We start from the raw sequence: 227,085 nt of genomic DNA, 5'->3' as shown, positions 1-227,085 counted from the left end.
GGCGGAAGTATCGCCGGGTTGGCGTCAGCTAAAGCTCTATCGGCGATATTTGATCGCGTACTGGTCTTGGAACCGGATCAAATTGAAAACGGTAATGTGGCCCGAAAAGGGACACCACAAGCGAACCATGTGCATGGATTGCTAAAAGGCGGGGGAGATGCCCTTACGGAAATTTTCCCTGGATTACCGGAGCATCTTGAACGAGCAGGAGCTGTCTCCTGCAACTTTAGCAATGAAGTCCGCTGGTATATCAATGAAAAATGGATGCCTAGGTTTGAAGGGTCCCTGACTATCTATTTCCAGACGCGCCCTCTTCTTGAAAATTGTCTTCGGGAAGAGGTCAGGGCGCTCCCAAATGTTGAGCTCATACATGAATGTCGGGTTGAGGACTTCCTGCTGGACGACGCACACAGAAGGGTAGCTGCGGCCGTCGTTCGCCTGGAGAATGGCGCTAAAGAAACACTCCCGGGCGATTTCTTTGTCGATGCGATGGGTAGGGGCAGTTTTTTTCCGCGATGGCTAAAGCGCGAGGGATTTGGTGAAGTGCCGGAAGATCACATCAAAGTGAATCTTGGATATGCCAGTTGTCTACTTGAGTTGCCGGATGAAGCCAGAGACTGGAAAAGTATTCTAATTTATCCTAAAGGCCCCTCGGAAATTCGCGGCTCAACGTTGGTGCGGGTTGAGAATGGTAAATGGTTATTGACGCTCGCAGGTTATCATAACGAGCACCCGCCTGCGGACATAGAGGGCTTCCTGGCCTTCGCGAAGTCGCTTCCCCGGCCCGATATATACGAGGCGATAAAGAACGCAAAAATTCTCAGTGACATTCGACTTCATAAATTTCCTTATGGTCAATGGCGTCACTACGACGATTTGCCGGCTTTTCCTCTCGGGATATTACCGGTCGGTGATACAAATACGAGCCTTAACCCGTTATTTGGCCAGGGCATGAGTGTTACTGCCCTTTCTGTTGGAGCCCTTGCCAGATCTATCGGGGGGGTGACCTTCGACAGTATTGAGACTATGGCTCACATTAAAAACAGCTATTTTTTGGAGCTTCGGAAAATTTTCGCGACCCCCTGGGATCTGGCGCTCGGCCAGGATTTTAGATACCCAGAAACTATCGGTAAAAAGCCATTTGGGTTGAAGCTGAAGAATAGTTTGAAAAGCATTATCATGGGATCGTCATCGATTGATATTATCGAAAGGTTCTACCAGATTGTGCATTTAGTAGAGAAAGAAAGAACCCTCTACCATCCCAAATGGGTATGGAAATATCTTTCGGCGGGGTTCAAAAGAACAGGATAAAGAGTATATAATAAAACTAAAAACAATCTTAAATAGCTTTTTCCATCTCAGGACCAACTAACTCTAATTTAAGATAAAATTAACCACCAATCCTTATATTTTTTAATAAGAATTTTTAGGAAGAAATAGGATTGGCGGCAAACTTGCGGTTTATAGGACAATTTGCAACGATTGAATCTGTGCTCAATGGGACTGAGCTCAATAGGTTCTCGCTAAGATTTGTAGATCGTTCCGTCGAAAGTGACTATAACGATGCCGCTATCGGGCGGTCTTTGGCCGTTATGCGCCTGTCCCTGCTATCTGCTGTGATAATCTATGCTTGCTTCTCTATTCTCGATTTTTACGTAATTCCGGAAGTATTCGAAGCAGCTTTACTCATCAGGTTTGGCATTGCCATACCCATATTCTTAATCACGCTATTTATGACATACACGAAGTATTATGCGGCGGTGGCCCAACCGGGAGCCGCGTTCTGCATGCTCGCTTCTGGCGTCAGTATTATTGTCATGACAGCAATTGCCAATGAGCCGGGAAATTATCTTTACTACGCGGGGCTGACACCATTAATCATTTTTTGTTGCTGCCTGCCTCCAACCCGTTTTCTTTACGCAACATCAGTAACTGCATTTCTTGTTGTGACATACCACATCGCGGCTATTTGGATTAATCCAATTCCCCTACTCATTCTGATGGCGAATGACTTTTTCCTCCTGACGGCTGCGGGGATGGGGGTCTTCGCGGCCTATTTCCAGGAACTGGCTCAACGGCGCGACTTTATCAATATGAAAACGCTCGATGAGGAGCGGGTGAAAAGTGATATCCTGGCTGAAAAGGCACAGGCGGCAAATCATTCGAAATCCGAGTTTCTGGCTATTATGTCTCACGAATTGCGGACTCCCCTCAATGCTATCATCGGCTTCTCCGAAATTCTTGAAAAAGAGATGTTCGGCCCTCTCGGGAAGGAGCAATACAAGGAATACTCCAAGGACATTAACGTCAGTGGACAACATCTACTTAGTATCATCAATGATATTCTCGACCTATCGAAGGCGGAGGCCGGCAAGCTGGTTCTGCAAGAAGAGGAAGTATCTTTGGTAGATATCGTTAATTCAACATTGCGGATCATTCGGGATCATGCGGCGGAACGCGGCGTACGTCTGGCCTTTGATATACCGGCGCAAGATTATCACATGATTGGTGATCCGCGCCTGCTGGTGCAGGTGTTCCTAAATCTCTTCTCCAACGCTGTAAAATTTACTCACAAGGGCGGGTTAGTCGCCATTGGGTTCGAGGCACTGGACTCCTCTGGTAATCTTGCGATCCGAATCAAGGATACCGGCATAGGGATCGATCCGGAGAATATAGAAAAGGTATTTGCTCCGTTCGTGCAGATTGAAAGTTCAATGGCCCGGAATTACGAGGGAACGGGTCTTGGTTTGCCCCTTACCAAAAATATCATGGAACTGCACAATGGCACCATCACGCTGGACAGCCAGTTGGGAGAAGGCACCGTTGCGACAGTTGAATTCCCGAAGGAGCGATTGATAAACCACCACACTGGAGACGAAACAAAGCTACAGGCCCGCGGGTAAAACCAGAAAAATCCTGACGATAATTTCCGGTCCCCGTTCTGGGAAGTTTATTCCGGTTTGGTGATAATCAGCAAATGGCAATGACCTGTTGAATCAACGGCTATCTCCCGGGTGGCTTCATCGTCAAGATTATGCGCGAGTTCCAGCATTTCCTCTTCTGTTCGGTGAACCAAAGTCCAGTCCACGGCATACTCAACCTGCCATTCCAGGCTTGTTTCTGAAGTCCTCATGCAGCCGATGATCAGCGTTCCGCCGGGAGCGAGATTGGCATAGAGGTCATCGACCATTCTCGTCGCCCGTTTCTTACCAAGGTAATCGGCGAGGCCTACAGCATAGATAAGGTTCTGTTTCTCCAGCTTCCTAAAGAGCTTTCCGGTTGCCAGAAACTCCAGGAAAGTCGCATGCAGACACTTGACCGAGGCTTTTCCGTCTAACTGGGCGACTTGCGGGTATGTGCTGTTATAGGCGTAGGAAAGGGCGTCATGGTCCTGATCGATCAAGGTAAATTCCATAGCGAGAGGCGGAACCATTGATTTCAGATAGTTTGCCACCTCCTGCGCCGGACCACACCCGAGGCTCGCAACCTTGAAACTTTTAAGGCCTTTTTCTGCTGCCTTGATACTTAGCTTGGCGATTGCCTGTTTCGTCATCGTCATGCGAGTTGTAATAAACTCGCCTGTTGAAGTGCCGAGCCGATGGCAGAATTTCGCGTAGGCCGTATCTCCCTCAAGGCTGAGGTTATACGCATAGTTCATGACCTGATAATCACCCGGATATCCAAGTGGTTTCGTATAGGCTCGGTTCCAGCTCGCGCCGGGCAGAATCTCGGGAGTTAAAACTAACTCCGTATATTTCTTGGTTGCGGCGATTGCCGCCTCATTGTCACCGAGTTCCTTGGTGATCTTCAAACATCTTTTGGAAATCTCTTTCCAGCGGGCGAGAGCCTTTGTTTCGCAGGCTAGGATAATATCCTTTATGCGATCATCGCGACGGGAATCTTCCGAGTTGAGGTCTTTTTCGACCTTGTCCAATACCTTGTGAATGGAACGCAGCATATAGACGGCATCGCCGATTGCTTCCTTGTAAGACGCGGGGACCAGATGGGATTGATCCGCGAGGCCGACGGTTACCGCCTCCTGAAGCGCTAAATCATCGTGTTGGTCCAGGATCTTCCGTATATCGAGAAATCCCTTAGTGAGTTCTATGGCAACCTTGTGCTGGTTTTCGTGCGGTTCTATACGGCGGATTTTGCCGTTGCCTGCAAAAATTTCAGTCGTTCCCAGGTTCAATCTTAAGGGAACGTCCTTGTTCATCTCTTCGAGCCATGAAAAATTTTGCGGACTCACGAAGCTAATTCCGCTCATGCTGATATCGAAAAGGTCAAAGGCCTTGTCGTCTACCTTGACGACGGGAGAAATGCTGCTCATCAGGGTTTTTGCGTCGAACCGTTCAGCGCGATAAAAAACGCGTCTCCCCTCACCCCCGGTAAGCTCTTCATAGTGTTTCATATTTACGCTCACTAAACGATTACTAGACGTTTTTCATTTAAGCTACTGGTAGGGCGTATATTTTGCAACCAGTTAAATTTTGAATAAAATTATATTTAAATAACCACCCAACTGCTGATCGTGTGATTAAAAAACTAATTCTTATTGTTAACTATAACCAATTAATTACAGTTAACAATTGGTTAAGATTATAATCGTATCTTAAATTGAAATACAACCAGATAAGGTCCGAACTCTTTGTTCGGCTTATTAATACTAGATATTGAGATTTACTGGCGAATATTTTTGTTTAATCACTACAAATTGTGATGGCAAGCCAGTGTTTGGTAGGCGAAAATCATACGAACCGAGAAAATTTTTGTAAAATTGTCTCATAAAGATCACGTTTGAAAGGCACAATTAAATTCGGTAACTCAGAAAACTCCGCCCATTTCCATTCAGAAAATTCGGGGTGATGCGTTTTAATATTGATGTCTTTATCCCGGCCGAGATAGCGAAAAAGGAACCATTTTTGCGTTTGCCCGCGATATTTACCTTTCCAGACTTTGCCTATCAGGCTTTCAGGTAAATCATAATTGAGCCATTCATCAAGAGCATGGATAAGCTCAACATTCCGGGTGCCAATTTCTTCTTCAAGCTCACGAAAGGCGGCTTTTAGAGGGTCTTCTCCTGGATCAATTCCACCTTGTGGCATTTGCCAATGTTCAGTGACCATATCAAGCCGTCGACCGACAAATACCTGTCCCTTTTTATTCAAAACCATCATGCCCGCACAGGGACGATAGGGAAGGTCTTCTCGTGACACGGTTTCAGTCATGACTATTCCTACCTTCTAATTAGGGCTGACACGGGTGCCAGAACCAGGCCTTTCTGATCTAATGTGGCCGCCCATTCCGAAAGATGTTGATAAGTTACACTATGGGGATAGGCGACCCCGATGGCCGATCCTGTCCTCTTAGCGATTGATTCCAGTTCCTCGAGGCGAGCATCAATAAGGGCGCCATCAGCCTTATGATCTAGAAACCGGTTGTTGATGGCAACTGGAATATCAAGCTTTTCGGCTATGTCAGCCGCGACACTATCGCTGGCTGTGCGACTATCCAGGTACAGGACACCTTTTTCCTTGAGAACCGTCAAAATCGACTGAATGCTTGCTGGGTCTGATGTAAATTTCGATCCCATCTGATTGGTCACGCCGGCATACCCTGTAAATCGAGTAAGAGCCCAGGCAAGCCGCGCCTGATTCTCGTCGTCTGTCAGGTCTGTACGCATGGCCTGCGGTCCGGGATCGATCCGCGGATAGCCCAATGGCTCCATGGGGAGTTGGAGAAGCACTTCATGTCCTGCCTCTCGCGCCTGATCGACCAGGTCTTGTAGGTTTCTGCCGTAGGGATTGAAGCCCAATGTCACAGCAGCTGGAAGCTTCTCGATAGCATCGCGCGTGCGGGGGGCACTAATGCCAGCCTCGCTAATCACGATCGCGATGCGGGGTCGGTCATCCGAATAATCGAAGGAGCCTGCGTATTTCTGCCAGGGGAGTTCCGTACCCTTTATCGCCGCTTTGGCGGGCTTTTCACTAGATTCCGCGATAGCTGTTACCAGCTCAGGCGCTAAGTCATCTGCTTTCTCTGGGCGCTCCGGCGAAATTGAGGCCGAGGACGGAGGCGAAACTTCTTCCGTTATCCCAACTTGAGTATCGGTTGGATTGTCGCTGGGGATTGTATTTGGGTCCGCAATTTCAGGATTTTTGGACGGTACTAAGACTTCAGGTTGGCTCTGAGCCTCAACTTTGGTGTCGGGGACCTCATCGGTCGGCGGATCATTTGCCTCAAGGTCTGGCGCTGTTTCTGTCGCGAGTTCTTCTTTTCGCTTTTCAACCGCAGTAGTCGTTGGGGGTAACCCGTCGTCAGTCGATAACATGTCTTCCGATGTGTCTACCGATTCCGGCACTTCCTCCGTTTGAGGCGGGGATTCTATCGCCCCGGAAGCTTCCATTTGGGGCTGGTCGAATGTCTCAGGGTCGGACGCGGCATTAAAGTCGTCTGCAAGGTCTTCCTGACCCCACGGCGGCGCAATTTCCCGGGAGAGCGGAGTCTCTGCTTCGGGAAATGCGGTTGGGGTAGGGGTGCTGCCGGTTTGCGCCGGTTGCTCGATCTCTACATCTGATTTGGTGGTTATTTCCTTCTCTGGGTCTGCTTCTTGCGCAGACTCCGAAATCGCTCCAATCTTTGGTGCTTCAGGGATTTCGGGATTAACGGAAGAAGGTTCCGGGGCAGAGGAAGTTGCCGCGGGAGCGATGTCGTCTTCCTGCGGTTCTGGCGGCAATTGCGGCTTTGGCTGGACCGGTGCGTTTATCGTCGTTCTGGCCGTAGTAATGAGGGCAGCCTTCTGGTTATGCTTACCAAAAAAACTCCAGCTCATAATGCCGATAGTGGCAAGAATTATGGACAGAGTAAGTATAAATAAAACCGACACCTTGTTTTTAGGTGCCGGTTTGGAAGTATCGTCTGTGTTTAGCTTTCCCACAATAATCCGCCGGTGTTTTCAATCCTACCGACGTAGTGCCGTTGTCTAGCTATGAGGCACCGCCGGAAGAACTAAGATATACAGCTGTCTATTTCGCATCCTTTTTAGCGAAAAGCCAGACACCCTTGAGTAGATCTTTTGCGCGCAGAAGCTGGTAGTCAAGAATTTCTTCCTTAGTCGCTGCTTCTGTTGCGCTATTTGCCGAAGATTCCGCTTCTTCGCCATTATCCAGATGATTCCGCAAATCTGCCTCGGACCTGCCTTTAAGCGGCTCCAAAACTTCGAGTTTTGCTTGTTCCACTTCTATGTCCGGCACGATGCCTTTGGCCTGAATAGAGGTTCCTGATGGCGTATAATAGCGTGCAGTTGTCATCCGCATTGCCCCGTTCCCCTGGAGCGGGACAATCGTTTGTACGGATCCTTTACCAAAACTTTTGGTGCCGAGGATAACTGCACGACCGTGATCCTGAAGGGCGCCGGCAACGATTTCGGAGGCACTCGCGGATCCGCCGTTGATCAGGACGACAATTGGCTTGCCATCTACGATGTCATCCGGTTTTGCATTATACCGTTGCGCATCATCTGCCTTGCGGCCACGGGTCGAGACAATTTCGCCTTTTTCCAGGAAATCATCGGAAACGGCAATGGCCTGATCGAGCAGCCCGCCGGGATTGTTTCGAAGATCAAGAATAAGCCCTTTGAACTCATTTCCAGATTCCTCTTTTAGCCGATTAATCGTTTTCCGAAGCCCATCATCGGTTTGTTCCGTAAAACTGGAAATCCGGACATAGAAAATGTCGTCGCCTTCAAGCCGGCCCCGAACGGATTGCACGGTAATGATGGCGCGGGTGAGCGTAATATCGAGCGGCTCCTTTTCGCCGGCGCGCCGGATAGTGAGCTTTAGGTCCGTGTCGACCAGGCCGCGCATTTTCTCAACAGCTTCGGCTAGTGTGAGGCCGAGGACTGGCTCGTCATCGAGGTGAGTAATATAATCGCCCGCAAGAATGCCCGCCTTGGCGGCGGGTGTGTCATCAATTGGTGCCACAACCTTGACCAGGCCATTTTCCATCGTCACTTCAATTCCGAGTCCGCCGAACTTGCCGCGTGTTTGCACTTTCATGCCGTCATAGTTTTTCGGATTAAGATAACTTGAATGCGGGTCGAGAGAGCTGAGCATGCCGTTAATGGCCGCCTCAATCAGCTTTTCATCATCAACTTCTTCAACGTAATCTTCGCGAATTTTTGCAAACACGTCGCCAAACAGATTTAGTTGACGATAGGTTTCGGAACTGGCCTCAACCCGATCATCCGGTGTCGTAATGATCGCGATCGACAGCACTAACACCGCCGCGGCCAACACACCTGTTACAACATGTCTCATTATCCGCTAACCTTTCTATTTGCGGCCATTAACCAGGGGACAGGGTCAATGGGCGCACCGTTGTTTCTAAGCTCCATATAGAGCTTTGGATTTTCTTTACTACTTTTTTTCATTTGCCCGACCGGTTCCCCGGCAAGCAACAATTGGCCGACTGTTCCGTCAATAGATCCCATGCCAGACAACAGTGTATGGTATCCGTCACCATGGTCAATGATCAGCAATAAGCCATAGTGCCGGAAAGGGCCGGCAAAGGCAATCTGGCCGTCGAATGGTGAGATAACGGCCGCCTCGGGGCGGGTTTCAATAACTATACCCTTTTTGTTACCCGCCTGATCACTTTCATCATATTTTGTAACGATCCGCCCCCCCACTGGTAACGGAAGCAATCCTTTCGCCTCCGTAAAGTGACGTGCTGGGCCGATGCTTGCCAGTTTGGGTGAAACGATAGGCCTAATCTTGATTTCTTCTTGTGACTTCTGCTTTTCTGCAGCCTTCTGCTCGGCTAGCGCCTGCTTTTCTTTTTCCGCTATTTCCCGTTGAAGTCGCGCTTCTTCTGCCGCCTTTTGTCGCGCCTTGTCTTCTTCCAGACGCAACATGAGCGTCTCCGTATCACGCACATTCGCCGTCAGCTTCTGCAGCCTTTGCTGCTCGGCAAGACTGGCGGTTGAAATTTTTTTCTGTGCAGCGCGCTTCTCATTAAGCAACTGGTCTAGCTTCTCCTGCTCGGCCGTACGCTGTTCACGAAGCGAGCTGAACTCCTTTCTTTCGGCATCGTACTGTGCGCGAAGGCTAGCAAGCGTATCAAGCTGTATCGAGAGTTGATCCGCCTCCTTTTTCAGCTTTGGCAAGATTGACTGCAAAAGGGATGAGGCACGTAAACTATTGACCAGGCCACTAGGGTTCCCCATCAGGGTCCCTTCAGGCTGGCGGCTGAGATTTATCAGAGCAGAAAGCATGACTGCCAGGTCGGCATTTCTTTTTGAAAGATTCTGGAGGGTATCATTTTCAACCTGCCGGATTTGATCCAGCCGATCTTCCACGTCGACAAGGTTTTGATCGAGAAGGGTGAGGTTTCGTCCCGCCGTGACCAGTCGTTGCTTGAGAACCCGGATTTCACCGCTGAGATCGTTAAGCTGGCTCGTAAAACTTTCCTGCCGGTTTTCCGATTCCGCCAGCGCCTTGCGCAACTTCTCAAGGTCTTGATCGGGCGAGGCCTCTACAGGCGCGACTGGCAGCAGAAGGGACAGCCCGAGAAGCCCACAGGCGAAACGCCGCAAATATCGGCGTGGACTAAAAGAACTGAACTCAGGACGCAACACGGTCTTTTCCCAGCCCCTCCCTTACATGGACAAGGTTTGTACCGGTCATTTCAGATGGGATGTCCATGCCCATGAGATTTAGAACCGTAGGCGCAAGGTCTGCCAGTGTTCCATCACTTGCAGAGGCCCCTTCCGGGCCGACGGCTAGTACGAAGGGAACAAGGTTCGTCGTATGCGAAGTATAGGGGGCCTGTGTCGTTGGATCGCGCATAACCTCGATATTCCCGTGATCCGCGGTTATCAGCATCGCCCCACCAACATTTTCAATCGCCTGGGCCAACATGCCGATGCAATCGTCAATCACCTCCACCGCTTTGATGGCGGCTTCCATCACGCCTGTATGGCCAACCATGTCCGGATTGGCGAAATTAACGACAATGAGGTCGAATTTCTCGGAGTGGATTGCGTCGATCAGCTTGTCCCGGACTTCAAATGCGGACATTTCCGGCTTCAAGTCATAGGTTGCGACCTTCGGGCTTGGTACCAGGATGCGCTCCTCACCGTTATAAACCCGCTCTTCTCCCCCATTCAGGAAAAAGGTCACATGCGCATACTTCTCGGTCTCCGCAATTCGAAGCTGCGTCTTGCCGGCGCCGGCAACGACTTCACCAAGTGTATGCCTTACTTCGACTGGTGGGAACAACGCGGGGATAGAGCCGGCGAGATCTGTTGAATACTCAACCATTCCCTTGATCGCCGCCAATTTCGGCTGCGTTGTGCGCTTAAAACCGCTAAAGCCGTTGTCGGTGATCGCGGTTAGAATTTCGCGGGCGCGATCGGCCCGAAAATTTGCCATGATGAACGCATCGCCGTCCTGTACGCCCTCATAGCCGTCCGCGATATGAGGTTTGAAAAACTCATCCGTTTCACCTGCCTCATAGGCATGCTTCAGCGCGGCGACCGGGTCAGAAAACCTTTCGCCGACAGCACCAAAAATTGCGTTGTAGGCTTTCTCGACGCGATCCCAGTTGGTGTCGCGATCCATCGCATAGTAGCGACCGATGAGGGTCACGATCCGCGCATGTGAGAGAACCTCAAGCTTTCGCACAATCTCTCTCGTGAAGTCCGCTCCGCTCGTTGGGGGCGTATCACGGCCATCCATAAAGCCATGGAGGCAAACTTCAATACCGGCATTATCCATAATCTTGGCGAGCGCTGCCATGTGATCCTGGTGGGAGTGAACACCGCCCGGAGACAGCAGGCCGGCAATATGACAGCGTCCGCCCGACGCCTTCAGTTTCGCAATGACATCCAGGAGTTCAGGATTGTTCGCCAGCGCCCCGGTCTCGATCTCGTGATTGATACGGGGCAGGTCCTGAAGGATGATCCGGCCGCTGCCGATCGTCATATGCCCGACTTCGGAGTTGCCCATTTGTCCTTCCGGCAGACCGACATCGGCGCCTGAAGTGCCCAGCAGGCTATGTGGCTGCGTCGCAACCATTTGATCCCAATGTGGTGTATTTCCCGCCGCGATGGCATTATCGACATTTGTGTCGCTGTGGCCCCATCCGTCAAGGATACAGAGCAAAACGGGGCGGGGGGCAGAAGAATGATCAGTGTGGCTTTTCATAACCGTCTTTATAGTCCCGATAAAATTAAGATTCCATTATAATCATGCGCGATGATACGGATGATTGGCCAAAATTGAGGAGGCCCGATAAAGCTGTTCCGCCAGCAGGCCCCGGACCATCAAATGCGGCCATGTCATGGCACCAAGGGAGAGCAGCCTATCCGCTCTTGCCAGAGTTCCAGCACTGTGACCGTTTGCGCCTCCGATAAGAAAAGATACCGTCTGCACGCCATCATCGGCAAACTGTCCGAGCATTTTGGCGAATTCTGGGCTTGTCATTGTCTTGCCCTTTTCATCAAGAGCAATAAGGGTCGAACCGTCCGGTACGGCGCCCATAAGTAATTCCGCTTCACGGGTTTTGCGTTTCTCACCTTTGAGCGGCTTTTTTTCCTCGACTTCCTTTAAGTCGAGCGGCCAAGGCAAGCGACCTGCGTATTCAGAATACATCGCCTGCAGCGGACCGCCCCGAAACCTGCCGACACTGGCAATAACAAGGCGCATCCACTTTCCTCGAGCGTAGTAACCAAACCCCTTTAGGGGTTAGTTGATCATTTCCATCGGAATATCAGGAGCCCAGATTTTCTCCAGGTTGTAAAAATTCCGAACTTCGGGTCTAAAAAGATGAATTATGACATCACCGGCATCGACCAGGATCCAGTCGCCACCGGTTTGTCCTTCCATCCGGACCGAGCCAAAACCTTCCTCCTTGATACGCTCTTTCAAATGATTAGCCATCGCCGCCACCTGACGGGTGGAGCGGCCGTTGGCAATAACCATGAAATCAGCGAAGGAGGTTTTTCCGGCAAGGTCGATAGAGACGAGATCTTCCGCTTTGTCGTCGCTCAATGTTTTCTCAACGAGGTCACGGAGTTTAGCAACTACAGCTTTGTTAGCTTTCATAATAGGGATCAATTATTCTCCAAAAGTAATAATCATAAATCGTCCTAACACACCTAATTTGGGAATTTTTTCCCTCAAGGGCAAGTATTTCCTGCCGTGTCACGATAATTTCTTATTTGCGTACTGCTAAGTTTGATGACTGTTTCAGGCAGAAATGTCCATGCTGGCGGGGACATTTCGGCGAGCCGGCGGCGACCGTCGCTACCTAGTCCATTCAAAATGCGTCGGTTTCGATACTTTGTTGCAACTTTGCCGTTTAATGCCTTGTACATATATCCCGGCCGGTTGAAAACAGCCACCGGAACCAGCTCCATGATCTGTTCCCAGTTCTGCCATTGAGGAAGCTGAACCATGTTATCTGCCCCCATTAACCATACAAATTTATGTTGCCGATAAGTCACTTTGAGAACCGCCAGAGTACGTGCCGTTCTCTGTTCACCTATTCGCGCTTCGAAATCGGAGACATGTATTTTGGGATGCCGGGCGACGTTGTTGGCGGCTGCCAACCGATCCTCAAACTCCGCCATGCCATCCGTCGATTTCAGTGGATTCTGTGGAGAGACCAGCCACCACACCTGATCGAGATTCAGAATACGAAGCGCCGCCAGACTGATCTGGCGGTGCCCTTCATGGGCGGGATTGAACGATCCACCCAGCAATCCAATTTTTTGTGCCCGCATTAGATGTCAGGGCCGTGTCTGGCCGGTGCCTTTAACGATATACTTAAAACTGGTCAACTGCTCGACACCAACAGGCCCGCGGGCATGCATCTTGCCAGTTGAAATCCCGATTTCCGCACCCATGCCAAATTCCCCCCCGTCTGCGAACTGGGTCGAGGCATTATGCAGGACAATCGCGCTATCGACTTTCCGCATAAATTCCGCTGCTGCCGCGTCATTTTCGGTGATGATACAGTCGGTATGATGGGAGCCGTAGGTTTCGATATGATTGATGGCGGTTGCCATATCATCGACAATGCGGATGGAAAGGATGGGTTCCAGATACTCTGTGTGCCAGTCTTCTTCTGTCGCGGCAACAACACGGCTGTCCAGAGCCTGAACATCGGCGTCGCCCCGTACCTCGCACCCAGCGCCAATCAAATCGTCAAGGATAGCAGGGAGGAGATCCTTGGCCACCGCGCGGTTGACGAGCAGGGTTTCAAGGGCACCGCAGATGCTGACCCGGCGCATTTTCGAATTGAGAACAATGTCTCGTGTCTTTGCGGGGTCCGCCTTTTCGTCGATATATATATGAACCAGTCCATCAAGGTGGGAGAAGACGGGAATGCGACTTTCCTTCTGCACCCGCTCAATCAGGTTGCGTCCGCCACGGGGAACGATGACGTCTACATAGTTGGACATGGTCAGTAATTCACCGACGGCCGCGCGATCGGTTGTCGGGATCATCTGGATCGCCTCGACGGGGAGATCCGCAGCGGCAAGTCCGTCCTGCAGGCAGGACCAGATGGCGCGGCTGGAATGATAGCTTTCTGATCCGCCGCGCAAGATGCAGGCGTTTCCGGATTTAAGGCAAAGGCTGCCTGCGTCCGCTGTTACGTTGGGGCGGGATTCATAGATGATCCCGATCACACCCAGGGGCACGCGGACCCGCGAAATCTGAAGGCCATTTGGCCGGTCCCATTCGGCAATGATCTCGCCAACGGGATCTCTTAAATCTGCAATCGCCTCAAGCCCCGCCGCCATTGATTCGATCCGCGCCTCGTTCAATTCCAGCCGGTCGAGAAGCGCCGCCGAAATTCCTTTGCCGCTGGCTGCGGTCATGTCTTTCGCGTTGGCGCTCATAATCTCGTCTTTGCGGGCACGAAGGGCGTTGGCCGCCTCTCGGAGTGCCTTGTTCTTCGTTTCCGTTGGGGCAAGGGACAGCTCATTCGCGGCCTTTCGTGCGCCGCGGCCCAATTCTTCCATCATGCGGGCGATATCGTCGCTGTTGCTGATCTGTGGCTGTGCTGTCATTTTTTGCTTCCCGTTAATCGGATTAGTTTAATGCAAGTTCATCCCGGTGAATCATCTCATCACGGCCAGAATAGCCGAGAATTTCTGCGATCTCACCACTTTTATGGCCGATAATACATTGCGCATCATCAGAAGAATAGGCGACCAGGCCGCGCCCGAGCTCCTGCCCGTCAATATTCACGACAGTTACAAGATCGCCTCGCTCAAACGGCCCCTCCACCCTGAGAACGCCGGCCGGCAAAAGACTCTTGCCGGATTTGAGGGCTTTTTCGGCTCCCTTGTCGATCGTTAGCTGTCCGCGTGAGGACAGGCTGGCCGCGATCCACTTCTTGCGGGCCTTGCGCGGGGTCTCATGGGCGATAAAGCAGGTCGATGGCGCGCCGTCTTCCAACGCCCTTAACGGATGCATGACCGTACCGCTCGTAATGAACATGTTGCACCCGGCTGCCATGGCAATCTGCGCCGCCTTCAATTTGGTTTCCATGCCGCCGCGGCCGACGTCAGTCTTCGTCTTGCTCGCCATGGCGAGAATTTCACTATCGAGGTCTTTCACTTCCCGAATGAATTTTGCATGTGCATCACCCTTCGGGTCGGCAGTATACAGTCCGTCGACATCGCTCAGCAGAACCAGGCAGTCTGCTGAAATCATCTGCGCTACTCTTGCCGCAAGGCGGTCGTTATCGCCATAGCGGATCTCGCTTGTTGCAACGGTGTCGTTTTCGTTCACGACGGGCAGTGCGCCGAGGGAGAGAAGGGTTGTAACCGTACTCCGGGCGTTTAGATAACGGCGGCGTTCTTCGGTATCCCCCGGAGTGAGCAGGATTTGTGCTACCTGGATGTTTTCAAGCCCGAGAATTTCCTGATAGGCATGGGCGAGCTGGATCTGGCCGGTTGCGGCGGCGGCCTGGCTTTCTTCCAGCCGGAGGGGAGTGTTTTTCAGGCCGAGGACATGGCGGCCCATTGCGATAGAACCGCTGGAAACGATCAGGACTTCCTGACCACGCCGTCTCATATGTGCAATATCCTGGCCGAGCGCCGTTAGCCAATCCCGCCGCAACTGCCCCGTGGCACCATCCACGAGTAGGGAAGATCCAATCTTGATGACAACGCGTTTCGCGCGGGTAAATCTGTTAATCAGGGACGCCATGTTGTGGGTTCTTCTCCGGCCAGCAGTTTTTCTTCCGCTTCCTGTTCCGCCTTTTCTTCTGCTTTGCTTTCATCCACAACCTTCAAAAGTGCAAAAAGAAGGGGGTCGACATTCTCACCGATTACGGCAGAAATGGCATGAACGGGCTTTCCGGAAACATCCTCGATCGCCTTGACCTTTGCGTCCAGCTCTTCATCCGTTACCGAATCCATTTTGTTGAGCGCGATTATCTCCGGCTTCTCGGCTAGGCCCTCGTCGTAGGCGGCAAGCTCGCTGCGGATCGTTTCATATGAGCCGACAACATCCTCTTCGGTAGCGTCGATCAGATGCAAAAGCACGCGGCATCTTTCCACATGCCCGAGGAACCGGTGTCCAAGACCGATGCCGTCCGAGGCCCCTTCAATCAGCCCAGGTATATCGGCAAGGACGAATTCCCGTTCGCCCACGGCAACAACGCCAAGCTGGGGAACAAGTGTGGTAAAGGGATAATCCGCTATTTTGGGTTTGGCGCGACTGGTGACACTCAAGAAGGTAGACTTTCCTGCATTTGGCAGGCCAACGAGTCCAACATCGGCAATCAGTTTTAGGCGCAACCAGATCCAGCGTTCTTCGCCAGGCCAGCCTGGCTCGATTTTACGCGGGGCCCTGTTTGTTGCTGTTTTGAAGGCCGCATTTCCCCGACCTCCGTCGCCGCCCTTGCACAGCACAATTCGCTGCCCGACTTCCGTAAAGTCAGCAATCAGGGTTTCATTGTCCTCTTCAAATATCTGGGTGCCGACAGGTACCTTGAGGATGATGTCGTCCGCCGCCGCGCCAGTCCTGTCACGTCCCATGCCATGGCCACCGCTTTTCGCTTTGAAGTGCTGCTGATAGCGGTAATCGATCAGCGTGTTGAGCCCTTCAACACATTCGACAACGACAGACCCACCCCGGCCGCCATCGCCACCGTTAGGACCACCGAACTCGATGAATTTTTCGCGCCGAAAGCTGAGGGCGCCAGGGCCCCCGTTGCCGGAGCGAAGGTAGACTTTCGCTTGATCGAGAAATTTCATATCGCTGTCGCTTACCCTTTTTCGACGCCGGACAATATCCGAACGTCATTTAAAACAAAAAAGGGGAATGGCTGGACCATTCCCCTTCTTCAATCTTTTAGCCGTGAGAAGCGGGCGTTATGCCTGCTATTCTACGGATACATAGATCTTTCCGCCACTTTTCTTGGTAAATTTAACATTACCATCGGTAACGGCGAAGATGGTGTGATCCTTGCCAATGCCCACATTCTCGCCCGGGTACCATTTGGTGCCGCGCTGGCGCAGAATGATGTTGCCCGGGATAACTTTCTCGCCACCATATTTCTTGATGCCGAGGCGGCGACCCGCTGAGTCGCGACCGTTGCGGGATGAACCGCCAGCTTTTTTATGTGCCATTTAGATTACTCCTCGGTTTTCTTGGCGGCTGCCTTTTTGGGCGCTGCCTTTTTAGCAGGGGCTTTCTTTTCTGCAGTTGTTGCCTTTGGGGCTGCCTTTTTGGCGGCTGCCTTTTTTGGTGCGGCTTTAGCTTTCTCTTCCTTAGCAGGAGCGTCGGCTTTTACCTCGGCTTCCTTCTTAGGAGCAGCTTTCTTTGCGCCTTTGGCGGCAATATCGGTGATTTTAAGAACGGAGAGGTCCTGGCGATGCCCGGCCTTCCGGCGATAGTTCTGCCGACGCTTTTTCTTAAAGACAACTATCTTATCGGCACGCGCTTGCTCCAGCAGCGTTGCTGATACGACGGCACCTTCCAGAAGTGGCGAGCCAAGCGTCAATGCGCCGTCATCACCTGAGATGGCAAGAACCTCATTGAGCTGAACGCTGTCGCCAGCTTCACCTGTCAGGCGCTCCACTTTGATAATATCGTCTTTGGCGACTTTATATTGCTTGCCGCCGGTTTTGATCACTGCAAACATGGCTGATCCGTTTCGAACATGTTGAATGGGCCGCCAAGACTAATTTCTCAGCGCACCTCAATTGAAGGCCGCAATATATCCATGGACAGGGCGAAGTCAACCTGATTCAAGCGTCGATTTGAAGTTTTTGGCTCATTCAACGCTTGCACCGCTAAAACCCATGCGCTACAAGCCGTTTTCCACAAAATTTGGACGTAATCGGGGCATATATAGTCCCATTCGCTAAAAATGTGATTGCGGTCGGTTGGCAGAGTGGTTGAATGCGCCGGTCTCGAAAACCGGTAAGGGTGCAAGCCCTTCGAGAGTTCGAATCTCTCACCGACCGCCATTTAGAATAACTTGTACTCTGCAATTCTGCCTTCCAACGCAAAATAAACTATAAACTACTGGCAGCGAGTCATCGATAAGATGATTGGGTTTTGGAATATTTTTCCTGCTCGTTAACCACACCTTAACAGGACCATTTGGAATTAGCAGGCCTTTAAGAAAATCGAGAGAAATTTTCTTGTGTCGAAAATTTTTATCTATATGAAATACATAAAATAATTCGCATGCGTGACAAATTCTGTTTGATGCAGCTTAACAATAATAACCTCTGAAGAGGAGTAAAACATAAATGGCTGACGTTCACGAATCACTTGAACCAATTTATTCCCAGGTACTCCAGCGAAATGCCGGTGAAACGGAATTCCATCAGGCTGTCCGAGAAGTTCTGGATAGTATCGGCAGGGTAGTCGTAAAGAATCCGTCGTATGCGAGTAATGCCGTCATAGAACGGATCTGTGAACCAGAACGTCAAATAATATTCAGGGTTCCTTGGGTGGATGATCGTGGCGATGTCCAGATCAATCGCGGTTTCAGGGTCGGGTTTAATTCTGCGTTAGGGCCTTATAAAGGCGGGCTGCGGTTTCATCCCAGCGTAAATCTGGGCATCATTAAATTTCTCGGGTTTGAGCAAATATTCAAGAATGCCCTTACGGGACTTCCAATTGGTGGCGGAAAAGGCGGCGCCGATTTTGACCCAAAAGGGCGTTCCGAAATGGAGATCATGAGGTTTTGTCAGTCATATATGACAGAACTCAGCCGTCATATTGGTGAATATACGGATGTCCCGGCAGGTGATATCGGCGTTGGTCAACGTGAAATCGGTTTTATGTTTGGTCAGTACAAGCGTATGACAAATCGATATGAATCGGGCGTGCTGACGGGGAAAGGCCTGACATGGGGCGGGTCCCGAGTACGTAAAGAAGCAACCGGTTATGGGGCGGCTTTTTTCGTGGAACGGATGCTGGGGACCAAATCGAATAATTTCGATGGGAAGAAAGTCGTCGTTTCCGGTTCAGGAAACGTAGCAATTTATACCATTGAGAAAATCACGCAGATGGGAGGACGGGTAATCGCTTGTTCTGACTCTGACGGCTATGTTGTTGAAGACGGCGGAATAGATTGTGAACTTCTAAAAGAGATCAAGGAAGTGAAGCGCGGACGCTTATCCGATTATGCGAAGGAACGAAAAGCAACAGCGACATATTATGCGTCTGGCAGCATTTGGAATACACCCTGTGACGTCGCAATGCCATCTGCGACCCAAAATGAACTGAATGGGAAGGATGCTTTGGCTCTCATCAACAACGGTGTAATTGCGGTTGGAGAGGGAGCTAACATGCCGTGCACACCGGAAGCTGTTAAGGCGTTCCTGGAGGCCGGTGTCTTGTTTGCCCCTGGAAAGGCTGCAAACGCGGGCGGTGTAGCTACAAGCGCTCTTGAAATGCAGCAAAATGCTTCCCGAGACTCCTGGACCTTTGAGGAAACGGAGCAACGGCTCGCGGCGATAATGCAAAAAATTCATGATCGCTGTGCCCGGACGGCCGAAGAATATGGGCTGGAAGGTAATTATGTTGCCGGGGCTAATATTGCCGGCTTCATCCGTGTTGCAGAGGCAATTCGTGCATTGGGAGTGATTTAGAAAATACACCTCTGACATATTAGATTTCTTTACTGGCTTGCGGCAAATAGTACCAGAGTGAGTAATTGTACCTGACATTGCCCGAATAAATGTTAGTCTGTGTCAATTCTGGAATATGCGGAGTAAGGCAGCATGTTTGGCATTGACGCAATTGATCTCGCCCGAATGCAGTTCGCCTTTACGGTGTCGTTTCATATTATTTTCCCGGCTTTCTCCATCGGGTTGGCCAGCTACCTCGCGGTCTTGGAAGGCCTGTGGCTCTGGAAAAAGGAACAAAAATATATCGAGGTCTTCAATTACTGGAAGACCATCTTTGCGGTCGGCTTTGGGATGGGGGTCGTCTCTGGGATCGTGATGGCCTATCAGTTCGGCACGAACTGGTCCGTGTTTTCAGACAAGGCCGGGCCGGTGATCGGGCCATTAATGGGCTATGAAGTTCTGTCCGCTTTTTTCCTCGAGGCAGGCTTCCTCGGCGTTATGCTCTTTGGACAAAAACGGGTCGGGCCCAGACTCCACTTTTTTGCGACATTGATGGTTGCTGCAGGGACGCTGTTCTCTGCCTTCTGGATCCTCTCCGTAAATTCGTGGATGCAGACCCCCACCGGACACATTATCAATGCGGCCGGGCAGTTCGTCCCTGACGACTGGTTTAACGTGATTTTCAATCCCTCCTTTCCTTATCGGTTGGTTCATATGGTGCTGGCGGCGTATTTGACCACGGCCTTTGTCGTTGGCGCTGTCGGAGCCTTCCATCTGTTGAAAGATAAGACCAACAAGAACGCCCGATTAATGTTTTCAATGGCAATGTGGATGGCGGCGATAGTGACCCCGATCCAGATAGTCGCGGGCGACCAGCACGGATTAAACACGCTTGAGCATCAACCGGCAAAGATTGCGGCGATTGAGGGACATTATAAAAATGTGAAAGGCGCGCCGCTTCTTCTTTTCGGTATTCCGGACAATGAACAGGCGAAGACCCTCTACACGGTTGAGGTGCCAAGGCTGGGATCCCTTATCCTGACCCATAGCTGGGATGGCGAATTGCAAGGTCTGGAATCATTCCCGCGGGAAGATTGGCCAAATACCTTCCTGATTTTCTGGACGTTCAGGATCATGGTGGGAATGGGCATGATCATGCTCTTCATTGGGCTGTGGAGCTTGCTTCGTCGGTATCAGGGGCGCCTCTATGAGGATCGGTGGCTTGCCCGCGCCGCGGTTGCGGCAGGTCCGATTGGCTTCATTGCCGTGCTCTGTGGCTGGGTCACGACCGAGGCGGGCCGGCAGCCCTGGACTGTTTATGGGTTGCTGCGAACGGCGGACAGCGCTTCCCCCCTCAATGGGACGGAAGTCGGCAGCACTTTGATCGCCTTCATTCTCGTCTATTTTGTCCTGTTTGGTACCGGCGTGTATTATATGTTGCGGCTGATGGCGAAGTCGCCCGTATCTGTTCCCGAGACCACAACGGCCAGTCTAAAGAGGGCATCCGGGATGACAGGGGCCCCCTCAACTTTTGATCACTCCCAATCTTGACGCAGGGGAGGAAAAAACATGCTGGAATTTGATCTACCTCTTATTTGGGCTGCAATCATTGCGTTCGCGATCCTTGCCTATGTGTCGCTCGACGGGTTCGATCTGGGGGTCGGTATACTGTTTCCGCTGGTTCCGGAAGAATCAGGTCATCGCGATGTGATGATGAATTCGGTTGCGCCAATCTGGGACGGCAATGAAACCTGGCTCGTTCTGGGCGGCGGCGGTTTGCTCGCCGTCTTTCCACTTGCCTATGCCGTTGTTCTGCCCGCCCTTTATATCCCTATTATTGTTATGTTGCTGGGACTTATCTTCCGGGGGGTTGCCTTTGAGTTCCGCTGGCGGGCGTCTGAAAAACGACGCATCTGGTGGGATCGGTCCTTTGCCTTTGGATCCATAGTAGCGACTTTGGCGCAAGGTATATGTCTTGGTGCGCTCATTCAGGGAATTGAGGTCGTCGATAGGAGTTTTGCCGGTGGCCGGCTTGACTGGCTGACACCATTTTCACTGCTGACCGGGGTGTCGCTCGTCGTGGGATATACCCTTCTGGGTGCGACCTGGCTGGTGATGAAAACGGAAGGGGAATTGCAGAGCATGGCCCGTAAATTCGCCATGATTTCCGGTGGCGGAACTCTCGTTCTTATCGGTGTTGTCAGCATCGCAACGCCATTTCTTGATGCGCAATATCATTACCGCTGGTTTGAGGGGAATAACCTAATCTTCAGCATTATCGTCCCCTTCCTGCTGGCAATTTGTGCTGCCGTCCTGTTTCTGGGGCTGAAGCGTCATCAGGATATTCGCCCGTTTTTCGCATCCCACGGAATATTTCTGCTCTGTTATATTGGGATCGGAATCAGTTTTTATCCCCGTATGGTACCACCGGACCTGACGATCTGGGCCGCCGCTGCCCCTGACAAAAGTCTGCATTTCCTTCTCGTCGGAACACTTTTCCTTATTCCGATAATTCTCGCCTATACTGTTTACAATTATTGGGTGTTCAGGGGGAAAGTGGACAAGGAAGGCGGATATCACTGATGTCCTCCCGAGGTCGGCAGTGGTTGTGGTTCATCGCTTTATGGGCGCTCGGCGTTCTGGCCGTTGGCAGCGTTGCGTTTCTTATTCGGCTTGTTCTCATGCCGTGAGTGTACAGAACGCGACGTTTGCAGGTTTCGCGGGTCTTTATCTCTGCCAATATACTATTTCTATAAATACTAATCCCTCTTGCGTCTGCCAAATGTCTGTCATACGCTAATAAAGTTGGACAACTGGTCAACTTTTTGGAAGGAAGTTGGATCAAGTCCACAACGACAGCGGTTGCTGGCGTTTAGGGTAAGGAAGACCTGTTCAGCATTGCGACAGATTTTTCTCCAGGGGGAGCTTGATGGAATATTTTTTACAGCAATTGATCAATGGGATCACGCTGGGTTCGATTTATGGTCTTATCGCGATCGGTTACACGATGGTTTACGGGATCATCGGCATGATCAATTTCGCCCATGGCGACATATTCATGGTGAGTTCGTTTATTGCGCTTATTGTCATAACGGCCCTCGGCCTGACAATTTCCACAGGGCTGGGGCTGACGATACTTGCGTTAATCCTTGTTCTTGTCACCGCCATGGTAATTGCATCGGTATATGGGTGGACTACAGAAAGACTTGCATATCGGCCATTGCGTGGATCTTTCCGTCTGGCTCCCCTGATTACGGCAATTGGCATTTCTATCGTGCTGCAGAACTATATCCAGATCACGCAGGGTGCGCGGGTTAAACCACTCCAACCAATTATTGCGGATGGCTACACAATAATGACTCGGGTTGATGCCAACGGTGAGTTTGCGGTTCAGATTTCGAATATGCAGATCCTGATCATTGTTGTGACAATTATCTTGATGACGATTTTTTCTCTCATTATAGCCAAAACATCCCTCGGCCGGGCGCAGCGCGCCTGTGAGCAGGATCGCAAGATGGCCTCCCTCCTCGGCATCAATGTTGACCGGACAATCTCCATGACGTTCGTTATGGGCGCCGCACTGGCGGCCGTTGCCGGCCTGATGTTCCTTCTGTATTACGGCGTGATCGATTTCTTCATCGGATTTGTTGCCGGTGTGAAGGCTTTTACTGCCGCTGTGCTCGGTGGTATCGGGTCTCTCCCTGGGGCCATGCTGGGAGGACTTGTAATCGGTTTGATCGAAACCTTCTGGTCCGCCTATTTCTCAATTGAATATAAAGATGTCGCCGCTTTCTCCATGCTGGCGATCGTGCTGATTTTTCTGCCGCAGGGCTTGCTCGGTAAGCCGGAGGTGGAAAAAGTATAATGACAGATTCGACAAACAGCGACTCGCGCCCCGGACGACATCTTGATTTTGGCAAAGTGGCCAAGGACCTCATTGTAACGGCGTTAATCGCGACGGCAATATTTGGATCGACGATCGCGTTTCGCACTGTTTCCGCGGCAGGTGGTTTACGGCTAGAAGTACGCTATGATCTCGCCTTTTATGTGATCGCAGTTGTGGTCATTGGCCGGTTGTTGCTTTGGCTCTTCATTTGGAGCAAGCCACCCGGGACATCCGCCGTTGAAATGCCGGTCAGTATCAAGTCTGGCCTTGCGAAGGTAACCGCGAAAGTCGGCAAGGGGTTCGGGCCGACAATGCTGATGTTCGCGCTTGTTTTCCCCTTTCTTCCGTTTACGGATCGCTATCTGCTTGACCTAAGTATTTTGATCCTGACGTATGTGATGCTTGGATGGGGTCTGAATATTGTGGTCGGACTGGCGGGTCTTCTGGACCTTGGCTATGTGGCCTTTTATGCCATTGGGGCTTATTCCTATGCATTGTTGGCCCAGTATTTCGGGTTTTCCTTCTGGATGTGTCTCCCGCTTGCCGGAATTCTCGCAGCATTCTGGGGGATTATTCTGGGGTTCCCGGTTCTCCGGCTACGCGGTGACTATCTCGCGATCGTAACCCTCGCATTCGGAGAGATTATCCGTATTGTCTTGCTAAACTGGTATCAGTTCACGGGTGGCCCCGATGGGTTGTCCGGTATTCCCCGGCCAAGCTTTTTTGGCTTGCCATTTAGCCGTGGCGAAGGTGGTTTCTCGGATTTTTTCGGTTTCGATTATTCATCGATGCATCGAATCATCTTTATGTATTTCCTCATTCTCGCGCTGGCGCTGCTTACCAATTTCGTGACCAATCGCCTCCGTCGCCTGCCCATCGGCCGCGCCTGGGAGGCGCTGCGCGAAGATGAGATTGCCTGTCGGTCACTTGGCCTCAATACTACCTCGGTAAAGCTGACGGCCTTTGCCATCGGCGGCATGTTCGCGGGCTTTGCTGGATCCTTCTTTGCAACGAGGCAGGGGTTTATCTCGCCGGAGAGCTTTACCTTTATCGAATCGGCGCTGATCCTTGCTATCGTGGTTCTCGGTGGAATGGGGTCGCAGGTTGGTGTCGTCATCGCTTCCATTGCCATGATCGGGGGATTTGAAGTGTTTCGTGAGGCGGAACAATTCCGGATGTTGATTTTCGGACTTGCCATGGTGGTCATCATGATCTGGCGTCCCCGTGGCCTGATCTCTACCCGCATCCCGTCCATCTTCCTGAAAGAAAAGAAGGCGGTGTCGGCAGATATGGTTGCGCAAGGGGAGGGACATTGACATGACTCATGTAGTTGATGATCCCGTACTCACCGTTGAGCATCTGAATATGCGTTTTGGCGGCCTACTCGCTGTAGATGATCTTTCCTTTGATGTCGGACGGCGGGATATAACCGCGCTGATCGGGCCGAACGGCGCGGGCAAGACAACGGTCTTCAACTGTATTACCGGCTTTTACAAACCGACAGAAGGGAGAATTACCGCGCGCCATGAGGGCGGCAAAACTTTCCTTCTCGAGCGCATGGATGATTTCAAAATCCCGAAAATTGCGAAAGTCGCGCGAACCTTCCAGAATATCCGGTTGTTCGGCGGGATGACGGTTCTCGAAAATCTGATGGTGGGACAGCACAATACGCTAATGGTCGCTTCGAATTATACTTTCGGCGGCATATTTGGGTTGAGTGGATACAAGAAGGCGGAAAAGGAAGCGGTCGAGCTTGCAAAATACTGGATGGATCAAGCAGGCCTTACCCAACGCGCGGATGATGCAGCGGGGGATCTTCCATATGGAGAACAACGGAAGCTAGAAATCGCCCGGGCCATGTGCACCAAACCGAAGTTATTGTGTCTTGATGAGCCGGCTGCCGGTCTGAATCCGCGTGAATCGGAAGAGCTGAACAAGCTGCTGCTTTTTATTCGCAAAGAACGCGATACAGGTGTTCTGCTGATTGAACATGATATGAATGTGGTGATGGGTATTTCCGATCATATTATTGTGCTCGATTATGGCAAGAAAATTGCCGATGGCACACCGGAGGAGATCCGTAACGATCCAAGCGTTATTGCTGCCTATCTCGGCGTGGCAGACGAAGAGGTTGAAGAAGTGGAACATGAAATTGAAGAGGGAGCGTCTTCATGAATGCGCAACCCCTTCTTGAAGTAAAGAATGTTGAAACCTTCTATGGGAAAATCCAGGCCCTCAGAGGGGTCACCATGGAGGTGAATGCGGGCGAAATCGTCACTCTAATCGGAGCGAACGGAGCCGGCAAATCCACCCTGATGATGACCATTTGCGGAGACCCGCGCGCGGCGGCCGGACAAATTATCTTTGACGGGCAGGACATTTCCAAACTGCAGACCCATGAAATCACGCGCCTGAATATTGCGCAGTCGCCTGAAGGTCGACGGATATTTCCTCGTATGACGGTTTATGAAAATCTGATTATGGGGGCGACTACGTCGAATCCAGCCTATTTCGAAGAGGACCTTGCCAGGGCTTTCGCTCTTTTCCCTAGACTGAAAGAACGAAAAGATCAGCGTGGTGGCACACTTTCAGGCGGGGAACAACAAATGCTCGCAATTGCTCGCGCACTGATGGCCCGGCCGCGGCTCTTGCTGCTGGACGAACCGTCTCTTGGTTTGGCGCCACTTGTTGTGAAGCAGATTTTCGCGGCAATCAAGGAACTCAACGAAAAGGATGGTCTAACTGTCTTTCTGGTGGAGCAGAACGCATATCATGCGCTTAAACTGGCCAATCGCGGATATGTCATGGTCAATGGCAGCATAACCTTGAGCGGCACTGGCAAGGAATTGCTTGCAAGTGAGGAAGTTCGCGCCGCCTATCTTGAAGGGGGAGCGCACTGATGGGAATTTTGTGGGAAAACAGCTTTTTGACCTTCTTGTTCGTTACCGTCATTATCGGCGGAGGTGCTGGTTATCTTTCGGGAAGGTCTCTCGCGTCTAACTGGCGTCCCATTCCACAACTAATTTTCTTTATGTTGCTGTTGGCGCTCGCAGTAAGGTTTTTCCATTTTGCTCTGTTCGATGGGACATTGCTATCCCTCCAATATTATGTCGTCGATGCGCTGGTATTGATCGGCATTTCACTATTGGGTTACCGTTTGACCCGTGTGCGGCAAATGGTGACGCAATATCGCTGGCTTTATGCGCGATCGGGTCTTTTTTTCTGGCGTGAAAAAAAGGGCGCAGGGGGCTAACACCCAGCTTCCGAATTCGCTTTCAAATTATTATAAAAGTTTGATATAATTGCGGAAAAGCAGCGAAACGTATAAAATTACATTCTATAAACTGGGAGTACTAAGATGAAAAAAATGTTACTTGCCATGTCGGCCATGTCGATGGGCATGATGATCAGTTCAGGTGCAGCCTGGGCAGATATCACAATTGCAACAGCAGGTCCAATGACCGGCCAGTATGCGAGCTTTGGCCAACAGATGAAGGCCGGTGCTGAGCAGGCAGTCGCTGACATCAACGCGGCAGGTGGTGTGAACGGCGAAATGTTGAAACTGGAAATCGGCGATGACGCCTGCGATCCCAAGCAGGCCGTCGCTGTTGCCAACCAGATGGTGTCGAAAGGCGTCGTCTTCATGGCTGGCCATTTCTGCTCCGGTTCATCCATTCCGGCTTCAGCCGTTTATGAGGAAGAAGGAATCATCCAGATTTCCCCTGCTTCTACTAACCCGAAGCTGACCGATGAAGGCGGCCCGAACGTGTACCGCGTTTGCGGTCGTGATGACCAGCAGGGCAAGGTTGCCGGTGCGTATCTGGCAGATGAAACCAAAGCCGGCAAGAAAGTTGCTATCCTTCACGACAAGACCGCCTATGGTAAAGGCCTTGCCGACGAGACCAAAGCTTCCATGGAAGCAGCTGGTGGCCAGGCAACCATGTATGAAGCCTATACTGCTGGTGAAAAAGACTACACAGCACTTGTTTCCAAGATGAAACAGGAAGGCATCGATATCGCCTATGTCGGCGGTTATCACACTGAAGCTGGACTTATTGTCCGTCAGATGCGCGATCAGGGCATGAAAACCCAGCTCGTTTCTGGTGACGCTCTTGTGACTGACGAATATTGGTCAATCACGGGCGATGCGGGCGAAGGCACATTGATGACCTTCTCTCCGGATCCTCGCAAAAACCCAGGCGTTACTGAACTGGTAGCTAAATTCCGGGCCAATGGCATTGAGCCTGAAGGCTATGTCCTTTACACCTATGCTGCGGTTCAGGCATGGGCGGATGCAGCAAAAGCCGCAAAATCTGTCGACCTGGAGCCAGTCATGGATGCCTTGAATACGGGCAAGTTCGAAACCGTTCTTGGGACGTTGTCTTTCGATGAAAAAGGTGACGTGACCCTTCCCGGCTATGTCTGGTACGAATGGAAAAATGGCAAATACGACTATAAATAAGTCAATTTGACGTTAGGTAGATTGCCCCGGAAGCTTCAACTTCCGGGGTTTTTATTGGGACTCTCCTACAGGAGGTTTTCAATGTCGGAACGGATATTTTCGTATCTGCGTTTGATAGGTTGATAATCCGCCTCTTCTGTTGCGGCAAGGCCGGTCAGCAACAGCCTGTCTTGTGTCTCGCACGGCAGGGACGCCATCGCGTCGATAACCCCTTGATGAAGGCGATCAACCTCATTTTTCTCGCGACGGGCCGTTATCAGGGGAAGTCCCGGGGTTGGACTGGTGTGTGCGATGACGGACAGCTCATCCGTCGCTTTCTCGTAGCGTTTTGCAAGTTCCCAGGTAACGGCGTCGATTGAGGCAATATCAATACGCCGATCCGCAAGGCCTTTAATTACAGCCCGATGAGACATCAACCGGTCACATCTGTGGATTTTCTGAAACGGAACCCCCTCAGCCGCGAGATGGAAAAAAAAGGACGCGACGCCGGACTGAGAAAGCGGATCGTTATATCCGAATATAGCAGAATCGAGGAATTTTAGATTTTCAAGGCCGCTGTCTTTATGAACAACGATCACGCTGAAATAGCTGCCGGCCCCGCAGTCAATGTCATAGGCGGGCGTGCCGACAAGGGAGACGTCGTTCACCAGTCTTTCCACGTATGGCAAACCACATGTCTGCGCGAGCAAGAGGTTCGGTGACCGCCAAAGTTCAAGCGGGTCTTCTGTCCGGGTAAGATCTTCCGGGGGAGAAAAGCCAGCAGCACGGAAGCTTTCACGAAGGGCTGCCCAGAAGCTATCCGTTGCATCCCGGATTTCAGGCCAGTCATACATGGGAAGCAGTGCAACGGATGTAGGATAAAGGTCAGGCACTGTCAGGATTTAAGCCGGATCCAGAGGAAAGGTGACCGGTTCTTTTGGCGTAAATGCATGGGCGCGAATAACATCCGTATAGCTTTTGTAAAAATACCCCTTGTTCATTTCCATAAACCGGGGGTTATGGAGCCGGAACAGGCTCGGTAACCGATACCAGGCAACGGAAGGAAATGCATGATGCACCGCGTGCAGGTTGTTGTTAAGAAATAAAAACCGCAGCGGTCCCTTGTCGTCAATCAGGACGGAGCGCGCGCGCCGGTCGTGATGTGCCTGATGTTCAAGGAAAGTCCGGATCATCAAGAGTGACATGCCAAAATAGGCGGCAACAAAGTATCCGAGAGTCGAGATATTCGCGAAGGACCCGACGAAGATCAGTAACAGGGAGCAGAGGGAAATGTGCTTGATCCAGTCGATGAGGAGATGTCGTTCGCCATTCAGGATTTTCTGTATATCCGAATAAACGAGAGTGGATATCCCGAGTGCCGGACCAATAAGCATGCGTCCGACAAGAATGTTATTAATTTTCCAGGCCAGTTTTTGCAGGCGATTGAACTCCGCCCATTTCTGCTTGGTGACGTACCAGCTTTCCGGATCATCTGTCGGATCAGTAATTCTCGCCCTTTGATGATGGGTCAGGTGAACGTCCTTGAAGCGCGGATAGGGCATGAACAGCCCAATCGGCAAATAGACAATCAGGTCATTCAGTCGGCGATCAACAAAGGGATGACCATGAATGCACTCATGCTGAAGCGAGGAGTGAAAGGTAATCACGGGAATCAACAGCAAAATCGTCAGCCAGAAGGGCAACGGTGTCGGCCCAAAAAGGAGAGCCCACCAAAATGCGTAGCATAATGCAATAAGCAATATGGTTTTGAATTCCTGCCGTTCACGCAACACCACTTTTCGTCAACTCCTTAAGCTATTGTTAGATGACGAAGATTATGAGCTATCGGACAGGGAATATACAATGCGACAGTCCGCGCATTATTATGTTAATATAAAACTTAAGTTTAAATTCGTAATATTTAGGAGTATTTGGAGTGAATACACAACATTCCGAGAAGGAATTTCTGGATAAACGGGATGTTGCCGAAATCTTTCGCGACCGGATGGCGCTCCTGTTGGCGCGCAAAGGATTCAATCTTAGCCAGTTCGCGACCAGTATCGGCATCGACAGATCGGCCCTCAGCCAGTTTCTTGCGCCGGGATCTACCCGGTTGCCACGGGCCGAAACCCTATGCGCCATTTCCCGAACTTATGGCGTTTCCGTTGATTGGCTGATGGGCCTGATCGCGAATGATGAAATCGCCAGCGAGACCGTTCCCATGATAGAAATTGAACGGGTCACGGAAGCCTCCGCCAGTATCAAGCTCGCGAAATGGCATCAGGAGGCGATGGGATATAAAATTCGCTACGTGCCAAGCACTCTACCGGATCTTCTAAGAACGGAAGAGATTGGAGCCTATGAATTTGGTGATTTCTCGACCGTTGAGCGCGAAGCAAAAGAACGTCAAATGCAGGATCAATTGAGTTATTCCCGCCGTCCCGAAACGGATATGGAGGTATGTATGCCGCTTCAAGTGATTGAGCAGCTTGCAAAGGGCGAGGGAATCTGGCGCCAGGTTCCTGTTTCCACACGCCGCGACCAGATGGAAAACATGATCCGTCTGACTGAGGAGCTATATCCCACCTTTCGACTTTTCCTGTTTGATGCGCGGAAGATTTACTCTGCCGCCTATACCCTGTTTGGTCCGCTTCGAGCTGCCATATATATCGGGAACATGTACCTTCTCGTAAATTCTGTTGAGCATATCCGCGCGTTGACGGCCCATTTCGACGGGCTCATCCGAAGTGCGGACGTCGCGCCGGACAAGGCGCCGGAAACAATCACGGAATATCTAAAGGCGTTGAACTAGCCAAGTATCCAAAGCGATCGCTGCGGCAGGTGAACAGATACAGTTGACCCTTCCTGAAGGGGTTCCGCGATCTGCGGTGAAAGCAAAGCTTCAAAGAAGATATCCCCTTTCTGCAGTCCGAGAACTGTCTGACTTCCCAGAAATTGTTTTGACGCTAGCGTCGCGTGAAAGCTGTTCTCCAGGATATTGTCCCCTCCAACAACAATATTCTCCGGGCGGAATGTCAGCAGGCGGCCTGTACTGGAAACACTTTCGGGCAGGGTGAACCGGCCAAGCGCGCAATCGAAATATCCCGGTCCACATTTCCCCGGGACAAAGTTCCTCGCGCCGAAAAATCTCGCGACGTCCTCATCCTTCGGCTGGCCATAGAGCACGGTTGCCGAAGCATATTGCCGAAGCGTGCCGTTAAGAATGAGGGCAATTTTACTGGAAAGGCCGACAGCTTCTTCCTTATCGTGAGTAACGAACAGCATTGTCGTCCCCAGTTCCTGATGGAGGGAATTAAGGAGCTGTTGCATTTCAAGTCGCAAATTTGCATCGAGATTGGAAAAGGGCTCGTCAAGCAGCAGTATTTTTGGCCGCAGGATCAAGGCGCGGGCAAGGGCAACGCGTTGCTGCTGGCCTCCGGAAAGCTGGTTCGGTTTGCGCGTACCCATATCCTCAAGCTGCACGAGTTCCAGCATTCTGCCAACGGCGCGGTCTATGTCCTTTTTCGGCTCGTGGCGCATCTTGAGGCCAAAGCCGATATTTTCGCCAACGGTCATATAGGGAAAGAGGAGATGGTTCTGAAATACCATGACAGCATCCCGCCGGTTGGGCGGCAATTGCAGAACGGATTGCCTGGCAAATCGGATGTCGCCGGAGGTCGGAGGGAGAAGCCCGGCAATCATTTTCAGGATCGTGGATTTACCGCATGCCGACGGGCCAAGGAGCGCCGTTAGCGATCCCCCATCAATATGCATGGATACATCATTCACGGCCGGGCGGGTTTGGCCGGGGTAGGCTTTGGTGAGTTTTTCGAGGCTGACGTCGGTCATATCTGGCGCAAACTCTCCACTGCTCTGCTGCGTCCTGTCAGGTGCCTGGCGCCGAGGAGGAGCAGGACAACTCCCGGCAGGATGTAGATCATGCTGATGGCCCCTGTAATGTCATTGCGACCTGCGCTGGCAAAATTGAAAAGAAGAAGCGGCAAGGTCACGACCCGTCCGCCACCAATCAATAGTGTGAGGATGTACTGGCTCCAGGAGACAAGAAAGGTAAATAGCGACCCAATCAGCAATCCGGGCAGGATGGCGGGTAAGGTCACATAAAAGAATGTCTGAATAGCGCTGGCCCCAAGGCTACGGGCCTGTGCCTCTGTGTCAGGGTTATAATTTGCAAAGACGCCGGCCATGACAAGCACCATGTAAGGCAATGTCGGGATGAGGTGGACAATCAAAACACCGAGGTAGGATCCGGCTAGGCCCAGGCTCAGGAATACGACATGAAGTCCGAGCGCAACAGCGATGCCCGGTACAATCGTCGGCGCGAGGATCAATAGCTCGACCAGCGCCTTTCCCCGAAACTGATAGAGCCCGAGCGCGCGGCCCGCGGGCAATCCTATAATAACGGAAAGCAACGTGGCGCAAAGGGCGATCAAGGTGGTAACGCCAAGTGCAGGGAGAACATCGGATGTGTTGGAGAAAACATAGTTCCAGGCTCTCAGGCTGAAGGCCGAGGGAATTATGTCGGGAAAATACCAGCTCCGGCTCACGGACCAGATGGCGAGCGGGATCAAGGGAAGGACGAGCCAGCTAACAAGTAATATAAGCGAAAACCAGACGGGACCTGACAGTCCGTCGCGGGAATTTTCTGTATGCCGGTTCGTTTGCATCAACATTTTACGATCTCATATACCGTCGGGCGAGCCGGGCGTAACCGAATATCATGACTGCGCTTAAAAGTGCGATAATCATCGCCATCGCAAGCGCTTCGGGCCGGGCATTCAAATCCACATCCGTGAAGGACTGATAAGCGAGAACCGGAAGTGCTGCGGGATAGCTCTGGCCGAGCAGTGCCGGAATTTCATAGGCGCCGAAAGTGAAGGCGAATACGATCAGCGCCGCGGCGAGAAGGCCGGGCGACAAAAGCGGTAACAGGACAAACCGGAAACTCTGCCAGCGGTTCGCCCCAAGTGTGCGGGAAACGGCCTCATAATCGTGGCCGAAGGTCTGCATATTGGCGAGTAAAATCATCCCGATGAACGGCACCTCTTTCCAGACATACTGAAGGATGATCCCGATCGCGAGCGGATCGTAAATCATTGCCGGAAAGTCCGAGGGGCCTGAAATAAGCCTGAACTCAAAGGCCAGGCGCGCAAAAAAGCCCGACTGTGAAAAGAGGTAAAGAATACCGACCGCGCCAACCAAATGCGGCACTGTCAGATTTAACTGGAAGAGAAAATTGATGACGGAACGACCGATAAAGTGTCGGCGCAGGATCAACGCGGCGCCAATCGCCAGAGCCGAGGCGATGATCGTAGACATCAAGGAGATATAGAAGGTCAACAGAAAAGACTGATAGAAACCTGTGGAGAACAGAATATTGCGATAGGCGTCAAGATTTAGCTCTTCACGCCCGAGTAGCGGCATATATCCCAGGCTACCGATCAGGCCAAGGAAAAGTCCGCCCAGGAACAATCCTGCAATAAGGAGGAGAGCCGGGGAGAGGAGTAAAGGAATTTTCCAGCGTTCAAGCAAGCCGAGTCTTTCTAGTAACGAGTAAATCCGGGAAAACTAGCGGTCAGCGAGCCGCTTCATTTGGCAACATTCTCCTGCCAGCCCTTCTCGATAGCGCTAATCCAGTCGGGATGCAATTCCGGAAGGGACTTTTGAGATAGCGCCGCCGGATCGATAACCGCTGGATGTCGGGGTAGCTCTGTAAAACGGCTTTTCTCTTCCTTTGTCAGGCGACCGACGTCGATTGCGGGTGCTGCGCCCCAGACATCGGGTTTTGCCTTTTCATACTGGGCGGCGGCCGAAAGAATAAAATTGGCGGCGACCATGGCCGCGGCTTTATTTGGCGAATTATAGGGAATGGCGACATAGTTTGTATTGCCAATGGTGCCATCGTCAAGGCCATAGGACCGGGTCGTCTCTGGAAAGATGCCGTTTTCGACATTAATGCCGAAAATTGCAGGATCATAGTCGAAGTACAGCGCGACTTCTCTATTAGCAAAAAGCTGTGCGAGGCTGGCGATGGCATTCGGATATGTTGTTCCCTCCCGCCAGAGATAGGGTTTCATTTCATTGAGGATGGCCCAGGCCTTCGGTGCGACGGCGTCGAATTTATCCTGGTCGAAATCCCCCAACAGGGCCTCAGGCCCGCCTGCCGCGTGATAGAAAACATGGCGGATAAAAACACTGCCATTGAAATCTGTCGCCGCGGGATAGGTAAATGCGCCCGGGTTTTCTTTGACCCACCCTATTAATTGCGGAATGCTTTTGGGCGGGCTCTGTGTGCGAGCGCTATCGTACGCAAAAGCGAATTGAGCCCGGTTCCAGGGTACTTCGCATTCATCGACGGAGAGGCCGAAATCATTTGCGATGGACGGGTCCTGCCAATTTACAAACTGATTATTGGGTAAGAGGCCGTGATAACCACAGAACAACAGATTTCCCTGTTTCATCGTCCGGAAATTGCCGCCATTAATCCAGATCAAATCGACGGAACCATTATCATCAATGCCGGCCTGTTTTTCGCCGAGGACAATATTGACCGCTTCCGCTGTATCGTTGATGCCAATGCGATTTAGCGAAATGTCATGGCGTTTCTGAAGTTCCTTGCCGATATAGTCGGTGACGTATTGGTTAATATTGTCGGCACCGCCCCACATGAACCAGTTTACCGTGCCCCCCTTTGCGGTGGCGACGACCTCATCCCAGTTTTCGTACCCGACTTTTTCGGTCGCCTGGGCGGAAAGGGGGAAATAAACAAGCGTAAAAATGACGACCAAGAAACTGAGGCGACGCCAGATAGAATTTTTGAATGACGGGTAACGTGACATATTCTCCGGTTCCTTGATTTTAAAACAGCGTACTTTTGGCGTTATCCTAGTCAAAAGCTCATGGCGCGTCCGCCAAATACTGGTCAATTCACTACAAATTTTCGAGATCAGATACATCTGCACCTAATAAAGTATAAGGCAAAAACAGTAGGCGAGAGGTCGCAAATTAGCTTACTGTGAGATACTGTATCTTCTGAACTGGATGGGTCATTGGTATGGTGCAGAATTCTCTGGATAGAACAGATTACCGGATCTTGCGGGAAATACAGGCGAATGGCCGTATTTCGATGGTCGAGCTGTCCCGCCGGGTGAACTTGACCAAAACGCCCTGCGCCGAGCGGGTTAAGCGGCTTGAGAGTAGCGGCGTTATCAAGGGTTACTACGCCGCGCTTGACCCGGTGGCCGTGGCCGCGGGGCACGTGGTCATGGTACAGGTGCAGCTTTCTCGAACAACCGAAAAAGAACTGGAAGAATTTAATGCCGCTGTCCAGCATGTGCCGGAAATTCAGTCCTGCATGATGATGGCGGGTGGATTTGATTATCTCCTGAAAATTCGTACGCGGGACATAGCGTCGTACAGGGAGCTCTTGGGAACGGCAATTTCACAATTACCACATGTTATGCAGACCCATACCTATGTGGTTATGGAGGTGGTAAAGGATGAGGTGACGCTGTCGATGTCCGATTCGCGAGGAAAGCGCATAAAATGAAAAAGGCTATTCGGGGACGCTGTCTTTCATACCGAGACAATCCCTTTACTACTTCCCTCAAAGACTGCCTCTTCTATGAGGAGGACGGGCTAGTTGTCATGGAGGACGGGAAAATTACCGCCGTTGGGCCCGCCCACGCCTTGTTGCGCGATCTTGGCGATACAGTACCTGTGACACGCTACCGGGATGCCCTGATTTGTCCCGGGTTCATTGATTGCCACGTTCATTATCCGCAAACTGAAATTATTGGAGCCTTTGGCAAGCAGCTGATCGATTGGCTGAACAATTACACCTTTATCGCTGAACAGAAATTTGCCGACAAAGACTATGCGGGCATGGCGGCGGAGATCTTTTTGAAGGAAATCCTGAGGGCGGGCACGACCACAGCCGCTGTATTCTGCACGGTTCACCCCCAATCCGTAGACGCCTTTTTCGAGCAATCGGCGAAAATCAATATGCGAAATATCGCGGGCAAAGTGTTGATGGATCGGCATGCGCCACCTACGCTCACCGATACGGCCCAAACTGGATATGATCAGACAAAACAACTGATCGAGAAATGGCATGGCAAGGGGCGGGCGCTCTATGCCGTGACCCCGCGCTTTGCGCCGACAAGCTCAGAAGAGCAGATGGAGATGACGGGCGCGGTCTGGAAAGAACACCCCGGCACCTATCTGCAGTCGCATGTATCCGAGAACAGGCAGGAAATTGACTGGGCGCAAGAACTGTTTCCATCGCGTAAAAGCTACGTGGATATTTATCACCACTATGGTCAACTGGGGCCTCGCGCCATCTATGGTCATGGTGTCCATTTTACAGAGGAAGATTTCCGTATCTTTTCTGAAAGCGGAACCGCGATTGCCCATTGCCCGACATCGAACCTCTTTCTGGGAAGCGGACTGTTCAAGCTCGAACGATCAATGACGGGTCCCTTTTCCGTTCGCACAGGGCTGGCGACCGATCTCGGGGGAGGAACAAATTTTTCACAGCTTGTCAGCATGAATGAAGCTTACAAGATTGCTCAGCTGAACGGATTTTCCCTCGACGCGCACAAGGCCTTTTACCTCGCGACACGCGGGGCCGCGACAGCCCTTTATCTGGAGGATTCTATTGGCAGCCTGGCGGCTGGCCATGAAGCCGACCTGACCGTCCTGGACCTCAAGGCAACCCCCCTTCTTGCCTATCGGCTTGCTTACGCCGGAAGCCTGGAAGAACAGTTGTTCACCTTGATGACGCTGGGAGACGATCGGGTTGCAAAGGCAACGTATATTGCCGGTGACCTTGTATATAGCCGTTGTTCGGAAACAGGGGCAGAGCAGTTTTACGGCCTGTGATTCCGGCCAGATATCAGCCGGGCGGGCGGCCACCAAGGGCGGCCGTGATTTCGGTCGCGACCTCTACCGTTATCCGCCCAAGCTCCAGAAGCCGGTCCTTTGATATTCTGGCAGCTGGCCCGGAAATGGAAAGGCCAGCCAACGGTTCCGCATGCTCGTCATAAATAATTGCGGCGGCACAGCGAAGGCCGATGGCATGTTCTTCATCGTCAACGGCAAACCCCAGTTTGCGGGACGAAGAAAGTTCGTCATACAGCAATTTTGGATCCGTTATGGTTTTATCCGTCAATTTTATCAGGCTCTGGGTCTCGATTATTCGAGCCACGTCCCGCGCACCCATAGCCATCAGAATAGCTTTTCCAACACCGGAACAATGCATGGGCACGCTGTTCCCGGGCTTTGAGAAAACCCGCATCATTTCCCGACTCTCGACCTGGGCGAGATAGATCACCTTGCCGCCATCGGCAATGGCAAGATTTACCGTCTCGCCGCTCAATTCCATCAGGCGCCGCATGTAGGGGCGGGCGACCGTGACAAGGTCGCGTGAGACGAGGAAGCCGTTCCCTGTCACAAATGCCTGCATGGCAATCTGCCATCGGCTGCTGTCCCGGTCGTATTGCACGTAGCGTTCTTCCTGAAGGGTGGTGAGCAGGCGGTGCGTTGTCGACGGGGCAAGCGTCAGGGACTTGGCAATGGCGGTTAAGGAGAGGCCGGGCGGATTTTCGGCAATCACATTCAGAATGGATAGCGCCCGCGTCAAGGATTGAACCTGGCCCGTCCGGACAGATACTGTGTTGGCTGTCTCCGCCTGTACCATTCTCTTTGTTCCATAATGTGAAATTAATTCCATTTTAGTTTATTCTCTTTGGCTGACCTGTCAATGTCAGGTTGTTGTTCTCCGACGGTCGGGATTTCCCACGTCGCAGATTTCTCATTTGGGTGAAGGTGATAATAGGCAGATGACGATGCGTGTGACGAAAGCAGGGCTTCAGGTGGCGCCGGAAATTGTGGATCTCGTGGAAAAGGAGATTCTGCCGGGCTTGGATGTAACCGCGGAAACGGTATGGAAACTTCTCTCTGATCTTGTTGCCGAGTTTGGCCCACGGAACCGGCATTTGCTGGCAAAGCGCGAAGAACTCCAGGCTAAAATTGACGCCTGGCATCTCGCGACGAAAGGCAAGCCGCAGGACGCAAATGCCTATAAGGCCTTCCTTGAAGAGATAGGCTATCTGGTACCTGAAGGTCCCGCATTCCAGGTTACGACGGCGAATGTGGATCCCGAGATTTCGGATGTTGCGGGGCCACAACTCGTAGTGCCGGTCATGAATGCCCGCTACGCCCTGAATGCGGCCAATGCGCGCTGGGGCAGTCTGTATGATGCCCTCTATGGCACAGACATCCTGCCCGAGTCAGACGGCTGTGAAAAAGGCAGCGGCTATAACCCAAGGCGCGGCCTGAAGGTCATTGAATATGGCTTTGGTGTTCTGGATCGTGCCGCTCCGCTGGCCAAGGGTAGTCACAAGGAGGCAAGGGCCTACCGGTTGAAGGATGACAACGGCCGTAAGCAGCTGGAAGCAGAGCTTGCAGATGGTTCGCTCACGCCGCTTGCCGATCCTGCCCAGTTTGTTGGCTACCTTGGGGACAATTCGCCAACTTCCATCCTTCTCAAAAAGAACGGCCTGCATCTGGATATCCAGATCGACCCCGCGCATCCCGTCGGCAAAGACCATCCCGCGGGCGTGAAGGATATATTGATGGAATCGGCCCTCTCCACCATTCAGGACTGTGAAGACTCAGTAGCGGCAGTAGATGCGGAAGATAAGGCCCTCATCTATCGAAACTGGCTTGGCCTGATGAAAGGCGATCTTGAGGATCGCTTTGAAAAAGGCGGAAAAACAGTCGCACGGACACTGAACCCGGACCGGACATATCTTGATCCAACCGGATCTGAACTCACGCTTCACGGCCGGAGTCTGTTGCTGGTCAGGAATGTGGGCCATCTTATGACGATAAACGCGGTGCTCGATGCTGATGGAAATGAAATCCCAGAAGGAATTCTCGACGCGGTAATGACCACCGCGGGGGCACTTCATGATCTGCAAAAGTTAGGGCGTTATTCAAACAGTCGCGCGGGCAGCCTTTATATTGTGAAGCCAAAAATGCATGGGCCGGAGGAAGTCGCCTTTACAAACGATCTTTTTGCCGCAGTGGAGGATGGTTTCAATCTTCCCCGAAACACCCTTAAAGTTGGTGTCATGGATGAGGAGCGGCGGACCACAGTCAACCTGAAAGAATGTATCCGGGCGGTTTCGGAGCGGATTTTCTTTATTAATACGGGCTTCCTTGACCGGACGGGCGATGAAATTCACACGAGTATGGAAGCGGGTCCCTTCATGCGCAAGGAAGATGCGAAGGGCGAGCCATGGATTGCCGCTTACGAAGACTGGAATGTCGATATCGGATTGGAGACAGGTCTTCCCGGGCATGCCCAGATCGGCAAGGGCATGTGGGCGATGCCGGATGAGATGGCAAAAATGATGACGGCGAAAATCGGCCATCCAATGGCCGGGGCCAACTGCGCCTGGGTTCCGTCACCTACCGCGGCGACGCTGCATGCGCTGCATTATCATCAAGTTTCTGTAAAAGAACGCCAGAAAGAAATTGCATCGCGCGGTCGAGCGAGCCTCGATAGCATTCTTACGCCACCGCTATTGAAGGGGGAGAACCTGTCTGAAAAGGAGATTCAGGCGGAACTTGATAACAATGCCCAGGGAATACTTGGCTATGTGGTTCGATGGATTGATCAAGGTGTTGGTTGTTCCAAGGTGCCGGACATTAATAATGTAGGGCTGATGGAAGACCGTGCGACGTTACGTATTTCCAGCCAGCACATCGCCAACTGGCTACATCATGGAATTTGCACGGAAGATCAGGTGATGGAGACCATGAAACGCATGGCGGCTATCGTCGATGAACAGAATGCCGGTGATCCGCTTTATCAGGCGATGGCCGGACAGTTCGACAGGTCGGTAGCCTTTCAGGCGGCCTGTGATCTCGTCTTCAAGGGGCGTGTGCAACCAAGCGGATATACCGAACCTATCCTTCATGCCCGTCGTATCGAGGCCAAAGCCAGCTAGGCTTTCAATAGACTAAATGTAAATAGATCGAGTTTAGAGGAGGGCATTGTGCTCACAGTAAAACGACTGTCCCATGCTGACGCGCTAATCCTAATCGAGGGAGCGCGCGAAAAAGCCGCTGAAATTGGCGTGCCAATGTGTATTTCCATTGTAGATGAAAGCGGCAACCTGATTGCGTTTGAGCGGATGGATGGCGGGAAGGTCACTAGCATTACAATTTCCGCTGACAAAGCTTACACGGCTGCTGCGGCGCGGAAGGCGACGCATGAATATAACGCCGTAAATATACCGGGTAATCTTGCCTTCGGTATTCATACGGAAGTCGGCGGACGTGTTTCTTCCGTTGGAGGCGGATTGCCAGTTGTTGTCGATGGTGAAGTTGTCGGTGGCATAGGCCTGAGCTCGGGAACGCCGGCACAGGACATGGAGTGCGCGGAATCCGGCCTTAAGCATTTCTATCAGACATTGGAATAACAGACCGTTTTCATGTACTTCGCGGGCTTCTAAGGCTATAACAAATAATCACTTTGATTAATTGTTTGCGCCGGCGTGAACAGGGGAGTCCGGTTAAGTCCAATGGCGGATCGTAAAACCAAAACCGAAAAGAAAAGCTCTGTCGATATGCAAATGACAGCGCTTGATGGAGTTGTCGGTTTTCATATGCGCAAGGCAATTCTGCGGGCGCAGAGTACCTTTGCAACGGCAGCAGGAAAAAAACTGATGACGGGGCAGTACTCTGTCATGGCCATCATCAATGAAAACCCCGGCCACACACAAAGTGCCATTGCTGAGGCTGCGGGTCTCGATCGCTCATCCCTAGTTCCCATTCTCAATAAATTTGAAAAAGAAGGGCTGATCTTGCGGGCGGCGGTCGAGGGGGACAAGCGGGCCTATGCTGTTCGCCTGACAAAGAAGGGGACGCAGGAGCTGGCCAGTCTGGAAGAAAAGGTGAGAGAGATTGAAGCCAAGGTGATTGCCGGACTCGGGCCGGAGGATCACAGGCGCCTGATCGATCTGCTGAAAAGGTTTCACGACATACTATAGCCTCAACTTTTGACGCAACTCTGGCAATATTATTTGCGGTAATTCGCATAAAGTCTCTGCGCGAGGTGGACGACGATTCGCCTTTCCACAACGGAAACAGAATTACAACGCATTCCTGACATAACTGCTCTAGGGGCAGCCGGCACATGATCCTCTATATCTTGTGGTCGAATTAGTATAATGTTATGCACTTAAAAGAATGCGTCTTTAAAAGTGCATAAAACCATTATTTAGCAACCAAAGCGCTGGTTTTGGATGGCTCGACCTTCTATAATTTCTCCATTGGCAGGACGCTCGTTCGAAACGCGGTGAGAAGGGGATTGTTATGGGGATGATGTTTAGAGATATGAACAAGGCGCTTTCGGTGAAGAGCTGTTATTCAAACTTCCTGCTCACTTCCGCTGTCTTCATGCTGACCCTGCTTCTTTCTGCCGCCCTTTTTATCCAGGACTCCCCACGCGAAGATAGGGAGCTTGCCACGAGCAAAGAGACTGCACGCCTCGATTGACTCCGCAATTCATTCCGGACGCAACGAGAACAAGTGCGTTTCTGGGACAAACACTTCCTTAATTATATTCTTGTTAAATTCCTCTTTTAATCCCAACCCGGTTGTTGAAGATGGAGAAGGTGAAGAGCGGACTGACATGAGTATTGAGACCAGTGCCCTGGCGTCGTATCGCGCCCGCGCCTACAATACGAACGTAAACGACGTCACCCTTTTGGCGACGGACTATCTCAATCATTTCAATGAAGCTTTGATGCTGGCCGAACTGGTTGTCGATATGCCGGATATGCTGGATGACTTAAATGATTGGTCGCCTGTTTCCTACGAGGATCATTTTCGGGACAGCGGTATAGCGGATCGGAAACTTGCAATCGAGGCATTTGGGTTTTCTCCTGACGAGTATAAAGCCCCTTTCGTGGCAACAACGAAGCAGCTGGATAGAGAAATTCAGGATTTACAGACTAAATTCGGAGACATCGACAAGTTAAAAAAGGATGAGATCAGGGCTGTGGCAACCCAGCAGTGCGCGATTATCCGTGAGTTGATCGAACAGGCCGGTGCAATCATAAATGGGCATGTTAGTGACGTGACGCCGCAAACTTTCCAGAGTGAAAGTACAGAAGATGATAGGATGTTCAACCAGGATGATATCAATGCGATGTTTGACTAGCATCATTGCGGATCGGGAAATTCAGCCGGAAAATTATTCTGGGCGCTTCCGCACCTGTGTCAGCCTTCTCTCCGCAGCCGCATGGAGTATTGTCTCCTTGAGCAGTGTTGCTTCGGCGGCGACAGACCAAGAGTGTCTTGCCAGCTGGCAGGAGCCTCAGGTAACGATCGAGATTGTAAATGCAGAACCTGTTCTGGATCACAGCAAGTCGTCGCGCCAAATAGAGATTGTGGCCAAGAAAAGCGGTTATGCGAAATCCACGCGCCACGCTAACCTGTTGGGACTGACCTATTCCTTCATAACACCCAAGTTGGGCGCTGCGACTAAATACACGGCGGAAAAGTCGGGGAAATACTGTTTACGCTTAGATCGCGTTAGCTTGAAGTTCGGCGCCCATAAAACCAATATCTATATCGACCGCAAGTATCGCAAAGAGACTTGCCCCTATGAAACGATCCTTGCGCATGAACTTGAGCATGTCCGTATCAATGAACAGATAATTGCAGAATATGTCCCGAAGATTAAACGGGAACTAGCAGAGCGGGCAGCGGCGATCCGGCCATTTCACACAACGAGTCCAAAGACTGCGGGACGGTCAATTGCAAACCGCCTGCTGTTCGAACTGGATCCGCTGCTCGATGAATTCAATGCTGTGAGAATGCAGGCTAACAACATCATAGATACGCCGGAATCTTATGCGGCTACTCAGGCCAAGTGCAACGATTGGTAAGATTCTATCTTTTAATTTGCGAATTATTAACAATTTATTGATTAAGTGGATCATGGTCAGTGAACAGGATAGTTCCAGCTTAGAATTTAGCCAGCGGATTACAGAGAACTGAGATGATCATTGCTAAAGATATCAAGAAAATGCTGAGAGCCCTCGAGGTGGAGAGTGATCATATTAAGACCGGAACTGCAGCGGATCGACGTTACCGCCGGGCGGATGTTACTTGGTCAGCTACAATCCGTGCCGAACGAGGTCATGCCTGCCTCCATGAAGAAGAGCGCGAAGTCAGCGGCATTATCAGGGACATATCGGCCAATGGCGCAAGAATTGATGTCGACGGTCTTTTTTTCGAGAAGAACAACCTTCTGTTACAGACAACGCAACTAGGCGCTATTCGCTGTGACCTGGTGTGGCGGCGCGGCAATAAAATTGGGTTGCAGTTTTCCGAAGATCCCAGAAAAATACATAAAAAACTTCAGGAACTTATTCCCGGGTTTGATACCCTCAATCCTTGATGTACGATCCCCGGTTTAAGACGGCTACAGCCCTACTTTTCGAGTTCGAGCCGTCGCTGCGCCAGAACACGAGAAGCGCACTTCTCAATCTCGGTTTTGGTGACGTAATCGCTTGCTCAGATATCCATGAATTCTCCACACTTGCAAATGATGGTGAATTTGATCTCATATTGGCCGAAACAGACGCCTCCGGTAGCGGCACTCACCAGATCATCCAGGAAATCCGCCACAACTCGATCGGTCCGGATCCTTTTATTAATGTCATTTTATTTTTGTGGAATTCGGAACCCGGCGTAGTCGGTGAGATCATCAACGCCGGTGCGGATGATTTGATAACCCGCCCGATTTCACGCACGCAGATTTTTACCCGCCTTAAGCGGCTGGTCGGTGCGCGCAAACCTTTTGTTGTGACGGCGGATTATTTCGGGCCTGATCGGCGTAAGATTTCTAGAAACCCGACGTCCATCCCGACTATGATTGTCCCGAATTCCCTCAAGGCGAAAGTCGAGAGCCGGCCGGAGCTGGCCCCCACTCCCGACGCAATCCGCAGCGCGATGAAGGTCCTGAAGGAAAGAAAAATCTCAATTTATTCCGAACAGTTGATGCGTCTCTCCTCCGCTGTCATTCTTCTTTCGGGTTCGCCCGATAGCTATGAGGATCGCAGGAATGTCATCAATGTCATGAAGCAGAGAAATGATGCCCTGATTGAGAGCATTGAAGGAACCGAGCATATGCACGTAGTTTCTCTTTGCCGAGCACTCACGGATCTTCTGGATTTGATCGTGACGGAAAATTCTGCCCTCAAAGACAAGGACCGTGAGCTGCTGTCTCATATTCCTTATGCCATCCACAAAGCCTGTGCGGATCTTCATCAAACGGCTGGTCTCGCCTTTGACATTACGGCGGTATCCTCGAAAGTGAGCGACACCCGAAAGCAGGCTAACACTGATGCTGCACGGACCGGTGGAAAAATTAGTCCCACGTTAGGATAAATCTTTCTTTGTTCCGCTAAAGATCACCCTATAATTATTAACAGGTTGGTGATATTGGAATATCAGGAGGATCGGGTCATTACTTTCGTAAAATCTGCAAAACGGTTAGCCCTGATAGGCTTTTGTTTAACGCTGGCAGTGCTTTATTTTGGAAGTGCCGTTGCCCAGAACATTTATTTCCTGCGCATCGGAACAGGATCCTCATCCGGAACCTATTATCCTATTGGAACATTGCTCGCGTCTGTTATCTCCAATCCACCAGGAAGCCGGGACTGTGATGACGGGGGATCCTGCGGCGTACCGGGGCTGATTGCCACAGCACAAACCACGCATGGATCTATTGAAAACATCAACGGGGTAACAAAAGGGTATTTTGATACCGCGCTTGCCCAGTCCGATACGATCGCTGCGGCCTATAACGGCACAGGAGTATTTGCAAAGAAGAAGCCGGTTAAATCTCTTCGGGTAATCGCCAATCTGTATCCGGAGGATGTTCATCTGGTTGTCCGTCGCGGTGCGGGGATTAAAAACATTGCGGACTTAAAAGGTAAGCGTGTCTCGATTGATGTTCCCGGGTCCGGGACCCGCGAAAATGCGAAAGAGATCCTAGCGGCATATGGTCTCTCGGTTAAAGATTTTGAAGCTGTCGCCGCCAACCCTGATAAATCTGTGACGCTGATGAACGCCGATAAGCTGGATGCGTTTTTTCTGGTGGCGGGATACCCAGTGACTGCCGTCTCGGAACTTGCTGACGTCGGAAAAATAGAGCTCCTGCCAATCAGCGGGGAAAATGCCAAGAAGTTTGTCGATAATCATGGTTATTATTCTGTTTCGCAAATACCGGCGGGCACTTATCAGGATCTCGATACGGTGCCGACCCTTGCCGTGAGCACGCAATGGATTGTTAGCGAACATGTGTCAGAAGAGGTTGTATATGAAATAACCCGGGCACTATGGCACCCGAGAAACCGGCACCTTCTCGATCGCGGTCATGCGAAAGGCCTGCTAATACATCAGGAAACAGCCCTCAAGGGGGTTTCCACTCCCCTGCATCCCGGCGCAGAGCGTTATTACAAGGAAATAGGTATTCTTACTGACTAGGATAAGAGACAGGTCTTTTATAAGCTCTCTGATCGACGCCGTCCGATAGCGGTTGTCCACCGAATGCGGCTTTGATAAGGTCGCATAAAATCATCAGGAGAGCATCGTGATACCATTTGTTGTTGCAAGTTCCAAAGCCGATCCCAAGCCGATTATAGTTGTCGAGAAATCCGAATTCGCCGATTGGCTCGAGGCACAATCTGCACCTCATAAACGCTGGATTGGCTCACATGGGTTTGACGCGGATGGTGGAAAGTCGTTGCTGTTGCCGGCGTCCACAGGCGAAATCGAGGCAGTAGTCTATATTAAGGATGGTGACTGGAATATCTGGTCGCTTGCGGATTTGCCGTCGCGCCTACCTGAAGGCACGTATGCTGTCGCAGCCGAGTTCACGGAGAAGGAGGCGACTGACGTTACCACAGGCTGGTCACTTGGGACGTATACGTTCGATCGGTATAAAAAGGACGATAAGAAATACGCGACGCTGATTCTGCCCAAGGGTGCCGACGAAGAAATGGTCGCGCGCACTGTCAAAGCGGTCACCCTGGTTCGTGACCTTGTGAATATACCAGCGGGCGATCTAGGTCCCACAGCTCTTGAGGCGGCGGCATCGCAGGTTGCAGGAGAATTTGAGGCAGAGCAGGGAAATATCGTTGGAGAGGATTTGCTCACGTATCATTTTCCGATGGTGCACGCGGTGGGGCGTGCCGCGGCGGACGCCCCTCGACTCATTGACATAAGCTGGGGCGATAAAGCGGCACCGAAGGTCACGCTGGTCGGGAAGGGTGTTTGTTTTGATACAGGCGGCCTCGATATCAAATCGGCGGCTGGCATGCTAATGATGAAAAAAGATATGGGGGGAGCGGCTACTGTGCTCGGCCTAGCACATATGATTATGGATGCAAACCTGCCGGTGCGTCTGCGGGTCCTGATCCCGGCGGTAGAAAATTCCATCTCCGGCAATGCCTTCCATCCCGGCGATATTCTAACCAGCAGAAAAGGCAAAACCGTCGAAATCGGCAATACGGACGCGGAAGGGCGGCTTATCCTTGCGGACGCCCTCGCCGCCGCCGATGAGGAGGCGCCGGACCTCCTGATAGATATTGCAACCCTGACAGGGGCCGCGCGAATTGCGGTTGGTACAGAAATCGCCGCAACCTTCACTGATGACGATGCGCTTTACGCTGAACTAGCAGCACAAAGCGAGAAGGAAAAGGATCCGGTCTGGCGGTTGCCGCTCTGGGATGACTACCGGCATCTGCTGGACAGTAAATTTGCGGACATCAATAATAATGCTTCTGGCGGTGGTTATGGCGGGGCGACGACCGCCGGACTGTTCCTGAAGGAATTTGTCGAAAAGGCCAAAAGCTGGGTACATTTCGACGTAATGGCCTATAATGTGCGAAGCCGCCCCGGCCGGCCAGTCGGCGGGGAGGCATTCGCCATGAGAGCACTCTTCGCGTTGATCAAGGAGCGGTATAGCCGTTAGGGTTTAATAGCCCTTTTCAACATCTACTGCGTGAAGCAATTCTTCGCCTTTTTCGGTACGGACAATATTCTCCGCAACCAGCTTGGCGACGCTTGCCGGATCGGAAATGCTTGCGACATGGGGTGTGATACGGATTTTCGGATGATCCCAGAACGGATGATCCTTAGCCATTGGTTCCACATGAAAGACATCAAGGGTCGCGGCAGAGAGCTGTCCATTATCCAGAGCGGGAATCAAGTCTTCTTCCAATAGATGAGGACCGCGCCCTGCATTGATAATGCCGGCTCCTTTCGGCAGCTTGGCAAACAGGTCAGCATTCAGGATGTTCTTGGTTTGCGGTGTCAGAGGCAGAAGGCACACCAGAATTTCCGTGCGGGCAAGGAACGCATCAAGCTGATCATCGCCATAGAAACTTTTTACGCCGTCTATTTTTTTCTCAGACCGGCTCCATCCCGCGACATCGAATTTGAGGAATCTAAGGGCTTCCGCGGCACCACCACCAAGCTCGCCCATTCCCAGAATACCGACTTTACGCTCGCTGGCGAAAGGCGCGAAATGCTCTTTCCAGACATGGTCCCGCTGTTGCGCGTCATAGGCATGGCAAAAGCGGTGGTGATTGAGTACATGCTGTACAACATACTCGGTCATCCGTCCGGTCAGATTCGGGTCGACGACACGGGAAAATGGCAAATGACGTGGAAAATCCGGATCGGCGAGCAGGTGATCGACCCCGGCCCCAAGCGAATACACGGCTTTTAGATTCTTGAGTTTTGCGAGTTCCCCATGGGGCATTTTCCAGCAAAGCGCATATTTGATTTCATCCGGATTGCCAATTTCCGGCCAGATACGTACATCCAGATCGGGAATGTATTTATTCAACTCTCGCCGCCACCAGTCCGGACGGTCAATATTACTTTTAAACAAAAGGGCCATGTTTTATCTCCGGTAACTTTTTCAGATACCTTAATTGTTCACTACACCATCAGCGGCCGTTTCCAGATCGAATGCCGCCTTCATCAAAGCCTTTGTATAGTCTGTTTCAGGATTGTCAAAGATTTGTGCCGCCGAGCCCTGCTCGACAATTTTCCCGTTGCGCATCACAAGGACGCTGTCAGCAATGGCACGAACAACTTTAAGGTCATGGCTGATAAACAAATAGGTCAGGTTATGGCGGTTCTGAAGGTCCCGCAAAAGATCAACAATTTGCGCCTGCACAGACATATCCAACGCCGACGTCGGTTCGTCCAGCACGATAAATTTTGGTTTGAGGATAAGGGCGCGCGCGATGGCAATGCGCTGACGCTGACCACCAGAAAATTCATGGGGGTAGCGATCCTGGGCTTCCGGCGGAATTCCGACCTCTTTCAGAACTTCGGATATTCGATCCCGGCGCTCCAGGCGGTTGCCATGCCCTTCATGCACAATAACGCCTTCCTCAATAATCTGGCCGACGGAGAGGCGGGGGCTGAGGCTAGAATAGGGGTCCTGGAAAACGATCTGCATTTCCGAGCGTAAGGGACGCAGTTCTTTCCAGCTTGTATGCTCGATAGATTGTCCGTTGAACCGGATTTCGCCCTCAGAGGAAATGAGCCGCAGCATCGCAAGACCGAGCGTCGACTTGCCCGAGCCGCTTTCTCCGACAATGCCGACCGTATGGCCCTGCTTTACATTGAGGGAAATATCATCAACTGCCCGAACATAGTCGACTGTCCGTTTTAACAGGCCTTTCTTGATCGGAAAGTAGACTTTCAGATTCTTGCCTGACATAACAACCGGCAGTGCGTCATTCTTTCGAAGCGGAAGACCCTTGGGTTCTGCTTCCAACAGCATCTGGGTATATTCGTGGCGCGGCCGGCTGAACAATTCTTTGGTGGAGTTGGCCTCGACGATTTCACCCTGGGTCATAACGCACACATTTTTGGCCATTTTCCGGACGATGCCGAGGTCGTGGGTGATGAGCAGAATTGCCATCCCGAGACGCTTCTGCAGATCCATCAGAAGTTCCAGAATTTGCGCCTGGATCGTTACATCGAGGGCGGTCGTTGGTTCGTCGGCGATGAGAAGGTCCGGCTCGTTGGCGAGGGCCATGGCGATCATCACGCGCTGGCGCTGGCCACCGGAAAGTTGATGCGGATAAGCATTTAGCCGTTCATCTATGGCGTCCAACCCCACCATCTCCAGAAGCTCGCGCACGCGGGATGAGGCTTCCTTCTGGTTCATCCCCTTGTGAACGAGCAGGGTCTCGTTAATCTGTTTCTCGATTGTGTGAAGCGGATTGAGAGACGTCATGGGCTCCTGAAAAATCATGGAGACATGGTTTCCCCGAAAATTGCGCATCTCCTTTTGCGGCCGACCAACGATCTCGGCGCCATTGATCTTGATCGAGCCTTTCGGATGCTTGGCAAGCGGGTAGGGCAGGAGTTGCAGGATGCTGAGCGCGGTGACGGATTTTCCGGACCCGCTTTCCCCGACGAGTGCAATTGTCTCTCCCTTCTCAATGTTAAAGGAGACGCCTTTTACCGCCGGTACGTTTTTGCCGTCGGATTTGAAGGTGACCCACAGATCGTTTATCTCAACCAGCGCCATTACTGAAACGTCTTTCTTGGATCGAAGGCATCGCGAATACCTTCCTGCATGAAAAAGGCAAGGGTCAGCATGATCGACAGGGTCAAAAACGCAGTTATACCGAGCCAAGGTGCCTGCAGATTGGCCTTCCCCTGGGCCAGCAACTCGCCGAGAGAAGGGGATCCGGGCGGTAAGCCAAGCCCCAGAAAATCAAGCGACGTCAAGCTGACAATGGAACCCGTTAGAATAAAGGGCAGGAAGGTGAGGGCGGACACCATGGAGTTTGGCAAAAGATGCTTGAACATGATGACGCTGTCGCGAACCCCGAGCGCTCGCGCCGCCCGGACATAATCGAAGTTGCGTGACCGCAGGAATTCCGCCCGCACGACACCGACCAAGCTCGGCCAGCTGAATAGAAGCAGCAGGACAAGCAGGATGAGGAAACTGGGCTCAATCAGGGCGGCGAGAATAATCAGGATATAGAGGCTTGGCATACCGCTCCATATTTCCAGAAAGCGCTGGAAAATAAGATCCACCCATCCCCCGAAATAGCCCTGCACTGCGCCGGCCGTCACGCCAATGATCGAACTGAAAAATGTCAGGATCACACCGAAGGCGACAGAAATGCGGTAGCCGTAAATTACTCGTGCAAGAACGTCCCGCCCCTGATCATCGGTTCCAAGCCAGTTTTCCGCATCCGGTGGCGACGGTGCCGGCGAAGTCAGGTCGTAGTTGATCGTCGTATAGCTGTAACGGATCAACGGCCAGATCTGCCAGCCATGTTCATTGATCAGGTCTGCAACAAAGGGGTCGCGGTAATCCGCCTCTGTTTCAAAATCACCGCCAAACGCTGTCTCGGGATAGGCAACAAGGAACGGGAAATAGAGCTGGTCCTTGTAGGAGACGACGAGCGGCTTGTCATTCGCGATCAACTCGGCAAATAACGAAATCACGAACAACAGAACGAAAAAAATCATCGACCAGTAGCCGCGGCGGTTAGCCTTGAAATTATTGAGCCGACGCTGATTGATGGCGGAAAGGGCCATGACCTAAACCTCCCGCGCTTCAAAATCGATCCGGGGATCGACCAAGGTATAAGTAAGGTCGCCCACCAGATTCATAATCAGGCCGAGAAGCGCGAACACATAGACCGTCGCAAATATCACCGGGTAGTCGCGGTTGATCGCGGCCTCAAATCCAAGCAGTCCAAGCCCGTCGAGACTGAAGATCACCTCGATGAGGAGGGAACCCGTAAAGAGGATGCCGATAAAGGCGCTCGGAAAGCCAGCTATAACGATCAGCATCGCATTCCGGAATACATGGCCGTAGAGCACTCGACGTTCGCTCAGACCTTTGGCTCGGGCCGTGAGCACATATTGCTGGCTGATCTGGTCGAGAAAGGAGTTTTTCGTAAGCTGGGTAAGGGCAGCAAAACCGCCAATTACCAATGCCGTTACCGGCAACGCTATATGCCAGAGATAATCGATGATCTTGCCGAAAGTACTGAGCTGTTCCCAGTTATCCGACGTCAATCCCCGCAGGGGAAACCAGTTGAAGTAGGAGCCGCCCGCGAACAGGACGATAAGGGCGACGGCAAAGAGAAAGCTCGGGATCGCATTGCCGACAATCACAAGACTACTGGTCCAGATATCAAATTTCGTGCCGTCCCGTACCGCCTTCGCGATCCCGAGGGGAATGGAAATCAGATAGACCAATAAAGTTGTCCATAGCCCGATCGATATCGATACCGGTAGTTTTTCGATCACCAGATTGACAACTGTTTCATCGCGAAAATAACTCGTGCCAAAATCGAACATCAGGTAATTCTTCATCATCATGAAGAAACGCTCATACGCGGGCTTATCGAACCCGAACTGAACTTCCAGCTCCTTGATGAACTCCGGGTCGAGTCCTTGCGCCCCTCGGTAGGTGCTCTCTGATCCCAAGGAGGAGGACGCGCTGCCACCCCCTCCGGTATCACCCGTGCCGCTTCCGCCGATGCGTGCCGTGGCACCGACGGCTGTCCCTTGAATTTCTGCGATAATTTGCTCGATCGGTCCGCCTGGGGCGAACTGGATAACCACGAAATTGAGAACCATGATGCCAAATAATGTCGGTATCATGAGCAGGATACGTCTCAATATATAGGCAAACAACGACTACTCCTCTGTCCGCAGGTTAAACTTACTTACCCTGTCGGGCGGCCAGTTCCTCGGCTTTCGCTTGATCATACCACCAGCTTTGCAGAACCGCACGGTCAAAACCCGGCTTTTTTGATGCCGGTCGGCCGAACTTATCCCAATAGGCGATAAAGTGGCTGCTTTTGTACCATTGCGGAATGAAATAGTAATTCCACATCAATACCCGATCAAGCGCCCGTGTGGCGGTAATAAGTTCCTCGTGCGATTGCGCCTCAATTATCTTTTCTATAATCGCGTCAACGGCGGGATTCTTTACACCGGCGATATTTAATCCGCCCGTGACATCGGCAGAGGCAGATCCCCACCAGTCCCGCTGTTCTACTCCGGGCACCTGCGGTTGCGGGAACCGTCGCACAACGATATCGAAGTCGAACTCCCGGACCCGGTTTTGCCAACTGGCGCTGTCGATCACGCGGACCGATGCGTCAATTCCCACGCGCTGCAGATTGGCGACATAGGGATTGATGATGCGGGTAAAGGATTGTTCGTAGAGGAGGAATGCCACCTGCATCTGCTGGCCCGTCTCATTCACTAGCTTTTTGTCCTGAATGGTCCATCCAGCCGATTTAAACAAATCGATAGCGGTGCCCATTTGCTTGCGGATATTGCCCGAACCGTCAGTCTGCGGCGGCTTGAATTCCATCGAAAAGACTTTCTCCGGTAGAATATCCCTGTATGGCGTCAGAAGGTCTAGTTCCGCAGGGGAGGGAAGACCGGTTGCCTTCATATCGGAATTTTCAAAGACGGAGCCTAACCGGTCATATGACCCATAAAACAGGTTCCTGTTCGTCCATTCATAGTCGAAGAGCAGACCGAAAGCCTCCCGCACCTTGATATTGTTGAACGGCGCGCGACGGCTGTTCATGAAGAATGCCTGCATACCCGTCAGCTTGGCATCTTCCAGAACATCCCGCTTTATAAAGCCTTTTTCAACCGCCGGCTTGCCGTCATATTCTGTTGCCCAGGATCGGGAGGTGAACTCCTCGCGGAAGTCATATTCACCGGCAAAAAAGGCCTCCAACGCGATCGTCCTGTCCCGGTAGTAATCCACCTGGATTACATCGAAGTTAAACCGGCCTTTATGGACCGGTAAATTTTCGGCCCAATGGTTGTTAACCCGCTCATAGGTGAGGGAGCGGCCAGGGCTCACCTTTGTAAGTTTATAAGGGCCGGAGCCCAGGAGTGGTTCCATGGAGGTGACGTCGAAATCTCGGGTATCGAATGACGCCTTGGATAGAATGGGCATGGTCGCCAACTGATAGGGCAGATCACGGGTCAAGGCACCTTCCCGAAACTCAAAGCGGATTTTATGGGGATCTAACACCTTCGCCGTGACGATATCCCTGTAGAGAAGCCCATATCTCGGGTGTCCCTTCTCCTTCAGAATGTTGAAGGTAAATGCTACATCCTCGGCGGTGATTAGCGTGTCGTCATGAAAGCGCGCCTCTGGCCGGAGCGTGAATTCCGCCCATTGGCGCTGATCATCGATGGTAATGGTATCCGCCAGCAACCCATAAACTGCGTCCGGCTCGTCGTAGGAGGGGGTCATCAACTGGGTGAAGTTAAAATAGAGATCTCCACCCTTGTCGCCATTAATCAATCCAGGCTTTCCCTTGAGCAAAAAGGGATTGACCGTATCGAAGCTGTCAAGGTCCCGCAGCTTGATCGTGCCGCCCTTGGGAGCATCGGGATTGACATAGTCGAAATGGGTAAAGTCTGGGTCGTATTTCAGATTCCCGAACGTTGAATACCCATAGCTTGTGCGGGGCTCAGCCTCGGCATTGGAGCCCATGAGCAAAAGGGTGATGAAAAGCGGTGCAAGCGACTTGTTCAACTCAATGCTCCCAAGCAGTTGTCGGGTTCTATTGCTTTTGCCGCAATGTCTTGAGGCCTTCCTGCAGTTCCTGTTCTTTTACCGGGTCGATCCACCAACTCAGTATATCCGGTCCTTGTGCGGGATTGACGTCTGTATGGCCAAACTTGTTCCAGTATGCGACGCGATCATAAGATGCATGAAACTGGGGGATTACGTAAAAATTCCATGTCAGGACACGATCGAGCGCACGAACAGCCGGAATCAGATCTTCATAGGTTGGTGCAGCGATCAGGTTTTCGATCAGCGCATCTACAACCGGATTGTCTATTCCCATAATGTTCCGGCTCCCCGGACGTTTGCCCGCCGCACTGCCCCAGAATTCGCGTTGCTCATTGCCGGGGCTAATGGATTGTCCGAAACCCGATGTGGTGATGTCGAAATCATAGTTGCGCAATCGCTCTGTGTATTGGGCGGTATCAACGACGCGGGAGGATGCTTCAATACCCAGTTTCTTCAGATTCTTGATCAAGGGGCCTGTGATTCTGAGGCTGTTGGGGTCATACATCAGGAATTCAATGGTAAGCGGTTTTCCGGTCGTCGGATCGATCAACTTGCCATTTTCAACTTCATACCCTGCATCGGCGAGGATTTTCTTGGCGGTGCGCAACGGCGTCCGGTCCTGACCAGATCCATCTGTTACCGGGGCCTGATAGGCGGGACCGAAGACCCGGGGCGGCAGCTGATTGCGATAAGGCTCCAGGATTTCGAGTTCTTCTTCCGTCGGTTCGCCAGTCGCCGCCATGACGGAATTTTCGAAGAAGCTGTTCGTCCTGCTATATTGATCATAAAAAATATTCCGGTTCAGCCATTCGAAGTCAAAGGCATAAATCAGCGCCTCACGCAGGGCCGGGTTCTGGAACTTTTCACGCCGCAGATTGAAAGCGTAACCCTGCATACCGGCAGAGCGTTCGTTTGGAATTTCCTCCAGGATAACAAGACCCGCCTTCACAGCCGGGAAATCATATCCGGTGGCCCAGTTCTTTGCGCTGTTTTCAGACCGATAGTCATACTCGCCCGCCTTGAAGGCTTCCAGAAGGACGGCCGTATCGCGGTAGAAATCGTAGCGGATCGTATCAAAATTATTACGTCCGATATTGATAGGGAGATTCGCTCCCCAATAATCAGGCACCCGTTCATAGGTGATGTAGCGATTGGCTTCGAAATCCTTCACGCGATAGGGGCCGGAGCCGAGAATCGGGGTGAGGGTAGTTTCCTCGAAATTGTGGGTTTCGAAATATTTCTTGGAAAGGATGGGCAAAAGCTGACCGACGATTTGTGGCAGTTCACGGTTTGGCGGGCCGGAGAAATGAAACTTTACCCGATGGTCATCCAGCTTCTCGGCCGATTCGACGTCCGCGTAATAGTAACGGAATAGGGGAGTTCCTTTTTCCTTGACCGCCTGAAGGCTGAAAATCACGTCATCCGCCGTCATCGGCATGCCATCATGGAATCGCGCTTCCGGGCGCATATTGAAAATCGCAAAAGAGAGATCTTCCGCCACTTCCACACTTTCAGCAACAAGACCGTACTCCGCACTTTGGTCGTCGGCAGGCTGGGTGAGCAGTGTCTCAAATGTCAGGCCCAGGCCATTCGCGGCCTGACCTTTGGATATATAGGGGTTGAGGTTATCAAAGCCGCCGACTGCCGATAGCTTGATATCGCCCCCCTTTGGGGCGTCGGGATTGACATAGTCGAGATGTTTGAAATCGGGACCGTACTTCAGGGGACCGGCCAGAGATAAACCGTGGCTCTTGATTGTTTTAACCTCCTCCGCAGCTGACGGTAGCGCGAGTGCCAACAAGAAAAGTGCGGCGGTGGTTGATTTCAGCAGTCCCATAAATGTCCTCACCTGACGGTTCTTGTCTAAAACTTTTCAATCCAAGATGGGGAGTTCGCCTCATAACATCAAGTAGAAAAGACGATCGCGGCGTTGTCTTGATTATCTCAATTTTTCAAGCGCTTGGTGATATATCGCTGGATCGCCGACTGCCAGGACAAACCCTGGATTTGCCAAGCTTAACGGATTCCCGGTCCAGTCCGTCATTTTTCCGCCGGCATTTTCAACAATCGGGACAAGGGCGCAATAATCAAATGGCTTCATGTCACAATCTGCAACGACATCCACGAAACCAAGCGCGAGCAGGCCATAGGCGTAGCAGTCATAGCCAAATCTTTTGCGCTTAACGGCGCCATACAGCTTGCGAAATCCGGGCCCGTGATCACCCTCCATGAGTTCGGCGCCATAGGCGAACAAAGTCGCGTTTGCGAGACTGGAACAGTCGCGGGTTGAGATTGTTGTCCCGTTAAGCGTTGTCCGGCCATTCGCTCCAAGCCATCTCTCTCCGGACACGGGTTGGTCAAGTATGCCCATAATTGGCACGCCGTTGCGGGTGAGCGCAATCAGGCTTCCGAAGGTCGGGCTGCCGGAAATAAAGGAAAGCGTGCCATCGATCGGGTCAAGGACCCAGACATATTCTGCATCGGTCCGCACGCTGCCATGTTCTTCACCGATGATGCCATGGTTTGGAAACGTGGCTTCGATAAGGGTGCGCATCGCTGATTCCGCGTCGCGGTCGGCAATGGTGACAGGGCTATTGTCATCCTTGCCGATGATATCGATTTTTTGCCTGAAATATTTGCGGATTATCTCACCGGCGGCATCGGCCATCCGGTGAGCAAGCGCTATACATTCCTGCGGGCAATCTTTATTCACAGCGCCCGCAAACTCATTTATTCAGCGGGAGGCAGTGGAACGTCGCTTTTGCCAAGGGTCCTGAGATAAGCAATGAGATCAGCCCGATCCTGAGGCTTTTTCAGGCCGGCAAAAGACATCTTGGTGCCCTTGATGTATGTGGTTGGCTTCTTCAGGAAGAGATCCAGGTCCTCATATCCCCATGCGCCACCTTTTTCGACAAGGGCACTGGAATAGCTGAAATCACCTACGGCGCCTTTGTCACGGTTAAGAATGCCATGAAGATTTGGGCCAATCTTATTCGCGCCGCCTTCTTCCACGGTATGGCAGGAGCCGCATTTCTTGAATACTTTTTCGCCCTTGGCTACATCAGCAGACGCCAACAGTACACCGAGCGGTGGTCCGGCAACTTCATCATTCGAGGCGACTTCAGAGGAGGCAACATCGCCCGTATCAATGGCGTACGCTGTTTCCTCCGGATAGGTCGGATGGATCGCAAGAGTGGCGATTTCATTGATGACCATTATGATTAAGACGCCTACCAGAACGGCAGCGGCAATTTTATTAAACTCGAACGTATTCATTGCTGACCTCAGCTATCAAACCTGCGGGTACATTTACCAGTCGCGATAAAAAAAAGCGAGGGGAAATTAACCGCTTTCTCATGCCGAGCGCAAGACGTATATATGCCAATGTTCGTTATGAGGGATGATTTGGATTGTTATGATGAGTTCTACGCCGAAAAAACCACTTATAGTCATACCGGCAAGAATGGCCTCCAGCCGGCTGCCAGGAAAGCCGCTTGCCGATATTGCAGGCGCACCAATGATTGTCCAGGTCATGCGACGGGCGGAAGAGGCTGACATCGGCCCTGTCCTTGTAGCCTGCGCTGAGGAAGAGATTGCGGAGGCCGTTCGTGCGGCGGGCGGAACCGCCTTGCTGACGCGGCCCGATCATCCCTCTGGCTCGGACAGGGTGTTCGAAGCAGCGGAGGCTTACGATCCAAATGGGGCCTATGACGCGGTTGTAAATTTGCAAGGCGATCTGCCGGCGCTGGATCCTTCCGCGATCAAGGCTGTGTTTCAGCCGCTACAAAATGTCGCAGTCGATATGGCGACACTTGTCGCGGAAATCATCGATGAGGAAGAGCTCGACGATGAAAATGCAGTGAAGGCGGTCGTTTCACTGGCAAACGGAGAAAGGATCGGCCGGGCACTCTGGTTCAGCCGATTGAGAACGCCCTGGGGGAACGGGCCCCGTTACCACCATATCGGTCTTTATGCATATCGTCGCGACGCGCTTGCTCGGTTCGTTTCGCTCCCGCCTGCGCCATTGGAACAGCGAGAGCGACTTGAGCAGCTCCGGGCGCTTGAAAATGGGATGCGTATTGATGCGGCGATCGTTGACACGGTGCCGCTTGGTGTTGATACTCCCGAAGATTTGGCACGTATCCGCCGTATATTCGTTTCCTGAGAATTTGAGAAGTTAGAAATGTCAGACATTGATCCCGACAACCGCATTGCCTTTCAGGGTGTCCCGGGGGCCTATGGCCATTTATCCTGCAGCACCGTCTATCCAGATTTGGAGGCGATTGCCTGCGATACCTTTGCTGATGCACTGACAATGGTGCGTGATGGGGACGCGGCGCTCGCTATGATCCCGATTGAGAATTCTCTGGGCGGGCGGGTCGCCGATATACATCACTTGTTGCCGGAATCGGGACTTTATATCATCGGGGAGCATTTTCAGCCGGTCATGCATCAGCTTCTCGGTGTGCCGGGGGCGACCCTGTCCGACATCAAGGCCGTTCACAGTCACGAACAGGCGCTCTCCCAGTGCCGGGGATTGACCCGTGATCTGGGTATTGAACCCGTCATCCATGCGGATACGGCGGGATCGGCAAAGATGATTGCGGAGCTTGGTGACAAGACCCAGGCCTCTATTGCCTCCAGCCTGGCGGGCGAGATCTACGGTTTGGAGGTCCTGCGTGACCGGGTGGAGGATCGTATTGGCAATACCACGCGGTTTATTATCATGTCTCGTCAGCGACAGGATCCCGACCCAAAGAACGGAAGCTGCATGATGAGCTTTGTCTTTCAAGTGCGCAGCCAGCCAGCCGCACTTTACAAGGCGCTTGGCGGGTTCGCGACCAATGGTATCAACGTGACGAAGCTGGAAAGCTATATCACTGACGCCAGTTTCGAGGCCGCGCAGTTCTATATTGATATCGAGGGCCACCCCGATGAAGCGCGGGTTGCGCGGGCAATTGAGGAATTACAGTTCTTCTCCGCGAAGCTCAAGATTCTTGGCGTTTATCCAGCGAATCCCTACCGCCGGCAATACGGGACATAAAACCGGTTGCCCGAACTGGCGGGATTGAATATAAGCAGTCACAAATTTACCTCCTTCACAGGCAGAATGCCTGTGCGTTGCAGTCGAGATAGATATGCTCAAAGAATATATTGACGACGTAGCAAGGCTTAACCGGGCGCAGAAACTGTTCCTGCTAGTTGGTGTTGTTGCCATGGCCGTTGTCGTGACGGTATCTAACATCCTGGTGGAAATGCCGGTGAACGACTGGTTTACCTGGGGTGCGCTGTCCTATCCGATTGCATTTCTCGTGACGGATATTACCAACCGGACCCTTGGGGCGCGGCTTGCGCGTGATGTCGTTTTCGTCGGCTTTATTGTTGCAGTAGTGATGTCACTATTGTTGGCCAACTCGCGCATTGCCATCGCATCGGGTTCCGCGTTTTTCATTGCGCAAATGCTGGATGTCACCATTTTTGACAAGCTGCGGCGTCAATCATGGTGGAAGGCGCCGGTGGCCTCTTCCGTCATTGCATCATTTGTCGATACGGTGATCTTTTTCGTGCTCGCCTTCGTTGGCACAGGCCTTCCCTGGCATACCTGGGCTTTGGGGGACTATGCGGCAAAACTAATTATGGTCGCCGTCCTGATCCTGCCGTTCCGCGGGTTGATCAAAATTACCGATCCGCTCACCCTCGCGCCAGTTGCCCGCTAGGCTACCGGCGCAGCCTCCTCTACCCAGGCTTTTGCCAACTGGTGAGCCAGGGCGATTGGCCCGCCTATCCGCAATCCGGTAGGCTTGGTACTTTGCTCCAGCATTCTGCGTACTTCCTCACGTGTGAACCATCGCGCGTCGTTTAGCTCCGTGTGGTCCACCGTAATATCATCGTTGAGGGCATCGGCGAAGCAGCCGATCATCAGGGAAGAGGGAAAAGGCCAGGGCTGCGACTGGTGATACCGGACATTCGTGACTTGAATTCCTGATTCTTCAAGGACTTCGCGCATGACGCCCTGTTCAATGGTCTCGCCAGGCTCAATAAAACCCGCGAGACAGGAATAAAAGTCGCCAGGAAAGTTTATCCCTTGACCGAGAAGGCATTTATCGCCCTTGGTCACCATCATAATGGCAACAGGGTCCGTGCGCGGGAAATGTGTGGCACTGCAGCTTGTGTCTTCGCATTTTCGCGAATATCCCGCTTCCTGGGGCTGGGTGGGTGCACCGCAAACGGCGCAAAAGCCATGCCGGTTATGCCAGTCGATCATAGAGCGTGCCTGCGCGAGTGCACCAGCTTCACCAGAGCTAAGCTGAGGTGCGACCGAACGGACATCAATGAACTTGCCCCAATCCTCGACGGGCGGTCTTTTCGGATTTTCAATCTCTGATACGTCAATCGCGAAATGACTGGTGGTGTCAGTATTTCCCAGGAATATCAGGGACGCGCCCGCGGTGATAAATTCCTGTACCTCGGAATATCCGCGCCAATCTATGCGCGCGCCTTCCGTTAGGCTGATCAGCGCTTTCAACTGATGCATCGGGAGGAACCGGCTATTCGGATCTCTTAATTTTTGTTCTATCCAGTTTGGATCCGTCCGCAGATGGGACGCGCGGTCGAAGTCACCGCCAGCAAAGACAATCGGTTTTTTCATGCGCGGCAGATTGTCACAACTTATCCGTTCCTGCAATCGTCAAGACGACAAAATTTGAATGATTGTTCAAGTTAGGATCAAAAAAAACCGGAAAAAGGGCTTGCTTCTCTCTTACAACTGCATGATATAGGCGTTGGAAGGCTGGCGATGGGCGTGCCCCTCGCGAACCCGGTCAGATCCGGAAGGAAGCAGCCGTAACGAGTTTCGGTGCGGGTCGTTGCCAGTCTTCTTCTCTCTTGCGCTCCTCCTGCATATATAGAAACATTTCCTCCTCCTTTGGCTGGTGTTTCAAAGATGTTCTCTGCTATGATTGCGTTATGACTAGCGATCAATCCAAAAGCCCCTATCGTGTTCTTGCCCGCAAGTACCGTCCGTCGACCTTCGATGAACTGATCGGTCACGAAGCCATGGTGAAAACGCTTTCCAATGCGTTGGAGGCGGGACGTCTCGCCCATGCTTTCGTCTTGACGGGTACGCGTGGAATCGGAAAGACGACAACCGCGCGGATCATCGCCCGCGGTCTCAATTGTACGGGCCCGGACGGGAACGGTGGACCGACGGTCTCGCCATGTGGCGCTTGCCAGAACTGCGTCGCCATTGCCGAGGACCGCCACCAGGACGTCCTTGAAATGGACGCGGCGAGCCGCACCGGCGTGGATGATATTCGCGAGCTGATTGACGGGGTACGGTATTTGCCCGTCGCGGCGCGATTCAAGATCTACATTATCGACGAAGTGCATATGCTCTCGAAAAATGCCTTCAATGCGTTGCTGAAAACGCTGGAGGAGCCACCTGAGCATGTGAAGTTTATCTTTGCGACGACGGAGATTCGGAAAATTCCGGTCACGGTCCTTTCCCGGTGCCAGCGGTTCGACCTCAAGCGCGTCGATGGTGACACACTTGCCGCCTATTTCGCCACAATTGCCGAAAAGGAACAGGCGGAGATAGAAGAGGACGCCCTTGCCTTGATTGCCCGCGCAGCAGAAGGGTCCGTACGCGATGGCCTCTCCCTGTTAGATCAGGCGATTGCGCATGGCGATGGAAAAGTGACGGCCCTCCAGGTGCGGGACATGCTGGGCCTTGCTGACCGGACCCGTATCCTCGATCTGCTTGGCCTTTTGATGGAAGGCAATATCAAGGAGTCGTTGGCGCTTCTGCGTGGGCAATATGACAGCGGCGCCGACCCGGTAGTGGTCATACAGGATTTGCTGGAACTGACCCACTGGCTGACGTCACTCAAGGTCACGCCGGAGGCCGCCAATAATATCGCCATGGCCGGGGGTGAGATTACGCGTGGCACTGAAATGGCCAACAAGCTCTCGATGCCTGTACTTGCACGTACATGGCAGATGTTGCTCAAAGGTCTGGACGAAGTCAGTCACGCACCGATGCCGCTCGCAGCGGCAGAGATGGTTCTGGTACGCCTTGCCTATGTCAGTGAACTGCCGACACCAAATGACCTCGCCCGCCAGTTTACGGGTACCCCCAACGAAGGACGCACTGGATCCAATGCAGTTGGCGACGCTCGCCCTGTATCAGCGCCTCAGGGCGGAGCGGGCATGAGTTCCAGTGGCACTGGTGGTGCTGCGGTAGCATTTTCTGCCTCCCCTGCCCCCCGGCAAGAGACGGAGCCGCGCGCTCATTTATCCCTGGTTGCGCGAAACGATCACCTACCTGAACCCGAGCCGGTCAAGGTGGACATGGTCCCTCAGGTATCCCAGCCAAAATCCATGGAGGATGTAGTCAATCTGCTTTCCGAGCGACAGGATATCAAGCTCAAGGGCGAGGTCCTCAATTTCGTCCGGCCCGTGCTGTTTGAACAAGGACTGATAGAGTTCAGCCCGGCGGTGGGTGCGGCGGCGGATCTCGCCAGCCGACTTGGCAGGCGGTTGCGCGAGATTACCGGTGATCAATGGGACGTGCGAATGACCGCCCATTCGGAAGGGGCGGCAACCGTTGCTGAAAAACGCCTGAGTGACAAGGCAGCCGAGATTGAGGCGATGGAACACCATCCCATCGTTCAGAATATCAAGTCGCTTTTCCCCGCCGCGACAATCCGGGAGATACGGCATCTCGGGCCCTCACTTGACATCATGCTTCCCGATGACATATCCGGTGAAGACGAAATCGACGATGGAGATACATTCGAATGAAAAACCTTGGCAACCTGATGAAGCAGGCCAAAGAGATGCAGAGCAAGATGGCCGAAATGCAGGCCGAACTGGAGCATCATGAAGTTATTGGACAATCCGGTGCCGGAATGGTCAAGGTAACACTCAATTGCAAGGGCGAGATGAGGAAACTCGACGTGGATACCTCTCTTGTCGATCCTGACGACAAGGAAGTTATGGAAGACTTGATTGTTGCCGCCCACGCAGACGCGCGCAGTAAAGTGGAAGCTTACTCAGCCGAGAAAATGAAGGAAATGACCGGCGGATTACAGCTTCCGCCCGGCATGCAACTGCCCTTCTGATGCGGCGGCAATATCCTTTATGAGCCAGTCCGAAATTGATCGCCTGATACAGCTACTTTCAAAGCTTCCAGGTCTGGGGCCTCGCTCGGCACGCCGGGCGACGCTTTACCTAATTAGCCGCCGGGAGAGTCTTCTGACGCCCCTTTCCGCCGCCATGCAAGCCGCAGCCGACAATGTGAAGGTATGTAGCCAATGCGGAAATCTTGATGTAACCGATCCCTGCGAAATATGTCGGGATGTAAAACGGGATCAGACTCTTCTCTGTATTGTTGAGGATGTGTCTGACCTCTGGGCGCTGGAACGCTCCGAGGCGTTTCACGGACGTTATCATGTCCTCGGAGGAACTCTCTCCGCTCTTGATGGCATTGGCCCGGATGAGCTTAATATTGAGCCGTTGATTCGCCGTGTCGAAGAGGGCGGCATTACGGAGGTTATTCTGGCGCTCAATGCGACAATCGATGGCCAGACGACGTCACACTATCTGTCTGACCGCCTCTCTGATTTTGGTGTTCAGGTGACGCGATTAGCGCACGGTGTCCCTGTTGGCGGCGAGCTCGATTATCTTGACGATGGTACACTGTCGGCGGCGCTAAAATCCCGCCGGTCGATGGCTTAATCCTGCTCTTCAATTTGGTGAGGCTGCTCCGGTGGAGCCGCAAGAAGATCATTGTCTTCCTCACCCAGCTGCAGTTCCTCGATCTTTTCGGCACGGCTGCTGATTTTCCGGCTTGAAGTCTCAATTAGTTCAATGTCCTTGCTGGCCTGCAGGAAATGCTTGCCAAGATTGTCGACACGGGCATCCAGTCGTTCGACATCCTTAAGCAGAACTCCAACCTCTTTCTGAATAACGCCGGCCTGCGCCCGCATCTGGCTGTCTTTCAGGACGGCACGCACAGTGTTAAGTGTCGCCATCAGCGTTGTTGGGGAGACAATCCAGACCCGGGCCTTGTACGATCTTTCAAGTATCGCCGGAAAATTAGCGTGCAGCTCTGCATAGACCGCTTCGGAAGGCAGGAAAAGAAGCGCTGATTCGGCCGTTTCCCCATCCAGTATATATTTTTCGCTAATATCTGCGATATGCTTCTGCATGGCGCCGGTAAAGGCTCGATTGGCTTGCAGCTTGTCGCTATCTGTCTCCGCCTGCCTCAGCATATGATAGCTCTCGAGCGGGAATTTTGCATCGACGACGATGGAACCAGGTGGATTAGGGAGCTTGATCAGGCAGTCCGCCCGCCGCCCGTTGCTGAGCGTTACCTGAAAATCATAAGCGGACGGTGGCAGGGCCGATTTTACCAGATCATTGAGCTGAATTTCGCCAAAGGCGCCGCGTGCCTGCTTGTTCGCGAGAATATCCTGTAGCCCGACAACCTGGTTGGAAAGCTCTGTCAGGTTGGTTTGCGCTTTATCAATCACAGCGAGTCGCGCCTGCAATTCGGTCAAGCTCTGGCCGGTTTTTTCCGCGGACTGGCTGAGACTGTCGCCTAGGCGTTTGGAAACCGTATCCAGCCGTTCGCTCAAAGTCTGGTTGATCTCCTGGCGGCTTTGCGCGCTGTCGGTTGAAATCTGCTTGAGCTGCCCTTCCAGCTGTGCCTGCTGGTTAATCAGACTCTCTGTAAGACGGGTCAGATTTTCACTATTTGTAGACGCAGTCTCTGCCAGCTTCTCAGCTTTCGACATCTTGAAGAACAGAACCAGCGTGACAACTACCAGAAACGCAATAACCGCGATCAGGGCAATTTCCATTAAAAACACTCCCAAATGCACTGTTCCAGTGCCGTCAATAACCTTGACGAACGCGAACAGGCATAATACCTACTCTTTGACATATCGTAACGCGAACAACAACGGAACACCATGGCCCTTTTGCCTATATATACAGCGCCCGATCCGCTTTTGAAAACCATCTCCAAACCGGTGGAAAAGGTGGATGCGGAAATCCGTAAACTGATCGACGACATGTTCGAGACTATGTATGCCGCGCCGGGTATTGGCCTCGCGGCCATACAGGTGGGTGTGCAGAAGCGCCTGCTTGTCATCGATGTTGTTGGTAAAGGACAGGAAGGAGAGGAACCCCAACCTCTCGCGCTGATCAATCCGGAAATCACCTGGGTTTCAGACCATGATGCAACCTATGAAGAAGGCTGTCTTTCCGTCCCGGAACATTATGCAGATGTGGTTCGCCCCGCCGAGGTTGAAGTCAGCTATCTGGACATCGATGGAAAGCAGCAGACTCTGCGCGCAGACGGTTTGCTCTCCACCTGTGTCCAGCATGAAATGGATCATCTCGACGGAATCCTGTTCCTCGATCATATTTCAGCTCTCAAACGCAACATGATCTTGCGAAAGTTACTCAAACAGAAAAAGCTGGCGAGCTGAAGGAGCCGTTATGGCGGGATTGCGACTTGCCTTTATGGGAACGCCGATGTTCTCCGCCCATATTCTGACGGCTTTGATCGGATCCCCGCATGAGGTGGCTTGCGTCTATTCCCAGCCCCCTAGGCCGGCGGGTCGTGGCAAGAAGCTAGTGCCTTCCGCCGTACATCAATTGGCAAACTCCGAAGGCGTGCCGGTCCGCACGCCGGTTTCCTTGAAGTCGCCAGAGGTACAGGCCGAGTTTGCAGACCTAAAACTCGACGTTGCCATTGTTGTTGCCTACGGGCTCATTCTGCCAAGTGCTATTCTTGACGCGCCTAAGTTTGGCTGTCTTAACCTGCATGCGTCTTTACTGCCTCGTTGGCGTGGTGCGGCTCCGATCCAACGCGCCATCATGGCGGGAGATGAAGAGACAGGCATTGCCGTCATGCAGATGGAGGCCGGGCTGGATACAGGCCCGGTGTTAAGCGAGACGCGAGTTCCGATCAACGCTGAGACGACCGCGGGTTCGCTCCACGATGTCCTCGCCGAAACCGGGGCGGAACTATTGCTCAGGACATTGGCACGCCTCGAAGCGCCCGATCTCGTTGCGACGCCGCAATCCTCAGAAGGGGTAACTTACGCCGAGAAAATTTCCAAATCCGAGGCTAAGATTGACTGGCGGCGCAGCGCTATTGAACTCGACCGGCATATTCGAGGCCTAAATCCGGCACCGGGGGCATATTTCGAGTATCAGGGACAACGGATCAAGCTGCTGGCGGCGACACCGGTGGAAGGCGAGGGAGGCCCTGGTACCGTATTGGATGATCGGCTAACCGTTGCCTGCGGGGAAGGGGCCTTAAGGCTCATCACGTTGCAACCCGCCGGAAAGGGTGCCATGGATGCGGCGTCATTTCTCAACGGTCGACTAATCGCCAAGGGCGAGGTGCTGGGCTGATGCCCTGTTACCGCATCACCATAGAGTACGATGGGCGGGAGCTTGTCGGCTGGCAACGACAAAAAAACGGCCCTTCGGTCCAGCAGCATATTGAAGAAGCCATTTTCGATTTTTGCGGCGAAGAGATACGCATTCAGGGCGCGGGCCGGACAGACGCCGGAGTACACGCGCTTGGCCAGGTCGCGAGTTTTGAACTTGCCTCAAACCGAAAACCGCAAGTCGTGATGAACGCACTCAATCAGCATTTGAAACCGGCACCGATTGCTATCCTGGCATGCGAGGAGGTGGACGCGGAATTCAGCGCCCGGTTTTCGGCAATCAAGCGACATTATCTCTACCGGATCATCAATCGTCGGGCGCCGTTGACCGTGGAGGCGGGGCTTGCCTGGCTTGTTAAGCGGGAGCTGGATGCCGATGCCATGAATGAGGCCGCAAAGATTCTCATAGGGCGGCATGATTTTACCAGCTTTCGTGCCGCTGCCTGTCAGGCAAATTCTCCGGTAAGGACGCTTGAAAAGCTGACAGTTTCACGAGAAGGGGAGGAAATACAAATTCGTGCTTCCGCTATTTCGTTTTTGCATAATCAGGTTCGGTCCATGGTCGGCAGCCTCGCCCTCGTCGGGACCGGACAATGGACCAAGAGTGACTTAAAAGCGGCACTGGATGCCAAAGACCGCCAACGCGCCGGGCCAAATGCACCGCCCTATGGTCTGTATCTGACGCAGGTGGATTATAGCTAGACCGGTGCAGTAAAAAGCCAGCTTGAAAAAACGGCTTGCACCAAAATTACAATCAGAAACTCAAGAAAGGCAAAACCGGTCGCCATCAACCCGGTGAGGTTAAGCGTGATCTTTAGGACATACCAAAGCAGAGCATAGGTTGCCGCGATGAATAGCAGGGTCATCGTCGCCGCGATACTTCCGGAAAGAATGCCAGTTGCAATTATCGAGAGGGGCAGCCAGATAAGGATTATCGCGAACTGCATCCAGTTATACACGATGACAAACACGCTATAACGGTCTGAAAATCCCATATAGCGCGCAAACACCGCCATGATCACCAGATATGCCCCCCAGCTGACCAACAAGGCAATGCAGAGCAGCACCAAAAAGGGAATAATCTCTGTTTCCGTCGGGACTTTGCGATAATCTATGGAGTTTTCTATCGCGAACAACGGTACAGCCAGAACCATTGCCAGGAATGATCGGTAAAAGCCTTCCGTTGAAATATTGAAATAGTTGAGGGCATTTGGGTCCCTCCGCGCGAGCTGGTAAGCGCCAAATAGAGAATTGACGATTTCCCGAAGACTAATCATCCCTGGGTCACGAAATAGCTTCTCAGGATGTCTGTATAGATATCTGTCAAAGCCTCGACATCGGCCACATTTGCCCGTTCATCAATCTTATGCATGGTCTGGCTGATCAGGCCAAATTCGACAACCGGACAAAAATCCTTGATGAAACGGGCGTCGGACGTGCCTCCGGTGGTTGAAAGCTCAGGCTTCCGGCCAAGCCGCTTTTCAATCGCCTCGACGATAAGCGCGCTGAAATCTCCCTCGGGCGTCAGGAAGGGCGATGAGTTTTTCCGGCAATCAAGCTCATAATGGCAACCGCGTAATTCGGCGACGCTATCAAGAACACCGCGAACTGTGTGCTCAAGCGAGTCGAGGCTGTGGTGTGTATTGAAACGGATATTGAAGGTTGCGTTTGCCGACTTAGGAATGACATTTGTAGCCGGATTGCCAACGTCAATCGTGGTGAACTCCAGATTGCTCGGCTGGAAATGCTCGGTTCCGTCATCAAGAACCAATGCGTCCAGCGCTCCCACCATTGCCGCCAGATGGGGCACAGGATTATCGGCAAGATGCGGATAGGCAACATGCCCTTCCGTCCCGATGACAGTCAGGTATCCAGTGAAAGAACCCCGTCGACCGATCTTGACCATATCGCCAAGCTCTTGCGGGTTGGTTGGTTCACCGACGACGCAATGGTCGATCTTCTCTCCATTTTCCGCCATCCAGTCCAGGACTTTGCGGGTGCCGTTAATTGCAGGACCTTCCTCATCACCGGTAATCAACAGACTGATGGAGCCGGCGAATTCTTCACCGGATTCCTTGATAAACCGTTTAGAGGCGGTGGCGAAGGCGGCAATCGCCGCCTTCATATCTGCGGCACCACGGCCATAAATCGTTCCGTCCTTAATGGTCCCGTTGAAGGGATCCACGCTCCAAGCATCCGCATTCCCAACAGGCACGACGTCGGTATGGCCGGCGAAGCAGAAATTTGGTCCTGCTGTCCCAAAGCGGGCGTAAAGATTCTCCACATCCGGAGTGCCCTCGTCGCTGAACGTTAGCCGATGACAGACAAAGCCGGTTTCTTCGAGATTCTTTTGCAGCACGTCAAGGGCGCCGGCATCTTCGGGCGTTACACTAGGGCATCGCATCAATGCCTGGGCAAGGGCGACGACTTCTGATATTTGCAAGTTTCTATCCATAGATGACCTTTACCGTTCGCTGGCCCATTCGGTCAATGGCGAAGGTGAAGGGCGTAAATAAATTTCTAACTTTCATTGCAGTTTTTATAGCCCCGGGATATGACAGCTTCGCTTGTTAAGAAAGTAGAAATATGCCCTTCACCCAAATCGCAAAATCCGGAAATATTCGCGGGATCATTTTCATGGTCGTCGGCATATTTTTTATGACCTCTATGGATGCGGTCGCGAAACTTCTGGTTGAAGCAGATTATTCCGTTGTGCAGATGCTTGCAATCCGTGGCGCAGTCCTATTGCCGCTATTGCTGATCTGGATAGGTGCGCGCGGGGAATCCCATATGATCAAGACACGGCAGATTGGCGGTCATGCCCTCAGGATTGCATTTGGTATTTTTGCGCCGCTTTTGTTTTTTCAGTCTTTGAAAGAGCTACCACTCGCGGATGCGACCGTAATATTCTTTATTTCGCCCTTCGTGATGACAGCGCTTTCCGTTCCCCTGTTCAAGGAAAAAGTAGGTATCCATCGCTGGAGTGCAATCTTCATCGGCTTTGCCGGAGTCCTGTTTGTCCTGCAGCCCACATCAGGTCTGCTCAAGCTCGAGGCTTTCATGGTGCTCGCCGCAAGCCTGTGTTATTGCGGGGTGATGTTGACCGGGCGTGTCCTGAGCCAAACGGAGACGACCTTCACGATCATATTTTACAGCAACCTCGGACTCTTGGTGGCTTCGGGAATTGCGTCGATCTTTGTCTGGCAGCCCATGCCCTTCATGGATCTGGGTCTTGTGGTGTTGATGGCGCTTTTGTCCTTGGCGGGCAATATCTGTCTGGTGAAATCCTTCGCTCTTGGCGAGGTTGGTGTAATCACGCCCTTTGAGTATACGGCACTTCTGTGGGCGGTTTTGCTGGGATATTTTGTATTTGGGGATTTTCCGGCACTGAACGTCTGGATCGGCGTGGTCGTCATCGCCGGCAGTGGGCTTTACATGGTTTACCGGGAAAATCTGCGGCGATGAGAGAACCGGCGAGGGTATGACCCTCGCCGATATGATCCGATCTAGTCTCTCAGAAGATCATTGATCGAGGTTTTGGAGCGGGTCTGCGCATCCACTGTTTTCACGATAACCGCACAGTATAGGCTCGGCCCTGGTGTGCCGTCCGGAAGTGGCTTGCCCGGCAGGTTGCCGGGAACGACGACGGAATAGGCCGGAACGCGGCCGATATGTATTTCGCCGGTGTCGCGATTGATGATCTTGGTGGAGGCGCTGATGAAAACACCCATGGAAAGAACCGAGCCTTCCTCAACGATGACCCCTTCCACAATCTCGGAGCGGGCACCGATAAAGCAGTTATCCTCGATAATGACCGGATCCGCCTGCAGTGGCTCCAGTACGCCGCCAATACCCACCCCACCGGAAAGATGCACATTCTTGCCAATCTGGGCGCAGGAACCGACCGTGACCCAGGTATCCACCATCGTACCGCTGTCCACATAGGCCCCGAGATTGACGAAACTCGGCATCAGGATGGCGCCGGGAGCGATATAGGCACTCTTGCGGACCACGCAGTTGGGAACGGCCCGGAATCCGGCTTCACGAAAGCGGTTTTCACTCCAGCCCTCGAACTTGCTGGGGACCTTGTCCCACCAGCTTGAATTGTTGCCCGGGCCACCGGAAATCATTTCCATGTCATTGAGGCGGAAGGACAGGAGAACGGCTTTTTTCGCCCACTGATTGACAACCCAGCCGTCTTTTCCCTTTTCGGCCACACGAAGCTTTCCGTTGTCGAGAGCATTTAATGTCGCTTCCACGGCGTCGCGGACTTCGCCTTTTGTTGTGGTGGAAATAGTGTCCCGGCTTTCCCACGCCGCATCAACAACCGGCTGCAATTCGGCTAATGTCATAATGGCTTATCCCTGAAATCTGGTAAATCTGCGTTTGCGAGAACATACCCGGCCACCGGCAGATGTCAATCTGCGAGCACGTGTTTTTATGTAATAGGGCGCCGATCCGCAAGCAGGTCAGCTAACCATCGGGTCAGATCATCGGTCTGATAATGGATATGCGGTCCTTCGGCACCTTGGCTAGACCAATGTGCTTCATTCGGGATCCAGACGGTCGTCATTCCCATTTCATGCGCCGGCGCCAGGTTGACGGCCATATCTTCGAAAAGAACCGCCTTTTCAGGAGTGATGCCAAACTCACGCACCAGCTTCTCATAAACAGGCTTATGGGGTTTGGGCTTGAAATCAGCCGCAACGATATCGAAAATATGCTCGAAATGATGATCGATCCCGAGCTGGGTCGACACATTGGTCGCGTGATAGTGGGATCCGTTGGTAAAAATGATTTTGCGGCCCGGTAACTGTTCCAGCGCAGCGCTCAACTCCGGGGAGGCCACCAGATCGGTGACATCAATATCATGCACATAATCCAGAAAATCGTTGGGGTTGATATCATAATTCAACATCAGCCCGTTCAGCGTCGTGCCATGTTCGTGGAAAAACTTTTTCTGAACATTTTTCGCCTCGACAAGATCGACTTGTAGAAAATCAGAAATAAATTCCCCCATTTTCTTGTCAATCTTCGCGAACAGGTTCGATTTTGAAGGATACAGGGTATTGTCGAGATCGAATATCCAGCAGTCGATATGGTCAAAATTTTTCCAGCGGGGAGTTCCAGTCATGAGTGCGACTTTGCCGTGTCTTTGTTGTCCCGACAAGAATTAATTGATGGTGAATGGGAAATAGGATGAGTTCCTCAAAATATCCTCTTTTTTAAGAGGCTATTAAGCTTAAAACCCTATTATATCCGCGCAAGAGGCAATTAAAGGTAATCCAGCGGGTGTTAGCGGCGTGAGCGGCAAATTAAATTTGAAAAAACCGGCATCCTCGACCTATGAGGATAACAAGGCACGGGCCTTGAGCACGGATGTTGCCATTCGGGCGGACCTTGCAGCCCATGAAGATACAGAGCCGGAAATCCTCTATTATCTGACGGACGATTCGTCCGGCAAGGTTCGTAAAAACCTCGCCCTCAACCCCTGTACGCCGGCCAAGGCCAACCTCATTCTTGCGCAGGATGAAGATCACGAGGTGCGGATGGAACTGGCCCGAAAAATCTGCCGCCTGTTACCGGATTTGTCAGGGGAGCAGACGGCTATCATCCTTGAGAAAACAATTGAGGTTCTGGAAATTCTGGCCAACGATCAGGTAACGGCGGTTCGGGCGATAATTTCGGAAACACTGAAGGAAAGCGTCGACGTCCCAAAGAACATCGTGATGGATCTCGCGAAAGATGTGGAGGAAATTGTCGCAAGCCCAATCCTGGAATATTCTCCCCTGCTATCCGACAACGACCTTTTGGAAATTATGGCGAGCGGGATTGCTGCAGGTGCGCTTCCTGCAGTTGCCCGCAGGCCCAATCTGAGCGAAGACGTCTCTGACGCAGTTGTTGCACAGCTTGAAGTGCCCGCAATATCTACCCTGCTTGCCAACCCATCCGCAAAAATCCGCGAAGAAACACTCGACCAGATCATGGATCAGGCAGAGAGCGTTGAACCACTTCACGAGCCTTTGGTCATGCGGCTTAACCTTTCGTTGCGGGCGATGCGCCGGATCTCTGGTTTCGTTGCATCCTCTCTTGTTGAAAAACTGGTAAGCCGCAACAACCTTCCGCCGGCTACCGAAAAGGAGCTTAAAAATATCGTTCGGGGCCGAATTGAGAAAACCCGCGAGTTCACGCCAGCCAGTGAGGAAGGGAGCCAGACGCGCGCTGAAAAGCTGTTCGCGGACGGCAAACTCGATGAAGAGGCCATTGCGGACGCCGTCGACCTCAAGGATCAGGAATTTGTCGTGACCGCATTGTCCCTGAAAACCAAGTACAGCTCTAAGACAGTCAACGCCATGCTGGTATCCCGCAACGGCAAGGTTGTTACCTCTTTGTGCTGGAAAGCGGGGCTTTCCATGCGGCTAGCCTTCAAAATACAGACGGTCATTGCCCATGTGCCGCGCCGCGACCTTATCAACGCGCGCAATGGGATCGAGTATCCTTTCACCGACAAGGAAATGGACTGGCAGTTATCGTTCTACGAGGGGTAGGGGTATTTCGCCGGCCTAAGTGGAGCTTTCGGTGATCATCGTCCCGACGCCATGTTCGGTGAAGGTTTCAAGCAACAGGACATGAGGAATGCGACCATCCAGAATGGTAGCGGATTCGACTCCTTCTTCCAACGCGAAAAGACAGGTTTCCAGCTTCGGAATCATGCCGCCAACGATAGTACCATCCTTTTGCAGCTGTCTTACTTCATCGGGAGTAAGACGGTTGATCAGCTTTTTGTTCTTGTCCAGAACCCCTTCGACATCGGTCATCATGATCAGCTTCGTTGCGCCTATCGCAGCCGCGATATGACCTGCGGCCGTATCTGCATTGATATTGAAAGTCTGACCGTTCGGTCCAACACCGATCGGGGCGATGACGGGAATAAGGTTGTTTTCCTCAAAGCTTTCAAGAATTTCCGGATTGATGCGACGGGGTTCCCCGACAAAGCCGAGATCCAGGATCCTCTCGATATTGCTATCGGGATCACGTTTGGTGCGGTTCAGCTTCTGTGCCTCGATCAGGTTGCCATCTTTACCCGAAAGACCAATGGCAAGTCCGCCCGCAGAGTTGATTGACGTGACAATCTTCTTGTTCAGTGAGCCCGACAGCACCATTTCGGCGATTTCCACCGTTTCCTTGTCGGTGACCCGGAGCCCGTCAATAAATGAACTCTGGATTTTCAGCCGTTCCAGCATGCTGCCGATTTGTGGTCCGCCGCCGTGAACAATAACCGGGTTGATGCCGACCTGTTTCATCAGTGCTACGTCTCGCGCGAAATAATGCGAGAGCTGTTCATCGCCCATGGCATGACCGCCATATTTGATGACGAAGGTCTGGCCATTGAAACGATGCATGTATGGCAAGGCTTCAGACAGGGTCCGTGCCTTGGCGAGCTGTTCCTCAACTGACAGGGTTTTATCACTCATTTCAATCATCCAACCTCTTCTGCCAATGAGGCAAGTTCCGCCCGGAGCGCCTCAATGCCAATTCCTTTGACGGAGCTGGTGAGCATTGTTTCCGGATGGGCAGCTGGCCGCTTGGCAAGCTCCGCCTCAATTTTTTGGGTGAGCGATTTCACGTCACTTTGATTGCTTTTGTCAACCTTCGTCAGAATGATCTGATAGCTGACTGCCGCAACGTCCAGCATATCCATGACCTCCCGGTCAGTCACCTTCAAGCCATGTCGGGCGTCAATAAGGAGGAGGACCCGCCGCAAGGTGGACCGTCCTCTAAGATAATTATTGACCAATTCAGTCCAGATACCGATTTTCTGTTTCGATGCCTTGGCATAGCCATGACCGGGTAAATCGACCAGGTGAAGTTGATCCCCGAGATTGAAGAAATTGATCTGCTGCGTCCGGCCCGGCGTATTCGACGTCCGGGCGAGAGTATTGCGGTTGGTCAGCGCATTGACCAGGCTGGACTTACCAACATTTGACCGCCCGGCAAAGGCAACCTCGGTTAGATCCAACTCTGGCAACATGTCCTCTGTTGCGGCGCCGGCAACGAACTGGCATTCCTTCGCGAAGAGAAGGCGACCGGCTTCGAGGCGCTTTGCCTCATTTTCGCCGGCGGGATCCGTCGGATCGGTCATGTCATGCTACTCGTCAGCTTTTGTCGCTGGTACCAGAAACGGATACGCCCATCCGTTTCATGATCAGCCACTGCTGCGCCATGCTGAGAATATTGTTCCAGGTCCAGTAAATCACCAACCCGGCCGGGAAGCTCGCCAACAGATACGTGAAGAAGATCGGCATGAACAGGAAGATTTTCGCCTGCACCGGATCCGCCGGCTGCGGGTTGAGTTTCTGCTGCAGGTACATACTGAGACCCATCAGGAGCGGCAGAAAGCCGATCATCAGGAACTGCGGCGGATCCCACGGGATAAGACCGAAGAGATTGAAGATTGTCGTTGGGTCCGGCGCGGCCAGATCCTTGATGTACCCGTAAAATGGCTGGTGCCGCATCAACAGGGTCACAAACAGCACCTTATAAAGGGCAAAGAATATCGGGATTTGCAGCATGATCGGAAGACACCCGGCCGCCGGGTTGGCCTTTTCCCGTTTATACAGCGCCATCATCTCCTGATTGAGCTTCTGCTTGTCGTCACCAAACCTCTCGCGAAGTTTCACCATTTCCGGCTGCAGACGTTTCATCTTGCTCATCGACACATAGGACTTATGAGCAAGCGGCAGCAGGATGATCTTGATAATGACGGTCAGCGCCATGATGGCGAGACCAAGATTGCCAATCCAGCTGTTCAGGAATTCCAGTGCATAATAAATCGGCTTGGTCAGGAAGTAGAACCAGCCCCAGTCGATAGCAAGATCGAAACGATCAATATTATATTCCTGCTCATAGGTGTCGAGCACCGAGACGACCTTGGCACCGGCAAACAGACGATTTGTAAGGCCGACGGTTTCGCCCGCAGGAACATTGATTCCATCCTGGTTAAGAAAATCCGTCTGGTATCTTGCGCCTTGCGGGGCGTAAGAAAAGCGTGCCTTGATGCTGGTTTCCTGGTTAGGGATCAGGGCTGTCAGCCAGAACTTGTCAGTAATGCCGAGCCAGCCCCCAACGGAAGAGTAGCTTTCGCTTTTACCCTCTTCAAGATCGCTATAGTCAATTTCCTCGAGCGTTTCATTGAGAACGCCGAGCGGACCCTCGTGAAGAATATAGAAATCCGTGGTTTCAGGGGTGCCGTGACGGGAAATAAGGCCGTATGGATAAAGCGTGACAGGGGCGCCGGTATTGTTCTCGATCATCTGGTCGATTGAGAACATGTAATTTTCGTCGACTGAAATGGTGCGATGAAAGATGAGACCTTCACCGTTGTCCCAAGTCAACTTCAGCGGCTTTTGCGGGGTAAGCTCTGTATTGTCCGTTGACCAGATAGTCTGCGCATTAGGTAGCTTTGTCGCTGTACCAGGGGCCGCGCTCCAACCGAACTCAGCATAATAGGGATGGGGGCTGCCGGCCGGGGACAACAGCTTGATTTCAGGGCTCGTCGGATCGACCGTTTCCCGATAGTCGATGAGAGTCAGGTCATCAAGGCGTGCGCCCGTCAGTGAAACAGAGCCATGCAAAGTCGGTGTGTTGATTTTAACCCGGTCAGCCTTTTGCAGGCTTTGTGCCCGTGTCAGGGCGCCTTGGGCTGTCGCTCCCTGTACGCTCGGCGCGCTGGCGCCATCGACGGCCGCGGACGGAATTTGTGACGGAGTATCCCCATCCGTAGACGTTGTTGCGGCCTGTTGCTGCGCCTGCTCTATTTGCGGGCCTTCAACAAAGTATTGGAACCCGAAAATAATCAGGAAACAAAGAACGATCGCAATGACCAGGTTTTTCTGATCCGACATTATTTTTACAGCCCTTACGTTTTATTCTATGCGGGCGCGACCCGACAGGTCCGTTGCGCCGTGATGACAATTTCCATGTTTATGAGGTACCGGATCGTACCCTTCGCCGCCGAACGGATGGCACCGCCCAAGTCTCCGCAAGGTCAGCCAGGAACCTTTTAGTGGACCATGCACCGATAACGCCTCCATTGCATAGGATGAGCAACTGGGGTAATAGCGGCAACTTGCTGGTAGCAGGGGCGAAATAAAATAGCGGTAGAACCGGATAGGCAGCATAAGCGCTCCGGCGAGGAAGTTTCCGATCATTGCGCGCTCCGTCGGGGAGACGCGGTAGCGCCAACCTTGCCAAGTGCGGTGCACAGATCTGACTTCAATTCATCAAACTTCCGGTCTTTCGTTTTGGCACGGCCAATCAGGACAAAATCCCAGCCCGCATCAGCGTGAGCCGGTATAATCTCCTGCGCGACAGCACGAAGTCGGCGTTTAATGCGGTTGCGGACTACTGCATTGCCGACCTTCTTGGTCACGGTAAAACCCACGCGCACGACATCGGGTCTGCCCGGACTTTTGTCGCGGGCAGCCTGAAGCACCATCCCCGGTGCAGCCCATTTGCGGCGAACGGACGCAACACGGAGAAATTCCGCGCGTTTTTTTAGCCGTTCGACGCCTATCGGCATGGGATTAGGCTGAAAGGCTCTTGCGGCCTTTAGAACGGCGATTAGCAAGAACCCGGCGACCGCCGACCGTTGCCCGGCGGGCACGGAATCCATGGCGGCGAGCGCGAACAAGTTTGCTCGGTTGATATGTACGTTTCAAGAGACTTCTCCGTCGATCATCCGCGCGATTTGCGCGAAGGGAAAACAAGCCCCGCTGTATAAGGTTTCTCCCCGGCTAAGTCAATGCAGGAGATAAATTTTGCACCATTGCAGATCGGAACGGTTCAATTCGGCTCACTTTTGGGTGAAAGGGCCTTTCGAAACTATCGAGGAACCATAAGTTTCGATAAGTTTCAGGGCGAACTGTTCGCTGTATTAAAGGAATTGCCGGTGTACGCTAATTTTTGTCCCCGAGAAGGGGTTTATGTTAGGTTTCGACAAACAGAAGCTGGCAAAGTGGGTAAGGGGCGAATCAGCGATGGGTAAGGCCAGTGATAAAAAAGGCGGCGCCGGGAATGGGTTTTCTTTCATAAAAATGTTGCCGCTTTTAGTCATTGCCCTGGCAATCGTCGCGTTTTTCGTCCTGGAACTTGATGAATATCTGACATTCCGGATGCTCAGTGAAAACCGGGATTACCTTATCGGTTTTGTATCGGGGAACTTCCCATTGGCGGCATTACTTTATATGGGCCTCTATATCGTCGTCGTTGCCTTTTCGTTGCCGGGAGGACTGTTAATGACGGTCACTGGCGGATTTTTATTCGGCTGGGTTGCCGCGGGACTGATGACGGTGTTTGCCGCCACGATCGGCGCCACGCTCCTGTTTCTGATCGCCGCAACTTCCCTTGGCGAACCGCTGCGCAAAAAGGCGGGCCCTAAGCTGAAGAAGCTGGAGGACGGATTTTCCGAGAATGCGCTCAATTATCTTTTATTCTTGCGGTTGGTTCCTGTCTTTCCTTTCTGGCTGGTCAACATTGCGCCCGCTTTTCTGGGGGTGAAGCTCAGTACATATGTGATTGGGACATTCGTCGGCATTATCCCGGGGACTTTTGTCTTTGCCTATCTTGGCGGTGGCCTCGACAGCATCATCCGAGAGCAGCAAGCTATCTATCAGGCTTGTTTAGAGGGCGGGCATAGTAACTGTGCATTGGATTTCCAGATCAGCTCCTTGCTGACGAAAGAGATCCTGTTCTCCTTCATCGCTCTCGGCGTCATTGCCTTGTTGCCGGTCGTGATCAAGAAATTTCGAAATAGTTCTAAATAAAACGCAGGAGCGACTTTTATGGCAACACAGGTCAAGGCAGATATTTGTGTAATCGGTGGTGGCTCCGGCGGGCTTTCCGTTGCTGCGGGCGCGAGCCAGATGGGGGCAAAAACCGTCCTCGTCGAAGGCGGCAAGATGGGTGGCGACTGCCTGAATTATGGCTGTGTTCCGTCTAAAGCGTTGATCGCGGCGGCGAAGAAAGCAGCGAGCCTGAAGAATGCCAGTGTTTTTGGTGTGACCGGGCCGGACCCAGCTGTCGATTTTTCAAAGGTTATGGATCACGTGCAGGAAGTCATTGCCTCTATTGCCCCCCATGATTCGGTCGAGCGGTTCAAAGGATTGGGCGTGGAGGTGATCCAAGGTTATGGTCGGTTTATTTCGGAAAACGAGCTTGAAGTCGGCGATACACGAGTGACGGCACGCCGCTTTGTCATTGCCACGGGGTCACGTGCGACCGCACCTCCCATTTCGGGGCTGGACGAGGCTGGCTACCTGACCAATGAGACCATATTTGAGAATCGCACGCGGCCGGATCATTTGATCATTATCGGCGGCGGGCCAATCGGGTTGGAAATGGCGCAGGCTCACGCCCGCCTCGGATCGAAAGTCACTGTTCTCGAGGCATTCAAGGCGTTCGGCCGGGATGACCCCGATTTAAGTGCAGTTGTTCTCAAAACCCTGCGGGAGGAGGGAATTGACATCCGTGAAGGAGTGAAAATCTCAGACGTCAAGAAGGACGCATCTGGAACTTATTATATCTCACTGGAGGAAGGGGCTTCTTCCGAAATCCTTTCAGGCTCGCATCTTCTCGTCGCAGCGGGGCGAAAGGCGAATGTGGAGGAACTCAGTCTTGAGGCCGCAGGCGTTGATTATAATCCCAAAGGCGTTGTAGTTGATGCCAGACTTCGCAGCACAAATAAGAAAATTTATGCCATAGGAGATGTCGCCGGTAGTTATCAATTCACGCATATTGCCGGGTATCATGCAGGGATCGTTATTCGCAACGCGCTCTTTCGTTTGCCGGCGAAGGTCGATTACAGCGCTGTTCCCTGGGTTACCTTCACTGATCCGGAACTTGCAAATGTCGGTCTGAATGAGGCCGCAGCACGGGAACAGTATGGCGACAAGATTAAGGTTCTCACCTTTCCGTTTGCCGATATTGATCGTGCCCGGACCGAGCGTCAAACGGAAGGCATGATCAAAGCGATCACGACCAATGGCGGGCGCATATTGGGCGCGGGTATCGTTGGACCCCATGCCGGTGAACTGATCCATCCCTGGGGAGTTGCGATTACCGGGAAACTCAAGATCGGTACGATGGCAAGCTTCATTGCGCCCTATCCGACATATGGCGAGATCAGCAAGCGGGCCGCAGGAAGCTACTACACACCTAGCCTGTTTAGTTCCCGAACCCGTGCAATTGTTAAATTTCTTTCCCTCTTCGGATAGCCAATTACGATAACGGTATCGTTATCGCAGTTGATTCGGATTCAGGCGGTAAAGCGGGCATTCTCCCAGCGAGCAATCATTGCTTCAAAGGTTCTCAGAACTAAACAGGAGAGACACATGTTCAAGGAAGTATTAACCGCTGCGGCAATCGCCTCGATGGCAGCGACCGCCGTCGTGCCGGGTGCTGTCGCGGCTTGTGCCCCAAAAAAGGCATGCAACGCTTGCGCGGCAAAGAAAGCCTGCAATCCCTGCAATCCTTGCGCCGCTAAGAAGGCTTGCAACCCCTGCAATCCTTGCGCTGCAAAAAAGGCGTGCAACCCCTGTAACCCCTGCAAAGCAAATCCTTGCGCGGCTAAAAAGAACTGATAACCAACAAGGGTTATAACTCGCGCTTTATTGTATTTGTATTGGAAGAGCCGGTATCATTAAGTTGATACCGGCCTGTTTTTTTGATCTATTCTGTAGAATGGCAATTTTACAAAAAATAGCGGCACCATTTCGCAGTCTTTCCGCGAGACTGCTAATTTTGACGCTTGTTTTTGTAATGCTGGCGGAAGTCTTGATCTTCGTGCCTTCTATCGCCTTTTTTCGCCTGAATTACCTCATCAAGAAAACGGAATTTGCGCATCTTGCAACCCTTTCGCTCTTGGCGTCTCCAGATAATATGGTGTCCGAGGAACTACGGGAGGAATTGTTGTTTCGTGTCGGCGCCCGAAGCGTCGTTCTGCATGGCGCGAATTCCCGGCTTCTGATCCTGAGCGAAAATATGCCGCCCGCCATTGATGCGGAATTCGATCTCGCCAACCAGAGTCCCCTGCCTTTGATTGAACATGCTTTCATGAGCCTGATGGTGGGGCCGGGACGGATTATTCGGATAATAAGCCCGATCGAGAATGAGCCCAACTCCTCCCTGGAGGTAGTGATCGATGAGGCGCCGTTGATTGATGCCATGTATGACTATGCGTGGAATATTTTCTGGCTATCTCTCATTATCTCGACCCTGACGGCAATCCTTGTTTACCTGACGCTCCATTGGCTGATGGTCCGGCCGATGCGCCGGTTAAGTGAGAGCATGATTGCCTTTCGCCGGGCTCCCGAAGATATCAGCACCGGGCTTGTGCCCTCAGGGCGACGGGATGAAATCGGGGTCGCGGAACGTGAGCTTGAAATCATGCAGACCCGACTTCGGGCAGCATTAAAGCAAAAACAACATCTCGTCGCGCTGGGCACGGCCGTAACCAAGATCAGCCATGACCTTCGAAACATTCTCTCTACCTCCCAGATTGTCAGCGATAGCCTGTCGGAGGTGAAGGACCCGAAAGTACAGAAGGTGGTCCCCCGACTGATGACAAGTATTGATCGGGCGATCGATCTGTGCACGCAGACCTTGAAATATGGTCGCGCCGACGAGCAGGAACCGAGAAAAGAGCGCTTCCTTCTGGAGCCGCTGGTGAATGAGGTGAAAACATCAGTCGGACTTAAGGAGAGTAACGGCATTGTCTGGCGGAACAGGATTCCGGCGGGTCTCATGCTCAATGCCGATCGCGATCAGTTTTACCGCATCCTACTCAATCTATGTAGAAATGCCGTACAGGCGATGGAAGAGGAGGGTACGATTGATATTCATGCCCTGCGTGCGGGCTCGCGCACCCTTATCCGAATATGCGATTCCGGCCCGGGGCTTCATGCGAAAGCCAGAGAGCATCTGTTCGAGCCATTTTCCGGATCCGCGCGCGCGGGCGGAACGGGTCTAGGCCTGTCAATTGCGCGTGAGTTGATTGTCGCGCATGGCGGGGAGATCACGTTGGAGCGTACAGGAAGTTCAGGCACTATATTTTGCATAGAATTACCCGATTAACATAATTTAAACGCTCCTTCGATACGCTCTCCTTGGTAATTTTGGACCGGTTCAATCGGATTTAAGGGTGTTCTGCGTGACGATTATGCGGGGATTGACGATAGGGGCGCTACTGGTGGCGACCGTCGCAACAAGTGGCTGTTCCAGCGATATTTTTAAGACAGTTGATAAGAACGTTGCAGGTGTCTTCGGCGATTCCTGCTCGTTCACTAATCTTTCCTCCGGGAAGGATTTTTGCCCTTTAAAGAGCGAGACTTTCGTTCAGGCACCGCTCTACTGCTACAAAACACTGGGAAGTGTAAACTGCTATCGAGAGGAAAATCCCTACTCAACTGAGAAATCCGCAAGAGTGCGCAAAGTGCCCGCTCTGGCGTCAACAGGTGTGGAAAACATATCCGTTGAGGAACTTGAACGCCAGCAAGAAGCGGTCGCGAAAACGGTCTCCGCCGACTAGTTTGTCGAATTTTCCCGAAACGACACTGTATTTGCCGTGTAAAATTGTTACCTTGTAGATAACCGACAACAAGGAGGCAAACAGGCGATGGCATGGAATCCTGAACAGTATACTCTTTTTTCAGATCATCGGTTGCGTCCGGCAATGGACCTGCTGTCACAGGTGCCGCTAAACTCTCCCTCCGTAATTTATGATCTGGGGTGTGGCACGGGAAATGTCACGGCGCTTCTTTCCCAACATTGGAATGAAGCGATTATCACGGGGATCGATAGTTCCAAGGAAATGCTGGCCAAGGCACGGAAAGACCATCCCTCCATCGAATGGAAGCTTGACGACATCAGTCAGTTTTCGCCGACCAGCAAGGGAAACCTCCTTTTCAGCAATGCGGCGCTTCACTGGCTCGATGATCACGAAACCCTTTTTCCCACCCTACTAAAACAGCTGCGGGCCGGCGGTGTGCTTGCAGTGCAGATGCCCAACAACTTCTCCGCCCCCTCTCATCAAAATCTTTATGATCTCGCCCTGTCACCGGAATGGGTGGATCGACTGGGACCGTTAGTCCGGCCGGCGCCGGTTCATAACATAGACTGGTATTTCGATCTCTTGTCACCACTAGTGGAGAAAATCAATATCTGGGAGACTACCTATTTTCAAATCCTGAAAGGTAAGGATGCGGTGCTGGAATGGACGCGTGGCACGGCGCTTCGGCCGTTCCTTGCCGCACTCGACGAGACAGAATCAAAATTATTCGAAAGCCAGTATGCCGAAATGCTAATGGAATCCTATCCGGTCGGCCAGGATGATGCGACACTGTATCCGTTTTCCCGCCTGTTTATCGTGGTGCAGACGCCGGAAGAATAGCCTGCCCGGAGTTACTCCGGTTCCCCTGTAAGAACTATCCCCTCACGCCGGGGATCGGCGCCCCCTTGTAAATCCATGCCTGTGATACTGATACCATGAAGCCCGCTATTAAGGGTACGGACATTTACTTTATACCCCATGGATTCCAGTTCGGGCTTAAGATCGGCAAGAGGCGTATCCACCTCCAAATCAAGCGTTCCATTACGATTGATGTAATGAGGCATTGCAATTGCCGTCTGCAGGTCCATGTTCCAGTCGAGAGACGCAACAATGGTTTTCAGGACATAGCCAATAATCCGGCTGCCGCCAGGGGAGCCGATGACCAGCCGAAGTTTTCCCTCCCCGTCGAACACCATTGTCGGGGACATGGAACTGCGGGGACGCTTGTTTGGCTCAATTCGGTTGGCAACGGGACCGTCTTCCGTTGTGGGAGTGAAGGAAAAGTCAGTCAGCTGGTTATTAAGTATAAACCCGCCTGTCATCAATCGGGATCCGAACACATTCTCGACCGATGTCGTCATGGAAACCGCATTTCCGAGGCTGTCGCGTATGCTGAAATGGCTGGTGGAGGGAAGCTCGATCGCATTATCAAGGCCAAGTGAGCCCTGTTTCTCCTCCGGATTGCCGGCCTTAAAAGGCAAATGCGATTCGCCGGGAATGACCATTTTGGCACGACTTTCAACATAGGCGTCGCCCAGTAACCCGCGGACAGGTATATCGACAAAGTCGCCATCGGCGAGGTACTTGCCTCGGTCGGCAAAGGCAAGCGCGCTCGCCTGTGAAATAATGTCGATCGCTTCCGCACTACCCGGACTGATTGCGGGCATATCCCATGCCTCGAGAATACGTAAGGCTTGCAACAGGGTAACGCCGCCCGAGGTCGGCGGGCCCATTCCGCAGATAGTGTAAGCGCGATAGGGCGCGCAAACGGGCTCTCGTTTGATCGCCTTATAATTCGTCATGTCATCGAGTGTCAGCAGGCCCGGATTGAGGTTATCGCTTCGCACGGTGTTGACAATAGATTGGGCGATATCGCCGTGATAGAAGGCGTCGGGGCCGTTCGCGGCAATAACTCGCAAGGTTGCTGCAAGCGCCGGGTTCTGTAGACGTGTGCCCACGGCTTTTGCCGATCCGTCCGCGTTATAGAAATAAGTCCCGGCGGTCGCCCTGGTTTTCAGATGCTCATCCCGGTCAAGCAGGTAGTAGAGGCGCGGGGATATCAGGAAGCCTTCCTCTGACAGCTTAATTGCCGGCTCAAACAAGTCTTTCCAAGGCAACTTCCCGTGGGCCTCATGCGCTTTTGCCAGCATGGCGACGACACCGGGCACACCAACAGAGCCGCCACCAACGACGGCGTCATAGAATTTTTTCGGGCTGCCGTCCGCGGTCAGGAAATGGGTTTCCTGAACCGCCGCCGGGGCGGTTTCCCTCCCATCATAAGTCTCGAGCTTTTGTGTTTCACCGTCAAAATGGAGCAGGAATGCCCCGCCGCCGATGCCTGAGGATTGGGGCTCGACCAATGTCAGCACCATTTGTACGGCAATTGCTGCATCGACTGCGCTGCCTTCCCGCGCGAGCATGATCCGGCCGGCTTCGGCCGCCAAGGGGTTGGCCGCTGCAATCATGTATTTCTTGTCTGTCTCGGCCCTGAGTGGAGAGATAAGCAGCAGAAAGACCAATGATAGCGGGAACAATAGTCGCCATGCCGGGATTCGTAACACGGAAAGAGCGGTCATGGAAAAGGGGCTCCTTTGAGAGTTTGCTGCAGTAGCGAAGATAAGTTGACCGATTGAAAGGCTAAGGCTAACGTTACGGAAACAAAAGCAAAAGATGAACAATATGATCAAACCTGGCGCCAAGAATCTTATCACAGATGTTGATGGAATTAAAATCGGCAATGCCGAGGACAAGCAAGTGATGACAGGGGTGACGGCGATAGTTCCCGACACTGCCGCAGTTGGCGGCGTTGATGTCCGGGGCGGTGGTCCCGGCACGCGAGAAACCGAAGCACTTAACCCTGATTGTCTTGTGGAACGGGTTGATGCCATTGTTTTAAGTGGCGGCTCCGTTTACGGGTTGGAGGCTGCGGCGGGGGCCGTTATGGCGCTGGCAAAGCAGGGGCGCGGATTTGAGGCGAAAGGCATTCATGTCCCGATCGTCCCGTCAGCGATATTATTCGATCTGGCAAATAGCGGAAACAAGAACTGGGGGGATATGCCGCCTTATCGGCAGCTCGGTATTCAAGCGACAGAGAATGTGAATGATGACTTTCCGCTCGGCAATATTGGCGCAGGGTACGGCGCTGCCGCGGGAAAGATGAAAGGGGGGCTGGGGAGCGCGTCCCTGATCAGTGACGATGGCATTCAGGTCGGGGCGATTTTCGCCGTCAATCCAGTCGGGAGTGTGGTTATTCCCGGAACACGTCATTTCTGGGCCTGGCCCTTTGAGCAGAACGCCGAATTCGGTGGTTTAGGGGCCCCTGAAATTGACGGGGAGTTGACCCTCGATATTCCGGCGGAATCGCGGCTTGCGGAAAATACTACTATTGGTGTTGTCGCAACGAATATTGCACTGACGAAATCGGAGGCCAAGCGTATCGCGATCATGGCCCATGACGGCCTCGCGCGTGCAATTAGGCCTGTACATACCCCCTTCGACGGCGATAGTATTTTTGCATTATCAACAGAGAAAGTAGAATTATCAGGGTCAAGACCGCTCGGCGTGGCGAAAATTGGGGCGATGGCTGCTGATTGTGTCGCAAGATCTATTGCACGGGCCGTTTATAACGCCAGAAGCCTAGGCGGGTTGCCAGGGTATATGTCTTAAAAATCAACAAGTTAATTTAAGGGAGAAATGTTCATGAAAAGATTGATTATTGCTGCCGCTCTTGCCGGTGCCGTATTGGCGCCGTTCTCAGCATTGGCGGCGAAAGACTCCGTTACTTTTGCACAGCGGTTGGAGCCTCCTGGGCTTGATCCTCGTACGGGTGCAGCCGCCGCAATTTCACTGACCACGCTTTACAATATCTATGAGGGTCTGACCCGGGTAGATGAAAAGGGAATGGTTCATCCAAACCTTGCCGAAAGCTGGACGATCAGTGACGATGGCTTGACCTATACATTTAAGCTGGTTGAGGGCGTAAAATTCCATGATGGCGCCGATTTTGACAGCTCTGATGTTAAATATACCTTCGAGGCAAATGCCGCTGAAGAAAGCCAGAATAAGCGTAAAGACCGCTTTACGAACATGGAAAGCATCGAGACCCCGGATGCCAATACCGTTGTTATCAAGTTGAAAGAGCGGCGTCCCGCCCTGCTTGAGCAATTAAGTGAATCAACGGCTGTAATTGTCGATCCGGCGTCAGATGCGACTAATGCCACCAATCCGGTCGGTACGGGTCCCTATAAAATCGAAAGCTGGACGAAAGGCGACAGCCTTAAACTGACAGCTGCGGATACCTACCGTGACAAGGACGCCATTGCGATCAAAAACGTCACGATCCGCTTTATCGGTGATGGTACCGCACGTCTAGCAGCCCTGCTTTCCGGGGATGTGGATGTATCTGACATACCGAATGAACTGGTCGGCAGCGACTCGCTCAAGGAAGACTTTGATATCCTGGTCGGGAATACGAACGGCGAAACCATCCTGAGCACTAACAATGCGAATGAGGCCCTTTCAAAACTGAAAGTACGTCAGGCCATTGCCCATGCGATCAACCGGAAGGAAATCATCGATGGCGCCATGTTCGGCTTTGGGACGCCGATTGGATCGCATTTTGCGCCGCATCACCCTGACTATGTCGATCTGACCGGGACTTACTCCTATGATCCGGAACTGTCCAAAAAGCTTCTGGCGGAAGCCGGCTATCCCGATGGGCTGGAGCTTTCCCTGAAATTGCCGCCAGTGGATGATTATGCGCGCAAGGGCGGCCAGATCGTTGCTTCCCAGCTTGAAAAAGCGGGCTTCAAGATAAAGATCGAGAATGTCGATTGGCCAAAATGGCTGGACGAAGTCTACAAAAAGAAAAATTATGATCTGTCCATCGTGTCCCATGTAGAGCCAATGGATATCGGCATTTACGCCCGCGAGAACTACTACTTCAACTACAATAACCCGAAGTTTAACGAAGTGGTGGCCGCAGCTGAGTCTGCTGCGTCGGCGGCCGAACGCACGGAGCTTCTACAGACAGCTCAGAAGATGCTGGCTGATGATGCAGTAAACGGCTTTATGTTCCAGCTGCCACGCGTTGTGGTAGTCCGGAAAGGCCTGAACGGTGTCTGGAAAGACATGCCGTTCTTTGTAACGGATGTCGCCCGTATGTCCTGGAGCGACTAACAGAAAAGGCGTGAAGCCTTCCTGAAATGCGAAACCCGCTGGCGACAACCAGCGGGTTTCTTTTTTTGAGGCAGGAATCTGGACAAACCTGCTTCGCGGGAACCAGTTTTGTTACGCGGCGGCTGACTTGGCGCTGGCCAAATAGCTTTCCAGCTCGTCTGCACCCCCGATTTTCTCGCCGTCGATAAAGATCTGCGGTGTCGTCAGTGCTCCAGATACCGCTCTCAAGGAGCGCATAGTTGCGTCGGTCCCCAGAACAATTTCCTCATATCCGAGGCCAGCTTTCTCAAGCGCGGATTTCGCTCTTGCACAATGGCCGCACCCGGGCTTTGAGAAAACCGTGATTGCCTTGGGCTTTTCCGCGCCTGGATTTAGGTAGTTAAGCATCGTGTCCGCATCGGAAACCTCGAATGGGTCGCCTTCGACGTCCGGTTCGATAAACATTTTCTCGACCACGCCGTCATTAACCAGCATCGAATAGCGCCAGCTGCGTTTGCCGAAGCCCAGGTCGGCCTTGTCGACCAACATGTTCATCCCTTCGGTGAAGTCACCTGTTCCATCCGGAATGAAGGTAATGTTATCCGCCTTTTGATCTTTCTTCCATTCGTTCATGACAAAGGTGTCGTTAACTGAAAGACAGACGACGCGATCTACGCCAGCTTTCTTGAATACCGGCGCAAGTTCGTTGTACCGGGGGAGGTGCGACGAAGAGCATGTCGGTGTAAAGGCTCCGGGAAGAGCGAATACAACAACTTTCTGGCCCTTGAAAAGCTCATCCGTTGTTACATCGCACCAGCTATCGCCGTCACGGGTTTTAAAGGTAACATTCGGGACTTTCTGGCCTTCCATATTTTTCATCTTATCAACTCCAATAAATTCTAAATTCTGATGATGAGCCTTATATATTCGACGAAATTTGTTTTGCAAGTAGTTTTTAGAATTATTTTAATATATGTCATTTTTACCCGGAATTTTCCGACAGCCTCTTAGCTCACAGATAGCCATATTCGGCATGCAGATGCCAAAAGTTATGACATGACTGCAATTGCCGCTGGTCTTCCTCGATAGCAGTTGGTAGAGTTTGCCGAAGGCGGTTCTATCGTTTTTCGGTCGATTAAAAGGGAATATAGTGAGGACTGTTTTGTCCAAATCTATAGCTGCCCCCGCAACTGTGAGCGCGGAGGGGTTTTCGAAAAAGCCACTGGAAGTTTCTGGGAAGGCAGAAAACACCGTTATAGCGCGAGCCAGGAGACCTGCCGCTGATAAAAAACTAAGTCAATTCGTCGGGTGAGACGAAAACAGGAGAATGACATGCGATATAAAATAGCGGCGACAACCGTGCTGGCGGCAATGGCTGCCCCTAGTCTGGCTTTTGCCCATCATCCCATGGGCGGCGCGACGCCCAGTACCCTCATGGAAGGATTGTTGTCCGGTTTCGGTCACCCGATTATCGGGGTGGACCACCTGGCGTTTGTGGTTCTGGTAGGATTGGCAGCAGTTTTCCTGACAAGGAAATATGTGGCACCGCTCGCTTTTATTTTTGGGACCGTAGCGGGGTGCCTACTGATAACGAACGGAACGGCGCTGCCTTATGCTGAACTTGTCATTACAGGTTCAGTCGTTCTCTTGGGGGCGATGGTAATGTCCGGCCGGAAAATACCATCGGGCGTTTATTTGGCTATTTTTGCGATTGCAGGCCTGTTTCACGGCGGAGCCTATGGCGAGGCGATTGTCGGTGCGGAAAATTCACCGCTCGTTGCCTACCTTGTCGGTTTCGCGGCTATTCAGTATTCAATCGCTATTGGCGCTGGTTTCGTTGTAGAGAAGTTTTGGCATGCGACCGAAGCTGCGGCGGCAAAACCGCGGATCGCAGGCGCCGTTGCAGCCGGTATTGGTGTCGCCTTCTTTGTCGAGAATGTCGAAGGCATGATTTTCGGATAAGGAAGAATTGAGCCGGTTATCCGGCTCTCTCAAAGAAAAAAAGCGACGGTTTCGACCGTCGCTTTTTTATTGCTGAATTGGTCCAGAAACTAGCGAACGTAAACATGGACCTCGTTGGAGGCGACATTCGCGTTTGCTGTGCTGGAAAGATTAACCCGTGACGCGGGAAGCCCCATCTCTACGAGCGACCGTAAGACCCGTTCCGCGTTTTGCACCGATTTTGCCTGACTGCTGGCGAGGTTGCCGTTCAGCGGCGCGATGGAAACAACATCGAAGGATGACTGCGGCCGCTCCTGCATGGTGCGGCTGATTGCGTCATAGAGTGCCTGCTCATAGGCAACATCGTTACGATCGAAGCGGATAATGACCAATGCCTGGCGATCGCCTGAAGCTGTATTCACCGACGCCGTTTCCAGGTAATTGCGAGTCCCCGCACTGGTTCCAAGGAACCCGCCATTCTTGATGGCAATTGACGTATTGGTAAGGTTCATCCGCTCAGTCCCGACATAAGCGGTCTGGCGATTGATGTCGTTGGTAAGCTGGTTCAAAAGACGGTTCGTCAGTACCGAGGTCCGAGTGGTTTCATCCTCCAGTACCGTCAACTGACGGTGATCCTCCTCGATTGCGCCGCTGAGTTCGAAAGCGGACTGGACCGATTCGAGAAGGAAGCCGACTTCACCGGCATCTCCCGCGACCGTATTTGCCAAGCTGTTCATTTCTGAAACATCTGCCGCTATTTTCTCAAGATCGCTCTGGGCTTCATTCCACTGGTTGATCAGGATCGGATTGCCCTTTGTGGTCCCAATCTGCAGGCGCGCGTTAATGGCGGCTATGGTGCCATGATAACGTTGTGATGTGGCGGTGGTAGAGGCCTCGATCGCTTCAAACTGTGCGCTGCTCTGGTTGATGCGCGCCTGTAAGGCACGAAGATTGTCGCGCAAGGTTTCAACCCGCTGGCCCACAACAGTTCCCGTACTCGGTGCAGAGGCAACCTCCGGCAGCTGGTACCGGCTGGGGGCGGCTTTAGGGGCCTGTGTTTCCGTCGTTGTGGATGCAGCGGCCATCGCCGCTTGTGTCGCAGTCGGATCAGCAGACATTGCTGCCTGTCCCGTCTTGACAGGCGCCGGGTCCCCGGTCAGGGGCGGCAGCAGTTTTTCATCGACAAAAGAGCAACTCGCGACGAGTAACACGGCGCTGACTGCAACTGGGCGGGTAAGGTTGAATACCATGGTTGTAAAACACTCTTTGTTTCTGTGCGCGCAAAACCCGGTAGCGGGAAGGCAATTTCGCCGTTCCATGCCGAGCGGTTAATGTAACCGGAAATCAGGGGCAGATAGTATCTAATGAAAAGCGTGGCGACAAGAACCGATTTCGACACAACTTTTTATGAAAATCTGGTTTAATAGCTTGCATTGCCTCCCTCTTTTGATTAATTTCCCGATCCTCAGGTGGGCGCTACACTATTTCGCGTCCTTTTGTCGGCCGAAGACAGGCTGGCGATCAAGCACCGGTAGCTCAGCTGGATAGAGCACCAGACTACGAATCTGGGGGTCGGGAGTTCGAATCTTCCCCGGTGCGCCATTCCCTAAACATACATTGATTTATTATGGTCCGAGAGAATAACTGCGGATAATCAAGGAAGTCGTCCTTTCTTTGAAATTTATCCTATTTCGCCGGAATTTGGCATGATAGGGCTGCCATAAGAACATACTTGAAATATACCGGTTCGACTGACCGTGTTTTTCTCTTTTCTGGAAGTTCTGAGTAAAGCAGCAACTGCATATTTTCTAATTATATTTTGGCTTGTTTTGCAGGCCGGGAAATTTAGTTGACAAGGAAACAACCTCATTATAGTTTACTTGGAAACTATAATGAGGTTGCGATGCTCACCAACGAACCGATTTCGAATCTGCGTACTCACTTGGGCTACTGGCTTCGGGTAGTTTCAAACGCAATCTCCCAGAATTTTGCCCGCAAGGTGAGTGCCGAAGGGGTAACGGTAGCCGAATGGGTTTTCCTACGCATGCTTTTTGATGCCGAAAGCATTGCACCGTCACAGCTCGCCGAAAACATGGGAATGACAAGAGGCGCGATCTCGAAACTCTCTGATAGGCTTTTTGAAAAATCCCTGATCGAGCGCGAGGAAAATCCGGATGACAAACGAGCTCACACCCTTGCTCTTACAAATGCGGGTCGTGCGCTTGTTCCCCGTCTTGCAAGGCTAGCGGATGAGAATGATGCGGAGTTCTTTGACAAGCTCCCTCATGAGGAGCGTCTGCGGCTAGAACGGATTCTGAAATCAATTGTTTCCCAGCGTGACTTGAAAAACATTCCAATCGGTTAATTCGTCCACGTTTTACTGCCCTAATCCGGAGGAGAACACATGGATACGCACCTAGTTAAGATTGCTCAAAATTGCCTGGATGCCGCCTATGACAAGACAATGGCGTTTCCCGAAATTGTCAAAACGCTGATTGGGTCCGGTTTCGAAGGCTATGTTGTCGACTATCGGAGGAATACGACGACTTACTTCCTGCCGGAAGGGGACAGCGTCATGCTTCAAAACCGGACGACACATGAGACGGTTGCAGCAGAGTTCGACAAATCCGCTGTCGCCGCCCATATTAAATGGGCGCAAGCCAATTCCCCCGAATATTCTTACTCGGCTTTTTGCAAGAATGTGAAGGCAGCAGGCTGCGCCGGCTATATCGTTTCATTTTCGGGAAAGAGAGTTCTTTACTATGGCCGGACAGCTGAAACGCATGTCGAGCTATTCCCGCAGTAAATATCATCGGATGAAACCAGCTTATTCAGATCATTAGAGAAAATTACCAGAAAAGACCGCGGGTAATAGGCGCACTCTGTCTCCGACTACATACTTACGTGCCAATTTACGAACGGAATATAGACTCTAACCTTTACGTAATTTTTGCAACGTATTCTCCAGGACATTCAGGAACTGACTACGGTCCTTTTTGCTGAACGGCGCATTGCCGCCGGAGATATCCCCGGTTTCCCGAAGATGTGCGTTGAGGTCGCGCATGGCGAGGGACATCCCAATAGACTGTTCCGTAAACGCTTTGCCTGTTGGACCGAGCACAACGGCACCGTTCTTGAGGGCCCGGTCGGCGAGCGGAATATCCGAGGTGATCACAACATCCCCCGTGATCGCATTCTCCGCAATCCAGTTATCGGCGGCATCGAAGCCGTCGTCGACCACCACCTGCTCGATCAGTGGGCTTTGTGGAATGCGCATCCAGCTGTTGCTGACCACATAGGTCATCAATCGATGCCGCCCGGCGACGCGATAAATTTCGTCCTTTACCGGGCAGGCATCCGCATCAATGAAGATTCTGGTCAAGTTGCCGGACTGCCTAACTTGCCTGCTGGATGATATCCCAAACCCGCTGCGGCGTTGCGGGCATATCAATATGGCGCACACCCAGATCAGCAAGGCCGTCGATAATCGCATTTATGACAGCAGGCGGCGCGCCAATGCATCCAGCCTCCCCGCAGCCTTTAACCCCCATCGGATTCATGGTGCAGGGAACCTCAACCGTTTCATACAGAAGGTCGAGCGGGATGTTATCCGCACGAGGCATGCCATAATCCATATAGGAACCCGTCAGCAGCTGCCCATCGTCGCTGTAGACCGTATGTTCGGTAAGCGCCTGACCAATCCCCTGTCCGACACCGCCAATGACCTGATTGCGGACGAGCGCCGGATTGACGATCGTGCCGAAGTCATCGACGATAACATAGCGGACAACCTCTGCCGCACCGGTGAGTTCATCGATCTCGACCTCTGCAATATGGCATCCGTTGGGATAGGTGAAGGCTTCGACAGTAAAGCTTGCCTCAGAATCGAGCCCCTCCGCCAGGTTTTCCGGAAGTTGCCCCAGGCCTCGGGCGCGATGGGCAAGCTCCAGAATACCGATTTTGCGGTCCGTTCCGGCAATGGCGAATTCGCCATCATCGGCGGAGAACTCGATGTCGACCGGCGCTGCTTCCAGAAAGTGGCCCGCAAGCTCCTTGCCCTTGTTGATCACCTCGTCACTTGCGGCATGAATGGCCGGACCTTGCGTCGTCAGGGAGCGGGATCCGCCGGTGCCGCCGCCCGACTTGATCTTGTCCGTGTCCCCCTGGACGATCTCGATATTCTCGAAGGGAACACCCAGTCGTTCCGCGACAATCTGTGCATAGGCGGTGGAATGACCCTGCCCGGAAGATTGTGTGCCGACAGCAACCGTCACCCGGTCGTCCTCTTCAAAGCGGATGGTGGCTGTCTCCGTCGGATTGCCGGCCGTTGCCTCGATATAATAACACATGCCGATACCCCGGCGCTTCCCGTGTTCGGCTGAGGCCGCGCGGCGATCCGGGAAACTTTCCCAGTCCGAGGTTTCAAGCGCCCGGTCCATAATCCGTTCAAACTCGCCGCTGTCATAAACGCAGCCGGTAGAGGTTGTGTAAGGAATGGCGGAAACGGGAATGAAGTTTTTCCGGCGAATTTCATCCTGTCCGAGACCAAGTTCGCGAGCGGCTGTATCCATCAGCCGTTCGATCACATAAATGGCTTCCGGTCGCCCGGCGCCACGGTAGGCGTCCACCGGTACCGTATTGGTGAAGACGCCGATGCTGCGGTAATAAAAATTCGGGATATCATAGACACCCGGCAGGACCTTGACCGCGGCCATAGTCGGGATCAACGGGCCAAATGTGGACAAATAAGCGCCAAGATTGGCGTTGGTCTCCACCTTCATGCCGGTGATCTTGTGATTGGCATCAAAGGCGAGTTTTGCGCGGGTTACATGGTCGCGCCCCTGCGTGTCGGAAAGGAAGGCGTCGCTTCGCTCCCCGATCCATTTGACGGGCCGACCCAACTTGCGGGAAGCCCAGACCGTAACCGCACATTCGGAGTAGAAGAAAAGCTTCATGCCGAAAGCGCCGCCTACGTCAGGAGTAATCACCCTGATATCCTCTTCGGGCACATGCAAAATCGCGTTAGCCAGCAGGGAGCGTAGCACCCAGCCGCCTTGCGTTCCCATGCGCACCGTCATTTTCGCTGCGTCACCGTCCCAGTCGGCAATCAGGCCGCGCGGTTCCATAGAATTTACGACAACCCGGTTATTGATCAGCTCAATCTCGGTGACATGACTCGCGTTCGAGAAAACATCCTGGATATTCTTCTCATTGCCCTGTTCCCAATCGAAGGCAACATTATTTGGAACATTGTCATGGACCAATGGCTGGCCCGGCGCATTCGCTGTTTTTGTATCGACGATAACGTCTTCTTCTTCGAAATCGACATAGATCAATTCCGCGGCGTCTTTTGCCTGGGTGAGGGTTTCCGCGATGACAAAAGCGACATTATCGCCAACATAGCGGACCTTGTCTGTTGCAAGAACCGGATGGCCGGGATCTGCCCGATCACTGCCATCACGGTTTTTAAGGGGGATCATACAGGGAAGCTGGTTCGCTTTGTCCGCCTCCAGCTCCTTTCCAAGGATAATGTCAACGACGCCCGGGGCTTGCCGAGCCTCGTCAATATCAATGGAAAGGACTTTCCCATGGGCAACCGGGGATCGCAGCATATATCCGTAGAGCTGTCCATCCAGATCAATATCATCGGTATATTCGCCTGTTCCGGTAATAAGGCGAAAATCCTCTTTACGCTCTACTGACTGATTTACACCGAACTTCACCATATTGTTGTCCAACTTTGTTTATGTGGTGCGCCCACTGTGGTTATCTGATTTTATACTATCAGACGGGTGACAGCCGACTTCAACCCCCGATTTGAAATTTTGCTATCTATCGCGTCATTTGGGTTGTTCCCATAAGACGCCGTCGCTCACAAAATTTTCGATTTCGCCGTCATCAAACCCATGCTCTTTAAGAATATCACGCCCCTGTGCCCCGAACGAAGGCGGGATTGACTTTGCCGATCCGGGGGTCCGGCTCAGTTTTACGGCGACCCCTGTTCCTTTATAGCCATCCATTTCGACGACCATATTACGATGGCGGGTGTGGGGATGGTTAATCGCTTCGGGGACCGACATGGCGGCGCCTGCGGGAACGCCCGCCGCCAACAGCTGAGTCGCCACTTCGACGCCATCCTTATCTGCAAAGAGCTTGTTCAGCGCTTCATTCAGGGCCTCGCGGTTCGTCACGCGAAGCGAATTGTCAGCAAACCTGGGGTCTTTGGCGAGATCAGGTTCGCCCAGCGATGCGCAGAGTTTCGTAAACTGCCCATGGTTCCCGACCCCCAGGAAGACTGGTGTTGTCCGCGTGGGATAAAGGTCATAAGGCGCGATATTCGGATGAGAATTGCCCGTCAGTTTCGGCGCATTGCCTGACATCAGGTAATTTGCGGCGTGCGGATGCTGAAGTTGTATACCCGTGTCGAACAGGGAAGCCTCCACGGATTGCCCCTTACCGGAGACATGGCGTTCATTGACGGCCATCAGGATGCCGATGACTGCATTCATCCCGGTTCCCAAATCAACCAAGGGGATGCCGAGACGGACCTGGCCGGAATCCGGGGATCCATTAATGCTGATCAACCCGGCCCAGGCCTGAATAACCGCATCATAACCCGGATAACCACCAAAAGGACCGTCGGCGCCAAAGCCTGTGACCCGGCAATGGATGAGCCGAGGGAACTTCTTGGAAAGAACATCGTCATATCCAAGGCCCCACTTTTCAAGGCTGCCAGTCTTGAAGTTTTCGACCACAACGTCTGCATCTTCAAGAAGCTTAAGAAGAATCTTCTTACCTTCTTCGTGGCGGATATCAAGGGAAATGGACCGCTTGTTGCGGTTGGTACCTGCGAAATAGGCAGCAATGCCGGCGTCATTGTAGGGCGGGCCCCAGCCTCTCGTTTCGTCACCCTGCGGTGGTTCGATTTTAATGACTTCGGCACCGTGGTCACCCAGAATCTGGGTGCAGAACGGTCCCCCGAGAACGCGGGAAAGATCAATCACTTTCAAGCCCGAAAGGGCGCCTTTACTAGACATATTGGTCCTACTTCTTATTTTGTTTTCGTGAAGGGTTATGTATCGTGCCCTGCGTTGGAAGTCACCGGAAATATGGTATCTGCAAAATTCGGGTATACTTCCGCGACTTTGCCCCGGACCTCCCGGTTGAGTACTTCCAGCAGCGCGGGATCAGGGGGAGACGTCAGGGGAGTCTCCTCCGAATAGTCGAAGGAAAAGCCGGTATTATCCAGGATATCCTCGAGCGAGCTTGACGGATGAATGGATACCAGGCGAAAGCGTTTCTTCTCTTTGTCGAAATGAAAGAACGCCTTACTGGTGAGCAAGCCAAAAGGCCCGCCCTTACGATATGTTTTTTCATCGGAGAGGCCTGGCGCACTGATGAAATCAACTTTTTCAACCAACGTCCTCCGGGTATGTTCCTCACGGAAAAGAATGACCTTGGGAATAAGAAAATACAGATAGGCGGAACCGAAAGTTCCCGGCCATCTCGGACTGCAATTTGGGTAGTCACCTCGGCCCATGAGATTGATATTCGCCTGACCGTCAATCTGTCCGCCACCCAGGAAGAAAGCGTCGATTCGCCCTTGCGCCGCGCAGTCGAAAAGTTCCCCGCCACCGCCGGTGAAAAAGTTATTGTCGACGGATCCCAGAATATTGACGAATCTGGGTGTGCCCCAGGTCGCCTTGGCAAGAAGAGCTGCCGCGCCGGGAATTGGTGAGGCTGCGCCAACTGCGACATGATTGCAATCGCGCAGCAGGTTAGCGATCAGGCAAATGAGCGCCTTCTTGTCGTCCACAATATTTGTCATGCCGGGACACTTTCCTGCAAAATAAACTGATCGAGATATTCCTGAAAGCCAGCGTCGTTTGCCGCCATTTGCATATATTGGCGCATATGGGCATCATCTACGTCAGCCCCATTCCAGAACGGCAGCGGCCAGCTTCCATTCGGGGCAACGCACACTTTGCCGACATACAGGGCAGGCAACACCCCCGCAGCTTTTTCCTCTGTTTCGAACAGGCTCGTTTCCGAGATCGCGTCGACAGTGACGAATGTGGTCTTGGAGGCATGCGCCATATTCACCAGTTCCCGCTTTCGCCCGATCCACACATTGCCATCCCGATCGGCGAGCGGTGCGTGAAACAGCGCGACGTCCGGCTGTATCGCCGGGATGGCAACAATCGGGTCATCGTCGATCGCAAATGGATTTTGGATCACCTTCCAGCCAGGATGGTTCTTCAGTACATCACTTCCCAAGATACCGCGCAGCGGCATGAAGGGAATGCCCTTCTGTGAGGCCTGTAAGCCGGCATGGATGGCCGGGCAGGTTGCGTCAATCAGATGGATCGACCCTTCGCGAACAGCTTTGGTAAACCGGGGGGCGGGGCCGTATTCTCCAAGGGTAAGGGCGGAACTTTCAAATGTTTTGACACAGCCCGCGCCGATCAGCAATTCTGCCTGTAACCCGCTTGTCGGGACGCCGACGAGATAAAGAGCTTTCGCGCGGCGGCGGATGAGGGCACGCGTCGCCGCCATGGAAACGCCGGCGTAATCCGCCGGGATCGCGACTTTGGCGCCATCCGGTATAGCCTTCGCAAAGTCATCGATGGAAATTTCCTCTATTGCCATGGGCATTTTATGCTCCTTCTGTTCTGTCCAACCTTACCAAGATTGGTTTCTTATTTCTTTTATCAGGATAAATGGGGACGCGCCGACGACAAGGCAAACTATTGAATAAGTGAATACCGCGTCATAGCTGCCCGTCAAGTCAAAGATCAGCCCTGAGAAAAATGATCCGCTGGCCATTCCGAAACCGCCCCCGACGGCTATTCCGCCGTAAATGGTCCCAAAGTTGCGCCCATGAAAGAGTAGCGACGAGATGGAGCCGATCATCGGACCACGAGACCCCATGGAAAGGCCGAAAAAGATGATAAAGCCATAAAGCGGTATTAAATGATCCGACCGATCCAACAACCAGATGCAAACCACTGCCACAATTGTAATCACATAGCTGAGCATGGCCGTTTTAAAGAGCCCGATCTTTAGGGCGAGATATCCGGCGCCAAGCATGCCAACCGGGATGAGCAGCCCCGACAAACCGTAATTCACTGACGCTTCAATGGGTGTAAACCCGACTTCAATCAGATAAGTGACAGCCTGGATTACAACCGAAAACATGCCATTTCCCGTAAAGAAGAACACGGATGCCAGACCCCAGAAGGGCCATGTACGGATCGCCTTGGACATGGTCCATTCAATTTCCGGCTTTTTAACATCAGCTGTCTGCGGCCGGGATAACTCTGTACTGCCCGCCGTAATCCGCCGCCAGGGCAGAAACAGGATGACCAATAGAAGGCTTAATACGCAAAAACCTAGCAGGAGCTCTGCCTGTCGCCAGCCATAATTCTCGATGAAAATCTGGGATAAGGACAGGCCGAGAAGCGTTCCGGCCCCCATCGAGGAATAAATAATGGCGAGGGCCAGCGGTATTTGCGCCCTGAACCATCGGCTTGCCATGGCGGCGTTGGGAACGTTGCCACAGCAGGAGGCCGAGAACCCGACGAGCAGACTGATTGTCATGTAGAATTGCCAGATATTCGTGGCGTAACTGGCAAATATCAGACCAAGCCCGGCAGATAATATACCAATGCCATATACAGTTCGGGGGCCGTAGCGGTCGAACAGGATGCCAACAATGGGTCCTGTAAGGCCGGTAATCACCGCGCCAATGGAATAGATAGAGGCAACCGTGCCGCGGGGCCATTGGAATTCACTGCCAAGCGGCGAGACCAGGTTAGGAAAATTCTCAAATGCAAATCGACCGACCAGCCCCATCAGAAAACACAGCATGAGAACGCCAATTGCGATCGGGACAAATTCGGTTTTCTTGGACTGGCTCAATAGCCCCGCTCCATTTTTATTGTTTTTTCCGGGTGAAGAGGATTGGTGACAATGGTTTGATCTATTCTAATTGACCTGCAACAGAATTAGAATGCCCTTTCTTTAACAGACTTTAATCCTTCCGGAAGATGGCAGATGCAAGCCAGCCGGCGATCAGGGCGACGATGATGGCCGCGATGCCGTAAAGTGCCGGGTAATCATAAGCGAAATCATAGATTTGACGACCTAGCCCCGATTTCTTGATAAATAATGGGGAAGACTGGGCCCCCAGAAGCTCCCCATCCTTGAACAGGTAGAATTCCGCGATATAGTCACCGACAGGCACATTCGCAGGAATGGCGATCGTTGTTCGAAATAGCGTATCACCTAGAAAATAGACGGCAGTTTCCTGGTCCGAATAGAGATTTTCCCGGGATTTCTGCCGGACGATTGCTTCTTCAAAAGGTAGGCTGACCTGTTCGGACTTAGCCACGCGAAATCGCAGGCGAGACGGGCCGATGCGAAGACGATTGAGAACATCCGGCGCAGCAATTTCCTCTACCGGGCGGTTGCTCGCCAAGGCATAAAAGCTTGGCACGCGCTCAAACTCCAGTGCTTCCGTATTGACCCAGATACCGGCAACCCGAGCCTTCCGGCGGACGATGACATTTTTCTCGGGTCCCCGGACAACAACCAGCACATCTCCTCGGTTCGGCCCTTCTTCTTCGTCTGCAATCTGAATGGCGCCGAAAAGAAGTAACTCTGTACCGGTGAAATCTGAAGTTACAGAAATTAAGTGAGACGATATATCAGTGACCAATGAAGACTGGGCCTGGCCGTGCGTGGTCCACCCAAGAGCAATTGCGCAGAAGAAGGCAACGGTAGTAGTCAGTTTGCGAACGGTAGAGAACATCCGATCAATGCCCTCCTTCGCCAAGAGAATATAAATCAACAGGAGTGATGACGAGGTCGAATGCCAATTTCAGGCAGACTATGATGACCAACAAGGCTAGCAGTCCGCGCAGCTGTTCACCGCGAAGCTTGGTTCCCAGCCGGGTGCCGATTTGTGCGCCAACGACAGAGCTGCTCATCAAGAGTAGAGCGAGCATGATGTCCACGGTTTGTGTGCTGATGGCATGTAGTAAAGTGACGTTGGCGGTCACAAAGATAATTTGGAATAGGGACGTCCCGATCACGACGCTGGTCGGCATGCCAAGAAGATAGATCATCGCCGGAACCATAACGAAGCCGCCACCAACCCCCATTATGGCTGACAGAATACCAACCAGCGCCCCAATACCAAGTGGCATCAGTGCACTGATATATAGCTTCGACTTGCGGAACCGCATTTTGAAGGGAAGACCGTGAATCCAGTAGTGCTGATGAAGCTTCTTACGCTTCACGGTACCTCTACGTGTATTGATCAGCGCGTTAACGCTTTCAATAAACATCAAGATCCCAATTGTCCCCAGAAAAATGACATAGGACAGGGAAATCATCAGGTCGACCTGGCCGATCGATTTAAGTATCGTAAATATCCATGTGCCAACTACAGACCCGACGATACCACCGATCAGGAGGACCATGCCCATCTTGAAGTCGACATTTCCACGTCTCCAATGGGCAAGAACGCCGGATACGCTTGCGGCCGTAATCTGATTGGAAACCGTGGCGACGGATACGGCGGGAGGAATACCGATAAATATCAGCAGCGGGGTCATGAGGAAGCCACCACCAACGCCGAACATTCCCGATAGAAGTCCGATTGCTCCGCCCATGCCCAAGATCAGAAACAGATTAACTGATATTTCGGCAATGGGCAGATAAACAGTCATTTCGACAGCTTTGGCCTTCTTTTTTTGAGTGGCTCAGGCGGGGAGTGATACCGATTCTGTTGGCTATACATTAAAAGACCGCAGAAGGGAAGGGGACGCAGGGAAAACTTATTGTTTTGGGCCAATTTTACCTGTCAACTCCATGAGACTATCTTAAATACGGATCGTTGATATGGGGCAAATATGGAAAATTCCCTTGTGAAGGATGCAAAGGCCAAGGTATCTAGGCCCCACACAATCTGCGGCGAAGAAGTTCAGGAGTAAATATGCGCGTCCTTTACGTCGGAAACTTTAACGAAAAATCCAACGGTACCCGCTTCTATGATTCTAACAGGAAGCTCGCAAATGGATTTATCCGTAACGGCCATCAGGTTTATCAGTTCAGTGACCGGGATATTGCGCGTGCATCGACTTGGTTCGGGTCTCGCAAGTTCGGCATCGTGCCGGCAAATTTCCGTCTGTTGGAAACGGCGAAAAATTTCTGGCCGGACCTTCTGGTCATTGGTCATGCGGACCCCATATTCGCGACCACACTAAAACAAATACGCAAGGCGGTCCCGCATATCAAAATTGCGGCCTATAATTTTGATGCCCTCTGGCATCAGGATAACGTCAATAGAATTACCGCACATGCGGACGACGCCGATGCGATTTTTATCACGACAGCAGGAGATCAGCTCGCGCAATTTGCCCGCAAGAACAATGTCGTGTCCTATTTTCCAAACCTGGTCGATTTGTCCATTGATACAGGGCGTGCCTTCGAGAATGATGATCCGCAGTTTCGGTTATTCTATGGCATGGGAAATGCGTTGCCTGAGAGCGAGCGTTTTAAAGTCGCCAGCCGAATTCTCGACAGGTTCGGTGACGAAAAAGTCGAAATCCTCGGCATGCGCGGAAGACTCCCGCTCGCAGGAATTACCTATCAACGCCACCTTGGAAATGCGCGAATGGGCTTGAACCTGAGCCAGGGGGAAGGGGACCCGCTTTATAGCTCGGACCGGATGGCGCAATATGTTGGTAGTGGCTTGATGACCTTGATCCACCGCCGGGCGGGGTATGACCGGATTTTCAAGGAGGATGAACTCGCCTTTTATGACGACTTCGATCAACTGCTCGAAAAAATTGCCTATTTCAACGAGCATGATGACGAGGCACGACAAATAGCCAAGAATGGCTGGAAACGCGTCCACGAGATTTTCAATGAACGGCTCGTAGCCAAATATATTACCGAGGTGACATTTCGCCAGAACCTGAGCGAAGATTATCAGTGGCCAACGGAATTACACAGAACTTGATCGGTCAAATTCCCGCTTTCCTGAGCTCTTCAGGCAGTTTCCCGCTCAACCAGTAAAAATACATGCGGAAATCGCTATAGAGTGACCAAAATGGGTAGGTAAAGGTCGCGGGGCGGTTCTTCTCCACAAAGAAATGCGCTATCCAGGCGGGGCCGTACCCGGCGACAACCGCGAGAAGGATCAGCCAGGGCATCATGAAAGCGAAGGCGGCAAGCAGGCTCAACAGGGCGAGCGTTGTGCCGATATAATGCAACTGGCGGCATTTCGTCTTTGAATGTTCCCGCAGATAATAGGGCCAGAATTCCGCATAATGAGTGATTTTAACCGTCATTCCTTGCCTCCCCCCTTATATTCACTATACATTATAACAGATAGTTCTATGGCCAATCCAGCGGTAGCAAGCTCATTATCAAAGGTTGACGTTTACGTAAACGTCAACTATAGTCTGCCTATAACTAAGGATTGGGACTCCAGACATAAAATGAATGCCAGAGCAGAAATTGACAAAGACGGCCGGGTCAGCTTTTCGATCACGGAACTCGCTGAAGAATTCGGTGTCACCTCTCGTACCATACGCTTCTATGAGGACAAGGGCCTTGTAAATCCGGCGCGGGAAGGCACGACACGTATATATTCCCGAAAGGATCGCGGACGGTTGAAGATCATCCTGCGAGGCCGTCGCCTCGGATTCAGTTTGCAGGACATCAAGAAGATGCTGGATATGTACTCGCCCGAGAGCGGGAGTACGGATCAACTCACCTTTACCTTGCAAAAATGTGAAGAGCAGTTGGAAAAGCTGGTCACGCAAAGAGCGGATATCAATGAAGCCATTGCGGAACTGGAAGAGGGTATTTCCCAGTTGAAAGAGCATTTGGCATCGGGCAGCGCATCTGCTGACAGCTGCAAGAAAACGATCGCCTAAATCCTTCGCTGTAGGATCGGGCAAAGTAAATTTCATAAGATTAAGGCTCTATATTCTGGAGCAGAACTACAGAAATCGACCGGGAGTAGCCGGTTCATTTACAATGATCTGAAAGGAAGCCGAGACAATGAAAAATGTCGTAATCGCGGGATATGCACGTTCTCCCTTCACACTCGCCAACAAGGGGGAAATGATCAAGATCCGCCCTGATGAAATGACAGGACAGGTAGTCAAGGGCCTGATTGCAAATACCGGTGTCAATGTCGAGGATATAGAAGATGTCATTATTGGTTGCGCCTTTCCGGAGGCGGAGCAGGGCCTGAACGTAGCGCGCATTATCAGTTTCCTTGCAGGCATTCCGAAATCGACCGCCGCGACGACGGTAAATCGTTTTTGTGGCTCTTCCATGCAGGCCATTCACATGGCCGCTGGCGCGATCCAGATGGGCGCGGGCGACGTTTTTGTTTGCGGCGGGATCGAAAGCATGACCCGTGTGCCAATGGGTGGTTTCAACCCGGCGCCGCACCCCGGGCTCTACAAATCCTATCCTGAAGCCTATGTCTCTATGGGAATCACGGCAGAAAATCTGGCAAAGAAATATGGTATCTCCCGTCTCGAGCAGGAGGAAGTGGCCGTTGAAAGTCATGCCCGTGCGACCGCGGCACGCGACGCAGGCAAGTTTACGGATGAAATTATCCCGATTGTGGATGGCAATAACCGCGTTGAGCAGGACGGCTGTATCCGCCCCGAGACCACAATGGAAACTCTCGCAGGTCTGAAGCCCGCGTTTGACCAAAACGGCACCGTGACAGCGGCAACGTCATCTCCGCTTACGGACGGAGCCTCCGCAACGTTAGTATGCTCTGAGGAGTATGCCGATGCAAACGGGCTGAAAAAGCTCGCGCGGATCAGGTCAATTGCCGTCGCAGGCTGTGCGCCGGAATTGATGGGTATCGGCCCGGTTCCGGCCACCAAGAAAGCGTTGGAGCGTGCGGGTATCACTCTCGCGGATATCGATATCATTGAACTGAATGAGGCGTTCGCGGCACAGGCCCTGGCGGTCCTGAAGGAATCCGGCATGGATTTCGCCAAAACCAATCTTGATGGCGGTGCCATTGCGCTCGGTCATCCGATGGGCGCAACGGGTGCACGGATCACCGGCAAGGTCGCGAGCCTGTTGCAGCGTGAAGGCAAGGCGCTCGGACTTGCAACACAGTGTATCGGCGGTGGCCAGGGAATCGCCACGGTTCTGGAGGCTTGCTGATCATGGCTATTGAGAAAGTAGCCGTTATCGGCGCTGGTGTCATGGGCGCGGCGATTGCCGCCCATGTCGCCAATGCAGGCGTTCCGGTCGTCCTGCTGGACATCGTTCCCAAGGATGCAAAAAACCGCAATATGCTTGCCGAAGGTGCTGTTGCAACAATGCTGAAGACCAAGCCTGCGCCCTTCATGCATAAGAAGAATGCGCGGCTTGTGACGACTGGCAACCTTGAAGATAACCTCGATCTTGTCGCTGACTGCGATTGGATTTGTGAGGCGATTATCGAGAATACCGGCCTCAAGCAGGATCTGTATACGCGTCTTGATGACGTTCGAAAAGATGGCTCGATCATAACATCCAACACCTCTACCATCCCGCTCAAGACGTTGATGGAAGGAATGCCGGAAAGCCTGCAGAAGGATTTCGCCATTACTCATTTCTTCAATCCTCCGCGCTATATGCGGCTGTTTGAGCTGGTTGGCGGGGACCATACGCGAAAAGAGGCGCTGGAGGATCTACGCACCTTCGCGGATATCTCGCTCGGTAAGGAAGTCGTCGATTGTTACGACACTCCGGGATTTGTCGGTAACCGAATTGGTATTTACTGGTCTTCTGTTGCGACCAGATCCGCCTATGATCTCGACCTCACGGTTGAGGAAGCGGACGCTGTCTGCGGTAAGCCGATGGGTATTCCGTCGACCGGGATTTTCGGTCTTGGTGATCTGACCGGGATTGACCTTGGGCCAAAGGTAATTGCGTCCATGCTTTCAGAGCTTCCGGAGAGCGATGCGTTCGCGCAAGAGTATGACGCCAATCATCCCCTGGTCGCGATGACCACAAAGATGATCGAGGAAGGCTATACCGGCCGTAAGGGCAAGGGCGGCTTTTACCGCATGAATAAAGAGGACGGCAAACGCGTCAAGGAAGCCCGCAATCTAAAGACCGGCGAATATGCCGAGGCACAAAAGCCTCAGCTTGGGTCCGTCAAAGCGGCGAAAAAGGGCCTCCGCGCTCTTGTCGAATATGACGACAAGGGTGGGCAATATGCCTGGGCGATCCTCTCCAAAACGATTTCCTATGCTGCGTCACTGGTGAGTGAGATCGCCGATGACATCATCGCTATCGATACAGCCATGAAAACCGGTTATGCCTGGAAATATGGACCTTTTGAACAACTCAACCAGCTCGGCAATCAGTATTTCATTGACCGGCTGGAGGCCGAAGACCTACCCGTTCCGGAATTCTTGAAGAAAGTCGGCGATCGTCCACTTTACAAGGAAGAGGGCAAGGACGCCTTCTACATGACGGTTGACGGTGATTATGCTGTCGTGCCGGTGCCTGAGGGCGCCTGGATGCTTGCCGACATAAAACGTGGCAATGAGCCGGTATTGTCTAACAAGGGTGCAAGTATCTGGGACCTTGGGGATGGCGTTGCCTGCCTTGAAATTCACACCAAGATGAATTCCATTGATCAGGATGTAGTCGCCATGCTGGTGGAAGCCGGCAAGATCGACAAGAAGGGCTTCAAGGCGCTGATTATTGGCAATGACGCGGACAACTTCTCCGTCGGTGCGAATGTTGGCCTTGCTCTCTTTGCTGCCAACGCGGCGATGTGGCCGGTGATCGAGAATTCGATCTCTGAAGGCCAGAATGCGCTGATGAAGCTGAAATACGCCCCATTCCCGGTTGTTGCAGCACCCGCTGGCATGGCGCTCGGTGGCGGTTGTGAGATTGTCCTCGCGGCGGCGGCCGTTCAGGCCCATGCAGAAAGCTATATGGGTCTTGTGGAGGTTGGCGTCGGGGTGATCCCTGGTTTCGGCGGCTGCAAGGAACTAGTGATGCGTGCGATGCTGAACAAGAAGCGTCCGGGTGGCGCAATGCCTGCTCTCTCCGGAGTGTTTGAAGCGATTTCAACCGCCAAGGTTGCGACCAGCGCGGCAGAAGCACGAGACATGATGATTTTGAGGGAAGGTGACCGCGTGACCATGAACCGCAAGCGTGTTCTCGCCGATGCAAAGAAGCGCGCGCTTGAGATGGTGGAAGGTTACGCCGCGCCGGAACCGGTTGAGGTGAATCTGCCCGGTGAAACCGCAGCGGCCGCCTTCGATATGGCCGTGTCCGGCTTCGTGACTATGGGCAGGGCGACGGCATATGACGGTGTCGTCAGTGAGCAGGTCGCCCGCGTCCTGACGGGCGGTGACACGGACATTACCCAGCCGGTGACGGAAAAGAAACTGCTTCAGCTGGAACGCGAGGGGTTCATGACTCTCATCCATAACCATAAAACGCTTGACCGGATCGAGCATATGCTCACCACCGGCAAGCCGCTTAGAAACTAGAAGGGAGTATCGAGATGCCTGTCTACAATGCACCGGTAAAAGACTTCAAATTTGTCCTGAACGACCTTCTAGGTCTCGACAAGATGACCAATATGCCGGGGTTCGAAGATGCAACCCCGGACATGATTGATGCGATCCTTGAAGAGGGTGGCAAGCTGATGAGCGAGGTGATCCAGCCGCTCAACCAGGTCGGCGATAAGGAAGGTTGCACCTGGAACAATGGCGAGGTGAAAACGCCGACCGGTTTCAAAGAGGCGTATGACGAATATCGTGCTGCCGGCTGGATGGGCCTCGATGCCGATCCCGACTATGGCGGGCAGGGACTGCCTCATGTGATCGGAATTGCGTTCGCTGAAATGATGAGCGCCGCGAATATGGCGTTCGGCATGTATCCCGGTCTTACTCACGGAGCCTACGCCGCTATCCACAAGCATGGCACCGATGAACAGAAGCAGACCTGGCTTCCGAAGATGGTGACCGGCGATTGGACCGGCACCATGAACTTGACGGAGCCGCATTGCGGCACGGACCTAGGTCTCATGCGCACCAAGGCGGTCCCGCAGGACGATGGCAGCTACAAGATTACCGGCACGAAAATTTTCATCTCCGCCGGTGAACATGATATGGCGGACAATATTGTCCACCTGGTGCTGGCGAAAATTCCGGGAGGTCCGGACGGGATCAAGGGCGTCTCGCTTTTTATCGTGCCGAAGTTCCTGCTGGACGCCGATGGAAACCCGGCCACCCGCAACGGGGTTGAGTGCGGTTCTATCGAGCATAAGATGGGTATTCACGGCAACTCCACCTGCGTTATGAACTATGAGGATGCAACGGGCTGGCTCTTGGGCGAGAAGCACAAGGGCATGCGCGCCATGTTCACCATGATGAATGCCGCGCGTCTAGGTGTGGGTATTCAGGGGTTGTCACAGGCCGAGGTCGCCTACCAAAATGCGGTGATCTATGCGAAAGACAGGTTGCAGGGCCGTTCCATCTCGGGCGTGAAGGCGCCGGAAAAGCCCGCTGATCCGATCATCGTGCATCCGGATATTCGCCGGAACCTGCTGATGATCCGTGCCTTTACCGAAGGTGCGCGTGCACTCGGCCTCTGGGCAGGATTGCAGGTTGACATGGTCGAGAAACATCCTGACGAAGAGGGACGGCGTGCCGCTGATGAAGCGCTTTCACTCCTCACGCCAGTGATCAAGGCCTATTTCACCGATATGGGCTTCGAGCTCGCCGCAACCGCGATGCAATGTTATGGCGGTCATGGCTATATTCAGGAATGGGGGATGGAGCAATTCGTTCGCGATGCCCGTATCACCCAGATCTATGAAGGGGCGAACGGCATTCAGGCGCTCGATCTTGTGGGACGCAAACTGCCGCAGAATATGGGCCGCAACCTTCGTCAGTTCTTCCATCCGGTGGATGCCTTCATCCAGGAAAACATGATAGACCCGGACCAGAAAGAGTTTGTCATGCCGCTCGCGAAAGCATTCGCGAAATTACAGCAGGGCACGGCGCTGCTGGGAGAGAAGGGCATGAAAAATCCGGATGAGGCCGGCGCGGCCTCAACGGAATATCTCCGGATGTTCGGTCTCGTTGCACTCGGCTTTATGTGGGCGCAGATGGCGAAGATTTCGACGGAAAAGCTCGCGGAAGGAACCGACGATCCCGAGTTCTACAAGACCAAGCTGGTCACGGCACGTTTCTTCTTTGAACGTATGCTCCCGGATGTGTCTTCTTTGCTTGTAAAAATGAGCGCCGGTGCAAAAACCATGATGGAACTGGACGCGGAAGCTTTCTAGGTCTTCAGGTATGAGATATACGAAAAGGCGGGTCTTTGGGCTCGCCTTTTTTGTGGAGAAATGCGATACAAAAGGCTAGACTTGGACAAAATTGACAAATTGTCAATTGTTGGGAAATTCGCACGAAACATAAAAATAAAGGTGGCGAGATGATCGAAAGAAGTATTTTCAGCGAAGAACATAATATTTTCCGGGAATCGGTTCGCCGGTTTTACGAGGAACATATCATTCCGCATCACGCCCAGTGGGAAAAGGACGGTCAGGTGAGCCGTAATGCCTGGAAAGAAGCGGGGAAGCAGGGTCTTCTTTGCATGCCAATTCCGGAGGAATATGGCGGTGCAGGTGCCGACAAGCTATACAGTATCATCATGATGGAGGAGCAGGCGCGCGCCGGCACAACGGGGCCCGGGTTCGGCCTGCATTCGGAGATCGTTGCGCCCTACATTCTCAATTACGGGACCGAAGAACAGAAAAAGAAATACCTGCCCAAACTGGCGTCCGGCGAAATGATTGGCGCGATCGCCATGACAGAACCGGGTGCGGGGTCGGACCTGCAGGGGGTGAAAACCCGGGCCGTGAAGGATGGGAATGAATATATCATCAACGGCTCCAAAACCTTTATCACCAACGGCTTTATGTGCGATCTGGTAATCGTTGTAACCAAGACAGACCCGAGCGCTGGTGCCAAGGGCACTACCTTGTTCCTGGTCGAGGCGGGAACGCCCGGCTTTGAGAAAGGCCGTAATCTCGACAAGCTAGGCCTCAAGGCGCAGGACACGGCGGAACTCTTTTTCGATGACGTGCGCGTTCCGGCTAGCAACATGCTCGGCGGGGAAGGAAAAGGCTTTTTCTGCCTGATGCAGGAACTTGCCTGGGAACGGTTGCAGATCGCCATCGGTGCAACTGCGACAATGGAAGCTGTTCTGGATGAAACGATTGAGTATACAAAAAATCGTAGCGCCTTCGGCAAGGATCTTATCGAGTTCCAGAACTCCCGTTTCAAGCTGGCGGAACAGAAAACACAGGTGCAGATTGCCCGGGTTTTTGTCGATAAATGCATCGAGGAACTGCTGAAAGGCCAATTGGAAGTCGCGACGGCGGCCATGGCGAAGTACTGGACTTCCGAGATCGAGAACAGGGTCATTGACGAATGCCTGCAGCTTCATGGCGGCTACGGATTTATGTGGGAATACCGTGTCGCACGGTCCTATGCAGATGCGCGAGTTCAGCGCATTTATGGCGGTACCAATGAAATCATGAAGGAGCTCATTGCCCGAAGCCTATAAGGGCAATGAGGATGGCAAGCCACTGCAAAGAGCGCTTGGGGCTGGCATTGGGTGTCCATCGCACATCGCTTGTAAGAAATATAGGTGAGTGTCTCGGTGTTCCGTATGATGTTCCCGGTTCTGTCCAGTCGTATCTGAAATGCATCGTTCTTACCTAGTTAGATTCCGGAAGCCTTTGAGAAAAAGTTCCCGGAGCCTGACCTTTCTATGAATGAAAATGTTGATGAATGGCGGCGATATGCCGATGGTCGGTGCCGCAGCATCCGCCAACCATAACCAGGTTGGGTAAATGCCGCGCAAGTTCCACATGCTGCGCAGCGAACTCCGATGGGTTGCCATCGTCCAACTCTTCCGCTTCGTCAAGCTCAGCATGACTTAAAGCCGAGGCATTTGCCCGCAATCCACCAATCCGGTCCCGCCAACTTCCGCCGGATTTCACGGCATTTTCAAAATGCGTGGTATGGGCACAGTTGATCATGTAGTAGACAGGGCTATTCTCGGTTGCGATTTCTGTCTTGCGGATGGCTTCCTCCAGTGTTTCGCCAGTTGGAAGACGGCCGTCGGTCTCGACGGTAAAGGAAATTGCCGTCGGGATTCCGGCTTCGGCCCCAAGCCGGGTTATGCCGATGGCTTCGTTGACATAGTTCATCGTTACGGCGGTGATCATATCCGCCCCTGCCTTGACGAATGACGTGACCTGCGCCCGGTGATAATCGGATGCCTGTTGTGCGGACATGATGAAAGAAGGATTATATCCGTCCCCACGCGGACCGATCGCGCCGTTGATGACACATTTGGTCGCTTCGGTCTCATGGGCGTCACGGATATCATGCAGCATTTCGACAGATTCCTGGTTGACCGCATCCAAGGCTTCGGGGCTGTAACACAAAAGGTTCCCCCAATCCTGACTGGCGCGCCAGGTCGGCGTATCGAGAATTATCCCGGTTCCGTTTTCCTTGGCAATCTCTATATATTTCAACAGATAGTTTTCGATCGCCTGCTTGCCTTCTTGGGTTCGCATCAGGTTAAACGCAGCGAAGTAAGGCAGATCAAATCCTTCCAGGAACAACATTGTGGTCTCCAGCCCGCCATCGGCCAAATAAATGTTGTCTTTTGATTGCGGCAACTGATTTCTATATTTCGCGTGCCTCATTTGAATCTCCTGTCTGTTTGGATGACAGGAAAATATGCACAAGGGGCTCGACATGATAGTGGAGCAATGGTGCACTTTGACGACAAAGTTGAAATACTGTTTATTTCAATAAGTTAATATATTTCTTATCGGCATAATACATGGTAGAATGTGGTCGGCTGTCGATTAAACTGTACCGACGGTACTGTACTTGCAGTACTGTTTTTTGCAGTTAACATCCTTCGAGGAAATTATGGGAAAAGGCGCTGAAACAAGGGAGCGGCTGCTTTCCATTGCCGAGGCTGCAATTCTGGCAAAAGGCTTCGGCGCGACTTCTATTGACGAACTGATCGCCGAAGCCGAAATCACCAAGAGCGGTTTCTTCTATCACTTCAAAGACAAGACAGAACTTGCCCGGGCCCTTGTGCGCCGTTATCTCGAACAGGACGAGATTCTGTTGGATAATCTTTTTAAGCGTGCAAGGGAGCTGAATGAAGACCCACTTCATGCGTTTCTGATTGGCTTGAAGTTATTTGCAGAAATGATGGCAGACTTGCCCGAGGGCCATCCGGGCTGTCTTGTGGCGACGATTTGTTATCAGGAACGCCTGTTCGACAAGGACATTCACGACCTGACGCGAAATGGAACTCTTGCATGGCGAAAGCGGTTCATCGAGCTTCTGAATGAAATAAGCGAGACTTACCCGCCGAATGACGATGTTGATATGGTGGAGGTTGCCGATTTCATCTCCACCATCGTCGAAGGGGGAATTATTATGTCGAAGGCCCTGCGGGAACCGGAGAAGCTTGCTGGCCAGATATTACTGTTCCGGTCTTATATCAAACTTCTCTTTAACCCCCGTATGTTCTGATTTACATCTGTTCCTTAAGAAGCTTCTCCTTCGGGTAACTTGTAAATTCCTCGGGCAGGGGCACGGATTTGCGCGTTGTCATATCGAAGTAACAGCCAATAACTGTGGTTGTCACGGCCAGCTTGCCAGTGTCCATATCAATCAGATTATGGCCGAAACGGAAAATCTTCCCGTCGGCTCCGATAAGGCCGCTTTTAAGCAGTATAGCTGTTGATTTCCTGATCGGTGCGTGAAATTCGGAGTAATAGTCAAGCGCCGCCGAGCCAAGGTTGCGGCTGCGGATAATTTCCCGAGTCAGACCGACCGCGTTAATGATATGGGTCGCGGCATCGGAGAAGTAGCCGACGATATGCCGCATCTCGATATGATTAAACTGATCGCATTCCCACACATCCACGGACCCACGCGCGCTTTCGAACATATGATTGAGTGGGCGGTCGGGCATCAGAGCGCCGTCAAAAGGTTTCAGTCGGAGGCAGTCCGGGTGTGGATCCGCCAATTCCTCTGCGGCGACCCGGATTTCATCAGGTAGGGGCAGTGAAGTATCCGTATCGAAATCGGCATAGTCTGCAGTAAATTCATAAACAGCAGACAACCTGTCATTGACCGAATTAAAGATATGTATAAAGCCCGTGATGAGGTCGCCCGCTACATCCCGCACTCCGCCAAGGCCATAGAGAGGGGTGCCTACATGGACCTCTGCCTTGTATTGTGTGCGGATACTCCTGAAGCGAAGTCCCTTGCGGGTTGAGCGAATAAACGCCGGGGAAAGACCAAGCCTGTTTTGTAGATGGGCGAAGGCGTCGGAGGCTTTCGACATATAGAATTGCACATTCATATGGCGCATCTGGTCACATTCCCAGGCCTCGACCGCGCCCCGGTACAGGGGAAGAACCTTGTTCATGCCGCGTTCTCCCCGTCGATTTTCAGTTCAGCCACCTTTTGCCGGATCGCATCACTCAACGGAATGGCCTTGCGGCTTTCAAGATCCATATAGGCGGATGTCATCCGGCTGGTAAAGACGAGCCCGTCGTCCACACTGTTGTAGAGCCGATGATCAATTGTCACTGTTTTATCAGAACTTCCAACAACCGCGCTCTGCATGTGAATAATGTCGCCAGCGTGAAGTTCCGCGACATAGCGGGAGTCCTGATGCACGACGGCGAGCCCGCGCTTGCCATTTTTTAGATCATCCGGATCCAGGCCGATGACGTGAAACATGTTGCACATCGCCAGGCTGATGCGGGAGCCATAATACTGTATGTTCATATGTCCCAGAAGGTCGCATTCACGCATCAGGACCTGACCGCGATAGCTCTCCATATAACCGCTCATGTACGGGGAACTCCTGTCTTACAATTATTGTTGTTATTCTTGTTGCGTCACCCTTAATAACATCCGTTTGCTATACCGGTCGACCATTTCTTGTCCGTGCTCGTTCAACAATTGAAGACGACTGCCGCTTTCCAACATCATCATCCCAAGGAGATAGGCGACGAAATCAGTTGTTTCCTCTTGCGCCTGTGCGGCAGATGCGGGGGTATGCTGATGAAGGCCGTTCGCAAGTAAACCCATTAGCGTGAGCAAACGACTGTTGAGTTCTTTCCGGGCGGCCGCCGGGATGTCCACGTTTTTCTCTTCGAGGGCTGGAAGGGACTGCAGGAGGAGCCGTCTTTCCTCTGTCCGTTCCCGGAAATAGGAGGCAATAGCTGAAAAGGTCCGAACCCCCGGGTTTCCCCGCCCTGTCTCCTGTTGGAGCCCAGTCCTGAGATGGCGGGTTAGATCGCCAAGAATGCCGGCCAGCAACTCGACCTGTATTTCCTCCTTCGTATGAAAGTAGCTATAGGCCGCCCCCAGCGAATAGCCTGCTTCCTTGGCGATGGTCCGCATATTAAGGCCATCTGTGCCATGTGCGTCGAATATCCGGCGCGCTGCGGCAAGAATATGCTGCCGCTTGAATTTCGCCAAACTGTTCGCCCGTACTTTCTTATTATGTGAGTCTGTCAAATCCAATTCCTCATATATTAAACACTATCATCATAAATGAACTATGTTCAATAAAATTTTCTATGCCGTCCTGTGTAATTTTTTTGGCATTTCCCGACGGAATTACTTTTCGCGGTTCGTTGTAGGGATAAGTCAAACCAATGAAGGAGACTTGAGTAATGAAACGGAAGATTATTATCGGCTCAATGATTGCCGCCCTGGCAATCCCCGCCCTTGCAATAGCTGCAACGGATGGTCCGCATAAGGGTCACCATAAAGGCGATATCTTTGAACGCCTGGATACCAATAAGGATGGAGAAATAAGTTTCGAGGAAATGACGGTTAGATCCACGGAACGATTTTCCAGGCTTGATAAGGACGGCAACGGTACGATCAGTGTCGAAGAAATGACCGTCAAGAAGAAGGAATTTTTCGACAAGCTCGATAAGGATGGCAACGGTTCCATCAGCAAGGAGGAAGCCCGTGCTTTCCACGACATGAAACGTGAAATGCGGAAAGAACGTCATGCGTCCCGAATGCTTGAAATCCTCGATATTGACAAAGATGGCGTTGTAACGAAGGAAGAGTTCGCGGCGGCCTCCGACAAGCGCTTCGAGGCCGCTGACGGTAACAAGGACGGTGTCCTTTCTGCAGAAGAACTGCAGAACATGGGCCCGAAAAAGCATGGAATGAAAAAAGGCTGACATTAGAGTACGCGATACCTTGTCATCGCGTAAACGGGGCCCGCTCCTTTTTACTCCATTAGAGGGGCGGGCCTTTTGCGTTTGGCCTGCCTCCAAAGGGCGTGTTAGCCGCGCGGTCGTTTGGGCAGGATATCCATATATTTGCAGATAATCCCGAGCATAACCTCATCAGCACCGCCGCCGATTGAGGAGAGGCGTCCGTCCCGGTATAGTCGTGTGATTGGTGTTTCGTTCATAAAGCCCATGCCGCCGTAATACTGCAGGCAGGCGTCAGCGATCTCCCGGGTCAGGCGGCCGACTTTCAGCTTCGCCATGGATGCCAGCAAGGTAACATCGGCCCCGCGTACATAGTCATAGACCGCGCGGTAGGTGAGGGAGCGCAGCTGCTCGACCTCCGTCAACAACTCGGCAAGGCGGAAATGGATATATTGGTTATCTAGCAGCGGCTTGCCGAATGCTTCGCGTGTCCGGGTGTATTCGATGACGTCGTTAATGGCCTTTTCCAGCGGCTTCAGGCCGGCACCCGCAGCCCAGAGCCGTTCCTCCTGAAACTGCATCATCTGGTAGGTGAAGCCTTTGCCTTCCTCCCCGATCAGGTTCCGTTGAGGCACGCGAACATCCTCGAAGAAAAGTTGCGCTGTATCGGAGGAACGCATGCCGAGTTTATCGAGCCTTTGGGCGAGAGTGATGCCGGGGCTGTCCATCGGCACAACTATCAATGACTTGCTTTCATGCATGGGGCCATCGCTGGTGTTGACCAGCATACACATGAAGTCAGCCTGGGCGCCATTGGTGATCCACATCTTCTGACCGTTAATGATATAGTCATCCCCGTCTTTTCGGGCGTGGCTTTTAATGGCGGCGACGTCAGATCCCGCACCGGGTTCAGAGACGCCGATACAGGCGACGTAATCACCGGAAATGGCGGGCTTGAGGTAGGTTTCCCGCACATAGTCAGAGCCGAAACGGGCAAGGGCCGGTGTCGCCATATCGGTTTGTACGCCGATTGCCATCGGCACGCCGCCGCAATTTATATGACCAAGGGTTTCGGAGACCGCAAGGCTGTAGGAGTAATCCAGGCCAAGGCCGCCATATTCTTCAGGTTTGCAGACACCCAGGAACCCCTGCTGTCCAAGCTTTTTGAAAAGCTCATGCGCGGGGAAGACCCCTTCAGTTTCCCATTGATCCACATGCGGGTTGATTTCCTGGTCGATGAATTTGGTGAGAGAGCGGGTCAGTTCCTGATGCTCCGGTCCATAAATCATTCCTCGTCCTCCCGCAAAAACGCCGGTACTTCTGTCAGGTGAAATCCGTTGAAGGCCTTGTTGTTTTTGTGATCCGGCATGTCCCAGTTCATACGGATATTCGGCGCGCCGCCATCAATTCGCAGGCAGCTTCCGGTGATGAAGGTTGCCGCTTCTGACAGTAAGTAGACGATTCCTGCGGAAACCTCTGACTCTGTGCCCATCCGTTTGACAGGGTGGGACGCGATTCGGTTCGTAACCCGTTCTTTCCACCAGTCCGGATAGGTGTCCATTCCCGATGATACGATCATGCCGGGCGCGATCGCGTTTACCCGGACGCCCGCTGCCGCCCATTCAAGCGCCGCCGTTTCGGTGAAGCTGATCATGCCTTTGCGCGCGGCGCCGGAATGACCCATGCCCGGCATCGAATTCCACATGTCCGCGACCATATTCACAATCGGGCCGCCACCATTTTCCTTCATCCATTGGACATAGCATTCTCGGGCAAACAGAAAACCACCAGTGAGGTTGGTCTTGATAACGGCATCCCATCCCTTGAGAGTGATTTCTTCCAGACGTGCGGGAAACTGGCCACCGGCGTTGTTGACCAGGCCGTGAATGGCGCCCTGTTCCTTAATAATCTCCGCAACGGTTGCCTTGACGGCTTCTTCATCGCGGATATCGCATGTATGGACTGTGGCTTCGCCGCCAGCCTCGGATAACTCCGCCTGCACGGACTTCAGCTTTTCCATGGAGCGACCAACAAGGGCAACCCGCGCCCCGAGCGAAACCAGTTCATGCGCCGTACAGCGGCCAATCCCACTGCCGCCGCCGGTAATGACAATAGATTGTCCGTCAAACAGTCCCGGCCGATAAATGGATCGATAACTCATCAAACTCTCCCACGTTTCTTTTTCTTTTTATTGCGGTGCCGTTTTGCCCCCAATTTTACTATATTGCGTTGGATCAGTATTTGACAGATCACGCCTTGACGTTTACGTTAACGTCAATTTTATTGTTGGGGTCACTTGTAGGCCTTCTACTGCAATTTATAGACAGTTTTGGTCTAATCCTGAAAGGAAAAGAAGATGGCGACGCTCGAAGAGATTACCGAAGGCATGCGGGAACGTGTTGGAGAGGATAGCGGTCTTGACGCGACACTGAAATTTGATTTTGGTGACGACGGTATTGTTTTTGTTGATGCGGCGTCCGTACCAAACACCGTCTCCAATGAAGACAAGGAAGCCGATTGCACTATTACCATTACAAAAGAGAATTTTGAGGCGCTGGCGAACGGCGAGTTGGACCCGACGACCGCCTTTATGATGGGTAAGCTGAAAGTCGGCGGTAATATGGGGATTGCCATGAAGCTGCAGAGCGTTTTCTCCTGAAGCCTAAATTTTTTTGCCTCTACAGGTGAATTTTTTCTGTACCTTTTGGCCATGAGCCATTATGTAAGGCGCTTCGAATTTAAGTTGGAAGCGAGTGGAGCTAGTCACATGACAGCGAGATCAGCACGGAATGGCCGCAATCAAGGCGGCAAGAGCCGCAAAAAAGGCGGCGGTGGTAGCGGGGCAGGCCTGACAAAGAACAGCCGGTCCAATCAGCAACGCGCTGCCCGTAAAATGAATCTGAAGGCACATGGTCGTCATTCGGCCCGTCGTCAGTTGAAGAAAGTCCAGGCCGCTACACGCGTCGCTGCCTGAGTATTACGTCTTGTAAAAGAAGGGCGGTTCCGATTTAGCGGGACTGCCCCTTTTTTTGCGCTTTTGAATGATATTGGGTATGTGGTTCCCCGATATTCTCGTTTGCCGGAGCACCGGACCGTCCAAAGGCTGTATGTCGCTCCTCGGCGGCTTGAATAAGAAGTGAAGCCATTGCGGCGACGGAGAGACATCTGATTCGGATCATTGTGTGTTTCCATATTGCGAATGATTTGCATTATTAAATAACAGCGGTGCAATCGCGTCAATAGTTATTAAGAATGATTCGCATTATATTTCTCGGGTGGATCAGAGTTGATCAACGGCGATGTAGCGTTCGCCCACATTGTCGTAACGGGTCTCGAATGACCAGCCATCCCGTTCCGCGGCGAGAATGATGTTCGCGCAGGCGCGGCTGTCGGACAGAGCGTCATGATGATTGAGCTCCAGCCCCAGGAAATGCGCAACATTGGGCAGCTTTGTCGGACGCACTTCCCACATTCCCCGGGCAAGCTTGACGGTGCAGGTGAACTCCTGGTGCGGTATGTCGATATCATGGCGAACACAGCAGCTTTGAAGCACCCGAGAATCAAAACCCGCATTATGTGCCGCAAGGAAATCCACGCCATCGAACAGGGGGGCGATATCGGGCCAGAGCAAGCCAAAGTCCGGCGCATCCATCACATTTTCCCACGTCAGGCCATGGATATGGGTAAAATAGAATTCCGGAGTTGGTGGTCGGATCAGAAAGACCTCTTCCTGCACAATCCGGCCATTTTCACCCCGGACGAGCCCGATGGCGCAAGCACTATCGGGCGCGGTGTTCGCGGTCTCAAAGTCAATCGCAAGAAATGTACTCATACGCGCCTCTTGCGCTCCTCTTTAACTGCTTAGGCAGAAGCCTCCGCTTTCTTGCGCGCTTCGTACTTCAGTTTTTCTTCCTCTACAAGCTCCTTCTTGGAAAGCTTGCCGACCAGCGTTTTCGGGAGTTCAGGCCGGAATTCCACCGCCGCGGGAAGTTCGTGCTTGCCCAGCTTGTCTTGCAGGAATTCACGTAATTCCTCTAGGGTGAATTCTTCGCCGTTTGGTGTCAGTTTGATGAAGGCCTTCGCAGCCTCTCCCCGGTAGTCATCGGGAATGCCAACGACCGTTACTTCGGCAACGGCCGGATGTTCGAAGATGGCTTCCTCAATAATACGCGGATAGACGTTAAAGCCGCCGGACGTGATCATGTCCTTGGTTCGATCTACAATGTGCATATAGCCGTCTTCATCGAGATAGCCCGTGTCACCGGTCAGGAAAAACCCATCGACAAAACTAGCTTCAGTCGCTTCTGGTTTGTTCCAATATCCTTTCATGACGTTCGGCCCCTTGATCGAGATTTCCCCGATTTCCCCTGTGGGCATAATTACGCTCTTATCGTCCACACCGAGAATGCGGATTTCAATACCCGGGAGTGGAACGCCTGCCGCACCCGAAACACGCTTGTCAGTCATCGGCGTGGAAGTTCCCGAAGGAGACGTTTCCGTCATGCCCCAACCTTCGAGCAGGCGGCAACCCGTAACTTTCTGAAACTTTTCCTGCACCTCTAGTGGGAGGGGTGCGCCGCCTGATGCACAGAATTTCAGGGACGAAAGATCATAATCCTTGATGTCCGGATGGCTGGCAATGGCCATATACATGGTTGGTACGCCAGGAAAAACAGACGGTTTCTTCCTGTTCAGGTCCTTCATCACATCGTTCAGCTCGAACTTGGGATGAAGAATAATCTCGTAGCCGCCGGCGATGCCGAAATTCATGATCACAGACAGCGCATAGATATGAAAGAGCGGCAATACAGCGAGCACCTTTTCAACGCCGTCAACAAGAACTCCGTCCTCCCCCTCCTGCATCCTGCGAAACTGCTGACAGGCGGCAATAAGGTTCTTGTGGGTCAGCATGGCGCCTTTCGGAAGGCCCGTGGTGCCACCGGTATATTGCAGCACAGCCACTTGTTCTGCCGGGTTTGCAACAGGGCTCGCCTCTATTTTTCCATCATTCGCCAGAAGTTGCTTGAAGGTCAGATGCGCGTCATCGTTCGGGATCTTTGAGATCTCCTTCGACTTGACGATCGGGTATAGGAAATTCTTTGGAAACGGGAGTACTTCCTTGAGACAGCCGACAATAATCTTCTTCAGCCGTGTCTCTTTCAGCATTTCCGCGATATTCGGATACAGTACTTCCAGGTCCAGTGTGACGATGAAATCCGTATGGCTGTCTTCAATCTTGTGGCGCAACTCGCGTTTCGCATCGAGCGGGGAATAGTTAACCACTGTGCCGCCGGCCTTCAGAATGCCAAAGAAGCAGACAATGTAATGCGGCGTATTTGGGAGGTACAGGCCAACATGGACGCCTTCCTTTACACCAAGCGCCCGGAACCCTTTTGCGGCCCGATTGACTAAATCGTCAAGTTCCGCGTAGGTGATGCGCTTGTCCATGAAATCAATGGCGAAGTTATTGGGCCATTTCGCAACGGTATCATCAAGAAGTGCATAAACCGGCTTTTCTTCAATCTCGATTTCCCAAGTTACCCCTTTGGGGTAAGATTTCTCCCATAGAAATTCAGACATGGTTCTCCCCAGAACATATAATTTCCCTGCATTAGAATCAGGTTACGTTGCAAAGGGTAGACTGGTCAATCGAAACTGTGCGCGGCAATTTTAGTTTTAGAGGCGATCAAACCCGTCGGGTCCGGCACCGCAGATTATAACGCCGATTTTTGCGGCGGGAGGCGGATTGAATCTCCTGGATTGTAGCGCAGCAATAGCGGCGGCGGCAGAAAGTTCGACCCCGAGGCCGACATTTTGCCAAAGCCACTCTGCCGCGCTTTTCATTTCCGTATCTGAAACGAGAAGGATGTCGTCAACAAGGCTTGATATGATCCGGAAATTAATATCCTCCGATCTTCTCGGGGCAAGTGAACCCGCCTGCGTTTCGATTTTTTCGAGAGTGACCAATTCGCCAGCATCAATACTATTCCTCAAGGTCGGTGCGCCTGCGGCCTCTACACCGATTACCTTTATGCTTGGCTTAATTGCTTTTGCTGCCGCCGCCACGCCCGAGATTAGCCCGCCGCCGCCGATGGCAACCAGCAAAACGTCGAGGTCGGGAGCATCTTCAAGAATTTCTAGGCCCAATGTTCCCTGGCCCGCAATCACCGTGGTATCCGCAAAGGGGTGAACATAGCGCATCCCCTTTTCTGCGGCAGCCAGTGCAAGGGCGTTTGCATCATCCCAAACGGCACCTTCAACAATAACCTCTGTTGCAATCTTCTGGAGTTTCTCGATTTTCGATGGGGGAGTGCTTTTGGGAAGAAAAATCGTCGTTTTGGTGCCGGTCATTGCGCCAGCGGTGGCGACCCCCATGCCGTGATTGCCGCCAGAAGCCGTGACCAGACCTTGCCCGAGTTCCTCCTTCGAGAGACCAAGAACGGTATTGAGCGCCCCACGTATTTTGAAGGAACCGGAAATCTGTAGATTTTCAAGCTTTGCGGAGACAAGCAAGTCATTGTCCAGCAAGAACTCCATTTGCGGCGTCCGGCGAATGTGCGGTGCAAGTTTCTGTCGTGCGGTTTCAAAGTCTGCAAGCGTGATATCTGCGGTCATGTTTCCCTTATTTCCCAATAATCTTCCAAATTCCGTCGGCCGCCAAAATCCGTTCGCCCCTGACCTGCAATTCACCGCGCACGAATACGACAGCCATACCTTTACGACTGATTTCCGCTCGTGTCTCGATCCAATCGCCAGGTTTGGCGGACGCGACGAAATTACAGTTCAGGGAAATAGTTGCACACCGCTGTTTATCGAGGGCGCGCCAGATAATCTGACCCAGAGCCTCATCGAGAAAGCTGATTAGCATTCCGCCATGGATAACGCCGTTGCCATTGGTGTGGCCTTCTTCCGCAAGAAAGCCATAGATAATACTGTCGCCGTCCGGCTTGTAATAGAGAGGGCCAATTTTTTCGGTAAAACGGCCACGCGAGGCAAAGGGAAGAAACCCTTCCGGAATTGAGGAACTTGTCATTTAGGGAACTCATTGTAATTTTTCTATTTAAGTATCGCAATTATCGGGCATTGCGCAAGAGAGTTACCCTATTAGTTATGAATGGAGGCCCTTGACGGGCAAGGGTCTGGTAATGTTACGCTGGAGCAGTAGCAAAGAGGATTTAAGGGTATGAGTGCAAACTGTTGCGGGGGCTCGAATTTCGATAAGGGGGCGGAACAACTTACCAGCCGATACCGAAAGATCCTGTGGGTCGCTCTGATCGTCAATGGCGGGATGTTTCTCGTCGAGATCTTTGCCGGGCTTGCGGCGGGCTCTGCCTCGCTTCAGGCCGATGCGCTGGATTTTCTGGGTGACGCCGGAAATTACGGGATCAGCCTCTTCGTTTTCGGCATGGCTCTCCGCGTCCGTGCGAAGGCCGCGTTATTCAAGGGGGTGGTCATGGCCCTGTTCGGGTTCTGGGTGATTGGTGCCACCATTTCACACGCCGTTTCAGGAACATTGCCTGGTGCGATGACCATGGGTGTCGTCGGTTCCGCGGCCTTTGTCGCCAATGCTGTGGTATTTATCCTTCTATGGTCTTACCGGTCAGGGGACAGCAATATGCGATCCGTCTGGCTGTGCACCCGTAATGATGTGCTTGGGAATATTGCGGTCCTGATCGCCGCGGCCGGTGTTGTTGGTACCGGTACCGGGTGGCCGGACTTTATCGTTGCAGCTGTTATGGCATTTTTGGCTCTACAAGGTGCCTGGGTGGTAATCCGTCAGGCGCTCGGTGAAATTAATGAGGAGGACGAGCGGCGTCCGTTGCCCTCCTCCTTGAATTAATCAAGCATGGTCATTTGACTTTACATAGCCGTTTCGTTCGGCATTTTCGATACATTCCTCTTTTTCCGCATAGCCCTGCGTCGAGGCGCCGACGATGCGTCCGTTCGGTGCAGTCCGCCGCCAACGCCATTTATGGTGTTTGGCATTATGATCCTGGTAAAATTCCCACTTATCTCTGGCGCCTTTATCTGTCATCCTGATCTCCATTGGCTAAATATAGATTTAGACGCACCAGCCATGGATTTGTGAGAATGTAAAACAGAGGCCGCTGTAAATTTTCGTTTATGAAACTGGAGCCCTAATGAAGACCGTCATTATCGAGACCGACAGGATTTACGTGCCGAGCAAGGCCCGCAAGCTTCTGGATAGGGATCGCGTTGATACCCTGGCAGAGGATATTCTGGAGAATGGCCAGAAATCGCCCATACAGGTTCGCCTCGGGCAGGACCGCTATGTCCTGATTGAAGGGTTGCACCGGCTGGAAGCGGTCAAGGCCTTGGGCGAAAAAAGCATCGACGCCGTGATTGTTCAGGCCCGGCGGCACTGACATGTTCAGCCCGCGGCATTTTCCATCAGCCGGCGATAGAACTGGATGATCTCGATATAATTGTCGATGAAGAGTCGCTCGTTCGTGCCATGGACACGCGCGAGATCGTCCGGGCCAAAGCGCATCGGAATAAAGCGGTAACTGTTCTCGGCAATGCCTTCGTAATGTTTACTGTCGGATCCCGCAAGCATCAGGCCCGGAGAGACCAACACATCGGGCAGAGTCTCACGGATTGTTTTCTCGATCAGATGATATCCTTCCGCCGACTTGCTGGAAACGCGGGAGGGCTCGTTCCCCTGCTTTACGGCTATAACAATATCCGGATCGTCCACCACCGTCGCAACATGCTCGACAACATCCTGAATACTTGTGCCCGGCAACAAGCGGAAATTGATCGTTGCCGTTGCTGTTGATGGCAGGACGTTATCTTTCGTACCGCCTTCCGTTATGGTGACGGCCGTGGTGGTGCGGACCATGGCGTTCGTCGCTCCTCCCTTGCCGAGCTCGGCTACCAACAGAGGGTCGAGCAGCCAGCGGTTCGATATGATGGCTTTGAGGGGCAAGGGCATGTGCGGCGCAAGCGTATCGAACATGTCGGATGCCGGACTGATGAGTGCTGCCGGGAAGCGGTTTTCTTCAAGGCGGGAGATAGCCCTGGCGATCTTCCCAATCGCGGTTGTTCTTGGTGGAATGGAGGAATGGCCCCCTACCGTTGTCGCGGTCAGCTGAAGAGTAAGGTACCCTTTCTCCGCAAGCGCAATAAAGGCAATCGGGTCTTCAATTCCGGGCATGAGTCCCTGTACGACAACCATGCCCTCATCCAACGTGAAGGCAAGCTTGACGTTCCGCTCCTCCAGTAAGGCAGCAATCTTGCCTGCGCCATTTTCGCCGCCGATTTCCTCATCATGGCCGAAAGCAAAGTAAAGGGTGCGTTTGGGTTTGAAACCTTCCGCGAGCTGGAGCTCGGCAGCTTCAAGTATCGCAAAGACGGACAACTTGTCGTCCAGGGTGCCGCGCCCCCAGATTGCACCGTCCCTGATCGCACCGGAAAAAGCATTTTCCTGCCAGTCGCCTTCCGTGCCCGGCTCCACCGGGACAACATCCATATGCCCCATCAGCAGGACAGGGCGCAGGGTCGAATCGCTCCCTTCCCATGTGTAGAGAAGGCTGTGCCCGCCGACGACCTCGCGTTTAAGATTCTCATGGACGCGCGGGAAGGAATTGCTGATCAGAAGATGCAATTGATCGAATTCCGCGCTGGCGGGGGCGTCACCCGAACCGGCGGAGATTGTCCGGATGCGAACAGCCTCCGCCAGCCGGTTAGCGGCAGCGTCGGCATCGATCGCGGACATTTTGACCGCGTCGATAGCAGGCGTATTTGCCTTATTTGTGAAAGTGTTAAAGGCCATCACCCCGACCAGGACAACAATCACAATGACGACGATAAGACCAATTTTCTTGAACATCCCAGTGGCGCCCCTGTTCGAATTTTTACGGTAATCCTTTTCCAGAAGGGTGCCGGATGGTAAATACAAAGGCAATTAAAATAAAGGGAGCGAGGCGATGGCGCAGGAAGAACGCAAGAGCGCAATAAAGGAAACTGTCGACAAAATTCGAGAGGCAGCCGGAAATCGGAAAATTACGAAAGCTGTACTGTACGAATTCCGCAAGGAACTGATCGGGCTGGCCCAACGTCGGGAGCTTTTTACAATTGAGGATTTCCCTCCTCCCGGCCCGGACTCGAAACGCCGGAGTTGTCTCTATCGACTCTCTGAAGACCAGGATCATGGTCTTGCGCTTTATCTCAACGTCGCCAGCGGATCCGTAAACGCGCCGCCGCATAATCACACAACATGGGCCGTCATTGTCGGGATAGAAGGGCAGGAGGAAAACCGCTTCTATAAAAAAGTACCGGATGGGGTTGAGCAAATCGCGAGTCATGTCGTGGAACCGGGAACAGGCGTGACCATGCTTCCGGATGAAATACATACCATCCATATCGAAGCGGAGAAACCGGTGTTGAACTTCCACATGTACGGGCTTGGACTTGAACAGTTGGATGGGCGAAATTTCTGGAACGACAATACCAAGGAATGGAAGGTTTTTCCCGCGCACACAGATATCCGTGAGGCACGCAATTGAGTTTTAGGACGATTACGCCGAAGGAAGTCCGCGCGATAATGACGGACAACGCGGGGGAGTACGCGCTTGTAGATGTTCGGGAGCAGGGCGTTCACTCAGAAGGGCATCCGTTCTTTGCCGTTCCGCTGCCGCTGAGCAAATTGGAGTTACGGGCCTCGGCGCTTCTGCCGCGCAAATCAGCACCAATTTTTATTCTGGACCAGGGGCCCGAATTGTCACTTGGCGAGCGGGCAGCAGAGAAACTCGCGGAACTTGGATATAACGAGATATGTCTTGTAGAGGGCGGCGTTGTCGGCTGGCATGACGCAGGGTATGAGCTTTTCACCGGGGTCAATGTGCCAAGCAAGGCATTTGGCGAGTTCGTCGAGGAAACATACGGCACACCGCATGTGACAGCCTCTGATCTAGCAGCACGTCGTGATGCCGGGGAGAAAATAGTCGTCCTGGATAGTCGCCCGTTTCCAGAGTATCACCGCATGTCGATCCCCGGTGGGGTGGATATGCCGGGGGCGGAGCTGGTTCACCGTGTGTATGAGACCGTCGAGGACGAAGAGACACAGATTGTGGTCAACTGCGCCGGTCGAACCCGCAGTATCATCGGGGCGCAATCCCTGATAAATGCAGGAGTAAAGAACCCTGTCGCGGCGCTGAAGGACGGAACAATGGGGTGGTATCTTGCCGGGCTGGAGCTTGCCCATCGGGAGGATGCAGTTGCACCATTCCCCGGTGATCAGGCCCTGTCTCGGAGTCAGGGGTCGGCGAAGGATGTGGCTGTACGCTTTGGTGTCACGCGGATTGACAGGGCGCAACTAGAGTCCTTGCGAGAGGAGGTGGAAGATCGCAGCCTATATATCCTCGATGTGCGAAGCGAGGAGGAATATCTAGACGGTCATCTTCCAGATGCTCGCCATGCAGCGGGGGGACAGCTGGTTCAAGCAACCGATGAATATGTCGCAGTCCGCAATAGCCGGCTTGTTCTTGTCGATGATGACGGGGTCAGGGGGGTGATGACCGCGTCATGGCTGATCCAGATGAACTGGCCCGAGGTTTATGTCTTTACCGCGACTGAAGACGAGTTGACAGCCACCGGCCCGGCGCCAACGCCGGATATCGCGAAAGCGCCGGTTTTATCCGCTCTGGAGCTTGATGCGGTGCTTGCCTCGGGTGAGGCGGTTGCCGTGATTGACCTTGCAACCTCCCTCGAGTATCGAAGCGGGCATGTTCCCGGCGCGTTTTGGGCGATCCGCGCGCGGCTAGCGGAAGACCATATCTTTATCCCGGCGGTCGGGCTGATCATCCTGACCTCAACAGATGGAAGCCTTGCCCATCTTGCGGCACCTGAAATCGAAAAGCTGCGCCCGCAAACGATCGTGCGCGTTCTCGATGGTGGCACGAATGCCTGGGCAAAAGCGTCCCTTGCGATGGAAAGCGGCGAAACCAACATGTTGAGCCGTACGGATGATGTCTGGTACAAGCCCTACGATACAAACGATCAGGAGGCGGTTCGGCGGCGAATGCAGGAGTATCTGGACTGGGAAGTCGGGCTGGTACAGCAGATCGAACGGGACGGACTTGCCCGATTCCGGAAATTTTGATTTTGGAGTGGTTGGATACCCGCGTATTTTACCCTCGTTAACCTAAGGGAATGCTTGCCTTGCAGGGCCCTGAAAGGCATATTGAATGCCACGCTTGCAATGAAGAAAAACCCGTCTTAGCATGGTGCATAAATGGGCCCCAAGAATCCCATGACAATAATGGAGAACCCGATGGATTTATCATTTAGTAAAGAAGATTTAGCGTTTCGCGATGAGGTTCGTGAGTTTCTCGCAACCTCCTTGCCGGCTGACGTGAAGGACCGCTGTGATCGTGGCCTGCACCCAACGAAGGAAGGTCAGACCAGATGGCAAAAAATTCTTAACGAAAAGGGATGGATGGCACCGAACTGGCCTGTTGAGTATGGCGGAACCGGCTGGACCATCACTCAGAAATACATTGCCGCACAGGAATTCGGCTATGCGGCCGCGCCAGTTGCGACACCCTTCGGCGTGAGCATGGTTGGTCCGGTGATCTATACCTTCGGTAATCAGGAACAGAAAGACTATTATCTGCCACGTATCCTGAATTCCGACGACTGGTGGTGTCAGGGCTATTCCGAGCCGGGTTCCGGTTCGGATCTTGCGTCCCTGCAAACGAAAGCGGTTCGCGATGGCGACGACTATATCGTCAATGGCCAGAAAATCTGGACCTCCTACGCGCATTATGCGGATATGATTTTCTGCCTGGTTCGGACAGACAGCTCGGCCAAGCAACAGGAAGGTATTTCCTTCCTTCTGATTGATATGAAGACACCGGGCATTACCGTAAAGCCGATCATCGGGATTGATAAAGAGCATAGCCTGAATGAAGTTTTCTTCGAGGACGTGCGAGTCCCCGTCGCCAACCGTATCGGCGAGGAGAATAAGGGCTGGACCTATGCAAAATTCCTCTTGGGGAACGAGCGGACAAGCATTGCTCGCGTTGGCCGCTCCAAACGGCAGGTTGAACGGCTGAAGGAGATTGCGAAGACTGAGCGCTGCGGCGGGCGTGCGCTCTCGGAAGATCCTGATTTCATTAACAAGCTGACCCGCATAGAAGTTGACCTGATGGCGCTGGAATTTACCGAGTTGAGAATGCTTTCCATGATTGCCAACGGCAAGCAACTCTCTGCCGAGCCCTCCCTCCTAAAGATCAAGGGAACGGAAATACAGCAGCGATTGACGAGCCTACTTGTTGAATCCCTCGGAATGTATGGCGCACCCTATGAAGCCGAGCGGTCTTACGCGGGCCGAAACGAAGCTCCGGTTGGGCCGGATTATGCAAACGGTCCGATGGCCGAGCATCTTTATCTGCGCGCCGCCACGATTTACGGCGGCAGTAATGAAATTCAACGCAATATCGTCTCCAAAATGGTTCTGGGATTATAAGGATAACTATAAGATGGATTTTGAACTTTCCGATGAGCAGAATATGCTCAAAAACAGTGTCGAACGGTTCGTGAAAGATAATTACTCGGCCGAGGCACGCGCGAAACTCGCGGATACGGAACTCGGGTTCAGCCGGGACCATTGGAAAACGATGGCGGAACTTGGCTGGCTTGGTATGCCCTTTCCAGAGGAAGTCGGCGGATTTGGCGGCACTGCCGTTGAAACGGCGATCATGATGGAGAATATGGGGAACGGCCTTGTGTTGGAACCGTTCCTGAGCACCGTCATCTTGGGCGGCGGCCTGGTCGCGGAAGCGGGCAGCGAGGCACAAATTGAAGCGATCATTCCCGAGGTTATCGAGGGTAATATGATGCTTGCCTTCGCCTATGCGGAGCCGCAATCCCGCTTTGATCTGAATGACGTTGAAACCACGGCAACGAAGTCGGGCGACGGCTATGTACTGAACGGCCATAAGGCGGTGGTCTATCATGGCACGACAGCGGACAAAATCATCGTTTCCGCCCGCACCAGCGGTGATTCTCGTGACGAGGACGGCATTTCGCTCTTTCTTGTCGATAATAACTCGGATGGCGTAAGCCGCCGTGACTATCGCACGATTGACGGCCAACGGGCAGCGGACATCGAGTTCGAGAATGTAAAGGTTGGCGCGGATGCCCTGCTTGGCAAAGAGGGGGGGGCGTTTCCGGTAATTGAAAAGATAGTTGATCGCGCGATTGCCGCGCTCTGTGCCGAAGCAGTCGGCGCAATGCAGGCCGCGAATAACATCACCAACGAGTATCTGAAAGAGCGTAAGCAGTTCGGCACGCCAATCGGCAAGTTCCAGGTGCTGCAGCATCGCATGGTCGATATGTATATGGAGGCGGAGCAGTCCAAGTCCATGTCCGACATGGTGGCGATGAAACTCGACCTGGATGACGAGACGGAACGCCGCAAGGCGGTTGCTGCCGCCAAGGCGCAAATCGGTCAGGCGGCGAAATTTGTCGGTCAGCAGTCTATTCAGCTACATGGTGGCATGGGCATGACCGATGAATACTCCATAGGCCATTACTTCAAACGCTTGACGACAATTGAAATGCTGTTCGGTAATACCGATCATCACTTCAAGAAATACGCGGCGCTATCTTCATAACTTTACGCGCCAAATTGTAAAAATTAATGCCGGGAGATTTGGTTCTCCCGGCATTTTTTTATGCGTAAACCGCTTCCTTGAAGTGTAGGCGGCAGAGGGCGACATAGCGGTCATTGCCACCAATTTCCTTCTGGGCGCCTTCCTTCACCGGTTCTCCCGCTTCATTCACACGGATCACCATGGTGGCTTTCTTGCCGCAATGGCAGATGGTCTTGAGTTCTCTGAGTTCATCCGCCCAGGCGAGGAGGTACTGACTCCCCTCAAAAAGGTTGCCCTGAAAATCAGTGCGCAAACCATAGGCCAATACCGGTATTTTAAGCTTGTCGGTAATTTCGGAGAGCTGGAAAACCTGATCCCGGGTCAGAAACTGCGCCTCGTCGACCATGACGCAGTCAATTGGCTTTATCTTCGCTTCCGTTTCTATGACGGCCAGAAGGTTGGTGTCCGTCGAAAAAAGGCTCGCCTCGGCCTGCAGACCAATGCGGGACGCGATTTTTCCTACGCCGTAGCGGTCATCAAGAGCCGCGGTAAAGAGAAAGGGGCGCATTCCCCGCTCCTGATAATTGAAACTCGACTGCAACAGCGTGGTCGACTTTCCGGCATTCATAGTGGAGTAGTTGAAATAAAGCTTGGCCATTGCAGTCCTGATCTTAAAAACCTGTCCAAGGGACGGGTTGCCGTGAATAGGGAAGATAGAGAGGGTGGCCGGGCTGCCCTTTGGCTGTCAGCGACAGGACATGCGGCGTGATCGCGTGTTCTTTAAGCAATTTTCGAACCTCTTCGTGGCGGCCCCTGTAGTCTCCATGCCCGCCCCAGGCGCAGATCACCATATCGGCACTGTTCGCGGTTTGCAGCAGGGCGATATCATTATCCGGACCGACCGGATGAGGGTATTTTTTAAGCTCCCTTGGGTCTGTCGCGCGGTAGGCAAAGATGTTCACTACCTCAAGGGCCCCATATCCCATATCCACCGCGCGGCGGTGACATCTTTCAATCGTCGGGTCATTACGGAATTCGTCGGCGGTGGACGGGTTGAGCATGATGAACGCCACAGACGGACCTTCACTCCAGCGTCGCCACAGCCGGTACCGGTAGGCACCGCAGGAGCTGAAGTCCGCGCCGGATTCTCCAAAAAACTCAGGCTGCATCTCTATCCGGGAAAAGTTCGCCCACTGTTCCTTCGGTCCAGATTGGGCGCTTTTTCATTATGTATGCAAAACGTTCTGACGACAGAAAATCGTCGAGCCAATGTCGCAGTCGCGGGTAGGGAGAGGCGTCAAACCATTTGGTGTCGGAATTCGCGAATTGCCGAATGAAAGGGAAAATGGCGGTATCGGCCAGCGTAATATTGTCCCCTACCAGATAGCGGTGCTCGGATAAATTTCGCTCAAGTTTCTCAAAGAACTCCTCGCCTTCCTGCCGGTAGGCTTCCCGCGGCTTTTCCGGAAAGCAGACGTGATACTTGTATCGATCAAGGCTGGTCTTGAATGGACCGTCATTTTCCTCAATCAGGGGAAAGATCTGGTCGCGTTTCGCCGTATCTTCCGGTAACCACCTGTTCGGGTCATTCTGTGTAAGTGCCCAGAGCATGATATCCAGGCTTTCCTCTAAAACACTGCCATCTGGCAGCGAGAGCACGGGAACAGTGGCTTTTGGGCTAGCCGCGACCATGTCCTTAGGCTTGTCTTTTAAAAGGATGTCACGCAGCTCAACCGTTACGCCCGAATAGGCGATCGCCATGCGCGCCCGCATCGCATAGGGGCAGCGACGGAAACTATAAAGAACGGGCAGTAGGAACTCCTCTGGACGATTGGCGAGTCTGGGCATGTCTATATTTCAGGTTTTTGGTATTGGCCATGGATATTATCGCAATGGCGTCAAGAATAGCGAAACTTGCCAGGATTTACCAGCGTAGGCGATTTACCCGGCGACGCATGGCCGCGCGTAGCGTTTCCCGGCGTTCGAAATCGATATCGATTATGTCTTCTTCTTCCGGGAACTCGAACGCCGGAATTTCCGACTGACTGGCTGAGCCGGCTTCATACCATTCGGCCGCTTCGGTATCGTTCTCTTTTGCTGGATGCAGATCGACGACATCGACAGTTTCTCGCTGGGTGGGCCGTTGGCGAGTACGGTTACGCGTCGGGGATTTCAGGATATCGATTTCCTCCTGCGCAAGTTCAGGAGAAATGAAATAATCCGAAGCTACGTCCTCCGTGGCCTGAGAAGAGGACGCAGTGGCCCTGTCTTGCCGTGGTGACCCTTTTGTACCAAACCGCATTTCAGGTGCAGGTTCGCCAAACTGTATCGGTTCCTCGAAAGTTTCATAAACCTCCATTTTAGGAGGAGGTGTATATCGATACCGTTGAGAACGCTCCCGATATGCCTGCTCGTTTCTGGATTCCCGGTTTGAATAGGAGGTTCTTGATTGTTCAAACGTTGCGGTGTTTTCTTTGAGGTACGGTAGTTGCGTTTCAATCCGCTCAACAAGCGTAAGCATCGCGTTCTTGAGGCGCAGGTTTCTCTCGCGCAACTGCTTGTTCTCAGCGAGCAGTGCACGTTCTCGCGCCGACACGATATCGGCTTGGCTAAAGAGGGGCCTTCCACGATTGTGGCGAGCGAAACTCATGTAATGCGTTTTTCCCGTCTCATTCTAAAATGATTGGTTGCAATCCCGATTAAAAAAAACCGATAAGAATAGTTTTGGATCACTTTTGGCATTTTAGCGGGGAATTAGGACGGAAACTACCGAAAAAACTAAGTTTTATGGTTAATTTAGAGCAAAATTACAACAAATTTTATGAAAAATAAGAAAATGACCGGAAACCAAAGCTGTAGGCCACCGAAATCTCGGTGAAATTGGAGTTTTTTCGTAAAAACTATAATTTATTCATGAGGTTATGGTTAACGCGAATCAGCATTTCCTCAGCCAACCTGACATCGAATGTTAGAGTTAGTTCTGGGCGACAATATCTTCCATCCGGCAGTTGCCCATCGGATAGGTTTTTATGATCTGGCATGATCTGTTCATGTCGACCACGAAATTACCCTGACAACTATTGAAGCTTATCCAGCCCTGATAATTGTATTCTTCTCCGGAATCGCTCTCTGAGATATAATAAGTAAGATAGTCAATCTTAGAGATTTTATTCCGGTCTATATTCGTGTCGTTGATTTGCTGTTCAACCACGGGTTTGCAATCTTCAGGACCGAAAGCGGCAATACCCTGTTGAAGGTTTGACCCGTTGCTTGAGCATGACGTAACGGCAATAAATGTTATTCCGCAAATCAGTATTTTTCGAAGATTCTGCATTGAACACCTGTTATATTTTTAAGTGGGCGCCCCGGATATAGAAGCCGCCGGATTTTCTCTTTATTGTCTCATGTATCGTGACGCAGGGATTAGTCAAATATTTTATAGGTTGGCGCTGAAAATTTATGATGTCAGCCTGATATCGATCGACGCCAGACCCTCAACATGGCCGAGGACATGATCGCCTATGGAAAGGGGGCCAACGCCCGCCGGTGTCCCTGTGTAGATCAGGTCGCCCGGCATCAGGATAAACGATTCCGATAGGACAGAAATCACTTCATCAATCGTCCAGATCAGGTCAGAGATGGTTGCGGACTGACGTGTGTCGTCATTTACCGTTAGCCGGATTTTCGCGTTCTCGATATTTTTAATCTCAGTGGCGGGCGTAATCGCGCCGCAGGGGGCGGATTGATCGAACGCTTTGCCACTATCCCATGGCCGTCCCTTCTCCTTGGCGATTTTCTGTAAATCCCGGCGTGTAAGATCAATGCCGACGGCGAAACCGAAGATATGCTCCTTTGCGTCACTTACAGGGATGTTTTCACCCTCTTTTCCAATCGCTACCACAAGTTCGACTTCGTGATGTAGATCATTTGTCGCTTTGGGAAAGGAAATTTCCGCGCCGCTTTCAACAATAGCGTCGGCCGGCTTCGTAAAGAAAAATGGAAGCTCTCGGTCGGGGTCTCCCCCCATTTCACGGGTATGTTCCGCATAGTTTCGGCCAACGCAGAATATTCGCCTTACCGGAAAGCGTTGATCGGTGCCGGCTACGGATACGGATGGGGTTTCAGGCGGAGTGAACACATAAGCCATCGGGGTTACTTTCCTTCTGCGTTCTGTTGCCAGCTCTTGAGATCTTTCAGCAACGTTTTCTGCGCAGCCTCATCGAGTGCTTTGAACCATTCTTCAAATCCGCGGGAGAGGTCTGCCGCAGTCAGTTCCTCATCATAGGCGTTGAACAGCATTTCTTTATACTCGTCCAGGCTGTCACACTCGAACTCGTTGTCATTCGGGTCAAAGGTCTTGATCTTTTCCTGAGCTTCATCCTTGGCCATCGCGGCAAAGAACGGAATGTCTTCTTCCAGGTCAAAGCCGCCCCAGCCGAGCCACCAGGCGTCGCTTTTAGGAGTCCCAAGATCCCAGGCATACATAACTTCAGCCTCGATATTCCGGGCGGCTCTTTTCGCCTCGGCCTCCAGCTTGCGGGAATCTCCTGTTTCGTTTAGCAGGACCCGCGCGACCTTGAAGTAGCCTGTGCCGTTCGCGTTCCAGGTTGTAATGTATTGAGCAATATTATTCTGGCGTGTCACCGTTGTTTCCTTTACGAAGAATCTGGCTCATTCCTCGAGGTTTGAGCGTAATTTGTCAAGCGCTCGTCGATCCGCCTTTGTCGGCCTGCCGGCACCGCTGTCCCTTTGCGCGACGGCGGAGTTGGCAGGGTCTGTTTCCGGCGCTTTCTTTTCAGGTGGCGCCAGGTCTTCGTAAAGGGTCTGTGCTTCCGGTGCCGGCCCGCGGCGGGTGCCGATATCGCGAATACGGATCACGCGAATATTTCGGCCCTGCGCGAAGGTAAGGACATCTTTCGCCTTGACTGTCGCACTTGGTTTAGAGGTGACCACGCTATTGATGCGGAGCTTCCGGGACTGAACAAGCTTTGCCGCCAAAGACCTGCTTTTGAAGAATCGCGCATACCACAACCATTTATCGATACGAATTGTGGTAGCTGCCGTTCCTCCGCTGTCTGTCATGCGTTATTTTTTACCTAGTGTCTTTAAGATCGCAAACGGTGAATCCGGATCAATTTCCTTTTGCTTCGGCTGCGGCCGCTTTTGCACCGGGCGTTTGCTGCCAGTCTTCTGGGTACCTTTAGCTGTCGACTGTGGCCTCTCCTTACGGTCCGGCTTTGGTCCTTTCTTTTTCTTTTTGAAAGACTTCCGGCGATAGGTCAACTCGTCGCCTTCCCCTTCAGCCACATAGCCCAGCTTGTCAAGAATAAGGGAGAATTGCTCCCGTGTGGTTCCGACGAGGGAGAGCATTTCATGTGTAGGCTTGAACGGCAGATTGCGCGGTAAGTCCTTTTTCTGGTCCTTGGTTTCCGGCGCGGCGGGTTTTTCTTCCGATGGCTGCTCGATCGCCGGAACCGGATTTTCGGCTGTCGCTTCTGTCACCTTATCTAACTGATTTCCTGCTGCCTCGGATGTCACGGAAACAGCTTGTTCCTCTTTCGCGGCCTCTTCCGGCGCGGGAAGAGCAGATGTCTCGTCGGTCTTTTTAACCTCTGGAATTTCCTCCGGCTTTTCGTTATCGCCCTGTTCAGCAACCGAATCGACCACAGCCTCTTCTTGAACGGGCTGCGTGTCGACGGCCGGCTCTTGCGGTTTTTCCTTGGCTGGCGCCGCTTCCTCGAGTAATCCGCGAGAGGCGCGGCGCAGCAGTCCGGCAAGCCGGTCCAGCATATCCACGCGAACAGCGAGCTTGTCAAAAACTGCATAACCCGCTGTCAGATAATAGGTCCAGGGCAGCTTGCCGTCCGTTTCAAATGATACCCGGCCGGCCGGTGGAGCGGGAGGGATTTCAGAACGTTCCTGGTAAATCGCCCACAACAGGCATCGAAGCGCCGTTGGATCGGGTTTCAGCAGGATTGGCATAAAGACATGTTCGTACCCAACGCGAATACCGCCGAATTTTAAGCGCCCGTAATCCTTTTTTTCCAGCAGGCGAATCTGGTCACCAAGTTTATAGCGGGGCATGGCGCCCAGATTTTCGCTGACCTGAAAGGCGATCCCCCGGGCGGCACCGGTAAGCGGTAGCGTCTCGAGTTGGACAAGCGGTTTCAAGCGAGCCTCGATCTGTGTTGAAACCCAGTCACTTAGCCGTTTGGATGCCGCATCCTGCGCGCTGCCATTCAATTGCTCACTCGCCAGGAGCAGGACGCGCGGCTTCAACACGGAATCACCCCTGGCAAGACTTGCTACCGGCGTGTCCTGCCATATCAATTTGCCCTGCGGATCAAGAGTAATGTCGGCATCTTGCGCAGCCGAAAGCTGCGCGGCCCGTGCTGCGATTTCAGCAGCAACAGCCTTGTTGCCGATATTTCGGAGCGTTCTGGCTTCAGTGTTATTCAGGCTGGTGTCGGCGTTAAATCTCAAACCTGAGAGGGTGCCCAGAAAATGTCCCTCTACGTGGACTTCCCCGGTTTCGCTAATCTGTGCTTCCAATTGACTTCGGTCTTTCAGTTTTCGCACCAACATCGCGGTGCGTCTGTCTACAAATCTTTGCGTCAGCCGTTCATGCAGAGCGTCTGACAATTTATCTTCAATAGTTCTCGCCGTTTCCTGCCAGTATTTATAATCATCCATCCAATCGGAAACATGGGAAATATACGTCCAAGTGCGCGTATGGGCAATACGTGTTGCAAGTGTGTCAATATCACCATCAATTTTTTCCAGACTTTTAAGGTGACCCGCAACCCAGTCAGGGGGCAACTTTCCGGTTGGCCCTTGTAGGTGCAGGAATATTTCCCGAAGCAGGCGAACATGAACGTCATGCAACGTCTTGCGAAAATCCGGCACCTGGCAGACTTGCCATAATTGACGGACCCCTGGCATCGACTGTGAATAACGGCGTACCTCCTCATCCTTGATCAGCATCTTGAATGCATTATAGTCATCGGGATCCCGTGGCGACACCATCCCGTCAATCCCGGGTTGCGTTTCAAGTGATCTTAAAAGATCACGTGTTGTCGTGAAATCGAGATCCAGATTGCGCCATCTTATCTGGCGAACAGCGTCAAAATTGTGACTTTCTATTCTTTCAATCAGTTCATCTTCCAAGGGTTCCACATTGGCCGTGGTACCAAAACTGCCGTTATTCATATGGCGACCGGCACGGCCGGCAATCTGGGCAAACTCGGCGGGAAGCAGACGACGGGACAGCGCGCCATCATATTTGACGGTTCCCGCAAAAGCGACATGGTCGATATCCATATTGAGTCCCATACCGATGGCATCCGTCGCAACGAGATAATCCACGTCGCCTGACTGGTACAGTTCGACCTGGGCATTTCGGGTGCGCGGAGACAGGCTGCCCATAACGACGGCGGCCCCGCCGCGCTGGCGTCGGACAAGTTCGGCGATGGCATAGACATCACTTGCCGAGAAGGCAACAATTGCTGTGCGCGGCCTCAGTCGGGATATCTTTTTCGCGCCCCGATAGACAAGTTTCGAAAACCGTGGCCGGGATACATAGGACGCATCGGGTATCAACCGCTTGATCCAAGGCCGGATCGTTTCCGCGCCTAAAAACAAGGTTTCCTGTCGACCCCGCGCATACAGCAGTCGGTCCGTAAAGATATGCCCGCGCTCCGGATCTTCCGCGAGTTGAATCTCGTCAACCGCCAGAAACTCAAATCCCCGATCAAGCGGCATGGCTTCTACGGTGCAGATAAAATAAGCAGCCTGTGGCGGGATGATCTTTTCCTCACCGGTGACAAGCGCGACATTTGCGGCGCCTTTCTGGGCGACAACGCGCTCATAGACTTCCCGCGCCAGCAAGCGCAAAGGAAGGCCGATGACGCCGTCAGCATGTCCCATCATCCGCTCTACCGCGAGATGCGTTTTCCCGGTGTTGGTAGGGCCGAGTATCGCGGTTACCTGTCCGGATTGGAAACTGTTTGACGGGATAGTGGTGTTGGAGCGCATTGCAAACCTGGTTGATTGGGAGAGGTGCCGGATGCCCTCGCTACTAATTTATACGGAGCCGTCCTGCCGTGAACAGGAAAATCTGGTGCCCCGCTGCGTCGAAACTCTATTTTATATGTAGGGAATATGTCAGAAATATCTCGCCTTCGGGCCAGAAATTCGCATTATTGAAGAAAGAATATCTAATTCTGGCATTTCAAATATTGTACAAAAACGCATAAAGCTAACGCTCGTTTGGTAATTGTGCAATTCTATGATATAGCTCGCGGCCAGATTTGGCCGTCGACTAGGTCATGGTGTATTGTTTGACGGGATATAAAGGATAAGAAAAGATGGGCGATTTTCCAAAACAAACATTTCAGGACTGGGAAAAGCTGGCGGAAAAGGAACTTCGCGGCCGCAAGCTGGATGAACTTAATTGGGAAACGCCCGAAGGCATTACTGTCAAACCGCTTTACACCGCCGCCGATCTGGAGGGGATGGAGCTGGATGGCGCCTTGCCAGGTGTCGCCCCTTTTCAGCGCGGGGTTCGGGCCACCATGTATGCCAACCGCCCCTGGACAATCCGCCAGTATGCCGGGTTTTCGACCGCTGAGGAATCCAATGCCTTTTACCGACGCAACCTGGCCGCCGGTCAGAAAGGCCTGTCGGTTGCCTTCGATCTCGCGACTCACCGTGGGTATGATTCGGACCATCCGCGGGTTGTCGGTGATGTTGGCAAGGCCGGTGTGGCCATCGACAGCGTCGAGGATATGAAGATCCTGTTCGACAGTATCCCGCTCGATCAGATGTCGGTTTCCATGACCATGAATGGCGCGGTCCTGCCGATTTTGGCAAATTACATTGTTGCCGCGGAAGAGCAGGGCGTAAAGCCGGAACAGCTTGCAGGCACCATTCAGAACGATATTCTGAAGGAATTTATGGTCCGCAACACCTACATCTATCCGCCGGCGCCGAGCATGCGCATCATAGGCGATATCATTGGGTATACCTCCGCCAAGATGCCGCGGTTTAATTCCATTTCCATATCCGGCTATCACATGCAGGAAGCCGGCGCGACACAGGTACAGGAGCTGGCCTTCACCCTGGCCGACGGGTTGGAATATGCGCGTGCCGCAATAGCATCGGGCTTAAAAATCGATGATTTTGCGCCGCGTCTTAGTTTCTTCTTCGCGATTGGCATGAATTTCTTCATGGAAATTGCCAAGTTACGCGCCGCGCGCATGTTGTGGGCGAAAATGATCAAGGAGTTTGAGCCAAAGAACCAGAGCTCCCTGATGCTACGGACCCATTGCCAGACGTCGGGCGTTAGCCTCACCGAGCAGGACCCGTACAACAATGTTATCCGCACTGCCTATGAGGCCATGGCGGCAGTTCTTGGCGGTACACAAAGCCTCCATACAAATGCGCTTGATGAGGCAATTGCGCTGCCGACGGATTTCTCCGCGCGTATTGCCCGCAACACGCAGCTAATTCTCGCCGAGGAAACCGGCATACCACATGTGATCGACCCGCTTGGCGGCAGTTATTATGTGGAAAGCCTGACCAACTCCATCGCGGCGGAAGCCTGGAAGCTGATAGAGGAAGTCGAGGAAATGGGCGGCATGACCAAAGCAGTCGAAAGCGGGATGCCAAAGCTTCGGATTGAAGAATCCGCGGCCCGCCGTCAAGCCGCCATTGACCGCGGCGAAGAGGTAATCGTCGGGGTTAATAAATACCGGATCGACAAGGACGACAGCAATATAGAAATTCTTGATGTCGATAATACGGAAGTTCTCCGACAGCAGGTCGCGCGGCTTGAAAAAATCAGGAGTACGCGGGATAGCGCGGCCTGCACAGCAGCGCTGGACGCCCTGACAAAAGGTGCAGAAGGTACGGAAAACCTTCTGGAGCTTTGTGTAAATGCTGCGCGTGCGCGGGCAACCGTTGGCGAGATTTCTGATGCAATGGAAAAGGTTTTCACCCGGCATCGGGCGGAAATCCGTTCCATTTCCGGAGTTTATGGGGCAGCTTATGAGGGGGATGAGGGCTTTATGAAGATTAGCGACGATATCGATGCTTTCACTCGTGAGGAAGGGCGACGCCCGCGTATGCTGGTAGTCAAGCTTGGGCAGGACGGGCATGATCGCGGCGCCAAGGTGATTGCGACAGCGTTCGCCGATATCGGCTTCGACGTGGATGTCGGGCCGCTGTTCCAGACCCCGGCAGAAGCCGCACAGGACGCGATCGAGAGTGATGTCCATGTCATCGGGATTTCCTCGCAGGCGGCAGGCCACAAGACACTTGTCCCGCAGATCATCGACGAACTTAAGAAGCAGGGTGCAGAGGATATTCTTGTTGTCTGCGGCGGCGTTATCCCGGCGCAGGACTATGACGCGCTTTACGATGCCGGCGTTGCCGCCATCTACGGTCCCGGAACAAATATTCCGAAGGCCGCCGCGGAAGTACTCGAATTGATCCGGAAAAAACGCAAGGCCGCTTGACCTGTTTCCTGTCCGGTGCTGTATGATATAGACGTCATTACAACAGGGCAGGGAGCCATTCATGAAAATAATTTTTAGCCCAGATCACGCCAAGCATGATCCAAAAACCTATTTCAAGGGCGGGGCATTTCATGAGCCGCAGGAAGTGCCGGGCCGGGCGGATGCGCTGGTTAAGGGGCTGAAAGACGCGGGGCACGAAATTATCGCGCCGACGGATTTTGGTCCGAGCCCGCGGGCGGCGGTGCATACGCCGGGCTATCTTCATTTTCTCGAGACCATACATGCGCGATGGTTGGCGGCGCAGATGGGTGGCGAGGAAGTGCTCCCTAACATTCACCCGGGGCGGCATATGTCGTCGATGCCGAGCGGGATCGTTGGCGAGGTTGGTTTTTATACCACCGATATCTCCGCACCCGTAGGCCCGACGACATGGGAGGCGGCGGTCGCCTCCAACAATGTTGCGTTAACGGCAACGGACTATGTGCTGTCCAATCTGGATGACAAGCTCTCCGCCTATGCGCTTTGCCGCCCACCAGGACACCACGCCTTCAAGGACCAGGCCGGCGGTTTCTGTTTTCTCAATAATATCGCTATTGCCGCCGAATATGCGCGCCGGAAAGTGAACCGTGTCGCAATCCTTGATGTCGATGTGCACCACGGCAACGGCACGCAGGGAATTTTCTATGACCGCGCGGATGTGTACACAATCTCCCTACATTGCGATCCGACGGATTTTTATCCCTTCTTCTCCGGCTATGCACATGAGCGTGGAGCGGGCGCAGGAGAAGGTTATAACCTGAACCTGCCACTTGCACCCGAGAGTGCGGACGACGCCTTCCTTGGCCGCCTGGAGGAGGCTATGACTGCACTTCGTGCGTACGCGCCAGATGTTCTTTTTATCGCGTTGGGACTCGATGCCTTTGAAGGGGATCCTCTGATTGGCCTTTCCGTCACAACGGAAGGTTTCGGGCGGATCGCAGCGCGTATTGCCCGCCTTGGCCTGCCGACGGTTCTGGTACAGGAAGGCGGCTATAACCGAGATTTTCTTGGCGCGAATATTACGAGTTTCATCGCCGGATTTGAAGGAGCGCGGTAAATGGGCACAACGGATGTCAGCGGCCTGACCCAACTCGGCAAAGAGGTAGGACAACCAAAAAGTCCTGAAGACGCTGTGCTGGAGCGAGTTCCCAACGGGCAGTCAGATGCAAACTATCTTGTTCGTTTTACTGCGCCGGAGTTCACCTCCCTTTGTCCCATGACCGGACAGCCGGATTTTGCCCATCTGGTGATTGACTATGTGCCGAATGAATGGCTTGTGGAATCCAAATCTCTCAAGCTGTTCCTGACGTCTTTTCGGAATCACGGTGCCTTTCATGAGGATTGCACCGTCATGATTGGAAAACGCATTGTCGAACTTCTGGCACCGCGCTGGCTCAGGATCGGGGGATACTGGTATCCGCGCGGGGGCATCCCGATCGATGTTTTCTGGCAGACGGGCGCGCCGCTTGACGATGTCTGGCTGCCCGATCAGGGGGTGTCAACTTATCGCGGGCGCGGATAGGCTAGAAGGTAAACCCATCGGGAAGCAGGTCACTCATCGACGTCGTAACATCCCCGTTTTCGCCTGTATAATGAATCCGTGTCGCCGGTGTCGCAAACTCCGCAATAAACTGCCGGCAGGCCCCGCAGGGGGAGCAGGGGATGGAAACCCCATGTTCATTGCAGTTGGCAACATATACTTCACGGAGTTTCATGCCGGGCCCCTCGTTCGCCACCGCGCGAGTAATGGCTGTGCGTTCGGCGCAGATGGAAAGACCATAGGAGACATTCTCCACATTACAGCCGGTGAACAGATTGCCCGATTCCGTTAGTACGGCGGCGCCCACCTTGAATTTGGAATAAGGGGAGTACGCCTTTTCAAGCGCCTTGGTTGCCTCGGCCTTCAGATTGATCTCGTCCATGATTCCTCGTTTCATTTCAACATTTATCGCAGGAGAAATCCGCCGCCAAGTGGATCGCCGTCCTCGAAGGTGAACTCGGCGGTGCCAGAATAATGGGCGTGCCCTCCCACTTCAACCGTCACAGCCTTATAGGGATCCACTTTTGTTTCGCTTTCGATTTTTCCGGTAAAAATAGCGCCAGTCACACTCTCGAACTGACAGGTCTCATCGGGTCCAATCTCCTGTCGCGCGCGCGCGAGCGCCATACGTGCGGTGACCCCCGATCCAGTAGGGCTGCGGTCTACCTGTTCATCAGCGAAGACGCAGATGTTCGCGCTGGGTGTATCTTCCTTGCCTATCCCGCCATCGGTGAGAATGGTGCCATATAAATAGCCGAGATCTTTTTCTTCCGGATGTGTAATCGGGACTTGCGCCTTCACCGCAGCTGATATTTGCGACGCCGCAGCAACAAGATCACGTGTTCGGGCCGTTCGCACCTCTAGGCCTAACGTCGCCGCATTCAGAATGGCGTAGAAGGCTCCCCCATATCCTATATCCAGCTCGACCGGACCATAATCCGCTGTCTCGACAAACTGGCCTAGCTTATAAGCGAAGGAGGGTACGCTCTCAAATCGGACTGCACCAGTTACGCCATTTTCGGTGGCAACATATGCGCGCACGAGGCCGCAGGGACATTGAATATTAACTGCCGTCTCCTCCGCTTCCTTCACGATTAGCCCGTAATCCAGCGCATAGCGGCCAAGCGCCATGATCGCATGGCCGCACATGGTGCTATATCCCTCGTTATGCATGAAAATAACAGCGAGATCAGCCTCCGGATGATCCGGGGGCACCAAAAGCGCGCCATACATATCCTTGTGGCCACGCGGCTCAAACATCAGGAAGCGGCGATAGTGATCGGCATGATCGCGAAGATAGGCTCGTTTTTCCAGAAGAGTGCGCCCTTCCGGCACCGGGACGCCGTCCGTAATGATACGGAGAGGTTCCCCGCCGGTATGCATTTCGACTGTCTGAATACTGCTAATCATTGTCGCTCCGTTCTTTGCGCCAGAATACGGTCTTCCGTTAATTTTCGATAGTGCTTTCAATTGACTTGACGAAGTCGCGGGATTTTCCCATACCCAAGGCTATGAATGAAATGGGTAAAAAAATAACGGCGGATGCCGAGGGGATTGCCGAAAAATTGCGGCGAGGAGATCGCCGGACGCTGGCACGGGCGATTACCCTTGTGGAATCCGTGCGGAGCGATCACCGGGCAACGGCGCAGGCGCTCCTGAATATCGTTCTGCCGGACACGGGCAACTCCATCCGGATTGGCATATCGGGCACGCCAGGCGTCGGCAAATCAACTTTCATCGAGGCTTTTGGCAAGCTCTTGACCGGTGCCGGTCACAAGGTTGCGGTGCTTACTGTCGACCCGTCCTCCCAGAGGAGCGGGGGGTCTATTCTGGGCGATAAAACGCGTATGGAAGAATTGGTTCGTGACCCGAACGCCTTTATCCGGCCGTCGCCGTCCGGCGGATCGCTTGGTGGTGTCGCGCGGCGCACGCGGGAGGCGATGCTGCTGACAGAGGCTGCGGGCTTCGACGTTATCCTGATCGAGACGGTTGGCGTTGGCCAGTCGGAAACTACCGTGGCGGAGATGGTGGATGTGTTCCTGCTCCTTTTGGCGCCAGGGGGCGGTGATGAATTGCAGGGCATCAAGCGCGGTGTGATGGAGCTAGCGGATGTCGTCGTGATCAACAAGGCTGACGGTGACCTGAAAGCGGCAGCAGCGCGGGCGGCGGCCGAGTACAAGGGCGCGATTGGCCTGATGCGGCCAAAAAGCAAGAACTGGAAGCCGAAAGTCCTGATGGTTTCCGCGCTGAATAAATCCGGGATCGACAAGCTATGGGATACTATCGGGAAGTATCGCGATTCCCGCGGTGTCGACGACGAACTGGCTGAACAGCGCCGTGAGCAGGCCGTGGCCTGGATGTGGTCGGAACTAGGTGATTCCCTGATGACGCGGTTTCGCTCCCATAAGGCGGTGGCAGCCCGCATCAAACAGATGGAAGCCGATGTAAAGACGGCGCAAATTGCTCCGACGACCGCTGCAGAGAAGCTATTGGAAATCTTTTTGGAAAAATAGTGCTGGATCAGCCTAATATGCTTGACGGATGCGCCTCCATTCCTTAAATAGCGTCCTCACGTCCGGCGTTCTGCGCCGGCATATCTATTCATTTGGTTAAAGAGGTCCAAGATGGCACGTCGTTGCGAATTGACAGGTAAAGGTGTTCAGGCCGGCAATAATGTCAGCCACGCCAATAACAAAACCCGTCGCCGGTTTCTGCCGAATGTGCAGGAAGTCCGCTTGATGTCTGATGCGCTTGGCCGTTCCTTCAATATGAAAGTCTCGGCATCGGCACTGCGTTCCGTTGAACATAATGGCGGCCTTGACAAGTTCCTGCTGAAGGCGCGTGACACTAATCTGTCATTGCAGGCCCAGCGGGTTAAACGCGAAATCAAGAAAGCGACAGCTTCCGCATAAATCTTATCTGACGATCAGGCAGGATTAAACGGGTGGGATTTTTCCGCCCGTTTTTTTATGTGAGATTCTAAAAGGCGCAGGGAACTTGCCTAGTCGTGCAGTCTTGAATTCATGAAAAAGGCACGCAAGGGATAGAGCGCCTTACCAGCGCTCAGCTTTTCCGCGTTTTGCTGGCTTTTGTTCATCGAACAGATCGGCAAGCTGTTCCATCATAACACCCCCGAGTTGCTCGGCGTCGATGATCGTGACGGCTTGCTGATAATATCGCGTGACATCATGACCAATACCGATGGCAATCAATTCAACAGGTGAGCGCGTCTCGATCCATTTGATCACTTCACGCAGATGCTTGTCGAGGTAATTGCCGGGATTGACTGAAAGCGTGCTGTCATCCACCGGTGCCCCATCGGAAATCACCATCAGGATGCGGCGCTGCTCTGGCCGGCCTAATAGGCGGCTATGCGCCCAAAGAAGGCCTTCTCCGTCGATATTCTCTTTCAGCAGCCCTTCGCGTAGCATCAGGCCAAGCGACTGGCGCGCACGTCGATAGGGATAGTCCGCTGATTTATAAACTATATGACGCAGGTCATTAAGTCGGCCGGGATTCGGTTCCTTCCCCTGCTCCAGCCATTTTTCACGCGACTGGCCGCCTTTCCAGGCGCGGGTCGTGAATCCGAGAATCTCGACTTTGACCGAGCACCGCTCGAGCGTGCGGGCGAGAACGTCGGCGCACATAGCCGCGACAGAGATCGGCCGTCCCCGCATGGAGCCCGAATTATCGATCAGCAATGTCACGACCGTATCGCGGAAGTTAGTATCCTGTTCCACCTTGAAGGAGAGCGGGAGTTGAGGGTCCACAACCACGCGGGACAGGCGGGCTGCATCCAGGATGCCTTCCTCCAGATCGAATTCCCAGGCGCGGTTCTGCTGCGCAAGAAGCTTGCGTTGCAGGCGGTTGGCCAGTTTGCTGACCAGGCTATGTAAATTGGTTAGCTGCTGGTCTAGTTGCTGGCGCAGGCGGGCAAGTTCACCGGGCTCACATAGATCTCCGGCCTGAATCACTTCATCAAATTCAGTGGTATAGGCCTTGTACGCGGCGGCTTCAGGGGAATTGCGGAAATCGTCAGGATAAACGGGACGACTATCGCGACCGGCTTCCTCCCCGGTGCTTGTCGCTTCCATGTCGGCGCTTTCGCCGGCTTCGGTATCCGTCCCGTCTTCGCCAGCTCCTTCCTGCGTATCGGCATCTTCAGCGGCGCTGGCGTCCTGGGCTTCGTCATCGCTCTCCGAGCCGCTGCTTTCGGCATCAGGCTGCTGTTCGCCCTCATCACTGTCGCCGTTGTCATCCTCATCGGAAAACTCTCCTTCGGCATCGTCGATAAGGTCAAGATCCTTCAACAGCTTCCGGGCGGCAGCGGCAAACTCTTTTTGGCTCGCAAGTGCGTCAAGCATTTGGGCGAAGTCATCGCCGCTTTTTTCCTCAATCTCCTTGCGCCAGAGATCGACCATGTTTCGTGCACTCTCCGGCACCGGAATATTGGCCAGCTTTTCACGCGCGAGAAGTCCAAGAACTTCAGAAATCGGGGCGTCGGCCTTGTCATAAACCCGATCAAAGCCGCTTTCCTTGCAATGGCTGTCAAGGCGGTTGAAAAGATTATCGGCAACCCCTTTCATCCGGCCTGCCCCGATGGCTTCCACCCGAGCCTGTTCAATTGCATCAAAAACGGCCTTGGCGTCACCACCTTCCGGGGCATAGCGCGCATGCAGGCCATCATCATGATAGCGCTTGCGGAGCGCAATACTGTCCGCGAGGCCCCGCACAAGGCGGACATCCTCGATAGGCAGGTCTTTTGCCGGATTGGGCAGCCGCGCACGATCACCGCTCATTCCCGGCGCATCGTTGCCATAGACAACCTCAAGTTCCTTTTCACGCGACATCGCCCGCATGGTGGCGGTGACGGCACGTTTGAAGGGCTCTGCTGCGGGCTCCTTATTTTTGATAAAGGCCACGGGACCGCTTACGAAACGATATTAGCAGCGGATTCGGGGAGTTCCTCGCCAAAGCTGCGTTGATAATATTCAGCAACCAGTGGCCGTTCCATTTCATCGCATTTGTTGAGGAAGGTGACGCGGAAGGCGAAGCCGACCTCGCCAAAGATCTGCGCATTCTCCGCCCAGGTTATCACGGTCCGCGGACTCATGACGGTTGAGATATCGCCGGCAATAAATCCGGCCCGGCTAAGCTCCGCGCAGGCAATCATTGCGCGGACGGTCTTTTGACCTTCTGCATTGTCGTAACCCGGGAGTTTCGCAAGAACGATCTCGTTTTCGATAGCTTCCGGCAGGTAATTCAGCGTCGTGACAATGTTCCAGCGGTCCATCTGGCCCTGGTTCAACTGCTGCGTACCATGATATAGGCCGGTCGTGTCGCCAAGGCCAACCGTATTTGTGGTGGCAAACATCCGGAAAGCTGGATGCGGCCGAATAACCCTGTTCTGATCGAGCAGGGTCAGCTTGCCTTCAACTTCCAGAACTCGCTGGATCACAAACATGACGTCCGGACGACCGGCATCATATTCATCAAACACGATAGCGGTTGGAGACTGTAGTGCCCAGGGAAGAATACCTTCGCGGAACTCCGTTACTTGCTTGCCGTCGCGCAAGACAATGGCATCCTTGCCGACCAGATCGATACGGGAAATATGGCTGTCGAGATTGATCCGGACACAGGGCCAGTTAAGGCGCGCGGCAACCTGCTCGATATGCGTGGATTTACCGGTACCGTGATATCCCTGAACCATAACCCGGCGATTAAAGGCAAAGCCGGCCAAAATCGCGAGTGTCGTGTCGTGATCGAAAACATATGCCGGATCCAGATCGGGCACGCGCTCTGTCGCCACGCTGAAGGCGGGGACTTCCAGGTCACTGTCAATTTTAAACACTTCCCGAACCGAAACCTTGGTATCGGGCAGATCAATTTTTATTTCTGGCGCATCACCAGCAAGTTCTAAGGACGTCATAAATAGCAGTTCCGTGTCACAATTTGTGGTGTTTATTTTACGGGCAAGCCTACGAGTTAGCGCAAGATCGCAAATGTGTATAGGCCTGATTGATGTTTTTTAATATTTCTTCAGCCGTTTTGTCTCCACCACGGATATCAGGGTGGTATTTTTTTGCAAGTTCCTTATGTCGGCGCTTGATCTGCTCCAGGCTGCTGCCGGGTTGCAGGTTAAGGATGGCAAGCGCCTCCCGCTCCTTTGGGTCGACCACGACTTTGCCGTTATTCTGGGTTGAGCCGGAAGCTTCTGCTGATGCGTCCATGTCATCACGAAAATCGAATGGATCATCATAACGGAAATCTTTTCGTGGGCTCGCCGTGCGGGCGCCCAGCTTCCATGTCGGGCGATGGCCGGTAATATCTTCATCCTTGTAACGAAGGATTTCTTCATCCGACATGCCAGCAAAGAAATTCCAGGATTTGTTGAATTCACGTATGTGCGCGAGGCAAAACCACTGGTAATCGGCGGGTTTGCCTCGATCAAGTAATCGCGCTTTCGGGGCGCGATATTCACCCGCTTCGAAACAATCCACATGTTCGCATTGCCTGTGGAGCGGTTCCGGCGCGTCGTCGCCAAGCGGTATTTCTCTGTTCTTCGACATTAAATTATTATGGTCGCTGCCTGGTGTCATAGCAAGGCTGGGCGCAAAAAAAGAGGTGTTTTTAACGTCGCCATGGCGTTAATTGGGCAACAGCCATTTATAATTCTGGCAGGAAGTTAGGCAAACCATAAAAAGCAAAATTCAGTCGGTGCGCTGCCACAATATTTGCTATAAAATTGTCGGAAAGGCGCTAACGCAAGACAGGAAAGAAAGCAGGCACAATGTCGGTCGCAGCAACCATAGAACATAAGCTCAATGAAGCGTTTTCCCCCTCCCGACTGGTCGTTATCGACGAATCGCATTTGCATGCGGGTCATGCTGGCGCCCGCCCCGAGGGAGAGAGCCATTTTCGGGTGGAAATAACAGCAGACAAGTTCAAGGGCATGTCTCGTGTTGCCAGCCAGCGCGCGGTTTATGAAATCCTTTCGGAGGAACTGGCAACGGATATCCATGCGTTGGCGCTTACCGTGCGCTCCTAGCGTCGCGGGCTCTTTGATCCTGTAAAAACATTAGAAAAAACTATTGAACCTCGTCGTCACGCCCTTATATGCTCTTTTTGAGAGTTTAGTAAAAAAAATGGCAACTTATAAGAGCAACGGGAGCCCTAACGTGACACAGATAAGCCAAACCCTCGTAAATCGAAATATTTCAGTTATAGATCCGATCTCAGGTCAGCCTCACCGGACCAGCATCCGTCTGGAAAAAATTGAATGGGAGGCCCTGCGAGATATTTGCGCCCGGGAAAACATGTCGATCAATGATTTCTGCTGTAAGGCAGACAGGGATGAACGACGCTGCGAACATTCCCGCACTTCCCGAATTCGGTCTGCGATCCTCGACCATTATCGCAACCAGAACAACAGACTTGACTCCTGATTTTTCTAAAGCAGGTAAAGCAAAAGAGCGGGGAGGGTGATAAAGGAGAGCAATGTTGATATCAGCACCATCCCCGCAACATGGCTATGCGCACGATCATACCGAAGAGAGAACAGATAGTTGAACACGGCAACGGGCATACTGCATTCCAGAATGAGGACGCCCCGCTCGACTCCTTCCAAACCGAACAAGGCGGCGAGACCGTATCCGACCCCAAAGCCCATGGCGAGCCGGAGGAATGACAGGCCGGTCGCCAACCGGATGTGGTTCACGGAAAGACTCGCCAGACTGACCCCAAGGGCGAGAATCATCAAAGGAATGGTCAGGCTGCCAATAAGCCCAGTGGTATTGATGATCCAGAGCGGCACGGGAAAGGCAAGGGCCTTCAACCCAAGGCCGACTATTACGGCATAAATAAGGGGCGTCTTCAGTAACTGACCAGGAGAACCGGCGCCGGATGAAAGCCAAACGCCGACCGTGAACTGAAGCGTGGAAAAGACGGTGAAAACAGCAATGGCGAGGGCCAGACCTGCTTCTCCAAAGGCAAATAGGCAAAGGGGCAGCCCCATATTGCCTGTGTTGGGGAACATCAGGCCGGGAAGATAGTCACGGATATTCAGGCGGCAAAGTTTCAGCGATATGAAGCCAATCACACAAAAGGCAAGGGCGGAAAATGCGGCGAACATCGCAAACTCGAGGAAAGCGCCGAGTTCCATGTCGAGTTTGACAAGTGTTGAGAAAATCAACATCGGCGAGCCAACATTCGTCACCAGCCCGGTCACTGTCTCTGTATGAAAAGATCGGCCGGTCTTTGCCCAGAAAAACCCTATTCCAGCGGTGATAACTACCGGCGCGATGATATTGAGGAGAATTTCAAACATGCAGGCTGAATTTCCGGTTAGTTATCCGCACTCAACAGCTAAAGCTCAAGTGAGGTAACGCGAAGTTCTGTAATCTGGTTATGTTCTTTCTTGAGAATCTCAAACTTATATCCATGGAAGATAAAGGCCTGGCTGATTTCTGGTATAATCTGGGCCTCATGGATAACCAGCCCGGCCACTGTCGCCGCCTCTTCATCGGGGAGAGCCCAGTTGAGTTGCCGGTTGAGGTCACGGATGGTTACATCCCCCTTCGTGATGATACTGCCATCTTTCATCAGGCGGACATCGCTCACGGCGAGATCATGTTCATCTGCAATATCGCCGACGATTTCCTCGAGAATATCCTCAAGGGTCACAAGCCCCATGAGCGCGCCATATTCATCCACGACAAGGGCAAAATGGCTTTTGCGCTCCAGAAAGGCGGTAAGCTGGCTGCGCAGGGTTGTGGTTTCAGGTACGAACCAGGGCTCAAGTGCGATCGATTCTATTTCCAGTTTTTCATAATCCCCGTCAAGCGGGATAAGCGCGCGCAAAAGGTCCTTCGCATGAACAATTCCGATAATGTTTTCCGGATTGCTTTTCCAAAGAGGTAGCCTCGTGTAGGGGCTGCCGAGAACCTGGTCGATTATTTCACGGACCGGCTTCTCGGCGTCGACCATTTCCACGTTCTTGCGGTGAACCATGATCTCTTCGAGATCCACTTCATCCATATCAAGAATTGTGTCCAGCATGTAACGTTCATGCATGATGATCCCGGCATCTTCGGAATGCAGTTCGATCGCGCCGCGCAGTTCGTCCTGTGCGGCATCCGTCACCGTGTCGCCGTCGTTGTCATATCCCTTGATGCCGATGATGCTTAAGGTTACGTCGACAATATAATTAATGCCTAGGACCACGGGCGAGAGGAGAAAGACAGCCGGCCGTAAAACAGGCGCAACAAAAAGGGCGACCGGGATCGTTCGTCTGAGCGCGACCGTCTTTGGCAAAACCTCTGCAAAGACAAGAACAAGGATTGTCATGACAATGGTTGCGTATGCGACGCCAATATCCCCGAACAGGGAAATGAAGATACTGGTGGCAAGCGCGGAGGCGAGGATGTTGACCAGGTTATTGCCCAGCAGAATGGCGCTGATAAGCTTTGTATGCTTGTCCCGGAGGCGATTTACAAGTCCTGCCCGATGGTTGCCAGATTGCTCCATCTGATGGAGCCGGGCGCGGGACGCGCCCGTCAATGCGGTTTCCGAGCCCGAAAAGAAGGCAGAAAGCAGTAATAGCAGAAAAATTGCGAGCGGCAGGAAGATCAGTTCCAAATGTGATTCACCCGTTTCCATTTCCTATTTTATTCCTGTAGTTCCTGTTTAAGCAGTGACAGGATATCCGGTTCATCGATATTATTTGTACTAAAAGCGTCGCCAATGGCGTTCAGCAGAATGAGAGTGATTTTGCCGCCACTGATTTTCTTGTCTTGCCGCATATGTGCAAGCAAGTTTTCGGCTGTCCAGTTTACGCCAGCGATTTCAGGAACCGCAACGGGCAAACCGACAGACTTGAAATGGGCGCGGATACGGCCGCTATCCTGCGATTCGAGTATCCCAAGGCGGACAGAGAGTTCCGTCGCCATTATCATGCCGATTGCAACTGCTTCGCCATGATTGAGATGCGCGCCATAGCCGGTTTCTGCCTCAAGTGCATGCCCGAAAGTATGACCAAGATTAAGCAGCGCCCGGATCCCGCCCTCGCGCTCGTCCTCGGCGACAATGCGGGCCTTGGCTTTGACACTTTGCTCGACCGCATAAATGCGCGCGGCGGCATCTCCATCTATCACCTTTTTCCCGTTCGTTTCGAGCCATTCGAAAAACTGATAGTCGCCAAGAAGCCCGTATTTCACGACTTCAGCATATCCAGCCAGTAATTCGCGTTGCGGCAGGGTATCCAGGGTGGAGATATCCGCGAGGACCATTCGGGGTTGATAGAAGGCGCCGATCAGGTTTTTCCCCTGCGGCGCATTGATGCCGGTTTTGCCACCAACGGAACTATCCACCTGTGACAGAAGGGTGGTTGGTATCTGTATGAAATCCACGCCTCGGCGCAAGGTGGCCGCCGCAAATCCAGTAAGATCGCCAATAACGCCGCCACCAAGAGCTATCAAGGCCTCATCCCGCTGAAGACGGCTGTCCAGCAGGCGGTTCATCAAGTCGCCGTATGTCGCGATGCTCTTGCTGCTTTCGCCGGCCGGAAAAATGATGGCGCTGTGTTCTATTCCTGCGTCGGTAAGCGATGCCTGCAGGCGTTTCAGGTGGAGCTTTGCAACATTATCGTCCGTGATAATTGCAACACGAGGGTTTTTTAAAATGTCCCGTATGACTGACCCGGCGCTATCTATCACGTCTGCGCCAATGAGAATGTCATAGGAACGCGATCCCAGGGCGACCTGAACGCTGGACAATGCAGGAGCGGGCTCTAGGGGTAAGGACGTCATTTTTTACCTTGAGTATCTTGAGGCAACGTTGGGCGTTTCAGGGCATCCAGCGCGGCAATTATCTTGTCGACGACAATTTCATGCGGACCGTCGCCACTATCGACCGTTACATCCGCTTCCGCATAGACCGGATAGCGCTCATCCATGAGGTTTTTCAATATGGTCTTTGGGTTGCCTGTTTTAAGGAGCGGACGATTGTTGCGTTTCATGCAGCGCTTATAAATGACATCTAGTTCTGCACGCAACCAGATAGAACAGCCTTTTCGAGCAATGAGGGCCCGTGTCTCCGGGTCCATGAAGGCGCCGCCGCCCGTTGCCAGGACATGCCGGGGCTCGTCCAAGAGGCGCGCGATGACTTTGCGTTCTCCGTCACGAAAGGCAGCCTCTCCGTGAATGTCGAAAAATTCCGATACTGAGAGATTGGATGCTGTCTCGATCTCATGATCGGCATCCTTGAAAGGCAACCCAAGCTGCGCCGCCAGGCGTCGCCCGATGGAACTTTTGCCCGCACCCATCAACCCAACCAGCACTATGGTTCTGGTATCTAAATCATCAACCGAAATGGCAGTGCCCGCTTCGGCAACTTGTGTCTTGTTCATCCCATCACTTTTTCAGCGGTCAGGCGTTTCCTCCGCTCAACCTAGCGGCATAATATCTTTCGTAAGGTTATTGATGTATTTCGCCGAACCGTGCTAATCAATAAAGCCAATTTTTACCATAATCGCAGTTTAATGCTTTAAATAGCAACAGTTTTGCCCAACATGCACTAACTTTCGGTGCCCTGATTTTGGATATTGTGATCGAATATGTCTAAGTTTTCCCTTTTTCTGCTTTTTTTGGTGGCCGCTGTGGTTATTGGCGGCGGTGTTTTTCTGTCCGCCTGGGATATTCCTGCACCGACGGTAAAAGTTGAAAAGGTTATTCCAAATGACCAGTTCCCCAAATAGGTTACGGCTTCTTTACAGCATCAGCCTGGCAATCGCAGGCCTGGGTGCAGTGATTGCGACCCCTTTAGCACAGGAGAAACCCAGAAATCTGGTTCCTTCTCTCAGTCAATCAGCGCCGGCCATACAAACTGAAAAGGGACCTGCGACGGCGAGCCCCGCTCCATCTGCGCCGCAAAAAAATGTTCTGGAAGGAAACCGCATTAAAGGGGCGGTCGTCGTGCAGTCGCTGGGTGGTTTAAACCCGGCGTCCATCGGCACATTGTCGACGGCAAATGGCGGATTGGGAACGGATATGTGGCAAGGAACGTCACAAGAGCGCGTTCTGACACTGTTAAAGATTTTGCCCGTTTCGAAGGCATCCCCCCAGATGCAAAAGCTCTATCGCCGGTTACTGTTGACAGCGGCGGCTATTCCGCAAGGGCAGGGCGAGACTAAGGAATTGATCAAGCTTCGTTTAGAGAAGCTAATGGCTGCCGGGCTGGTGACGGATGCGTCGGACCTGGTCAACAGAATTCCTGCGTCCAGTATCACACCAGAGCTTAACCGCATTGCGACTGAAATACTGCTGTTTCAGGGTCAAGACGAAGAGGCCTGCAAAATTGTGGACCGCACCAAGACGGCAACCAATGACAATTTTTGGACCAAGGCAGATGTTTTTTGCAATATCGTCGCAGGCAATATGGCACGGGCGGAGATTGGTGTCAGTCTCCTGGACGAGGCAGCAGGGGATGATGCGTTGTTTTTTGCATTGTATGACCGGCTGGCAGGGGGCAGCGCCGCGCTTCCCGAGAATGGCCAGCCCCTCACCGCGTTGCATTTTGCTATGATGAGCCGTGCGGAAGTGCTGCTGCCAGTGACTTCGATGGAAACGGCAGGGAACGCCTATCTTTGGGCTGTGGCGATGGATGACGCGGCGGATATCAATGCAAGATTTACCGCTGCTTATGAATCGCTCTCCGCCGGGAGTATTCCGGCCATCCTGCCACGCCGCCTGATCAATGAAGGAGCCTTTCAGGAAGGGGCGGAAGAAAAACCTGATCTTGGGCAGATTGCAAATCTTTATCGAGAGGCTTTAGGGTCGAACGACGAGGAAGAGAAGGCCAATTTGCTTGGAGAGCTATGGGCGGCGGGAGCGCGCGACGGTTCTTATTTCGCAACTTCCAGCCTTTCCATGCCGCTTCTATCAGGCATGACCGCATCAGAATATGGAGATGTGTTTGAACTGGATGCGCTGCGTCACTCCTTGCTTGAGAAGGAAGATGCAATCGCCGCCCTCTGGGAACGGGCTGTCCGCAGGGGGGCGCTTCGGGGAGATTTTGAAGCACGTGAATCGGCGCGAAAATTTATTGCCCGCGCGGACGCCTATATGCTTATTTCGGGAGTATCCGGCATCGCGCGCTGGAATGCAGCCAATTTCAACGCAGCGGACTTTGATCACGGCGATAATGTTGATTCCGGGGAAAATGCAGGCCTGTATCTGGCTGCTCTCGACGCTTTCGGAGAGCCGGTCTCAACCGACCTCTGGGCTGCTGCGCTTGCCGCAGGCCAGATGCCGAGGTCTGGTTTTTCCAACTTGGTGATTGAGAAGAACCTCAAGATAGCCGCTGAGGCAGGCCGGGTGGGTGAAACGGTGGCTCTGGCACTTGCGGCTGTCGGCGCGGAAGGACCTGGCAAAATGTCAACCGGGACATTGATCGAGGTTCTCAAGGCGCTGAAGACAATCGGGCTCGAGACAGAGGCCCGGCAACTCGCACTAGAGGCCGCCGTATCGCGGAACCTTTAAGATGTCCCGCCACTATATTGAGGGATTCCTCGAAATGCTCCTGACTGAGAGGGGGGCGGCGGAAAACACCCTGTCGGGATATCGCCGGGATCTCAATGATTTTGAAAGTTTTGCAATACGGCGCGGCAAGGATCTCTCTATCGTGTCGGCGAAAGACATTCAGGCTTATCTTAAACTCCTTGATGATAGCGGGCTGATGGCAAGCACACAGGCAAGGCGGCTGAGTGCAATTAGGCAGCTTTTCTCCTATCTTTTGGGCGAGGATATTCGCCGCGATGACCCCTCACTGAACATTGACAGTCCTCGCGCGGGGCGCCGGCTGCCCAAATATCTAACGGTCGCTGAGGTGGATAGTTTGCTGGCCGCGGCGGAAGGGGACACTCCTGAGAAAAGGCGCCTTCTGTCACTTCTTCATTTGCTGTATGCGACGGGCCTTCGGGCGTCTGAACTTGTATCTCTTCCCTATCCCGCACTTCGGGAGCAGGATAGGTTTCTAATTGTTCGCGGCAAGGGCAACAAGGAAAGGCTGGTACCGGTGAATCAGACGTCCAAACAGGCGCTGGAACGGTATCTAGAAGTTAGAGATGTCTTTTGTCCGGACGGTGAGCATTCGAAATGGCTTTACCCCTCGCGGGGCGGACAGGGGTTTCTGACCCGCCAGCGTCTTGGTCAGCTCCTGAAGCCGCTTGCGATCGAAGCCGGAATCGATCCAGCAAAAGTCTCTCCCCATGTGTTGCGCCATGCCTTCGCCAGCCATTTGCTTGCGAATGGCGCTGATCTTCGAAGCCTTCAGAAAATGTTGGGGCATTCGGATATTTCCACGACCCAAATTTACACGCATGTCCTGCAGGAGCGGCTGAAGGAAATCGTCACGGCGCATCATCCTTTGGCATAATTCAAAATTATTTGTGGAAAACTTGACTCTGTCTTCCGGCTAACGCAATTTCCTCCCAATAAATTCACAAACTCAAACCGAAGAAAGTGTAAAACTCATGAGCTTTACTGTTCCGGAACCTTGCGTTTCGCGCCTGAACCGTTGTGAACTTGCCGTTCCAGGATCCAGCCCGCATATGTTTGAAAAGGCCGCCAAGTCCGATGCGGACGCGATTTTCCTTGATCTGGAGGACGCGGTCGCGCCGAACGACAAAGAGCGGGCCCGCAAGAATATCATTGAAGCCCTGCATGATATCGACTGGGGGGACAAGGTGATGTCCGTCCGCATAAATGGTCTGGACACGCATTACATGTATCGCGATGTGGTTGATGTGGTCGAACAAGGCGGGGAGCGCCTTGACCTGATTATGATCCCGAAAGTTGGAACAGCCTCTGATGTTTATGCTGTAGATATGCTGGTAACGCAGATTGAAGCAGCGACGGGCCGTAAAAAGAAAATCGGTTTCGAGCATATTATCGAGACTGCGCTCGGCATGCAGAATATCCATGAAATCGCCGCGGCTAGTAAGCGCAACGAAAGCCTGCATTTCGGCGTTGCAGATTACGCAGCCTCGACGAAGGCACGGACAACCTCGATCGGCGGGCCGAATCCGCTCTATGGCGTGCTGACTGATCCGGCAGAAGACGGAAGCCGTGATTTCCATTGGGGTGATATGTGGCATTATGCCATTGCCCGCATGGTTGTTGCTGCGCGAGCAAATGGTCTTCGTCCAATCGACGGGCCGTTTGGCGATTTCTCCGATCCTGACGGCTATATTGCGCATGGTAACCGGGCGGCTATCCTCGGCTGTGAAGGGAAATGGGCAATCCATCCCAAGCAAATACCGCTCGCCAATGACATTTTTACGCCTGCTGAAGAAGAAGTGGCGAAGGCGCGCCGTATCCTGGAAGCCATGGAAAAGGCACAGGCCGACGGTGCGGGAGCTGTTGCTCTGGATGGCCGCTTGATTGATATCGCCTCGATCAAACAGGCGGAAGCGTTGGTAAACCAGGCCGATATTATCGCGGCCCGCGGCTAATTTTCGCGTCACATAGCTGTCATTAATTTAATTGCTGGCGGAACGGTTGATTGACGTAGCCGTTCCGCCAATTTATTAATCAGACCGTCGATATCTGTGGAGTTTGGACGTTTAATGAATAATTTCCTTGATTTTGAAAAACCGATCGCTGATCTCGAAGGCAAAATTCGCGAGCTCGAAGGCCTGGAAGACGGCAGCGATATCGAGATCAAAGAAGATATTGCCAAACTCCGTCAAAAGGCGCTGCACCAGCTTGAGCAAACTTACTCAAAGCTGACCCCTTGGCAGAAAACGCAAGTGGCCCGCCATGTAGACCGGCCGAAACTGAGTGATATCACGGCTCAGCTGATCGAGGAATTCACGCCTCTTGCGGGGGATAGGGCCTTTGCGGACGACAAGGCGATTGTCGGGGGTATGGGCCGGTTTCGTGGGCGCAGTGTTGTTGTGATTGGAACGGAAAAAGGCAAGGATACGGAGACCCGCCTGCGTCATAATTTTGGTATGGCACGGCCCGAAGGATATCGTAAGGCGCAACGCCTTATGAAACTGGCGGACCATTTTTCGCTTCCCATCCTGACTTTTATTGATACGTCCGGCGCCTATCCCGGTATCGGGGCGGAGGAGCGCGGTCAGGCGGAGGCAATTGCCCGCTCTATCGAGGTCAGCCTTGATGTGCGCGTGCCCATGATCGCGTCAATTGTCGGTGAGGGAGGCAGTGGCGGCGCGGTAGCGCTGGCGAGTGCCAATCGCGTCCTGATGTTTGCCCATGCAATCTACTCGGTGATTTCACCTGAGGGTTGCGCGGCAATCTTGTGGAAGACACGCGACAAGGCGCAGGAGGCGGCGACCGCCATGAAAGTCACGGCGCAGGACCTTTTGAAACTCAAGGTTATCGATCGAATTGTGGAAGAGCCGGTCGGTGGCGCGCAGCGTGACGTGCCGGCCGCGATTGATGCGCTGGGAGATGCGATTGAAGAAGAACTCGCGTCCCTTGTGGGCAAGGAACCGGGCGAGCTCCGGGAAGAGCGCCGCCGCAAATTCCTTGCCATTGGGCGTCTCGAAGAAGGCTGATTTTAGCCCGTAAAGGCCTTTCCAAGATTACGAACACTTTCCTGATGGACGGACCAGTGACGGCCGCCAATCATGCCGCCGTCAACAAGGATGTCAGCGGCATTGACGAAGGTGGAATCGTCCGACGCCAGGAATAGTGCGGCTTTGGCAATGTCATCGGGAATCCCCGCCCGTCGAATGGGTTGCGCCTGCGATAATACCTCTCCGGCGACCTTCGCCGTATCTTCCGCCGCCTGGCCCTTGAGACCGAGTGCCTTGCCGAAGATGCCGGTTGCGATAGCACCGGGGGAAATCGAGTTGACCCGGACGTTGCTTTCCCCCATTTCCATTGCGGCACTTCGCGTCAGTTGCAAAACTGCTGCCTTTGCGCTGCTGTAGACCATTGAGGTTGAGTAACCAGCGAGATGGCCAGCGATACTGCCGTTATTGATGATACTGCCAAATCCCTGTTTCTTCATGATCGGCGCCGCATGCTTTATCCCGAGGAGTACGCCGCCGAAAAGCAGCGTCATGGCCGCCATCGATTTTTCGAAATCGACGGTTTCGATACTCCCGACGGGGGCTGGGCCGCCGGCATTGTTGAAGATGCAGTCTAGCTTGCCGAACTCCTCCGCTGTTCCGGTGATGAGCGATGCCATGTCGGCCTCCACGCTGGCATCCGCCCGGACGAAATGTACCTTGTCACCCAACCGGTCGGCAATCGCCTTGCCTTCCGTCTCCCGCCGGCCGGAAAAGACGACGTTCGCTCCTTCCTCTGCGAAGACCTCAACGGTGCGAAGTCCAATCCCGCTGGTTCCGCCTGTAATAATGGTTACCTTGTCCTGTAATCGGTTCATTTTCATTCTTCTTTGCTTGAATTTTCGAATAGGGAATAAAAGATTATATCAATACATGATGCGCCGCTAATAGATGTTTTTAGGCGTTCAAGCAGAGATTGACTTCCCAATTTGTAATTTTTGACTAAACTGGCGCCTTGTAACTTACGGGGGATTTTTGTCGCGTGCTCTACCATAGCGTAATTATTATTGCCTATGCCTTGACGGCAGTGGTTATCGCTGTGCAAACACCGGTTTATGTTCAGGGGGTTGATCCAATCGCCGGATACTGGGCGGGAGGTGTCTTTTTCCTGCTTTGTGCCCTGATCCATGATTTTATCATGCGGCATGTGGAGCGCGCACGATTTCAGCGTGACCTGCTGAAAATGCGCAGCGATCTCGATATGGCGGAATCCGGTCTTGACCGCTTCGATAACATTCTCGGACGCCTCGCCGGTAAAGACGGCAACATGGACAGCTTTGCCGCTGAAATGCAGATTCTGCGCAAGCTGCTGAAACAACTTTCAGCGGATCCTGCACCTAAAAAGGCAGAGGAAGAGGAAATAATCCTATCTGTGGATGAGGAGGTTTCCGAAGAGCCGACGGAGAAGGTCGAGCCGGCACGTAACAGCAAGGGTCCGGCTGAGGAAAGTCATTCTCAGGACGCGGCGATACTGGAAATCGTGCGCTCCGGTCTGCAGGAAAACAAGGTTGATCTTTACTTGCAGCCGATTGTCCGCTTGCCCCAACGCCGCACCCTATTTTACGAGGCATTCTCGCGCATTCGTGGGCCCCAGGGTGAAGTGATCACACCGGGACAATATCTTGCCGTCGCGGAAAGTGCCGGCCTTATCGGGACGATAGACAATTTGCTGCTCATTCGCTGCGTCCAGTTGATCCGGCGGGTTCGTCAGCGTAATGCCGACATCGGCTTTTTCGTGAATGTCTCCGCCCGAACACTGAACGATACGGCGTTTTTCCGGCAGTTCGTTGAGTTCCTGGACCAAAACAAGGATTTGAGCGAAAGCCTGATTCTGGAGTTTGCGCAGGATGATATCGATAACGCATCGGAAGTGATCCAGAAGGGGCTGGTGACGCTCGCTAAAATGGGTTTCTCATTTTCCGTAGATCATGTGCAACGACTTGATTTCGACTTTGGCGAACTCGGAAAACGGCATTTCCGGTATCTCAAGGTTGCCGCTGCGGAACTGCTTCCCGGTCGTCCCGGCTTGCCGATGGATATCCATCCCGATGATCTGCGAGAGGCCCTGCTGCGTGAGAATATTGAATTGATCGCGAGCATGGTTGAAGACGAGGATACCGTGATTGGCCTGCTTGATGTGGAAGTCGGTTTTGGTCAGGGGTTCCTTTTTGGCGTGCCGCGCCCACCGCAATCCGTAAACTAACAGGATTTTCCTAATGTCTTTCAAGATTATTTCCGGCCTCTCCGGAGTCGCGCCGAATTATGACGCTTTTATTCTGGATCTTTGGGGCGTCGTGCATAATGGTCACCATCCTTATCCCGGGGTGCTGGATTGCATGGATCGGTTGCGGGAGGGCGGTAAACCGATCATCCTGCTCTCGAACGCGCCCCGTACCAACGGGTATGTTGTCGACTTCCTAGAAAATATGAGCGTGGCGCGGGAACGTTATGACCATATTCTGACTTCGGGCGATATTACGCGTGAGGTGTTGGCGAGTCGCGATCACCCCTTTTTAAACAATACCGGTACGGCCTTCTACCAGATTGGGGCTGCTCGTGATAAGGGGCTGGAGGACGGCCTTGACTATCAGAAGGTTTCGTCAATTGGTGACGCAGATTTTTTGATCTGCACCGGGCTGGTTGATGACCAGACTGAAACACCGGAAATCTATCGTGAAATCTTGCAGGACGCCCTTAAACATGACCTGCCGATGCTTTGCGCCAATCCGGACCTGACCGTGATGCGAGGGGCGACATCTCATTATTGTGCCGGCGCGATTGCGGCGCTCTACGAGGAGTTGGGCGGCCGGGTCGAGCTTTTCGGGAAGCCCTATCCCGAGGTTTATCGGCAGGCAATGGAAAAGCTGCAGGTATCGGAACCCTCAAGAATTCTTGCCATCGGGGACAGTATGAGAACCGACATAAAGGGCGCCAACGGCTGTGGCATTGACAGCGTGTTGGTAAGTGGCGGTATTCATGCAGACGAATGGGGTTTGAAGGACGGTCAATTACCAACGGCCGCGCAGATAGATGAGATCACGCGGGTTCATCAATTCTCACCAACTTACGTGATGGGACACATGGTCTGGCAGGGCAACTGAGCTTGTTTGTCAGTCGAACAGAGCGTCAATTTCGTCTTGTGCCTTGTTTCTTGTGCCCTTGTCAGCATCGTCCTGTGTATTGGCGTCCACTTGTGATCCGGTTCCGGCTTCATCAAAAAGCGTATCGATATCACCCTGATTGACGCCTTCTCCGGCAAGGGCCGGCCCGTTTAGGAGTTTGCTGTCATCATCGGAGCCGGTCTCTAACTCGGCAGCGCTATCCGTCTGATGCCCCCACGCCTTGGTGAGGCGCGCGAGATAGTCCTCGATATAGTTTAGGGTGTTGACCACCTTGCTGATCCGTTGGCCCGTGATGTCCTGAAAGGAACAGGCCTCGAAAATTTCCATGCAGGCGTCATTGACAACGTCGGCGTCCGTCACTTTCGCAGACATGATCTTTTCGGTCGCAGTCATAATCTGGTTGGTCGCAGTTTCCGTGGCTTCCACAATCGCGTCCAGTTCCTTGCCGGCGCGGGGCAATTTTTCCTGCTTGAGATCATTTGGCCGGATCTGGGCAATTTCCGACCTGGCCGCCATGATAAAATTCGCGAGGTCCTGACAATCCTGATGAAGCGATGCAATCGCCTTTCTCAGTTGAATGACCTCTTCCGTATCAGGCATTAAAATTCACCAAGGACCGAGGATATTTTTGTTTTCAGAGTCGCCGCGTTAAACGGCTTGACGATATAGTTATTCACTCCGGCTTTCTTCGCGGCAACCACATTATCGGTCTTGGATTCTGCCGTGATCATAATAAAGGGCGTGCTCTTCAGGGTTTCGTCGGCGCGGACTTCCTTCAGCAACTGATATCCCGTCATCGGTTCCATGTTCCAGTCGGAAATCACAAGGCCGTATTTCTTGGTACGCATTTTAGAAAGCGCGGCGGAACCGTCGGCTGCTTCGTCAACCGCATTAAAGCCGAGTTGCTTGAGAAGATTGCGGATAATGCGCAACATTGTTTTGTAATCATCAACGATGAGGATCGACATATTCATATCGACAGCCATGGAAATGTCCTCTTACTTTCCTAAAAAATTTGTTCCGGTCAGGGTGTGGGTTAAGACTCCGCTTTAACCTTTAAGTTGGAGATTAGGATCGGAACCTGAAAAAATGGTTAATTCACACGGGGTTTTGTCAAAACGGAGCCTATAGGCTGAATCTTGACGGGCGAACTTGTCACAATGCTTGCGGCAGCACGTTTTTTCCTTCTATATAGCTCGACCTACCCCGGACATGAAAGAGCAGGAACCCAATGTCAGTTTATGAAGATTTGCACGGCTATTTTCTGGAAGATCTGAAAGTCGGCATGACGGAGCTTTACGCCAAGACCATAACTGAATCTGATATTGTCATGTATGCGGGCATTTCGGGAGATACAAACCCGGTTCACCTCAATGCTGAATTTGCTGAGAAGACAATTTTCAAGGAACGCATTGCCCATGGAATGCTGTCTGCGGGTCTTCTTTCAACGGTGTTTGGAACCAAGCTGCCGGGCCCTGGGGCGATATACATGAGCCAGAACCTGAATTTCAAGGCGCCAGTCTGTATCGGAGATACAGTTGTGGCGCGGGCGACGCTGCGAGAGATAAATGGCAAACGGGTCACATTTGACTGTGTTTGTACCATCGGGGAGACCGTTGTGCTGGATGGTGAGGCGACTTTGATGGTATCACGTCGTCCTTAAGATTAACGAAAGCAATACGGAATTCAGTCGATGCGCATCCTACGCGATTACCATAATGTTCCTGAAGAATGCCGTGGGCTTGTGCTGGCTATCGGGAATTTCGATGGCGTTCATCGCGGTCATCAGGCCGTAATTGCGGAAGCGCAGGAAATTGCAGACAGGAAGGGGTTGGCCGCCGGCGTATTGACATTCGAGCCGCATTCGCGGGAATTCTTTGCCCCTGATGCACCACCGTTTCGATTGTCGACCCTTGATACAAAGGCGGCTCATCTGAAGTGGCTGGGGATTGATGTCATGGTGGCTCTTGAATTCAATCTGGCTTTCTCCCAGAAATCGGCCGAAGATTTTGTCCGGGATGTGCTGGTTGAGGGATATAATGTTGCCCATGTAGTCGTCGGCTATGATTTTATTTTTGGCCACAAACGACAGGGAACGACAGTCGTTCTCGCGGAACTTGGCAAAAAATACGGCTTCGGCGTGACGGTGGTTGAACCGGTCGGTGAAGGCACCGTTATATTTTCGTCCACGGCAATCCGCGAATGCCTTAAGGCGGGGGAGCCCGGAAAGGCCGCGACATTGCTTGGCCATTGGTGGGAAATCGAGGGACCGGTTATCGAAGGAGACAAGCGCGGCCGTACAATCGGATTTCCGACCGCAAATATACCGCTGGTCGGGTATCATCACCCGAAGCTGGGCGTTTATGCGGTCCGGGTCGGGTTGCACCGGGGAACCCATGTCGATTGGATAGATGGCGTCGCAAATTTTGGTATGCGCCCGACCTTTGATAAAAAGGATGTTCTTCTTGAGGTTCATCTCATGGACTGGTCCGGCGATCTTTATGAACAGAGCTTGCGCGTCGCCTTTGTTGATTATATCCGGCCGGAAATGAAATTCGCCGGGATAGAGGAACTGACCGAGCAGATCGCAGAAGACGTCAAAAAGGCTCGGAAGATTCTCTCTAACCACAATAATCGGCAAACCAAGTATGCGGATAAGAAAGTCCATAGCTAGCCACCTTTCTCTCCTGTTTCGTGGCTTGTTTCTTTTTCTGCTTACCGTAAGTCCGGCGCATGCCTATGACGTTGTTTCTTTCCCCAGTCTCGATGGAAATACCCGCTTAACCGCATATTTAGGGAAACCGGAGGGACGGGCCCCGTTTCCAGCGGTAGTCCTGATGCACGGGTGTGGGGGCATCTCGCAGATGTATTCCAGTTGGGCGAAGGAGCTTAATGACCAGGGGTTTGCGACCCTGACAGTTGATAGCGCGGGTTCTCGTAATCTTGGTGTGACCTGCGGAGACCGGGAAAAACGTATGCGGATGTATCGCGAACGTCCTTTCGATGCCTATGGCGCCCTCGAATATCTCCAGTCGCAGGATTTTATCTTGCCGGACAGGATTGGCCTAGTCGGCTGGTCACAGGGGGGCGGTATTGTTCTTCTGACGGTGGTAGGCGAGAGTATCGCGCGGCCCGTACCCGCTCTGCGTCATGACTTTGTTGCCGCGGCGGCGTTCTATCCGGCGCTTTGTAATGACAAGTTACAGTCGAGGCCCTTCACGAAGGTCGCACCCCAGAGCTGGTCAACCAAGATCCCCTTGATGGTGCTTCAGGGACAGGCAGACAACTGGACGCGCCCGGAACCCTGCGAGAGTTTTATCGAGGCGGCGCGCAAGCGTGGAAATCCGGTGTCAATTGTCCTCTATCCAAACGCCTATCACGGCTTTGATATGCCAGGGGAAATCACAAGAACGCTTCCTCAATACAAGACAATGACAGGGGTTATCCCGGTAATCGGTCCTAATCCTGCTGCCCGTGCGGATGCGCTTAAACGGTTGCCCGCCTTTCTCGGGATGTATCTTTTACCTGAAAAAGCGGACTGACAGTGTTTATTGCGGTAAAATTCGCTTGTTTTTGGAGCTTTTAGTCTTTGATTTCTCGACAGCAGAGCACGGAGTTGATAAAACACCTGCCATGACAGAATTATGGATGCATACGGCTTGTTTCCTCGGGCGGGGTATTACCCGCGATCGAATTATAAGCCCGGCCTTTGTTAAATAAGGCCGGGTAACAAAGGTTCACACCTGATGATCAGGGTAAAGCCAATAAAATGCGGCGCGCCGCCGCGAGTGATATACCAATAAATTGAGATACTGTTAGGATCAGTTTGCCCCGATGAGCACTGACTATAAATCGACGCTATTTTTACCTCGTACGGATTTCCCGATGAAGGCTGGCCTTCCGGCGAAGGAACCCGGACTACTGGAACGCTGGGAGACGATGGACCTGTTCGGCCGTCAGCGGGAACAGTCAAAGGATCGCGAAAAATTCATTCTTCATGATGGCCCTCCCTATGCAAATGGTAATCTGCATATCGGTCACGCGATGAACAAGATCCTGAAAGACGTTATCAGCCGTTCCCAGCAGATGATGGGCAAGAATGCACATTATGTCCCGGGCTGGGATTGTCATGGCCTCCCCATCGAGTGGAAAATCGAGGAAAAATACCGTAAAGCCGGGAAGGACAAGGATCAGGTTCCTGTTGTCGAGTTCCGTAAAGAATGCCGGGATTTTGCGGCTCACTGGGTCGGTGTCCAGAAAGAGGAATTCAAGCGCCTTGGCGTCATTGGCGACTGGGAACGGCCCTATCTGACTATGAGTTTCGATGCGGAAGCACAAATCGTTCGGGAACTGCTGAAGTTCCTGATGAACGGAGGGCTTTATCGCGGATCAAAGCCGGTCATGTGGTCACCAGTTGAAAAAACAGCGCTTGCCGAGGCCGAGCTTGAATATCACGATCATACCTCGACTACGATCCATGTGCGGTTCCCCGTAAAATCAGGTCCCGACGAATTTATGGGTGCGTCCATCGTTATCTGGACAACGACCCCCTGGACCATGCCGGGCAACCGCGCAATCTCCTATGGTCCGGACATGGAGTATGTCGGGATCGAAGTGAGCGAGGTGGCAGAAGGATCGCTTGCCGTTGTTGGCGAGAAGCTGTTCGTTGCGACTGAATTGCTCGAGGAAGTCAAGAAGGAAGCCGGCATTGCCGCAGCGGATGTTATTTGGCGCGGCAAGGGCGATGCCTTCAAGGGAGTCGTCTGCCTGCATCCTTTCAATGGCCAGGGATATGATTTCGACGTTCCTCTGATCGACGGAGACCATGTGACAGTGGACGCCGGTACCGGCTTCGTTCATACCGCGCCAGGACATGGCCAGGAAGACTATGAAGTCGGCATGGTTCATGGCATTGAAGTGCCGCATACGGTGGATGAGGACGGCACGTTCTACGAACATGTGCCGATGTTCGCGGGTCAGCATGTCTATAAATGCAACGAGGGCGTAGCCGATGAGCTTGAAAAAGTCGGCGCATTGTTGAAGCGAGGCAAACTGGTACATTCCTATCCGCACTCCTGGCGGTCAAAGGCACCCTTGATTTTCCGCAATACCAGCCAGTGGTTCATCTCGATGGAGACGAACGACCTGCGGGCGAAAGCGCTCAAGGCGATCGATGATACCAAATGGTATCCGGCGTCAGGGCGGAACCGCATCCATGCCATGATTTCCGGTCGACCGGACTGGGTTCTCTCGCGGCAACGCGCCTGGGGCGTGCCCATCACGGTCTTTACCCATAAGGAGACCGGTGAGTTATTGCGTGATGAAAAGATCAATGCCCGTATTCTCGAGATCATGGAAGCGGAAGGGGCCGACGCTTGGTTCGATTCCCCGGCAGAACGGTTTCTTGAGCCGGACTACAATGCCGATGACTATGAGATGGCAAAAGATATCCTCGATGTCTGGTTTGATTCCGGCTGCACACACGCCTTCACGCTGGAGGCGCGACCGGAATTGCAATGGCCTGCATCGCTCTATCTTGAAGGCACCGACCAGCATCGCGGCTGGTTCCATTCGTCACTGCTGGAATCCTGCGGTACGCGCGGACGCGCGCCGTATGAGGCTGTGCTGACCCATGGTTTCGTCATGGATGGGCAAGGACGCAAGATGTCCAAGTCCCTCGGTAATGTCGTCGCGCCGCAAAAGATCATTGAACAGAATGGCGCAGATATCCTGCGTCTCTGGGTCGTGGCATCGGATTACTCTGAAGATATGCGTATCGGCAATGAAATCGTGAAGGGGCAGGTCGACAGCTACCGCCGCCTTCGCAATACGCTTCGTTTCATCCTTGGCAATCTTGAAGGCTGGGAGGAAAGTGAGCGGCTCGATTATTCTGAAATGCCGGAATTGGAGCAGTGGGTTTTACACCGGCTTTCAGTGTTGGATGAACTCATTCGAGAGAACTGCAATGTCTATGAGTTCAGTCGTGTGTTCACGGCAATTCATAATTTCTGCACGCTGGAATTGTCGGCCTTTTATTTCGATATCCGCAAAGACGTTCTTTATTGCGACGGGGCGAATGATATACGTCGTCGCGCTGCGCGGACCGTTCTGGATCAGCTGTTCCATTGCCTCACCGCATGGCTCGCCCCGATGCTGGTCTTTACGGCAGAAGAGACATGGCTGACGCGCTATCCCGGCGAGGATAGCAGCGTTCACCTTCGCCAGTTCCCGGAAATTCCGAAAGATTGGCGCAATCAGGCCTTGCATGACCGGTGGTCGAAAGTGCGTAGTTTCCGTCGTGTAGTGACGGGCGCGTTGGAAATCGAGCGTCGGGAAAAACGGATTGGCTCCAGCCTGCAGGCCGCCCCAACCGTCTATGTGAGTGCGGATTATAAGGCGTTGCTTGAGGGTCTCGATCTCGCCGATATCTGCATCACTTCCGGAGTGAGCCTGTCAACAGACGCGGCGCCGGCGGAAGCCTTCACTCTCGAGGATGTCAGTGGTGTTGCCGTTGTCCCGGCTCTTGCCGACGGGGAAAAATGCCAACGTTGCTGGAAAATCCTCGATGAGGTGGGAACCCATGAGACTTATAATGACCTCTGCCATCGCTGCGCCGATGTGGTGGTGTCACTACCGGTAGAAGTCGAGGCGTGAACAATATGCTCCGTCTCGGGCTTGCCATCGCCGCGGTCATCATCGCCGTTGATCAGGTCAGCAAACATTATCTGATTGACCTGATGGCCCGCCATCCGGGGGGCATTGAAGTGACGAGCTTCTTTAATCTCGTGATGGTTTGGAATAGAGGCGTAAGTTTCGGCATGTTTGCCGGTGACAATGTGCGGTGGATTTTGGTTGCTGTTGCCGCCGTTATTTCCGTTGTCGTGTTTTTCTGGCTTAGAAAAGCCGCAAACCGGATGCTATCTATAGGCCTTGGGTTGGTGCTGGGTGGTGCGATCGGCAATATCGTTGACCGCATCAGGTTTGGGGCGGTTGCGGATTTCTTCGATTTTGACCTGATCTTCATGCGCTGGCCCGCCTTTAACGTTGCGGATATGGCGATTGTAGTCGGCGTGGTTGTAATATTGCTTGAAAGCTTGTTTCAGGGGCGTAAATCCGATAAATTGTCGGCATGAGGGAAGGTTTCAATATCATGCGTAGTGGGAGAATTTTGACCGGGCTGGTCCTGCTGTCTGCAGTTCTGTTGACGGGCTGTGAAGGCACGAAGCAGGCGCTTGGCATCGGAAAGAAGGAAGGGCCGGACGAATTTACGGTCATTACCAAGGCGCCGCTGATTATCCCGCCGGATTTCTCGCTTCGTCCTCCTGCGCCCGGACAGAAGGGACCGCAAGACGTACTGGCGGAAAATAGCGCAAAAGCCGCCCTTCTAGGCAACCAGACTAACACGGCGCCCGTGACCCATAGTGATGCGGTCGCGGCGGGTGTCACTACGGGTGAACTTGCCCTCCTGCGGCAGGCGGGTGCCGAAAATGTTGACCCGAATATCCGCCAAATTGTGGATACGGAAACTGCGGTTCTCGCAGAAAATGACGAAACCTTCATGGAAAAAATCATGTTCTGGCAGGAACAGCCGCCTTTCGGCACGGTTGTAGATCCGGCAAAAGAGAAGAAGCGACTGCAGGAGAACGCGGCGCTTGGCGAAAGCCCTGCGGCCGGGCCGGAAACTCCGATCATCGAGCGGCGCAAACGGGCGCTCCTGGAAGGGTTGTTTAACTGACCTGCGTGGTTAGACCGATTTGCTCGACCGCCGTTGCGTCCTTAGGGTATCTTCTTCATAAATAATGGCTGTATAGTCTTGTAAATCAGGACACTTCATCCTTTATTTTAGGATAACAGTTATAATGCGACCGGAGGCAGCCTATGGGCCCGATACGACCGCTATTCATTATTTCTCTATCTCTCTGCATAATTTTCGCAACCAGTCCGACGAGACTTTTTGCTGAAGAGACTATACCAACCTTGTTCGATCCGAAGGTGACAACGCTTGATAACGGCCTGCAAGTCGTCGTGCTGGAAGATCACCGTGCTCCCGTCGTGACTCATATGGTGTGGTACAAGGTGGGGGCGGCTGATGAAAAACCGCTAAAGTCCGGCATCGCGCATTTTCTGGAGCATCTGATGTTCAAGGGAACGAAGACGTTACAGCCGGGTGAATTCTCGGAAATTGTTGCGGAGAACGGCGGTCAGGAAAATGCCTTTACGTCACAGGACTATACCGCCTATTTCCAAAATGTCAGTGTGGACAAGCTGCCGCTTTTCATGGAGATGGAGGCGGACCGCATGACCAATCTTATATTAACGGATGAAATCGTCGCGCCGGAACTTAAAGTCGTTCTGGAAGAGCGGTCCCAACGCACAGACAATAATCCGGCCGCACTTTTCGGGGAGCAGTTCGATGCGGCGCAGTTTCTTGCCCATCCTTACGGCACGCCGGTCATTGGGTGGCGGCATGAGATTGAGAACCTGACCACCGAAGATGCGCTGGACTGGTACAAAACTTATTACGCGCCGAATAATGCGATCCTCGTCGTCGCGGGTGATGTCAATGCGGAGGAGGTCTTTGAGCTAGCTGAACAATATTATGGCCCGATCCCGGCGCGGGAAATCCCCAAACGCGAACGTGTGCAGGAACCCCCGCAACTTGCCAAGCGAGTCATTGAGATGAGTGACAAGCGCGTTCGGCAGCCGTCCTGGCGCCAGAGTTACCTTGCTCCGTCGGCTCGAAGCGAGGATCAAGAAAATGTCCGGGCGCTGGAAGTTCTAAGCCAGATTCTGGGAGGCGGGGTGACCAGCCGCCTCTATAACGACTTGGTCGTTGAAAAGAAAATTGCGACGAATGCAGGCGCCTATTATCAATCCGGCTCCTATGACAAATCAACTTTCGTTCTATATGGCAGCCCGACTCCGGATCATAGCCTGGAAGACATAGAAACGGCAGTTCAGGCGACCATTGAGGACATTGTCAAGAACGGGGTGACGGAAAAGGAGTTAATCCGTGCGAAGAAAAAGCTCCTTGCGGATGCGATCTACGCGCGGGACAGTATTCGCGGAGCGGCGAATATCTTGGGGTCCTCCCTCGCCAGCGGGGAGACGATCGAGAATATAGTCAACTGGCCAACGCATATTTCCAAGGTGACAGCGGCAGAAATTCAAAACGCGGCCGAGGCGCTTTTCGATGAGCGGCAATCCGTTGTCGGACGTCTCTTGCCCGAGCCAGCGAAGAGTTGAGGGAGTAATCATGTTTCACGTTCATCGTCAGATCTCAGCCGCTTTGACTATTGTATTCCTCCTTCTGTTCAGCTTGCCAGCAAGGGCGGTAGAGGTGACTGAGGTAACCAGTCCCGGCGGTATCAAAGCCTGGCTGGTGGAAGAGCCTTCTATCCCGATTGTCAGCATGAATGTTGCGTGGCGGGGCGGGGCAAGTCTCGATCCCGCGGATAAGGCAGGACTCGCCTATCTCGTATCCTCTACAATGGATGAGGGGGCTGGAGAGCTTGATAGCAAGGCCTTTCAGGAGCGCCTCTCTGATTTGGCCATTCAACTCGGATTTGATGCCAGCAAGGATAGCTTTTCAGGAAGCATCAAGACTTTAAGCGAAAATACAGACGAGGCATTTCGTCTTTTCGGCACTGCCATTACGGATCCACGTTTCGATGAGGAGCCTGTAGAACGTATTCGCGGTCAAATTCTGTCGTCACTTGACCGGAAACTCTCAGATCCCGATAGTCTGGCCGGACGCGCCTGGTTTGAACTCGCTTTCGGGGATCATCCCTACGCCCAGCCGTCTGAAGGCACAATGGACACAATGGCAGCGATTACCCGTGAGGATCTTGCCGCCTTTGCCCGGACGCGGATCGGTAGGGATAATATGCTGATCGGCGTCGTCGGCGATATCACGGCGGAAGAACTCGGGCCGCTCCTTGACAAAACCTTCAGTGACCTGCCGGCTAAGGCGGAGATTGCCGCGATCCCGCAGACGGCCCCGCTATCAGAAGCCGCCGTTAAAATAATTCCGCAGGATATCCCGCAGAGTGTTGTTGTCTTCGGTGGGCAGGGCGTGAAACGGGATGATCCCGATTACTATGCGGCCTATGTGCTGAATTATATTCTGGGCGGCGGAAGCTTTCAGTCCCGCCTTACCGAAGAGATTCGCGAGAAGCGGGGGCTGGTCTACTCTGTATATAGCTATCTCTATCCGATGAAAGCCGCCGGCCTGCAAATGGGTGGATTTGGAACCAGCAATAGCTCCGTCAAGGAGGCCCTTGATCTGGTTGAGGCCGAACTTCTGCGTATTCGCGAAAACGGCGTAACAGAGGAGGAGCTCGCCGCGGCAAAAACCTATCTCAATGGTTCCTTCCCGCTTAGCCTGTCATCCAATGACCGCATTGCCGATATCCTGGTCGCCATGCAGTTCAGCAATCTTCCGATCGATTATCTGAATGATCGCCCCAACCTGATAAATTCCGTGACACAGGACGATATCAAGCGCGTTGCACAAAAACTCCTTGATCCGGATAGGCTGATTGTCGTCGTTGCCGGCAAGCCGGAAAACCTTGAGGAGAAAGGCAAGGGCGCCGAAAAGAATTAGGCAGGGAACTCTAGGCCGGCCCTTCCTATTTTGCTAAGGTCTCTCTGAAAATTCCTGATGGATCGACTATGCCTTTAAGACGCCTGCCCGATAATATCGTCAATCAGATCGCCGCCGGTGAAGTGGTTGAGCGCCCCGCTTCCGCCGTCAAGGAACTGGTGGAAAATGCGATCGATGCGGGCGCTACCCGGATTGATGTCGTCATGCGAGACGGTGGCCGCTCCCTGATCACCGTGACGGATAATGGAAGCGGCATGAGTGCCGAAGAGTTGGAGCTCTGCTTCGAACGGCACGCCACCTCGAAGCTACCCGATGATGATCTTGTTTTCATCCAGAATCTGGGATTCCGCGGGGAGGCTATCCCCTCAATCGCTTCGGTGAGCCGAATGACCATCACCGCGCGCCAGGAGGGAGATGATACCGCCTGGAAAATGTCGGTTGAAGGCGGGAGAAAGCATGCGCCGGAGCCCGGGAGCGGGCAGAAGGGAACGCGGGTTGAGGTGCGGGACATTTTCTTTGCTACACCAGCGCGGCTTAAATTCCTGAAGACCGAGCGATCCGAATTCGGCGCCGCCCTTGATGTCGTTCGCCGCCTCGCCATGGCATTCCCCGGCATTTCCTTTTCCCTGTCCGATGAAAATCGCGCTGCCCTTCGTGTTACTGGATCAGAGGGCGATCTTTTCGACGCCTGGCTGGATCGCCTCGGTGCCATTATGGGGCGGGAGTTTGCCGACAATGCTATCCGCATCGAAGCGGAGCGTGAGGGCGTGAAACTTGCCGGTTTTGCGGGCGTTCCAACATTTAACCGGGGCAACGCGATGATGCAGTTCATGTTCGTTAATGGCCGCCCGGTGCGTGACAAGCTTTTCACTGGCGCGGTGCGCGGTGCCTATATGGACCTGCTGGCGCGTAATCGTCACCCGCTTCTCGCCCTGTTCCTGGAGCTGCCGGCGGACCAGGTGGACGTCAATGTGCATCCGGCCAAGGCAGAGGTCCGGTTTCGCGATTCAGGGGGTGTACGTGGGCTGATCGTTGGATCGCTACGTCATGCGCTGGCGGAGCATGGGCATCGGGCCTCCTCCACGATATCCGGACAGGCGTTGGGGGCATTCCGACCACAAAACACCCCACTTCCTATTCAGTCTGCCACCCGACCGGCGGCGAGCTGGGGGCGCTGGAATGACAGCCCAACGAGCCCTCCTTCCTATGGGCTGGCGGAAGCCGCGGCGGAGTTTCAAGCGCCGTTTACCACACAAAATCCGCCAAGTGCGCGCGGAAGTGATGAATCTCCCCAGCAACAGGAGAAAGTCCGGGCCTTGGAGCAATATCCCTTAGGCGCGGCCCGCAGCCAGCTTCATGAAACATATATCGTTGCGCAGACCACAAACGGTCTCGTCCTTGTCGATCAGCATGCAGCGCATGAACGGCTGGTGATGGAGCGCATGAAAAAGCAGCTATCTGAAAAAGGAGTAGCCAGACAGATGCTTCTTTTGCCGGAGGTGGTCGAGCTTGACGAGGTATCGGCAAATCGCGTCGTCGAACGGGCGGAAGAACTGGCCGAAATGGGATTGGTTCTCGAACCCTTCGGCGTGGGCGCCATAGTCGTGCGTGAGACACCGGCTATGCTGGGGGAGTGCAACATCAAGGGATTGGTGCAGGACCTGGCAGATGATCTTGGCGAACTCGATACCGCGCTATCATTGAAGGATCGGCTTGACGATGTCTGCGCGACAATGGCGTGTCACGGTTCGGTTCGTGCAGGGAGACGGCTTTCGATCGATGAGATGAATGCCTTGCTGCGCGAGATGGAGGTCACGCCCCATAGCGGTCAATGCAATCATGGCCGGCCCACATATGTAGAATTGCAGCTCGGTGACATTGAAAAATTATTTGGTCGCCGGTAAAAGCCAGTCCTAAAGAAAACCTGAACAAAGTTGACGTGTATGAGTTCCGCGAGCGCGATGAAATTTGATGTAGTTGTTGTCGGTGCGGGGGCGGCGGGGATGATGTGCGCGATCGAGGCCGGAAAACGTAGCCGAAAGGTCCTCGTTCTGGAAAAAACGAATAAATGCGGGCAGAAAATCCTTATTTCGGGCGGCGGCCGGTGCAATTTCACGAATATCCTTGCGGCACCTGACAGATTTATTTCCGATAATCCGCATTTCTGTAAGTCCGCCCTTCGTCAATATACACAATCTGATTTCATCACTCTTGTTGAGAAGCACGGCATCGCCTATCACGAAAAGAAATTAGGCCAGCTATTTTGTGATGAAAGTGCCAAGCAGATTACCGCCATGCTGGAGGCGGAATGTGCCGCGAACGGCATCACGATTTGGGAAGGAACGGGCGCAGATCATATTGAGCGCAGGGAAAATTCTTTCCTGGTTTCCACGGGGACGCAATTTATCGAAGCAGAGAGCGTTGTTATTGCGACCGGGGGGCTTTCGATTCCGAAGCTCGGGGCAAATGACTTTGCCTATCGCGTCGCAAAGGCCTTTGATCTTCCGCTTGCGCCGCCGCGCCCGGGATTGGTCCCTTTCACGTTTGAGCAGGTGGATAAGGACCGGTTCGCAGACCTGACGGGAGTTTCTGCAGATGTCAGTATCCGTATCGGGAAAATCCAGTTTCGGGAGAATCTTCTCTTTACTCATCGGGGCCTAAGTGGTCCTGCCATCTTGCAGATTTCCTCATTTTGGCGCGCCGGGGAAGCTGTCATGATCGATTTTCTACCCGATGTGGATCTTGCCGGTTTGCTGAAGGAAAAAAGAAGGAGCCAACCGAAACTTAAAGTGAACAGTCTTCTTAAGGAGTTTCTTGCCAGTCGCCTCGCCACGTCCCTCCTTCGAGAGTTTAAGGACTTGCCTGAACTTGGCAATCTGTCGGACCATAAAGTTCAGGAAATAGTAAAATCAATTAAACTGGTTAATATTAATCCAAGCGGAACAGAAGGGTATGCAAAGGCAGAGGTGACTGTCGGCGGGGTCTGCACGTCGGCACTCCACTCGAAGACCATGGAAGTAAAATCCGTGGCCGGTCTCTATTTCATCGGCGAAGCTGTGGACGTCACCGGCTTTCTCGGCGGGTATAATTTTCAATGGGCCTGGTCATCCGGATTTGTCGCGGGGCAATATGCCTGAACCCCTGACAGCGGAGGATTGGCTCTCACTCGCTCCCGGCTTGAGCATTGGGGAGAAGGTTTCCGTTAATGAGATTACTTTCCGCGGATCGACACTGACAGATATCTCTGCCGCGTTCTGGAAGGAGGGGTATCTATCTCTTCCACCCTTGTTTGCGGAGGATGAGTTGGCGCCGATAAGAAACGCGATATACACGCTTTCAGGCCGGGGCATCGCACCGGTGTATATCTATCTTTATGATCAGCCCTGGCACCTGTTCGCGCGACTTGGTGTCTTGCTGCGTCACTTTCTTGGCGAGAGTTTTGGCGTTCTTCCTAACCTTTGGGCCTGGCATCTGGATCGCGAAGGGGCACGCGGCTGGCCCCCGCATCGCGATTGTGACGCAGAAACAGTCTTCGGAGAGGGGGACGACGCCGTTCTCATGAGCTTGTCCCTTTGGCTGCCACTAACTGATACGGATGAGAGCAATGGCTGTATGTATGTCGTGCCTCAATCGCGATTAAAGGCGGCTAACGGTTCACCCATGCCTTTTAATCCCGATCCTCTCGACGCAAAGGCGCTTCCGGTCAAGGCGGGCTCGCTTCTTGGTTGGCCACAGGATCTCTATCACTGGGGAGGGGCTTACACAGAGGCGGCGAAGAATCCACGGGTCAGCTTATCGCTGGAATTTCAAAACAGGGCGTTCGATCCACTTGCCGAACCTTTGATCAATATGAGCCAACCCCCGTCGTTCGACGCGCGGCGCAGCCTTATTGTGGATCAATTTGAGAAGTATCGTCACATTGATCCGGGTCTAAGCGCAGAAAAATAAGCTTGGCGGCGCCATATGTCCGCTCCTTGATCACCTTAAATTCCGTCGGGGTATTGAGACTTTCTTTCGCGGCAACTTCAATCATGATGACGGCTTCGGGTTTCAACCAGCCATTTTTTGCCAGCGCCGAAAGGGCAGGGCCTGCGAGATCCTCGCCATAAGGTGGATCCATGAGGACCAGGTCGTACGGCTGACCGGGCTTTCCCGGATTGACGGCGTCACGCCGCAGGATATCTGTGGAACTGCGCGCTCCTAAGTTCTTCACATTCTCCTCGACAAGCTTGAGGCTCGCCGCACGATTATCGATAAAGGTGACATGCGTTGCTCCCCGTGAGAGCGCTTCCAGCCCGAGCGCGCCTGTGCCCGCAAACATATCCAGTACAATGGCGTCGCAGGGAAGCGGCCCTTGTTCCCGGCGCATTTCCCTGTCATGGCCAAGAATATTAAAAAGGGCCTCCCGCGCGCGATCGGATGTTGGTCGAACATGCTTATCCGTCGGCAGCAACAGTTTCTTGCCCCTGAATGTGCCGCCAACGATGCGCATCAGCTTGTTCTTTTAGGCGAAGGACGGGCCTTAAGGGTTCCTTTTTTGCGCGGCGCCGTTGACGGGCCAGCCGGTGCGGGAGAAGACCTTTTAATTGCTTGCCGTTTCCCCCTCGGTGGTCGCTGTCCTAGTTGTGGGGGGGCAGATTGGTCGTCAAATTTCTCGACGCCCATCTGGTCCCGCAGGATCTTGGATTTTACTTCGTCTACCGCGCCAGCGGGGAGGTCACCCAGTGATAATGGGCCATAGGAAATTCGGATCAAGCGTGATACCGAGTAGCCGAAGTATTCCATTACTTTGCGGACTTCGCGGTTTTTCCCTTCACGCAAGGAAATGGTGAGCCAGCTGTTCGCGCCCTTTGTGCTGTCGATGGTTCCATCAATCGATCCATACCGGACGCCTTCTACAGTGATGCCTTTTGCCAGCTTTTCCATGTCGGCATCTCTCGGATGACCATGAACACGGACGCGATACTTCCGTTTCCAGCCAGTTGCAGGTAACTCAAGTTTGCGGGCAAGTTCCCCGTCATTGGTGAGGAGCAACAGGCCTTCCGAGTTCAGATCGAGACGACCCACGGATATCACGCGGGGTAACTCCTCGGGTAGTTTGTCAAACACGGTGTCGCGCCCTTTTTCATCCTTGTGGCTCGTTACCAGGCCCGGCGGTTTGTGATAACGCCAAAGTCGCGGCCGCTCGAGCGCGGGAATATCCTTTCCGTCAACGGTGATATGGTCCTCTGGGGCAACCGTAAAGGCGGCACTATCCAACGTTTTGCCATTGACGGTAACCCGTCCGGCCTCGATCCAGCGTTCAGCTTCGCGGCGGGAACAAAGACCTGCCCGTGCCATGCGTTTGGCGATCCGCTCTTTTTGTGGGGTTTCTGTTGTCATTGGTCAGGCAGCAGACGCGTTGACAAAGGCGTCGATGATCTGCCGATCGCCATTTGAGATCAGATATTCAGGATGCCACTGAACCCCGAGGCAGAAGCGGTAACGACTGTCCTCAATCCCTTCGATTACGCCGTCTTCAGCAAGCGCATTGACGATGATATTCTCGCTAATGTCCTTTGCTGCCTGATGGTGGGCGCTGTTGACCGCAAGAATGTCAGTGCCAACAATACGGTGCAACAAGGTCCCGGGAGTTACTTTGACAGTATGTCCAGCTTCAGTGCGCGGGTTAGGCTGTTCATGGGCGAGGGGATTATCCACTTCATCCGGGATATGCTGGATCAGCGTTCCGCCCAATATTACATGCAGCAACTGTTGCCCTCCGCAGATTCCGAGGACCGGCTTGTTCGCGGCCAGCATCGCCTCGGTGATATTCTTCTCGAACAAGGTGCGCCGATCCTTTGTAATGACCGTATCATGTCGCGTTGTTGCGCCAAACATGCTCGGGTCAACGTCGAACGCACCGCCGGTAACGACAAGCCCGTCGAGCTTTTTGACATAGTCCTCGACATGATCGGGCTCATGGGGGAGGGCAAGCGGCAGGCCGCCGCTGGCAACTACGACATCTGCATAGTTTTGCCGAAGCGCGTACCAGGGCATATTGGAATAGCCGCCGGGGTCCTCTGAATCGAGGGTTATGCCAATTACAGGAATACTCATGCTTCCTTTTAGTCCTCTCTTGCCGACAACTCAACTCACCTCTTTAAATATCATCCAACAAAATCTCTAAATTTCTATTGCTTGACGGCGACGAAACGAATTGCGACTCTTGCGATATGGATCATGAAATTGTCGATTATATGGAAATGGCGCTCAGTACTGCAGAAATTGCCGCGCATCGCGGCGAGGTACCTGTTGGTGCGGTCATTGTGGATACGGCCTCTGGGCGTATCATAGCGAACAGCGGAAACCAGATGGTTGGCAGGAGTGATCCGACTGCGCATGCGGAAATGCTGGCCCTTCGGGCGGCCGGCAACATGATTGGCAGTCAAAGGCTTGTGGACTGCGATATGTATGTTACGCTTGAACCCTGCCCGATGTGCGCGGCAGCAATTTCTCTCGCAAGAATAAGACGGCTCTATTTTGGCGCTTATGATCCGAAAGGAGGCGGTGTCGAATACGGGGCCCGTATCTTCGATCAAGCTAGCTGCCATCATCGGCCGGAAGTATATGGCGGGATTCATGAATGTGAATCAGCGACCCTATTAAAAAATTTCTTTGAAACGCGGCGCTAAATAATGAAAGATAGGGTCAGAATTAATCATAACAAAAACCGGAATAACAATAAAAGGAACAGCGGATGATCTTCGAATATTCAGACAAGGTGAAGGAACTGCAGGCGAGGGTGCAGGCCTTTATGGATGAACATGTCTATCCCAATGAGCAGTTATTTTATGACCAGGTGGATGAGGGAGACCGCTGGCAGCCAACGGCCATTGTCGAAGAGCTGAAAGCAAAGGCCAAGGCAGCCGGGCTCTGGAACCTGTTTCTGCCAGAAAGTGACCGTGGTGCAGGCCTCACCAATCTCGAATATGCGCCGCTCTGTGAAATCATGGGGCGGGTCAGCTTTGCTCCGGAAGTTTTCAACTGCTCGGCGCCGGACACCGGGAATATGGAGGTGTTCGAACGCTATGCAAATGAAGAGCTGAAGGAACGCTGGTTGAAGCCCTTGCTTGAAGGGGAGATCCGTTCAGCGTTTGCCATGACTGAACCCGCCGTTGCTTCTTCGGACGCAACAAATATCGAGTCAGAAATTACCCGTGACGGCGATGAATATGTCATCAACGGTACCAAGTGGTGGACGTCAGGTGCCTATGACCCGCGTTGTAAAGTTCTGATTTTCATGGGTAAAACGGATAAGACGGCGTCGCGTTACAAGCAGCAGTCAATGATTATCGTGCCCATGGATACGCCCGGCATTAATGTAAAGCGCTTCCTGCCGGTTTTTGGGTATGATGATGCACCACACGGCCATGCGGAAGTGGAATTCAAGGATGTTCGCGTGCCGGCGGATCATATGCTGCTCGGCGAAGGCCGCGGCTTCGAAATCGCTCAGGGGCGTCTTGGCCCGGGACGTATTCACCATTGCATGCGCCAGATCGGTGTTGCCGAACGGGCATTGGAGAAGATGTGCAAGCGGGTTAAGTCACGTGTTGCCTTCGGGAAACCCATTGCCGAGCAAACGGTCACTCTGGAACGCATTGCGGAATCCCGTGCGATGATCGAACAAGCACGGCTTCTTACCCTGAAGGCAGCCTATATGATGGATACGGTTGGCAACAAGGAAGCCAAGGCGGAAATTGCCATGATCAAGGTCGTTGCACCGAATATTACCGGCAAAATCATTGACTGGGCGATCCAGGCACACGGAGCTGGTGGCGTGAGTGATGACTTCGGTCTCGCCTTTGCTTATGCTCATTCACGGACCTTGCGTCTTGCCGACGGACCTGATGAAGTGCATCGCAACCAGATCGGCCGGTTGGAACTCAAAAAATACGACTGATCTTGAACTCTGCAGAAATCAGCTAGTTTGAAAGGCTTCCCTTCGGGGAAGCCTTTCTTTTTCTCCTGTGCAGATTTTTCAATAGCATGAAGTTCCGCTTTTCCTATATACAGGCTTGTTCCTGTTTACAGCGAAGTAATATTGGGTCTCTTGAATGATCAAGTTATTGGGTTGGATAATGCTGGGCATTATCGTGATTGTCGCCGGATTTTTATATCGGTATGAAAGCCTTGATCCCTGTGAATGGCTGACCCAGGACCTGACGGCCCATGCGGGCTTGCAGCCGGTTTCCGGCCTTGGCGACGCTGCAGGATTGGTTATGGAACCGACAGAATGTTTCAAGCGCTGGGCAAATCTCAGAATTGAAGATGCTGAAAATCACTAGGTGAGCAGGATATCCTCAAAAGAATATCGGGTTATATTCTCATAGCCGTCATCGGTGATGACCACCTGCTCTTCCAGCTTTACCCCTTCTGCGCCGCCTTCTGCGCCAATATACGCCTCAACGCATATCGACATTCCCGGCACCAGCTCGTAGTCGAACGCACCTTCATGATAATCTTCCGGATACGCGATATGAGGCCATTCATCGCACAGGCCGACCCCATGCATTTTGACGGAGTACCGGGAGTTTACGAATTCGTCTGACAGTAGATGTCCACCAAAGACAATCTCCTTAAAAGGCCTCCCCGGCGTTAAAAGTGCCATATTTTGTTGAATATGCTCATAGGCATATTGGTAGAGCCGCTTCTGCTCCGCCGTCGGTGTTCCATCTCCGACAAACCATGTGCGGGAAATATCCGCGCACATGCCGAAGCAGCCGATAAGGTCCGTGTCGAAGGCCAGTAGTTCGTTATTACCGATCACCCGCGGACCGCATTCCTGAAACCAGGGATTTGTGCGAGGGCCAGACGCAAGCAGCCGGGTTTCGATCCATTCACCGCCACGCTTTATATTCTCCGCATGCAGGATCGCCCAGACATCGTTTTCTGTGACGCCGGGCACCGTATACTGCTGCATTTCATGAATTGACTTTTCGGCGGCATGAACAGCGCAGCGAAGGGCCTTGATTTCTTCCGACTGCTTGATGGCGCGGGTTTTTTCCGTAACCTCCTCGCCATCCAAAACCTGTAGCCCTAACCCCTCGAGCGCGCGCAGGCCATGAATCTGTATTTTGTCGACCGCGAGGCGGCGGTTCCCACCTGCGTGTTCCCGCATCAGGTCATCGATCTGCCTTGCGAACCGCTCCGCGTTTTCTACAGATTTATCACCGCTTGTAAAGTAGAAGAAGGAGGCGCCGGACCTTGTCTCGCGGACCAGCGGATTGAAGGCTGTCAGCAGATCACTGTCGCCGAAATCCCAGATAACCATATATCCATCCGCCAGGACGAGGCAGGCGCGAAATGGGTTGTGGGCTGCCCAGAGCTGCATGTTTGTCGTATCAGAGGCAAAACGGATGTTGAGTGGATCATACATCAGAATCCCGCCATAGTCCCTTGCTTGAAGGGCCCTTACAAGGCGATCCAGGCGTTGGCTACGCATAATTGCGAGATCGGGAATATTGAGGCCAGCGGCGGTCCATTCGTCGAATGCGAGCTGCGTTGGTCCAATCTCGACACGGTCGTTACCTGCGGGTGTTCCGTCTGGTTTCCGGGCAGATGCAGACGGAACAGCCGAGATTTTGCGGCCAGAAAAGATATCGCGTTTCATTTGCCGACCTCCAAAGCCCCGCGGGCGCCGAAAGCATTAAAATTTGCAACTGAAACGACGATATCAGATTTTTTTAATATTCAGAAACTTGTCTGCGACAGATTTTAGTTAGCTATCGACCTTCTGCCAGCCGAGAGTGGCGAGCATGTTGGTGAATACCGCATACTCCTCGCCGACCTTTGAACTGGCATTTCCGTCTAGTCCGCGCTTATAGACACCCTGAACAATCGCGGCCGTGCGGAAGAGGGAGAAAGCCAGGTAAAATTCCCAGTTGTCAATCCCGGCCCGGCCAGTGCGTTTGCAGTACGCGTCAATATATTCTTGTTCTGTCGGAATGCCTGTGGCCTTGAAATCGACCCCGACAAGTCCGCCGTTGCGCGGATGCATATAGTGATAATTCATGCAATTGTACGCGAGATCGGAGAGCGGATGCCCGATGGTGGAAAGCTCCCAATCAAGGACGGCGACAACTTCCGGCTTTGTCGGATGCACAATAACATTTCCAAGCCGGTAATCCCCGTGGACGATGGTGCTGTCATCGCTGTCCGGCAAATTTTCCGGGAGCCATTTGATCAGGTTCTCCATTGCCTCCAGATTGTCGGTTTGGGAGGCACGATATTGTTTCGTCCAGCGGCCGATCTGTCGCTCGAAATAGTTCCCTTTCTTGCCGAAATCAGAAAGTCCAACTGCATCAATATCGACATTGTGCAGCTTGGCCAGAGCGTCATTCAGTGAATCGTAGATTGCAGCCCGCATACTCGGCTCTGAGCCCTGAATCTCGGGCGACAGGATAATGCGTCCGTCCACCTTCTCCATGATATAAAAGGCAGTTCCGATAATGCTGTCATCCTCACAAAGGCAAAAGGTGCGAGGGACGGGAACATCGGTCTGCTGGAGTGCAGAAATAACCCTGTACTCCCGGTCAACCGCATGGGCAGAAGGGAGGAGGTTTCCCGGCGGTTTTTTCCGCATCACATAATCCCGTTCAGGCGTATGCAGCAGGAATGTCGGGTTGGACTGGCCGCCCTGGAACTGGCTGATCTGCAGTGGCCCCTTGAAGCCATCCACATTTTCAGTCAGGTAGTCGAAAAGCGCACCTTCATTGAACTTGTGCATTTCCCGAACAGGAATGATTTCTACTCCGTCGCTCATGAATTTCCCTTTTAGCCTATTCTTGTTTTTTATTGGGAGAGGATGCGGTATTACACGCCCTTGATAATTTTCTCGGCCTGTTCCCAGCCGCGTAGTGCCAACGGTTTAACACGAACCGCAACATCTGCAGCGTTCTTGTTGGACGCTGTTCCGTCTTTCACCCGGCCGACAATGCCCTGCAGGATTGCTGCGAGGCGAAACATATTATAAGCAGCATAAAAATCCCAATGTTCGATTCCGTCACGGCCGGTTCGTTCACAATATGCCTGGACATATTGCTCCTCTGTCGGGATACCAAGCGCCCGAAGGTCCAGGCCGTTCAGGCCCCGGAATAATTCCGGCTCCAACCGCCAGGTCATGCAGTGATAGGAGAAATCCGCAATAGGATGGCCGAGTGTTGCCAGCTCCCAATCGAGTATACCCATAACCCGATGGGATGTTTTATCTAGAACCGTGTTGTCGAGGCGATAATCTCCGTGAACAATCGCGGTTTCATCGCCGGGTGGGATATTATCGGGAAGCCAGGCCATCAGGTTGTCCATTGCCTCGATGGACTCAGTTTCAGATGCACGGTACTGTTTCGTCCAGCGGCTGATCTGGCGCGCGAGATAATCTGTTGGCTTGCCAAAACTTTCAAGGCCGACGGCTTTATAATCAACCTGATGCAATGCCGCCATGGCGGCGTTCATGCTATCAAAAACAGCAACCCGGTTCGCTTTTGAATATCCTGGCAAGGAGGGGTCCCATTCAATATCCCCGTTCAGAAAATCCATGACGTAGAACATCGTACCGATAACGGATTCGTCTTCACAAAGGCAATAGGTTTTTGGTACAGGAACATCAGTTTTGGCAAGAGCCGTCAGAACCCGGTACTCACGGTCAACCGCGTGTGCGGAGGGAAGAAGTTTTCCGGGCGGCTTGCGCCGAAGCACATATCTGCGATCCGGGGTCTCAAGCATATAGCTGGGATTGGATTGCCCGCCTTTGAATTGCGAGACCTTAAGCGGTCCCGTGAATCCAACAATATTCTTTTTGAGATAGCTTTCTAATGCCGCAACGTCGAACTTGTGACGCTCTCTTACTTCCATTGTTCCCGAAAATTGGGCTGAATCATCGGACATTGATGCCCCTTCTTGTTATTTTGTACCCTGTTCTTCGCGTTCAATTGCCCGCCATCCTATGTCGGAACGGCAAAAGCCTTGCGGCCAGTCAATCGCGTTGACGCCACTATACGCGTTTTTTTGTGCATGTTTAACGGTTTTTCCTATTCCGGTGATTCCGAGTACGCGGCCGCCGGCCGCCAGAACAGTGTCGTCATCGCGTTTGGTCCCGGCATGGAAGACAAGAACGTCGTCGATCGCCGCAGCCTCATCCAGGCCTTTGATGGCTGTATTCTTCTCATACGAACCCGGATAGCCGTCTGCCGCCATTACAACGACGAGGGCTGTTTCGTCCCGCCACTGCAGTTTTATGTCGGCAAGCCCCTTGTTGGATGTCGCTATCAGGGCCGGCAATAGATCGCTATCCATCCTTGCGCAGAGCACCTGACATTCCGGGTCGCCAAAACGGACATTATACTCAATCAGTTTCGGACCGTCTTTGGTGATCATAAGTCCGGCATAAAGAACGCCGGTAAATGGGGCACCGCGACTTTTCATGGCCGCAATGGTCGGCTTGATAATCTTATCGATTGTTGCGTCGATCATTTCCGGCGTCATGACCGGTGCGGGAGAATAGGCGCCCATGCCGCCGGTGTTCGGGCCAGTATCGCCATCGCCGACGGCTTTATGGTCCTGCGCCGTGGCAAGGGGGAGAAAATTCTCCCCGTCGGTCAGTACAAAAAAGCTTGCCTCTTCGCCTTCCAGAAATTCCTCGATCACGATTTCGGCGCCCGCGCCGCCAAATAGCCCATCGAAAATGTCATCAATCGTTTCGTTGGCCTCGGACAAAGTGGTCGCAATTATGACGCCCTTACCTGCGGCGAGCCCATCAGCCTTAATCACGATAGGAAGACTGTTCCTGGCGACATAAGCCTTTGCTTCGTCGGCATTGTCAAATCGCTCATAGGCAGCTGTCGGGATATTATTCTCGCGACAGAGATCCTTCATAAAGCCTTTTGACCCTTCCAGCGCAGCGGCGGCAGCGCTTGGACCAAAACTTTTTATCCCGGCATTCGCAAGCTTATCGGCAAGACCGAGAACAAGCGGGACCTCAGGACCGATAACGACAAAATCCATTGCCTCATTTCGGCTGAAATCAACGATTCCTTCGATATCTTCAGCGCCGATATCGATGCAGTCCGCGATCTCCTCAATACCGCCATTGCCCGGTGCGCAGTATAGCCGTTCGACAAGGGGAGATTTCTTAAGTGCCCAACATAGCGCGTGTTCACGGCCGCCGGAGCCAATTACAAGTACTTTCATAATATTTCGAACTAATTTCCTTTGAACGACAGTGGAGAGTTTGTAGCATACTGTGACGACAGGCCAAACAATCTTGAAGGAAAATCGTGTCAGATAATCTTAATCCAGGATCTTCCAATATCCATGAATATACGGTTTCGGAGTTAAGTGGGGCGCTCAAACGGACTGTTGAGGATATTTATGGTCATGTCCGTGTTCGGGCGGAAATTTCAGGACTGAAACGGGCAGCGTCCGGCCATGTCTATCTGACGCTTAAAGATGACAAGGCTGTGCTCGACGGGGTGATGTGGCGGGGCACTGCAAGCAAGCTTAGCTTCCGTCCTGAAGACGGTCTTGAAGTTATCTGTACCGGCAAGCTGACGACCTATCCCGGCCGATCCAAATATCAAATCGTGATTGAGGCGATGGAGCCGGCAGGCGTTGGCGCGTTGATGGCCCTGCTGGAAGAGCGTAAGAGAAAGCTTGCGGCGGAAGGGCTGTTCGATCCATCGCGGAAAAAGGATATTCCCTATCTTCCCCGGGTTATCGGAGTGGTCACCTCCCCGACCGGGGCGGTTATACGGGACATTCTTCATCGGCTGCGCGATCGTTTCCCGACCCATGTCTTGCTTTGGCCTGTGCTGGTGCAGGGCGAGACAGCGGCAGGGCAGATAGCGGCCGCCATCAGGGGGTTTAACGCCCTTCCGGCGGAGGGTGATATCCCGCGCCCGGATCTCCTGATCGTTGCACGAGGTGGCGGTAGTCTTGAAGATCTCTGGGCCTTCAACGAGGAGGAGGTGGTCCGCGCGGCCGCTGAAAGCGTCATTCCGCTTATATCAGCGGTCGGTCATGAAACGGATACCACTTTGATTGATTTCGCCTCCGACAGGCGCGCGCCCACACCCACAGCGGCGGCGGAGATTGCAGTTCCTGTGCGGTCGGAGCTAATCGCATATGTCGAGGATCAGGAACGGCGTATCAAGCGAAGCCTGAACCGATCACTAGCAGATAAGCGTGAACGGCTCGCCGGCCTCTCCAGGGGCCTGCGCGATCCCGCGTCGCTTATTGCTGAAAAAGTCCAGCATCTTGATCATCTGGAAAGCCGTCTTCGGCAATCGGTCTTGAGTAACCTGAATTTTAAAGGGCAACAATATAGCGCTGCGGCGGCGAAATTACGGCCACAACTCCTTGAACGCTCCTTGAAGCAATATGGCGAAAAACTGCTCCTGATCGATCGCCAGATGACCCGGAGCATGACCATAAAGCGCGAACGCGCGGAAGATCGGCTTGGCGCCACGGCACGGTTACTGGAAAGCCTGTCGTTCCGACGGGTGTTAAAGCGCGGATACAGCATCGTCTGGGATGAAGTCGGCAAGCCGATTTCCACAGTGCAGGGCGCCACGCCAGGGCGGACCGTTGAAGTCGAGTTTGCAGACGGGAAGGCGGCGGCGACAATCTCCGGTGAGGAGGGGGGCTCGACGCCGGGCAGGGCGCCCAAAAAGCCGCGTGGTAAACTGGACGAGCCCAAGCAGGGAAGTCTTCTATGAAGTTCTTGTTTGTTTTTATTGCTACACTTTGTGTTTCCGTGAATGCCTTTGCTGATCGAACCAGCATGACAGGCAACTTCATACAAGGCGGTCTTGTCATAGGGGTGACGGAACCAGATGCGGTGGTATTTTTTGATGAAACGCCAGTGACGGTCACTCCGGCCGGCCGGTTCCTGTTTGGCTTTGGCCGGGATTTCAAGCCAACAGCGACCCTCAAGATCCGCTATCCGGATGGAAGTGAAGAAGAGAATCTCCTAAATATTGCGACGCGGGACTATAAAATCGAGCGTATAAACGGCCTGCCACCATCCAAGGTCACGCCGAGTCCTGAATTTTTGGCGCGGATCAAGAAAGAAAATGCGGAAATCGCGCGTATCCGGTCCATAGAAACGAAGGAGGAATGGTTTCTATCCGGCTGGCAATGGCCGGCGGTGGGCCGTGTGAGTGGAGTTTATGGGAGCCAGCGTATTCTGAATGATATTCCGAAGCGGCCTCATTTCGGTCTGGATATCGCGGCTCCAGAGGGCACCGCGGTCGTTGCCTCGACCGACGGGCTGGTTCAAATGGCGGAAAAGGATCTTTATTACACCGGCGGCACTGTCATGATTGATCATGGCTATGGGCTGGTGTCGGTCTATTCCCACTTGAGTAGGCTTGACGTAACGCCGGGACAATTTGTCCGGCAAGGAGACAAGATTGGCGAAATTGGCGCAACGGGGCGAGCGACAGGCCCGCATCTGGATTGGCGTCTTAACTGGTTTAACGAACGGCTTGACCCGGAACTGCTGTTAGGGAGCATGCCGCAAAATTAGGGTGTGGCGGCCTCTTACCTCAATGTATCAGGTGCGTTTTCTTAGCCAGCCCAGAAGCAGGAGGCCCGCGAGGCCGCCGAAAAAGAGGAAGAAACCCGCCGGCAGCGGTATCGCGGATGTTGATTGAGAGGAGATCGGGACATAACTGCCGTCTTCTTCTACATCCAGGGAATAAACCCCAAACAATAACTCGAGCCATTTATTCTGAAGTCGATCACTGGCACCGATTGAGCTTGTCGAGAACAGTTTGAGCGAGTCGTCTTTCTCCTCTTCAAAAGTTAGCGAGACTGACTTTCCCAGCGGAATATTCCGAAATTTTTCACTCGCGAATGCAACTGGACTATCCGTATTCTGCTGTTGCTGTAATTCAGAAAACCATTCTGCACGGCTTTGTCCCTGCCCCTGTCCGTAATCGCCATGGAGCGAGGCGGCTTCAATAGTAGAAGCACACAGAAGAATGCCCGCTGCCGCGCCGGAAAGAGTTTTAATCCACGATTTCATTTTTTCCTCAATTGGAGATCGATATCTCTCAGGGAACTTGAAATCATTACTTTTGATGAAAGAGATCGCCCCGCAAATGCCAATTAATCGGCGATACCTGAATTCTATTGGAGTGAGCCTTATCCCGTCAATATTTGTGGGATCAGGTTCCATGTGGCTAAAAGACGGCCAAACTGCGGCAAGAATTGGTCAAAATATAATAAAAATAATGACTTATACGGTTTCTAGATTGTGTCGTGTTTTCCGGAACTAGATAAAATCCTAAAAAATTGGATCTAATTGCAGGCGGTTATGGTTAATTATTATGGTTAACTTGGCCTGAATAGGGCTATTTTTGTTGCAGTGCGGTAGCACTGAAAACATTACGCGAATCAGCCGGATTGAGTGTTATGCCAATTCTGGACCAACGCCACATTAACAACGTCGGCAATGATCCGGTTTCACCGCGCTATTTACAGGTGGATAAACAGCCAAAAAAGCCAATGTACGCAACGTTCTGGTTAATTGGCCTCACAGTGGATGTCATGTGTGTCTATAACAGCGGTTGCGCCAGAAATGCAATTATTCAGACTTAAGCTTCTCGCCTGCTTTAACGACGACATTACCGGCTTTGTCCAAATTCTTGCTCGTATCTTCTTTAACGCCTCGCCAGGTATCGCTGCAGCCGCTGAACAAAAGAGAGGCCGACAAAAGGGTTGCGGTCACTATAGTACGCGAAAAGAATGTCATTACGGATCACCCCGAATTGTCAAAATGAGACCTGTAAATTAGTCAGCGCAATTTGTTTTTGCAACCGTTTCTCGCTATCTAAAGCCTAAATCGTGACCGCGTACATCAAAACGACTTGGCAGTCCCAAAGGTTTTCAGGAGCTTCATGAGTTGCGGGTGAAAACTGATGCCTGACGAAATGACGTTCCGTTGATTGATGGATTTCCTGTTGTAGACAAGCTTGTTACCTTGTGTCGTCGTTGTAATTCCGCCGGCTTCGGCAAGGATAATATCCGCGGCCGCGACATCCCAATCGCTTTTTTGTGTCAGTGAAAGGGAGGCGTGTGCTTCCTGTGATGCAACCTTCACCATTCGATAGGCTATTGAATTGACATGACTGAAGGTTGCTCCTTTGACGGACTCCAGCCAGCCGTGCCACTCGAAGGACTTCCGGCTTGCGATTAATTTGGCGTTAAACAGGTCGGATTTTTTACTGCAGGTAATGGATTTGCCATTCAGCTTGGCGCCCTGTCCGTGTACCGCTTCATATAGCTCTTCCAGAATCGGGTTATACACAATTCCAAGGACCGGTTTTCCATCCTCTACCAGGGCAGCGCAGATCGTAAATTCCGGTTTTCCGGCAATAAAGGAGCGCGTGCCGTCGATCGGATCGATGATCCAAACTCTTGATTTCTCAAGCCGCGAGAGATCGTCCGCCGTTTCTTCGGAAAGCCATCCATAGTCCGGGCGTGCCGCGAGCAGTTTTTCCTTGAAATGGGTGTCCAGGGCGAGGTCCGCTTCGCTTACCGGATCGCCGGGCTTCTTTTCCCAGCTTTTCAGCGTATTGTTGAAATAGCGCCGGGCGATATGCCCTGCCTCCTGCATGGTGTGTGAGAGCAGGGCAAAATCATTATCAAATTCAGTCGTCATGTACCCGCAACCATCATCCCTTCGACACGCAGGCTCGGTGCGTTGGTTCCTTGGCGGAAATCCAGGTCATTCGCAGGTGTCAGGTTCAAGAACATGTCTTTAAGATTGCCGGCAATGGTGAGTTCGGAGACAGGAAAGGCAATTTTACCATTCTCAATCCAGAAGCCGGATGCCCCGCGGCTGTAGTCTCCTGTTATACCATTGACCCCGAATCCGATGAGGCTGGTGATATACAGGCCTGACCTGATGTCGGCAATTAGCCCCTCAAGGGAGCTTGTCCCTTCCTCCATATACAAGTTAGTTGTCCCGGAACCGGGCGGCGAGGCGGTACCGCGTGTTGCCCGGCCATTCGTTTCCAGGCCCAGCTGCATGGCGGAGGCACTATTGAGGATCCAGCATTGCAATGTACCGTCCTGAATTAGGTCAAGTCGTTTATTTGCAACTCCTTCGCCGTCGAACGGCTTTGATGCGGCGCCCCTCAATCTGTGCGGATCATCAATAATATTAATGTCCTTTGAGAAAATCTGAGCGCCCATATGGTCTTTTAGGAAACTGGTGCCCCGTGCAATGGATGCGCCCGAAATGGCCCCGGCGAAATGTCCGAGAATGCTTCCAGACACCCGATTGCTAAACACCACCGGAACATGCCCACTCGGCATTTTTCGCGGGTTAAGGAGCTTGACGGCTCGCTCACCGGCATTTTTGCCAATCTCCGAAGGGGATCGCATATCAGAATAGAAATGGCGACTGTCATAATCATAGTCGCGTTCCATGCCCCGGCCTTCACCGGCAATGACAGAGGCGCTGACGGAAAAGCTGCTGGATGTATAGGACCCTCTGAAACCACCAGAGGTCGCAAGCGCAATCGACGCCCGCCCCGTAGATGCGCCGCCACCTTCCGTGTTTGTAACGCCCGTGACACAAAGGGCCGCGTCTTCTGCTTCCTTTGCAATGGCGACGAGGTCGTCGGGTGTTAAAGTCGTCTCGTCAAACAGGTCCAGTTCAGGAAAGTCCTTCGCCAGCAAGTCAGGGTTAGCAAGGCCGCAATATTCATCCTCGGGCATGTTGCGGGCCATGGCGAGCGCCCGGTCAACAATCTCTTCCAGCAACTCCGGTCTCGTGTCATTCGAGGAAACAAAGGCCTGCTGTTTCCCGATAAGGACGCGAAGGCCCAGATCATGTGCCTCGGATCGTTCGATCTCTTCGGTTTCGCCCTGCCGGACGGAGACATTGACTGACGTTCCCTGGATGCGAACAGCGTCTGCTGCCTCGGCGCCCTTGCGACGGGCAATCGCAATCAGGTCATCGAGGATATTGAGTGAGTTTTGCTCATCAGCGGATTGTTTTGACATAGTCACCTTGACTGAAAAATAACAACGTCCCCATACATAGGAGGCGCAGGCCGAAAAGGGAATTAGAAAAGCAAATTCATTCCCGAGAGACCGTCCCAGAGCAGTTTGCCGCCCGTCAATAGCACCAGCACATAGGCGATCCGGTAAAACAGGACCTCTGATACCATTTTGTGCGCCTTGACACCCATCCAGATACCAAGAGGGGCAAGCGGCAACAACACCAGCGACGTTCCGATATTTTCAAGAGAAAACTGCCCAAGCATTCCATAGGGAATAAGCTTCACATAATTGATGGCGAAGAAAAACCAGACGGACGTACCGACATAGAGCGTCTTGTCGAGTTTTTGCGGCAGCATGTAAAACTGCAATGGCGGCCCCCCCGCATGGGCGACAAAGCTTGTAAAGCCTGCAATGGACCCCCAGAAAGAACCCCGGACGAGACCTGCATTTGCAACATGGTCTGCAGGAACCCTGCGCGCATAATGATTGAGCGTAAATACAACGCAGATAACACCCAGAAGGACTTTGATAAAATCCGCGCTTAAATAGCTGAAAAGCAGATAGCCAACGAGAATTCCCAAAACCGCCCCTGGCAACAGATAACCCAGATTACGCCAATCGGCCGTGCGCCGGTATGCCAAAAGGCCGAAGATATCCATCACGCACAGAATTGGGAGAACGATCGCCGCCGCCTGTATCGGTGAAATCATGAGCGAGAGCAGAGGGACGCTTAACAGACCAAGAGAGCCCGCAAACCCGCCCTTGGAAATCCCGATCAGCAAAACTACCGGTACGGCGATAAGGTAAAAAACAGGATCGGTGATAAACGTCATACTTGCTTCTCCGCGGTGATGCGCTTGTTATTTATATCAGAACGTTTTGAGTGATTGGGATCCCGCTACTTCCAGATAGCCTTTCCATCGCCGGGAAGGCCAAGGCTCTCCCAAAGCTGATCGACTTTTTCAATTACTGTATCGTCCATGCGGATCTGCTTGCCCCATTCGCGTTTGGTCTCTGGTGGCAATTTGTTGGTCGCGTCAAGGCCAATTTTCCCTCCCAGGCTCGGTTCGGGAGAGGCAAAATCGAGATAGTCAATCGGGGTGTTTTCAATGGTTGTAATATCGCGGACGGGGTCCATTCTGGTGGAGACAGCCCACATCACATCTTTCCAGTCGCGGGCATTGATGTCGTCGTCAACGATGATAAGGAATTTCGTGTACATAAACTGCCTGAGATAGGACCAGGCGCCCATCATCACGCGCTTCGCATGACCGGGATAGGCTTTTTTCATGGAGATAACGGCAATTCGGTAGCTGCAGCCTTCCGGCGGAAGCCAGAAATCGACAATCTCCGGAAACTGTTGCTGGATCAGGGGGATAAACAACTCATTGAGTGCCTCTCCCAACACGCTGGGTTCATCCGGTGGTCGGCCGGTAAAAGTGGAGAGATAAATCGGTTTCTCCCGCATGGTGATAGCGGATATGGTGAAAACCGGAAAGCTTTCAACAGAGTTATAGTACCCGGTATGATCGCCATAGGGCCCTTCATCGCCATAGTCATCAAGGGAAACATGGCCTTCTAGAATAATCTCGGCGCTCGCAGGAACTTTCAACGGGATTGTCTTGCAGTCGACCAGTTCTACTTTTTCACCGCGCAACAACCCGGCGAACTGATATTCGGACAGGTTGTCTGGGATCGGCGTCACGGCCGCCAGAATGGTTCCCGGATCCGCGCCGATAACGACCGCGACAGGGAGTGGCTCCCTCTTTTCTTTTCCCCAGCGAGCGTGATGCTGGGCACCGCCACGATGCTTCAGCCAACGCATCAAGGTTTTGTTCTTGCCGAGTTTTTGCATCCGGTAGATGCCAAGATTGAAGTCATCGGTCTTGTCGCCACTGGGGCCCTTGGTCACGACGAGCGGCCAGGTGATCAGCGGTGCAGGTTCTCCCGGCCAGCAGGTCTGGATCGGCAGTTTATCTAGATCGACCTCATCACCGGTCAGCACGACTTCCTGACAAGCTGCCTTTTTTACGCTTTTCGGCCGCATGCTCATTACGGTCTTGAGCACCGGGAGCATGCCAACGGCCTCTCGAAATCCTTCCGGGGGTTCTGGCTGGCGCAGAAAGGCGAGTGTTTCGCCCACTTCGCGCAATTCAGCAGGTGTGCGGTTCATGCCCATGGCGACCCGGTCGACAGTGCCGAACAGATTGACAAGGACGGGCATCGAGCTTTTCTCGCCTTTTTCATTGACGGGATTCTCGAACAGAACGGCGGGGCCGCCTTCCGCCAGAAGCCGGGTTTGAATTTCCGTCATTTCAAGATCGGTAGACACTGGCTGCTGGACTCTGACGAGCTTATTACTTGATTCCAGCTGTGCTATAAACTCCCGGAGTGACCCGTACGCCATCTTAACCTATTCCATTGCTAACTGCGTCCCGGCGACTATGCCCGAGATAACGCGTTCCCGTAAAGTAAAAGCATTTCTTATAGTGGAAGTGAAAACTTCCCGGCGATGATAGCGACAAGCACGATCAGGCCGAAGACCTTGTTGGACTTGAAAAGAATCAAACAGAGATCAGTATTATCGATGTCGAGGGTGCGGATCTGGCAGAACAGATGGGCGCCGGCCCCCGCCATGAAAATGTAAAAAGGAAGGGTGAGGCCCGCGAGATAACCGCTCGCAAGAAGTGCGACGAAAATTAATGCATAAAAGCCGATTAGCCAGTAGGCCGTGGTCTCCCCGAATTTCAAGGCAGTTGATTTAACGCCGATCAGAACATCATCTTCCTTGTCCTGATGCGCATAAATAGTGTCATAGCCAAGCGTCCAAGCGATTCCGCCCAAGTACATGATAATCGGAGCAGTTTCGATACTGCCCTTGACCGCTGCCCAACCGAGTAGGGCGCCGTAGTTAAAGGCGAGGCCGAGGAAGAACTGTGGCCAATAGGTGAAGCGTTTTGCGAAGGGATAAATGGCCACAAGAACAAGGCTCGCCGCGCCGAGAAGGATCGCAAAGAGATTGAACTGCAGCAGGATGAGCAGCCCGATCAGGCATTGCAGGCCCAGCCAGAAGATGGCTTGCAAAAGCGTAACCTGTCCGCTCGGGAGGGGCCGCTTCCTGGTGCGTTCAACCTTGCCATCGAAATCCCTGTCGGCAATATCATTCAATGTGCAGCCCGCCCCGCGCATAACAAGTGCGCCAATGCTGAACAGGATAAAGTACCAAATATTAGGAAGTTCACCCGCTGGGGCCGCAAGTGCAATTGACCAGAGACAGGGAAGCAACAACAGCCAGGTGCCGATCGGCCGGTCAAGCCGGGAAAGCTTCATATATGGCTGGAGGCCATCGGGCGCATAGAGATCTACCCAGTTTTGCTTGCTGGCGTCATCAATGATCCTGTCGGGTCGTCGCATATCAAAACAGTCCTGATCTATCTAAAGGTGACGGAGATGGCATTAATTGATATGAATCGCAATAAATAATCTTCCAATATATTTAAAGAGTTGATCATCGCATGTTTCCGAAACCCTATTCCCTTCGCCTTTATGTCCCAAGCGACTTAGGTACTGATCTGGGGGTGGTTCTTGATAAAAACCAGTCCCATTACGTGGCAACAGTAATGCGGCGCGTTGAAGGCGATAAAGTCGCGCTGTTTAATGGCCGTGACGGGGAATGGCTTGGCCGGTTGCAGGAAGTACATAAAAACCATTGTCTTATTCATGTTACTGAGCAACTCCGTCCGCAGGTAGAGGAGCCGGACATCGAGCTCCTGTTTTCGCCCGTCAAGAAAATCCAGACCGGACTGATTGTGCAGAAAGCAACCGAACTTGGTGTTGCCAGTCTCCAGCCTGTCCAGACCCAGCGGACAAATACAGAGCGGCTGCGTGAGGACAAGATGACGTTGCAGGCCCTGGAAGCGGCCGAACAATGCGAGCGGCTTAACGTACCGACTGTGCATGGCCTCATCAAGCTGGAACAGGCGCTGGCAGCACTGGAACCCGAGCGAACCTTGATTTTTTGCAATGAGAGGCTGACCGGGCAAAGTGCGAAGGATGTGCTTGCGCATCTGGCGCCCGCGGAAAAATGGGCGGTAGTAACCGGACCAGAAGGCGGGTTTACGGATGAGGAGATTGATTTGATATCGGCCCGTCCGAATACTCATGCAATTTCCTTAGGCCCGCGAATTCTACGGGCGGAAACTGCTGTTTTTGCGTGTCTTTCTCTGTTGCAGGCGTTTCAGGGAGACTGGAATTAAGGGCGTCGATCACAGATCAAAATGTGATCGGTAAACAAAAATAACATTTTTGGCTTGAAGCGGGCTGTGCAATTCTTTAAGTCAAGCTTTAAAGGCCGGACCAGGGGCGCATTGCCCGGCCTCCATAAAAAGAGGGGAATACATGTCCGGACCTTCCAAAGGCGACGCCATCGAAATTACCAACAAGACTCAGTTGGTGGACTTTGCCGCTAGCGGGTGCAAACCACGCGACAAATGGCGTATTGGTACAGAACACGAAAAATTCGGCTTTACGCTAGATACCCATGAACCGATGACCTACGAGGGACCGAAGGGCATCCGAACCATGCTGGAGGGATTGCAGCGCTTCGGGTGGCAACCGGACTTCGAAGGGGACAATGTCATTGCCCTGTCGAAAGAGGGATGTTCGATCAGCCTGGAACCCGGCGGTCAATTGGAACTTTCCGGGGCCGCTGTTGAAAACCTGCATGAAACATGCAGTGAAGTGCATACCCATCTCGCCCAGGTTCGTGAAGTCGGCGACGAGATGGGGGTTGGGTTTCTCGGTCTGGGGTTCAGTCCGAAATGGACGCGGGAAGAAACCCCGATCATGCCCAAGGGGCGCTATCAGATCATGAAGAGATATATGCCGACCCGTGGTCAGCATGGTCTGGATATGATGTTTCGTTCCTGCACGGTACAGGTCAATCTCGACTATGCGTCGGAAACGGATATGGTCAAGAAATTCCGCACCAGCCTTGCGCTGCAACCGCTTGCGACGGCTTTGTTTGCGAACTCTCCCTTCACCGAAGGGCGGCCAAATGGGCATCTCAGCCACCGTAGCTATATCTGGACCGATACGGATCCGGACCGGACCGGCATGATTCCCTTTGTCTTTGAGGAAGGCTTCTCGTTTGAACGCTATGTCGATTATGCCCTCGACGTGCCTATGTATTTTGTCTATCGCGACGGAACCTACATAGACGTAAGCGGGCAGTCTTTCCGCGATTTTCTGAAGGGGGAACTGCCCGGGTTGCCGGGTGAGAAACCAAACCTTGTCGATTGGGATAATCACCTGACGACTCTTTTCCCTGAAGTCAGGATGAAGCGTTTTCTCGAAATGCGCGGCGCGGATGGCGGGCCCTGGCGGCGGCTATGTGCGTTGCCCGCATTCTGGGTCGGGCTGCTTTATGATGACAGGGCGCTGGATGCCGCGTGGGATCTGGTGAAGGACTGGACGGCAGAAGATCGCCAGCGAATTCGCGATGATGTTATTACACACGCGCTTTCAACAGAGTTGCCGAACGGGCGTCAGATGCAGGAACTCGCCGCAGAGGTTCTGGAAATTGCGTCGTCTGGCCTGAAGGCCCGCAAGCGGATGGATAGCTTCGGCGAGGACGAGAGCCATTTCCTGAATGCGCTAAAAACAATTGTGAAATTGCGGAAAACTCCTGCAGAAGAGATGCTGGAGCGTTTCCATGGCGACTGGAAAGAAAATATCGATCCGGTATTTACGGAATATGCCTACTGATCCGACATAAGCTTCTGATAGATCGTGATTGCCGCAGGATACTCCTTCAAGGCGGCTTTTTCGGTTATTTCCTTTAATCCTTTGACAGTGCGCCGGGTTGCCTCAATCCGCGTATTTGTCATATCGGCGCGGCGGCCAAAGTCACTCCTGATCAAATCCGTAAGTTCGCGCAGTTTTGTATTGTCTCTCTCTTCGAGAGGGGAGCGCAGAAGTGATAAATAGGACATGTCTGCACCTGCCTTTACAACGCTCTGATCGTTATTTAACTCCTTGTTATCAAGAGAGCTCAGATAGGTAACAAGCGATTCAAGCTTTTCCGAATCTGGGACTGGTCCCGCGAATTCCGTCACGATGACATGTCTTGTAAAGGCATGTAAGGTCGGGAAGATATTGACCGTGCCATACGGCGCGGTATCCCGGGAACCGCGTAATGACGGAATGTCCATTGGGTTGGAAATAGCGTCGTCGAACCCTGCTTGCCAGAAACGATGGGTTACATCAACGCGGCCAGGGCGATCAGAAAGCCCGTTAATGAAAAAATCCGTATTTACATGTCCGTTTGAGTGACAGCTATTGCAGGAAAGGCCAATGCGGACGGCCTTCTCGCCAAGGAGGGACGGGCTTCGAAACAGCAAACGTCCATAGAGCCATTTTTCATCGCGGATCGTGTCCGATCGTATCAACTCTAATGGTGGATTACGTAGAATCTCCGTCGAACTACCGGGCGGGAGCCAATTCTGTTCATTGCCGGCAACAGCAGGTGACGTTCCGATAACTGCAAGTGCCGACAATATGCATAAACATAACAACGAGATGATCGTAGAGCCACCTGCAGGTTCTGTCCTACGCTGTACCACCAACTGTAAGTCCTTCAATCAGCATGGTCGGCTGCCCGACACCGACTGGAACGCTCTGGCCAGCTTTGCCGCACGTGCCAATCCCACTGTCCAATGCCATGTCATTGCCGATCGCTTTTACCTTCTTGAGGGCTTCGCTACCGGTCCCGATGAGGGTCGCCCCTTTGACCGGAGCAGTGAGCTTGCCATCCTCTATAAGATAGGCTTCTGTGCAGGAGAAGACAAACTTGCCGGAGGTGATATCAACCTGTCCGCCGCCGAAATTGACCGTATAGAGGCCCTTCTTCACGGACTTGACAATTTCTTCCGGATCTTGATCCCCTCCCAACATATAGGTGTTGGTCATGCGCGGCATGGGAAGGTGGGCATAGCTTTCGCGGCGCCCATTGCCAGTTGGTTCAACTCCCATAAGACGCGCATTCTGGCGGTCCTGCATGTAACCGACAAGTATACCGTCTTCAATCAGGGTGGTGTTGCTCGTCGCGGTACCTTCATCATCAACGCTGAGGGAGCCGCGGCGATCCGCAATCGTTCCGTCGTCAACGACAGTGACGCCCGGCGCGGCCACACGTTCGCCCATCAGGTTTGAAAAGACAGAGGTTTTCTTGCGATTGAAATCGCCCTCAAGGCCGTGACCCACCGCCTCGTGCAGGATAATGCCCGGCCAGCCGGGACCGACAACCACATCCATCTCGCCGGCCGGTGCGGCGATGGAATCAAGATTGACGATTGCCTGGCGGTACGCTTCGTCGACAGCGGCTTTCCATGTTCCTTCTTCCAGATAGAAATCATAGCCGGTGCGCCCCCCCATACCGTGGGAGCCGGATTCGCGCCGGCCATCCTTTTCGACAACGACAGACACGTTGAGACGAACCAGTGGACGGATGTCGCCCGCGCGCTCGCCGCCACTGCGGATTATCTCAATGCCCTGCCAGGATCCGGCCAGAGAGACGGAAACCTGCACGACCTTACTGTCTTTACCGCGCGCGTAGGCATCTATTTCGGACAGGGCCTTCACCTTCGCATCAAACGGAATTTCACTTAAGGGGTTGTCATCACTGTAAAGCGCGCGATTTGAACCAGCAGGCGGCAATGCCATCGTGCCCCCTTTGCCGGTCTGCACCGCCTGCACGGTTTTTGCTGCGTTGACGATTGCGTCCTCACTCAATTCAGAGGCGTGAGCGAAGCCTGTCGCCTCGCCAACAACAGCCCTTAGCCCGAAACCTTGCGTGGTATCGAAGCTCGCACTTTTAAGCCGGCCATCGTCAAAGGAGAAACCTTCCGATTGGCGGTATTCCAGAAATAGCTCTCCGTCATCCGCCTTCGCAAGCGCTTTTGAGACCTGCCTTTCAACAGCTCCCCGATCCATACCCGTTGGTATGAAGAAGAGATCATTGGCGGTCGATATATCAGTCATTAAAAAGCTCCGGTCGTTGGACGGCAGGGTGTACTACAGGTGAATATGTGTCTTTTGACGGTGAATGTCGAGAGAGGGTAATTACCGATTTCAAAGATTCTGATTGTCTTTGTTGTCGACGATGCGATCCGGTGTGACATAATGTCACAATATGGTCCTTGTGGCTGGAAGGTAAGGCAACCTGGGTGAATTCAGTGAATTTATTGTAACGTATTGAAATATATTGACTATGTAAGCTTAGGCGCATTGCGGCTATGAAAAAAAATAGTGTCGAAACCTGAATTACTGCAGTCTTGGACTTGTTATAAACCACATCGGTGGTGTAGTTTCCCGCGCAATCAGGTGGAAAGCTTTTTGATTTGCCGTTATGAGCTGAGTATAAATCAAAAATCTGTCCAGAATTTGGCTATGCGGGAGTATACTGGCTTTCGTATCAGGCTAAGTTAAGTAGACATGTGATCACAGACGGGAATTGAAGATGGGTATGGTTAGAAATCTTGTCGCATTTATAGCCGTAATTGCAGGCACGGTATTGACGATGGGAACCGCCACAGCGGAACAGGGGCAACCCGCGCCATGGCAAATGACGTTTCAGCAGGCGTTCTCGCCAGTTGCCGCGGAACAGCATGTCTTCCATGATATGCTGCTGTGGATTATCAGTGCAATTTCAATATTTGTACTGGTCCTGCTGGTGTATGTAATCCTGCGCTTTAACAAGCGCGCCAATCCAAATCCTTCGAAAACATCCCACAACACCTTCATTGAGATTATCTGGACGGTCGTCCCAATCATGATTCTGATTGTTATCATGATCCCGTCTCTGAAGCTCCTCTACTATGGAGACCGGATTGAAACACCGGATATGACCCTGAAAGCCATCGGTTACCAGTGGTATTGGGGCTATGAATACATGGATGAAGAGGGACTCGCCTTTGATGCCGTGATGCTTGAAAAAGATGAGCTCAAGCCTGGTCAGCCGCGACTTCTGGCTACAGACAATGCGATCGTCCTTCCAATTGAGACGAATATCCGCGTTCTTGTCACAGCCGAGGATGTTCTTCATTCATGGGCCCTGCCTGCATTCGGGGTCAAGATGGATGCCGTTCCAGGACGCCTGAATGAAACATGGATGCGGATCGATAAAGAAGGCATGTACTACGGGCAGTGCTCGGAACTATGCGGTGCCCGTCACGGCTTCATGCCCATCATGATCAAGGCGGTCAGCAAGGAAGATTACGCAAAATGGCTTGTTGAAGCCAAAAAAGAATTCGCAAGTGGCGGAGCGCCGGCGATAAAGTTCGCCCAGGTTACGTCCACAAGCGCAGAGTAAACAGGCTAGAGAGAGGCACGACATTATGGCTTACGGTTCAGCAGCCGCTCACGATGAACACACCCCGTCCGGTTGGAAGCGGTGGGTCTATTCGACCAATCACAAAGATATCGGATCGATGTATCTTATTTTTGCGATTATCGCCGGGATTATCGGTGGCGCAATGTCCGTTTATATTCGGGCAGAATTGCAAATGCCGGGCGATCAGTTTCTGAACGGCAATTTCCATTTCTTCAACGTCCTGGTGACGGGCCATGGCCTGATCATGATCTTCTTCATGGTTATGCCGGCAATGATTGGCGGATTTGGAAACTGGATTGTACCGTTGATGATCGGTGCGCCGGATATGGCGTTCCCGCGCATGAACAACATCTCTTTCTGGCTGTTGCCGCCGGCATTCGGTCTGTTGCTCATCTCAATTTTTGTTGAAGGACCCGCAGGCGCCAACGGCGTTGGTGGTGGCTGGACCATGTATCCGCCGCTTTCCTCTGCCATCGGACACCCGGGTATGGCTGTTGATTTCGCGATCCTCAGCCTTCATCTGGCTGGTGCGTCATCGATCCTCGGTGCAATCAACTTTATCACGACAATTTTCAACATGCGCGCACCGGGCATGACCATGCACAAGATGCCGCTCTTCGTCTGGTCGGTTCTTGTGACCGCATTCCTGCTGCTGCTGTCACTGCCCGTTCTCGCAGGCGGCATTACGATGCTTTTGACAGACCGGAATTTTGGTTCGACTTTCTTTGAGCCTCAGGGCGGCGGCGATCCGATTTTGTTCCAGCATCTGTTCTGGTTCTTCGGTCACCCTGAAGTGTATATCCTGATCCTTCCGGGCTTTGGTATCATCAGCCAGATCGTTGCGACCTTCTCGCGCAAGCCGGTCTTTGGTTATCTCGGGATGGCCTATGCCATGGTGGCGATTGGCGCTGTTGGATTTATCGTTTGGGCCCATCACATGTACACGGTCGGTATGAACGTCGATACGCGGGCTTACTTCCTTGTTGCGACGCTGGTGATCGCCGTTCCCACCGGTGTGAAGATTTTCTCCTGGATCGCGACGATGTGGGGCGGCTCGATTGAGTTCAAGCCGCCAATGGTCTGGGCACTCGGTTTTATCTTCCTGTTCACTGTAGGCGGTGTGACTGGTGTGGTGCTTGCCAATGCCGGCCTCGATGTCGCGCTGCATGACACCTATTATGTTGTGGCCCATTTCCATTACGTTTTGAGCCTGGGTGCCGTGTTCGCCATTTTTGCAGGCTTCTACTACTGGTTTGGCAAGATCACCGGCTATACCTATTCAGAAAAGCTGGCGCATCTGCATTTCTGGGTCACCTTTATTGGCGTGAACATGATCTTTTTCCCGATGCATTTCCTCGGTCTGGCCGGTATGCCACGACGCATTCCTGACTATCCGGATGCATTTGCGGGATTCAATGAGATCTCGTCTTACGGCTCATACGTTTCGGCCGTCGGTGTTCTGATCTTCCTGGTTACCGTTGTACATGCCTTCGTCCGCAAGGAGCAGGCAGCTGATAATCCTTGGGGTGAAGGCGCAACGACACTGGAATGGACGCTGCCGTCCCCGCCACCTTTCCATCAGTTCAACGAACTGCCGGTCATTAAATAAGGTTCGAAGGAGTTACTTGTGTCCGACACAAGCCTTGTAAAGGAAACGATCGAAACCCGCGTCACTTCAGATTTGACGCGGGTAAGCGATTATTTTGCCCTGCTGAAGCCGCGGGTGATGTCGCTTGTCGTTTTTACGGGGCTCGTGGGGCTTGCGGTTGCTCCAGGTAGTCTTCATCCGGTATTGGCCTTCACGGCGCTTCTCTGTATCGCAGTTGGCGCCGGGGCTTCTGGTGCAATCAATATGTGGTACGATGCGGACATCGATGCGATCATGGATCGCACGAAGGATCGGCCAATTCCTGCTGGACGCGTAAGTGCCAATGAGGCACTGGCCTTTGGGACGGTGCTCTCGGTTGCGTCCGTGGTGCTGATGGGGCTTGCCGTCAATTATGTCGCGGCGGCGTTACTTGCTCTCACCATCGGTTTTTACGTTTTTGTCTATAGCATGTGGCTGAAACGCCGGACACCGCAGAATATTGTGATTGGCGGCGCAGCAGGTGCCTTTCCGCCAATGATCGGCTGGGCCGCGGTTACCGGTGATGTCAGTGCTGAATCGCTCGTCTTGTTTGCGATTATCTTCATGTGGACTCCGCCGCATTTCTGGGCGCTTTCCCTGTGGCGCGATATCGACTATGCGAAGGCCGGTGTACCGATGCTTCCCGTCGTTGCTGGGCGGGATGTTACCCGCCGGCAAATCGTGCTCTACAGTGCGTTGCTTTTCCCGGTCGCGGTGATGCCGTATTTTCTCGGCTATGCAGGAATTTTTTATGGCGTAGGGTCCGGCGTGTTAAGCGGATTGTTCCTACTACTGTCGCTAAAAGTCTGGCGCTGCAAGGACGAGGAGAGCGCGAAACAGCTTTTCGCTTATTCTCTTTTATATCTGTTCCTGCTATTTGCCATTTTACTTGGCGAGAGCCTTGTTCGGACGGTGATTTAACATGCCCCGTGACAAAGAAACTCTCAAGCGACAACGTATCCGGAACCTCGCGGTCGGGGGGATTCTTATTGCCCTTGTGGTTTTGTTTTATCTGATCACCATCGTAAAAATGTCGGGTGGAGCAAGCACGTGACAAACGGACAGAATAGAAAATCGGTGCGTCTTGCGGTCGTTTTGGCTTCGGTTGTCGCGGGTATGGTTGGCTTGGCCTATGCCTCTGTGCCGCTTTACGACCTGTTTTGCCGGGTGACGGGATATGGGGGAACAACGCAGCAGGCGGATCTTGCTCCGGATGTTGTCCTTGACCGGGAAATTACGATTGAGTTCGATGCGAATACCAGTCGCGATATGCCTTGGGATTTCAAGCCGGTAAAGCATAAGATAACAATGAAGGTTGGTGAAACGGGACTGGCTTTTTATGAAGCCTTTAACCCAACCGATCGCGCGATCAAGGGAACGGCTACCTTTAATGTAACACCGCAGAAGGTGGGGCAGTATTTCACCAAGATAGATTGTTTTTGCTTTACGGAGCAGGTATTGCAGCCGGGTGAGCGAGTCGATATGCCGGTTACTTTTTTTGTTGATCCCGAAATTGACAATGATCCGAATGCAAAAGAAGTGACGGTAATAACGCTATCTTACACATTCTTTATCAGCGAAGATGAAGAAGAGGCAGAGGTTTCGGCAAAAGCAGTAGAAAAATCGGTCGATGTGAATTGACCTTTAAAAGAATTGGGTAACTTTTAAGAGCGGATCTGATCCGAGTGAATTGCAGGAGTTTAGGAATGGCAGATTCTCACGCCAAACAACATGATTATCATCTGGTAGATCCAAGTCCGTGGCCGGCCCTTGCGTCTGTTGCCGCCTTCGTATCGGCGATTGGTGCCGTTATGTGGATGCATGACAAGGGCTATGCGGTGTTCGTAATTGGGTTTGTTGTTCTTTTGTACACGGCCTATACTTGGTGGCGCGATGTCGTCAAAGAAGGGGAACATGAAGGGCATCATACGCCTGTTGTTCAACTAGGTTTGCGCTATGGCATGATCATGTTCATTGCGTCCGAAGTTATGTTCTTCGTCGCCTGGTTCTGGGCGTATTTCAACGCCGGTCTGTTTCCCACAGAAGTCGGCGGCGGTGTCTGGCCACCTGAAGGTATTCAGACCTTTAACCCCTGGCATATTCCGCTTTTGAATACGGTCATCCTGCTGCTGTCGGGAACGACGGTAACCTGGGCTCATCATGCTCTTCAGCATGGCGACCGTAAGGGCCTTGTCCAGGGTCTGTTGCTGACAGTTATCCTGGGCGCCTCCTTTACAGCTGTTCAGATTTATGAATATTCGCACGCCGCCTTCGGTTTCACCGATGGAATTTACCCGTCGACCTTCTATATGGCGACCGGCTTCCATGGTGCACATGTCTTTATCGGAACGGTCTTTCTGCTGGTTTGCCTGCTCCGTGCGATGAAAGGTCATTTCACACCAACACATCATTTCGGCCTCGAAGCGGCAGCCTGGTACTGGCATTTTGTTGACGTTGTCTGGCTGTTTCTGTTCTTCGCCGTTTACTGGTGGGGCGCAGGACCGGAGTGGACCTGACCTCAACCTGAACATATATGCCTTATTCCTATGGCATGCCAGTTTCCCCTTTGCGCGCCGGGCTCACCTGCAAATGCCCGGCTTGCGGAAAGGGGAAACTTTTTAAGGGCTTTCTCGATGTCGTGGAAGCCTGTGATACCTGCGGACAGAGCTTCAGTACCGTCAACAGTGGTGATGGCCCTGCCGTTTTTATCATCTTGATTGTCGGCTTCCTTGTCGGCGGCCTTGCCGTTGGAATGGAATTGATGTTTCATCCGCCATATTGGTTGCAGCTGACGATTTGGCTTCCGATGATACTAATCCTGAGCATTGGACTGCTCCGGCCTTTCAAGGCCTATTTGATCGCCCTGCAGTTCAAGCATAAAGCGAGCTCCGAAATAGAGCGTTACTGAACATGAAAAAATTCTCTCCCGGGTTTGTCCCGACCTTAATTACAGTGCCGTGCGTTGTAATCCTGCTGGCATTGACTGTCTGGCAGGTCAATCGTTATAGCTGGAAAGTCGATTTGATCGATCAGATCAACAATCAGCTTGCTGCAGCACCTGTTACGCTGCCGGCAGGGGAGATTGTTCCTGAAGAGTGGCATTACCGGCGGGTTAGCCTGACGGGTGAGTTTGATCATGACAACGAACTTCATCTTTTTGCCCATACCGAAAAAGGGCGTTCTGGCTTCCAGATCATTACGCCGTTCAAACGAAGCGATGAAGGGGATATCATCCTCGTTAACCGGGGCTGGGTACCGGAGAGCAAGAAAGAGCCGCAAACGCGGGCGGATGGGCAAATCCCTGGAGAAGTTACGGTTACAGGTGTCGCAAGAAAGCCATGGGGTAAATCTTGGTCCTTTCTGCCCGGAAGTAACGCCGAGGATAATGTCTGGCTTTATGGCGAACTCTCCGAGATGGCGGATCACCTGAATGTCAAAGTGGCGCCGGTTTTTGTTGAACTCGACGCGATCGACATACCAGGCGGATTCCCTAGGGGCGGGCAGACGCGCGTTTCCTTGCCAAACAACCATATCCAGTATGCGTTCACCTGGCTTGGGTTGGCCATTGCACTGATTGTTATATATATCCTTTACGGTCTTAAGCGCGGTAGATCGAAACAGGAATAAAATGCCGGAATTGACAACAGCGTATTCAAATCTTGAGAAGCGGTTTGCGCGCCTTTCTGCGCTCTCTGGCGCGGCTGCTATGTTGCATTGGGATAGCGCGGCCATGATGCCGGCAGGCGGCAGTGAGGCCCGCGCAGAGCAACTTGCAGTTCTCAGTCTGCTGTCTCATGAAATTTTGAATAGCTCAGAAATCGCCGATCTGCTGACTGAGGCGGAGAATGCCTCTAGTGGTCTCGACGATTGGCAGCGAGCCAATCTTGCCGAAATGCGAAATCGCTGGCGCCATGCAACGGCGGTTGGTCCGGATCTTGTCGAGGCGCATTCTCGCGCTACGTCCCGCTCCGAGATGGAATGGCGCGAGGCGCGTCTCAACAATGATTTTGCCTCTCTCGTTCCGGCGCTAAAGGAAGTTGTGCTGCTTACTGGCCATATTGCCGATGCGAAATCGTCGGCTTTCTGCGTTTCGCGCTACGATGCTCTCCTCGATGAGTATGAGCCCGGCATTACATCCGCAACTATAGACACATTGTTTGACGACCTTGAGAACTTCTTGCCGGAATTTCTGGGTGCGGTGTTGGAAAACGGAAAATCCAAGCCACCGATCCGGATCCCCGAAGGTCCGTTTGACGAGGGAATCCAAAAGAAGCTTGGACAAGAATTCATGACGGCTCTCGGCTTCGATTTCAATCACGGTCGTCTAGATATCAGCCACCATCCTTTTACCGGGGGCATTCCCGACGACGTTCGGTTGACCACTCGATACGAGACCGACGATTTCACGCAGAGCCTGATGGGAACTCTGCATGAAACTGGCCACGCGCTGTATGAGCAAGGCTTGCCGAGGGAATGGCGTAGCCAGCCTGTAGGCGCCGCGCGGGGAATGGCGCTGCATGAGAGCCAGTCCTTGCTGATTGAGATGCAGCTTTCCCGCAGCGAGGATTTCCTCGCCTTCGCTCTACCCCGGATAAAAGAGTCATTCGCCGGCAGTGGACCCGCGTGGGAAGAGGATAATATCCAGCGGCTTTACCAGAAGGTCGAGCCCGGCTTCATCCGCGTCGATGCGGACGAAGTGACATATCCCCTTCATGTCATCTTGCGGTATCGTTTGGAAAAGGCGCTGCTTTCCGGAGACCTTGCGGTCGAGGATCTGCCCGCCGCCTGGAACAGCGGGATGCGTAATACTTTAGGGATTACACCACCTAATGACCGTCTTGGGTGTCTTCAGGATATCCATTGGCCAAGCGGAGCTATTGGCTATTTCCCGACCTACACGTTGGGTGCCATGGCGGCGGCACAAATCTATCGCGCAGCAGTGAAAGATATACCGGATTTCGCGAGCCAAATCCGCGCAGGAAAATTCTCGTCGTTGCTTGAATGGTTGCGTCGCAATATCCACTCTCGCGGCAGTTCGCAATCGACGAACGGCATTATGAAGTCTGCGACCGGTGCGCCGTTGACGGCCGATGCCTTCAAGGCGCACTTGCGGGATCGATACCTGTCATAAACTATTTTAGGCGAAGGGGTGAGCGGGTATATCCGGGCTTGCACATATGCCCTGCATATGGTTACTCTCACCCGCCATTTGTTCCGTCCGAGGAGTGAGAAAGTGCGATATATCAGCACACGCGGTAAAGCACCGGTTTTGAATTTTGAGGAAGTCGTCCTGACCGGCCTGGCGCGGGATGGTGGTCTCTACCTGCCCGAAAGCTGGCCGCAATTTTCAAGGGAGGATATTGAAGGCCTGGCCGGCATGTCTTATGCGGAAGCGGCGGCATTCCTGCTTCAACCGTTCCTGGGAGACAGCATAGACGCAGCCGATTTCCGGAAGATGACGGAGAAGGCTTATGCGGGGTTTGCCCATAAAGCCGTTGTGCCCGTGAGCCAACTCGGTAGCAATGAATTCCTGATGGAGCTTTATCACGGCCCAACCCTTGCCTTTAAGGATGTGGCGCTACAGCTTCTTGGCCTCTTATATGACCATCTGCTCGCGCGGGAAGGAAAACGCGTGACGATTGTCGGCGCCACCTCGGGGGATACCGGGTCTGCGGCGATCGAGGCTTGCCGGGGCAGGGAAGCGGTGGATATTTTTATTCTCCATCCCAAGGGCAGGGTATCAGAAGTACAGCGCCGACAGATGACAACGGTACTGGATGCAAATGTTCACAACATCGCCGTAGAAGGCGACTTCGATGATTGTCAGGCCATGGTCAAGGCCATGTTCAACGATCATGAGTTCCGCGACAGTCTGGCGGTTTCTGCCGTTAACTCAATCAATTGGGCGCGAGTTATGGCCCAGATTGTCTATTATTTCACTGTCGGTGTCAGCCTCGGGGCGCCCTCGCGGTCCATCTCCTTCTCGGTTCCCAGCGGGAATTTCGGCGATGTCTATGCCGGGTATGCTGCCAGCAGGATGGGACTGCCGATTGAGCAGTTAATTGTCGCGACCAATCGTAACGATATTCTGTCCCGCTTTTTCAACAGCGGTGAATATAGGAAATCCGGCGTCGATCCGACGATCAGCCCGAGCATGGATATTCAGGTTTCCAGCAATTTCGAACGATTTCTGGCGGATCTGTATGGCAGGGACGGCGATGCGATTGCTGATTTGATGGGTAAGCTCGACAGCGAAGGGGGCTTTTCGGTCAACATGTCCCTGTTGAATGAGGGCATCTTCGCTGCCGGTCGCTGCGACGAGGAAGAAACCCTTGCCACTATCCGACGGACATTGGACGACAGTGCAAAGCTGGTGGATCCTCATACGGCAGTTGGACTAGCCGTCGGGGAAAGCTGCCGTAAAAATACGGATGTCCCTCTTGTGACTCTCTCGACAGCGCATCCGGCGAAGTTCCCCGATGCAGTGGAAAAAGCGACGGGGGAGCGTCCCGAGTTGCCAAAACATATGGCCGACCTGTTCGAGCGGGAAGAACGGCTTGTCGATTTGCCAAATGATATTGGAACAATAAAATCCTATATTAAGGAGCGTGCGCGCATTTTGAGCGCCGCCTAGAACGGAAGAATTTATGGACGTTAAAGTAACTACTCTCATGAATGGCTTGCGCGTCATTTCTGATCCCATGCCGGGTCTGGAAACGGCCGCCGTGGGAGTTTGGGTCGACGCCGGGGCCCGCCATGAAACAAAAGAGGAAAACGGGATTTCCCATGTGCTTGAGCATATGGCATTCAAAGGTACAGCCCGACGGAGCGCGCTTCAGATCGCTGAGCTGGTTGAATCGGTCGGCGGGCATTTGAACGCCTATACAAGTCGGGATCAGACCGCTTATTTTGCCAGAATCCTGAAAGACGATGTGCCGCTTGCTGTCGATATTCTGGGTGACATTTTGCTCCATTCCAGCTTTGATCAAACGGAAATCATTCGTGAAAAAGAGGTGATTGTTCAGGAAATCGGCCAGACGTACGACACGCCTGACGATATTATATTTGACCACCTGCAGGAAGTTTCCTATCCGGATCAACCTATTGGGCGTTCTATCCTCGGGACTGTCGGGAAAGTGCGTGGATTCGACCGATCGATGATTGCCGGTTATATGAAAAGCCATTATCTGGCGCCCAAAATGGTGTTGAGCGCGTCAGGCGCGGTTGATCATGATGCGATAGTTGCCCTCGCGGAGAAGGCCTTTGACGGGTTGGCCACGACCGGGGAAACCGGTATGGCGCCTGCTCATTATTCGGGTGGCGAGTATCGTGAAGAGCGGGATCTTGAACAGGTCCACTATGCCCTCTCGGTGCCGGGAGTTTCCTATTCGGACGACGACTATTATGCAGCGCAAGTTCTTTCAGGACTGCTCGGTGGCGGCATGTCGTCGCGACTATTTCAGGAAATCCGGGAGAAGCGGGGGCTGTGCTACTCGGTGTTTAGTTTTTCCACTTCCTACGCTGATACCGGGACTTTTTCCGTTTACGCGGGAACGGGGGAAGATCATATAAAAGAGTTGAGCCATATGCTGACCGACGAACTGCTGCGGACAAGCGAGGGTATAGAGCTTGCCGAGGTTGAGCGCGCCAAGGCGCAACTGAAATCCTCTCTTCTGATGGGTATGGAAAGCCCGGCCTCACGATCAGAGGCTCATGCTCGGCAAATGCTGATTTATGGTCGGGTCCTGTCGACATCGGAAATTTCCGAAAGTATCGATGCCGTAACCGTCGCCGATACCCAGAATCTCGCTGGAAAACTGTTTTTTGGGGTTACTCCCAGTATTGCAACTCTCGGTCCTTTGAAAAACCTTGATTCGTTTGAACAGATCGCGGCAAAATTCAGTTAGGTAGGATACGCTTGGGAGGTCTGCGTCGCGTGTTGGAAAAGTTGTCATTGTTGGGAAGCGGACCCCGGGTGGTGACTGAGCGACTGGTGCTGCGGCCGCCGAAACTATCGGATTGGGAAGCGTGGGCGGAATTGCGGTCAGATAGCCGCGATTTCCTTGTTCCCTGGGAGCCAATCTGGACAATCGATTCTCTCTCCAAGGCGAATTTTCGGGCACGACTTAGAAGATACGCGCGGGAGGTAAAAGATGACCTGGGGCAGGCATTTTTCATCTTCAACCAGGAAAATCACGACTTAATCGGCGGCATCACACTTGGCAATATCCGTCGCGGTGTCGCGCAAACGGGTACACTTGGATATTGGACCGGACAACGCCACGCGCGACAAGGCTATATGTATGAAGCGCTATGTGGTCTTATACCAGCCCTGTTTGATGAGTTTGGCTTGCGCCGTGTAGAGGCGGCCTGCCTGCCGTCAAATATTCCAAGCTCGCGGCTGCTGGAAAAGGTTGGTTTTACGAAAGAAGGGTTGGCACGCGAATATTTGTGCATCAATGGCGTCTGGCATGATCATCTGCTGTATGCGATTCTGAACTCGGACCCGGTTCCACCAAAATAGCGCTCAAAATCAAGCGTGCCCGATATCGCCTGACAGGAGGGCGGGGTCAACGCCAAGCTTGTTAATCGCAACTTCCCACTTGGTACCCAGCTCCGAGCCAAAGACGATATTTGTGTCCGGGTCAACGACAAGCCATCCATTTTCCTGGATTTCCTGTTCAAGCTGCCCCGGTCCCCATCCGGAATACCCAAGGGCGAGGAAGCTGCTTTCGGGTCCGCTACCACCGGCAATGGTTTTCAGCATATCAATTGTCGCCGTGAGCGCCATATCATCGCCAATGACTAGAGTGGTGTCATAAAGAAGGTCGGTGGAGTGGACAACAAAACCTCGCTCGGTATCCACGGGGCCGCCAAAATGGATCTTTATATGACGAGCTTCCTCCGCTTTCGGAATCTCAAGCTGTTCAAGCAAGTCCTCGAAGCTCAGGGCTTCGAGGGAGCGATTGAGCAGGATGCCCATAGCGCCCGATTCTGAATGGGCGCAAAGCAGAATGACGGCTTTCTTAAAACGAGGATCACCCATGCTTGGCATCGCAACCAGGAGTTTTCCATTCAAATAGCCTGTATCAATTTTATTTGCGGTCATAATATAAATATGTATCTGCTTAAAAAGAATCCCAGCCGTTGAATGTCTTCATGACGTGATTGTGACATACCAACCCTTAATATTGTTTTATATATGTGGTGAATAATCCATTGTAAAACTGAAAGCTAATTCAGAATGAGATTGTTGAGATTTGGGTATTTCTGCACTTTTCTTGCCGTATTTGCGTTCGACGCGGGCATATCGCGAAGTACCGAGACGGCATCTAACTGGATAAAGACGGACCAATCAAGCCTTCGATTGATCTCAAGCGTCGATGGGGTGAAGGGACTCGATTCTCTTCGCATCGGGCTCCAGATTAAGTTGGCGCCAGGCTGGAAAACCTATTGGCGCAGTCCGGGGGATACGGGCATTCCCCCACAACTGGACTGGAGTGGATCCGAAAATTTAAAATCGGCGAAGATATCCTGGCCGTTACCGGAACAATTCGAGGCCTATGGCTTTTCAAGTTGGGGGTATCACGATGAAGTTGTCTTTCCCATTGATATTGCGCTGCAGGAAGTCGGATACCCGCTTCACCTGAAACTTCGTGTTCAACTCGGAATTTGCGAAGATGTCTGCATTCCCTATGCACATGATTTTACCCTTTCGCTTGACGCACGAAATGCCGGACCTACCGGAGAGGCGTCTATTATTGAGATATTTTCCAGCCGGGTACCGGGCGAAATCGGTGCAGACGGAGTCGCCCTGAAGGAAGTTGATGCAAACAGTAAAGGTGACCGTCGGTTCACCGTTACAGTCTCGGCGGTACGGCCATTCGAAGACCCCTCCATCATTGTCGAGGGAAAGGACGGCGCCTATTTCGATCTGGTTTCCTCGTCGCTGACTGGAGACCGAACGCAGGCTGTCTTTGAACTTGACGGTCATCTTCCCGCGAAATCTGATCGTATGGCGGGCCAGGATATCATCGTTACAATCTTTGATAATGGCATGGCAGGGGAGAAACATCTTCGCGTCGATTAAAAATGCCGTGTTGATGTAATTGGAGCTTTTTATTTTCGCCTGCATCATTATGTTAAGATCTTCTGGCGAAATAACGCGACTACTAAAGAATAGGGAACAGAAATGACGATATCAGTTGGTGACAAACTTCCAAATGCTGAATTAATGATGATGACTGAAAAGGGGCCGAGCAAAGTTTCGACGGCGGATCTTTTTAGCGGCAAAAAAGTAGCGTTGTTTGCAGTACCCGGCGCATATACACCTACCTGCTCGGCAAAGCATCTGCCTGGCTTTGTGGATAATGCAGCGAATTTGACGGCAAAAGGCGTGAACGATATCGTTTGCCTTTCCGTAAATGACCCTTTCGTGATGGCCGCGTGGGGCAAAGATCACAATGCCGGCAGCATTAAAATGGTCGCGGATCCGAATGCCGCGTTTACGAAAGCGATTGGCGTTGAGTTCGATGCTTCCGGTGCCGGGCTTGGGGTTCGTTCCCGGCGTTATTCCATGCTCGTTGATGATGGTGTTGTCACGCAACTGAACCTGGAAGAAACGGGTGGATTTGAAGTATCCGACGCGGAAACCTTGCTGGGCCAGTTCTGATCAGTTTTCTCGATGGGGAGGGCATTTACCTGCCGTCCCCATTATCGCCACAGGGCGAAATCCGAGCGTGTCAGCGCTTGAATTTTTTCATCCCATCATTAGCGAGTTCGTCCGCCTTTTCGTTTCCGGGGTCACCTGCATGGCCCTTGACCCATTTCCAGCTGATCTGGTGATGTGATATTGCCTCATCGAGCAAAAGCCAAAGATCCTTGTTCTTTACAGGTTTTCGGGCGGCCGTTTTCCAACCGTTTTTCTTCCATCCAGCCATCCATTTTGTAATACCGTCCTTTACATAGGTGCTGTCCGTATGTAACTCGACCGTAGAACGGCGCTTAAGCGAATTGATCGCTTCGATAGCGGCGGTCAACTCCATCCGATTGTTTGTTGTCTCAGCTTCTCCGCCGCAAAGTTCTTTTGTTTTGCCTTTATATTGTAGAAGAGCTCCCCAACCTCCCGGTCCCGGGTTTCCTGAACAGGCGCCGTCCGTGTAAATCACAACAATATCCTCTGACATAAACAAGCTCCTGAACCATAAAAATACGCGACCGTTTCATACGTCCGGCTATTAGCATGAATGACCTGTGTCGGCAAATTTCGGAAATAATGTATTTTTAACTTAATGTTAGCGCATTTCTGACACTTTACTGCGCACAAGGGCTTTGCCCATTCTAAGAATTAAAAATACAGGTCTGGGTTAGGAAGATGCAGAAAAAGTTATTCTCCGCAGAAATAAAGCAATTTGCCACAGGTGTCTCAAGAGGCCCTGTTTCCACTGGCGGAGGAATGACGGATTCTCAGTACCATGAAATTATCGATGCCCTCAAAGATATAAAAGTTCAGCTGGGTCAGGACGAAGAGATGATCGTCCCAAAAGAAGATAATAGGGAGGTAAAGGCGACGCAAGAACTCGAAAAACTGCGTCAGGAGCTACAAAAACTCTCGGATGTTATTCTCGAAACCCGTCGTGAAATCGCGTCGCTGAGCTCGTCAAAGAATGGCCAGAAAATCAATTCAGTGACCGATCAGCTTGATGCTGTTGTCGGAGATACTGAGAATGCAACCAACGCCATTCTCGAAGCGGTGGAGTCGATTGAAGATAAAAGCGAGAGCCTTCAGCTTCACGCCGGTTCCCCTGAAGAAGTTGAAAGTATTGAAGTCATAAGCAATGCTGTTATGAAGATCTACGAGGCCTGCAACTTTCAGGATGTTACCGGACAGAGAATATCCAAGGTGGTTGCTACTCTAAGCTTCGTCGATGAGCGCATCAGCAAGATGATCGATATACTAGGCGGCGAAGAAGAGCTTCAAGAGCTGGACGCCGTCGAACTGGCGCAGCAGTATGATGAGGATGTTGAATTGAGCGGCCCACGTCCGGAAGGCCACGAAATCTCACAGGAAGAAATTGATTCTCTGTTCGACTAGTTTCAGAAATTATACTCAATCGAGACCGTAAGCCGCGACATTTTTTACGGCTTGATGAAACTGCAGTTTTTTCAGATATTCTAACGGGTCCTTTGGCCTAACAAGTGCACCGTCAACCTGGTTGAGCCAATCGTAAAGCCGGGTCAGAAGAAAGCGCACCGCCGCGCCGCGGCATAGAAGCGGTAGAAACTCGAGCTCCTTCTTTGAAAAGGCGCGAACATCCCGATAGCCGTTTAACAACTTGCGCGCTTTCGTGATGTTGAAGCTGCCGTCATTCTCAAAACACCACGCATTCACGCAGATCGCGAGATCATAAGCGAAATAGTCATTGCAGGCGAAATAATAGTCAATGACGCCGCTTACCTTGTCCTTCAGGAAAAATATGTTATCCGGGAACAGATCCGCATGGATAACCCCGCTTGGCAGATCAGCTGGCCAATGGCTTTCAAGAAAAGTGATTTCCGATTCAATTTCCGGAAAAAGTTGGGTGTTCAGGGTGTTGTCGTCACTTTTAAGGCAGGCCTCGTAGAGAGGTCGCCAGCTTGACAGGGATAACGTATTGGCCCGTGTCATTTTGAAATCACTACCGATCGTATGGAGGCGCGCCAGAGCCTGTCCCAGAAGCGTACAATGCTGAGGCGTTACCCGCTTGATAGAGCGACCGTCCAGAAACTCAATAATCGCGGCAGGTCGTCCGGCGACTTTTTTCAGGCTGGCACCATCTTTCGCAGCAATCGGCCTGGGTGACATAAAGCCACCCGTCTCCAGATGCTCCATCAGGCCAAGAAAAAAGGGCAGGTCTTCCTCACTTACCCGTTTCTCATAAAGAGTGAGAATGTAGTATCCAGCCTCAGTGTGAAGAAGGTAATTGGAGTTCTCGACACCTTCCGCGATTCCTTTGCAGGAAAGCGCCTGACCCAGATCATACTGATCCAGCAGCCCATCGAGTTCTTCCTCGGAAATGTCTGTATATACGGCCATGCCTATCCTGCGGTCTCTGCTTCCAGGATTTTGGGCATTTTGAAAACCACCTGCTCCTGATTAGTGATAATCTCTTCGACCGTGATGTCAAAGCGTTGAGAGAAGGCCTCTACTACTTCTTCAACCAGTGTTTCAGGAGCAGATGCGCCTGCGGTAATGCCAATGGTTTGCGCGTTCTGAAGGCTATCCCAAGGGATGTCAGAGGCTCGTTGGACAAGGGCAACCTTCCCGCAGCCGGACTTCTCCGCCACTTCAACCAGCCGCATTGAGTTGGAGGAATTCGGGGCGCCGATGACCAGCATTCCGTCGCAACGTGCAGCAAGAATTTTCACGGCCGCCTGCCGGTTCGTTGTCGCGTAACAGATATCTTCCTTTTTGGGGCCCTCGATCGACGGAAAACGCTTTTTCAGTATTCCAACGATTTCCGCGGTTTCGTCAACGGAAAGGGTTGTCTGTGTAAGATACGCAAGGCTTTTATTGGGGTGATTTTGGGTAAAGGCGCTTGCCTCTTCCGCGGTTTCCACGAGAGTGATCTGCCCTTCGGCGAGCTGTCCCATAGTTCCGATAACTTCTGGGTGGCCGCGATGTCCGATCAGGATTATCTCATGATTGTCCCGTTCATGGCGCTCCGCTTCCCGGTGCACCTTGCTGACTAGCGGGCAGGTAGCATCGATATAGAACATCTTGCGGCTTTCCGCTTCCGCAGGCACAGACTTAGCGACACCATGTGCTGAAAAAATCACGGGAACGTCTTTTGGAATATCCGCCAGTTCATCAACGAAGACGGCCCCTTTCTTCTCGAGATTTTCGACAACGAAACGGTTGTGGACAATCTCATGACGGACATAAACCGGGGCGCCATATTTTTCGAGAGCCTTTTCGACAATTTGGATAGCACGGTCAACACCGGCGCAAAACCCGCGCGGCGCCGCCAATAGCAAAGTCCGTTTTGATTTATCCATAGTCGTTTCCAAACTCGTTTGATTGATAGAATGTCCCCAGTCACCTGTGAAAACTTGCTAATTCAGCCGGTCCATCCTAGATTTGCCGGACTCATACAACAGTTTCACGGGTAATGCCATATCTAGGCGAGGTAAATTCGAATGACGAAGGCGAAGGTTGCACAAAAATCTCCCTATAAAGTGGCGGTCCAGGAAGGGAAAAAATATGCCTGGTGCGCGTGTGGATTAAGCGCAAATCAGCCATTCTGCGATGGAACCCATAAAATTACAGAGATCAGACCTGTCATTTATACGGCATCGAAATCAGGAGACCTTTATTTTTGCGGGTGTAAGCAGACGGGCGGCGCTCCGCTGTGCGATGGCACTCACAATACCCTTTAATTTTTAAATGTCGGTTCAATATGCCTTTGCTCAATTTTACTAAAACATACTTGCGCGCCGGTGTGCTGTTCGGCGCGGTTTTGACGACTACCGCCTGCAGCGGCAGTATCGACACAGATATGTTCAGTGTTTTCGGTAGTCCGAAGCCGCCTCTTCCCTGCCCGCAGGTAGAAGTTCTGCCCGGAGCGGAGACGATCACCATATTCCGTGAAGGTGAGGGACGTGATCTTGTCGACGTCCGCTTTGAAGGCATTATCGCACCCTTCAGTGGGCAGTGCCAATATGTGGATGACGACACGGCGGTTGTCGTTGAGTTGATCCTGCGTATCGGCGCCACCAAGGGGCCGGCGGCAACCAGTCAGACCGAGGAATTTCCATTCTTTGTTGCCATCGCTGAGAGAACGGGCGAGATCATTGCGAAGAAAATATTCTATAGCCCGGTCGAAGTTGAGGAAGGTCGCCGCCGCGCCACGGTACAGGAAGAGCTGGAACAGCGGATCCCGTTGACGGGTCTCAAGACGGGAGGCGATTATGTGATTATTATCGGTTTCCAGCTCACTCGGGAGCAGATGGACTTGCAGAGCTAATTGCCGTCGCCGGACCATTACTTGTTTGACTATTCTCAAATCGACATTATTATCTGGCGGATATTCAGTCGATCCCAGCGGGAGAGATGGTAGCTAATTAACCATCGCCGAAGGAGCAACCACCCCGGAAACTCTCAGGCAAACGGACCGCAGGGGGATGAAACTCTGGAAAGCAAATTGCGTAGGTGATTTCACCGAAGGGGTAAGCGGTTTGGCTGTTGCCAAATTCGTCAAATCTCTCAGGTTACAGGACAGAGGGGGTCGTTCCAGTAGGGTTATGCTGGAGTATATGGCTTTACGTCCGCAACCAGGGTTGTCCTATGAGTGAAACTTCGTCGACGAAAAAAACCGTCCTTTACAATTTGCATGTCGAGCTCGGCGCCAAAATGGTGCCGTTCGCGGGTTATGATATGCCTGTGCAATATCCGGAGGGTATTCTTAATGAGCATCTGCACACCCGGGAATCTGCCGGGTTATTCGATGTTTCCCATATGGGGCAACTGGTAATTGCCGGCGATAATCCTGCGGCGGCTATTGAGACATTGATCCCCGGGGATATCCAGGCACTTGGTAGTGGCGAGATGCGTTACAGCTTTCTCACCAATGAGCAAGGCGGTATTCTTGATGATCTAATTGTTACCCAGCGTACCGAAGATCTGTTCGTCGTCGTCAACGCAGCTTGCAAGGCGCAGGACATTGCCCTGTTGACGGATGGACTGGCTGGCAAGGCACAGGTTACAGAACTGACCAACAGAGCCCTGGTCGCCCTGCAAGGGCCTAAGGCCGCCGCGGTTCTTGCGCGATTTGCGCCCGAAGTCGCCACCATGTCCTTTATGACTTATCGGGAAGTTGACATAGATGGCGTTCCCTGTTTCGTGACCCGCTCTGGCTACACGGGAGAAGACGGGTTTGAAATCTCCATCCCGAATAATAACGCCGAAGCGCTGTGTCGAAAGCTGCTGGGTGACAGCGATGTGAAGCCGATCGGCCTGGGAGCGCGTGATTCGCTTCGCCTTGAGGCGGGGCTATGCCTGTACGGTCACGACCTGACCGAAAAGACGACACCGATTTCTGCGGGCTTGATCTGGGCCATTAGCAAAAGACGCCGCGAAGAAGGTGGGTTTCCTGGCGCCGATGTCATTCAAGCTGAAATATCGAATAAACCGGCAATGAAGCGCGTGGGCATCTTGCCAGAAGGCCGCGCTCCGGCGCGGGAACATACGGTAATTACGGACGAAGCCGGAAACGCCATTGGTGAAATCACTTCTGGCGGCTTCTCCCCCAGCCTTGGAATTCCCATTGCAATGGGATATGTCCCGCTTGATTTTTCGGCGATTGGCACGAAAATAAATTTGCTTGTCAGAGGCAAATCTCGCCCGGCCGTTGTGGCGAAAATGCCGTTCGTCGAGCAGCGCTATTATCGAGGATAATTTTTCATTGGAGAGTAATGAATGTCTTACAAGTTTACTGAAGATCATGAATGGGTGCTGCTTGAAGGCGACGTAGCGACAATCGGCATCAGCGATTACGCGCAAGGACAGCTGGGCGATGTTGTTTATGTCGAGGTGCCAACGGTAGGCGATGAAATTGCCAAGGGAGATGAACTGGCGGTCGTTGAAAGCGTGAAGGCCGCCTCTGAAGTCTATTCCCCTGTGAGCGGTGAAATCATCGATGTAAACACCGAACTGGAAGGGGCACCGACCATGGTCAATGAAGACGCCATGGAAGGCGGATGGTTCGCCAAGATCCGGGTGACCAACAGCGCAGATCTCGACGACCTGATGGATGAGGCGACGTATAAGACCTTTGTAGAAGGCCTCGACGAATGAGATATATGCCGCATACCCCCAACGAGCGGGAAGAAATGCTGGCCAAGATCGGTATTGGATCGATTGACGACCTGTTTACCGATATTCCAGAAGAGGCCCGTCTTGGGGGGCTGCTGGATCTGCCATTGCATGAAAGTGAAATGGTGGTCGAGAAGAATTTCCGGAAACTGGCTGCGAAGAATCTTTCACCCTATTCGGTGCCCTGCTTTCTCGGGGCCGGAGCTTATCAGCATCACGTCCCGTCGGTCGCAGATCATATAATTCAGCGGTCGGAATTTCTGACGTCCTACACCCCATATCAGCCGGAAATCAGTCAGGGAACCCTTCAGGCTCTTTTTGAATTCCAGACCCAAGTGGCGTTGATTACCGGGATGGAAGTCGCAAACGCGTCTATGTATGACGGTGCAACATCCTGCGCGGAGGCTGTCTTGATGGCCTGCCGAGTAACTCGCCGCAAAAAGGCTGTGATTTCCGGCAATCTTCATCCCCATTACCGGGATGTCACCCACACAACATTGCAATTTACCGAATTCGAGACAATCGACCTTCCTCCGGCTGTGACGGTAGAAGAACGTTTCGACGATTACATCAACTCGGACATTGCCTGTGTTGTTGTGCAAAACCCTGACTTTTTCGGTCGTCTTGATGATTTAACCGCCCTTGCGGATAAATGCCATGACGCAGGCGCACTTCTTGTTGTCGTGGTGAATGAAGTTGTCTCCCTTGGTGCGGTTAAGTCCCCGGGCGAGATGGGGGCAGATATCGTTGCCGGCGAGGGCCAGTCAATCGGTGTCCCCCTCTCATTTGGCGGTCCTTATGTCGGTCTATTGGCCACACGGCAGAAATTTGTCCGGCAGATGCCGGGGCGGCTCTGTGGTCAGACAGTGGACCAGAATGGCAAACGGGGGTTTGTCCTGACCCTTTCCACTCGTGAGCAGCATATTCGCCGAGAAAAGGCGACGAGTAATATCTGCACCAATGCTGGCCTCTGTTCTCTTGCTTTTACGATCCATATGAGCCTGCTGGGCGAGAGTGGTCTAACGAAGCTGGCCTCTCTCAATCATTCGCAGGCGGTCATTCTTGCCGAAAAGCTAGAGGAGCTTGAGGGCGTCGAACTTCTCAATACGAGCTTTTTCAACGAGTTTACGATTCGTCTGCCAATGAATGCGACAACCGCCATTGAAAAGCTTGGTGAGAAGGGAATACTTGGGGGTGTTCCTGTGTCCCGCCTCATTCCGGATGATCCGGATATGGCCAATTTACTTCTTGTCGCGGCAACCGAAACTTGCACGACGTCGGATATGGATGAGTTTGTCGCGGCGCTGAAGGAGGTGCTCTAATGCTGAATAATAAAGGACGCCCGACTCAGCCGACTACACAATCCGAGCCTGACGTATCGATTGATACCTTCACTGGAAACAAGGGCCTTGAACTCGAATCACCGCTCATATTTGAGCAAGGTGTTCCGGGCAGGGTTGGCGTCGATATGGCTGACCCGGAGCCCGTAAAGAGCCGACTTGGCGGTCTGGAACGGAAGGGCCCTATCGGGCTTCCTGACTTGTCGGAACCTCAGGTTTTACGGCATTTCGTCCGGCTTAGCCGCCAGAATTATGCGATCGACGCAGGATTCTATCCTTTGGGATCCTGCACCATGAAGCATAATCCGCGTATTAACGAGAAAGTCGCCCGACTTGCCGGACTTGGCGATCTGCATCCCATGCAGCCGACAAGTACCGTGCAGGGCGCGCTGGAGTTAATTAACAGCCTTGCCCACTGGCTCAAGACGATTACCGGGATGCCGGCGGTCGCCATGTCGCCTGCTGCGGGCGCACATGGCGAACTGTGTGGTGTCATGGCGATACGGGCCGCCCATGAGGCAAAGGGCGAGAGCCGGACGCGCATTCTGGTGCCGGAATCGGCGCATGGTACAAATCCGGCGACTGCGGCACTTTGCGGCTACAAGGTGGACTCAGTTCCGGCGAGAAAAGATGGCCGGATGGATATGGACGCCTTCGCCGAGAAGCTTGGCCCGGACGTCGCGGGCGTAATGTTAACGAATCCCAACACCTGCGGTCTGTTCGAGACGGACGTGAAGAAAATTGCCGATATGGTGCATGAAGTGGGAGGCTACTTCTACTGCGATGGTGCCAATCTCAATGCCATTCTCGGTCGGGTGCGTCCCGGCGACCTTGGTGTTGATGCCATGCACATCAATCTGCACAAGACTTTCTCCACCCCACACGGGGGCGGGGGGCCTGGTGCCGGACCCGTGGTGCTTTCTGACGCGCTGGCGCCTTTTGCGCCAATTCCTTTTGTCACTCACGGTGAAAACGGATTTGATCTTGTCGAGCAGAAGAGCGGAGCGGCCGCTCAAAGTTTCGGCCGGATGAAGGGATATCACGGGCAGATGGGCATGTTTATCCGGGCGCTGGCCTATATGCAGAGCCATGGCGCGGATGGACTTCGCCAGATTGCTGAGGATGCGGTCCTGAATGCCAACTATATTCGGGTCGGGCTTCAGGACAAGCTTAACTCTCCTTTCTCTGGCATTTGCATGCATGAGGCCTTGTTCGATGACAGCACATTGAAAGGGACGGGGGTGACGACACTTGATCTTGCGAAAGCGATGATCGATGAGGGCTATCATCCGATGACAATGTATTTCCCGCTGGTGGTGCACGGGGCAATGCTGATTGAGCCAACTGAAAGCGAATCTCGCCAGACCCTGGATCAGTTTATCGGAGCCATGCGGCATTTGCTGGACAAGGCGACAGCAGGGGAGACGGAGTATTTCCTCAGTGCACCGCTTTTTGCGCCGCGTCGACGGCTGGATGAGACCGGTGCGGCACGTAATCCGGTGTTACGGTGGGTATCACCGGAAGCAACCGATAATGAGGACGCATCCTTATCTGCAGCATCGTAGCCTCCCTTAGACTGCTGCAAAACTCAGCCTCGCCAACTATTGGCGGGGCTTTTTTAGATGTTTAATAATGCGTAGGGGAGGGGCAAAAAAAAGCCCCGAAATTCTCGGGGCTTTTTCGAAACAAACTGGATCAGATTCTAGTTAAGCTGCTTTTCCAAACCCTTAATAGACTGATCGATGAGGGCGTCGGCCCTGTCGCCTTGAAGGCCATCCTGCATCAGCTTGGCTGCGGCGGCAATTGCCACATCAACTGCAATGCCCTGCACTTCTGCGACAGCTTTTTCTTCAGCCTGGCGGATCTTGATTTCGGCAAGTTCCTGCCGCCGGGCTAACGTTACCTCAAGCTCCTTGATGCTTTCTTTGCGAAGAATCTCCGCGTCTTCCTTGGCTCTAGCAACGATCTCTTCTGCTGTCTGCAGAGCATCGTGCTGCCGACGCTGATAATCGGCAAAGAGTGATTGCGCATCTTCGCGAAGCTTTTTGGCTTCTTCCAGCTCAGCCCGAATTTTATCGGCGCGGATATCGAGCTGTTTGGCAATCAGTGGCGGTACCTTGAAATAAACTAGGACAGCCAGAAAACCAATAAAGGCAACAGCGACCCAAAAGGTAGGATCATGTAGCATCAGGCGTCTCCCTTCATGCTGGACGCGACCGCTGCTTCCACATCTTTGTCGGAAACATCGATGGCAACAAGCTTGGCCACTGCCGATTTCGCGGTGTCCGCCGCGATTTCACGCACATGGCTGAGCGCTGTTTCCTTGGCTGCACGAATGCTGGTTTCCGCAGCCTGGGCTCTTTTCGCCAGCTTTGCATCAAGCTCCGCCTTGCTCGCGTCCTGTTCCTTGGCTATCGAAGCCTTCAGTTCAGAAACGATACCATGAGCCTTGGCGCGGGCTTCGGCGAGAGCCTCTTCATAATCAGCTTTCGCCTTATCTGCATCTTCACTAAGCCGTTTTGCCTCTTCCAGATCCGAAGTAATACGGTTCTGCCGGCTTTCCAGGACGTCTGAAATGCCAGGAATCGCGACCTTTGCCATTAAAAAGTAAAGAACGACAAATGTAATCGCGAGCCATACAAGCTGCGGCGGAAAGTCAGCAATATTAAGTTGCGGCATACCGGCTCCTTAATTCAATCCTATCGACCCAAATTCTCAATTCTGAGACAGGATGATTAACCGAACAGGATCAGGAAGGCGATAACCAGCGCGAACAACGCAACAGCTTCTGTCAGAGCAAAGCCGAGCAGCACGTTACCGAAAACTTTCGGAGCAGCAGCCGGATTGCGCAGAGAGCCAGAAACGTAAGATCCGAAGATATTTCCGATACCCACACCAACACCTGCAAGTGCGATAGTCGCAAGGCCGGCACCGATCATCTTTGCGGCTTCTAATTCCATAATATTCTTCCTTCTAAATCAAGAACAACCAATGTTGAAGATTAACTTATACTCAATGATGCAGGTGAAGCGCATCGTTAAGATAGAGGCATGACAGGATGGCGAACACATAGGCCTGCAAGAAAGCGACCAGGAATTCCAAGCCTGTCAGAACAACGATAAACCCTAAGGGCAGCCACCCGAGATAAATCCCGAGGCTGACAACAAATCCGCCAAACACTTTCAGCAGCGTATGCCCGGCCAGCATGTTGGCGAACAGACGAACAGAGAGGCTGATGGGGCGAACGAAATAAGAAATAATCTCAATCGGTACCAGAATGACCAACAATACGACAGGCACACCGCTTGGCACGAAAAACGTCAGAAACTTGAAGCCGTGCTTGAAAATGCCGATAAGTGTCACGCCAATGAAAACGAGCGCCGCCAAAGCGAAGGTCACGATGATCTGGCTGGTGACAGTGAATGTGTAAGGGATCATCCCGAGCAGGTTGCAGAACAGCACAAACATGAACAGGGTGAAGATGAACGGGAAATACTTGCGTCCGTCCGACCCCACGTTGTCCTTGATCATATTGGCGATGAATTCATAACTGATTTCCGCCATGGACTGCATGCGGCCCGGCACCATGGCCCGTCCGCGCATGCTCCAAGTCAGGAAAAGGGTGATTGCGGCGATCGCGATAACCATGAACAGCGAAGCATTAGTGAATGAGACGTCGAGACCTCCAACGTTCATTTCCACCAAGCGCTTGATCTCGAATTGTGCAAGAGGGCTATGTTCTGACGCCACGATGCTGTTCCCGTCTTAACTGTTTCAACTTGTTCCCAGAAATCCAACGGATCGCCGGATACCTAATCCTCATTCGCGCTGTCATTCATGCGCTTGCCGACTTTAATAACGTTGTATAGACCAACAACGGCACCGACAATCAAAAATACCAGCATTAACCACGGCTTTGTGTCCAACCACTTGTCGAGCAACCAGCCGAACCAGCCACAAACCAGCAATGCAGCAACCATCTCAACGGATAATCGCCATGCCCTGCCGGCCGTACTGTTTCTCTCCACCGTCAAGTCGCTGCGGTTCCAGGAAGTTTCTTCCTGCTGTTGCTGCGCCTTTTTCAGTCGAGCCTTAAACTCTTCTTTCGAGGGAGGTTCAGGTTTACTCATTCGCGTCTCCCGATGGAATGCATTGTGCGGTCCATCAACCCCCATAGAAAGCGCGGGAAACATACGGTCTGCCCCACGGGGTGTCAAGACCCAACAAGCGGCTTTTTCGCCACATTCATGAATGTTTATTGTGACCACCCAAAAGAGCCCGGAGTTACCCCCTAAGCCGCGTTTTCGGTAATCTCCTTGGCTTGCTCCAGATCAACAGAGACAAGCTGCGATATTCCTCTCTCCGCCATGGTAACACCGAACAGTCGATCCATGCGGGCCATCGTGATCGGATGATGGGTCACTACCAGAAATCGGGTTTCGGAGTTTAGAGCGATTCCGTCCAAAAGATGGCAAAGGCGCTCCACATTGACATCGTCAAGCGGCGCATCCACTTCGTCGAGCACGCAGATGGGGGCGGGATTGGTCAAGAAAACAGCAAAGAGAAGGGCGACCGCTGTTAGTGCCTGTTCTCCGCCGGACAGCAACGACATCAATTGAAGCTTCTTGCCTGGCGGGCTCGCCATGATCTCCAGGCCGGCGGCGAGCGGATCGTCGGATTCCGTTAATGTGAGATGGGCCTGACCTCCGCCAAAAACCTGCTTGAAGAGTTGTTGGAAGTGTTCATCAACTTTGGTAAAGGCAGCCAGCAGGCGCTCCCGGCCTTCGCGGTTGAGACCTGAGATGCCCTGACGGAGCCTGGCGATCGCGGCAAGCAGGTCCTCTCGTTCCGTCATCAGTGTTGTGAGCTGTTCCTGTACTTCCTCGGCCTCTATCTCGGCGCGAAGGTTGACGGGACCCATGTTGTCACGCTCCCGCTTCAGCCGTTCCAGCTTGCGCTCACTATCCTCGACGGGTGGAATTTCCTCCCCTTCCTCAATGCCGCCGGCGGCCTTGATCTGGTCCGGCGTGCATTCCAGCTTCTCACGAATTTGCTCCGCAAGACTTTTGAGGACTTCGGTCATATGCTCTACATCGGACTGGTGGCGCACCCGCTCCTCTCGGCAGGTTGCCAGTGCGTCCTGGCATTTCTTTAGCGCGGAATCGCATTCCGCAAGGACTGATTCGGCCTCTGCAAGCTTGTCGCGGGCACCATTGCGCCGCCCTTCGGCACGGGCGATCTCATCCATCAGGTTGTTTCGCTTGGCAGCAATTTCTTCAGGCTTGTTCTCGATCTCCGCGAGTTCTTCAGCCGTATCCTTGAAACGCATTTCCAGCTGCACGAAATGAGCCGCCATGTTTTTGTTGCGGTCGATCCAGCTCATAATCTCTTTATCAATCGTGGCAAGACGATCACGGCGGGTGGCGGCTTCACGTTCCAGTCGGTCCGATTCGCTTCGAAGCACGGCAAGCTCATCCCGTTTTTCATGGAGCTCCGTCCGCAATGTTTCTACTTCAGCACGACTACCTTCCATGTCGGGCAGGCGGTCGAGCAACTGCTGCTTGGCCGCGAGGCTGTCTGCGATCGATCCCCGTTCTGAGGAGAGTTCCGTGATATTTTCCTGCAAGGAGGTGAGGCGCGATTGTCGCGCGGCGTTCTCTCTTATCTCCTCCGCATGCGATGCCCGCAGCCTGGAAAGCTTCTGTTCCTGTTCCCGCTGCCGGTGCCGGAGGTCTTTCACCTTCTGAGCGGCGTTGCCAAGCAGTTCAGTGCAACCCTTTAGGTCGTTTGTGGTGTTGCTCAGGATGGCGCGCTTCTTCACAAGTTCCTTTGCAATCTCTTCCAGTCGATTGCGTTGTTCAAGGCGGGCAGCGGCGGCTGTTTTCGCGCCGGCTTTGCGTGTAAAGCCGTCCCAGCGCCAAAGATCACCGTCGCGGCTAACAAGCCGTTGGCCGGGTTTAAGCTCGCTCTGCAGGCTCGGGCCGTCCTTGGCATCTATGATGGCAATTTGGGATAGCCGGGCCTTGAGGGCAGGATGTCCTTTGACGAACCGGTCAAGTGTGTCAGCGCTTCCCTTGAAGCCTTGTCCAATGTCCGCACCATCGAGGGTTTGCCAGTAAGCGGAGGCCGCATCGTCGGCGGGGGCTTCCAGTTCGTCGCCGAGTGCCGCGCCGAGGGCAATTTCATAGCCCTTGCTGACCGTAAGCTCCTCGATAATACCAGGCCACTCCCCATCACCTGTGCTTTCCAGGAGACGGGCGAGCGTGCGTTCTTCCGTCTCCAGTGTGGTGACATCACGCTCTGCGAGCTTAACTTTTTCCCGAGCTTCCCGCTCGGCTCCGTCCGCCGCCTGGCGCAGTATCTCGGCCTCATCGCATGCCGTGTTCAGATCATTCAGCGCCGCGATATTTTCCTGCAGGGAGTTGGAAGACGTCGTACCTCCATCTGATTCTATTTTCTCCTGAAGGGCCGCTTTTTCCTTCCCGAGCTCGACAAGCCGTGATTTTATTTTTTCCAGCTGTGCTGTCGCGGTCTCGATTTGTTGAACCAGGCTATTATGCTCGGCCAGTTCCGCGGCAACCGTCTCCGTTTTCTGGTCAAAGGCAGCCTGTAACTCTTGCAGCGCCGTCGCCTTTTGATTCACCTTGGCAAGGATCTCTTTTGCACGGGGACCCGATGCCTCAACTTCCTTCCTCAGCGCCGCTTTTTCCTCTTCAAGACGTGTAATCGCGTCAGCCGAATCTTTCTCAAGATCCTTTTCGCGGACCATATCATTCGATATCTGGTTCTTACGGTCTTCAAGCTGTTGCTTCGTCCGTTTCGCGCGTTCTTCTTCCGCGTCCAAGTTCTCGCGGGCCACCGTAAGGCGGTGAGCCGCAGATGCTGCCGCGGCTTCTGCGTCACGGAGAGGTTTCAATGCTTCGTTAGCGCGTAAAGTTGCCGATTCCGCAGAAGCCGCCTGTCGGGTCAGTTCGTTAACTGCCATTACAGCCTGTTCATATTTTTCCCGCGCATCGGCGGCCTTTGCCTGTGCCTGCTGATGCTTGCGAAAGAGCAGCATGGCTTCCGTCTTGCGAATATGACCGGATATATTGCGATACCGGTTGGCTTGACGTGCCTGACGTTTCAGATTGCCGAGCTGCACTTCAAGCTGCTCAATCACATCATCGACACGTTCCAGATTTGTTTCTGCAGAGTTCAGGCGGAGTTCGGCTTCATGTCGGCGGGAATGCAGTCCGGAAATCCCGGCGGCCTCCTCCAGCAAGTGACGGCGTTCCTTCGGTTTGGCATTGATCAGGGCGCCGACCCGCCCCTGACTGACAATTGCTGTGGAGTGAGCGCCAGTTGCCAAGTCGGCAAATAGCAATTGTACGTCGCGAGCGCGGGCAACCTTGCCATTGATACGGTAATCCGATCCGGTGTCGCGCCGGATCCTGCGGGTGACGTCGAGTTCCGTTGATTCGTTATAGGAAGCAGGGGCGGTTCGTTCCCGGTTATCAAGGCCGAGCGTGACTTCCGCCGCGTTGCGTGGAGGGCGGGACGTCGTGCCGGCAAAGATCACGTCATCCATGGCACCGCCGCGCAGGTTTCGTGCGGAAGTTTCTCCCATTACCCAGGTCAGGGCCTCGACAAGATTTGATTTGCCGCAGCCATTTGGGCCAACAATTCCGGTGAGGCCGTCTTTAATCAGAAGTTCCGTCGGCTCCACAAAGGATTTAAACCCCGACAGTCGTAAATGCGAAAACTTCACAGCCTCTCCATGCCAGATAATCTACGTTAATGTCTTCAGGTAGCTGTCCAACGCCTCAAAAGTTCTGCTGCGTTCGTATTTTTCGCCCTGAATAAAGAGTGTCGGCGTTGAATCGACGCCAAACTGGGAGGAACCGATCAGGCTCTCGGACGCAATCGCATCCACCAACTCCTGATTGGTCAGGCAATTCACGAATTCTTCGAGGGCTACCCCGTTCTGTGAGCCAAGCTCAATTAGGGCGAGGGCAGGATCCTCCTGGCGCGTCCAGTTATCCTGCTGCTCAAAAAGGACATCCACCATTTCGAAAAATTTGCTGTCATCCCCCGCACATTCCGCAAGAATCGCGGCAATAAAGGCGAAGCGATCAAGC

General features: G+C 52.8%; 226 protein-coding genes, 2 tRNA genes, 1 other RNA gene and 3 riboswitches (2 of these 232 running past the window's edge). Of the genes, 116 read left to right on the top strand and 113 right to left on the bottom strand.

Features of this window, described 5'->3' with window-relative positions; genetic code table 11:
• Positions 1–1,311 carry the 3' portion of an FAD-dependent oxidoreductase gene (locus J0X12_RS02220; protein ID WP_207041638.1) on the top strand. It extends 24 nt beyond the left edge of the window, so 1,311 of the gene's 1,335 nt are visible here — the last part of the coding sequence; the start codon falls outside the window, past its left edge; the stop codon is at positions 1,309–1,311.
• Positions 1,312–1,442: 131 nt separating this feature from the next.
• Positions 1,443–2,903: a sensor histidine kinase gene (locus tag J0X12_RS02215; protein WP_207041637.1), complete on the top strand. Its 1,461-nt coding sequence runs from the start codon at positions 1,443–1,445 to the stop codon at positions 2,901–2,903.
• Positions 2,904–2,950: 47 nt separating this feature from the next.
• Here J0X12_RS02215 and J0X12_RS02210 read toward each other — a convergent pair whose 3' ends face one another.
• The 14 genes from J0X12_RS02210 to rplU all read right to left on the bottom strand — a co-directional run bounded on the left by J0X12_RS02210 (position 2,951) and on the right by rplU (position 17,169).
• Complete coding sequence (locus J0X12_RS02210) at positions 2,951–4,411, bottom strand: PilZ domain-containing protein (RefSeq protein ID WP_207041636.1); 1,461 nt, start codon at positions 4,409–4,411, stop codon at positions 2,951–2,953.
• A 337-nt stretch (positions 4,412–4,748) separates the two neighbouring features.
• Positions 4,749–5,228: an RNA pyrophosphohydrolase gene (locus J0X12_RS02205; RefSeq protein ID WP_207041635.1), complete on the bottom strand. Its 480-nt coding sequence runs from the start codon at positions 5,226–5,228 to the stop codon at positions 4,749–4,751.
• Between the two features lie 8 nt (positions 5,229–5,236).
• Positions 5,237–6,832 carry a divergent polysaccharide deacetylase family protein gene (locus J0X12_RS02200; protein ID WP_207041634.1) on the bottom strand — a complete coding sequence of 532 codons (1,596 nt, stop codon included), beginning with the start codon at positions 6,830–6,832 and terminating at the stop codon, positions 5,237–5,239.
• A gap of 193 nt (positions 6,833–7,025) precedes the next feature.
• Positions 7,026–8,318, bottom strand: a complete 1,293-nt coding sequence (locus J0X12_RS02195) for a S41 family peptidase (protein ID WP_207041632.1) — start codon at positions 8,316–8,318, stop codon at positions 7,026–7,028.
• Positions 8,318–9,637: a peptidoglycan DD-metalloendopeptidase family protein gene (locus J0X12_RS02190; RefSeq protein ID WP_207041630.1), complete on the bottom strand. Its 1,320-nt coding sequence runs from the start codon at positions 9,635–9,637 to the stop codon at positions 8,318–8,320. The genes J0X12_RS02195 and J0X12_RS02190 overlap by 1 nt, the downstream gene beginning before the upstream one ends.
• On the bottom strand, positions 9,624–11,207 hold the full coding sequence (gene gpmI, locus J0X12_RS02185) for a 2,3-bisphosphoglycerate-independent phosphoglycerate mutase (RefSeq protein WP_207041628.1): 1,584 nt from the start codon (positions 11,205–11,207) through the stop codon (positions 9,624–9,626). The genes J0X12_RS02190 and gpmI overlap by 14 nt, the downstream gene beginning before the upstream one ends.
• 42 nt (positions 11,208–11,249) lie before the next feature.
• The gene (gene rlmH, locus J0X12_RS02180; RefSeq protein WP_207041626.1) at positions 11,250–11,708 is read right to left on the bottom strand and encodes a 23S rRNA (pseudouridine(1915)-N(3))-methyltransferase RlmH; all 459 of its coding nucleotides are present in this window, start codon (positions 11,706–11,708) and stop codon (positions 11,250–11,252) included.
• Between the two features lie 39 nt (positions 11,709–11,747).
• Positions 11,748–12,107 (bottom strand): ribosome silencing factor, encoded by a 360-nt coding sequence (rsfS, locus tag J0X12_RS02175; RefSeq protein ID WP_207041624.1) that lies wholly within the window; start codon positions 12,105–12,107, stop codon positions 11,748–11,750.
• A 74-nt stretch (positions 12,108–12,181) separates the two neighbouring features.
• Positions 12,182–12,787: a nicotinate-nucleotide adenylyltransferase gene (locus J0X12_RS02170; protein WP_207041614.1), complete on the bottom strand. Its 606-nt coding sequence runs from the start codon at positions 12,785–12,787 to the stop codon at positions 12,182–12,184.
• A gap of 6 nt (positions 12,788–12,793) precedes the next feature.
• Positions 12,794–14,080: a glutamate-5-semialdehyde dehydrogenase gene (locus tag J0X12_RS02165; RefSeq protein WP_207041611.1), complete on the bottom strand. Its 1,287-nt coding sequence runs from the start codon at positions 14,078–14,080 to the stop codon at positions 12,794–12,796.
• A 22-nt stretch (positions 14,081–14,102) separates the two neighbouring features.
• Positions 14,103–15,227 carry a glutamate 5-kinase gene (gene proB / locus J0X12_RS02160; protein ID WP_207041609.1) on the bottom strand — a complete coding sequence of 375 codons (1,125 nt, stop codon included), beginning with the start codon at positions 15,225–15,227 and terminating at the stop codon, positions 14,103–14,105.
• Positions 15,215–16,279: a GTPase ObgE gene (gene obgE / locus J0X12_RS02155; protein WP_207041607.1), complete on the bottom strand. Its 1,065-nt coding sequence runs from the start codon at positions 16,277–16,279 to the stop codon at positions 15,215–15,217. The genes proB and obgE overlap by 13 nt, the downstream gene beginning before the upstream one ends.
• 126 nt (positions 16,280–16,405) lie before the next feature.
• A complete protein-coding gene (gene rpmA, locus J0X12_RS02150; RefSeq protein WP_207041605.1) occupies positions 16,406–16,654 on the bottom strand; it encodes a 50S ribosomal protein L27 in 249 nt (82 codons plus the stop codon).
• 5 nt (positions 16,655–16,659) lie between these two features.
• Positions 16,660–17,169: a 50S ribosomal protein L21 gene (gene rplU, locus J0X12_RS02145; protein ID WP_207041603.1), complete on the bottom strand. Its 510-nt coding sequence runs from the start codon at positions 17,167–17,169 to the stop codon at positions 16,660–16,662.
• A gap of 238 nt (positions 17,170–17,407) precedes the next feature.
• Here rplU and J0X12_RS02140 point away from each other — a divergent pair.
• From J0X12_RS02140 to J0X12_RS02095, 11 genes are all read left to right on the top strand, one after another.
• Positions 17,408–17,497: transfer RNA gene (locus tag J0X12_RS02140), tRNA-Ser, on the top strand.
• 288 nt (positions 17,498–17,785) lie between these two features.
• Complete coding sequence (gene gdhA, locus J0X12_RS02135; protein ID WP_207041601.1) at positions 17,786–19,135, top strand: NADP-specific glutamate dehydrogenase; 1,350 nt, start codon at positions 17,786–17,788, stop codon at positions 19,133–19,135.
• A gap of 132 nt (positions 19,136–19,267) precedes the next feature.
• Entirely contained in the window at positions 19,268–20,665 is a 1,398-nt protein-coding gene (locus J0X12_RS02130; protein ID WP_207041599.1) for a cytochrome ubiquinol oxidase subunit I, read from the top strand.
• A gap of 21 nt (positions 20,666–20,686) precedes the next feature.
• Positions 20,687–21,697 carry a cytochrome d ubiquinol oxidase subunit II gene (cydB, locus tag J0X12_RS02125; RefSeq protein ID WP_207042927.1) on the top strand — a complete coding sequence of 337 codons (1,011 nt, stop codon included), beginning with the start codon at positions 20,687–20,689 and terminating at the stop codon, positions 21,695–21,697.
• Positions 21,697–21,804 carry a DUF2474 domain-containing protein gene (locus J0X12_RS17650; protein WP_420497025.1) on the top strand — a complete coding sequence of 36 codons (108 nt, stop codon included), beginning with the start codon at positions 21,697–21,699 and terminating at the stop codon, positions 21,802–21,804. The genes cydB and J0X12_RS17650 overlap by 1 nt, the downstream gene beginning before the upstream one ends.
• A 239-nt stretch (positions 21,805–22,043) precedes the next feature.
• Complete coding sequence (locus tag J0X12_RS02120) at positions 22,044–22,979, top strand: ABC transporter permease subunit (protein WP_207041597.1); 936 nt, start codon at positions 22,044–22,046, stop codon at positions 22,977–22,979.
• Positions 22,979–24,316, top strand: coding sequence for a high-affinity branched-chain amino acid ABC transporter permease LivM (livM, locus tag J0X12_RS02115; RefSeq protein ID WP_207041595.1), 1,338 nt, complete (start codon positions 22,979–22,981; stop codon positions 24,314–24,316). The genes J0X12_RS02120 and livM overlap by 1 nt, the downstream gene beginning before the upstream one ends.
• Position 24,317: 1 nt before the next feature.
• Positions 24,318–25,175, top strand: coding sequence for an ABC transporter ATP-binding protein (locus tag J0X12_RS02110; RefSeq protein WP_207041593.1), 858 nt, complete (start codon positions 24,318–24,320; stop codon positions 25,173–25,175).
• Positions 25,172–25,900, top strand: a complete 729-nt coding sequence (locus J0X12_RS02105) for an ABC transporter ATP-binding protein (protein ID WP_207041591.1) — start codon at positions 25,172–25,174, stop codon at positions 25,898–25,900. The genes J0X12_RS02110 and J0X12_RS02105 overlap by 4 nt, the downstream gene beginning before the upstream one ends.
• Positions 25,900–26,253, top strand: coding sequence for a DUF6867 family protein (locus J0X12_RS02100; protein WP_207041589.1), 354 nt, complete (start codon positions 25,900–25,902; stop codon positions 26,251–26,253). Before J0X12_RS02105 ends, J0X12_RS02100 begins: the two co-directional genes overlap by 1 nt.
• Positions 26,254–26,358: 105 nt before the next feature.
• On the top strand, positions 26,359–27,462 hold the full coding sequence (locus tag J0X12_RS02095) for a branched-chain amino acid ABC transporter substrate-binding protein (protein WP_207041587.1): 1,104 nt from the start codon (positions 26,359–26,361) through the stop codon (positions 27,460–27,462).
• A 65-nt stretch (positions 27,463–27,527) separates the two neighbouring features.
• Here the strand turns inward: J0X12_RS02095 and J0X12_RS02090 are convergent, their stop codons facing one another.
• A complete protein-coding gene (locus tag J0X12_RS02090; RefSeq protein WP_207041585.1) occupies positions 27,528–28,334 on the bottom strand; it encodes a PhnD/SsuA/transferrin family substrate-binding protein in 807 nt (268 codons plus the stop codon).
• A gap of 9 nt (positions 28,335–28,343) precedes the next feature.
• Positions 28,344–29,237, bottom strand: a complete 894-nt coding sequence (locus J0X12_RS02085) for a fatty acid desaturase (protein WP_207041583.1) — start codon at positions 29,235–29,237, stop codon at positions 28,344–28,346.
• A 140-nt stretch (positions 29,238–29,377) separates the two neighbouring features.
• On the opposite strand from J0X12_RS02085, the gene J0X12_RS02080 reads away from it, so the two are divergent.
• On the top strand, positions 29,378–30,253 hold the full coding sequence (locus J0X12_RS02080) for a helix-turn-helix domain-containing protein (protein ID WP_207041581.1): 876 nt from the start codon (positions 29,378–29,380) through the stop codon (positions 30,251–30,253).
• Here J0X12_RS02080 and J0X12_RS02075 read toward each other — a convergent pair.
• The 4 genes from J0X12_RS02075 to J0X12_RS02060 are packed head-to-tail and all read right to left on the bottom strand — an operon-like array spanning position 30,250 to position 34,298.
• Entirely contained in the window at positions 30,250–31,290 is a 1,041-nt protein-coding gene (locus tag J0X12_RS02075; RefSeq protein ID WP_207041579.1) for an ABC transporter ATP-binding protein, read from the bottom strand. The two genes, J0X12_RS02080 and J0X12_RS02075, sit on opposite strands and share 4 nt — an antisense overlap.
• Positions 31,287–32,132 carry an ABC transporter permease gene (locus J0X12_RS02070; RefSeq protein WP_207041577.1) on the bottom strand — a complete coding sequence of 282 codons (846 nt, stop codon included), beginning with the start codon at positions 32,130–32,132 and terminating at the stop codon, positions 31,287–31,289. Before J0X12_RS02070 ends, J0X12_RS02075 begins: the two co-directional genes overlap by 4 nt.
• A 1-nt stretch (position 32,133) precedes the next feature.
• Positions 32,134–32,991 (bottom strand): ABC transporter permease, encoded by an 858-nt coding sequence (locus tag J0X12_RS02065; protein WP_207041575.1) that lies wholly within the window; start codon positions 32,989–32,991, stop codon positions 32,134–32,136.
• A gap of 56 nt (positions 32,992–33,047) precedes the next feature.
• Entirely contained in the window at positions 33,048–34,298 is a 1,251-nt protein-coding gene (locus tag J0X12_RS02060; RefSeq protein ID WP_207041573.1) for an ABC transporter substrate-binding protein, read from the bottom strand.
• A gap of 230 nt (positions 34,299–34,528) precedes the next feature.
• Here J0X12_RS02060 and J0X12_RS02055 point away from each other — a divergent pair, with 230 nt between their 5' ends.
• Together J0X12_RS02055 and guaD are read left to right on the top strand one after the other, a co-directional pair.
• The gene (locus J0X12_RS02055) at positions 34,529–35,008 is read left to right on the top strand and encodes an Lrp/AsnC ligand binding domain-containing protein (protein WP_353890928.1); all 480 of its coding nucleotides are present in this window, start codon (positions 34,529–34,531) and stop codon (positions 35,006–35,008) included.
• Positions 35,005–36,342 carry a guanine deaminase gene (guaD, locus tag J0X12_RS02050; RefSeq protein WP_207041562.1) on the top strand — a complete coding sequence of 446 codons (1,338 nt, stop codon included), beginning with the start codon at positions 35,005–35,007 and terminating at the stop codon, positions 36,340–36,342. Before J0X12_RS02055 ends, guaD begins: the two co-directional genes overlap by 4 nt.
• Before the next feature lie 13 nt (positions 36,343–36,355).
• Here the strand turns inward: guaD and J0X12_RS02045 are convergent, their stop codons facing one another.
• Positions 36,356–37,192 (bottom strand): IclR family transcriptional regulator, encoded by an 837-nt coding sequence (locus J0X12_RS02045; protein WP_207041560.1) that lies wholly within the window; start codon positions 37,190–37,192, stop codon positions 36,356–36,358.
• A 109-nt stretch (positions 37,193–37,301) separates the two neighbouring features.
• Between J0X12_RS02045 and J0X12_RS02040 the strand changes: the two genes are divergently transcribed.
• The 10 genes from J0X12_RS02040 to J0X12_RS01995 all read left to right on the top strand — a co-directional run bounded on the left by J0X12_RS02040 (position 37,302) and on the right by J0X12_RS01995 (position 46,525).
• The gene (locus J0X12_RS02040; protein ID WP_207041558.1) at positions 37,302–39,479 is read left to right on the top strand and encodes a malate synthase G; all 2,178 of its coding nucleotides are present in this window, start codon (positions 37,302–37,304) and stop codon (positions 39,477–39,479) included.
• Positions 39,480–39,527: 48 nt separating this feature from the next.
• Positions 39,528–39,953, top strand: coding sequence for a heme-binding protein (locus J0X12_RS02035; RefSeq protein WP_207041556.1), 426 nt, complete (start codon positions 39,528–39,530; stop codon positions 39,951–39,953).
• A 102-nt stretch (positions 39,954–40,055) separates the two neighbouring features.
• Positions 40,056–40,523, top strand: a complete 468-nt coding sequence (locus J0X12_RS02030; protein ID WP_207041554.1) for a MarR family winged helix-turn-helix transcriptional regulator — start codon at positions 40,056–40,058, stop codon at positions 40,521–40,523.
• Between the two features lie 331 nt (positions 40,524–40,854).
• Positions 40,855–41,031: a hypothetical protein gene (locus J0X12_RS02025; RefSeq protein ID WP_207041552.1), complete on the top strand. Its 177-nt coding sequence runs from the start codon at positions 40,855–40,857 to the stop codon at positions 41,029–41,031.
• 136 nt (positions 41,032–41,167) lie between these two features.
• Positions 41,168–41,698, top strand: a complete 531-nt coding sequence (locus tag J0X12_RS02020) for a hypothetical protein (protein ID WP_207041550.1) — start codon at positions 41,168–41,170, stop codon at positions 41,696–41,698.
• A complete protein-coding gene (locus J0X12_RS02015) occupies positions 41,682–42,428 on the top strand; it encodes a hypothetical protein (protein WP_207041548.1) in 747 nt (248 codons plus the stop codon). The genes J0X12_RS02020 and J0X12_RS02015 overlap by 17 nt, the downstream gene beginning before the upstream one ends.
• Positions 42,429–42,541: 113 nt before the next feature.
• Positions 42,542–42,943 carry a PilZ domain-containing protein gene (locus J0X12_RS02010; protein ID WP_207041546.1) on the top strand — a complete coding sequence of 134 codons (402 nt, stop codon included), beginning with the start codon at positions 42,542–42,544 and terminating at the stop codon, positions 42,941–42,943.
• Entirely contained in the window at positions 42,940–43,935 is a 996-nt protein-coding gene (locus J0X12_RS02005) for a response regulator transcription factor (protein WP_207041544.1), read from the top strand. The genes J0X12_RS02010 and J0X12_RS02005 overlap by 4 nt, the downstream gene beginning before the upstream one ends.
• A 54-nt stretch (positions 43,936–43,989) precedes the next feature.
• On the top strand, positions 43,990–45,036 hold the full coding sequence (locus tag J0X12_RS02000) for a TAXI family TRAP transporter solute-binding subunit (RefSeq protein ID WP_207041542.1): 1,047 nt from the start codon (positions 43,990–43,992) through the stop codon (positions 45,034–45,036).
• A gap of 106 nt (positions 45,037–45,142) precedes the next feature.
• Complete coding sequence (locus J0X12_RS01995; RefSeq protein WP_207041540.1) at positions 45,143–46,525, top strand: leucyl aminopeptidase family protein; 1,383 nt, start codon at positions 45,143–45,145, stop codon at positions 46,523–46,525.
• A gap of 3 nt (positions 46,526–46,528) precedes the next feature.
• On the opposite strand, the gene J0X12_RS01990 is transcribed toward J0X12_RS01995, so the two are convergent.
• The 8 genes from J0X12_RS01990 to J0X12_RS01955 all read right to left on the bottom strand — a co-directional run bounded on the left by J0X12_RS01990 (position 46,529) and on the right by J0X12_RS01955 (position 56,383).
• Positions 46,529–47,458, bottom strand: coding sequence for a 2-hydroxyacid dehydrogenase (locus J0X12_RS01990; protein WP_207041537.1), 930 nt, complete (start codon positions 47,456–47,458; stop codon positions 46,529–46,531).
• Positions 47,459–47,488: 30 nt separating this feature from the next.
• On the bottom strand, positions 47,489–49,111 hold the full coding sequence (locus tag J0X12_RS01985) for an ABC transporter ATP-binding protein (RefSeq protein WP_207041535.1): 1,623 nt from the start codon (positions 49,109–49,111) through the stop codon (positions 47,489–47,491).
• Positions 49,111–50,136, bottom strand: a complete 1,026-nt coding sequence (locus tag J0X12_RS01980) for an ABC transporter permease (RefSeq protein WP_207041533.1) — start codon at positions 50,134–50,136, stop codon at positions 49,111–49,113. The genes J0X12_RS01985 and J0X12_RS01980 overlap by 1 nt, the downstream gene beginning before the upstream one ends.
• A 3-nt stretch (positions 50,137–50,139) precedes the next feature.
• Positions 50,140–51,246 carry a microcin C ABC transporter permease YejB gene (locus J0X12_RS01975; RefSeq protein ID WP_207041531.1) on the bottom strand — a complete coding sequence of 369 codons (1,107 nt, stop codon included), beginning with the start codon at positions 51,244–51,246 and terminating at the stop codon, positions 50,140–50,142.
• Between the two features lie 28 nt (positions 51,247–51,274).
• Entirely contained in the window at positions 51,275–53,125 is a 1,851-nt protein-coding gene (locus tag J0X12_RS01970; RefSeq protein WP_207041529.1) for an extracellular solute-binding protein, read from the bottom strand.
• Positions 53,126–53,153: 28 nt separating this feature from the next.
• Positions 53,154–55,004 (bottom strand): extracellular solute-binding protein, encoded by a 1,851-nt coding sequence (locus tag J0X12_RS01965; RefSeq protein WP_207041527.1) that lies wholly within the window; start codon positions 55,002–55,004, stop codon positions 53,154–53,156.
• 102 nt (positions 55,005–55,106) lie between these two features.
• On the bottom strand, positions 55,107–55,880 hold the full coding sequence (locus J0X12_RS01960; RefSeq protein ID WP_207041525.1) for an inositol monophosphatase family protein: 774 nt from the start codon (positions 55,878–55,880) through the stop codon (positions 55,107–55,109).
• Between the two features lie 17 nt (positions 55,881–55,897).
• Positions 55,898–56,383 (bottom strand): c-type cytochrome, encoded by a 486-nt coding sequence (locus J0X12_RS01955; protein WP_207041523.1) that lies wholly within the window; start codon positions 56,381–56,383, stop codon positions 55,898–55,900.
• A gap of 202 nt (positions 56,384–56,585) precedes the next feature.
• On the opposite strand from J0X12_RS01955, the gene J0X12_RS01950 reads away from it, so the two are divergent.
• From J0X12_RS01950 to J0X12_RS01940, 3 genes are all read left to right on the top strand, one after another.
• Positions 56,586–57,332, top strand: a complete 747-nt coding sequence (locus tag J0X12_RS01950) for a 3-deoxy-manno-octulosonate cytidylyltransferase (protein ID WP_420497037.1) — start codon at positions 56,586–56,588, stop codon at positions 57,330–57,332.
• Between the two features lie 18 nt (positions 57,333–57,350).
• Entirely contained in the window at positions 57,351–58,211 is an 861-nt protein-coding gene (locus J0X12_RS01945) for a prephenate dehydratase (protein WP_207041519.1), read from the top strand.
• 94 nt (positions 58,212–58,305) lie between these two features.
• A complete protein-coding gene (locus J0X12_RS01940; protein ID WP_207041517.1) occupies positions 58,306–58,884 on the top strand; it encodes a queuosine precursor transporter in 579 nt (192 codons plus the stop codon).
• Here J0X12_RS01940 and nudC read toward each other — a convergent pair.
• The gene (nudC, locus tag J0X12_RS01935; protein ID WP_207041515.1) at positions 58,881–59,816 is read right to left on the bottom strand and encodes an NAD(+) diphosphatase; all 936 of its coding nucleotides are present in this window, start codon (positions 59,814–59,816) and stop codon (positions 58,881–58,883) included. The two genes, J0X12_RS01940 and nudC, sit on opposite strands and share 4 nt — an antisense overlap.
• 136 nt (positions 59,817–59,952) lie before the next feature.
• Between nudC and ffs the strand changes: the two genes are divergently transcribed.
• From ffs to recR, 4 genes are all read left to right on the top strand, one after another.
• Positions 59,953–60,048: signal recognition particle sRNA small type (gene ffs, locus J0X12_RS01930), an RNA gene on the top strand.
• A gap of 85 nt (positions 60,049–60,133) precedes the next feature.
• On the top strand, positions 60,134–61,969 hold the full coding sequence (locus J0X12_RS01925) for a DNA polymerase III subunit gamma/tau (protein WP_207041513.1): 1,836 nt from the start codon (positions 60,134–60,136) through the stop codon (positions 61,967–61,969).
• On the top strand, positions 61,966–62,289 hold the full coding sequence (locus tag J0X12_RS01920) for a YbaB/EbfC family nucleoid-associated protein (RefSeq protein WP_207041511.1): 324 nt from the start codon (positions 61,966–61,968) through the stop codon (positions 62,287–62,289). The genes J0X12_RS01925 and J0X12_RS01920 overlap by 4 nt, the downstream gene beginning before the upstream one ends.
• Before the next feature lie 19 nt (positions 62,290–62,308).
• Positions 62,309–62,905, top strand: a complete 597-nt coding sequence (gene recR, locus J0X12_RS01915; protein ID WP_207041509.1) for a recombination mediator RecR — start codon at positions 62,309–62,311, stop codon at positions 62,903–62,905.
• Here the strand turns inward: recR and J0X12_RS01910 are convergent.
• Entirely contained in the window at positions 62,902–64,032 is a 1,131-nt protein-coding gene (locus J0X12_RS01910; protein ID WP_207041507.1) for a DNA recombination protein RmuC, read from the bottom strand. The two genes, recR and J0X12_RS01910, sit on opposite strands and share 4 nt — an antisense overlap.
• Before the next feature lie 111 nt (positions 64,033–64,143).
• Here J0X12_RS01910 and def point away from each other — a divergent pair, with 111 nt between their 5' ends.
• The 3 genes from def to truA are packed head-to-tail and all read left to right on the top strand — an operon-like array spanning position 64,144 to position 66,339.
• A complete protein-coding gene (gene def, locus J0X12_RS01905) occupies positions 64,144–64,665 on the top strand; it encodes a peptide deformylase (RefSeq protein ID WP_207041499.1) in 522 nt (173 codons plus the stop codon).
• 19 nt (positions 64,666–64,684) lie between these two features.
• Positions 64,685–65,599, top strand: a complete 915-nt coding sequence (gene fmt / locus J0X12_RS01900) for a methionyl-tRNA formyltransferase (protein ID WP_420497036.1) — start codon at positions 64,685–64,687, stop codon at positions 65,597–65,599.
• The gene (gene truA / locus J0X12_RS01895) at positions 65,599–66,339 is read left to right on the top strand and encodes a tRNA pseudouridine(38-40) synthase TruA (protein WP_207041495.1); all 741 of its coding nucleotides are present in this window, start codon (positions 65,599–65,601) and stop codon (positions 66,337–66,339) included. Before fmt ends, truA begins: the two co-directional genes overlap by 1 nt.
• Here the strand turns inward: truA and J0X12_RS01890 are convergent.
• Complete coding sequence (locus J0X12_RS01890) at positions 66,336–66,914, bottom strand: hypothetical protein (protein WP_207041486.1); 579 nt, start codon at positions 66,912–66,914, stop codon at positions 66,336–66,338. The genes truA and J0X12_RS01890 overlap by 4 nt on opposite strands.
• A complete protein-coding gene (dapE, locus tag J0X12_RS01885) occupies positions 66,911–68,080 on the bottom strand; it encodes a succinyl-diaminopimelate desuccinylase (RefSeq protein ID WP_207041484.1) in 1,170 nt (389 codons plus the stop codon). The genes J0X12_RS01890 and dapE overlap by 4 nt, the downstream gene beginning before the upstream one ends.
• A gap of 143 nt (positions 68,081–68,223) precedes the next feature.
• Between dapE and J0X12_RS01880 the strand changes: the two genes are divergently transcribed.
• Positions 68,224–69,102 (top strand): DMT family transporter, encoded by an 879-nt coding sequence (locus J0X12_RS01880; protein ID WP_207041475.1) that lies wholly within the window; start codon positions 68,224–68,226, stop codon positions 69,100–69,102.
• A gap of 41 nt (positions 69,103–69,143) precedes the next feature.
• Here J0X12_RS01880 and dapD read toward each other — a convergent pair whose 3' ends face one another.
• Together dapD and J0X12_RS01870 are read right to left on the bottom strand one after the other, a co-directional pair.
• The gene (dapD, locus tag J0X12_RS01875) at positions 69,144–69,989 is read right to left on the bottom strand and encodes a 2,3,4,5-tetrahydropyridine-2,6-dicarboxylate N-succinyltransferase (protein ID WP_207041473.1); all 846 of its coding nucleotides are present in this window, start codon (positions 69,987–69,989) and stop codon (positions 69,144–69,146) included.
• Between the two features lie 86 nt (positions 69,990–70,075).
• Positions 70,076–70,771 (bottom strand): pyrimidine 5'-nucleotidase, encoded by a 696-nt coding sequence (locus tag J0X12_RS01870; protein ID WP_207041462.1) that lies wholly within the window; start codon positions 70,769–70,771, stop codon positions 70,076–70,078.
• 169 nt (positions 70,772–70,940) lie between these two features.
• On the opposite strand from J0X12_RS01870, the gene J0X12_RS17290 reads away from it, so the two are divergent.
• Positions 70,941–72,185 (top strand): DUF2336 domain-containing protein, encoded by a 1,245-nt coding sequence (locus tag J0X12_RS17290; RefSeq protein WP_207041454.1) that lies wholly within the window; start codon positions 70,941–70,943, stop codon positions 72,183–72,185.
• 15 nt (positions 72,186–72,200) lie between these two features.
• Here J0X12_RS17290 and argB read toward each other — a convergent pair whose 3' ends face one another.
• Genes argB through rpmH form a run of 6 tightly spaced genes read right to left on the bottom strand, consistent with a single transcriptional unit; the run spans position 72,201 to position 76,358 of the window.
• A complete protein-coding gene (gene argB, locus J0X12_RS01860) occupies positions 72,201–73,112 on the bottom strand; it encodes an acetylglutamate kinase (protein WP_207041445.1) in 912 nt (303 codons plus the stop codon).
• Between the two features lie 5 nt (positions 73,113–73,117).
• Positions 73,118–73,780 (bottom strand): ribosome biogenesis GTP-binding protein YihA/YsxC, encoded by a 663-nt coding sequence (gene yihA, locus J0X12_RS01855; RefSeq protein WP_207041443.1) that lies wholly within the window; start codon positions 73,778–73,780, stop codon positions 73,118–73,120.
• 13 nt (positions 73,781–73,793) lie between these two features.
• Positions 73,794–75,542 (bottom strand): membrane protein insertase YidC, encoded by a 1,749-nt coding sequence (gene yidC / locus J0X12_RS01850; protein WP_207041441.1) that lies wholly within the window; start codon positions 75,540–75,542, stop codon positions 73,794–73,796.
• 21 nt (positions 75,543–75,563) lie between these two features.
• Positions 75,564–75,848: a membrane protein insertion efficiency factor YidD gene (yidD, locus tag J0X12_RS01845; protein WP_207041439.1), complete on the bottom strand. Its 285-nt coding sequence runs from the start codon at positions 75,846–75,848 to the stop codon at positions 75,564–75,566.
• Complete coding sequence (gene rnpA / locus J0X12_RS01840; RefSeq protein WP_207041436.1) at positions 75,845–76,219, bottom strand: ribonuclease P protein component; 375 nt, start codon at positions 76,217–76,219, stop codon at positions 75,845–75,847. Before rnpA ends, yidD begins: the two co-directional genes overlap by 4 nt.
• Positions 76,220–76,223: 4 nt before the next feature.
• Entirely contained in the window at positions 76,224–76,358 is a 135-nt protein-coding gene (gene rpmH, locus J0X12_RS01835) for a 50S ribosomal protein L34 (protein ID WP_161313830.1), read from the bottom strand.
• Between the two features lie 318 nt (positions 76,359–76,676).
• Here rpmH and J0X12_RS01830 point away from each other — a divergent pair, with 318 nt between their 5' ends.
• Together J0X12_RS01830 and J0X12_RS01825 are read left to right on the top strand one after the other, a co-directional pair.
• Positions 76,677–77,462 carry a TVP38/TMEM64 family protein gene (locus J0X12_RS01830; RefSeq protein ID WP_207041434.1) on the top strand — a complete coding sequence of 262 codons (786 nt, stop codon included), beginning with the start codon at positions 76,677–76,679 and terminating at the stop codon, positions 77,460–77,462.
• 18 nt (positions 77,463–77,480) lie between these two features.
• A complete protein-coding gene (locus J0X12_RS01825) occupies positions 77,481–78,911 on the top strand; it encodes a dihydrolipoyl dehydrogenase family protein (RefSeq protein WP_207041431.1) in 1,431 nt (476 codons plus the stop codon).
• A 41-nt stretch (positions 78,912–78,952) separates the two neighbouring features.
• On the opposite strand, the gene J0X12_RS01820 is transcribed toward J0X12_RS01825, so the two are convergent.
• Positions 78,953–79,246: a hypothetical protein gene (locus J0X12_RS01820; RefSeq protein WP_207041429.1), complete on the bottom strand. Its 294-nt coding sequence runs from the start codon at positions 79,244–79,246 to the stop codon at positions 78,953–78,955.
• 191 nt (positions 79,247–79,437) lie between these two features.
• On the opposite strand from J0X12_RS01820, the gene J0X12_RS01815 reads away from it, so the two are divergent.
• The 3 genes from J0X12_RS01815 to J0X12_RS01805 all read left to right on the top strand — a co-directional run bounded on the left by J0X12_RS01815 (position 79,438) and on the right by J0X12_RS01805 (position 82,084).
• Entirely contained in the window at positions 79,438–80,769 is a 1,332-nt protein-coding gene (locus J0X12_RS01815; RefSeq protein ID WP_207041427.1) for a sensor histidine kinase, read from the top strand.
• 76 nt (positions 80,770–80,845) lie between these two features.
• Positions 80,846–81,223: a hypothetical protein gene (locus J0X12_RS01810; protein ID WP_207041425.1), complete on the top strand. Its 378-nt coding sequence runs from the start codon at positions 80,846–80,848 to the stop codon at positions 81,221–81,223.
• 87 nt (positions 81,224–81,310) lie between these two features.
• Complete coding sequence (locus tag J0X12_RS01805; RefSeq protein WP_207041423.1) at positions 81,311–82,084, top strand: methyltransferase domain-containing protein; 774 nt, start codon at positions 81,311–81,313, stop codon at positions 82,082–82,084.
• An 11-nt stretch (positions 82,085–82,095) separates the two neighbouring features.
• On the opposite strand, the gene ggt is transcribed toward J0X12_RS01805, so the two are convergent.
• Entirely contained in the window at positions 82,096–83,820 is a 1,725-nt protein-coding gene (ggt, locus tag J0X12_RS01800; protein ID WP_207041421.1) for a gamma-glutamyltransferase, read from the bottom strand.
• 94 nt (positions 83,821–83,914) lie between these two features.
• Here ggt and J0X12_RS01795 point away from each other — a divergent pair, with 94 nt between their 5' ends.
• Positions 83,915–84,910 (top strand): P1 family peptidase, encoded by a 996-nt coding sequence (locus tag J0X12_RS01795; RefSeq protein ID WP_420497023.1) that lies wholly within the window; start codon positions 83,915–83,917, stop codon positions 84,908–84,910.
• A gap of 33 nt (positions 84,911–84,943) precedes the next feature.
• Positions 84,944–86,422, top strand: a complete 1,479-nt coding sequence (locus J0X12_RS01790) for an ABC transporter substrate-binding protein (RefSeq protein ID WP_207041417.1) — start codon at positions 84,944–84,946, stop codon at positions 86,420–86,422.
• A gap of 111 nt (positions 86,423–86,533) precedes the next feature.
• On the opposite strand, the gene J0X12_RS01785 is transcribed toward J0X12_RS01790, so the two are convergent.
• Positions 86,534–87,280 carry a glutathione peroxidase gene (locus J0X12_RS01785; RefSeq protein ID WP_207041415.1) on the bottom strand — a complete coding sequence of 249 codons (747 nt, stop codon included), beginning with the start codon at positions 87,278–87,280 and terminating at the stop codon, positions 86,534–86,536.
• Positions 87,281–87,496: 216 nt separating this feature from the next.
• Positions 87,497–87,697: riboswitch (cobalamin riboswitch) on the top strand.
• Between the two features lie 36 nt (positions 87,698–87,733).
• Here J0X12_RS01785 and J0X12_RS01780 point away from each other — a divergent pair.
• Complete coding sequence (locus J0X12_RS01780) at positions 87,734–88,363, top strand: HupE/UreJ family protein (RefSeq protein WP_207041412.1); 630 nt, start codon at positions 87,734–87,736, stop codon at positions 88,361–88,363.
• An 89-nt stretch (positions 88,364–88,452) separates the two neighbouring features.
• Here J0X12_RS01780 and J0X12_RS01775 read toward each other — a convergent pair whose 3' ends face one another.
• A complete protein-coding gene (locus J0X12_RS01775) occupies positions 88,453–89,592 on the bottom strand; it encodes a hypothetical protein (RefSeq protein WP_207041410.1) in 1,140 nt (379 codons plus the stop codon).
• A 275-nt stretch (positions 89,593–89,867) separates the two neighbouring features.
• Here J0X12_RS01775 and J0X12_RS01770 point away from each other — a divergent pair.
• From J0X12_RS01770 to J0X12_RS01760, 3 genes are all read left to right on the top strand, one after another.
• Positions 89,868–89,944: transfer RNA gene (locus tag J0X12_RS01770), tRNA-Arg, on the top strand.
• A 301-nt stretch (positions 89,945–90,245) separates the two neighbouring features.
• Positions 90,246–90,707 carry a MarR family winged helix-turn-helix transcriptional regulator gene (locus J0X12_RS01765; RefSeq protein WP_207041408.1) on the top strand — a complete coding sequence of 154 codons (462 nt, stop codon included), beginning with the start codon at positions 90,246–90,248 and terminating at the stop codon, positions 90,705–90,707.
• 39 nt (positions 90,708–90,746) lie between these two features.
• Positions 90,747–91,148 (top strand): DUF1398 domain-containing protein, encoded by a 402-nt coding sequence (locus tag J0X12_RS01760; RefSeq protein WP_207041406.1) that lies wholly within the window; start codon positions 90,747–90,749, stop codon positions 91,146–91,148.
• A 126-nt stretch (positions 91,149–91,274) separates the two neighbouring features.
• On the opposite strand, the gene J0X12_RS01755 is transcribed toward J0X12_RS01760, so the two are convergent.
• The 8 genes from J0X12_RS01755 to J0X12_RS01720 all read right to left on the bottom strand — a co-directional run bounded on the left by J0X12_RS01755 (position 91,275) and on the right by J0X12_RS01720 (position 100,077).
• Positions 91,275–91,724, bottom strand: a complete 450-nt coding sequence (locus J0X12_RS01755) for a YaiI/YqxD family protein (RefSeq protein ID WP_207041404.1) — start codon at positions 91,722–91,724, stop codon at positions 91,275–91,277.
• A gap of 13 nt (positions 91,725–91,737) precedes the next feature.
• Complete coding sequence (locus J0X12_RS01750; RefSeq protein WP_207041402.1) at positions 91,738–94,068, bottom strand: xanthine dehydrogenase family protein molybdopterin-binding subunit; 2,331 nt, start codon at positions 94,066–94,068, stop codon at positions 91,738–91,740.
• A 114-nt stretch (positions 94,069–94,182) separates the two neighbouring features.
• Positions 94,183–95,379 (bottom strand): CaiB/BaiF CoA transferase family protein, encoded by a 1,197-nt coding sequence (locus J0X12_RS01745; protein ID WP_207041401.1) that lies wholly within the window; start codon positions 95,377–95,379, stop codon positions 94,183–94,185.
• Between the two features lie 35 nt (positions 95,380–95,414).
• Positions 95,415–96,170 carry a CoA-transferase gene (locus J0X12_RS01740; RefSeq protein WP_207041399.1) on the bottom strand — a complete coding sequence of 252 codons (756 nt, stop codon included), beginning with the start codon at positions 96,168–96,170 and terminating at the stop codon, positions 95,415–95,417.
• Positions 96,167–96,997, bottom strand: a complete 831-nt coding sequence (locus tag J0X12_RS01735) for a CoA transferase subunit A (protein ID WP_207041396.1) — start codon at positions 96,995–96,997, stop codon at positions 96,167–96,169. The genes J0X12_RS01740 and J0X12_RS01735 overlap by 4 nt, the downstream gene beginning before the upstream one ends.
• 27 nt (positions 96,998–97,024) lie before the next feature.
• The gene (locus J0X12_RS01730) at positions 97,025–98,263 is read right to left on the bottom strand and encodes an MFS transporter (RefSeq protein WP_207041395.1); all 1,239 of its coding nucleotides are present in this window, start codon (positions 98,261–98,263) and stop codon (positions 97,025–97,027) included.
• A 112-nt stretch (positions 98,264–98,375) separates the two neighbouring features.
• Positions 98,376–99,155, bottom strand: a complete 780-nt coding sequence (locus tag J0X12_RS01725; protein WP_207041393.1) for a TIGR02186 family protein — start codon at positions 99,153–99,155, stop codon at positions 98,376–98,378.
• 4 nt (positions 99,156–99,159) lie between these two features.
• Positions 99,160–100,077: a sulfite exporter TauE/SafE family protein gene (locus J0X12_RS01720; RefSeq protein ID WP_207041391.1), complete on the bottom strand. Its 918-nt coding sequence runs from the start codon at positions 100,075–100,077 to the stop codon at positions 99,160–99,162.
• Between the two features lie 266 nt (positions 100,078–100,343).
• On the opposite strand from J0X12_RS01720, the gene J0X12_RS01715 reads away from it, so the two are divergent.
• On the top strand, positions 100,344–101,372 hold the full coding sequence (locus J0X12_RS01715; RefSeq protein ID WP_207041389.1) for a glycosyltransferase family protein: 1,029 nt from the start codon (positions 100,344–100,346) through the stop codon (positions 101,370–101,372).
• A 4-nt stretch (positions 101,373–101,376) separates the two neighbouring features.
• Here J0X12_RS01715 and J0X12_RS01710 read toward each other — a convergent pair whose 3' ends face one another.
• Entirely contained in the window at positions 101,377–101,703 is a 327-nt protein-coding gene (locus tag J0X12_RS01710; RefSeq protein WP_207041387.1) for an Mpo1-like protein, read from the bottom strand.
• A 150-nt stretch (positions 101,704–101,853) separates the two neighbouring features.
• Between J0X12_RS01710 and J0X12_RS01705 the strand changes: the two genes are divergently transcribed.
• From J0X12_RS01705 to J0X12_RS01685, 5 genes are all read left to right on the top strand, one after another.
• On the top strand, positions 101,854–102,294 hold the full coding sequence (locus J0X12_RS01705) for a MerR family transcriptional regulator (RefSeq protein WP_207041385.1): 441 nt from the start codon (positions 101,854–101,856) through the stop codon (positions 102,292–102,294).
• 127 nt (positions 102,295–102,421) lie between these two features.
• A complete protein-coding gene (locus tag J0X12_RS01700; RefSeq protein ID WP_207041382.1) occupies positions 102,422–103,558 on the top strand; it encodes a thiolase family protein in 1,137 nt (378 codons plus the stop codon).
• Positions 103,559–103,560: 2 nt separating this feature from the next.
• On the top strand, positions 103,561–105,894 hold the full coding sequence (locus J0X12_RS01695; RefSeq protein ID WP_207041380.1) for a 3-hydroxyacyl-CoA dehydrogenase/enoyl-CoA hydratase family protein: 2,334 nt from the start codon (positions 103,561–103,563) through the stop codon (positions 105,892–105,894).
• 14 nt (positions 105,895–105,908) lie between these two features.
• A complete protein-coding gene (locus tag J0X12_RS01690; protein WP_207041378.1) occupies positions 105,909–107,699 on the top strand; it encodes an acyl-CoA dehydrogenase C-terminal domain-containing protein in 1,791 nt (596 codons plus the stop codon).
• Between the two features lie 149 nt (positions 107,700–107,848).
• Positions 107,849–108,985: an acyl-CoA dehydrogenase family protein gene (locus tag J0X12_RS01685; RefSeq protein WP_237687927.1), complete on the top strand. Its 1,137-nt coding sequence runs from the start codon at positions 107,849–107,851 to the stop codon at positions 108,983–108,985.
• Between the two features lie 205 nt (positions 108,986–109,190).
• Here J0X12_RS01685 and J0X12_RS01680 read toward each other — a convergent pair whose 3' ends face one another.
• Positions 109,191–110,138, bottom strand: a complete 948-nt coding sequence (locus J0X12_RS01680; protein WP_207041370.1) for a homocysteine S-methyltransferase family protein — start codon at positions 110,136–110,138, stop codon at positions 109,191–109,193.
• 232 nt (positions 110,139–110,370) lie between these two features.
• On the opposite strand from J0X12_RS01680, the gene J0X12_RS01675 reads away from it, so the two are divergent.
• Entirely contained in the window at positions 110,371–110,988 is a 618-nt protein-coding gene (locus J0X12_RS01675) for a TetR/AcrR family transcriptional regulator (protein WP_207041368.1), read from the top strand.
• A 1-nt stretch (position 110,989) separates the two neighbouring features.
• Here J0X12_RS01675 and J0X12_RS01670 read toward each other — a convergent pair whose 3' ends face one another.
• Genes J0X12_RS01670 through J0X12_RS01660 form a run of 3 tightly spaced genes read right to left on the bottom strand, consistent with a single transcriptional unit; the run spans position 110,990 to position 112,995 of the window.
• Entirely contained in the window at positions 110,990–111,892 is a 903-nt protein-coding gene (locus J0X12_RS01670) for an acyl-CoA thioesterase (RefSeq protein WP_207041366.1), read from the bottom strand.
• Positions 111,889–112,323 carry an acyl-CoA thioesterase gene (locus tag J0X12_RS01665; protein ID WP_207041363.1) on the bottom strand — a complete coding sequence of 145 codons (435 nt, stop codon included), beginning with the start codon at positions 112,321–112,323 and terminating at the stop codon, positions 111,889–111,891. Before J0X12_RS01665 ends, J0X12_RS01670 begins: the two co-directional genes overlap by 4 nt.
• Positions 112,324–112,356: 33 nt before the next feature.
• Positions 112,357–112,995 carry a TetR/AcrR family transcriptional regulator gene (locus J0X12_RS01660; RefSeq protein ID WP_207041361.1) on the bottom strand — a complete coding sequence of 213 codons (639 nt, stop codon included), beginning with the start codon at positions 112,993–112,995 and terminating at the stop codon, positions 112,357–112,359.
• A 158-nt stretch (positions 112,996–113,153) separates the two neighbouring features.
• Here J0X12_RS01660 and J0X12_RS01655 point away from each other — a divergent pair, with 158 nt between their 5' ends.
• A complete protein-coding gene (locus tag J0X12_RS01655) occupies positions 113,154–113,678 on the top strand; it encodes an EF-hand domain-containing protein (protein ID WP_207041359.1) in 525 nt (174 codons plus the stop codon).
• Positions 113,679–113,782: 104 nt separating this feature from the next.
• Here J0X12_RS01655 and J0X12_RS01650 read toward each other — a convergent pair whose 3' ends face one another.
• Together J0X12_RS01650 and J0X12_RS01645 are read right to left on the bottom strand one after the other, a co-directional pair.
• Positions 113,783–114,943, bottom strand: a complete 1,161-nt coding sequence (locus J0X12_RS01650; RefSeq protein ID WP_207041357.1) for an acyl-CoA dehydrogenase family protein — start codon at positions 114,941–114,943, stop codon at positions 113,783–113,785.
• Positions 114,940–115,815 carry an SDR family oxidoreductase gene (locus J0X12_RS01645; RefSeq protein ID WP_207041355.1) on the bottom strand — a complete coding sequence of 292 codons (876 nt, stop codon included), beginning with the start codon at positions 115,813–115,815 and terminating at the stop codon, positions 114,940–114,942. The genes J0X12_RS01650 and J0X12_RS01645 overlap by 4 nt, the downstream gene beginning before the upstream one ends.
• A 195-nt stretch (positions 115,816–116,010) precedes the next feature.
• Here J0X12_RS01645 and J0X12_RS01640 point away from each other — a divergent pair, with 195 nt between their 5' ends.
• On the top strand, positions 116,011–116,313 hold the full coding sequence (locus J0X12_RS01640; protein WP_207041353.1) for an SCP2 sterol-binding domain-containing protein: 303 nt from the start codon (positions 116,011–116,013) through the stop codon (positions 116,311–116,313).
• Positions 116,314–116,421: 108 nt separating this feature from the next.
• The gene (locus J0X12_RS01635) at positions 116,422–116,628 is read left to right on the top strand and encodes a hypothetical protein (protein WP_207041350.1); all 207 of its coding nucleotides are present in this window, start codon (positions 116,422–116,424) and stop codon (positions 116,626–116,628) included.
• Positions 116,629–116,662: 34 nt separating this feature from the next.
• Here the strand turns inward: J0X12_RS01635 and J0X12_RS01630 are convergent, their stop codons facing one another.
• The 5 genes from J0X12_RS01630 to J0X12_RS01610 form a co-directional block, all read right to left on the bottom strand.
• Positions 116,663–116,833: a hypothetical protein gene (locus J0X12_RS01630; RefSeq protein ID WP_207041348.1), complete on the bottom strand. Its 171-nt coding sequence runs from the start codon at positions 116,831–116,833 to the stop codon at positions 116,663–116,665.
• A 101-nt stretch (positions 116,834–116,934) separates the two neighbouring features.
• Positions 116,935–117,486 carry a 3'-5' exonuclease gene (locus J0X12_RS01625; RefSeq protein WP_207041340.1) on the bottom strand — a complete coding sequence of 184 codons (552 nt, stop codon included), beginning with the start codon at positions 117,484–117,486 and terminating at the stop codon, positions 116,935–116,937.
• A gap of 29 nt (positions 117,487–117,515) precedes the next feature.
• Positions 117,516–119,234, bottom strand: a complete 1,719-nt coding sequence (locus J0X12_RS01620; protein ID WP_207041338.1) for a long-chain-fatty-acid--CoA ligase — start codon at positions 119,232–119,234, stop codon at positions 117,516–117,518.
• A gap of 96 nt (positions 119,235–119,330) precedes the next feature.
• Positions 119,331–120,269: a threonine ammonia-lyase gene (locus J0X12_RS01615; RefSeq protein ID WP_207041337.1), complete on the bottom strand. Its 939-nt coding sequence runs from the start codon at positions 120,267–120,269 to the stop codon at positions 119,331–119,333.
• A gap of 7 nt (positions 120,270–120,276) precedes the next feature.
• Positions 120,277–120,687, bottom strand: coding sequence for a PaaI family thioesterase (locus J0X12_RS01610; protein ID WP_207041335.1), 411 nt, complete (start codon positions 120,685–120,687; stop codon positions 120,277–120,279).
• A 150-nt stretch (positions 120,688–120,837) separates the two neighbouring features.
• On the opposite strand from J0X12_RS01610, the gene J0X12_RS01605 reads away from it, so the two are divergent.
• The gene (locus J0X12_RS01605; protein WP_207041333.1) at positions 120,838–121,494 is read left to right on the top strand and encodes a cation efflux transmembrane domain-containing protein; all 657 of its coding nucleotides are present in this window, start codon (positions 120,838–120,840) and stop codon (positions 121,492–121,494) included.
• On the opposite strand, the gene J0X12_RS01600 is transcribed toward J0X12_RS01605, so the two are convergent.
• Positions 121,495–121,689, bottom strand: coding sequence for a DUF1508 domain-containing protein (locus tag J0X12_RS01600; RefSeq protein ID WP_207041330.1), 195 nt, complete (start codon positions 121,687–121,689; stop codon positions 121,495–121,497). It abuts the gene before it with no gap.
• Positions 121,690–121,795: 106 nt separating this feature from the next.
• Between J0X12_RS01600 and J0X12_RS01595 the strand changes: the two genes are divergently transcribed.
• On the top strand, positions 121,796–122,041 hold the full coding sequence (locus J0X12_RS01595; protein WP_207041328.1) for a ParB N-terminal domain-containing protein: 246 nt from the start codon (positions 121,796–121,798) through the stop codon (positions 122,039–122,041).
• A gap of 5 nt (positions 122,042–122,046) precedes the next feature.
• Here J0X12_RS01595 and J0X12_RS01590 read toward each other — a convergent pair whose 3' ends face one another.
• Positions 122,047–123,507, bottom strand: a complete 1,461-nt coding sequence (locus tag J0X12_RS01590) for a M20 family peptidase (protein WP_207041326.1) — start codon at positions 123,505–123,507, stop codon at positions 122,047–122,049.
• Positions 123,508–123,604: 97 nt separating this feature from the next.
• Between J0X12_RS01590 and J0X12_RS01585 the strand changes: the two genes are divergently transcribed.
• The 4 genes from J0X12_RS01585 (at position 123,605) to J0X12_RS01570 (ending at position 128,296) form a co-directional block, all read left to right on the top strand.
• Positions 123,605–124,183: a cysteine dioxygenase family protein gene (locus J0X12_RS01585; RefSeq protein WP_207041324.1), complete on the top strand. Its 579-nt coding sequence runs from the start codon at positions 123,605–123,607 to the stop codon at positions 124,181–124,183.
• The gene (locus tag J0X12_RS01580; protein WP_273543363.1) at positions 124,180–125,778 is read left to right on the top strand and encodes a rhodanese-like domain-containing protein; all 1,599 of its coding nucleotides are present in this window, start codon (positions 124,180–124,182) and stop codon (positions 125,776–125,778) included. Before J0X12_RS01585 ends, J0X12_RS01580 begins: the two co-directional genes overlap by 4 nt.
• 171 nt (positions 125,779–125,949) lie before the next feature.
• Positions 125,950–127,146, top strand: coding sequence for an acyl-CoA dehydrogenase family protein (locus tag J0X12_RS01575; protein ID WP_207041320.1), 1,197 nt, complete (start codon positions 125,950–125,952; stop codon positions 127,144–127,146).
• A 13-nt stretch (positions 127,147–127,159) separates the two neighbouring features.
• The gene (locus tag J0X12_RS01570; RefSeq protein ID WP_207041318.1) at positions 127,160–128,296 is read left to right on the top strand and encodes an acyl-CoA dehydrogenase family protein; all 1,137 of its coding nucleotides are present in this window, start codon (positions 127,160–127,162) and stop codon (positions 128,294–128,296) included.
• Positions 128,297–128,354: 58 nt separating this feature from the next.
• On the opposite strand, the gene J0X12_RS01565 is transcribed toward J0X12_RS01570, so the two are convergent.
• From J0X12_RS01565 to J0X12_RS01530, 8 genes are all read right to left on the bottom strand, one after another.
• Positions 128,355–128,933, bottom strand: a complete 579-nt coding sequence (locus tag J0X12_RS01565; protein WP_207041316.1) for a thymidine kinase — start codon at positions 128,931–128,933, stop codon at positions 128,355–128,357.
• A gap of 13 nt (positions 128,934–128,946) precedes the next feature.
• Complete coding sequence (locus J0X12_RS01560) at positions 128,947–129,444, bottom strand: DUF1643 domain-containing protein (protein WP_207041314.1); 498 nt, start codon at positions 129,442–129,444, stop codon at positions 128,947–128,949.
• Complete coding sequence (locus J0X12_RS01555; RefSeq protein WP_207041312.1) at positions 129,434–130,123, bottom strand: glutathione S-transferase; 690 nt, start codon at positions 130,121–130,123, stop codon at positions 129,434–129,436. The genes J0X12_RS01560 and J0X12_RS01555 overlap by 11 nt, the downstream gene beginning before the upstream one ends.
• A gap of 76 nt (positions 130,124–130,199) precedes the next feature.
• Positions 130,200–130,925: a hypothetical protein gene (locus J0X12_RS01550; protein WP_207041310.1), complete on the bottom strand. Its 726-nt coding sequence runs from the start codon at positions 130,923–130,925 to the stop codon at positions 130,200–130,202.
• A gap of 807 nt (positions 130,926–131,732) precedes the next feature.
• Positions 131,733–132,422, bottom strand: coding sequence for a fumarylacetoacetate hydrolase family protein (locus J0X12_RS01545; protein ID WP_207041308.1), 690 nt, complete (start codon positions 132,420–132,422; stop codon positions 131,733–131,735).
• Between the two features lie 5 nt (positions 132,423–132,427).
• Entirely contained in the window at positions 132,428–132,919 is a 492-nt protein-coding gene (locus J0X12_RS01540) for a hypothetical protein (protein WP_207041306.1), read from the bottom strand.
• 27 nt (positions 132,920–132,946) lie between these two features.
• On the bottom strand, positions 132,947–133,357 hold the full coding sequence (locus J0X12_RS01535) for an RNA-binding S4 domain-containing protein (protein ID WP_207041304.1): 411 nt from the start codon (positions 133,355–133,357) through the stop codon (positions 132,947–132,949).
• Between the two features lie 3 nt (positions 133,358–133,360).
• Entirely contained in the window at positions 133,361–136,309 is a 2,949-nt protein-coding gene (locus J0X12_RS01530) for a helicase-related protein (protein WP_207041301.1), read from the bottom strand.
• Positions 136,310–136,641: 332 nt separating this feature from the next.
• On the opposite strand from J0X12_RS01530, the gene scpA reads away from it, so the two are divergent.
• From scpA to queF, 3 genes are all read left to right on the top strand, one after another.
• Positions 136,642–138,792 (top strand): methylmalonyl-CoA mutase, encoded by a 2,151-nt coding sequence (scpA, locus tag J0X12_RS01525; RefSeq protein WP_207041300.1) that lies wholly within the window; start codon positions 136,642–136,644, stop codon positions 138,790–138,792.
• Positions 138,793–138,853: 61 nt separating this feature from the next.
• The gene (locus tag J0X12_RS01520) at positions 138,854–139,888 is read left to right on the top strand and encodes a histone deacetylase family protein (protein WP_207041298.1); all 1,035 of its coding nucleotides are present in this window, start codon (positions 138,854–138,856) and stop codon (positions 139,886–139,888) included.
• Positions 139,889–140,353, top strand: a complete 465-nt coding sequence (queF, locus tag J0X12_RS01515) for a preQ(1) synthase (RefSeq protein ID WP_207041295.1) — start codon at positions 139,889–139,891, stop codon at positions 140,351–140,353.
• 1 nt (position 140,354) lies between these two features.
• Here queF and cdd read toward each other — a convergent pair whose 3' ends face one another.
• Both cdd and J0X12_RS01505 read right to left on the bottom strand, forming a co-directional pair.
• Positions 140,355–140,768 carry a cytidine deaminase gene (cdd, locus tag J0X12_RS01510; protein ID WP_207041293.1) on the bottom strand — a complete coding sequence of 138 codons (414 nt, stop codon included), beginning with the start codon at positions 140,766–140,768 and terminating at the stop codon, positions 140,355–140,357.
• Positions 140,769–140,776: 8 nt separating this feature from the next.
• On the bottom strand, positions 140,777–141,781 hold the full coding sequence (locus J0X12_RS01505; RefSeq protein WP_207041291.1) for a proline racemase family protein: 1,005 nt from the start codon (positions 141,779–141,781) through the stop codon (positions 140,777–140,779).
• A gap of 110 nt (positions 141,782–141,891) precedes the next feature.
• Between J0X12_RS01505 and meaB the strand changes: the two genes are divergently transcribed.
• Together meaB and rpmB are read left to right on the top strand one after the other, a co-directional pair.
• Positions 141,892–142,884 carry a methylmalonyl Co-A mutase-associated GTPase MeaB gene (gene meaB, locus J0X12_RS01500; RefSeq protein WP_207041289.1) on the top strand — a complete coding sequence of 331 codons (993 nt, stop codon included), beginning with the start codon at positions 141,892–141,894 and terminating at the stop codon, positions 142,882–142,884.
• A gap of 111 nt (positions 142,885–142,995) precedes the next feature.
• Positions 142,996–143,283 carry a 50S ribosomal protein L28 gene (gene rpmB, locus J0X12_RS01495; RefSeq protein ID WP_207041288.1) on the top strand — a complete coding sequence of 96 codons (288 nt, stop codon included), beginning with the start codon at positions 142,996–142,998 and terminating at the stop codon, positions 143,281–143,283.
• Between the two features lie 141 nt (positions 143,284–143,424).
• On the opposite strand, the gene cobT is transcribed toward rpmB, so the two are convergent.
• The 3 genes from cobT to J0X12_RS01480 are packed head-to-tail and all read right to left on the bottom strand — an operon-like array spanning position 143,425 to position 146,943.
• Positions 143,425–145,293 carry a cobaltochelatase subunit CobT gene (gene cobT / locus J0X12_RS01490; protein ID WP_207041286.1) on the bottom strand — a complete coding sequence of 623 codons (1,869 nt, stop codon included), beginning with the start codon at positions 145,291–145,293 and terminating at the stop codon, positions 143,425–143,427.
• 8 nt (positions 145,294–145,301) lie between these two features.
• Positions 145,302–146,303, bottom strand: coding sequence for a cobaltochelatase subunit CobS (cobS, locus tag J0X12_RS01485; RefSeq protein WP_207041276.1), 1,002 nt, complete (start codon positions 146,301–146,303; stop codon positions 145,302–145,304).
• Positions 146,304–146,352: 49 nt separating this feature from the next.
• The gene (locus tag J0X12_RS01480) at positions 146,353–146,943 is read right to left on the bottom strand and encodes a J domain-containing protein (protein WP_207041274.1); all 591 of its coding nucleotides are present in this window, start codon (positions 146,941–146,943) and stop codon (positions 146,353–146,355) included.
• A 221-nt stretch (positions 146,944–147,164) separates the two neighbouring features.
• Between J0X12_RS01480 and J0X12_RS01475 the strand changes: the two genes are divergently transcribed.
• Both J0X12_RS01475 and J0X12_RS17645 read left to right on the top strand, forming a co-directional pair.
• Positions 147,165–147,422: a BolA family protein gene (locus J0X12_RS01475; RefSeq protein WP_207041272.1), complete on the top strand. Its 258-nt coding sequence runs from the start codon at positions 147,165–147,167 to the stop codon at positions 147,420–147,422.
• A 97-nt stretch (positions 147,423–147,519) separates the two neighbouring features.
• Positions 147,520–147,819, top strand: coding sequence for a ribbon-helix-helix domain-containing protein (locus tag J0X12_RS17645; protein WP_353890925.1), 300 nt, complete (start codon positions 147,520–147,522; stop codon positions 147,817–147,819).
• A 5-nt stretch (positions 147,820–147,824) separates the two neighbouring features.
• On the opposite strand, the gene J0X12_RS01465 is transcribed toward J0X12_RS17645, so the two are convergent.
• The 4 genes from J0X12_RS01465 to J0X12_RS01450 are packed head-to-tail and all read right to left on the bottom strand — an operon-like array spanning position 147,825 to position 151,778.
• Positions 147,825–148,700, bottom strand: coding sequence for an AEC family transporter (locus J0X12_RS01465; RefSeq protein ID WP_207041268.1), 876 nt, complete (start codon positions 148,698–148,700; stop codon positions 147,825–147,827).
• 38 nt (positions 148,701–148,738) lie between these two features.
• On the bottom strand, positions 148,739–150,031 hold the full coding sequence (locus J0X12_RS01460; RefSeq protein ID WP_207041266.1) for an HlyC/CorC family transporter: 1,293 nt from the start codon (positions 150,029–150,031) through the stop codon (positions 148,739–148,741).
• Positions 150,032–150,039: 8 nt separating this feature from the next.
• On the bottom strand, positions 150,040–151,179 hold the full coding sequence (gene aroB, locus J0X12_RS01455) for a 3-dehydroquinate synthase (RefSeq protein ID WP_207041264.1): 1,140 nt from the start codon (positions 151,177–151,179) through the stop codon (positions 150,040–150,042).
• Complete coding sequence (locus J0X12_RS01450) at positions 151,176–151,778, bottom strand: shikimate kinase (protein ID WP_207041263.1); 603 nt, start codon at positions 151,776–151,778, stop codon at positions 151,176–151,178. The genes aroB and J0X12_RS01450 overlap by 4 nt, the downstream gene beginning before the upstream one ends.
• Before the next feature lie 328 nt (positions 151,779–152,106).
• On the opposite strand from J0X12_RS01450, the gene J0X12_RS01445 reads away from it, so the two are divergent.
• The 4 genes from J0X12_RS01445 to J0X12_RS01430 all read left to right on the top strand — a co-directional run bounded on the left by J0X12_RS01445 (position 152,107) and on the right by J0X12_RS01430 (position 156,953).
• On the top strand, positions 152,107–153,909 hold the full coding sequence (locus tag J0X12_RS01445; protein WP_207041260.1) for a hypothetical protein: 1,803 nt from the start codon (positions 152,107–152,109) through the stop codon (positions 153,907–153,909).
• Position 153,910: 1 nt separating this feature from the next.
• The gene (gene xerD / locus J0X12_RS01440; protein WP_207041258.1) at positions 153,911–154,804 is read left to right on the top strand and encodes a site-specific tyrosine recombinase XerD; all 894 of its coding nucleotides are present in this window, start codon (positions 153,911–153,913) and stop codon (positions 154,802–154,804) included.
• A 97-nt stretch (positions 154,805–154,901) separates the two neighbouring features.
• Positions 154,902–155,882: an HpcH/HpaI aldolase/citrate lyase family protein gene (locus tag J0X12_RS01435; RefSeq protein ID WP_207041256.1), complete on the top strand. Its 981-nt coding sequence runs from the start codon at positions 154,902–154,904 to the stop codon at positions 155,880–155,882.
• A 114-nt stretch (positions 155,883–155,996) separates the two neighbouring features.
• A complete protein-coding gene (locus J0X12_RS01430) occupies positions 155,997–156,953 on the top strand; it encodes an acetyl-CoA carboxylase carboxyltransferase subunit alpha (RefSeq protein ID WP_207041254.1) in 957 nt (318 codons plus the stop codon).
• 2 nt (positions 156,954–156,955) lie between these two features.
• Here the strand turns inward: J0X12_RS01430 and J0X12_RS01425 are convergent, their stop codons facing one another.
• Positions 156,956–157,789 (bottom strand): SDR family NAD(P)-dependent oxidoreductase, encoded by an 834-nt coding sequence (locus J0X12_RS01425; RefSeq protein WP_207041252.1) that lies wholly within the window; start codon positions 157,787–157,789, stop codon positions 156,956–156,958.
• Between the two features lie 164 nt (positions 157,790–157,953).
• Here J0X12_RS01425 and J0X12_RS01420 point away from each other — a divergent pair, with 164 nt between their 5' ends.
• Both J0X12_RS01420 and J0X12_RS01415 read left to right on the top strand, forming a co-directional pair.
• Positions 157,954–159,174: an EAL domain-containing protein gene (locus J0X12_RS01420; protein WP_207041250.1), complete on the top strand. Its 1,221-nt coding sequence runs from the start codon at positions 157,954–157,956 to the stop codon at positions 159,172–159,174.
• A gap of 13 nt (positions 159,175–159,187) precedes the next feature.
• Positions 159,188–160,072, top strand: coding sequence for a TIGR01459 family HAD-type hydrolase (locus tag J0X12_RS01415; RefSeq protein ID WP_207041248.1), 885 nt, complete (start codon positions 159,188–159,190; stop codon positions 160,070–160,072).
• A gap of 9 nt (positions 160,073–160,081) precedes the next feature.
• On the opposite strand, the gene J0X12_RS01410 is transcribed toward J0X12_RS01415, so the two are convergent.
• Together J0X12_RS01410 and J0X12_RS01405 are read right to left on the bottom strand one after the other, a co-directional pair.
• A complete protein-coding gene (locus J0X12_RS01410) occupies positions 160,082–160,693 on the bottom strand; it encodes a protein phosphatase CheZ (protein WP_207041246.1) in 612 nt (203 codons plus the stop codon).
• The gene (locus J0X12_RS01405; protein WP_237687926.1) at positions 160,693–161,079 is read right to left on the bottom strand and encodes a response regulator; all 387 of its coding nucleotides are present in this window, start codon (positions 161,077–161,079) and stop codon (positions 160,693–160,695) included. The genes J0X12_RS01410 and J0X12_RS01405 overlap by 1 nt, the downstream gene beginning before the upstream one ends.
• A 245-nt stretch (positions 161,080–161,324) precedes the next feature.
• Here J0X12_RS01405 and J0X12_RS01400 point away from each other — a divergent pair, with 245 nt between their 5' ends.
• From J0X12_RS01400 to J0X12_RS01350, 11 genes are all read left to right on the top strand, one after another.
• Positions 161,325–161,756, top strand: a complete 432-nt coding sequence (locus J0X12_RS01400) for a MaoC family dehydratase (RefSeq protein ID WP_207041243.1) — start codon at positions 161,325–161,327, stop codon at positions 161,754–161,756.
• Between the two features lie 30 nt (positions 161,757–161,786).
• Entirely contained in the window at positions 161,787–162,767 is a 981-nt protein-coding gene (locus J0X12_RS01395; RefSeq protein ID WP_207041234.1) for a bifunctional riboflavin kinase/FAD synthetase, read from the top strand.
• Positions 162,742–163,635: a dienelactone hydrolase family protein gene (locus J0X12_RS01390; RefSeq protein ID WP_207041232.1), complete on the top strand. Its 894-nt coding sequence runs from the start codon at positions 162,742–162,744 to the stop codon at positions 163,633–163,635. Before J0X12_RS01395 ends, J0X12_RS01390 begins: the two co-directional genes overlap by 26 nt.
• 292 nt (positions 163,636–163,927) lie before the next feature.
• The gene (ileS, locus tag J0X12_RS01385) at positions 163,928–166,747 is read left to right on the top strand and encodes an isoleucine--tRNA ligase (RefSeq protein WP_207041230.1); all 2,820 of its coding nucleotides are present in this window, start codon (positions 163,928–163,930) and stop codon (positions 166,745–166,747) included.
• A gap of 5 nt (positions 166,748–166,752) precedes the next feature.
• Entirely contained in the window at positions 166,753–167,226 is a 474-nt protein-coding gene (gene lspA, locus J0X12_RS01380) for a signal peptidase II (protein ID WP_237687968.1), read from the top strand.
• 17 nt (positions 167,227–167,243) lie between these two features.
• Positions 167,244–167,828: a DUF3035 domain-containing protein gene (locus tag J0X12_RS01375; protein ID WP_207041226.1), complete on the top strand. Its 585-nt coding sequence runs from the start codon at positions 167,244–167,246 to the stop codon at positions 167,826–167,828.
• 143 nt (positions 167,829–167,971) lie between these two features.
• Positions 167,972–169,339: a M16 family metallopeptidase gene (locus J0X12_RS01370; RefSeq protein ID WP_207041224.1), complete on the top strand. Its 1,368-nt coding sequence runs from the start codon at positions 167,972–167,974 to the stop codon at positions 169,337–169,339.
• A gap of 94 nt (positions 169,340–169,433) precedes the next feature.
• A complete protein-coding gene (locus J0X12_RS17540) occupies positions 169,434–170,699 on the top strand; it encodes an insulinase family protein (RefSeq protein WP_207041222.1) in 1,266 nt (421 codons plus the stop codon).
• A 68-nt stretch (positions 170,700–170,767) separates the two neighbouring features.
• The gene (gene mutL, locus J0X12_RS01360; protein WP_207041220.1) at positions 170,768–172,603 is read left to right on the top strand and encodes a DNA mismatch repair endonuclease MutL; all 1,836 of its coding nucleotides are present in this window, start codon (positions 170,768–170,770) and stop codon (positions 172,601–172,603) included.
• A gap of 57 nt (positions 172,604–172,660) precedes the next feature.
• On the top strand, positions 172,661–173,836 hold the full coding sequence (locus tag J0X12_RS01355) for a BaiN/RdsA family NAD(P)/FAD-dependent oxidoreductase (RefSeq protein ID WP_207041211.1): 1,176 nt from the start codon (positions 172,661–172,663) through the stop codon (positions 173,834–173,836).
• Positions 173,829–174,647 (top strand): phytanoyl-CoA dioxygenase family protein, encoded by an 819-nt coding sequence (locus J0X12_RS01350; protein WP_207041208.1) that lies wholly within the window; start codon positions 173,829–173,831, stop codon positions 174,645–174,647. The genes J0X12_RS01355 and J0X12_RS01350 overlap by 8 nt, the downstream gene beginning before the upstream one ends.
• Here the strand turns inward: J0X12_RS01350 and rsmD are convergent.
• From rsmD to J0X12_RS01335, 3 genes are read right to left on the bottom strand one after another with little or no spacing between them, the layout of a single operon-like run.
• On the bottom strand, positions 174,586–175,191 hold the full coding sequence (rsmD, locus tag J0X12_RS01345) for a 16S rRNA (guanine(966)-N(2))-methyltransferase RsmD (protein WP_207041206.1): 606 nt from the start codon (positions 175,189–175,191) through the stop codon (positions 174,586–174,588). The two genes, J0X12_RS01350 and rsmD, sit on opposite strands and share 62 nt — an antisense overlap.
• On the bottom strand, positions 175,191–176,081 hold the full coding sequence (locus J0X12_RS01340) for a pseudouridine synthase (RefSeq protein ID WP_207041204.1): 891 nt from the start codon (positions 176,079–176,081) through the stop codon (positions 175,191–175,193). Before J0X12_RS01340 ends, rsmD begins: the two co-directional genes overlap by 1 nt.
• 3 nt (positions 176,082–176,084) lie before the next feature.
• Positions 176,085–176,798, bottom strand: a complete 714-nt coding sequence (locus tag J0X12_RS01335) for a gamma-glutamyl-gamma-aminobutyrate hydrolase family protein (protein ID WP_207041202.1) — start codon at positions 176,796–176,798, stop codon at positions 176,085–176,087.
• A 116-nt stretch (positions 176,799–176,914) separates the two neighbouring features.
• Between J0X12_RS01335 and J0X12_RS01330 the strand changes: the two genes are divergently transcribed.
• The 3 genes from J0X12_RS01330 to J0X12_RS01320 all read left to right on the top strand — a co-directional run bounded on the left by J0X12_RS01330 (position 176,915) and on the right by J0X12_RS01320 (position 179,026).
• Entirely contained in the window at positions 176,915–177,373 is a 459-nt protein-coding gene (locus tag J0X12_RS01330; protein WP_207041200.1) for a nucleoside deaminase, read from the top strand.
• 65 nt (positions 177,374–177,438) lie between these two features.
• On the top strand, positions 177,439–178,641 hold the full coding sequence (locus tag J0X12_RS01325; RefSeq protein ID WP_207041198.1) for an acyl-CoA dehydrogenase family protein: 1,203 nt from the start codon (positions 177,439–177,441) through the stop codon (positions 178,639–178,641).
• A 154-nt stretch (positions 178,642–178,795) separates the two neighbouring features.
• Positions 178,796–179,026 carry a hypothetical protein gene (locus tag J0X12_RS01320; RefSeq protein WP_207041196.1) on the top strand — a complete coding sequence of 77 codons (231 nt, stop codon included), beginning with the start codon at positions 178,796–178,798 and terminating at the stop codon, positions 179,024–179,026.
• Here the strand turns inward: J0X12_RS01320 and dddP are convergent.
• The 4 genes from dddP to purD all read right to left on the bottom strand — a co-directional run bounded on the left by dddP (position 179,023) and on the right by purD (position 183,926).
• Entirely contained in the window at positions 179,023–180,351 is a 1,329-nt protein-coding gene (dddP, locus tag J0X12_RS01315) for a dimethylsulfonioproprionate lyase DddP (RefSeq protein WP_207041194.1), read from the bottom strand. The genes J0X12_RS01320 and dddP overlap by 4 nt on opposite strands.
• Before the next feature lie 108 nt (positions 180,352–180,459).
• Entirely contained in the window at positions 180,460–181,503 is a 1,044-nt protein-coding gene (locus J0X12_RS01310) for a phosphotransferase (protein ID WP_207041192.1), read from the bottom strand.
• Positions 181,504–181,553: 50 nt separating this feature from the next.
• On the bottom strand, positions 181,554–182,624 hold the full coding sequence (locus J0X12_RS01305; RefSeq protein ID WP_207041190.1) for a phosphotransferase family protein: 1,071 nt from the start codon (positions 182,622–182,624) through the stop codon (positions 181,554–181,556).
• A 15-nt stretch (positions 182,625–182,639) separates the two neighbouring features.
• Positions 182,640–183,926, bottom strand: a complete 1,287-nt coding sequence (gene purD / locus J0X12_RS01300; RefSeq protein ID WP_207041188.1) for a phosphoribosylamine--glycine ligase — start codon at positions 183,924–183,926, stop codon at positions 182,640–182,642.
• Between the two features lie 86 nt (positions 183,927–184,012).
• On the opposite strand from purD, the gene xseA reads away from it, so the two are divergent.
• A complete protein-coding gene (xseA, locus tag J0X12_RS01295; RefSeq protein WP_207041187.1) occupies positions 184,013–185,452 on the top strand; it encodes an exodeoxyribonuclease VII large subunit in 1,440 nt (479 codons plus the stop codon).
• Positions 185,449–186,264 carry a M23 family metallopeptidase gene (locus J0X12_RS01290; protein ID WP_207041185.1) on the top strand — a complete coding sequence of 272 codons (816 nt, stop codon included), beginning with the start codon at positions 185,449–185,451 and terminating at the stop codon, positions 186,262–186,264. Before xseA ends, J0X12_RS01290 begins: the two co-directional genes overlap by 4 nt.
• Before the next feature lie 27 nt (positions 186,265–186,291).
• Here the strand turns inward: J0X12_RS01290 and J0X12_RS01285 are convergent, their stop codons facing one another.
• The 6 genes from J0X12_RS01285 to ubiA all read right to left on the bottom strand — a co-directional run bounded on the left by J0X12_RS01285 (position 186,292) and on the right by ubiA (position 193,169).
• On the bottom strand, positions 186,292–186,765 hold the full coding sequence (locus tag J0X12_RS01285; protein ID WP_207041183.1) for a hypothetical protein: 474 nt from the start codon (positions 186,763–186,765) through the stop codon (positions 186,292–186,294).
• 834 nt (positions 186,766–187,599) lie between these two features.
• Positions 187,600–188,403 (bottom strand): 3'(2'),5'-bisphosphate nucleotidase CysQ, encoded by an 804-nt coding sequence (locus J0X12_RS01280; RefSeq protein WP_207041181.1) that lies wholly within the window; start codon positions 188,401–188,403, stop codon positions 187,600–187,602.
• Positions 188,400–189,755: a TldD/PmbA family protein gene (locus J0X12_RS01275; protein WP_207041180.1), complete on the bottom strand. Its 1,356-nt coding sequence runs from the start codon at positions 189,753–189,755 to the stop codon at positions 188,400–188,402. Before J0X12_RS01275 ends, J0X12_RS01280 begins: the two co-directional genes overlap by 4 nt.
• A gap of 62 nt (positions 189,756–189,817) precedes the next feature.
• Entirely contained in the window at positions 189,818–190,588 is a 771-nt protein-coding gene (locus J0X12_RS01270; protein WP_207041178.1) for a sulfite exporter TauE/SafE family protein, read from the bottom strand.
• Positions 190,589–190,653: 65 nt separating this feature from the next.
• On the bottom strand, positions 190,654–192,162 hold the full coding sequence (locus J0X12_RS01265) for a UbiD family decarboxylase (RefSeq protein ID WP_207041175.1): 1,509 nt from the start codon (positions 192,160–192,162) through the stop codon (positions 190,654–190,656).
• Positions 192,163–192,239: 77 nt separating this feature from the next.
• Positions 192,240–193,169, bottom strand: coding sequence for a 4-hydroxybenzoate octaprenyltransferase (gene ubiA, locus J0X12_RS01260; RefSeq protein ID WP_207041173.1), 930 nt, complete (start codon positions 193,167–193,169; stop codon positions 192,240–192,242).
• 101 nt (positions 193,170–193,270) lie between these two features.
• Between ubiA and J0X12_RS01255 the strand changes: the two genes are divergently transcribed.
• Together J0X12_RS01255 and J0X12_RS01250 are read left to right on the top strand one after the other, a co-directional pair.
• Entirely contained in the window at positions 193,271–194,011 is a 741-nt protein-coding gene (locus J0X12_RS01255) for a 16S rRNA (uracil(1498)-N(3))-methyltransferase (protein ID WP_207041171.1), read from the top strand.
• Positions 194,012–194,153: 142 nt separating this feature from the next.
• Positions 194,154–195,521 carry a glutamate--cysteine ligase gene (locus tag J0X12_RS01250; RefSeq protein ID WP_207041169.1) on the top strand — a complete coding sequence of 456 codons (1,368 nt, stop codon included), beginning with the start codon at positions 194,154–194,156 and terminating at the stop codon, positions 195,519–195,521.
• On the opposite strand, the gene J0X12_RS01245 is transcribed toward J0X12_RS01250, so the two are convergent.
• Positions 195,515–196,312 carry a hypothetical protein gene (locus tag J0X12_RS01245; protein WP_207041167.1) on the bottom strand — a complete coding sequence of 266 codons (798 nt, stop codon included), beginning with the start codon at positions 196,310–196,312 and terminating at the stop codon, positions 195,515–195,517. The genes J0X12_RS01250 and J0X12_RS01245 overlap by 7 nt on opposite strands.
• A gap of 52 nt (positions 196,313–196,364) precedes the next feature.
• Positions 196,365–197,795, bottom strand: a complete 1,431-nt coding sequence (gene tldD, locus J0X12_RS01240) for a metalloprotease TldD (RefSeq protein WP_207041164.1) — start codon at positions 197,793–197,795, stop codon at positions 196,365–196,367.
• A 478-nt stretch (positions 197,796–198,273) separates the two neighbouring features.
• Between tldD and coxB the strand changes: the two genes are divergently transcribed.
• The 11 genes from coxB to J0X12_RS01185 all read left to right on the top strand — a co-directional run bounded on the left by coxB (position 198,274) and on the right by J0X12_RS01185 (position 209,297).
• The gene (gene coxB / locus J0X12_RS01235) at positions 198,274–199,125 is read left to right on the top strand and encodes a cytochrome c oxidase subunit II (protein WP_207041162.1); all 852 of its coding nucleotides are present in this window, start codon (positions 198,274–198,276) and stop codon (positions 199,123–199,125) included.
• A 25-nt stretch (positions 199,126–199,150) separates the two neighbouring features.
• On the top strand, positions 199,151–200,755 hold the full coding sequence (gene ctaD, locus J0X12_RS01230; protein ID WP_207041160.1) for a cytochrome c oxidase subunit I: 1,605 nt from the start codon (positions 199,151–199,153) through the stop codon (positions 200,753–200,755).
• An 18-nt stretch (positions 200,756–200,773) separates the two neighbouring features.
• Positions 200,774–201,694: a heme o synthase gene (gene cyoE / locus J0X12_RS01225; RefSeq protein WP_207041158.1), complete on the top strand. Its 921-nt coding sequence runs from the start codon at positions 200,774–200,776 to the stop codon at positions 201,692–201,694.
• 129 nt (positions 201,695–201,823) lie between these two features.
• Complete coding sequence (locus J0X12_RS01220; RefSeq protein WP_207041156.1) at positions 201,824–202,414, top strand: cytochrome c oxidase assembly protein; 591 nt, start codon at positions 201,824–201,826, stop codon at positions 202,412–202,414.
• Positions 202,415–202,479: 65 nt separating this feature from the next.
• Positions 202,480–203,289, top strand: a complete 810-nt coding sequence (locus J0X12_RS01215; protein WP_207041154.1) for a cytochrome c oxidase subunit 3 — start codon at positions 202,480–202,482, stop codon at positions 203,287–203,289.
• 17 nt (positions 203,290–203,306) lie between these two features.
• Positions 203,307–203,681, top strand: a complete 375-nt coding sequence (locus J0X12_RS01210) for a DUF983 domain-containing protein (RefSeq protein WP_207041152.1) — start codon at positions 203,307–203,309, stop codon at positions 203,679–203,681.
• A 2-nt stretch (positions 203,682–203,683) separates the two neighbouring features.
• Complete coding sequence (locus J0X12_RS01205) at positions 203,684–204,400, top strand: SURF1 family protein (protein ID WP_207041150.1); 717 nt, start codon at positions 203,684–203,686, stop codon at positions 204,398–204,400.
• Position 204,401: 1 nt separating this feature from the next.
• Positions 204,402–205,904, top strand: a complete 1,503-nt coding sequence (locus J0X12_RS01200) for a carboxypeptidase M32 (RefSeq protein ID WP_207041149.1) — start codon at positions 204,402–204,404, stop codon at positions 205,902–205,904.
• Between the two features lie 102 nt (positions 205,905–206,006).
• Positions 206,007–207,407 (top strand): threonine synthase, encoded by a 1,401-nt coding sequence (thrC, locus tag J0X12_RS01195; protein WP_207041147.1) that lies wholly within the window; start codon positions 206,007–206,009, stop codon positions 207,405–207,407.
• 13 nt (positions 207,408–207,420) lie between these two features.
• Positions 207,421–208,680, top strand: a complete 1,260-nt coding sequence (locus J0X12_RS01190) for a M16 family metallopeptidase (RefSeq protein WP_207041144.1) — start codon at positions 207,421–207,423, stop codon at positions 208,678–208,680.
• A 32-nt stretch (positions 208,681–208,712) separates the two neighbouring features.
• Positions 208,713–209,297: a GNAT family N-acetyltransferase gene (locus J0X12_RS01185; protein ID WP_237687963.1), complete on the top strand. Its 585-nt coding sequence runs from the start codon at positions 208,713–208,715 to the stop codon at positions 209,295–209,297.
• Positions 209,298–209,306: 9 nt separating this feature from the next.
• Here J0X12_RS01185 and J0X12_RS01180 read toward each other — a convergent pair whose 3' ends face one another.
• Positions 209,307–209,882, bottom strand: coding sequence for a YqgE/AlgH family protein (locus J0X12_RS01180; RefSeq protein ID WP_207041140.1), 576 nt, complete (start codon positions 209,880–209,882; stop codon positions 209,307–209,309).
• Positions 209,883–210,017: 135 nt separating this feature from the next.
• Between J0X12_RS01180 and J0X12_RS01175 the strand changes: the two genes are divergently transcribed.
• Both J0X12_RS01175 and J0X12_RS01170 read left to right on the top strand, forming a co-directional pair.
• A complete protein-coding gene (locus tag J0X12_RS01175) occupies positions 210,018–210,863 on the top strand; it encodes a protein-disulfide reductase DsbD domain-containing protein (RefSeq protein WP_207041138.1) in 846 nt (281 codons plus the stop codon).
• A gap of 102 nt (positions 210,864–210,965) precedes the next feature.
• The gene (locus tag J0X12_RS01170; protein WP_207041137.1) at positions 210,966–211,445 is read left to right on the top strand and encodes a peroxiredoxin; all 480 of its coding nucleotides are present in this window, start codon (positions 210,966–210,968) and stop codon (positions 211,443–211,445) included.
• Between the two features lie 70 nt (positions 211,446–211,515).
• Here J0X12_RS01170 and rnhA read toward each other — a convergent pair whose 3' ends face one another.
• Complete coding sequence (rnhA, locus tag J0X12_RS01165) at positions 211,516–211,959, bottom strand: ribonuclease HI (RefSeq protein ID WP_207041135.1); 444 nt, start codon at positions 211,957–211,959, stop codon at positions 211,516–211,518.
• 188 nt (positions 211,960–212,147) lie between these two features.
• Here rnhA and J0X12_RS01160 point away from each other — a divergent pair, with 188 nt between their 5' ends.
• On the top strand, positions 212,148–212,867 hold the full coding sequence (locus J0X12_RS01160; RefSeq protein ID WP_207041133.1) for a hypothetical protein: 720 nt from the start codon (positions 212,148–212,150) through the stop codon (positions 212,865–212,867).
• A 15-nt stretch (positions 212,868–212,882) separates the two neighbouring features.
• On the opposite strand, the gene thrB is transcribed toward J0X12_RS01160, so the two are convergent.
• Positions 212,883–213,848 carry a homoserine kinase gene (thrB, locus tag J0X12_RS01155; protein ID WP_207041131.1) on the bottom strand — a complete coding sequence of 322 codons (966 nt, stop codon included), beginning with the start codon at positions 213,846–213,848 and terminating at the stop codon, positions 212,883–212,885.
• A 2-nt stretch (positions 213,849–213,850) separates the two neighbouring features.
• Positions 213,851–214,810, bottom strand: a complete 960-nt coding sequence (gene ispH, locus J0X12_RS01150; RefSeq protein WP_207041129.1) for a 4-hydroxy-3-methylbut-2-enyl diphosphate reductase — start codon at positions 214,808–214,810, stop codon at positions 213,851–213,853.
• A 141-nt stretch (positions 214,811–214,951) separates the two neighbouring features.
• Between ispH and J0X12_RS17640 the strand changes: the two genes are divergently transcribed.
• The 6 genes from J0X12_RS17640 (at position 214,952) to gcvPB (ending at position 220,530) form a co-directional block, all read left to right on the top strand.
• A complete protein-coding gene (locus J0X12_RS17640; protein WP_207041127.1) occupies positions 214,952–215,191 on the top strand; it encodes a CDGSH iron-sulfur domain-containing protein in 240 nt (79 codons plus the stop codon).
• A 20-nt stretch (positions 215,192–215,211) separates the two neighbouring features.
• Entirely contained in the window at positions 215,212–215,778 is a 567-nt protein-coding gene (locus tag J0X12_RS01140) for a hypothetical protein (RefSeq protein ID WP_207041125.1), read from the top strand.
• A 68-nt stretch (positions 215,779–215,846) separates the two neighbouring features.
• Positions 215,847–215,938: riboswitch (glycine riboswitch) on the top strand.
• A gap of 3 nt (positions 215,939–215,941) precedes the next feature.
• Positions 215,942–216,035: riboswitch (glycine riboswitch) on the top strand.
• A gap of 63 nt (positions 216,036–216,098) precedes the next feature.
• Positions 216,099–217,208: a glycine cleavage system aminomethyltransferase GcvT gene (gene gcvT, locus J0X12_RS01135; protein WP_207041123.1), complete on the top strand. Its 1,110-nt coding sequence runs from the start codon at positions 216,099–216,101 to the stop codon at positions 217,206–217,208.
• Between the two features lie 21 nt (positions 217,209–217,229).
• Positions 217,230–217,607, top strand: coding sequence for a glycine cleavage system protein GcvH (gcvH, locus tag J0X12_RS01130; protein WP_207041121.1), 378 nt, complete (start codon positions 217,230–217,232; stop codon positions 217,605–217,607).
• Positions 217,604–218,947, top strand: coding sequence for an aminomethyl-transferring glycine dehydrogenase subunit GcvPA (gene gcvPA, locus J0X12_RS01125; RefSeq protein ID WP_207041119.1), 1,344 nt, complete (start codon positions 217,604–217,606; stop codon positions 218,945–218,947). Before gcvH ends, gcvPA begins: the two co-directional genes overlap by 4 nt.
• The gene (gene gcvPB / locus J0X12_RS01120) at positions 218,947–220,530 is read left to right on the top strand and encodes an aminomethyl-transferring glycine dehydrogenase subunit GcvPB (RefSeq protein ID WP_207041117.1); all 1,584 of its coding nucleotides are present in this window, start codon (positions 218,947–218,949) and stop codon (positions 220,528–220,530) included. Before gcvPA ends, gcvPB begins: the two co-directional genes overlap by 1 nt.
• Before the next feature lie 137 nt (positions 220,531–220,667).
• Here gcvPB and J0X12_RS01115 read toward each other — a convergent pair whose 3' ends face one another.
• From J0X12_RS01115 to J0X12_RS01085, 7 genes are all read right to left on the bottom strand, one after another.
• Positions 220,668–221,153: a F0F1 ATP synthase subunit B family protein gene (locus J0X12_RS01115; protein WP_207041115.1), complete on the bottom strand. Its 486-nt coding sequence runs from the start codon at positions 221,151–221,153 to the stop codon at positions 220,668–220,670.
• Complete coding sequence (locus tag J0X12_RS01110) at positions 221,153–221,644, bottom strand: F0F1 ATP synthase subunit B family protein (protein WP_207041113.1); 492 nt, start codon at positions 221,642–221,644, stop codon at positions 221,153–221,155. Before J0X12_RS01110 ends, J0X12_RS01115 begins: the two co-directional genes overlap by 1 nt.
• Positions 221,645–221,700: 56 nt before the next feature.
• A complete protein-coding gene (locus J0X12_RS01105; protein WP_161313699.1) occupies positions 221,701–221,925 on the bottom strand; it encodes a F0F1 ATP synthase subunit C in 225 nt (74 codons plus the stop codon).
• 52 nt (positions 221,926–221,977) lie between these two features.
• Positions 221,978–222,715 carry a F0F1 ATP synthase subunit A gene (locus tag J0X12_RS01100; RefSeq protein ID WP_207041111.1) on the bottom strand — a complete coding sequence of 246 codons (738 nt, stop codon included), beginning with the start codon at positions 222,713–222,715 and terminating at the stop codon, positions 221,978–221,980.
• Positions 222,716–222,777: 62 nt separating this feature from the next.
• Positions 222,778–223,095, bottom strand: coding sequence for an AtpZ/AtpI family protein (locus J0X12_RS01095; protein ID WP_207041109.1), 318 nt, complete (start codon positions 223,093–223,095; stop codon positions 222,778–222,780).
• A 161-nt stretch (positions 223,096–223,256) separates the two neighbouring features.
• Positions 223,257–226,715, bottom strand: a complete 3,459-nt coding sequence (locus J0X12_RS01090; RefSeq protein ID WP_207041107.1) for an AAA family ATPase — start codon at positions 226,713–226,715, stop codon at positions 223,257–223,259.
• Positions 226,716–226,736: 21 nt separating this feature from the next.
• On the bottom strand, positions 226,737–227,085 hold the 3' portion of the coding sequence (locus J0X12_RS01085) for a DsbA family protein (RefSeq protein ID WP_207041105.1). The gene runs 326 nt beyond the window's last position; only the last 349 of its 675 coding nucleotides appear in the window; its start codon lies beyond the right edge, outside the window; the stop codon is at positions 226,737–226,739.

The organism is Sneathiella sedimenti, assembly GCF_017313765.1.
Classification (GTDB): domain Bacteria; phylum Pseudomonadota; class Alphaproteobacteria; order Sneathiellales; family Sneathiellaceae; genus Sneathiella; species Sneathiella sedimenti.
Note: the sequence above shows the minus strand (reverse complement) of the source record. Positions and strands in the feature narration are given on the sequence as shown.

What these genes read in the sequence shown, in the direction of transcription:
- J0X12_RS01460 (WP_207041266.1), bottom strand. Translation starts at nt 150,031, where the DNA reads ATGGAAACGGGTGAATCACATTTGGAACTGATCTTCCTGCCGCTCGCA.
- lspA (WP_237687968.1), top strand. Translation starts at nt 166,753, where the DNA reads ATGCTCCGTCTCGGGCTTGCCATCGCCGCGGTCATCATCGCCGTTGAT.
- J0X12_RS01280 (WP_207041181.1), bottom strand. Translation starts at nt 188,403, where the DNA reads ATGACGACTGAATTTGATAATGATTTTGCCCTGCTCTCACACACCATG.
- gcvPA (WP_207041119.1), top strand. Translation starts at nt 217,604, where the DNA reads ATGAGATATATGCCGCATACCCCCAACGAGCGGGAAGAAATGCTGGCC.
- J0X12_RS01320 (WP_207041196.1), top strand. Translation starts at nt 178,796, where the DNA reads ATGATCAAGTTATTGGGTTGGATAATGCTGGGCATTATCGTGATTGTC.
- J0X12_RS01590 (WP_207041326.1), bottom strand. Translation starts at nt 123,507, where the DNA reads ATGTTCAAGAAAATTGGTCTTATCGTCGTCATTGTGATTGTTGTCCTG.
- mutL (WP_207041220.1), top strand. Translation starts at nt 170,768, where the DNA reads ATGCCTTTAAGACGCCTGCCCGATAATATCGTCAATCAGATCGCCGCC.
- meaB (WP_207041289.1), top strand. Translation starts at nt 141,892, where the DNA reads ATGGGTAAAAAAATAACGGCGGATGCCGAGGGGATTGCCGAAAAATTG.
- J0X12_RS01395 (WP_207041234.1), top strand. Translation starts at nt 161,787, where the DNA reads ATGCGCATCCTACGCGATTACCATAATGTTCCTGAAGAATGCCGTGGG.
- J0X12_RS01760 (WP_207041406.1), top strand. Translation starts at nt 90,747, where the DNA reads ATGGATACGCACCTAGTTAAGATTGCTCAAAATTGCCTGGATGCCGCC.
- J0X12_RS01990 (WP_207041537.1), bottom strand. Translation starts at nt 47,458, where the DNA reads ATGGCCCTTTTGTTTAAAAGTAATATTGACCGTCCGGACTGGTGGCGG.
- J0X12_RS02015 (WP_207041548.1), top strand. Translation starts at nt 41,682, where the DNA reads ATGCGATGTTTGACTAGCATCATTGCGGATCGGGAAATTCAGCCGGAA.
- J0X12_RS02165 (WP_207041611.1), bottom strand. Translation starts at nt 14,080, where the DNA reads ATGACAGCACAGCCACAGATCAGCAACAGCGACGATATCGCCCGCATG.
- J0X12_RS01115 (WP_207041115.1), bottom strand. Translation starts at nt 221,153, where the DNA reads ATGCTACATGATCCTACCTTTTGGGTCGCTGTTGCCTTTATTGGTTTT.
- J0X12_RS02060 (WP_207041573.1), bottom strand. Translation starts at nt 34,298, where the DNA reads ATGTCACGTTACCCGTCATTCAAAAATTCTATCTGGCGTCGCCTCAGT.
- rpmB (WP_207041288.1), top strand. Translation starts at nt 142,996, where the DNA reads ATGGCACGTCGTTGCGAATTGACAGGTAAAGGTGTTCAGGCCGGCAAT.
- rnhA (WP_207041135.1), bottom strand. Translation starts at nt 211,959, where the DNA reads ATGTCAGAGGATATTGTTGTGATTTACACGGACGGCGCCTGTTCAGGA.
- J0X12_RS01250 (WP_207041169.1), top strand. Translation starts at nt 194,154, where the DNA reads ATGTCCGGACCTTCCAAAGGCGACGCCATCGAAATTACCAACAAGACT.
- J0X12_RS01465 (WP_207041268.1), bottom strand. Translation starts at nt 148,700, where the DNA reads ATGTTTGAAATTCTCCTCAATATCATCGCGCCGGTAGTTATCACCGCT.
- J0X12_RS01690 (WP_207041378.1), top strand. Translation starts at nt 105,909, where the DNA reads ATGCCTGTCTACAATGCACCGGTAAAAGACTTCAAATTTGTCCTGAAC.
- J0X12_RS01335 (WP_207041202.1), bottom strand. Translation starts at nt 176,798, where the DNA reads ATGAGTATTCCTGTAATTGGCATAACCCTCGATTCAGAGGACCCCGGC.
- J0X12_RS01575 (WP_207041320.1), top strand. Translation starts at nt 125,950, where the DNA reads ATGGATTTATCATTTAGTAAAGAAGATTTAGCGTTTCGCGATGAGGTT.
- J0X12_RS01585 (WP_207041324.1), top strand. Translation starts at nt 123,605, where the DNA reads ATGGCGCAGGAAGAACGCAAGAGCGCAATAAAGGAAACTGTCGACAAA.
- J0X12_RS01405 (WP_237687926.1), bottom strand. Translation starts at nt 161,079, where the DNA reads ATGGCTGTCGATATGAATATGTCGATCCTCATCGTTGATGATTACAAA.
- rsmD (WP_207041206.1), bottom strand. Translation starts at nt 175,191, where the DNA reads ATGCGCATCGTTGGCGGCACATTCAGGGGCAAGAAACTGTTGCTGCCG.
- J0X12_RS01655 (WP_207041359.1), top strand. Translation starts at nt 113,154, where the DNA reads ATGAAACGGAAGATTATTATCGGCTCAATGATTGCCGCCCTGGCAATC.
- J0X12_RS01305 (WP_207041190.1), bottom strand. Translation starts at nt 182,624, where the DNA reads ATGTCCGATGATTCAGCCCAATTTTCGGGAACAATGGAAGTAAGAGAG.
- J0X12_RS01710 (WP_207041387.1), bottom strand. Translation starts at nt 101,703, where the DNA reads ATGACGGTTAAAATCACTCATTATGCGGAATTCTGGCCCTATTATCTG.
- argB (WP_207041445.1), bottom strand. Translation starts at nt 73,112, where the DNA reads ATGAGTGATAAAACCCTGTCAGTTGAGGAACAGCTCGCCAAGGCACGG.
- J0X12_RS01550 (WP_207041310.1), bottom strand. Translation starts at nt 130,925, where the DNA reads ATGAGTTTCGCTCGCCACAATCGTGGAAGGCCCCTCTTTAGCCAAGCC.
- yihA (WP_207041443.1), bottom strand. Translation starts at nt 73,780, where the DNA reads ATGACCGATCCGACGGATCCCGCCGGCGAAAATGAGGCAAAGCGCCTC.
- aroB (WP_207041264.1), bottom strand. Translation starts at nt 151,179, where the DNA reads ATGACGTCCTTACCCCTAGAGCCCGCTCCTGCATTGTCCAGCGTTCAG.
- J0X12_RS01680 (WP_207041370.1), bottom strand. Translation starts at nt 110,138, where the DNA reads ATGAGGCACGCGAAATATAGAAATCAGTTGCCGCAATCAAAAGACAAC.
- J0X12_RS01095 (WP_207041109.1), bottom strand. Translation starts at nt 223,095, where the DNA reads ATGAGTAAACCTGAACCTCCCTCGAAAGAAGAGTTTAAGGCTCGACTG.
- J0X12_RS01520 (WP_207041298.1), top strand. Translation starts at nt 138,854, where the DNA reads ATGAAAATAATTTTTAGCCCAGATCACGCCAAGCATGATCCAAAAACC.
- gpmI (WP_207041628.1), bottom strand. Translation starts at nt 11,207, where the DNA reads ATGAAAAGCCACACTGATCATTCTTCTGCCCCCCGCCCCGTTTTGCTC.
- J0X12_RS01705 (WP_207041385.1), top strand. Translation starts at nt 101,854, where the DNA reads ATGAATGCCAGAGCAGAAATTGACAAAGACGGCCGGGTCAGCTTTTCG.
- J0X12_RS01570 (WP_207041318.1), top strand. Translation starts at nt 127,160, where the DNA reads ATGGATTTTGAACTTTCCGATGAGCAGAATATGCTCAAAAACAGTGTC.
- J0X12_RS01350 (WP_207041208.1), top strand. Translation starts at nt 173,829, where the DNA reads ATGCCTGAACCCCTGACAGCGGAGGATTGGCTCTCACTCGCTCCCGGC.
- J0X12_RS01210 (WP_207041152.1), top strand. Translation starts at nt 203,307, where the DNA reads ATGCCTTATTCCTATGGCATGCCAGTTTCCCCTTTGCGCGCCGGGCTC.
- J0X12_RS02170 (WP_207041614.1), bottom strand. Translation starts at nt 12,787, where the DNA reads ATGCGGGCACAAAAAATTGGATTGCTGGGTGGATCGTTCAATCCCGCC.
- J0X12_RS01830 (WP_207041434.1), top strand. Translation starts at nt 76,677, where the DNA reads ATGGGTAAGGCCAGTGATAAAAAAGGCGGCGCCGGGAATGGGTTTTCT.
- J0X12_RS01480 (WP_207041274.1), bottom strand. Translation starts at nt 146,943, where the DNA reads ATGTCGAAGAACAGAGAAATACCGCTTGGCGACGACGCGCCGGAACCG.
- J0X12_RS01325 (WP_207041198.1), top strand. Translation starts at nt 177,439, where the DNA reads ATGATCTTCGAATATTCAGACAAGGTGAAGGAACTGCAGGCGAGGGTG.
- J0X12_RS01785 (WP_207041415.1), bottom strand. Translation starts at nt 87,280, where the DNA reads ATGAAAAATATGGAAGGCCAGAAAGTCCCGAATGTTACCTTTAAAACC.
- J0X12_RS01270 (WP_207041178.1), bottom strand. Translation starts at nt 190,588, where the DNA reads ATGACGTTTATCACCGATCCTGTTTTTTACCTTATCGCCGTACCGGTA.
- J0X12_RS01445 (WP_207041260.1), top strand. Translation starts at nt 152,107, where the DNA reads ATGACCAGTTCCCCAAATAGGTTACGGCTTCTTTACAGCATCAGCCTG.
- scpA (WP_207041300.1), top strand. Translation starts at nt 136,642, where the DNA reads ATGGGCGATTTTCCAAAACAAACATTTCAGGACTGGGAAAAGCTGGCG.
- J0X12_RS01640 (WP_207041353.1), top strand. Translation starts at nt 116,011, where the DNA reads ATGGCGACGCTCGAAGAGATTACCGAAGGCATGCGGGAACGTGTTGGA.
- proB (WP_207041609.1), bottom strand. Translation starts at nt 15,227, where the DNA reads ATGGCGTCCCTGATTAACAGATTTACCCGCGCGAAACGCGTTGTCATC.
- J0X12_RS01435 (WP_207041256.1), top strand. Translation starts at nt 154,902, where the DNA reads ATGAGCTTTACTGTTCCGGAACCTTGCGTTTCGCGCCTGAACCGTTGT.
- J0X12_RS01535 (WP_207041304.1), bottom strand. Translation starts at nt 133,357, where the DNA reads ATGACAGACAGCGGAGGAACGGCAGCTACCACAATTCGTATCGATAAA.
- J0X12_RS01425 (WP_207041252.1), bottom strand. Translation starts at nt 157,789, where the DNA reads ATGAACCGATTACAGGACAAGGTAACCATTATTACAGGCGGAACCAGC.
- J0X12_RS01600 (WP_207041330.1), bottom strand. Translation starts at nt 121,689, where the DNA reads ATGACAGATAAAGGCGCCAGAGATAAGTGGGAATTTTACCAGGATCAT.
- purD (WP_207041188.1), bottom strand. Translation starts at nt 183,926, where the DNA reads ATGAAAGTACTTGTAATTGGCTCCGGCGGCCGTGAACACGCGCTATGT.
- J0X12_RS02045 (WP_207041560.1), bottom strand. Translation starts at nt 37,192, where the DNA reads ATGGAATTAATTTCACATTATGGAACAAAGAGAATGGTACAGGCGGAG.
- J0X12_RS01700 (WP_207041382.1), top strand. Translation starts at nt 102,422, where the DNA reads ATGAAAAATGTCGTAATCGCGGGATATGCACGTTCTCCCTTCACACTC.
- J0X12_RS01410 (WP_207041246.1), bottom strand. Translation starts at nt 160,693, where the DNA reads ATGCCTGATACGGAAGAGGTCATTCAACTGAGAAAGGCGATTGCATCG.
- cobS (WP_207041276.1), bottom strand. Translation starts at nt 146,303, where the DNA reads ATGACGTCCTTAGAACTTGCTGGTGATGCGCCAGAAATAAAAATTGAT.
- thrB (WP_207041131.1), bottom strand. Translation starts at nt 213,848, where the DNA reads ATGGCCGTATATACAGACATTTCCGAGGAAGAACTCGATGGGCTGCTG.
- J0X12_RS01945 (WP_207041519.1), top strand. Translation starts at nt 57,351, where the DNA reads ATGTCAGACATTGATCCCGACAACCGCATTGCCTTTCAGGGTGTCCCG.
- J0X12_RS01790 (WP_207041417.1), top strand. Translation starts at nt 84,944, where the DNA reads ATGAAAAGATTGATTATTGCTGCCGCTCTTGCCGGTGCCGTATTGGCG.
- J0X12_RS01330 (WP_207041200.1), top strand. Translation starts at nt 176,915, where the DNA reads ATGGATCATGAAATTGTCGATTATATGGAAATGGCGCTCAGTACTGCA.
- J0X12_RS01955 (WP_207041523.1), bottom strand. Translation starts at nt 56,383, where the DNA reads ATGGTCATCAATGAAATCGCCACTCTTGCGATCCATCCGACCTATCCG.
- recR (WP_207041509.1), top strand. Translation starts at nt 62,309, where the DNA reads ATGAGCCAGTCCGAAATTGATCGCCTGATACAGCTACTTTCAAAGCTT.
- J0X12_RS02075 (WP_207041579.1), bottom strand. Translation starts at nt 31,290, where the DNA reads ATGACCGACGTCAGCCTCGAAAAACTCACCAAAGCCTACCCCGGCCAA.
- ctaD (WP_207041160.1), top strand. Translation starts at nt 199,151, where the DNA reads ATGGCTTACGGTTCAGCAGCCGCTCACGATGAACACACCCCGTCCGGT.
- J0X12_RS01980 (WP_207041533.1), bottom strand. Translation starts at nt 50,136, where the DNA reads ATGGCCCTTTCCGCCATCAATCAGCGTCGGCTCAATAATTTCAAGGCT.
- J0X12_RS01560 (WP_207041314.1), bottom strand. Translation starts at nt 129,444, where the DNA reads ATGCAGCCTGAGTTTTTTGGAGAATCCGGCGCGGACTTCAGCTCCTGC.
- J0X12_RS01190 (WP_207041144.1), top strand. Translation starts at nt 207,421, where the DNA reads ATGGACGTTAAAGTAACTACTCTCATGAATGGCTTGCGCGTCATTTCT.
- dapD (WP_207041473.1), bottom strand. Translation starts at nt 69,989, where the DNA reads ATGACATTAGCCGAATTGCAGCCGGTTGTTGATGCGGCGTGGGAAAGC.
- J0X12_RS02040 (WP_207041558.1), top strand. Translation starts at nt 37,302, where the DNA reads ATGACGATGCGTGTGACGAAAGCAGGGCTTCAGGTGGCGCCGGAAATT.
- J0X12_RS01720 (WP_207041391.1), bottom strand. Translation starts at nt 100,077, where the DNA reads ATGACTGTTTATCTGCCCATTGCCGAAATATCAGTTAATCTGTTTCTG.
- J0X12_RS01170 (WP_207041137.1), top strand. Translation starts at nt 210,966, where the DNA reads ATGACGATATCAGTTGGTGACAAACTTCCAAATGCTGAATTAATGATG.
- J0X12_RS01430 (WP_207041254.1), top strand. Translation starts at nt 155,997, where the DNA reads ATGAATAATTTCCTTGATTTTGAAAAACCGATCGCTGATCTCGAAGGC.
- J0X12_RS02095 (WP_207041587.1), top strand. Translation starts at nt 26,359, where the DNA reads ATGAAAAAAATGTTACTTGCCATGTCGGCCATGTCGATGGGCATGATG.
- J0X12_RS01695 (WP_207041380.1), top strand. Translation starts at nt 103,561, where the DNA reads ATGGCTATTGAGAAAGTAGCCGTTATCGGCGCTGGTGTCATGGGCGCG.
- J0X12_RS01505 (WP_207041291.1), bottom strand. Translation starts at nt 141,781, where the DNA reads ATGATTAGCAGTATTCAGACAGTCGAAATGCATACCGGCGGGGAACCT.
- J0X12_RS01565 (WP_207041316.1), bottom strand. Translation starts at nt 128,933, where the DNA reads ATGGCCAAGCTTTATTTCAACTACTCCACTATGAATGCCGGAAAGTCG.
- J0X12_RS02105 (WP_207041591.1), top strand. Translation starts at nt 25,172, where the DNA reads ATGAATGCGCAACCCCTTCTTGAAGTAAAGAATGTTGAAACCTTCTAT.
- truA (WP_207041495.1), top strand. Translation starts at nt 65,599, where the DNA reads ATGCCCTGTTACCGCATCACCATAGAGTACGATGGGCGGGAGCTTGTC.
- J0X12_RS01890 (WP_207041486.1), bottom strand. Translation starts at nt 66,914, where the DNA reads ATGATTAGTCTTCGGGAAATCGTCAATTCTCTATTTGGCGCTTACCAG.
- J0X12_RS01450 (WP_207041263.1), bottom strand. Translation starts at nt 151,778, where the DNA reads ATGAACAAGACACAAGTTGCCGAAGCGGGCACTGCCATTTCGGTTGAT.
- rnpA (WP_207041436.1), bottom strand. Translation starts at nt 76,219, where the DNA reads ATGCCGATAGGCGTCGAACGGCTAAAAAAACGCGCGGAATTTCTCCGT.
- gcvT (WP_207041123.1), top strand. Translation starts at nt 216,099, where the DNA reads ATGAGTGAAACTTCGTCGACGAAAAAAACCGTCCTTTACAATTTGCAT.
- xerD (WP_207041258.1), top strand. Translation starts at nt 153,911, where the DNA reads ATGTCCCGCCACTATATTGAGGGATTCCTCGAAATGCTCCTGACTGAG.
- rlmH (WP_207041626.1), bottom strand. Translation starts at nt 11,708, where the DNA reads ATGCGCCTTGTTATTGCCAGTGTCGGCAGGTTTCGGGGCGGTCCGCTG.
- ggt (WP_207041421.1), bottom strand. Translation starts at nt 83,820, where the DNA reads ATGACCGCTCTTTCCGTGTTACGAATCCCGGCATGGCGACTATTGTTC.
- J0X12_RS01140 (WP_207041125.1), top strand. Translation starts at nt 215,212, where the DNA reads ATGCCTTTGCTCAATTTTACTAAAACATACTTGCGCGCCGGTGTGCTG.
- J0X12_RS01340 (WP_207041204.1), bottom strand. Translation starts at nt 176,081, where the DNA reads ATGACAACAGAAACCCCACAAAAAGAGCGGATCGCCAAACGCATGGCA.
- J0X12_RS01740 (WP_207041399.1), bottom strand. Translation starts at nt 96,170, where the DNA reads ATGACAAATATTGTGGACGACAAGAAGGCGCTCATTTGCCTGATCGCT.
- J0X12_RS01940 (WP_207041517.1), top strand. Translation starts at nt 58,306, where the DNA reads ATGCTCAAAGAATATATTGACGACGTAGCAAGGCTTAACCGGGCGCAG.
- J0X12_RS01950 (WP_420497037.1), top strand. Translation starts at nt 56,586, where the DNA reads ATGAGTTCTACGCCGAAAAAACCACTTATAGTCATACCGGCAAGAATG.
- J0X12_RS01265 (WP_207041175.1), bottom strand. Translation starts at nt 192,162, where the DNA reads ATGGCGTACGGGTCACTCCGGGAGTTTATAGCACAGCTGGAATCAAGT.
- J0X12_RS01545 (WP_207041308.1), bottom strand. Translation starts at nt 132,422, where the DNA reads ATGGCTTATGTGTTCACTCCGCCTGAAACCCCATCCGTATCCGTAGCC.
- J0X12_RS02200 (WP_207041634.1), bottom strand. Translation starts at nt 6,832, where the DNA reads ATGAGCTGGAGTTTTTTTGGTAAGCATAACCAGAAGGCTGCCCTCATT.
- nudC (WP_207041515.1), bottom strand. Translation starts at nt 59,816, where the DNA reads ATGAAAAAACCGATTGTCTTTGCTGGCGGTGACTTCGACCGCGCGTCC.
- tldD (WP_207041164.1), bottom strand. Translation starts at nt 197,795, where the DNA reads ATGACTGATATATCGACCGCCAATGATCTCTTCTTCATACCAACGGGT.
- J0X12_RS02210 (WP_207041636.1), bottom strand. Translation starts at nt 4,411, where the DNA reads ATGAAACACTATGAAGAGCTTACCGGGGGTGAGGGGAGACGCGTTTTT.
- J0X12_RS02130 (WP_207041599.1), top strand. Translation starts at nt 19,268, where the DNA reads ATGTTTGGCATTGACGCAATTGATCTCGCCCGAATGCAGTTCGCCTTT.
- J0X12_RS01390 (WP_207041232.1), top strand. Translation starts at nt 162,742, where the DNA reads ATGCGGATAAGAAAGTCCATAGCTAGCCACCTTTCTCTCCTGTTTCGT.
- rpmA (WP_207041605.1), bottom strand. Translation starts at nt 16,654, where the DNA reads ATGGCACATAAAAAAGCTGGCGGTTCATCCCGCAACGGTCGCGACTCA.
- J0X12_RS01610 (WP_207041335.1), bottom strand. Translation starts at nt 120,687, where the DNA reads ATGACAAGTTCCTCAATTCCGGAAGGGTTTCTTCCCTTTGCCTCGCGT.
- J0X12_RS01780 (WP_207041412.1), top strand. Translation starts at nt 87,734, where the DNA reads ATGCGATATAAAATAGCGGCGACAACCGTGCTGGCGGCAATGGCTGCC.
- J0X12_RS01105 (WP_161313699.1), bottom strand. Translation starts at nt 221,925, where the DNA reads ATGGAATTAGAAGCCGCAAAGATGATCGGTGCCGGCCTTGCGACTATC.
- J0X12_RS01985 (WP_207041535.1), bottom strand. Translation starts at nt 49,111, where the DNA reads ATGGCGCTGGTTGAGATAAACGATCTGTGGGTCACCTTCAAATCCGAC.
- J0X12_RS01650 (WP_207041357.1), bottom strand. Translation starts at nt 114,943, where the DNA reads ATGATTTATGGACCGGAGCATCAGGAACTGACCCGCTCTCTCACCAAA.
- J0X12_RS01630 (WP_207041348.1), bottom strand. Translation starts at nt 116,833, where the DNA reads ATGATCCGAATCAGATGTCTCTCCGTCGCCGCAATGGCTTCACTTCTT.
- J0X12_RS01795 (WP_420497023.1), top strand. Translation starts at nt 83,915, where the DNA reads ATGAACAATATGATCAAACCTGGCGCCAAGAATCTTATCACAGATGTT.
- J0X12_RS17650 (WP_420497025.1), top strand. Translation starts at nt 21,697, where the DNA reads ATGTCCTCCCGAGGTCGGCAGTGGTTGTGGTTCATCGCTTTATGGGCG.
- J0X12_RS02120 (WP_207041597.1), top strand. Translation starts at nt 22,044, where the DNA reads ATGGAATATTTTTTACAGCAATTGATCAATGGGATCACGCTGGGTTCG.
- J0X12_RS01670 (WP_207041366.1), bottom strand. Translation starts at nt 111,892, where the DNA reads ATGAACAAGGTTCTTCCCCTGTACCGGGGCGCGGTCGAGGCCTGGGAA.
- J0X12_RS01805 (WP_207041423.1), top strand. Translation starts at nt 81,311, where the DNA reads ATGGCATGGAATCCTGAACAGTATACTCTTTTTTCAGATCATCGGTTG.
- J0X12_RS01205 (WP_207041150.1), top strand. Translation starts at nt 203,684, where the DNA reads ATGAAAAAATTCTCTCCCGGGTTTGTCCCGACCTTAATTACAGTGCCG.
- J0X12_RS01675 (WP_207041368.1), top strand. Translation starts at nt 110,371, where the DNA reads ATGGGAAAAGGCGCTGAAACAAGGGAGCGGCTGCTTTCCATTGCCGAG.
- J0X12_RS01920 (WP_207041511.1), top strand. Translation starts at nt 61,966, where the DNA reads ATGAAAAACCTTGGCAACCTGATGAAGCAGGCCAAAGAGATGCAGAGC.
- J0X12_RS01925 (WP_207041513.1), top strand. Translation starts at nt 60,134, where the DNA reads ATGACTAGCGATCAATCCAAAAGCCCCTATCGTGTTCTTGCCCGCAAG.
- J0X12_RS01685 (WP_237687927.1), top strand. Translation starts at nt 107,849, where the DNA reads ATGATCGAAAGAAGTATTTTCAGCGAAGAACATAATATTTTCCGGGAA.
- J0X12_RS01775 (WP_207041410.1), bottom strand. Translation starts at nt 89,592, where the DNA reads ATGGTATTCAACCTTACCCGCCCAGTTGCAGTCAGCGCCGTGTTACTC.
- ubiA (WP_207041173.1), bottom strand. Translation starts at nt 193,169, where the DNA reads ATGCGACGACCCGACAGGATCATTGATGACGCCAGCAAGCAAAACTGG.
- queF (WP_207041295.1), top strand. Translation starts at nt 139,889, where the DNA reads ATGGGCACAACGGATGTCAGCGGCCTGACCCAACTCGGCAAAGAGGTA.
- J0X12_RS01215 (WP_207041154.1), top strand. Translation starts at nt 202,480, where the DNA reads ATGGCAGATTCTCACGCCAAACAACATGATTATCATCTGGTAGATCCA.
- J0X12_RS01910 (WP_207041507.1), bottom strand. Translation starts at nt 64,032, where the DNA reads ATGGAAATTGCCCTGATCGCGGTTATTGCGTTTCTGGTAGTTGTCACG.
- J0X12_RS02025 (WP_207041552.1), top strand. Translation starts at nt 40,855, where the DNA reads ATGATGTTTAGAGATATGAACAAGGCGCTTTCGGTGAAGAGCTGTTAT.
- guaD (WP_207041562.1), top strand. Translation starts at nt 35,005, where the DNA reads ATGAAAAAGGCTATTCGGGGACGCTGTCTTTCATACCGAGACAATCCC.
- J0X12_RS01750 (WP_207041402.1), bottom strand. Translation starts at nt 94,068, where the DNA reads ATGGTGAAGTTCGGTGTAAATCAGTCAGTAGAGCGTAAAGAGGATTTT.
- J0X12_RS01110 (WP_207041113.1), bottom strand. Translation starts at nt 221,644, where the DNA reads ATGCCGCAACTTAATATTGCTGACTTTCCGCCGCAGCTTGTATGGCTC.
- J0X12_RS01370 (WP_207041224.1), top strand. Translation starts at nt 167,972, where the DNA reads ATGGGCCCGATACGACCGCTATTCATTATTTCTCTATCTCTCTGCATA.
- cdd (WP_207041293.1), bottom strand. Translation starts at nt 140,768, where the DNA reads ATGAAACGAGGAATCATGGACGAGATCAATCTGAAGGCCGAGGCAACC.
- yidC (WP_207041441.1), bottom strand. Translation starts at nt 75,542, where the DNA reads ATGTCGGATCAGAAAAACCTGGTCATTGCGATCGTTCTTTGTTTCCTG.
- ileS (WP_207041230.1), top strand. Translation starts at nt 163,928, where the DNA reads ATGAGCACTGACTATAAATCGACGCTATTTTTACCTCGTACGGATTTC.
- coxB (WP_207041162.1), top strand. Translation starts at nt 198,274, where the DNA reads ATGGGTATGGTTAGAAATCTTGTCGCATTTATAGCCGTAATTGCAGGC.
- J0X12_RS01180 (WP_207041140.1), bottom strand. Translation starts at nt 209,882, where the DNA reads ATGACCGCAAATAAAATTGATACAGGCTATTTGAATGGAAAACTCCTG.
- J0X12_RS02010 (WP_207041546.1), top strand. Translation starts at nt 42,542, where the DNA reads ATGATCATTGCTAAAGATATCAAGAAAATGCTGAGAGCCCTCGAGGTG.
- J0X12_RS01645 (WP_207041355.1), bottom strand. Translation starts at nt 115,815, where the DNA reads ATGAGTTATCGATCCATTTATCGGCCGGGACTGTTTGACGGACAATCT.
- J0X12_RS01475 (WP_207041272.1), top strand. Translation starts at nt 147,165, where the DNA reads ATGTCGGTCGCAGCAACCATAGAACATAAGCTCAATGAAGCGTTTTCC.
- J0X12_RS01400 (WP_207041243.1), top strand. Translation starts at nt 161,325, where the DNA reads ATGTCAGTTTATGAAGATTTGCACGGCTATTTTCTGGAAGATCTGAAA.
- J0X12_RS01735 (WP_207041396.1), bottom strand. Translation starts at nt 96,997, where the DNA reads ATGCCCATGGCAATAGAGGAAATTTCCATCGATGACTTTGCGAAGGCT.
- livM (WP_207041595.1), top strand. Translation starts at nt 22,979, where the DNA reads ATGACAGATTCGACAAACAGCGACTCGCGCCCCGGACGACATCTTGAT.
- J0X12_RS01605 (WP_207041333.1), top strand. Translation starts at nt 120,838, where the DNA reads ATGAGTGCAAACTGTTGCGGGGGCTCGAATTTCGATAAGGGGGCGGAA.
- J0X12_RS01255 (WP_207041171.1), top strand. Translation starts at nt 193,271, where the DNA reads ATGTTTCCGAAACCCTATTCCCTTCGCCTTTATGTCCCAAGCGACTTA.
- J0X12_RS01625 (WP_207041340.1), bottom strand. Translation starts at nt 117,486, where the DNA reads ATGAGTACATTTCTTGCGATTGACTTTGAGACCGCGAACACCGCGCCC.
- ispH (WP_207041129.1), bottom strand. Translation starts at nt 214,810, where the DNA reads ATGGATAAATCAAAACGGACTTTGCTATTGGCGGCGCCGCGCGGGTTT.
- J0X12_RS01965 (WP_207041527.1), bottom strand. Translation starts at nt 55,004, where the DNA reads ATGGGACTGCTGAAATCAACCACCGCCGCACTTTTCTTGTTGGCACTC.
- J0X12_RS01765 (WP_207041408.1), top strand. Translation starts at nt 90,246, where the DNA reads ATGCTCACCAACGAACCGATTTCGAATCTGCGTACTCACTTGGGCTAC.
- J0X12_RS17640 (WP_207041127.1), top strand. Translation starts at nt 214,952, where the DNA reads ATGACGAAGGCGAAGGTTGCACAAAAATCTCCCTATAAAGTGGCGGTC.
- J0X12_RS01665 (WP_207041363.1), bottom strand. Translation starts at nt 112,323, where the DNA reads ATGAGCGGTTATATGGAGAGCTATCGCGGTCAGGTCCTGATGCGTGAA.
- J0X12_RS01290 (WP_207041185.1), top strand. Translation starts at nt 185,449, where the DNA reads ATGAAGTTCTTGTTTGTTTTTATTGCTACACTTTGTGTTTCCGTGAAT.
- yidD (WP_207041439.1), bottom strand. Translation starts at nt 75,848, where the DNA reads ATGATCGGAAACTTCCTCGCCGGAGCGCTTATGCTGCCTATCCGGTTC.
- J0X12_RS01745 (WP_207041401.1), bottom strand. Translation starts at nt 95,379, where the DNA reads ATGTCTAGTAAAGGCGCCCTTTCGGGCTTGAAAGTGATTGATCTTTCC.
- J0X12_RS01375 (WP_207041226.1), top strand. Translation starts at nt 167,244, where the DNA reads ATGCGTAGTGGGAGAATTTTGACCGGGCTGGTCCTGCTGTCTGCAGTT.
- J0X12_RS02110 (WP_207041593.1), top strand. Translation starts at nt 24,318, where the DNA reads ATGACTCATGTAGTTGATGATCCCGTACTCACCGTTGAGCATCTGAAT.
- obgE (WP_207041607.1), bottom strand. Translation starts at nt 16,279, where the DNA reads ATGAAATTTCTCGATCAAGCGAAAGTCTACCTTCGCTCCGGCAACGGG.
- J0X12_RS01725 (WP_207041393.1), bottom strand. Translation starts at nt 99,155, where the DNA reads ATGTTCTCTACCGTTCGCAAACTGACTACTACCGTTGCCTTCTTCTGC.
- J0X12_RS01355 (WP_207041211.1), top strand. Translation starts at nt 172,661, where the DNA reads ATGAAATTTGATGTAGTTGTTGTCGGTGCGGGGGCGGCGGGGATGATG.
- J0X12_RS01715 (WP_207041389.1), top strand. Translation starts at nt 100,344, where the DNA reads ATGCGCGTCCTTTACGTCGGAAACTTTAACGAAAAATCCAACGGTACC.
- J0X12_RS01825 (WP_207041431.1), top strand. Translation starts at nt 77,481, where the DNA reads ATGGCAACACAGGTCAAGGCAGATATTTGTGTAATCGGTGGTGGCTCC.
- J0X12_RS01200 (WP_207041149.1), top strand. Translation starts at nt 204,402, where the DNA reads ATGCCGGAATTGACAACAGCGTATTCAAATCTTGAGAAGCGGTTTGCG.
- J0X12_RS02205 (WP_207041635.1), bottom strand. Translation starts at nt 5,228, where the DNA reads ATGACTGAAACCGTGTCACGAGAAGACCTTCCCTATCGTCCCTGTGCG.
- J0X12_RS01620 (WP_207041338.1), bottom strand. Translation starts at nt 119,234, where the DNA reads ATGTCTGAATTTCTATGGGAGAAATCTTACCCCAAAGGGGTAACTTGG.
- J0X12_RS01595 (WP_207041328.1), top strand. Translation starts at nt 121,796, where the DNA reads ATGAAGACCGTCATTATCGAGACCGACAGGATTTACGTGCCGAGCAAG.
- gdhA (WP_207041601.1), top strand. Translation starts at nt 17,786, where the DNA reads ATGGCTGACGTTCACGAATCACTTGAACCAATTTATTCCCAGGTACTC.
- J0X12_RS02100 (WP_207041589.1), top strand. Translation starts at nt 25,900, where the DNA reads ATGGGAATTTTGTGGGAAAACAGCTTTTTGACCTTCTTGTTCGTTACC.
- rsfS (WP_207041624.1), bottom strand. Translation starts at nt 12,107, where the DNA reads ATGAAAGCTAACAAAGCTGTAGTTGCTAAACTCCGTGACCTCGTTGAG.
- gcvH (WP_207041121.1), top strand. Translation starts at nt 217,230, where the DNA reads ATGTCTTACAAGTTTACTGAAGATCATGAATGGGTGCTGCTTGAAGGC.
- J0X12_RS02070 (WP_207041577.1), bottom strand. Translation starts at nt 32,132, where the DNA reads ATGTTGATGCAAACGAACCGGCATACAGAAAATTCCCGCGACGGACTG.
- J0X12_RS01415 (WP_207041248.1), top strand. Translation starts at nt 159,188, where the DNA reads ATGTCTTTCAAGATTATTTCCGGCCTCTCCGGAGTCGCGCCGAATTAT.
- J0X12_RS01870 (WP_207041462.1), bottom strand. Translation starts at nt 70,771, where the DNA reads ATGACTGGAACTCCCCGCTGGAAAAATTTTGACCATATCGACTGCTGG.
- J0X12_RS01285 (WP_207041183.1), bottom strand. Translation starts at nt 186,765, where the DNA reads ATGAAATCGTGGATTAAAACTCTTTCCGGCGCGGCAGCGGGCATTCTT.
- J0X12_RS02195 (WP_207041632.1), bottom strand. Translation starts at nt 8,318, where the DNA reads ATGAGACATGTTGTAACAGGTGTGTTGGCCGCGGCGGTGTTAGTGCTG.
- J0X12_RS01275 (WP_207041180.1), bottom strand. Translation starts at nt 189,755, where the DNA reads ATGTCAAAACAATCCGCTGATGAGCAAAACTCACTCAATATCCTCGAT.
- def (WP_207041499.1), top strand. Translation starts at nt 64,144, where the DNA reads ATGGCCCTTTTGCCTATATATACAGCGCCCGATCCGCTTTTGAAAACC.
- J0X12_RS02020 (WP_207041550.1), top strand. Translation starts at nt 41,168, where the DNA reads ATGAGTATTGAGACCAGTGCCCTGGCGTCGTATCGCGCCCGCGCCTAC.
- rplU (WP_207041603.1), bottom strand. Translation starts at nt 17,169, where the DNA reads ATGTTTGCAGTGATCAAAACCGGCGGCAAGCAATATAAAGTCGCCAAA.
- J0X12_RS01635 (WP_207041350.1), top strand. Translation starts at nt 116,422, where the DNA reads ATGACAGCGAGATCAGCACGGAATGGCCGCAATCAAGGCGGCAAGAGC.
- dddP (WP_207041194.1), bottom strand. Translation starts at nt 180,351, where the DNA reads ATGAAACGCGATATCTTTTCTGGCCGCAAAATCTCGGCTGTTCCGTCT.
- J0X12_RS01310 (WP_207041192.1), bottom strand. Translation starts at nt 181,503, where the DNA reads ATGAGCGACGGAGTAGAAATCATTCCTGTTCGGGAAATGCACAAGTTC.
- J0X12_RS01160 (WP_207041133.1), top strand. Translation starts at nt 212,148, where the DNA reads ATGCAGAAAAAGTTATTCTCCGCAGAAATAAAGCAATTTGCCACAGGT.
- J0X12_RS17645 (WP_353890925.1), top strand. Translation starts at nt 147,520, where the DNA reads ATGGCAACTTATAAGAGCAACGGGAGCCCTAACGTGACACAGATAAGC.
- J0X12_RS01175 (WP_207041138.1), top strand. Translation starts at nt 210,018, where the DNA reads ATGAGATTGTTGAGATTTGGGTATTTCTGCACTTTTCTTGCCGTATTT.
- J0X12_RS01615 (WP_207041337.1), bottom strand. Translation starts at nt 120,269, where the DNA reads ATGACCGCAGATATCACGCTTGCAGACTTTGAAACCGCACGACAGAAA.
- gcvPB (WP_207041117.1), top strand. Translation starts at nt 218,947, where the DNA reads ATGCTGAATAATAAAGGACGCCCGACTCAGCCGACTACACAATCCGAG.
- J0X12_RS01880 (WP_207041475.1), top strand. Translation starts at nt 68,224, where the DNA reads ATGCCCTTCACCCAAATCGCAAAATCCGGAAATATTCGCGGGATCATT.
- J0X12_RS01555 (WP_207041312.1), bottom strand. Translation starts at nt 130,123, where the DNA reads ATGCCCAGACTCGCCAATCGTCCAGAGGAGTTCCTACTGCCCGTTCTT.
- J0X12_RS02030 (WP_207041554.1), top strand. Translation starts at nt 40,056, where the DNA reads ATGGCGGATCGTAAAACCAAAACCGAAAAGAAAAGCTCTGTCGATATG.
- J0X12_RS01530 (WP_207041301.1), bottom strand. Translation starts at nt 136,309, where the DNA reads ATGCGCTCCAACACCACTATCCCGTCAAACAGTTTCCAATCCGGACAG.